Origin of the sequence: Nonomuraea sp. NPDC003804 (genome assembly GCF_040610675.1) — a bacterium.
In the GTDB taxonomy this organism is placed as follows: domain Bacteria; phylum Actinomycetota; class Actinomycetes; order Streptosporangiales; family Streptosporangiaceae; genus Nonomuraea.
Map to the genome: position 1 here is coordinate 1 of NZ_JBEXMT010000014.1, position 223,969 is coordinate 223,969.

Genomic DNA, 223,969 nt, shown 5'->3' on the forward strand with positions numbered 1-223,969 from the left:
GTTGGGCGAGCCGAGCAGCTGGAGCAGCGTGGCCTTCAGGTCGGCGGGCCGCGGCAGGTCGACGACCTAGCTCGTCGATGATGAACGAGCCCTGCAGCGGGTTCTCGTTCCTCGCCAGGCCCCATTCGCGGTTGATGATGAGCTGGATCGCCATCGCGCGCCGTACGGACTCGGCCGAGGGGGTGGTGACGGCCTCGTCGAAGGCGTTGGTGTGCAGGCTGTTGCAGTTGTCGTAGATCGCGATGAGGGCCTGCAGGGTGGTGCGGATGTCGTTGAAGTCCATCTCCTGGGCGTGCAGCGACCGGCCGGAGGTCTGGATGTGGTACTTCAGCTTCTGCGAGCGTTCGGCCGCGCCGTACCGCTCCCTCATCGCGACGGCCCAGATCCGGCGGGCGACCCGCCCGAGCACGGAGTACTCGGGGTCCATGCCGTTGGAGAAGAAGAACGACAGGTTGGGCGCGAAGTCGTCGATCCGCATGTCGCGCGCCAGGTAGGCCTCGACGTAGGTGAAGCCGTTGGCGAGGGTGAAGGCGAGCTGGCTGATGGGGTTCGCGCCCGCCTCGGCGATGTGGTAGCCGGAGATGGACACCGAGTAGAAGTTGCGCACCTGGTTGCGGATGAACCACTCCTGGATGTCGGCCATCATGCGCAGCGAGAACTCCGTGGAGAAGATGCAGGTGTTCTGCCCCTGGTCCTCCTTGAGGATGTCGGCCTGGACGGTGCCCCGTACGGTGGCGAGAGTCCTGGCGCGCAGCTCGGCCGCCTCCTGCGGGGACGGCGGGCGGCCCTGGGCGGACTCGAAGCGCTCGAGCGCCTGGTCGATCGCGGCGTTGAGGAAGAAGGCCAGGATCGTGGGGGCGGGGCCGTTGATGGTCATGGAGACGGAGGTGTTCGGCGCGGACAGGTCGAAGCCGTCGTAGAGCACCTTCATGTCGTCGAGCGTCGCGATCGATACCCCCGAGGTCCCGACTTTTCCGTAAATGTCGGGTCGAACGTCCGGGTCGTGGCCGTACAGGGTCACCGAGTCGAACGCGGTGGACAACCGGGTCGCCGGCTGGCCCTCCGACAGCAGCTTGAAGCGCCGGTTCGTCCTGAACGGGTCGCCCTCGCCGGCGAACATCCTGGTCGGGTCCTCGTCGTCCCGCTTGAAGGGGAACACGCCCGCGGTGAACGGGAAGCGGCCCGGCAGGTTCTCCGAGCGCAGGAAGCGCAGCAGCTCGCCGTGGTCCTCGAAGCGGGGCAGCGCGACGCGCGGGATCCTGTTGCCGGAGAGGGTCTCGCGCCACAGCGGGGTGTGGATCTCCCTGTCGCGGACCCGCACGACGAGCTCGTCGGCGGTGTACTGCTCCCGCAACGCGGGCCACTCCGCCAGCAGCGCCCTGCTCTCGTCGGACAGCTCCCGCTCGGCCTGGGCAGCCAGCTCGTCCAGACGCGCATCCGTCACGTTCCGCCCGTCGGCGGGGGCAGCCAGCTCGTCCAGGCGCGCATCCGTCACGCCTCGCCCGTCGGCGGGGGCGACCGCCTGCGCCCCGCCCGCCGAACCGGCGGGTTCGCCCAGGAGTGCCCGGACGGCCGCCAGCTGCTGCCGGCGCCGGGCCACCTCCACCTGGGCCGTCGTCTCGGCGTGGTAGCCGCGCACCGTCTCGGCGATCTCCGCGAGGTAGCGGACCCGTGCCGGCGGCACCACCGCCGCCGCCGTCCTGGAGGTGCGCCCCTCGACCCTGGGCAGCAGGCCGGCGCCGACCGGCATGCCCCGCTCCACGAGCTGGTCGCGCAGGTGGTGGTAGAGCGCCGTCACCCCCGCGTCGTTGTAGCGGGCGGCGATGGTGCCGAACACCGGCATCGCGTCGGGCGACACCCCGAACGCGGACCGGTTGCGCACCATCTGGCGGCGCACGTCGCGCAGCGCGTCCTCGGCCCCGCGCCGCTCGTACTTGTTGATCACGACGGCCTCGGCGAAGTCGAGCATGTCGATCTTCTCGAGCTGGGAGGCGGCGCCGAACTCCGGCGTCATCACGTAGATCGGCACGTCCACGTGCGGGACGATCCCCGCGTCGCCCTGCCCGATGCCGGGTGTCTCGATGACGACCAGGTCGTACCCGGCCGCGCGGCAGGCGGCGATCACGTCGTCGAGGCAGTCGGGCACCTCGCTCGCGCCTCGCGTGGCGAGGGAGCGGAAGTAGGTCTGCCCGCCGAGGCTGTTCATCCTGATGCGGTCGCCGAGCAGGGCGCCGCCGCCGCGCCGCCTGGTGGGGTCGATGGCGATGACCGCCATGCGCAGCTTGTCGTCGTTGTCGACGTGGAACCTGCGCAGCAGCTCGTCGGTCAGCGACGACTTGCCGGACCCGCCGGTGCCGGTGATGCCCAGGACGGGCGCCCGCCGGACGGTCGGTCCGGCGCCGTCACCCGGAACGTTCTCCACCCCCGCCACGGCATCATCGGTCACTCCGGTGGTGGCCTGGGCCGGGGTCGCGCCGCCCAGGGCGCGGATCCCCGCGAGCAGTTCCTCGGGCGCCCGCCCCGACTCGATCAGCGTGATCGCCCTGGCCAGCGCCGCCTGGTCGCCCGACGCGACGGCCTCCACGGACGGCGGGTCGCCGAGCTCGACGTCGCATTCCTCGATCAGCTTGTTGATCATTCCGGGGAGGCCGAGCCGCTGGCCGTCCTCGGGGGAGAAGATCCTCGCCACGCCCCTGGAGTGCAGCAGCTCGATCTCCTCGGGGACGATCACGCCGCCGCCCCCGCCGTACACCCTGATGTGGCCGGCGCCGCGCTCGCGCAGGAGCTCGACGAGGTAGGTGAAGAACTCGACGTGCCCGCCCTGGTAGGAGCTGATCGCGACGCCCTGGACGTCTTCCTGGATGGCGGCGGTGACGATCTCGTCGACGGATCTGTTGTGTCCGAGATGCACGACCTCCGCCCCTTGTGACTGCAGGATCCGCCGCATGATGTTGATCGCGGCATCGTGGCCGTCGAACAGCGCTGCCGCGGTCACGAAGCGGACGGGATGGGCCGGTACGTGCACGCCTGATCACTCCTTGGTGAGGGGCCTCCTCTCGAAGATACTAGGACGTCCTACTATTTCCCAGTGGCCGCCTCATACGGCCTGCGCCGCCTGGCGGTACCGCCCGGCGGGGTGAACGGGTGCGGAGCGACCGGCGCGGCCGGCGCGCGCTCGCCGGAACGCTCCAACGGCAGGTGAGCGCGTTCCGCCTGCGCGCGCGAGCGGGCCTCGTCCGCCGGGACGCGGGTGCGGGGGACGCCGGGCGGTGCGGGGGTCGTGGTGCGCGCCCGGGGCGGCAGGGCGGGGACGGGACCGCGGGGGGATGACGTGAGGCGGGCGGCGGTCACGTGCGGCGGTGGTGCGGGGGCGGTGCGGGCGGCGGTCACGTGCGGCGGTGGTGCGAGGGTGGGACGGGAGGCGGTGACATGTGGCGGTGGCGCGGGGGCGGGGCTGACCCATGGGACGAGTTCCCGGCGATGGCGCCCGGAGCCGCGGGAGCGTCCCGCCACCCGGAACGAGACGACCACGGTGGTGAGCACCATCGCGGCGAGTAAGGCCTGCGGCGTCCCCAGCACGTCGAACGGTGACTCCCGTGTCATCGCCGGCGGCACGTGCGCCTGGACGGAGAAGGGCTCGAGCGGCTGGTCGGAGGGGCGTACCTCGATCAGCGTCGGATGTTCCTTGACCAGGCGGGGCAGCCCGTACCCGACGACCTTGTCGGTGTCGCGGACCTTGCGCTTGAGCCAGACCTTGTCGACGTTCGCCTCGATCGTGTGGATCTTCGATCCGGCGACTTTCTCGACGATGCCGACGTGGTCGATGCCCTTGTAGCTCTTGCCGCCCTTCCAGTCGTAGAAGACCAGGGCGCCTGGCTCGGGTTTTAGCGACCAGGCGCCCTGTTGGATGAACCAGGCCGCGTGCGAGGGCGTCCAGGCGAACTGCCCGACGTACTCCTGCAGGCCCGCCTTGTGCGCGGCCCAGGTGATGAACATGTCGCACCACGGCGCGTTGCGATACTGGGGGTCCTGGACGAGGTCGGCGTACCACGTGCCGAACTTGGTGTACTGGCCGCCCTTCTCGCGGTAGCCGAGCTCGGGGCGAGCCGCCTTCAGCAGTCCTTCAGCGATCGGGTCCAGGACGACTCCTTCCCAGAAGACCGGCGACTAACGAGGGACTGTAGTAGTGCCGTCGTGGCCGCGGGCCGGACATCCGGAAAGTGTCTAGATATGAGGCGAAATATGCGCAGTGTTGCTGCTGGGACGTACTAGTCGAGATAGCTGTAGAGCTTCTTCCAGCTGCCGCCGTACAGGCAGGTGGCCGACGGCTTCGAGGCCTTGATCTCGCCGCAGACCTTCGTCTCGACCAGGACGACCCGCTTCTCGACGAAGGAGAAGGACTTCGGGGTGCCCTTGGTGCAGTCGAGGCTGTAGAGGTGCTTGGTCGGCACGCTTCCGTCCTTCTTGAGGAAGGAGACGCGGAAGGCCGCCCAGCCGCAGGCCGGCCCCTTGGTCAGGTCGGTGATCGCGCCGTTGATCTCCACCGTGGCGGTCGTCGGCGTGGTGGACGTGTCCCGGCTGAGCACGGTGAGCCTGCCCTGTGCGACGGCCTTCCTGCCGGAGGAGAACGTCGGGCCCCACGTCGTGCTGGGGCCGGCCCCGACGCCCGTGGCGGCGGACGCGGAGATGGGGGTGGAAGCAGGCGCGGAAGCAGCGGACGCGGACGCGACGGTGGCGGGTAAGGCCGCCAGCAGGCCGGCGGCGGCGATCAGGATGGTACGGCTGGTCCTCATTGGGAGTTCCCTTCTCGTTGTACCGAGAGTGTGGATTCCCGCGCTTTCAGATGGGTTGAGAACCGCCGTACCGATCAGGATCCGACGCCCACCCGGTACATCGACGTGCCGCCCTCGCCGGACGGTACGACGTCGGCCACGATGACGGTGACGTTGTCGGGCCCTCCGCCCTCGTTGGCCAGTTCGATGAGCCTGTGCACGGCGGCGTCGGGCTCGCCGTACGAGGTCAGGATCTCGTGGAGGGTCTCGGGGCCGAGCACGTCGGTCAGCCCGTCGGAGCACAACATGTAGCGGTCGCCGAGCTCCGCCTCGCGCAGCGACATGTCGGGCTCGGCCCTGCCCTCGCTGCCGAGCACGCGCAACACCATCGAGCGGCGCGGGTGGACCGCGGCCTGGTCCTCCGTGATGCGGCCTTCGTCCACCATCGACTGGACCAGCGTGTGGTCCTTGGTGATCTGGTAGAGCGCGCCGTCGCGCAGCAAGTACGCCCGCGAGTCGCCCAGGTGGGCCAGGGCGAACCTCGTGCCGTCCCACAACATGGCGGTCACCGTCGTGCCCATGCCCCTGCGAGCCGGGTCGATCTCGACCAGTTCGGCAAGCCTGCGCCCCGCCTCCAGCACGGCCGCCTCCAGGGCGGTTTCGAGATCGGCCCCCGCCTCTGGCAAGCTGACGTCGAGCTCGCGCAGCACCGCGATCGTGGCGGAGCTGGCAAGCTCGCCGGCCGCGTGGCCGCCCATCCCGTCCGCGATCGCCAGCATGCGGGCGCTCACGTAGCCCGAATCCTCGTTCTGCTCCCTTCGTCGGCCCACGTCCGACCCGGCGGCATAGCGGATGTTGTGCGTCATAGTAGTCAGTAAATCATTGGTTGAAACACTTCACAAGCAGATGCGCTGAAGAGTGTTGTGAACTAATGTGGCGTCCATGAGCCACGACCCGACCGTGAACGCCGGCGACATCGCTCGGCTCGCCGGTGTCGGGCGGGCCGCGGTGAGCAACTGGCGCCGCCGCCACGACGACTTCCCCAAACCCGTCGACGGAACCGCCGCGCAGCCGCTTTTCGCGCTGCGCGAGGTCGAGGCATGGCTGAGTCGCTATGGGAAGTCCTACCAGGTCTCGCTGGCGGATCGCGCGTGGCAACGCCTGAAAGCTTCCGGAGATCTTCAGCTTGGCGAGCTCGTGGCCGCCGCCGGAGGTTTTCTCGCCGATCCCGGGGCCGGGGGCGAGGGGCTCGACGAGGGACAGGTCGCGGTGCTGCGCGAGCTGGCCGCCGAGCAGGGCGCGCCGGCCGCCTACGAGTTCCTGTGCGCCCGCTACTTCGAGGCCCACTCCCGCAAGCTCTCCGTCACCCGTGAGGACCTCGCGGCCCTGATGATACGGCTGGCCGTCCCCGACGGCGGCATCGTCCTCGACCCGGCCTGCGGCGTCGGCACCCTCCTGCTGCCGCTGTCGCCCCGCGGCCGCGCCATGGGGGCGCCCGACGGCGTGAGAGTGCTCGGCCAGGAGCTGGAGGACACCTCGGCCCGCATCGCCGCCGCCCGGCTGGCGCTGCGCGGGGTCGAGGCCGAGATCGTCCACGGCGACTCGCTCAGGCGCGACGCCTTCCCCGGCCCCCGGGCCGACGCGGTGGTCTGCGACCCGCCGTTCAACGAGCGGTCGTGGGGCTACGACGAGCTCACCGGCGACCCGCGGTGGGAGCACGGCCTGCCGCCGCGCGGAGAGTCCGAGCTGGCGTGGGTGCAGCACTGCCTCACCCACGTCAGGCCGGGCGGCCTGGTGGCCATCCTCATGCCCGTCGCCGCGGCCGGCCGCAGGGCCGGCCGCCGCATCAGGGGCAACCTGCTGCGCGCCGGGGCCCTGCGCGCCGTGGTGGGGCTCTGGCCCGGCGGCCCCGACCTGTGGCTGCTGCGCAGGCCGCAGAGCGGGGAGCGCCCGCCGTCCGAGATCGTCATCATGGACGCCGAGGGCGACCTGAGCAGGGTCGAGCCCGGCCTGCGCGACGGAGCGCACCGGGTCCGCATCATCGACCTGCTCGACGACGAGGTGGACCTCAGCCCCTCCCGCCACGCCCCGCGCGGCGGAGCCGACCTGGGGCGCGCCTTCGCCGACGCCAGAGCCCGTTTCCTGGCCGCCTCCGTCGACGCGCCCGATCTGGTGGTGCTCGACGAGCCGCGCGACCGGCCGGTCACCACGATCGGCGAGCTGGTCAAGGCGGGCCTGGTCACGATCCTCCAGGCGCCGCCCAGGATGTCGGCCGACGGCGGCGACCTGCCGGTGCTGACGGCCGACGACGTGGAGCGCGGCACCACCACACCCTCCGGCGCCACCACGGCCGAGCCCGGCCTGGTCAGGATCCAGCCCGGCGACGTCGTGGCCACCTACGCCACCGCGAGGGTGGTCGGCCAGGACGGCGCCGTCCTCGGCCCGCAACTCACCCTCTACCGGGTCGACCAGCGCCGCGTGGACCCCCACTTCCTCGCCGGTTTCCTGCGCTCGGCCGGGGCCCGGGTGCCGGCCGGCTCCAGCAGGGTCGACGCGCGCCGTACCCGCCTGCCCAGGCTGTCGCTCAGCGAGCAGCGGGCCTACGGCGACGCCTTCCGCCGGCTGGCCGCCATGGAGGACGCCCTGCGGGAGGCGACCGAGCTCGGCGAGACCCTCATCAGGCTCGGCCACCAGGGTCTGGCCGACGGCCGCCTCCGACCTCCGGCCTGACCGGCGCGGCGCTCTCAGGCCGCGCACGTGTCGTGGGTGGCGTCGAACCCCTTCAGCGCCTCGGAGGCGCCCACCTGCATCGGCTTGAGGCCCTGCCAGTCGTCCCCGATCGTCAGCACCAGCCGCGGCGTGGCCGCCCCCGCCACCAGCCGCGGCGTGGCCGACAGCAGGTCGCGGGTGAGCGTGGGGACGCGCGCCTCCCCGTTGGGGGAGTAGGCGAGCTGGGTCTTCGGGTACGGCTTGCGCGAGGCGTCGCCGATCCTGGAGACGTGGTAGCCGCGCTGTTCGAGCCCCACCGCCACCTGGCCGGCCAGGCCCGGCCGGAAGGTGCCGTTGCGCACCTCCACCTGGATCCGCGACGGCGGCACCTTCTCCTGCCCGCCCCTGATCCCCGTCACCTCCAGGTCCTTGGCGACGATCTGGAACAGGGTCCTGGCCTGCGGCTGCACCCACTCCACCCGCCCGGGATGGGACACGGAGTAGTACCACGGCGTCGTGACGAACCGGATCTGGCCCGCCGTCATGCCCCGCGCGCTCTCGGCGAGGTCCTTCATGACGCCGGGCGTGAGCCCCGGGTCGGTGGTGACGGCCTTGGTGGCCGCGTCGAGGAAGCCGAAGAGCCTGGCCGGGTCGGTGAGCGTGCGACCGCTCATGACCTTCCTGAGCATGGCGGCGATGAACATCTGCTGCCGCTGGATGCGCCCGATGTCGGAGCCGTCGCCCATGCTGTAGCGGGCCCTGACGTAGCCGAGCGCCTGCTCGCCGTTGAGCGACTGCCGTCCCGCGTCGAGGTGGAGCAGCGCCTTGGTGTCGTCGACGCGCTCGGGCAGGCACACCTCGACCCCGCCGACCGCGTCGACCATGCTTTTGAACCCGGTGAAGTCGACTTTCACGAAGTGGTCGATGTGGATGCCGGTCAGCGACTCGATCGTCTTCCACGTGCAGCCGATGCCGCCCGAGTTGAACGACTCGTTGATCATGCCGAGATGGGCCGGCTGGCCCGGCAGCCTGCCCTTGGCGCGGCAGGAGGGAAGCTGGACCAGCGAGTCGCGGGGGAAGCTGATCACCATGGCCCCGTCGCGCCTGGACGACACGTGGGCCAGCATGATCGTGTCGGTGCGCTCGCCCTCGACGGCGCGGCCGTACCTGGCGTTCCTGCCGTCGCGCTGGTCGGAGCCGACGATCAGCACGTTGAGCGCGGTGGTGGCGGCCTTGGGCGGTCGCGTGGCGTCGAGGTCGCCGGTGACGTCGATGTGCTTCACGTTGCTGGTCAGCTTGACGTACGCGCCGACCGTCGCGCCGGCGACGGCGAGCACCACCACCGTCGTCGCCACCACGACCCGGCGAAGCCAGCGCCGCCGCCCGGCGGGCGGCTCGGCGGAGGGCGACGGCGGATGCGGGGCGGCCACGAGCCCGCTGCTCACATGTCACTCCAGGGGAGGGCCAGTCGAACCTCGCCGAGTGTACTGAGTCACACGGCGCCGGTACGGCGGAAGCCGCAGCAAGGGGAAGCAATAGGATCGAGCCCTTGGCTTTTGTCACCTTTTCGCCGGGAGGCGCTCATGTCCGATGTCACCTTCAAGGGCAACCCGATCACCGTCGGCGGCACCTTCCCTCAGCCTGGCGACGCGGCCCCCGCGTTCAGCCTCGTGGGCAAGGACCTGTCCGACGTGACGCTCGCCGACTTCGGCGGCAAGACCAAGGTGCTCAACATCTTCCCCAGCGTCGACACGGGAGTGTGCGCCGCGTCGGTCCGCCGCTTCAACCAGGTGGCGGCCGAGCACCCCGACGTGGCCGTGCTGTGCGTCTCGGCCGACCTGCCGTTCGCGCAGGGCCGCTTCTGCGGCGCCGAGGGCCTCGACAGCGTGGTGACGCTGTCGCTGATGCGGGGCAGGGAGTTCCTGGCCGACTACGGTGTGGCCCAGGAGTCCGGCCCGCTGGCCGGTCTGGCCGCCCGCGCCGTCGTGGTGCTCGACGGCGACAACAAGGTCGTCTACTCGGAGCTGGTCCCCGAGATCACCCAGGAGCCCGACTACGAGGGCGCGCTCAAGGCCCTGGCCTAGCCCGTTCGCGGCGGGCCCCCGCGGGGTCCGCCGCCAGGCCCGAAGGAGGAGTCCGTGGCCGTCGACGACACAGGACGCGAGGTGCGGGTGCCCGCGACGGTCGAACGCGTCGTCTCCCTCGTGCCCTCCCTCACCGAGTCCGTGGCGCCCACCGGCAAGCTGGTCGGCGCCACGGACTGGTGCACCCATCCGGCCGGCCTCGACGTGGTCAGGGTGCGCGGCACCAAGAACCCCGACCTCGACCGGATCATGGCGTTGGCGCCCGACGTGGTGCTGGCCAACGCCGAGGAGAACAGGGAACCCGACCTCGAGGCGCTCAGGCAGGCGGGCATCGCGGTATGGGTGACCAGGATCGAGACGGTCGAGGCCGCGTTCGTCTCCCTGGGCAGGATGTTCGAGCTGGCCTGCCGCACACCGGAGCCGGAGTGGCTGGAGCGGGCGCGCCGGGCGTGGGACCTGCCGGAGCCCGCGGTCAGGCGCACCGCGATCATCCCGATCTGGCGGCGGCCGTGGATGGTGGTCGGCCGCGACACCTTCACCGGCGACGTGCTGAGGCGGCTGGGCGTCGACAACCTCTACGCCGCCCATCCCGAGCGCTATCCCAGGATCCCTCTCGCGGAGCTCGTGGCGAAGGACCCGGACGTGGTGGTGCTGCCGGACGAGCCGTACGCCTTCTGCGCGGACGACGGGCCTGAGTGCTTCGCCGGCAGCGCGCTGGTCAGCGGACGGTTGCTGACCTGGTACGGACCCTCGATGGTGGAGGCTCCTGACGTCCTGCGGGCTAGTCTCGGCCTGTAGCGGGCAGGATGGGGTGATGCTGACCAGGCTCGTCCTCGTCGTGTCCCTGATCCCGTTCGGGCTGCTGCTCCTGCTGGCCAGGCAGCCGCTCAACCAGGTCGACCGGGCGGTGGCGCACGACCTGTACGCCGGGGCGCTCGCCGATCCGGCGTGGACGCGCCTCCTGCTGCTGTGGACCGACGCCCTGGGTCCGGCCACGTGGCGGATCGTGGTGATCGCGATCGCGGCCTGGCTGATCTGGAAGGGCAGGCTCGGGGCCGGCGCCTGGGCGCTCACGGTGATCGTGGCGGGCGGCCTGCTCGGCGAGGCGTTGAAGATCGTCATCGATCGGGCCAGGCCCGCCTTCCCCGACCCGGTCGCCACCGCCGTCGGCATGTCGTTCCCGTCGGGCCACGCGCTGACCGTCACGCTCGGCGCGGGGGTGATCGTGCTGCTGCTCTCCCCGAGGCTGCGCGGCAGGCCCGTGCTCCTGGTCCTGGCCTGGGGGATCGCCGCCTTCCTGGTGCTGTCGGTGTCCTACACGCGCGTCGCCCTCGGCGTGCACTGGGTCAGCGACGTGGTCGCGGGGATGCTGCTCGGCGTCGCGGTGCTCGCCGTGCTCACCACGACGATCCCGCCCGCGCTTCCCGCCGCGCTCACCCCAGGGACGCGTCGACGCTCTCCGGGGAGAGCACGTGCTCCGTCACCATCACCGCGGTCCCGATGACGCCCGCCCTGCCGCCCAGCCCGCTGGTGACGATCTCCAGGTTCCTCGTCGTGTACGGCAGGCTGTGCCGGTAGACGCTCTCCCTGATGCCGGTCAGGTAGTGCTCCCGCGTCTCGGCCATGTCGCCGGCCAGCACCAGCACGCCGGGGTTGAGCAGGCTCACCGCGGTGGCCAGCACCAGGCCGAGCGTGCGCCCCGCCTCCTGGGTACGGGCGATGGCCTGGGGATCGCCCGCCTGCACCAGGCGCACCACGTCGCGGCTGCTCTTCTGCCCGAGGTCCTTGGCCACGGCGTGGCCGCTGGCCAGCGAGGCGACGCACCCCTTCGAACCGCACGTGCAGACCCTGTCGTCGCTCTCGCGCAGCCGTACGTGGCCGATGTTGCCGGCGCCCTCCTCCACGCCCCGGTAGATGCGCCCGTCGAGCACGATGCCGGCGCCGATGCCGGTGGAGACCTTCACCAGCAGCAGCGACGGCGAGTGCCGGTAGGCGGCCCACCACTCGCCGAGCGCCATCGCCTTGGCGTCGTTCTCCACCAGGATCGGCACATCGAACCGGGCGCCGAAGGCCGCCTTGATCGGCAGGTCGTCCCACCCCGGCATCAGGAAGGACCTGAGCACCTTGCCCGAGGTGTGGTCGACCGAGCCGGGCAGGTCGAGGCCGACGCCGCAGACCTGCTCCCTGGTGCGGCCGGTGCGGTCGAGCAGGCGCTCGAAGGCCTGGAGCACCCAGGCCAGCACCTCCTCGGGGCCGCGGTCGATGCGCATGCTCTCCGACTCCTCGGCCTGCGGGCGGGCGGCGAGGTCGGTCAGCGCCACCCGCGCGTGGCCGGCGCCGAGGTCGGCGACGAGCACGACCCTGGCGGTGGAGTCGAGGGCGAGGACCGACGGAGGGCGCCCGCCGCCCGACGCCCCCTTGTCGGCCTCGCGGATGTAGCCGGCCTCGATCAGCCGGTCCACCCTGTCGGTGACGGTGGACCTGGACAGCCCGGTGTAGTCGATCAGCTCCTTGCGGGTACGGCACGTGCCCTGCCTGATCAACTGGAGGACGTGTCCCGCCGTCAGCATCACTAGCCCTTCTCCGCGCCTGCCGTCAGGCCCTCCGCCAGCAGCCGCTCGCCGGCGAAGAACACCACGACGATGGGTAGTGTCAGGATGACCGATCCTGCCATGAGAACGGTGGTCGGTATCTCGATACTGCCCGCCAGCTGCGACAGCCCGAGGGAGACCGTCCAGCTTTCCCTGCGTTCCACCAGGAAGAGCAGGGCGAAGAGGAACTCGTTCCACGCGATCATGAAGGCGTAGAGGCCGGTGGCCATGAGGGCGGGTTTCGACAGCGGCAGCACCACCCGCCAGATCGTCTCGATCCTGCCGCAGCCGTCCATCGCGGCCGCCTCCTCCACGCTGCGCGGCACGGTCTCGAAGTAGTTGCGCAGCATGTAGACGGTGACCGGCACGATCTGGGCGATGTAGACCAGGATCAGCCCCGGCAGCGACCCGCGCAGCCCGAGCATGGTGAACAGCACGAACAGCGGGATCGCCAGCACGATCGCGGGGAAGAGGTAGACCGCCAGGAACAGGAAGTGCACCTGACGGCGGCCGAAGAAGCGCAGCCGGGCCACCGCGTAGGCGCCGGGGATCGAGATGAGCAGCGTCACCGCCACCGAGGCGACCGCGACGATCGCGCTGTTGCGCATGAAGGTCAGGAAGCCCTGCCTGCCCAGCACGTCCTGGTAGGTCGCCAGGGTGAAGCGCTGCGGCCACAGCGATCCGGGGTCGAGGATCAGCTCCTGGATGTCGCGGACCGACAGCATCACCATGTAGAGGAACGGGAAGCCGGTGATCACGGCCAGGAACCCGATCACGAGCGGCCTGAGCACCCTGAACAGCGCGCGTTCGAAGCGGTCCCTACTCACGCTCGCCTCCGAAGGACCTCAGGTACACCACCAGGAAGACCACCAGCACCAGGGCCAGCACGATCGCCTGGGCCGCCGAGGCGCCGATGTCGTCGCGCGCGGTGAGGAAGGTGTAGACCCTGACGCTGACCACCTCGGTGCCCGCGCCGCCGCCGGTGAGCAGGTAGACGTCGTCGAACTTGGTGAAGGTGAACACGAACCGCAGCACCGCCAGCAGCGCCACCACCCGCCAGAGCTGCGGCATGATCACATGGCGGAAGCGCTGGGTCGGCGTCGCGCCGTCCACGACCGCCGCCTCGTCGAGCTCGCGGGGCAGCGCCTGGAGCCTGGCCAGGATGAACAGGAAGGCGAACGGGAAGTAGCGCCAGGCCTCGAAGGCGATGACGGTCAGCAGCGCGACCGGCACGGTGAGCCCGAGGACGCTGCCCCTGGCCTGGGTGAGGAAGGCGATCGGCTCGCTGAGCCAGGTGTTGACGATGCCGAACTGCGGGTTCAGCATCACCTCCCACAGGAAGGCGACGGCCACGACGGGGGCGACGTAGGGGATGAGGATGGCCGCCCTGACCAGGGTGCGCCCCTTGAACCTGCTCTTCAGCGCCAGCGCCGCCACCAGGCCGAGCGCGATCGACAGGGCGGTGCCCGCCACGGTGTAGACCAGCGTGTTGACCAGGGAGCTCCAGAAGCCCGGCGCGGAGATGACGTAGGAGAAGTTCTCCAGCGTGTAGTCGCCGAAGAGGCCCGTCCGCCTGATGGAGATGAGCCGGGCGTCCTGGAAGGCCAGCATGATCGCCCACAGCAGCGGGACGACCACGACGACCAGTGTGATGACCAGAGTGGGGGAGATGAGCAGCAGGCCGGCCCGCGCCTCCTGCTGCCGCAGCGTCCTGCTCGTGGTCCGGCCCGCCGCGCCGGGCCGGTTTCCCGCCGGCCTTTCCTCGGCGACGGGGCCGGGACCCGCACCGGTGCCGATGCCGGTGGTCATTGCCTGATCCCGCGCTTGATCGCTTCGACGTCCGACGCGGCCTGGGCGGCCGCGGCCTGCGGCGTGAGCGAGCCGTCCACGATCGCGCTGAGGGCCTTGGGCACGGGCAGCTCGCCCATGGTGGCCCCGACCAGCTTGCCCTGCCCCTGGGGGATGCCCCACCGGGCGAAGGCGTCGGGGCTGCGGCGCAGCGCCTCGAGCACCTCGGCGGGGTAGACCTCGGCCAGCGGCTTCTTGGTGTCGACGCCCGCGGGCAGCGCGGTCCACCGCGACTCGAAGCCCTTGCGGGTGGGGAACTTGCCCTCGGGGGCCATCCCGATCCAGCGCTCGTAGCCCTCGTTCATCATGAAGGCGACGAACCGCTGCGCGGCGGCGGCGTCGGCGTCCCTGGTGACCGCCCACGAGACGATCTCGCCGTACTGGGCGGGCGTGCCGCCGGCGGGGCCCTTCAGCGCGGTGACCACGCCGGTGTTGGCGGCCAGCCACTCCTTGTCCGCCTTGCACGCCGCGCAGGACGGCAGCGCGTCGTTCCGCAGCCCGGCCATCTCGTCGAGGATGAACGACGACCAGATCGTCATCGCCGCCTTGCCGGCGAAGTAGGTGGCCCTGGTGGAGTCGACGTCCTGCTTGCCCTTCACCGAGTACTGCCCGGCCAGACGCGAGTAGAAGTCGAAGGCCTGCACGCAGGCGGGGGATTCGAGGGCGACGGTGCCCGCGTCGTCGACCAGCCGGCAGCCGTTGGCCAGGGCCACGTGCTCGAAGCTCTGCGCGGTGAAGGAGTCCTTGGGCGCGATGGCGAGGGTGATGCCCGCGATGCCGCCGGTGTGGAGCTTCCTGGCCGCGGCTTCCAGCCGCTCGTAGGTGTCGGGCGGTTCGAGCCCGGCCTTCTCGAACAGGTCCTTGCGGTAGAGGATGAGCTGCGCCCACCCGTCACTGGGAACGGCCAGCAGCTTGCCCGAGGCGCTGTCCAGCTGGAGCGCCCTGGCCGAGAAGGTGTCGCGGCCGAGCTGGTCCACGATCCTGCCCGGTGTCTCGGTGTCGAGCAGGTCGTTGGCCTCCAGTTCGCGGACCGAGGCGAGCGGGAGCGCGCCGATGACGTCGGGCAGCCTGCCGGCCGCCGCCGCCGAGGTGATGATCTGGCTGAACTGGTCCTCCGCGACGCCGACCAGGTTGACCTTGATCCCGGTCCGCCGGGTGAAGTCGGCGACGATCTGCTGTTGCACCGCCATGCGGTCGGCGAGGTTCTCCTCGGTCCACACGGTGATCGTGTCGGCGGGCTGACCCTCCGCGCCGCCGCCGCACGCGGCCATGGTGACGGCCAGGATCGCGGCGGAGAGGACGGCGGTTACCTTGTACGGCATGGCTCGCTCCTCCTGAGGTGATGTGCCTGGAGTACCCCTGGAGCAGGGCGAGCAACGCCCTGTGCAATTTCCGGCATCCGTTGAGAAACTCGGCGGGCCGTCGTGGCTGGTCAGCGCCCGAGCGTTTGATCATGGGAAAGGTTGCTTTCCGGATACAGCTCCTCAAATTCGCGGCAATGCTCGGTTAAAGACGTAGACTTAAGTGTGAATTGAGCGCAGCTATGGTCTGCAATCATGCGCCAAATCAGCCACTTTTGTTTGATCAATAAGCGTAAGTGTGGGGAATGCACGTCATCACCATTCAAGAGCCGGGTCTGGTGCGCGTCACGCGGGAGGAGCCCGGCGAGCTGGCGCCCGGCACCGTGCGGGTCCGCACGCTGTACTCAGGCGTCTCGGCGGGCACCGAGCTGACCGCCTACCGAGGGACCAACCCCTACCTCAACCGCCGCTGGGACACCGAGCGCCGGCTGTTCGTCGAGGGCCAGAGCCACTCCTACCCCCTCGCGGGCTGGGGCTACCAGGAGGTCGGCGAGGTCGTCGAGGCCGCGCCCGACGTCGCCGACCCGCCCGTCGGGTCGCTGGTGTGGGGCATCTGGGGCCACCGCGACGAGGCGGTCGTGCCGGCCGAGAAGCTGGTCGGCCACCTGATCCCGCCCGGCGTCGATCCGCTGCTCGGCGTCTTCGCGAGGGTCGGGGCGATCGCGCTCAACGCCGTCCACGCCGCCGACATCCACCTCGGCGACCAGGTCACCGTGTTCGGGCAGGGCGTCATCGGGCTGCTGGCCACCCGCCTCGCCGTGCTCAACGGGGCCCGCGTGGTCGCCGCCGACGCCCTGCCCGGCCGCCTCGACCTGGCCGAGCGCTTCGGCGCTGCCGAGACCTTCGACGTGCGGTCCGGCTCGGTGGCCGAGTTCGTGCGCAAGCGCATCGAGGGCGCCGACACCGCCATCGAGCTGAGCGGCACCCACCAGGGCCTGCAGGAGGCCATCAGAACCGTCCGCAAGGGCGGCAGGGTCGTCGCGGCGGGCTTCTACCAGGGCGACGGGATCGGGCTGCGGCTCGGCGAGGAGTTCCACCACAACCAGGTGCAGCTGGTCTCCTCGCAGATCGGCGGCGTGGCCTCGTGGCTGTCGCACCGCTGGGACGTCGAGCGGCTGCAGCGCACCTTCATGGAGCTGACCTACCGCGGCGAGGTCGACGCGCGGGAGCTGGTCAGCCACGTCATGCCCGTCGAGTCCGCCGCCGAAGCCTTCGACCTGCTCGACCGGCATCCGGCCGACGTTCTGCAACTCGTCTTCGCCTTCGAAGGAAACACAGTATGAAGCTGGCCGTACAGGAGCAGCTGTTGCCGGGGCGCACGCTGCAGGAGAAGTTCGCGTTCGCGGTCGACGCCGGCTTCGACGCGATCGAGCTGCGCGGCAAGGGCGACTTCCAGTTCGCCACCAGGCTGACCGAGCTCAAACGCGCGCTGGCCGACGGGGTGGTCATGCCGACGGTCTGCGTCGACATGCCGCACTTCATCGGCGACTTCGACCCGGCCAAGCGCAAGGACGCCATCCAGCAGCTGCGCTCCCAGCTCACGGTGATCGCCGAGCTCGGCGGCATCGGTGTGATGACCCCCGCCTCCTGGGGGCAGTTCTCGCGGCGGCTGCCGCCCTTCGAGCCGCCGCGCGGGCCCGAGGAGGACCGCGAGGTGCTGGCCGAGGCGCTCGGCCTGCTGGGCGAGCACGCGCAGCGCAACGGCGTGAAGATCATGCTGGAGCCGCTCAACAGGTACGAGAACCACATGGTCAACACCCTGGCCGAGGCGGTGTCCTACTGCGCCATGGACTCCATCAGGATCGCCGGCGACACCTACCACATGAACATCGAGGAGGACGACCCCTGCCGCTCGCTGGTGGAGGCCGGGCCGTACCTCGCCCACATGCAGATCAGCGAGTCGAACAGGAACCAGCCGGGCACCGGGCACCTCGACTGGGGGGCGCAGCTGGCCACGCTCGACGCCATCGGCTACGACGGCTACCTCGCGCTGGAGTGCCGCCTGCGCGGCGAACCCGAGATCGTCCTTCCGCAGACGGCCGCCTTCATCAGGAAGTTCCTATGATCGCACGCGACGCCGTGCGTGTCCTGGTCGCCAACTGGGACGGCAGCTACACCGTCCCCTCGCGGCGGCTCTACCCCCACCAGTGGAGCTGGGACTCGGCCTTCATCGCCATCGGCAACGCGCGGTGGTCGCCGCGCCGGGCCCGTTCGGAGCTGCTGTCGCTGTTCGGGGCGCAGTGGCGCGACGGCAGGGTGCCGCACATCGTCTTCAACCCCGACGTGCCCGACGGCGCCTACTTCCCCGGACCGGAGTTCTGGGCGGTCCGCGCGCCGTCCGGCAGCGCCACCTCGGGCATCGTGCAGCCGCCCGTGCACGCCATCGCGGCCTGGCAGGTGCACCTCGCCGAGCCCGACACCACCTTCCTGCGCCGCCTCTACCCCCGCCTGGTCGCCCAGCAGCACTTCCTGCGGACGGCGCGCCGGTCGGCCGACGGGCTGCTGTCGATCGTCCACCCGTGGGAGTCGGGCATGGACAACAGCCCCGCGTGGGACATCCCGCTGGCCGCCGTCGCCACCGGGCCGGCGGGTGTGGCGCGCCGCGACCTCACCCACGTCAGCGCCGACGAGCGGCCCACCGACCGCGACTACGAGCATTACACCGCGCTCGCCCGCGCCTACCGCGACACCGGCTACCGCAGGGCGGGCGCCTTCGCCGTGGAGGACCCGCTGTTCAACGCCGCCTACGGCGCGTCCGAGTCCGCCCTCGCGAAGATCGCCGCCGTCTGCGGCCACGACCCCGCGCCGCATCACGCCGAGGCGGCCAGGATCACCGCCGCCATGGTCGCGCACCTCTACGACGACGGCCTGTTCCACAGCCGCGACACCGCCAGCGGCATCCTGCTGCGCTCCCACAGCGCGGCGGGTCTGGTGCCGCTGATCCTGCCCGACCTGCCGCGCGAGATCGTCAACGCGCTCATCGGCACCGCTCTCGACCGGTTCGAGATCAAGAGCGGGCTGCTGCCCAGCTTCGCGCCTGACACGCCGGAGTTCGACCCGGTCCGCTACTGGAGAGGGCCGAGCTGGATCAACCTGACCTGGCTGGTCTGGCAGGGCCTGCGCCACCGCAGGGCCGACCTGGCCGAGCTGCTGGCCGACGGGATGATCAGGGCGGTGACCACCTCCGGCTTCAGGGAGTACTTCCACCCGTTCACCGCGGAGGGACACGGCTGCCGCGACTTCAGCTGGTCGGCCGCGCTAGTCCTCGACGTCCTGGCTCAGTACGGCCTGGACGGCGTGCCGGCGTCCATGCGCCAGGTCGGTGAGGAGCTCGGGGGCCTGGCCGAATCCGACGACGTCGGTGACCAGGTGCTCGCGTAGCCCCCTGGCGTTCCTGAGCAGCTCGACCGTCTCGTAGGACAGGCGTTCCCTGTCCCAGGCGTGGGCGAGGCCGCGCGGCACCCTGCCGATCTGCGCGCACCTGATCGACAGCCCGTTGTGGTGGAACTCCTCGCCCAGGCGCACCTCGTCGGCGCCGTGCGGATAGAAGGCCAGGTCGATCACCGTGCCCTGCGGCCGCAGCAGCTTCAGCGCCAGCGCGAGGTAGCGGGCCTGCCCCCGGCACTGGAACACCACGTCGGCGCCCCGGTCGCCCGGAGTGTGCCGCCAGCGCTCCTTCAGCGTGACGGCGGGATCCTCCTCGACGGTCGTGGCGCCCAGCGCCTCGGCGACGCGCAGCCGCTCGGGCGTCTCGTCCACCACGACGACCTCGGCCGCGCCGTGCCGGATCGCGAAGGACGCGGTGAGCAGGCCGACCACGCCCGCGCCCGTGATCGCCACCCTGCGGCCCCTGACGCCGTCGCCCAGGCTGTGGAAGGCGGGGCCGTACAGGTCGGCGGCGGCGTGGAGCAGGCCGTTGGCGCAGATGGGGCCCATGTGGGCGACGTAGATGCCGAGCAGCGGATCGAGGTCGTCGGGCAGTTCGACGAAACGGTCCTTGAGCGGGTCGGCCACGTAGCCGGTGCGGTGCCCGTAGGCCATCGCCAGCAGGGCGCCCTCGTGCACGGCTCCGGTCCTGGTCTCGGTGACCATGCCGACCTGCATGTAGCCGATGCCGCGCACCGGATACCCGATCGACGGCACGCCCTCGGTGAACAGCCCCAGCACCGGATCCCAGGTGGCGTTCAGGTAGGGGTTGGTGCCCTTGACGTAGGTCAGCTCGGTGCCCGCGGACACGCCGCTGTAGACGGTCTCGACGCGGAAGCCGCCGTCCTCCAGCGGACCCGCCTTCTCCTCGACGAAGGTGATCTCGCCCGGCGCCTCGATGCTCAGCGTGCGGATCTCATCCATTCAGCATCACGGGAATCCCCTCGGTGGCCGACCGCGCCACCGCGTGCGCCAGCCGGTGCGTGCGCAGCGCCTCCTCGTACGGCACCCGCACGTCGTTCGCCCTGCCCTGGACCGCGTTCACGAACTCCCTGTCCACCCGCGTCTTGGCCTTGCCCGGATCCTCCATGATGCTCCGTCCGTCGGCCACGAGCCGGGTTTCGCTGAGATCCAGGGAGACCCCGTCCGCGCACACCTCGAGCCCGACCCGTCCCTTGGCGGGCAGCAGGCAGCTCACCGCGAGCAGCCCCGCCGCTCCCGAGTCGAACCGCAGCAGCGCCGCCGTCGCCCTGTCGACCTCCCCGTCCTCGGGGATCCCGCCGGGCACGGCGTGCACCATGGTGACCTCGCCGACCAGCACCCGGGCCAGGTCGAGCACGTGCACGGCCTGCTCCAGCACCTGGCCGCCCGACAGCTCGCGCCTGAGCCACCACGGCACCGGCGGCACCTTGTCCAGCCAGTGGCCGATGGCCAGCTGGATCGGACGGCCTTCCAGCAGGTCCCTGGCCCAGTCGACGAGGTCGAGGTAGCGCCAGTGGTGCCCGACGGCCGAGGGCAGGTTTTTGCGCGTGATCTCCGCGCCGATCTGCTCGGCGGTCTCGAGGTCGAGCGCGAGCGGTTTTTCAACAAATATCGGTAGATCGGACTCCACGCAGTCAAGCTCTGGCGTACCGTGCGCGAAAGGAGGTACACACACGTAAACCGCATCAAGTCTGCCGGCAGCCAGCAGGTCGGCGTGGTCGCCGTAGGCGAGGGAGCCATGCCGTGAGGCCAGAGCCTCGGCCTTGTGGGGATCGGTGTCGGCGATTCCGGCAATCGTCACGTCGGGGAACGTGGAGAGGACGTCAGCGTGGCGTGCGGCGACATTTCCCGCTCCGATGATGCCGATACGGGTGAGTGAGGTCACGGACTGGCATATGCCTCACCTGCGGTCGAGCAAACAATGATGTTCGAATCGCTATCGGTGGGGCAGTTCTGCCATCCATGACGTCATCAGATCGGGGCAGACTGCATGGAACCAGGTACCAGCACCGCCGCCGACTGGCCGCTTGACGCGTTGCTGCTGGCCAAGACCGGCACGACCGTCAGCGTGGTGCTTCCAGCGCGCGACGAGGAACGCACCGTCGGCGCGATCGTCTCGGCGATCCGCAGAGACCTGTCCGCACTGGTCGACGAGATCCTCGTCGTCGACTCCCGCTCCACCGACGCCACGGCCGCGCGCGCCACCAAGGCCGGGGCGAAGGTCGTCCGCCAGGACGACGTGCTGCCCGAACTGCCGCCGCTGTCGGGCAAGGGCGAGGCGTTGTGGAAGGGCCTGGCCGCCAGCCATGGCGATCTGGTGGTCTACATCGACGCCGACCTGCGCAACTTCCGCTCCCATTTCGTCACGGGGTTGCTCGGGCCGCTGCTGACCGAGCCGAAGGTCCAGTTCGTGAAGGGCGCCTACGAGCGGCCCCTGCGCGGACGGCCGGGCGAGGGCGGCAGGGTCACCGAGCTGGTCGCACGGCCACTGCTCAACCTGTTCTGGCCCGAGCTCGCCGGGTTCGCCCAGCCCTTGGGCGGCGAGTACGCCGCCAGGAGGTCGGTTCTCGAACGCGTGCCGTTCGTCACCGAGTACGGCGTCGAGTTCGGCCTGCTCGTCGATCTCCTGGAGTTGATCGGCCTGGACGCCATGGCCCAGGTGGACCTCGGCACCCGCGAGCACTCCCACCAGAGCACCGCGGCGCTCGGCCGGATGGCGGGCCAGATCATCCTCACCGCGTGGTCAAGGCTGGAGCGCCAGGGCCGGATCGTCGCCTCCGAGCCGCCGGCCACCCTGCTGCGCCAGTTCCACCCCGACACCGTCACCGACGTGTCGGTCGCCGAGCGGCCACCGCTCGCGTCCCTGATCGACGTCATGGAGGAGGACGTGGCATGAAGATCCTCGTGAACGCGGGGCCATGGCTCGCGGTCCCGCCCTCGGGCTACGGCGGCATCGAGAACGTCGTCGCCACGCTGGTGCCCGCTCTCCGCGCGCGCGGCGTGCACGTCGTGCTCGCCTCCGTCGCTTCCAGCACGATCGAGGCCGACGAGCTCGTCTGGACCTTCCCCGACGGGCGGTTCAGCGAGCTGCACAAGCCGTACAACCAGGTCATGGGCCTGGCCCACGCGCACCAGGCGCGCGTGCTCGAGGAACTGCGCAGCCGCGACGACATCGACCTGGTCCACGACCACCTGGAGGTGGTGGGCCCGGCGACGCTGTCGGCCTTCGGCGGCCCGCCCGTCCTCCACACCCTTCACTGGGACCTGCGCAAGCATCCGGCGTTCTACGGCGCCTTCCCGCCGGGCGTCGCGGTCAACGGCGTCTCCGAGTCGCAGCTGGCCCGCGCGCCCGCGGCCCTGCGTGCGGCCGCCCTCGGCGCGGTCCATCTGGCCACGCCGCTCACCGACGGGCACCCGGTCGGCGGCGCCGGCGAGCAGGTCGTCGTCATGGGCAGGGTCTGCGCGCTCAAGGGCCAGCACCTGGCGGCCCGGGTGTGCCAGAAGCTCGGCCTGCCGCTGGTCATGGCGGGCCCGGTGAGCGGCCTGAACACCCCGGCGGAGCTGGAGGCCGTCCTGCAGGATCCCGACCATCCGCTGCACGGCCACCCCGACGTCCGCTACCACCACGACCAGGTCGCCCCCTACCTGGACGGCGACCTGGTCCGCTGGATCGGCGGGGTGGGCGGGAGCGCGAGGGACGAGCTCTACGCCTCGGCCAAGGCGGCCCTGTTCCCCATCCAGTGGGACGAACCCGGCGGCACCGCCGTGGTCGAGGCGCTCGCCCTGGGCGTGCCGCCCGTCGGCCTGCGCCGCGGCTGCCTGCCCGAGCTGGTCGACCACGGCCGCACGGGATGGCTCGCCGACACCGAGGAGGAACTGGCCGAGCTGCTGCTGCGGGTGGACGAGATCGACCCCGAGGAGTGCCGCCGCGAGGCGCGCCGGCGCTTCTCGCCCGCGGTCATGGCCGACCGCTACCTGCGCCTGTACGGCGAGGCCTGCGCCGCACGCAGCACGCCCCGGCGCGCGGCCGGCTGACCGCGAACCGCGGAAAGGAACCCCAGGCTGCCCCGGAAAGGAACCCCAGGCTGCCTCGGAAAGGAACCCCAGGCTGCCTCGGAAAGGAACCCCAGGCTCAGGTGAAGCCCCTGGGCAGCACGGCCACCGGGCAGGTGGACGCCTTCAGCGCCTTCCTGGCCACCTCGCCGAGGAAGACCCGGTGCGGCTGGGCGTCCTCGCTGGCCGCGCACACCAGCAGGTCGCCCGCCGGCCACTCCACGCTGGCCAGCGCGCTCGCCACGTCGTGCCCCTCCGCGGTCTCGGCCTCCGCCTCGATCCCCGTGCTCTCCCAGGCCAGCCGTACGGCCAGCGCCAGGTCGTCGCGCAGCCGTCCCGGGTCGTCGACGCGCAGGTCGAAGGTGAGCAGCCGCATGGGCACGCCGAGCCGCAGCGCCGCCTGCGCCACCCGCTCGACCGCCTCGTCGGCCTGCGGCCGGTGCACGTAGGCGAGGGTCAGCCGGCTCGGCTCGGCCGGCGGCTCGTAGCCGGCCGGTGTGAGCAGCACCGCCTCCGGTGACATGTGCAGCAGGTGGTCGGCCGTGCTGCCGATGGTGATGCGGCCTCTCACCCCGCCCTGCGCCGATCCCACCACGATCAGGTCGGCCCTGATCCGGCCGGCCAGCACCGACAGGCCCCGGCCCGCGCCGCGGCTCTCGAAGGTGACGTACTCGGCCGGGACCTCGCCCAGCGCCTGCGCCGCGTGCGAAAGGTTCGCCTGGGCCTCGACGGCGAGCCCGGGGCTGCCGGGAGGGTGGATCGTGGCCACCGTCAGCTCGCCGCCGGTGAGCCGGGCGATGGCCGCCCCGAGCGCGAGGGCGTCACGCCCACCCGGGTCCTGCGTGTATCCGACGACGACGTGCTCTCCGATCACCATGCGCCCGTACCCCGCTTGACCTGGGAATATTCATGCCGTCACGAGGGTTGTCAGAGAGGGACGTCCGGGGGAAGGTGAGAACGACGAAGATCACTCTTGACACCTGTTTCAACGGTGCTCTCGGCCCGACCACCCTGCGTGACGCGGTGCGCAGGCTGAGAGCGAGAGAGCTGACCTGCACCGTCGAACCCGAGCTGGTCGAAGGCAAGGTCAACGTGTTCTGCGACTGCGTCGAGCACGGTTTCACGCCGCTCCGCAGCGAGATCATGGCCGCCTACTACGTCGCCGAACGTGACGCGGCGAACGAGGCCTACCGCCGCGGCCTGATCACCGAGGGCGAGCGGCGCCAGAAGTACCTCGACCTCGACCGTCAGGTCCTGACACGGTCCTGAGATCGGCCGAAAGGTCGAGGCGAACGGGCGCTCCGCCCTCTACGGTGGCTTGTTCATAGATCTTTCACCGATTGGACATGACGCCACCGTGTACGGGGACATCGTCGGCTTCGCCATGAGCACACCGGTCTGGGTGCACACCCTCGCCGAGATCGGGACGGACGCAGGGTTGCTGGTCTTCGCCGCGCTCTTCGCGCTGGCCGCCTGGCGGTCGCGGGCGGCACCCGACCGCGACCTGGCGCTCGCCGTCGCCGGCCCGATCGCCGTCATCGGCGCCTACGTCCTCAGCGAGGGCATCAAGCTGCTGATCAAGGAAGAACGGCCGTGCCGGGGCGGGATCGCCACCATCGCGGCGTGCCCGCCGGTCGGCGACTGGTCCTTCCCCAGCAACCACGCGGTGCTCGCCGCCGCCTCGGCAGGCGCACTGGTCCTGGTCTGGCGGCGGCTGGCGTGGCTGGTGCTACCGCTGGCCGCGGTGATGGCCTTCTCCCGCGTGTTCGTCGGGGTCCACTACCCCCACGACGTGGCCGTCGGCTTCCTGTTCGGCGTGCTCATGGCGCCCCTGCTGGCGTTGCTGGCCGTCGGCGCCCTCATCCCCGTCGTACGGCGGGTCCGCGAAAGGAGTCGGTGGCTTCGACCAGCCGAGCCGCGATCCCAGGCTCGGTGAACGCGTGGCCCGCGTCGTCGACGACGTGGAAGGCGGCCTCGGGCCACGCCTTGTGCAGGTCCCACGCGGTGGTCATCGGCGTGCAGGCGTCGTAGCGGCCCTGCACGATCACCGCGGGGATGTGCCTGACCTTGCCGACGTCGCGGATGAGCTGTCCCGGCTCGAAGAAGCCGCCGTGGACGAAGTAGTGGTTCTCGATCCTGGCGAAGCAGACGGCCCGGTGGGCCTCGCCGAACTCGGCGACGTGCTCAGGATCCGGCAGCAGCGTGATGGTGGCCGCCTCCCACTGCGACCAGGCGCGGGCGGCGGCCACCCGTACCTGCTCGTCGGCGCTGTCCAGGCGCCGCGCGAACGCGGCGATCAGGTCGCCGCGCTCCTCCTCCGGGATGGGTGCCAGGTAGGACTCCCACAGGTCGGGGAAGAGGAACGAGGCGCCCTCCTGGTAGAACCAGCGCAGCTCGTGCTCCCTGAGGGTGAAGATGCCGCGCAGGATCAGCTCGCTCACCCTGTCGGGATGCGTCTGCGCGTAGGCCAGCGCCAGCGCGCTGCCCCATGACCCGCCGAAAACCTGCCAGACGTCGATGCCGAGGTGCTCGCGCAGCCGTTCCATGTCGCGCACGAGATGCCAGGTGGTGTTCGCCGCGAGCGACACGCCGGGGTCGCCGGCGTTCGGCTTGCTACGGCCGCAGTTGCGCTGATCGAACAGCACGATCCGGTAGGCCTGCGGGTCCCACTGGCGGCGGTGCTTCGCCGAGCAGCCGCTGCCGGGACCGCCGTGCAGCATGACCGCCGGCTTGCCCTCCGGGTTGCCGCAGACCTCCCAGTAGATCTCGTTACCGTCGCCGACGTCGAGCAGGCCCGAGTCGTAGGGCTCAATGGGTGGATACAGGCTCATGGACTCCTGTCATACCGGAACCTGTCGGTGGCCGCGACCAGCCGGTCGGCGATGGCGGGCTCGCCGGCCGAGTGCCCCGCCCCCTCCACGATCTCGAAGGTGGCCTCGGGCCAGGCCCGGTGCAGGTCCCACGCGGTGGCGACGGGTGTGGCCATGTCGTAGCGGCCCTGGACGATGACGGCGGGCAGGTGCCGGATCGTGTGGACGTCGCGGATGAGCCGGCCCTCCTCCAGGAACCCCTTGTCGATCATGGCCGACGGGCGGGCTTCCCGCGGGCGGTCCGGCGCGGACAATGGGGCCATGGAGCTGGTCACGATCGACGACATCCGGGCCGCCGCCGGCCGCGTCGCCCCCCACGTGCTGCGCACCCCGCTGGTCCAGGCCGACGACCTCTGGGTCAAGCCGGAGAGCCTCCAGCGGGTGGGCTCCTTCAAGATCAGGGGAGCGGTCAACGCGCTCGCCGTCCTCGAACCCCCCGGTGTGGTCACCCACTCCTCGGGCAACCACGGGCAGGCACTCGCCTACGCCGCCCGGCTCAGGGGCATCGGCTGCGTCGTGGTCGTCCCCGAGGGCGCCCCGCGGGTCAAGACCGACGCGATCAGCGGGTGGGGCGCCGACCTGGTCGTCGTGCCGCCGGCCCAGCGGCTGGTCGCGGCCGAGCAACTGGCCGCCGAGCGCGGCCTGACGCTGGTCCCGCCGTACGACCACCCGGCGGTCATCGCGGGCCAGGGCACCATCGGGCTGGAGATCATGGCTGACCTGCCCGGCGTCGAGGTGGTGCTGGTCCCGGTGAGCGGGGGCGGCCTCATCTCGGGTATCGCGTCGGCGGTCAAGGCGCTCGACCCGTCCGTACGGGTGATCGGCGTCGAGCCCGAGCTGGCCGCCGACGCCGCGGAGAGCCTGGCCACGGGGCGCCGCGTCACGTGGGAGCCGGAGCGGACCTTCCGCACCATCGCCGACGGGCTGCGCGCCGACCTGTCCGAGCTGACCTTCGCCCACGTCCGGGCGCGAGTCGACGACATCGTGACCGTCACGGAGGACGAGATCCGCGACGCGATGCGCCACCTGTCCGCCCGGGCGCGGCTGGTCGCCGAACCCAGCGGGGCGGTCGCGACCGCCGCCTACCTGGCCGGCAGGACGCCGCCGGGCCGTACGGTGGCCGTCCTGTCGGGCGGCAACCTGGACCCCTCGCCCTAGCCGGCGACCCACGTGAAGCGGTCGAGGAAGCCGCGCTCGCCTCTGGCGTACTCGTCGAAGGCCCGCTGGACCTCCTCCAGACGGGTCACCAGCGTGGTGCGCAGCGTGCCCTCCTTGTACTCCAGCTCGTAGCCCGGCGACACCTGGATGAAGTGGCGGCCGAAGGTCACCAGCACGGCGAAGGGGTTCTGCGGGGAGAGCGTGGCGAGCACGTCACGCACCAGGCCCAGGTCGGGGTTGACGACCATCATGCCGTCACCGGTGTGGAGCTGGGTCTCGGGGTCGACGCCGAGCGGCCCGAGGTTGTGCACGAGGTCGCGCTGCGGGTCGTAGCAGACCAGGCCGTACTGGCGGGCCAGCGAGAAGGCCGCGTTGGAGACGTCGTCGACCTCCTCGGGCGCCATGGTGACCAGCGCGTGCCCGGCCAAGGCGGTGGCGTGGCCGGGCAGTTCCTTGGCGAACGCGGCGACCTCGGCTGATCCGGCGTGCCCGGCGGCGGCGACAAGTCCGGCGTCCCCGGTGCTCTCGGCAGGTCCGGCGCTCCCGGTGGACTCGGCGGTGGTCTGCGCCGTCGCGGGTGCGGCGCCGCGGGCCGCGCGGTAGAAGGCCGCGGCCCGCTCCCTGGTGACCGGACCGTCCGCGCGCCAGACCATCAACTCCATGCTCATGCCCCTATCTTGCAGGCCCGCCGGGTGCGGTCAGACCTGGGGCTTCTCGGATTCGGGCACGAGCTCGACCGTGCAGTGCGCGCACCGACCTGCCGCGACGGGGACCCTGAACTCGCTCCCGTTGACGGTGAAGGAGTACTGCGCGAAGTCGGGCTCCCGGCCCCCGGTGATCGCCCCGATCAGCGGTGTGATGAGATCGGCGACCAGCGCCTGCACGAGCCCGCTGAACGTCGCCCCGACGATGACGGCGACGGCGAGCTCGACGATGTTGCCCCTCAGTAAGAACTTCTTGAATCCACCCATGGCGGACGCATATTGCCGTGGGGGACCACACGAAACCTCGTCGCGGAAACTCTCCCACTCCTGGAGCGAGAAGCGGAGAACCGGCATATTCCTTTGGCGACCGCCAAGCGGGGCACATCTCCAGCGAGGAAAGAGGAGTGCCGATGCGCCTCAGCGATCTCAACGTCAGAGCGGCGCTGACCCTGCCGTTCAGGAACCTGCTCGAACTGCTCGACATCTGGACCTTCGCCCGATGGGACGGCAGGGCCGAGGCGCAGGGCTGGGCCGTGGTCAAGTCCCAGCCCCTCGTCCACGTCTACCGCCACGCCGCCTTCGGCTCGCTGGTCGCGTGCGGCGGCTGCGCGGGGGAAGGGGTCACCAGGAGGGGCGCCTGCCACACCTGCCTGGGATCCGGACGGCAGCGGCCCTGAAGGCGAACGATGACCGGGACGGGGTTACCAGTGGCTTCGCAGCGGGCATCTAGGCAGCCGCTGCCTCCTGGGCGAACATGGGGGCCAGAGCGTAAGGGGAGCCTCGATGATCGAGATCTGGCCGGGAGACCCGTATCCTCTCGGCGCCACCTACGACGGCGCGGGCACCAACTTCGCGCTGTTCAGCGAGGTGGCCGATCGCGTGGAGCTCTGCCTGTTCGACGACAACGACAAGGAGTCGCGGGTCTCCCTCACCGAGTGCGAGGGCTTCGTCTGGCACGGCTACCTGCCGGGCATCGGCCCCGGCCAGCGGTACGGCTACCGCGTCCACGGCCCCTACGACCCCGCGCGCGGCCTGCGCTGCAACCCCGCCAAGCTGCTGCTCGACCCGTACGCCAAGGCGATCGAGGGTGGCATCACCTGGGAGGCGGCGCTCTACGACGGCGACCGGCCCAACCCCGAGGACTCCGCGCCCTTCGTCCCGCGCTCGATCGTCATCAACCCCTTCTTCGGCTGGGGACACGACCGGCCGCCCGCCAAGCCGTACCACGACACGGTGATCTACGAGGCGCACGTGCGGGGGTTGACGATCGCCCACCCCAGGATCCCCGAGCGGATCCGCGGCACCTACGCCGCGCTCGGCCACCCCGAGGTCATCGACCATCTGACCAAGCTCGGCGTGACCGCCCTGGAGCTGATGCCGGTCCACCAGTTCGTCACCGACCAGTTCCTGGAGGAGAAGGGGCTGACGAACTACTGGGGCTACAACACCAGCGGGTACTTCGCCCCGCACAACCGCTACTCCAGCCAGGGGCAGCGCGGCGGGCAGGTGCTGGAGTTCAAGGCGATGGTCAGGAACCTGCACGAGGCGGGCATCGAGGTCATCCTGGACGTGGTCTACAACCACACCGCCGAGGGCAACCACCAGGGCCCGACGCTCGGCCTGAAGGGCATCGACAACCCCACCTACTACCGCCTGGTCGACGGCGATCCCCAGCACTACATGGACACCACCGGCACCGGCAACAGCCTGCTCATGCGCAGCCCCCAGGTGCTCCAGCTGATCATGGACTCGCTCCGCTACTGGGTCACCGAGATGCACGTCGACGGCTTCCGCTTCGACCTGGCCGCCACGCTGGCCCGCGAGCTGCACGAGGTCGACCGGCTGTCGGCCTTCTTCGACCTGGTGCAGCAGGACCCCGTGCTGTCGCAGGTCAAGCTGATCGCCGAGCCGTGGGACGTGGGGCCCGGCGGCTACCAGGTCGGCAACTTCCCGGCCAGGTGGACCGAGTGGAACGGCAAGTACCGCGACACGATCAGGGACCTGTGGCGGGGCGAGCCGGCCACGCTGCCCGAGTTCGGCTCGCGCTTCACCGGCTCCGGCGACCTCTACCAGAGCGACAGCCGCCGCCCGGTGGCCTCCATCAACTTCGTGACCTGCCACGACGGCTTCACCCTGCACGACCTGGTCTCCTACAACGAGAAGCACAACGAGGCCAACGGCGAGGACAACAGGGACGGCACAGACGACAACCGCTCGTGGGACGCCGGCACCGAGGCGTTGCGGGAACAGCAGAAGCGCAACTTCCTGACCACGCTCTTCCTGTCGCAGGGCGTGCCCATGCTCTCCCACGGCGACGAGATGGGCCGCACCCAGAAGGGCAACAACAACGGCTACTGCCAGGACAACGAGCTGACCTGGGTCGACTGGTCCGACGTGCGGCGCAACTGGCTGCTGCTGGAGTTCACCCAGCGCCTGGCCAAGCTGCGCCGCGAGCACCCCGTCTTCCGGCGCAGGCGCTTCAACTACGACATGGCCTGGCTGACCCCCTCCGGAGAGGAGATGACCGAGGCCGACTGGAACGTGGGCTACGCCAAGTCGCTGGCCGTCTACCTCAACGGCAAGGCGATCACGGAGCCGGACAGGAGGGGGAGACCCATCGTCGACGACTCGTTTCTCGTGCTGTTCAACGCCCACCACGACACCATCAGGTTCACGATCCCGAAGGACTACGGCGAGATGTGGCTGACCGAGATCGACACCGCGATGCCGATCATGCTGGACAACAGGGTCAGGCGGGCAGGGGAGCGGTTGCAGGTGCCGGGACGCTCGATGAGGGTGTTGCGCGGTGTCTAGGCCCGTCTCGACCTACCGCCTCCAGCTGACCCCCGACTTCGGCTTCGCCGAGGTCGCGGGCATCGCCCCCTACCTGCGCGACCTCGGCGTCAGCCACGTCTACCTCTCGCCCGTCCTGCAGGCGGTGCCCGAGTCGCTGCACGGCTACGACGTCATCGACCACTCGCGGATCAGGGAGGAGTTCGGCGGCGCCAAGGGGTTCCGCGAGATGGCCGACACGCTGGCCGCCCACGATCTGGGCATCGTGATCGACATCGTGCCCAACCACATGAACACCGCCAACGAGCAGTTCAGGAGCGTGCTCGTCGAGGGCGCGGCCTCGCCGTACGCGCACTGGTTCGACATCGAGTGGCGCGAGGGCAGGGTGGCCGTCCACTCCTTCGCCGAGGACCTGCCCGAGTCGGAGTACTACCACATCGTCGACTGGCGGGAGGGGCCGGGCTACCGGCGCTTCTTCGACGTCTCCTCGCTCATCGGGCTGCGCGTCGAGGACCCGTCCGTGCTGTCCGCGACGCACGAGGTGATCTTCTGGCTGCTCGACGAGGGGCTGGTCGAGGGGCTGCGGATCGACCACCCCGACGGCCTCGCCGACCCGCGCGACTACCTGGACAAGCTCCGGGCCAGGACCGGCGGCGTGTGGACGGTCGTGGAGAAGATCCTCATCGACCAGGAGCGGCTGCCCGACGACTGGGCGTGCGACGGCACCACCGGCTACGACGCGCTCAACCGCGTCAACGGCCTGTTCGTCGACCCGGAGGGCAGGGCGCCGCTGGTCGCCCTGTTCTCCCGCCTGACCGGCGAGGACCCCGACTACCCGCTCGTGCGGACGCGCGCCAAGCGCGAGGTCATCGAGCTGTTCTTCGGCGGCGAGCTCGACCGGCTGTCGCGCGTCACCGGCGCGCCGGCCGGCGACCTGGCCGACCTGCTGGTGGCCATGCCGGTCTACCGGGCCTACGTCACGCCGGGCCGGCCGGCCGGCCCGCAGGCCAGGCGGATCGTGGAGGAAGCCGCGCCCAACCAGGAGACCGCCCGCGCGGTCCTGGACGGCCCGCCCGAGGCGATCGTCCGCTTCCAGCAGACCTGCGGCCCCGTCATGGCCAAGGGGGTGGAGGACACCGCGCTCTACCGGTGGTTCCCGCTGGCCTGCCTGAACGAGGTGGGCGGCGAGCCCGACCACTTCGGGCTGCCGGTCGAGGACTTCCACGCCTACTGCGCCGGGATGCGCCCGTTCACGATGACCACGCTGTCCACCCACGACACCAAGCGCTCGGAGGACGTCCGCGCCCGCCTGCAGGTGCTGTCGGAACTGTCCGAGGAGTGGGCGGCGGCCGTGGAGGGCTGGGCGGGACAGCTCGCCTTCGACCCCAGCCTCGACTACCTGGCGTGGCAGACGCTGATGGCCGCCTGGCCGATCTCCGTCGACAGGTTCACCGACTACCTGCTCAAGGCCGCCCGCGAGGCCAAGACCGCCACCTCGTGGATCGCCCCCGACCCCGCCTACGAGGACGGGCTGCGCGCCTTCGCCCGCAAGGCGGTCGGGCTGCCGGTCGGCGACTTCACCGCCGAGGTGGACCGGTACGCCGTGGCCAACTCACTCGGCCAGAAACTGGTGCAGCTCATGATGCCGGGCGTGCCGGACGTCTACCAGGGCAACGAGCGCACCGACTTCTCCCTCGTCGACCCGGACAACCGGCGGCCCGTCACCTTCCCGTGCGCCGCCGAGTCGGCGTGGGACGCGGCCAAGCTGCTGGTCACCACCCAGGCGCTGCGGTTGCGGCGCAGGCTGGGGCCCGCCGCGCCGTACGAGCCGATGGCGGCCTCGGGGGAGGCCGCCGAGCACGCCGTCGTCTTCGGCAGGGGGCGCGCCGTGGCGGTCGCCACCCGCCTGCCGGTACGGCTGGCCAGGCGCGGCGGCTGGGGCGCGACCTCCGTCACGCTGCCCTCAGGACGCTGGCGCGACCTGCTGACCCGCGAGCTCCACACCGGCCGCGTCCCGGTCGGCCACCTGCTCAGCCGCTATCCCGTCGCACTCCTGGAGAGACATGATCTTTGAGGTGTGGGCGCCGCAGGCGACCTCCGTTGAGATCGAGACCATGGGCCGGCGGGAGCCGCTCCGGGCAGGCTCGGGCGGCTGGTGGTCGGCCGAGGTGGCGCGGGCGGGGCACGGCACCGACTACCGCTACCTGGTCGACGGCGAAGGGCCCTACCCCGACCCGCGCAGCCGCAGGCAGCCCGAGGGCATCTTCGGGCCCAGCCGCGTCTACGACCATGCCCGCTTCACCTGGAGCGACCACGACTGGAAGGGCCGCGACCTGCGCGGCTCGGTCATCTACGAGCTGCACGTCGGCACCTTCACCACCGAGGGCACCTTCACCGCGGCGCTCGAGCGCCTGGACCACCTCGTCGAGCTCGGCGTCGACTTCGTCGAGGTCATGCCGGTCGCCCCGGTGCCCGGCGGGCGCAACTGGGGGTACGACGGGGTCGACCTCTACGCGGTGAACGAGACCTACGGCGGGCCCGACGGCCTGAAGGAGTTCGTCGACGCCTGCCACCGGGCGGGCCTCGGCGTGCTGCTCGACGTCGTCTACAACCACCTCGGCCCGTCGGGCAACTTCCTGCACCCCTTCGGCCCCTACTTCGGCGGCTACCGCGGCAGCTTCTGGGGCGAGGCGGTCAACCTCGACGGCCCAGGATCCGACGAGGTCAGGCGGTACTTCATCGACAACGCGCTGCAGTGGCTGCGTGACTTCCACGTCGACGGGCTGCGCCTGGACGCGGTCCACGCCCTCCACGACCGGCGCGCCGTCCACCTGCTGGCCGAGCTCGCCCAGGAGGTGGACGCGCTGGCCTGCTCGGTGGGCCGGCCGCTGACCCTGATCGCCGAGTCCGACCTCAACGACCCGCGCATGATCACTCCGCTGGAGGCGGGCGGCCTCGGCATGAGCGCCCAGTGGAACGACGACGTCCACCACGCGCTGCACACCGCCGTGTCGGGGGAGCGGCACGGCTACTACGCGGACTTCGCCTCGATGGCGGCCCTGGCCAAGGCCCTGGCGTCGGGATTCGTCCACGACGGGGGCTACTCCGGCTTCCGTGGTCGCTCGCACGGCGCCCCGCTGACCGGCGTGCCCGGCTACCGGCTGGTGTGCTGCCTGCAGAACCATGACCAGATCGGCAACCGGCCGGGCGGCGACCGTCTGGGCGTGACCGCGCTGAAGCTGGGCGCGGGGCTGCTGCTGACCTCGCCCTTCACCCCCATGCTGTTCATGGGCGAGGAGTGGGGGGCCCGCACGCCGTTCCTGTTCTTCACCGACCACGTCGAGGCCGCCCTGCGCGAGGGCGAGGGCGAGCGCAGAGCTCAGGAGTTCGAGGGTTTCGGCTACGACTGGATCGCGCCCGACCCGTCGGCCGAGGACACCTTCCAGCGCAGCAAGCTCGACTGGAGCGAGCTGAAGGAGGAGGAGCACTGGTCGGTCCTGTGCTGGTACCGCGACCTGATCGCGCTGCGCAAGGCGCTGCCGGAGCTCACGGACCCGCGCCTGGACCGGACCCGGGTCGACTACGATGAGCAGGCGAAATGGCTCATTGTCACGAGATCGTCACTGAATGTCATGGTAAATTTCTGTACGGATCCTGTGACGTTGCCGGTGTCGGTGGGGTCGGTTCTCCTTTCCTCCGAGGAGGGGGTTTCCGCTGCTCCAGGCGGGCTCGCCGTACCGGGCCAGACGCTGGTGATCTTTCGGTCCGAGATGAATCCGTAATACGGACAGCCCGATAACCTGCGACGAGTCGTCACGTTCCCGTCAAGGAACGGTCACGGCTTTCTCGTCGTGGGGGCGTCGCTCGGCTGCATGCTGTAGGGCCCCCGTTCGTCCGAACGGAGGGCAATGGGCACGTACCTGCTGCGCAGGCTGCTGTCGAGCGTCATCCTGGTCGCCATCGCCGCGAGCCTGGCGTACCTGCTCGCCGCCGGCAGCCTCAACCCTCGCGCCAACTACGAGGGGCGCCAGCCGCCCATCCCCGCGGGGGTCGTGGACAGCACGCTGAGCGAGTACAACCTCAATGACAGGACGCCCCTGCTCGAGCGCTACGGAACCTGGGTGTCCGGCCTGGTCAGGGGCGACTTCGGCAAGACGTGGGACGGCGGGTCGGTCAACGACCAGATGGCCAGGCGGGTCGGCGTCAGCCTCCGCCTGCTGGTGATCGGCACCGTCCTCGGCTCCGTCCTCGGCGTGGCCGTCGGCGCGTTCGCCGCGGTCAAGCAGTACCGCCTCAGTGACAGGGCCATCGGCATGGCCTCGTTCGTCATCATGGCCGTGCCCGTCTTCGTCCTGGCCACCCTGCTGACGATGGGCGCGACCGGGATCAACAACGCGCTCGGGCACACGCTCATCGAGTACACCGGCGAGTACAACCCCGCGCTCACCGGCACCGACCAGCTGCTCAACCGGCTCAACCACCTGATCCTGCCGACGTTGTCGCTGTGCCTCGGCCAGATCGCCTTCTACAGCCGCATCCAGCGCAACATGATGCTCGACGTGCTCGGCCAGGACTTCGTCCGTACGGCCCAGGCCAAGGGGCTCTCCCGCAGAACCGCGCTCTACAAGCACGCCCTGCGCACCGCGCTCATCCCGGCCGCCACCTACTTCGCCTTCGCCTTCGGCACCATGCTCACCGGCGCCACCTTCACCGAGAAGATCTTCGGCTGGCACGGCATGGGCGCCTGGCTGGTCGAGTCGATCCAGCACAACGACGTCAACTCCGTGGCCGCCGTCGCCCTGTTCACCGCCGTCTGCGTCCTGGTCGCCGGACTGCTGTCCGACCTGCTCGTCGCGGCGCTCGACCCGAGAGTGCGGGTGAGCTAGAGATGCGTTCCAAGGTCGTCCTGCGCCGGGTTCTGGCCAAGCCACAGGTCATCATCGGTCTGGCCGGAATCCTCCTGCTGCTCGTCCTGGCCTACCTGGGCCCGGTGGTCTCGCCGTACGGCCTGGAGGACAAGGACTTCACCGCCTTCCGCTCCCCGCCCGGCGCCGACCACTGGTGGGGCACCACCCAGATCGGCCAGGACGTGTTCACGGTGACGTTGCACGCCATGCGCAAGTCGATCGTCATCGGCTTCCTCGTCGCCCTGTTCTCCACCGGCCTGGCCGCGGTGGTCGGCGCGTTCGCCGGCTACTTCGGCGGGTGGCTGGACAAGGCCCTGATGTGGGGCGCCGATCTGCTGCTGGTGCTGCCCAGTTTCCTGATCATCGCGGTCCTGTCGCCACGCCTGAAGGGCGCCACCTGGCTGTGGTTCGTGGTGCTGCTCGCCGCCTTCTCCTGGATGATCACCTCCAGGGTGGTCAGGAGCATGACGCTGTCCCTGCGCGAGCGGGAGTACGTGCTGGCCGCCCGCTACATGGGCATCAGCGACCGGCAGATCATCTTCCGGCACATCGTGCCGAACCTGTCGTCGCTGCTCATCATCGACGCCACCATGAACGTCAGCGCCGCCATCATCGGCGAGACCGCGCTGTCCTACTTCGGCTTCGGCGTGCAGCCGCCGGACGTCTCGCTCGGCACCCTCATCTCCGCCGCGGGCGGCAGCGAGGCGATCAGCTACCCGTGGCTGTTCCTCTTCCCCGCCGGACTGCTCGTCCTGCTGGTCCTGTGCATCAACCTCATCGGCGACGGCCTGCGCGACGCCCTCGACCCGGGAAGCAACTCATGACGATCCTCGAGGTGAGCGACCTCCACGTGACCTTCCGCGGCGGCGTCAAGGCCGTCAGGGGTGTCTCCTACCAGGTCGGCAGGGGTGAGATCCTGGGCATCGTCGGCGAGTCCGGCTCCGGCAAGTCCGTGACCTCACTCGCCGTCATGGGCCTGCTGCCCGCCGGCGCGCAGGTGAGCGGCTCGGTCAGGCTGCACGGCCACGAACTGCTCGGCATGCGGGAGCAGGAGATGCTCCAGCGGCGCGGCAAGTCCATCAGCATGATCTTCCAGGACCCGCTGTCGGCCTTCACCCCCGTCTACACCATCGGGGACCAGATCGCCGAGGCGGTCCGCGTCCACCAGAAGGTCACCAGGGAGCAGGCCGCCAAGCAGGCCGTCGAGCTGCTCGACCTGGTCGGCATCCCGCACCCCGACGTGCGCGCCAAGGCCTTCCCGCACGAGTTCTCCGGCGGCATGCGGCAGCGCGCGATGATCGCGATGGCCATCGCCAACGATCCCGACGTGCTGATCTGCGACGAGCCGACCACCGCGCTCGACGTCACCATCCAGGCGCAGGTGCTGGAAGTGCTGAAGACGGCGCAGCAGGAGACCGGCGCCGGTATCGTCATGATCACCCACGACCTGGGGGTGGTCGCGGGGCTCGCCGACCGGGTGCTGGTGATGTACGCCGGCAAGCCGGTCGAGCAGGGCACGGTCGAAGAGATCTACTACGAGCCTCGCATGCCGTACACGATGGGGTTGCTCGCCTCGATCCCGCGGCTGGACCAGGACAGCCGGCGCCTGGTGCCGATCGAGGGCGCCCCGCCCTCGCCCGCCGCGCTGCCGCCGGGCTGCCCCTTCGCGCCCCGCTGCCCGCTGAAGGTGTCCGCGTGCGACGACGCCGAGCCCGAGCTCGTCGAAGTCGGCGCGCGCCGGGTGGCCTGCATCCGCTCCCACGAGATCGAGCTGAAGAAGCTCAGGGGGGCCGACGTCTTCCCCGCGCCCGAGGGGTTCGGCCGGCCCGACGCCTCGGCGCCGCGCGCGGAGCGCGGCAAGGTGCTCGAGCTCGACGGTCTCGTCCGGCACTACCCGCTGACGAAGGGCGCCGTCTTCAAGCGGCGCGTCGGCACCGTGCACGCCGTCGACGGCATCAGCTTCGACATCGCCTCCGGCGAGACGCTGGCCCTCGTCGGCGAGTCGGGCTGCGGCAAGACCACCACCCTCCAGCAGATCATGCAGCTGGAGGCCGCCCAGGGTGGCAAGGTCGTGGTCTTCGGCAAGGACAGCGGCACGCTCACCGCCCGCGAGCGCAAGGAACTGCGCCGCGACCTGCAGATCGTCTTCCAGGACCCGATGGCCGCGCTCGACCCGCGCATGCCGGTCGGCGACATCCTGGCCGAGCCGCTGCGCGCCCACGGGCACAAGGACGTGGCCAAGCGTGTCGCCGAGCTGCTCGACCTCGTCGGCCTCGACGCCTCCTACGCCGAGCGCTACCCGCAGCACTTCTCCGGCGGGCAGCGCCAGCGCATCGGCATCGCCCGCGCGCTGGCCCTGGAGCCGAAACTGGTCGTCCTCGACGAGCCGGTCTCCGCGCTCGACGTGTCGATCCAGGCGGGCGTCATCAACCTGCTGGAGGACCTGAAGGCCCGGCTGGGCCTGTCCTACCTGTTCGTCGCCCACGACCTGTCCGTCGTCCGCCATCTGGCCGACCGCGTCGCGGTCATGTACCTCGGCAAGATCGTCGAGATCGGCGCCGTCACCGAGGTGTACGGCACGCCCGCCCACCCCTACACCAGGGCGCTCATGTCGGCCATCCCGCTGCCGGACCCCGCGCTGGAGCGATCGCGCAAGAGGATCATCCTCGACGGCGACCTGCCCAGCCCCGCGGCGCCCCCGACGGGCTGCCGCTTCCACACCCGCTGCCCCAAGCGCGCCCTGCTCCCCGAGCCGGAGCGCGCGCGGTGCGCGGCCGAAGAGCCCCCCGTTGCACGGCTCGCGCACGCCGACGATCACGGCGCCGCCTGCCACTACCCCGAAGTGAGGAACTCGTGAAGGTTGTCGCCTACAAGGCCGCCGCGGGCGCGGCCCTGCTGGCTCTCGCCCTCGCCGCCTGCGGTGGCGGTGCCGACAAGCCGCAGGCCGGTTCGGCGCAGGCCACCGCACAGGCGCAGGAGCAGGCCGCCGCGCTGCCCGGAAGCGCCGTCAACCCGGTCGCCTACGAGCAGGTCAAGGACGGCGGAACCGTCACCCTCGCGCTGACCCAGTGGCAGACGCAGTGGAACTACAACCAGGTGAACGGCACGCACGCGACCGTCTCCGACGTGTTCGACGCGGTCATGCCCAGCATGGGCAAGGCCGACGACAAGGCCGAGGTGACCAACAACCCCGATTACGTCACCGAGTGGAAGGCGGAGCTGGAGGGCGGCAAGCAGGTCGTCACCTACCGGCTCAACGACAAGGCGAAGTGGTCCGACGGCACGCCGATCACCTACAAGGACTTCGTCGCCCAGTGGAAGGCGCTCAACGGCACCGACAAGAAGTTCCAGGCGACCTCGACCGACGGCTACGACCGCGTCGCCTCGGTGGAGAAGGGCGCGACCGACCACGAGGTCGTCGTCACCTTCGCCAAGCAGTACCCCGACTGGAAGGGCATGTTCTCCCCGCTCCTTCCGGCCTCCGCCAACGCCGACGCCACCGCGTTCAACAAGAGCTGGATCAACAGGATCCCGGTGACCGCGGGGCCGTTCAAGGTCGACGCGCTCGACCAGACCGGCAAGACCGTCACCCTCGTCAGGGACGACGCCTGGTGGGGCAAGCGGGCCAAGCTCGACAAGGTCATCTTCCGCGCCCTCGACTCCGGCGCCACCGTGAACGCCTTCGCCAACGGCGAGCTCGACGCGATGGAGCTCAGCCCCATCGCCGCCGACCTCCAGCGCGCCAAGAACGTGCCGAACGCCGACATCCGCAAGGCCGCGGCGCCCAACTGGCGGCACATCACCGTCAACGGCTCCGCGCCCAACCTCACCGACAAGTCGGTCCGCCAGGCCGTCCAGCTCGGCATCAACCGCGAGGCCATCACCCAGTCCGACCTCAAGGACCTCGACTGGCCGGTGCAGGTGCTCAACAACCACCTGTACATGAACACCCACAAGGGTTACGTCGACAACTCCGGAGAGCTCGGGAAGTACAACCCCGAGAAGGCCAAGCAGCTGCTCGACGCGGCCGGCTGGAAGATGGAGGGCGACTACCGCAAGAAGGACGGCAAGGAGCTCGAGCTGCGCTTCGTCGTCCCGGCCGCCTACCCGCTGGCCAAGCAGGAAGGCGAGCTGACCCAGGCGATGCTGAAGGACGTCGGCGTCAAGGTCAAGGTGGAGCCGGTCCCCGACGACAAGTTCTTCGACGACTACATCATCCCCGGCAACTTCGACCTGGTGCCGTTCTCGTGGCTGGGCACGCCGTTCCCGAACGGGGCGCTGCCGCAGATCTACAAGCAGCCCACCGGCAAGGACAACTTCGGCAGCAACTTCCCGCGCATCGGGTCGGCGGAGCTGGACGCGCTGATCGAGCAGGCGGCGGGGGAGATGGACCCGGCGAAGTACATCGAGCTCGGCAACCAGGCCGACAAGCTGATCTGGGACGAGGTGCACACCATCCCGCTGTACCAGCGGCCCGCCATCTACGCCGCGAAGAAGACGCTGGCGAACTACGGGGCGTTCGGCTTCGCGACCAAGGACTGGTCCACGGTCGGCTTCACCCAGTGACGCCTGTCTGACGACGCCCGGCCGGGATCGCCGGGCGTCATCAGGTCATGGGCGGATTTGCGCTAGCGGCCCTGCAGGGACCTGACGTTGTCGCCGAACGTCCAGTTCTTCGACCCGTCCCAGTTGATGGACCAGGTCATCAACCCCTTGAGGGCGCCGCCGAAGGCGTTCCAGCTCTGGCTCACCAGCGACGGGCCCATGTGGCCGCCGCCCGCGCCTGGCTGGGCGGGCAGGCCGGGGACCTGCTTGTCGTACGGCACCCTGATCGTGACGCCCTGGATGACCAGGCCGTTGTTCAGGCACGTGGTCTGCGCGGTGAAGCCCTGCACCGTGCCCGCCGCGTAGGAGTCGCCGCTGCAGCCGTACATGCTGCCGTTGTAGTACTGCATGTTCAGCCACCAGAGGCGGCCGTTGTCGGCGTACTTCTTGATGATCGGCAGGTACGCGCCCCAGATCGAGCCGTAGACGACGCTGCCGCCGGTCACGTAGGCGGTCTCCGGCGCCATGGTCAGGCCGAAGTCGGCCGGCATCTGGGCGAGCACGCCGTCGATGATCCGGATGAGGTTGGCCTGCGACGGCGACAGCTGGGCGATGTTGCCGCTGCCGGTCAGCCCGGTCTCGATGTCGATGTCGATGCCGTCGAAGTTGTAGCGCTTGAGAATCGGCACGACGGTCGCCACGAAGCGGTCGGCGACGGCGCTGGAGCTGAGGTCGATGCCGGCGGCGGCGCCGCCGATGGACATCAGGATCGTCGCCCCCGCCGCCTTGGCCTGGCACATCTCGGCCGGGGTGGGCACCTTGACGGTGGCGTCCATGCCGTCCTCCCACAGGACGGTCCCGTCGGAGCGGATGACGGGGAAGGCGGCGTTGATGACGTTGTAGCCGTGCGCCTTGATGCGGGGGTCGGTGATCGGGGTCCAGCCGAACGGCGGGTGCACGCCGTTGGCCGCGCCGTCCCAGTTCTCCCAGTAGCCCTGCAGGACCTTGCCCGCGGGGCGTGACTTCACCGCGCACGTGGTGTCGGTCGGCGTCGGAGTGGGAGTCGGTGTGGGAGTCGGTGTGGGTGTCGGTGTCGGTGTGGGTGTCGGTGTGGGTGTCGGGGTCGGCGTGGGTGTGGGCGTCACCGTCGGGGTCGGAGTGGCCGTCGGGGTGGGGGTCGGGCCGCCGGGGCCGTCGAAGCTGATGTCGTCGGCGTAGTAGGTGCCCTGGCCGTACCAGCCGTGCAGGTAGACCTCGGCGCTCGTCTGGCCGGAGGCGGTGGTGAAGGAGACCGACAGCTGGGTGTAGGCCGCGGGGGAGGAGGTCCAGGTGGACCCGCCGCCGGTGACGCCGAGGTAGACGTAGCCGCCGCGGACCCAGGCGGTCAGCGTGTAGGCGGTGCTCGGCCGTACGGTCACCGTCTGGACGCACCTGGCGTTGTCGGCGCCGCTGGCCGCCCCGGCCAGCGCCTTCGACCCGGAGTGGACCGGAGTGGCGACCACCGACCCCAGCCCGCCGGCGCAGGACCAGGGGGACAGCGTTCCGGTCTCGAAGCCCGGGTTGACGAGGAGGTTGGCGGCTCGGGCGGACGTCTGCGCGCCGAACACGCCGGCGACGGCCAGGAGGAAGGCCACGGCGAGCAGGATGGGACGCGTTGTTCGCTTCACGGGGGCACCCTTCTGTCGGGGTGAAGCTCTGCGGGTGATTATCCGGACAAGAAAGTTTCCTTACAATAGGTATCAACAGGCCAGGTTGCCGGGACATGGAAAGGGCCCCGCCGCATCCCGCGACGGAGCCCCTGAACCACTCAGGACGTCAGACGACCTTGGAGTTCACCTCGGCGAAGTGGCACGCCACCGGGTGCCCGTTGCCCCGGTCCACCAGCGCCGGCTCCTCGGTCGCGCAGATCTCCTGCGCCTTCCAGCACCGCGTCCGGAACCGGCAGCCGCTCGGCGGGTCCATCGGCGACGGCACGTCACCCGTCAGGATGATCCGCTCGCGCTGGCGCTCCTCCTCCGGGTTCGCCGTCGGCGCCGCCGACAGCAGCGCCTGCGTGTACGGGTGGGCCGGCCGGTCGTACAGGTCGTCACGAGGACCGGTCTCCACGACCTTGCCCAGGTACATCACCGCCACGCGGTCGGAGATGTGCCGCACCACCGACAGGTCGTGCGCGATGAACATGTACGCCAGACCCAGCGAGTCCTGCAGGTCCTCCAGCAGGTTCACCACGCCCGCCTGGACCGACACGTCGAGAGCCGACACCGGCTCGTCCAGGATGAGCAGCTTCGGCTCCAGCGCCAGCGCCCGCGCGATGCCGACACGCTGCCGCTGGCCGCCGGAGAACTCGTGCGGGTAGCGGTTGCCGTGCTCAGGAGACAGGCCCACCAGCGACAGCAGCTCGGCGACCCGCTTCGGCCCGTTCTTGTCCCACCGGCCGTGCACCTTCAGCGGCTCGGCGACGATGTCGTTGACCGGCATCTTCGGGTTCAGCGACGCGTACGGGTCCTGGAAGACGATCTGCATGTCCTGCCGTACGGCCTGCATCTGCTTGTTCGACAGCGAGGTGAGCTCCTTGCCGCCGAACTTCACCGAACCCGAGGTCGGCTTGTGCAGCTGCAGGATGGCCCGGCCGGTGGTCGACTTGCCGCAGCCGGACTCGCCCACCACGCCGAGGGTCTCACCCTTGTCGACGTGCAGCGAGACTCCGCTGACCGCCTGCACGTGCGAGACGACGCGGCGCATGAGGCCGCTCCCCCTGACGGGGAAGTTCATGACGAGGTCGGTCACCTCGAGCAGTTTCTCGGTCATGAGGTGGTCTCGCTGTTCGTGCGGAAGATGGCGGTCGGATCCGCCTTCTCTGCCAGTTTGGGCCAGTGGTGGCACGCGGCGTAATGCGCGCCGCTGTCCGTCTCCTCGAGGACCGGCTCCGACGCCGTGCACTCGGCCGTCGCCATGGGGCAGCGCGGCGAGAACGGGCATCCGGACGGCAGGTTGATCAGTGAGGGCGGGGTGCCCTTGATCGGCCGCAGCCGGTCGCCCGAGGCCTCCAGCGAGGGGATGGAGCCCAGCAGGCCCGCCGTGTACGGCATGCGCGGCGTGTTGAAGACCGGGTCGACATCGCCGATCTCGACCGGCTTGCCCGCGTACATGACCAGCACCCGGTGCGCCATGCCCGCGATGACGCCCAGGTCGTGCGTGATGAGCACGACCGCGGCGTCGACGGCGTCCTTGACCTCGAGCAGCTTCTCCAGGATCTGCGCCTGCACGGTCACGTCGAGCGCCGTGGTCGGCTCGTCGGCGATGATCACGTCGGGGTTGTTGATGATCGCCATGGCGATCATCGCCCGCTGCCGCATGCCGCCGGAGAACTCGTGCGGGTAGGACTTCAGCCTGGCCGCCGCCTGCGGGATGCCGACCAGGTCGAGCATCTCCTTGGCCCGGGCCTGGGCCTGCTTGTACGGCACCAGCTCGTGCGCCAGCACCGCCTCGGCGAGCTGGTCGCCGATGGTGTGGACCGGGTTGAGCGCCGTCATCGGGTCCTGGAAGACCATCGCGATCTTCCTGCCGCGCAGGCTCCGCCGCTTGCGCTCCGGCATCTTGAGGATGTCGTCACCGCGGTAGGAGATGCTGCCGGTGATCCTGGCGCTCTTGGGCAGCAGGCCCATGACCGCCATCGAGGAGACCGACTTGCCCGAGCCCGACTCGCCGACGATGCCGAGCACCTCACGCTCGTGCACCGCGTAGGACACGCCGCGCACGGCCTTGACCAGGCCGTCGTCGGTGGGGAAGCTCACCTGGAGATTGTCGACCCTGAGCACCTCGGTCGTGCCGGGGCGCGTGGCCTCGGACAGGCGCTTGGCGATGTGTACGGAGCTCATCAGTCGCGCACCCTGTTCTGTCGGGGATCGAAGGCGTCACGCAGGCCGTCACCGATGAAGTTGACCGACAGCGCGATCGCGATGATGAACAGACCTGGCCACCAGAACAGCCACGGCCGGGTGAGCATCGCGCTCTTGTAGTCGCTGATCAGCAGGCCGAGCGAGGTGTCGGGGCTCTTGACGCCGAAGCCGAGGAAGGAGAGGGCGGTCTCCAGCAGGATGCCGGCGGAGATCGCGAGCGTGGCCGAGACGATGATCACGCCCAGCGTGTTCGGCAGGATGTGCCGGAAGATGATGCGGAAGGAGGAGGTGCCGATCGCCCTCGCCGCCTCCACGAACTCCTTCTCGCGCAGCGAGAGGAACTCGCCGCGCACCAGGCGCGTGACGCTGGTCCAGGTGGTCAGTCCGAGGAACAGGGCCATGAAGTAGGGGCCCATGTTGCCCGTCGCGCTGCCGACGACCGCGGCGATCACCAGCACCGGGATGGTGATCATGATGTCGGTGAAGCGCATGATGACCGACTCGACCTTGCCCCGGAAGAATCCGGCGGCGGCGCCCAGCACGGTGCCGACGACCGTGGAGACCAGGCCGATGGTCAGCGCGACGATGATGGAGATCTGCGCGCCGCGCATGGTCAGCGCGAAATAGTCCTTGCCGATGTTGTCCTGGCCGAAGGGGTGCTCGCCCAGGTGAATGCCCGCGCCGCCGAGGAACTCGGGGATGAGGCTGAGCGTCGGGCGGCCCCTGTCGACCACGGTGCCCGAACCCGTCCACGGCTTGTCCCACCAGCCGGGGATCGGGCCGAAGCCGATCGAGCTGAAGGCCAGCACGAACACGATGCCGAACAGGATCATGCCGACGAGGGCGCCACGGTGGCGGAAGAACCGCCGCCTGACGAGCTGGGCCTGCGTGCGGGCGACGATCGTCATGCCCTGCGCGGCGCTGGACGTGCTCTCGTCCCTGTTGAGGGTCATCTCGGTCTCGGTCTTCTCTGTCATGACAACCTGATCCGCGGGTCGAGGTAGGCATAGGCGATGTCGGCCAGCATGTTCCACACGACGATCGAGGTGCCGGTGATCAGGAAGAAGCCCATGACCGGCATGGGGTCGACCTCTCTCAGCGCTTGGCTGAACAGCGCCCCCATGCCCTTCCAGCCGAAGACGGCCTCGGTGATGACCGCGCCGCTGAAGACGCCCGCGAAGTCGAGGGCGAGGATCGTGGTGATCGGGATCATGCCGTTGCGGAAGGCGTGCTTGATGACGACCGTCCGCTCGGGCAGACCCTTGGCGCGTGCCGTACGGACGTAGTCCTGGTTCATCACCTCGAGCATGCTGGCCCGGCTGTAGCGGGAGTGGCCGGCCAGGCCGACGAGGATCAGCGCCAGCGTGGGCAGCAGCAGGTGCATGCCGGAGTCGAGGGTGGTCTGCCAGAAGTTGCCCATGAAGTTCGGGGTCTCCGAGCCGATGGTGGCCACCGGACGGCCCTTGAGCGCCCGCGCGTAGCCGTCCCACGCCTCCAGCAGCCGGTCCATGAACATCATGGCGGCGACGAACAGGCCGCTGAAGACCGCCAGCGGGATCGCCTGGCGGCGCAGCAGGCCGCCCAACTGCCAGCCGATCGCCGCGCTGACCAGGCCGGCGACCACGAACAGACCCAGCAGGGTCAGGAACGACGGAGAAACCAGCATCGGCTGCAGCGGGTAGTACAGCAGCGCGCCGACGCCCGCGGCGCCCAGCGCGGCGTACATCGGCTGCAGGTGCTCGACGCCCGCGATCAGCGCCGTCACGCCCGCGGCCGTGGCCAGGCCGACGACCAGGATGAACGGGAAGCCGAGACCGGGGTCGGCGAACCAGCGGGTCGCCGACAGCGTGAACAGGATGACGGCCGTCACGGCGAAGCCGATGCCGGCCGCGATCAGCTTGCCCTTGCGGTCGCCGTTGTAGATCGACGACCACACCAGGCCGGCGAACACCGCCACGGCCAGGATGACGGGAAGCGGAATGAACGGGTCACGCAGCCAGTCGTTGAACTCGATCGCGACGTACTGCTTCAGCAGCGTGGCGACCCAGAAAATCGGTAGCGAGAAGCAGACGAAAGCTGCGAAGGTGATCCCGTGGTCGAAGGTGCTGTACTGACGCAGCGCGGAGATGATGCCGATCGTGATACCGATCACCGCGCCGAGCACGGTGGCCACGACGACGAGCTTGAGCGTCGACTCCATGGCCGCGGAGAGCAGCGAGGAGACCGTGGTCCCCGCCTTGTTCACGCCGAGCTCGCCCTGGAAGATGCCCGCCAGCCAGGACAGGTAGCGGACAGGGATCGGCTCGTTCAGGTGCATGGCGGCGATGCGCGCCTCCATGAGCTTCGGAGCCTCGGGGGCCGAGCTCTCGCGTAGGTCGGCGAGAGGATCTCCCGACAGCGCCACCAGGAAGAACATGATGAATGTGGCGCCTAGCAACGTCAGGCTCGATATCGCGAGCCTACGTGCGATGAATACAAGCAATTCCCCGACCTCCTGCAGGTGACGGCTTCCGGTGCCACAGCGGGAGGTGGCCGGTCTCGGGCCGGAAACCGGGCCCGCCACGGTGCCTTGTGGGCGCGGCTTCGACGGGCTGACGATGTTGACGACGTGGGGTGGACACCCGTGACGCGGGGCCGGTCTGGGACCGGGCCCCGCGTCAGCCGGCGGTTAAGCCGAATCTACTGGGCAGCCCACTGCTGCATGTTCCAGGTGATGGAAGCCTGGCTCGGGTTGGGCTGGATGTTCTGGAGGTTAGAGCTCCAGGCCGACAGGGCCGGCTGCGAGTACAGCGGGATCGTCGCCAGGTCGTCCCAGAGGATCTTCTCGACCTGCTGGATCAGCGGCGCGACCTTGGCCGGGTCGGTCTCGGCCAGGATCTGCTCGGCGAGCTTGTCGTACTCCTTGTTGGAGTAGCAGCCCTTGTTGTTGCCCTTGGCCGACGGGGTGCACTTCTTGGGCGTCTGGTAGGTGGAGGTCCAGCCGCTGTTCAGCGACGAACCGGCCCAACCGAACAGGGCGATGTCGAAGTTGCCGTTGGCCAGGTCACCGGCGTCGTCGAAGAACTTCTCGCTACCGGTGTCGGTGATCTGGAAGCCGACCTGGTCGCAGGAGGCCTTGATCAGCTCGACGACCTGGGTACGGCGCGGGTTCGGCTGGTTGTAGCCGATGTTGACCTTGATCGGGGTCTTGACGCCCGAGTCGGCCACCAGCTTCTTGGCGCCCTCGAGGTCGACCTTGTCGTACTTGGTGCCGACCGCGGCGGTGACGGCCTCGGCGTAACCCGGCTGGAACGGCGCGATGTTGCGGACGTTCATCGGGGCGGCGTTCGGGTTCTGCGGCTTGATCAGGTTGTCGACGATCTGCTGACGCGGGGCGCAGAGCGCGATGGCCTGACGCAGCTTGGCGTCCTTGAACGGGCCCTTGTTGAAGTTGAAGTCCAGGTGGTCGTAGAGGAACTGCTCACCGGTCTTGACGGTGACGTTCTGCAGACCCTGCACCTGAGCCAGGACGTCCGGGTTCGACTGCGGCTCGATGATGTTCGTCTCACCGTTCTGCAGCGCCTGGACCTGCTGGTCCTGCGCGATGAAGCGGATGACGATCTTCTCGGTCTTGGCCTTCTCGCCCCAGAACTTCTCGTTGCGGGCGAGGGTGATGGACTGGCCGGGGGAGAACGAGTCGAGCACGTACTGGCCGGAGGACGGGATGAGCGCCTTGTCGGGCAGCTTGCCGTTGAAGATCCAGCCCTTGCTGAAGAACTCGGCGGCCTTCTTGAGCTTGCCGTGGTCCTCGGCCTTGATGGCGTCGAACAGCTCCTGCTCGCTGAGCCCACCCTGCTGGGCGACGATGTGCGCCGGCAGCTGGATGACGGGGGCCGCTGCCCAGTCACCGTACGACTTGGTGTAGTTCAGCGTCACCTCCTTGTCACCGATCTTGCAGTCCGGCATCTTGATCTTGTCCCACGTCGTCGTGCTGATGTAGCTGAACTCGGGGAACTTGCCGGAGGCCGCGGCGTAGGTGAGCATCACGTCGTCGCAGGCGATGGCGTTGCCGTCGGACCAGACCGCGTTCGGGTTGATGGTGTACTTCACCGTCAGCGGGTCGTCCGAGGTCTTCTCGTACGTGCCCATGTCCTTGTCCGGCGTGACGGACCCGTCGGCGCCGTAGTACCAGAAGTCCGCCAGGACCCGGTTCAGGACGATGTGGTTCTTGGAGGAGTACTCCTCAGCGGTCTGAGCGTTGTAGGAGCTGATCTCCTGCTCGAACGTGTGCGTGATCGTCGAGGCGTTCGCGGCGCCGCTGGCCGGAGCGGAGGCGCCGGCCGACGGGTCCGCGGCGGGCGCGTTGTCGGTAGCGCCGCAGGCCGTCAGCAGGATCGCTGCTCCCGTCGCCGCTGCCAGGAACCTTCCGGCCCTGCGTGCAGATGACACGGACTTACTCCTTGGGGGTTGAAACTTCGCAGCCAGTCTTGCGGAAAATGAAGCATTACTCCGTAGACGGAGGTAAGGGGTCACAGCAGAGTGTTGCAGACCTGATGCCGTCAAAGGCATGTTCCGTAACAAAGCTGGGGCGAATAGGTGCAAATCACCACATATTCGTTACCCACGGTGATCGGAGAGGGGGAGAGCGTTCTCTGGTCGTCCACAGCCCTCCTGACCGTCCACAGAATCCCGTTCGCCGCAGCTCGTCAAGCCGCAATTCTCCATCCTGAGATCCCCACCCCCCAACCCGGGAGGAACCTCGATGGAGCATTCCCCAGCAGTCACTGTGGTACACGAGCGTCACACGCCTCCGGCGCACGATTCCCGGGAGCGCCGCGCGCCGGCCCGTCCCGCGGCCGCCACGGTGGTCCCGACCGCGGTGGGCCGTTCCTGCCGCGCGGGTGCGTCTCCGCTGCGGGAGGGCCCGGAAGACCGCTCGCAGGAGGGGGCCGTCCGCCCGGCCGGAGTGACCGGCTCCCCCTGCCGGGCCCCGAGGCGGCCTGCCTCCTGGGAGTGCCGCCGAGCCGCCAGGGGGATGACCCGCCGGAGGACCCACCGGGTGCCCGAGTGGGGATCTCGTGGGGTAGCCAACTGGGCAACTGGTCGGTCAGCTCGGCGGGTGCCGGCGTGAGGATGCCAATCCGCGCGAGGTGCGGCGGTCGCCGCGTCCGGTCCGCCGACGGCCACGACCGTTGGCGCGGTCGTCATCCCTTTCCGAGTCCGGACCCGCCCGGTGAGCACACCGCGGGACCCGGACGGCCTTCCTCCCACGCCCGCCGGAGTCGCCCTGCCGATCCCGCAAGTCCTGCCGATCCCGCAAGTCTTGCCGGCCCGCCCGACGGCGCCCGAGGAGCGGGGAGGCGTGGCCGCATGGTCCCCGGAACGGGCGGAGCCCGAGCGTTCCAGCAGGTGGTGGGCTCGCCGGGCTCGGACAGTCTTCCTTCCGTCGTCACCGGAGTCGTGCTCCTGCCGTTCCCGCGAGCCGCGCCGGACGGTTGCGCCCCCGCCTGCGGGGACGCACAGTCGCATGATCCCCGAAAACATCCGGACCGGCTTCGCCAATGGGGACGCACAGCCGCATGATCGCCGAAAACGACCGGACTCGCTTCGCCAGCGGGGACGCGTGGTCGCATGATCCCCGGAAACGACCGGACACGCGGCGTTTCCGCAGGTCGTGGTCATCCACCCGGCCCGGACATCCGAGCTCGAAGGGCCGATGACCGGAAACCCCTGCCAAATCTGGAGTTATGTGGATGTTACGGGCTGGTACCCTGATCACGGACGTACATGATCCTTATCGCACGGGGTCCTCGCGAGGGAGGCACGCGATGCGGCGGCGCAGCGTTCACGGGCACGCGTGCCCGACGGCGCGATGTCCCAGTCCGGCGTCATCTCATCCGCCTTCTCGTCGATTCATCTCGGTAACCGCGAGAATCACCTCAGTAACCGAGAAGCGCCGACCGGCGAGCCAGGGGTGACTGAATGAGCGAGAACGCTCCCCTGGGTATTGATGTGAACACGCCCAATGTCGCGCGAATCTACGACTACATGCTCGGCGGCAAGGACAACTTCGCCGCCGACAGGGAAGCGGTCGAGCAGATAATCAAGGCGTTCCCCGAATCGAGGGAGGGCGTGAAGCTCAACCGCGAGTTCCTCGGCAACGCCGTTCGCTATCTCACGGCAGAGGTGGGGATCAGTCAGTTCATCGACATCGGCGCCGGGCTGCCCACCCAGAGCACCGTGCACCAGGTCGCCCACGGCGTGAACCCGGAGGCGCGGGCCGTCTACGTCGACAACGACCCGATCGTATGCGTGCACGGCCGTGCCCTGCTCGCCAACTCGCCCACGGTCGCCATGGTCGAGGGCGACCTGCGCAGGCCGGAGGAGATCTGGTCCCGAGCGCTGGAGACCGGGCTGATCGACGGCGGCCAACCCGTGGGAGTACTGCTCGTCGCCGTCCTCCACTTCCTGGAGGACCCGTACGAGGAGGTCGCCAAGCTCAGGGAGTTGATGGCGCCCGGCAGCCACTTGGTGATCACGCATCTGTCCATGCGGGACGAACGTAGTGACGACACCGAGACCGTACGGCAGGTCTACTCGAAGGCGAGCTCGGGCGTGGTGCCCCGAAGCCTCGACGACATCAGACGGTTCTTCGGCGACTTCGAGCTGCTCGACTCGGGGAAGTTCATCTCCGCCCATCTGCTGCGCCGGTTCTCCATCCTGGGCTGGGCCGGCATCGGCCGCAAACCCTGAACGGCCCACGCTCCTGAACGACCAGTGCTCGCCAGCGGCCGGAGCCCTGACCGGCTTCTGACTGCCTCTGACCGGCTTCTGGCTCTGACCGGCCGGAGCCCTGACGACCATGAGCTCCGAACCGCCGGAGCCTCTCATGGCCGCCAGCTCTGAACGGCCGGCAGCTCTGTACGGCCACTGTTCGGACATGTCCGTCCAGGTCTCCGGCTCCGGCCGGCCTCAGCCTGGTTCGCCATCGCCCCGGTCCGCGCGACCAGCTCGGTTTGTCTTCGCCCACTCTCGGTCGGTTCGTTTCGGTCCATCTCCGTGTGCTTTCGGTCGGTTCGTTTCGGTCCATCTCCGTGTGCTTTCGGTCGGTTCGTTTCGGTCCACCTGCGTGTGCTCTCGGCTGGTTCGTCGGGCTCGCCTTCGTGCGGTCGCGGCGTTCGTTCGGATCCCCTTCGCTGGTCTCGGCCGGTCCGCTCAGGCCGCCTCAGCGTTAGCCTGTGCGGCCTGGTGGTGCGGCTTCCACGCGAGGCTCGACGCGCACGACGTCGGGGAGGTGACCTGCCCGGCTGCGGCCGGTTCAGTGGGGTCCCGTTGCTTGGGTTGCGGGCGGTTTGTTCGGCTCGCGTGTGCCCTGTGCCGGCCGGTCCGATCAAGCCCTCTTCGCCGGGTCCCGGATGGTTCGTGTGGGTGGGAACGATCGTGGGCGGGCCTACGTCGTAGCCGATATGACGGATTTCGCGGGGATTGACGAGCAGCTCCTGGTGACCAAGGAACGGGTGCGGCGCTTCGACCACCTCACCCGGCAGCGAGGCGCGGTCACCGGCCAGCTGTCCCAGGTACGGCAGGCGGTCGCCGACCTCCACTCCCGCCTCGCCGAGGAAGAGAATGACGTGACCCGCCTGGAGAACGGTATCGCCGGGTTCCTCGCGAAGCTGGTCGGCTCGAAGGAGGAACGGCTCACCCAGGAGAGGGCGGAGGCGGAAGCCGTACGTCAGCGGCTGGACGGCCAGCGCGCCCGGGTGTCCTCGCTCGAGGCCGACCTCGCGGCCATCGACGGTGAGCTGGCCCGGCTCGGCACGGTCCGCGACGAGTACGCGAGGCTGCTCGCCGAGAAGGAACGGCTGCTGATCGACTCGGGCGACCCGCGCGGCCGGGAGCTGGCAGACCTGGCGGAACGGCTCGGCGACCGGGCCGCCGACCTGCGCGAGCACGACGAAGCGCACAAGGCGGGGGTCGTCGCGGGGCGGGAACTCGCCTACGTGCTCGACCGGCTCGGCAGCGCGCGTGGAGCGTCGCAGTGGGACATGCTCGGCGGCGGCTACATGGCGGACGCGGTCGAACGCAGGCGGCTGGAGGAGGCGGACCAGGCGGCGTGGCAGGCGCAGCGGGCACTGGACGTCTTCTCCAGGGAACTGGCCGACATCGGGGTGGCCGCCAGTCCTCGGTTGCCCGAGGTCGACACGCGGTGGTTCGTGGACACCTTCTTCGACAACATCATCACCGACGTACTGAAGCACCAGCGGATCAACGGCACGCGTGACGCGGTGGCGGAGGTGGCGCAATGGGCCGGGGCGACGGTGGAGGCCATCGCCCGCCGGAGCGCCGAGCTGGCCGCCGAACGTACCGCCCTCCTGGCCCGCCGCGACGAACTGCTCGCCCCCTGACGGAAGTACCACCGGCCTCAACAGGGTCGACAAACCCCCCACACCGACGCACACTCCCCGGTGCCGGGGTGCCGGGGTGCCGGGGTGCCGGGGTGCCGGGGTGCCGGGGTGCCGGGGTGCCGGGGTGCCGGGGTGCCGGGGTGCCGGAGGCCGGCGAGGCGCGCGCCCGACGGCACTCCCGGGGTGCCGGGAGGCGCCCGCACCTGGCGACACTCGACGGAGACCGGGCCCGGTTACTGGGGTGGGGCGAAGCCGCCCGGGGTGGGGCCGGGCGGGGTGGTCGTGTCCGGCGCGGGACCCGACGGCGGAGCGCCCGTGGGCCCGGACCGGCCGGGCGCGGGCTGCGCGGAGCCGGGGGCGGACCAGGGCTGCGAGGGGGGTGATGGTGCGGCCGTGGCATGCGGAGCAGCGTACGGCCCGCCGTACGGCATGGACGGCGGTCGCGGCGCAGCCTGTGGACGACCGGCGGCATGAGGAGCGCCCTGTGGATAACCCAGGCGCGCATGGTCCCGCCGACGGCGTTCGGCCAGCACCGCGCTCAGGTAGGCGTGCGGTGGCACCCCGGGCGGCGGCGGGGGCGTCACGTAGGCCGCGACCTGGGTGGCGATCCGCACCCCCATCTCGTGCTGGACGGCGGGCGACAGGTCATGCCATCGCGAGAGGTACTGCCGGGCCGCCCCCGCCACCTCGTCCGGCAGCTGGGACAGCTCCAGCGTCTGCGCCCATTCCCTCAGCTCGGGCGGCATGAGAACCGGCTGCGACGTCCCGCTCGGCCCGCGCTCGGAGATCACGATCGTGCCGGCGAACGCGTCGCCGAGCCGCTTGCCCCGCTGCGACACCAGGGAGGCGATGAGCGCGGGCGCGCCGAAGAACGTCCAGAACTCCAGCACCCCGGCCAGCCCCCTGAACAGCGCCTGCCGGAACCGCTCGGGCCCGCCGTCGTCGCTGACCACCCGCAGGCCGAGCGCGAGCTTGCCGAGGCTGCGCCCCCGCGTCGCCGTCTCGAAGACGACCGGGTAGCCGACCATCACCAGGACGCTGATCAGGATCGACACCGCGGCGGCGAGGGCGGGGTCGGACACGACGGAGGCGGAGAAGACCAGTGTCACGGCCCCGACCAGAAGCACGATCTGCACGATCATGTCGATCGCGAGCGCCACGGCCCTGATGGGCGGCTGCGCTACCCGCACCTCCACGACGACCGCGTCGCCGGTTACCACCTCGGACATAAGGGGAGCCTAGTGCCAGAATGTCCCGGTGGACATTGACGCCTTCGTCGCCGCGCACCGCCCGGCCTGGGATCGCCTGGAGCATCTGGTACGGCGACGCAGGTCGCTGACCGGCGCGGAAGTGGACGAACTGGTCGAGCTCTACCAGCGGGTGTCCACCCACCTGTCGATCGTGCGCTCGGACGCCCAGGACGCGATGCTCGTCGGACGGCTGTCGGCGCTCGTGGCCAGGGCCCGCTCGGCGGTGACGGGTGCGCACGTGCCCGTGTGGCGGGAGTTCGTACGGTTCTTCACCGTGTCGTTCCCCGTGGTGGCCTACCGCGCCAGATGGTGGTGGGCGATCACGGCGCTGGCCTTCCTGGCCCTCTCGTGGATCATGGGCGCGTGGGTGGCGGGCAACCCCGAGGTACAGGCCGCGATCGGCACGCCCGAGGAGATCAAGCAACTCGTCGAGCACGACTTCTCCGACTACTACTCGGAGAATCCCGCCGCGTCGTTCGCCAGCCGGGTGTGGATCAACAACGCGTGGGTGTCCATGCAGGTCATCGTGTACGCCATCTTCCTCGGCCTGCCCATCCCGTGGATCCTGTTCCAGAACGCGGCCAACGTGGCGATCTCCGGCGGGCTCATGGCCTCGCGGGGCAAGCTCGACGTCTTCTTCGGCCTCATCCTTCCTCACGGCCTGCTCGAGCTGACGGCGGTGTTCCTGGCCGCGGCCGTCGGCATGCGGCTCGGCTGGACGGTCGTCGCGCCGGGCTCGCGCCGCCGGATCGACGTGCTGGCCGAGCAGGGCAGGGCGGTGGTCAGCGTGGCGGTCGGGCTGGTGGTGGTGCTGTTCGTGTCGGGGCTGATCGAGGCGCTGGTCACTCCTTCGGGCCTGCCGACGTGGGCCCGGGTGGGCATCGGGGTGCTGGCGCTGGTGGCTTTCCTCGCCTACATCGGCTGGTTCGGGCGGAAGGCCGAGCGGGCCGGCGAGACGGGCGACCTGGAGCGGGCGCCGGACGTCGTCCCCACGGCCTGACACGCGAAAAGCCACCCCCGCCCAGCGGGCCGTCCGGCCCGGCCGGAGCCGTCCGGCCGCCCCCGCGGGTCATGCGGCGCCGCTAAGAGCAGTCCGGCGGCGCGGCTGAGAGCCGTCCGGCCGCCCCTGCGGGTCCGTAGCGCATAGTTGCCTTCGTGGCCGCTGACCGAGGGGTGCGCGGCCTTCCATGCCGTGAGGACCGGTTCGATCAACGCCCACTGAGCGTCGGTCAAGTCGCTCGGGTACGGCTTGCGCTCGGTCACCGCGCCATCCCAGCACAATGGGACCCGCAGACTGGCGGTAACACTACAAATTCAAACGATCACATAACGGCATCATGGATGGAGGCTCACGTAGGCACTCTCAGGGGCTCGAGGGCGGCTAGGACGAGGTCGAGGCCGAAAATGAACTCCTCCGCCGGGTCGTAGCCGGCAGCGGCGAGCGCCGCGGCGGACTCGTTGAGGTAGGGGAACTCGTCAGGAGGAAGTTGGGGCAGGAAGACGCCCTCGGTCATGTCCGCGAGCTCATCGGCGGTGTCGAACGGCAGGCTGGCTTCCTGCAGGGCGAAACCGTAGACGTAGCTGTCGAGCAACCAGTTGGCGTGTGTCGCCATCAAGACCGAGAAGCCGGCCCTCCGCAGGCAGGCGGTGACCGCTTCGCGGTGGCGGAGGTTCGCGGGCCCTGGCGATGTCCGCGACTCCATCAGGCCGATCGCCCACGGGTGGCATGCGAGAACCCGACGGGCGGATACCGCCCGCCGTCGCATCGCTGACTGCCAGTCGGTCTCTTCGGGCGGGAGCTCGATCTCCTCGAACACGATGTCGATCATGGCGTCCAGCAACTCCTCCTTGCTCGCCACGTAGTAGTAGAGCGACATCGCGCCCGCGCCGAGAGCGCCAGCCAGCCGGCGCATGCTCAGTCCGTCGACCCCCTCGCGGTCGGCGAGCCGGACCGCCTCGATCACCACCCGCTTCTTGCTCAGCCCCGCGTCTGACGCGACCTGGCGTCGTTCCCTTGCAGACAACGGGTCTCCTCGCTCCCTCGAACGGCTTGACAATCGTTCAGCGTACGGTCATGGTACAGCGTACTACTCGTAGTACAGCGTACGACGTACGATGTACGAACCGGCGAGAGTCGTAGCTCGGACGTGAGGAGGCTTCTGTGGGAATCGAACAGCGATCGAGTGCAGGAGCACGCCTGGTGCCGGGGGCGAGTCCGGCCGGGGCGACAACGATGCGGGCCGCCGACCAGCACCGCTACGGCCTGCCCTCAGCGCTCGAGTCGTCCGAGGTCCGGGCTACCGCTGCCCGGTCGAGGCGATGTGCTCGTCCAGGTGGGCGCGGCCTCGGTACATCCCTGCCGCCACTCCGGCGGAGGGACCGCTCCTCTCGAAAGAAGAACCGATGACCATCCGAACGAAAACCCCGAACCTGCTCGACAACCCGCCGGTCCCCGTGCAGGCCAAGCTCGCCGTCGCGTGGACCAGCTTCATGTTCCTCTACATCTACGTCGACTACTTCCACCTCCACAAGCCCGGCGTCATCGACAAACTCCGCGCCGGCGTCGTCTTTGAGTTCGACATCAGCCCGACGTTGTTGACCATGATGCTCGCGTCCGTGGCGATCCCGGCCCTGATGGTGATGCTCTCCATGACGCTGCCCGCCCGGGTGAACCGCGCCACGAACCTCGTTGTTGCCTTGCTCTACATCCCCTACTCGGCGGTAAACGCGGCAGGGGAGTCCTGGGACTGGGCCTTCTTCTACGGCCTCTCCATCGGAGTCGAGGTGCTGCTCCTGGCCTTCATCCTGCGCTCCGCCTGGACCTGGCCTCGAACCCCCGCCGTCCCAGCCGGTCCCGCGACGACCGACCTTCGACAGGACCTCCGACAGTAGGTATCCGAGTAAAGCCCTACGGCGTGAAGCCCGCCGCCGCGGACACCGGGCCGAACGTGACCAGCTCAGCCGCGGTATACGCAGAGAACCTGCTCACGAGCGGTCCGGTGTCCGCGCCAGCCGCGCCCGTAGGCCGAACGGCGGCTGACCGACCAGCAGACCTCAGCCAACCGTTAGAGGCGTCCGGCCGCCTTCAGCGCCAGGTAGGCGTCGGCGAGGGCGGGCGCGAAGTCCTCCGGCAGGGCGTCCACGACCTCCACGCCATGGCCCCTGAGCCGGGCCGTGATGCGCCTGCGCTCGGCGACGGCGCGGGAGGCCGCCGCCGCGTCGTAGACCAGCTCGGCCGTACCCCGGCCGGCGGCCATCTCGGCGACGCGCGGGTCGGAGACGGCCGCGACCAGCACCAGATGCCTGGCCGACAGCTGCGGCAGCACCGGCATCAGGCCCTCTTCCAGCGCGGCGGCGTTGAGGTCGGTGAGCACGACCACCAGGGCGCGCCGCCTGGCCCTGGCCAGGATCGCGGCGACCATCCCCGGCGCGTCGGACTCCACCAGCGAGGCCTCGATCGGCGCCATGACGTTCACCAGCGCCGACAGCAGCTCGGTGCGGGAGGCGCCGGCCACCCACGCGCGCACGGCCCTGTCGTAGGCGAGGAAGTCGACCTGGTCGCCCGCCTTGGCGGCCAGGGCGGACAGCAGCAGGGCCGCGTCCATCGACCAGTCGAGGCGGGGCCAACCGGCGTCGAGGCGGCCCGCGGAGGTGCGCCCGGTGTCGAGCACGATCAGCACGCGCCGGTCGCGCTCGGGCCGCCAGGTGCGCACCACCACGTCGTTGCGGCGGGCGGTGGCCCGCCAGTCGATGGAGCGCACGTCGTCGCCGACCACGTACTCCCGCAGCGAGTCGAACTCCGTGCCCTGCCCTCTGACCAGCGCGGGATGGCTGCCTTCGAGCTCTCTCAAGCGCGCCAGCCGTGAGGGCAGGTGCTTGCGTGACAGGAACGGCGGCAGCACCCTGAGGGTCCACGGCGCGCTGTGGTCGCCCTGACGGGCGGCCAGCCCGAGCGGGCCGAGCGCGCGCACGGTCACCGCGACGGACGAGCGGTCGCCACGGCGCGTGGGCGTCAGCGCCAGGTCGATCCGCCGCCTCTCGCCCGCGGGCACGTCGAGCGGCACCGATCGGGTCGCGAGCCCGGCCGAGGGCGGCCAGGCGTCGCGCAGGACGCCACGCACCCGGCGCGGCCCCGGGTTCTCCACGACGAGCGAGACGGTGGCCGTCTGGCCGAGCCGTACCGTCGTGTCGCCCGAGCGGGTGAACCTGAGCGCCCGCACCGATCCGGCGAACAGCAGGTCCACCACGACGGCCGCGGCCAGCAGCAGGCAGCAGGCGGCCACCGCGTAGCCGGGGCCGGGCGCGAGCAGGACCACCACGACGCAGAGCGCCGCGACGAGCCCCACACGTCCTGTCAGCGCCATCAGCGGGGAACCGGCACGGCGGCCAGGATGCCGTCGAGCAGGCCGTCGGGGGTCGCGCCCTCGAGCTCCGCCTCGGGCCGCAGCTGGATCCGGTGCCGTAGCGCGGGCCTGGCCAGCGCCTTCACGTCGTCAGGTGTCACATAGGTACGGCCGGACAGCCACGCCCACGCCCGCGAGGCCGCCAGCAGCGCGGTCGCGCCGCGCGGCGAGACGCCGAGCTGGAGCGACGGCGACTGCCTGGTGGCCCTGGCCAGGTCGACGATGTAGCCGAGCACCTCGGGCGCCACGTGCACGGCGGCGACCGCGTCGCGTCCGGCGGCCAGGTCGTCGGCGGAGGCGACCGGCTTGACCTGGGTCAGGTCGCGAGGGTCGAAGCCGCGCGCGTGCCGTTCGAGCACCGCGATCTCCTGATCGCGCGGCGGCAGCGGCACGGTCAGCTTCAGCAGGAACCTGTCGAGCTGCGCCTCGGGCAGCTGGTAGGTGCCCTCGTACTCCACGGGGTTCTGCGTCGCGCACACCACGAACGGGTCGGGCAGCGGCCGCGCGTCGCCCTCGACGCTGACCTGCCGCTCCTCCATCGCCTCCAGCAGCGAGGCCTGCGTCTTGGGCGGCGTGCGGTTGATCTCGTCGGCGAGCAGCAGGTTGGTGAAGACCGGGCCCTCGCGGAACTCGAACTCGGCGGTCTTCGCGTCGTAGATCAGCGAGCCGGTCACGTCGCCCGGCATCAGGTCGGGCGTGAACTGCACGCGCTTGAAGTCGAGCGACATGGCCGCCGCGAGCGTGCGCACCATCAGCGTCTTGGCGACGCCCGGCACGCCCTCCAGCAGCACGTGGCCCCTGCACAGCAGCGCGATGACCAGCCCCGTCACCACCGCGTCCTGGCCGACGACGGCCTTGGCCACCTCGGCGCGCAGCGCTCCGAGCGCCTCGCGCGCGACGTCGCCGCGCCCCGCCACGCGGGTGGTCTCCTCAGTGTTCACGTACCTGCCTCTCGATCTCGTCCAAGTATCCAGCCAGGGCCACGAGTTCGGCGTCGCCGGACGGCGGCGGGCCGTACAGAACCGCCGCGAGCCTGCCGGGGTCCTGCCCCGTCCGTACGGCGAGCGCCGCGACGACCTCGTTGGCGCCCGCGCCCGAGCCGAGCCCGAGCCGGGGGACGAGCCGGTCGAGGGCGCCGCCGCGCAGCGCCTCGGCGGCCTGGAGCCTGGCCCTGCGGGCGTTGTAGAGGCGTCCCCTGCCCTCCACGGTCTCGGCCGCCCTGACGACCACGGGCAGCCGCTCGGCCACCACCGGGCCCAGGCGCCGGGCCTGCCAGAACGCGGTCAGCAGGACCGCGACGGCCGCCATCAGCACCGCCCACGGGACGTTGTCGGGCAGCAGCTCCTCGATGGTCCTGCCGCCGGGTCCCGCCACCGGCTCGCCGCCCGGCGGAACCGGCGCGGGCACCAGCCACGTCACCGCCTTCCGCGCGCCCAGCAGGTGCAGCGCCAGCGCCGCGTTGCCGTCCTCGGCCAGGCGCTGGTTGGTCATGAACTCGCCGCTGCCGACCGCGGTGACCGTACCCGAGACCATGAGCGATCCGTCGTAGCAGGAGGTGCCGCCCGCCTCGAACGTCCGGCCGCCCAGGAAGGCGCTGCCCGCGACGCGGGCGGCGGGCAGGTCGCAGTCGGGCTCCCGCGAGCGCAGCCGCACCTTCTCCTCGGCCACGATGTCGGGCGCGAGCACGTCGAAGTACGGCTGCTCGCCCACCACCACCCGGTCGCCCGGGATCGCGGCCAGCCGCTCGGCCTCGTCGAAGCCGCCGCTCCACGGCGCCGCGACCAGCAGCACCCGCTCGCCCTCGCGGCCCAGCGACTCGGCGACCGCCACCGAGTCGACCCTGTCCACGCGCACGCCCTGCGCGGCGAGCAGCCGTGCCAGCGCCTTCGCGCCGCCCAGCGAGGTGTCGGCCGGGTCGAGGTAGTGCCCGGGTTTCTCGCCGCCGGCGATCAACGCGCCCACGACGGCCGTCACGACGACGAGCAGCCCGACGAGCACGGCCGCCCTGGAGCGCCGCCACAGCCCGGCGGCGGTGGGAGAGACAGGAACGCTCACGGTGCCACCGGCCTCGCCGCGCGCAGCCGTTCGTCCAGCTCGCGCAGCATCGCGTAGGCCTCAGGAGTGCCGGGCACGCCGCCGTAGGCGACGTCGTCGAAGGCGCGCGCGGCGGCGGCGAGCTCGCCGGCGAAGGCGGGCAGCGATCGGCCCGCCTCGGCGGCCAGCTCGTCGGCGGTGCGCCCAGGAAGGCTGTCGACCAGCGCGCGGTCCTGCAGGTCGCGGGCGATCGCCCGCAGGCGCTCCTGGACGGCCTCGGCCCAGCGGCCCTCCCCGGCCAGCCGTTCGGCGGCCAGCCGGTGCTCGGCGGCGGTCATCGCCCTGCCGCCGAACAGGTCGCCCGGCGCGGCGGTGCGGGTGCGCGCCGACCGGCGCGACAGCCACACCATGGCCGCGACGGCCACCACGACGACCAGGACGAGCAGCACCGCCGCGAGGACGGCCCCGACGGGGTTGTCGCCGGTCTTGAAGTCGGTCAGGTCGCCGAGGAACTGCTGGAGCATGCGCCAGAGCCGGTCGGGGAGCGGCTCGTCGGCGTACTCGGGCCTGGCCAGCTCCTCGGCGGCCCTGCGCTGGGCCTCCTCTCGTCCAGGAGGGGTCACGGCCTGCGCGCGTTCGACGGATGCCAGAGGTCGTCGGCCGAGGCGTGCACCCAACCCTGGCGCTGCTGCTCGAGCGCGGCGGTCTGCAGGACCAGGTCGAAGGCCTCGCTGCGCATCCGCCTGTCGGTGTAGAGCAGGCCGGCCACGCCCGCCTGCAGCGGGTAGGTGATCATCGCGCCGAGCGTGCTGCCGATGGCGAACACCGCGGCTACCAGGATGGTCGCGCCCGTGGAGCCGCCGCCCATCAGCGCGACGACGCCCGCGATCAGCCCGAACGGGAAGCTGATGACCATGCTGACCAGGTAGGCGAGGAGCATCGTGAGGAGGAGGATGCCCAGCACCCGCCAGAAGTCGCCGCTCACCAGCCGCCACGAGCGGCGCAACGCCTGCACGGGGCCGAGCCCTTCGAGCACGACGGCGGGCGCCGCGAAGGCGAAGCGCGCGTTGACGGCCAGCGCGTAGCAGATGTAGAAGAGCAGGGACAGCAGGGCGAGCCCGGCCGCCGCGCCCGGCGACCCAGCCGCCGCCAGCGCGACGACGATCAGGGCGATCGGGACGGCCGGCAGCAGCGCGATGCCCATGATCAGGAACGTCACCCCGAACAGCGCGGGCACCCGCGGCGCGACCAGCCGCCACGCCTCGCCGGCGGTGATCTTCCCGCCGAAGACGGCCCGGCCGAGGATCCTGATGAGCACGCCGGTCAGGATCGTGACCGCGACGAGGCTCACCACCGCGGAGATGATCGTGGGGAGCGTCTGCGACAGGAAGCCGCCGCCCTCCAGCGTGGCGGCGTCGGCGGCGGCCGGGTCGGTCAGCACGCTGCCCAGCGAGCGGAACGCCAGCGCCTGCCCGATCGAGACGGGGACGGAGGCCACCGCCGCCACGATCGCCGACAGGCCGAGCACCGCCTTCGGGTTCGACCTGATCAGCTTGATCGTGCCGTCGTAGATGTCGCCGAGGCGCAGCGGTCGCAGCGGGATGATCCCGGGACGGAGCGCGGGCGGCGGCGCGTAGCCGTACCCTGGGGGTGGGTAACCGTAGCCTGGGTTGGCGTGAGGCGGGGGCGGCGGCGGGGAAGCCGGCTGCTGCCAGGCGGACGGGGCCGGGCCGCTGTAGGGGGATCCGGGCGCCTGGTAGGGCGGGGGCTGCTCAGCCGACCAGCCGGGCGGCGTCTCGTGACCGTCTGACATACACCAATCCTGGCATGATGGGCGGCTCGTTGGTGTAGTCGGTCTTCGGGGATGGCCGAAACCCACCCTGGTCTTGCAGACTGAGATTACGGGGGTTACCAGGAAGTCTAAAATTCGGCTTTCAATGGTCTGATGGTTATGCCATGAGCCTGGCAAGGGTAACCTTCAGCAACCGTGCGGGTATGTCCCACAATGCGTAGAACGAATGAGGGGCCATGAAAGGTCGCGTGCTGGTTGTCGACGACGACGCCGCTCTCGCCGAGATGCTCGGCATCGTCCTGCGGGGCGAAGGCTTCGAACCGTCCTTCGTCTCCGACGGCGACAAGGCCCTCGACGCGTTCCGGGATACGCGCCCGGATCTGGTCCTGCTCGACCTGATGCTGCCGGGGGCGGACGGCATCGACGTGGCGCGCAGGATCAGGGCTGAGTCGGGGGTTCCGATCGTCATGCTCACCGCCAAGAGCGACACGATCGACGTCGTGCTCGGTCTGGAGTCCGGTGCCGACGACTACATCGTCAAGCCGTTCAAGCCCAAGGAGCTCGTGGCGAGGGTGCGCGCGCGCCTTCGCCGTACCGACGAGCCGACGCCCGAGATCCTGCAGATCGGCGACATCACCATCGACGTGGCGGGCCACTCCGTCAAGCGCGGCGAGGAGACCATCAACCTCACCCCGCTGGAGTTCGACCTGCTCGTCGCGCTGGCCCGCAAGCCGCGCCAGGTCTTCACCCGCGAGGTGCTGCTCGAGCAGGTGTGGGGCTACCGGCACGCCGCCGACACCCGCCTGGTCAACGTGCACGTCCAGCGCCTCCGCGCCAAGATCGAGAAGGACCCCGAGCACCCCGAGATCGTGGTGACGGTCCGCGGCGTGGGCTACAAAGCCGGTCCTGCCTGACCTCCCCTCCGCTCATGCCTCCGTCGAAGACCAGGATCCGTCGCAGGACGCTTCGCCAGATTCTGGGTGGCGTCCGGCGGCGGGCTCGGCGTGCGGCAAGCGCTGTCCGGCGCACCTGGCGGCGGTCGCTGCAGCTCCAGGTCATCACCAGCACGCTGGTGATCTCGGTGACCGTGGTGGCGGTGCTCGGCGTCTTCCTGGTCCAGGAGATCAACACCTCGGTGCTCAACGGCCGCAAGCTGTCGGCGGCCAACGAGGCCACCGCCGACCGGGTGGCCATCGCGGCGGCCCTCGACGCCGAGCCCATCGAACCGCCCAAACAGGGCGAGGGCGGCCCCGCGGTCGCCGAGGGCCCGCTCGACGCGGCCGTCAACAGCATCATCGGCACCGGCGAGAACGGCTGGCGCAAGCGCTACCAGCTGCTCGTGCTCAACCCGACCGAACCGGGGCAGTCGCGCGCCACCGGCAGCGTCCTGCCCACCGACGTCCCCGAGGACCTGCGCAACCGGCTCCTCCTCAAGCGCGACAAGGGCGTGCTCAACGACCCCCTGCAGGGCGTCTACCGGCTCAAGTTCGCCCCCAGCGCCGAACCTCAGCTCACCCTGGTCGTGGGCGCCTTCATCGACGACGGCTACGAGATCTACCACTTCTTCCCGCTCACCGACGAGGAGTCGCTGCTCTCCATCGTCAGACAGGTGGTCGTGGTCGTGGGCATCGGCCTGGTGCTGCTGCTCGGCGCCATCGCCTCCCTGGTCACCCGCCAGGTGGTGACCCCCGTACGGCTGGCCCGCCAGGCCGCCGAACGCCTCGCCTCCGGGCGCCTCGACGAGCGGCTCAAGGTACGCGGCGAGGACGACCTGGCCCGCCTGGCCACCTCCTTCAACGAGATGGCCGCCAACCTGGCGCTCAAGATCCATCAGCTGGAGGAGCTGTCGCAGGTGCAGCGGCAGTTCGTCTCCGACGTCTCGCACGAGCTGCGCACCCCGCTGACGACCGTGCGCATGGCCGCCGACCTGCTCTACGACGCCCGTGAGGACTTCGAGCCGATGGCCGCGCGCTCGGCCGAGCTCATGCAGGCGCAGCTCGAGCGGTTCGAGTCGATGCTGGCCGACCTGCTGGAGATCAGCCGCTACGACGCGGGAGCGGCCACGCTCGACCTCGACTCCACCGACGTGCGCGACGTGGTGCTGCGCGCCGTGGCCGACTCCGAGGCGCTGGCCGAACGGCACGGCACCCGCTTCGAGCTGCGGCTGCCCAGCGAGCCCTGCATGGTCGAGATCGACAGCCGCAGGGTCGAGCGGATCCTGCGCAACCTGCTGTTCAACGCGATCGAGCACGGCGAGGGGCGCGAGATCGTCGTCACGGTGGGCGCCGACCGCGACTCGGCGGCCGTGGCCGTACGGGATCACGGCGTGGGCCTCAAGCCGGGCGAGGAGCAGATGGTCTTCGACCGCTTCTGGCGGGCCGACCCGTCGCGGGCGCGCACCATCGGCGGCACCGGGCTCGGGCTGGCCATCTCGCGCGAGGACGCCATGCTGCACGGCGGCTGGCTGCAGGCGTGGGGCTCGCCCGGGGAGGGTTCGCAGTTCAGGCTCACCCTGCCGCGCACGGCGGGGGCCGAGCTGAAGGGCTCGCCGCTCTCGCTCGTGCCGCCGGAGGTGGAGATGCGGCGGACGTGGCGCGGGCACATCACGCCGGTCCTCTCACCGGTGGTGGGGGAGGGGGTCTTCCATGCGGAGTAGGAGGATCCTGGCCTCCGTGATGGCGGCGAGCGTGATGTGCGGCGGCTCCGCCTGCTCGGTGATCTCGGTGGGCGGCCCGCCCGAGCAGGTCACCCCCGCCGACGCGGCCGACTCGCTGAGCAAGCCGTTCCAGCGCATGGTCGCCACACCGCCCCAGAAGGAGTGGGACGCCGTCAGGACCGTCAAGGGGCTGCAGGCTTCCATGGCCAGCTTCGACGACGTCGAGCAGAAGATCCTGCGCGAGTACCTCACGCCCGAGGCCAAGCGCGCCTGGAAGCCGGACGGCTCGGTCCTCGTCGTCGAGGACAACCCCACCTACCAGCCGGTGGGCGACGACATCGTGCAGCTCGAGGCCACCCAGATCGCCGTCATCCACGACGACGGCTGGTACGAGCCCAAGCGGGAGAAGCTGACCCTGCAGTTCATGGTGGCCAAGACCCCGGACGGCTACCGGGTCGCCAGGCTGAGGAACGGGCTGATGCTGCTCACCGCCGCCGACGTGCGCAGGGCCTACGAGCCGGCCGACATCTACTTCCTCGGCGGGTCCGGCTCGCTGGACGACCCGGGCGCGCTGCCCGTCGTCGACCACGTCTGGCTGCCGATCAACCCCACCAGGTCGCTGGCGGAGACGATCGTCGACAGGCTGCTCGAAGGGCCGAGCGAGTCGCTCGAAGGCGCCGTGTCCACCGCGTTCGAGGGCATCAGCCTCGACCGGATCACGCCCGGCGAGGAGTCGGTCGTGGTCTACCTCGAAGGGCGGTTCAAGCAGGACCCGCCACCGGCCGAGGCGCTGATGAAGCAACTGCAGTGGAGCCTGCGCGAGGTGACCAAGGGCCGCAGCATCGAGGTGCGGCTCAACGGCGACACCTTCTACGACTCCACGCCGCTGGTCATTGGGCCCAAGGACAACGACGGCTGGCCGCGCCCGCCGGAGAGCAAGGTCTACTTCGTCCAGAACGGCCAGCTGATGTGGCTCGGCGCCAAGGGCGCGGGCCTGGCCGTCCCCGGACCCGTCGGCCAGCTCGGCGAGGAGTACAAGGAGCCCGCGATCGCGCCAGGCCCCCTCGCCAAGGGAGACCCGACCGAGTACGTGGCCGCGCTGAAGAGCGACGGGCGCAGCATCTGGACCAACCGGCTCTCGCCGGAGAGCCAGTGGCAGGAGGCGATCAAGGGCACCGACCTGACGCCGCCGAGCTGGAACTGGAACGGCACGCTGTGGACGGTCGACAGGATCGACGACCACACCTCCTACGTGCTGCGCCACGACAGCGCCAACCACGAGCAGCCGGTGACGCGCGTCGCCGCGCCCGAGCTCAACGGCAAGCGGGTCACCGCGTTCAAGGTGGCGCGGGACGGAACCCGCGTGGCGGCCGTCGTCTCCGACGGCGGCGCGCTGTCGGTCATGGTGGGCGTGATCGCGGGCGACCGGCTCGACCACTTCCAGACGTTGCTGACCACCGGGGAGACCGAGGAGATCAAGGACCTGGCGTGGAGTGACTCCGAGCACCTGATCGCGCTGGTGGGGAGCAGCTCGGGCAGCACGCCCACGGAGATCGACATCAGCAACGGGCAGCTGCGGCAGCTGGCGGCGGACAAGCGGATCACGTCCATCTCGGCCCTGAACGAGCGGCTGGTCGCCGGCACCGACGGCGAGGACGGCGGCAAGGTGCTGGAGCTGGTGCAGGACAAGTGGGTCGACACCAAGGTCCAGGCCGGCACCCAGTCACCGACCTTCCCCCTGGACTGACGCGCCCCTCCGGAGCCGCCGGCATCCGCCCTGACCGGCGGTTCTGCCGGTGCCGGCCTCGACCTTCCACCCCGGAGGCCAGGCCGCCCGCACCGGGATTCTGTCGGTGCCGGCCTCCATGCTGGTCCCCGTGCTGGACCTCCTCCTGCCCACCCGCTGCGTCGGCTGCGACAGGCGCGGCAGCCTGCTGTGCGACGCCTGCCTGGTCGTCGCCCCCGCCCTCCGCGCGCCCCGTCCCGCCCCCGCCGGCCTGCCCGCCTGCTGGTCGGCGACCCTCTACGAGGGCGCGGCCCGCCAGGCGATCCTCCATTACAAGGAGCGCGGCCGTACGGCGCTGGCCGTCCCGCTGGCCCACGCCCTCGCCTTCACCCTGGCCACGGCCGTCCCCGAGGGCGCCCTGGCCGTCGTGCCCGTGCCGAGCGCCGGGCGTGCCGTACGCGCCAGGGGGCACGACCCGGTCCGCCGTCTGGCCGCGCTCGCCGTACGGCAGCTGGGCGGGCTCGGCCGGGAGGTCACTCTCCGCACCGACCTCCGGCACGGCAGGAGGGTCGCCGATCAGGCGGGCCTGAGCGCCGCGCAGCGGGCCGCCAACCTCGCCTCCTCCCTGCGAGTCGACCCCGCGGGTAAAGGCCGCCTGAGCGGCCGCTCAGGCGCGTCCATGGTCATCGTGGACGACGTCGTCACCACCGGGGCGACGCTCGCGGAGGCGGCCAGAGCGGTACGTGAGACGGGAGCGGAGGTGGCCGCCGCGGTGACCGTCGCCGCGACACGCCGACGCGGTCCACCGGATTTCCTCACGGAGGGTAAAGAGAACGCCAAAGCCGTGGGCTCCCCGGTTCGCCACATGTCCCTTCCTTCTGCGCAGCTCATCCGTCTGGAGAGGCAGGTCGAAAGGTGTGTTCAACCGTCAAAGGGGGCATCATCTACCCCTTGAGGAGCCGAAGAAAATCACGGAAAGTGATCTTTTGGGCGATCCTCAGGCTGACATTCGGTCCTGATGCGGATAGCGTTCTGACATGGCACCCGTTCGGGTCCGTGGTTGCGCAGAGCCGGGGGTCCCGGCTCTGCTAGCCGATGCCAGCCGCAGGCGAAACGGTCCACGTAAAGCGACTTTTTGTCGACTGATCACGGTGCGGCTTAGAGGTAAGTCCTGCCTTCCCGAGGGTCCAGATGTCCCTCGCCAAGAAGAGAAGGGCAGTAGTGGCACGGAGCCGCGAACCCCTCAGCAGGCGGATGTGGGGTCGAAGACCAGGTCGGCCGAACGGGTGCCACTGGAGCCATTGGTGACGACGTGTCGAAAGAGGGTAACGGTGAAACTAGACCACGCCTGGCATGCACGTCGCCGGGCGCTCTGTCTCAGTCGTTAGACGAAGGGGGGCTGTTGCATGGACATCATCGTCAAGGGACGGCACACAGGAGTGAGTGACCGGTTCCGAGACCATGTGACGACCAAGCTGGCCAGGATCGAACGTCTGGACAACAAGCTCATCCGAGTGGATGTGGAGGTGTCGAAGGAGCGCAACCCCCGCCTCGCCGACCAGCGCGAGCGTGTCGAGCTGACCATTCACTCCCGAGGACCGGCGGTCCGCGCCGAGGCCTCGGCCGACGACCGATTCGCCGCCCTCGACCTCGCTCTCGACAAGCTGGAAGGTCGCCTGCGGCGCATCGCCGACCGGCGCAAGGTGCATCACGGCAACCACGCGACCCCTTCCGTGGCGGAGCTGACAGCCGCACTCGCCGATGTGTACGAAGCGACGCCGGAGGCCATACCCGCCCCCGCCCCGGCGGAGTCCGAAGAGGAGTTCCTGCCCGACGACAAGGCCTATGACGACATCGTCCCCATCGAGATGGACGGCGACGGGCCGTGTGTCGTCCGGGAGAAGTTCCACAAAGCCGAACCCATGACCATCGACCAGGCCCTCCTCGAGATGGAACTGGTCGGGCACGACTTCTATCTGTTCCGCGACAAGGAGAGCGGCCAGGCGAGCGTCGTCTACAGCCGGCGCGGCTACAACTACGGCGTGTTGCGGCTCGTCGAGCCCTGAACTACGCCAACGAAGATCCTCTCGACCACCCCAGGACCGCAAAAGCCTGGCATCATGGCGGTTCAACGGCTCTGGCCCCCCACGAGGAGGAGACGTGAGCGAGCGCAGCGAGCGAGCCGGGGCGGCGCGCCTCGGCCACGTGAGCGAGCGAGCCATCAGGCAGATGCGGTCCGCTGAGGAGGCCGCATGAGCGACCCGATCCGCGTGATGATCGTTGACGATCACGAGCTGATCAGGCGCAGCCTCGCGCTGGCTTTGGCCGCCGAGGACGACATCGAGGTGGTCGGCGAGGCCAGCGACGGTCAGGAGGCGGTCGAACTCGCCGATCGTCTTCTGCCCGACGTGGTCTTGATGGACGTCAGGATGCCCCGCCAAGGCGGCATCGAGGCGACCCGCGGCATCAAGGCGTCGGTGCCCAGCACGCGGATCATCATGCTGACGGTCAGCGACGAGGAGGAGGACCTCTTCGAGGCCATCAAGGCGGGGGCGACCGGCTACCTGCTCAAGGACGTCCAGATCGACGAGGTGCCCGACGCGGTGCGCGGGGTGTACGAGGGGCAGTCGCTCATCAACCCCGCCATGGCGGCCAAGCTCATCACCGAGTTCGCCAACATGAGCCGCAAGGAGGCCGAGCGGCCGCCGCAGCTGCCCGTACCCCGGTTGACCGACCGGGAGATGGAGGTGCTGCGGCTGGTGGCCAAGGGGATGAACAACCGCGAGATCGCCAAGCAGCTGTTCATCTCCGAGAACACGGTGAAGAACCACGTGCGCAACATCCTGGACAAGCTACAGCTGCACTCCCGGATGGAGGCGGTGGTCTACGCCGTCCGCGAACGCATGCTGGAGATCACCTGAGGCTCCGCCCTCACCCTGCGTGACCAAGCGGGGGCGCCCCTTTCCGGGGCGCCCCGCTTCGTCCGGGGCTGCCGTCAGCGGGCCGCCCGCTTCGTCCGGGGCTGCCGTCAGCGGGCCGCCCGCTTCGTCCGGGGCTGCCGTTGGCGGGCCGTCCGGCGAGTCAGCGGAGGTCGGGCAGGGCGAGAGGGAGTGCGTCGAGCAGCGGCTTGGCGTGCGCCTCGGAGGTGACCCGCTCCACCCGCACGTCGGTGCATCCCACCCAGCTCGCCGCCGACCAGAGCGCCTCCCGCACCCCCGCCAGGTCGGCCGGCCGCACCCTCGGCGACTCGAACGACACGTGCCTGGCCACGAACGTCTGCCCCTCCCGCGCCGGATCGACCCGCGCGATCAGCTTGCCGCCCGACAGCACCGGCATCGTGAAGTACCCGTGGACCCGCTTCGCCTTGGGGACGTAGAGCTCCAGGGTGTAGTCGAAGCCGAACACCCGCGACGTGCGGCCCCGGTGCCAGATCAGCGAGTCGAACGGCGAGACGAGCGTGGTGCGGTGCCGCCCGCGCGGCTCAGACGCGAGCACCTCGGGGCTCGCCCACGCGTCGGCGGCCTGCCCGTTCGGCGCCCAGCCGGCCACCTTGACCGGCACCAGCCCGGCCGCGCCGTCGGCCAGAGCCTGGTCGAGCAGCGCGGCGTAGGAGCCCCTCAACCTGAGGAAGTCGATCAGGTCGGCGCGCGTGGCCACGCCGAGGGAGGCGCCGGCGACGGCGGCCAGCCGTACGACGCACTCCTCGTCGGTGAGCTCCTGCCCGAGCAGGTCGGCGGGGACGGCACGCTCGGCCAGGTCGTAGACCCTGCGCCAGCCGACGCGCCTGGTGCAGACCAGCTCGCCGATGTCGAGCAGCCACTCGAGCGCGATCTTCGAGTCGGACCAGTCCCACCACTCGGCGCTCTTCTTGGCGCCGCCGATGTCGGAGGTGGTGACCGGGCCGCTGTCGCGCACCTGGTGAAGGACCTTCTCGTAGTCGGCGGGCACCTCGTGCCAGCGCTGCCGGCGCGCGCGGTAGGCGCGGCGGCGGAAGCCGTACAGCGGCCAGTGCTCGATCGGCAGGATGCAGGCGGCGTGGCACCAGTACTCGAAGCTGCGGGCGGGGTTGTGCCAGTAGGCGCGCTCGACGGTGGTCCTGCCGACGGCGCCCAGCCTGCCGTAGGCGACCAGTTCGTGGGAGCGGGCCAGGACGGAGACCGTGTCGAGCTGGACGGCGCCCAGCCTGCGCAGCATCCCCTGCACGCCGCCGCGCCTTCCCTCGGCGCCCAGGAAACCCTGGGCGCGCAGGATCAGGCGGCGCGCGTCGTCGGCGCTCAGCTCGGTCATGTCGTGGATCCGGGGGTACGGCACAGCATGCCGCGATCGTAACGGCGGGCACCGACAGAAAACCGCGCCCAGGGGACCGCGACGCCGTTCACCCGTCGCGCCACGGATCGCCACCACGACCGGCGCCTCGACATGGACCCCCGGGCCTCCACCGGCCAGGGGGCACGTCCACCGGTAAGGGGGCACGTCCACCGGTAAGGGGGCGCGTCTACTGGTCAGGGGGCGCGTCTGCCGGTAAGGGGGCACGTCTGCCGGTCAGGGAAACGCCGGTCGGGAGGTGTCCGCGCCGGGTGACCACCCGCCGCACAACGGTCGGCCGGCGTCGGCACCGGCGTCGGCACCGGCATCGGCATCGGCATCGGCATCGGCATCGGCACCGGCGTCGGGCGGACGCCGGGGGCGACGCCCGGTGCCGGTCCTGGAACGGCGACGGCGGGCGGCGGGGTCTGGATCCCCTGCCGCCCGCCGTCGGCGGAGTTCGTCAGCGATGGTCCTCGGCGCGCATGCCGACACGGGGCGCGTCGATGACGACGTCGGAGAAGATGTCGAAGACAAGGGCGAGGACCCCGCCGAGCACGAAGATCCCGACACCGACCCAGACGATCATCCAGTTGGCTATCGTCAGGCCGACACCGCCCACGGTGAACCCGGCCAGCATGATGCTGACCGCCAGCCACGAGGACGCCCGTCCGGCGTGGTTGCCAAGGTTGTGACCATCTGCCATGGCCTATCCCTCCTGAAGATGTTTCCCGCCGAGCCATGTCAATGGTGCGAGATCAAACCAGATCGGCATACGCTCTGCCGAAAGACCATTCTCCCAGACGGGTGTTGCGGCCTCCTAGTCGCGGTGGCTGTGTCTGGTGGCGGAACCGCCTACGATGGCCATGGGGAAGTTTGTCTCAGCCTCTCCTCCTGGCGGCCGCCGGGGTAGACCTGCGAGGAGCTTTACACAAAGTGCCAGCCATTCTCGACAAGATTCTGCGCGCCGGCGAGGGCAAGGTCCTGCGCAAGCTCAAGCGGATCGCCGACCAGGTCAACTCCATCGAGGACGACTTCAAGAGCCTGTCCGACGCGGAGTTGCGCGCGCTTACGGACGAGTTCAAGCAGCGACACGCCGATGGGGAGTCGCTCGACGATCTGTTGCCCGAGGCTTTCGCCGCGGTGCGGGAGGCGGCGCGGCGCGTGCTCGGCCAGCGCCCGTACGACGTCCAGATCATGGGCGGCGCCAACCTTCACCTGGGCAACATCTCCGAGATGAAGACCGGTGAGGGCAAGACCCTGACCTGCGTGCTGCCCAGCTACCTTAACGCGCTGACCGGCAAGGGCGTCCACGTCATCACGGTCAACGACTACCTGGCCCAGCGTGACGCGGAGAAGATGGGGCGGATCCACCGCTTCCTCGGCCTCGAGACCGGGGTGATCATCGCGGGGCAGAGCCCCGAGGAGCGGCGCAAGATGTACGCCGCCGACATCACCTACGGCACCAACAACGAGTTCGGCTTCGACTACCTGCGCGACAACATGGCCTGGTCGCTGGACGAGTGCGTCCAGCGCGGCCACAACTTCGCGATCGTCGACGAGGTCGACTCCATCCTCATCGACGAGGCCCGTACGCCGCTGATCATCTCGGGTCCCGGCGAGCAGTCGGGCAAGTGGTACACCGAGTTCGCCAAGATCGTGCCGCGCCTCCGCAGGGGCGTCGAGGCCAAGAACCCGGGCGAGCCCAGCACCGGCGACTACGTCGTCGACGAGAAGAAGCGCACGGTCGGCGTGCTCGAGTCCGGCGTGGAGAAGGTCGAGGACTGGCTCGGCATCGACAACCTCTACAAGCCCGAGCACACCCACCTGGTCGGCTTCCTCAACAACGCGTTGAAGGCCAAGGAGCTCTACAAGAAGGACAAGGACTACATCGTCGCCGACGGCGAGGTCCTGATCGTCGACGAGTTCACCGGCCGAGTCCTGCACGGGCGCCGCTACAACGAGGGCATGCACCAGGCCATCGAGGCCAAGGAGGGGGTGAAGATCAAGGACGAGAACCAGACGCTCGCCACGATCACCCTCCAGAACTACTTCCGTCTCTACAGCAAGCTCGCCGGCATGACCGGCACCGCGGCCACCGAGGCGAACGAGTTCCACCAGACCTACAAGCTCGGCGTGGTCCCGATCCCGACCAACCGGCCGATGATCCGCAAGGACCAGTCCGACCTCATCTACCGCACCGAGGACGCCAAGTTCACCGCGGTCGTCGAGGACATCAAGGAGCGCTACGCCGCCGGCCAGCCGGTCCTGGTCGGCACCACCTCGGTCGAGAAGTCCGAGCGGCTGTCGAAGATGCTGACCCGTCAGGGCGTCAAGCACGAGGTGCTCAACGCGAAGAACCACGCGCGTGAGGCGTCGATCGTCGCCGAGGCGGGCCGCAAGCACGCCGTGACCGTGGCCACCAACATGGCCGGTCGAGGCACCGACATCATGCTCGGTGGCAACCCCGAGTTCCGCGCCGACACCGAGCTGCGCCAGCGCGGCCTCGACCCCGTCGAGACGCCGGAGGAGTACGAGAAGTCCTACGCCGAGGCGCTGGAGAAGGCCAAGCAGGCGGTCAAGACCGAGCACGAGGAGGTCACCGAGCTCGGCGGCCTCTACGTCCTCGGCACCGAGCGTCACGAGTCGCGGCGCATCGACAACCAGCTGCGTGGCCGTTCCGGACGTCAGGGCGACCCCGGCGAGTCGCGCTTCTACCTCTCGCTCGGCGACGACCTCATGCGGCTGTTCAACTCGCCGCGCGTCGAGGCGATCATGGTCAGGATGAACATCCCCGACGACCAGCCGATCGAGTCGGGCATCGTCACCAAGGCCGTCGCCTCCGCCCAGCACCAGGTCGAGCAGCAGAACTTCGAGATCCGCAAGAACGTTCTGAAGTACGACGAGGTCATGAACCGGCAGCGCAAGGTGATCTACGCCGAGCGCCACCGGGTGCTGGAGGGCGCCGACCTGCACGAGCAGGTCCGCGGCTTCGTCACCGACGTGATCGACGAGTACGTCGGCGCCGCCACGGCCGAGGGCTTCTCCGAGGAGTGGGACCTCGACAAGCTGTGGAAGGCGTTCGGCGAGCTGTACCCGATCTCGATCAGCCTCGAGGACGTCGTCGAGGGGGCGGGCGGCCGCGAGGAGCTGTCGGCCGACGTGCTCCGCGACAAGATCAAGACCGACGCCCTCGCCGCCTACGACCGGCGCGAGGAGGAGCTCGGCTCCGAGGCCATGCGCGAGCTGGAGCGGCGCGTCATCCTGTCGGTCCTCGACCGCAAGTGGCGCGAGCACCTCTACGAGATGGACTACCTCCAGGAGGGCATCGGCCTGCGCGCCATGGCGCAGCGCGACCCCCTGATCGAGTACCAGCGCGAGGGCTTCGAGATGTTCTCCGCGATGCTCGACGGCATCAAGGAGGAGTCGGTCGGCTACCTGTTCAACCTCGAGGTCGAGGTGCAGGAGAACCCGATCGTCGAGGAGTCGGCGGAGATCGCCGAGACCCGGTCGATCATCGCGCGTGGCCTGCGCGGGCCGCAGCGGCCGACCGAGCTGGAGTACACCGCTCCCGGCGAGGCGGGCGAGGTCGAGCACACCAAGGTCCGCACGACGGCCGCCGAGCGTGCCGCCTACGGCAACGTGGAGCGCAACGCGCCGTGCCCGTGCGGGTCGGGCAAGAAGTACAAGCGCTGCCACGGCGACCCGAAGCACGTCGAGGCGTAGCGGCCGGCGTTTCGAGGCCCCGTCCCCATCTGGGGGCGGGGCCTTTCGCATGCGGCCCACCGGCCGCACATCGGGGGGTAGCGGAAGCGTGGGTCGGTTCCGGCGTGGCGTGATGCCGAGGGCACGGTACTGCCGGGGCGCCGGGGTCCTTGCCGGGCGGCGGGCTGCGGGGGCTGCAGGTTCCGGAGCGGCGGGCTGCGGGGGGCTGCAGGTTCCGGAGCGGCGGGCTGCGGGGGCGCCGGGTTCTGGGGGGTGGCTGAGGAAGCGGGGGCAGGTCGGGTGTGGAGGGTCGTCGGTGGGGTAGGGGCGCGGGGCGTCGGTAGAGGGCGGTACGGCGGGCGGGAGGCCCGCCGTACCGGCGTGTCCGGTGGTTTCGGACTACCGGGGTGTCAGGCGGTCTCGAAGTCGGTGCACAGCCACTGGACGCCGCGCCGTTCCAGCCGGAGCGCCAGTACGTGGCTGCGTTCGCCGCAGTGCACCAGCAGGCACATCTCCACCACCCCTTCCTTGGGCTGCGTCACGCGGGGAACGCCCGCGAACGGCCGGCCGCCGGTGGTGATCATCTTTCCGGCGCGGACGAGTTCGGCGTAGGCCCGTTCGGTGAGCCGGTCGCTGACCGTTTCGGGTGGCCGGCGGCCGGCCAGGATCTCGGCGAGCGCCTGGCCGAGGTGGCGCAGGTGGCGCTCGTCGGGGATGGAGCCGGGCGGCCCCCAGACCAACGGGAGCGGGTCGGGGGCGAGGGCGAGCGACCCCTGGGTGGTGGGCTCCGGACCGTGGTGCTCCCCGTCGTACGGCGGGTCGGGGACGGGGGTGAGGGTGACGCGGGGGAGCGGAGCGGGACGCAGCCGTGATGCCATGAAACCTCCAACCTCATGCGGGAGAACGTCGGTATAAGGAGTTTTCGGTCCCAAGCCCAGATACATCAGTCGCCAACTTTTCCGCTTCTCCCGATCTTTTTGCGGGGATCAACGAAGAAGATCACGACGAGTTGGATCGGTTGGTCACCAGCCTGTCGTGTATTTCGGCGGACGCGCATGGCGTGCCTGCCGTTCCGAATCCATTCCGGCCGGTATTTCGGGCCATTGCCGGCCTGTCGAATGTCAGCGAGCGGGCTGCTCGGTGTCCTCGTCGGGCTCCCGGCCCGGGGTGAGGATGTCGAACTTGCGTATCAGGAAGCTGAAGAGCGCGTAGTACAGGACGAAGTAGACCAGCCCGATCGCGATGATCAGGACCAGGTGGTGGGTGTTCGATTTGGTGGCGTTGAGCAGCATGTCGATGCCGCCCGCCGAGAAGCTGAACCCGAGGCGGGTGTCCAGCGTCGCGAGCAGGGCCATGGAGACCCCGGTGAGCAGCGCGTGCAGGACGAACAGCAGCGGCGCCACGAAGATGAACGCGAACTCCACCGGCTCGGTGATCCCCGTGACGAACGCGGTCAGCGCGGCGCCGACCATGATGGAGCCCACCGCCGCCCGCTTGTGCGAGGGCGCCGCCCGCCAGATCGCCAGCGCCGCCCCCGGGACGCCGAACATCAGCACCGGGAAGAAGCCGGTCATGAAGATCCCCGCGCCCTGCTGGCCGATGGCGTAGCACTTGAGGTCGCCCGCGGCGTGCACGCCGTTCACCGTGCACTCGGGGATGACCGTCCAGACGATCGAGTTGATGAAGTGGTGCAGGCCGAGCGGGATGAGCAGGCGGTTGGCCACGCCGTAGACGCCCGCGCCGACGGTGGAATGGGTGGCCAGCCAGTCGCCGAAGGCGGTCAGCGCGGTGCCGATGGGCGGCCAGATGATGCCGAACACGACGCCGAGCCCGAGAGCGGCGACGGCGGTGATGATGGGGACGAACCGTCTGCCGCCGAAGAAGGCCAGCCAGGTGGGCAGCTTGATCCGGTAGTAGCGCTGCCAGAGCACCGCGGCCACCAGGCCGATCACGATGCCGCCGAGGACGCCCGTCGGCTGGGCGGAGGCGGCCTGGTTGATCACCGTGCTGTGGTCCTGGAGGGTGAGGGTGACCTTGGCCCTGACCGCCTCACTGGTGGAGTAGAAGAACATGCGGCGGGTGACCTGGTCGAACACCAGGTAGCCGACCACGGCGGCCAGCGCGGTCGAGCCGTCGGCGCGCTTGGCGAACCCGATGGCGACGCCGACCGCGAACAGTAGCGGCAGGTTGTCGAAGAGCGCGCCGCCGGCGGCGGCGAAGATGACGGCCACCTTGTCGACGAAGGCGTTGTCGGTACGGCCGAGCAGGTCGTCCTGGCCGAAGCGGAGCAGCAGACCGGCGGCAGGCAGGACGGCGATGGGCAGCATGAGGGATCGGCCGATCCGCTGCAGCACGGCGAGGACGGCCGACCAGAAGGACGCGCGGCCGTCGGCGGTCGTTTCGCTCATCCCGACACCCCCGGCAGATCGTCACGGGGGATGCGGGGTATCTACCACGCCCCGTCCTGCGGAAACGCCTCCCGCACGGCGACGGGCGCGCAGCCGGCGCCCGGGCGGCATGGCCCGAGGACGGCGGGTCGCGAGGGGTGGGTCATGGCCTGTGGCGGGTCTCGGGCGGGGTGTCCCGAGGGCGACGGGTCATGAGGGCGACGCGTCATGAGGGGCGGGTCATAGGGGGTGGGTCATGAGGGGTGGGTCATGGCGTGTGGGGCTCGGACGGGGGCCCGGGGGTGGATGAGGAGGAGGAGACGGTGGCGGTCTCGCCGGAGTCGACGTCCACCTCCGGCTCCCGTCCCGGCGTCATGATGTCCAGCCGCCTGATCAGGAAGCTGAACACCACGTAGTAGACCGCCCCGTAGATCACCCCGATGACCAGGATCCCGACCACGTTGTTCGTGTTGGACTTGCCGGCGTTCAGCAGCATGTCGAGCAGCCCGGCCGAGAAGCCGAACCCGAGCTGCCCGCCGACCAGCGTCGTCACCGCCATCGCGATCCCGGTCAGCACCGCGTGGACGACGAGCAGCACCGGCGCGACGAAGATGAACGCGAACTCGATCGGCTCGGTGATGCCGGTGACGAACGAGGCGAGCGCCGCCGAGAGCATGATGCCGCCGACCGCCGTTCGCTTGCCCGGCAGCGCGGCGCGCCAGATGGCCAGGGCCGCGGCGGGCAGCGCGAACATCATGACAGGGAAGAACCCGGCCATGAACTCGCCCGCGCCGGGGTCGCCGCCGAAGTAGCAGTTCCAGTCGCCGGCGAAGGTGCGCCCGCCGACCTGGCACTCGGGGACGACGTACCAGACGATCGAGTTGACGAAGTGGTGCAGGCCGAGCGGTACCAGCAGCCGGTTGAAGAACCCGTACAGGCCGGTGCCGAGGGCTCCCGCGTCGGCCAGCGCCCGGCCCGCCTGGCCGATCCACTCGCCGAGCACCGGCCAGATCCAGCCGATGAGCACGCCGATCAGCAGCGCCGCGATCGAGGTGATGATCGGCACGAAGCGCCGTCCACCGAAGAAGGCCAGCCACGAGGGCAGCTTGATCCGGTAGAAGCGCTGCCAGAGCACCGCGGTGACCAGCCCGATCAGGATGCCGCCGAGCACCTTGGTCGGGTTCTGGATGCCGTAGTTGATGATCTCCTTGATCCCCTGGCTCTCCGCCTGGCGGATCATGACGGTGTCCCTGATGGCGGACTCGAAGAACATCACCTTGGTGACGCGGTCGAAGACCAGGTAGCCGACCACGGCGGCCAGGGCGGTGGAGCCGTCGGCCTTGCGGGCGAACCCGATGGCCACGCCGACCGCGAACAGCAGCGGCAGGTTCTCGAACAGGGCGGCTCCGGCGGCGTCGAGCACCTCGGCGACGTGGGTCATCCACGCGAAGGCCGCCACGTCGGCCAGTCCTCCGGGTTCGGCGCCGTTGGCGCCCAGCATGTCGGGCTGGCCGAAGCGCTGCAGGAGCGCGGCGGCGGGCAGGGCGGTGATGGGAAGCATGAGCGAACGGCCCATGCGCTGGAGCACGGCCATGAAGCGGGCGAACGGCGAAGGGATCGCGGCGGACTCGGTCACCGGGAGTTCCTCCGGAGTGTGGGGGGTAAGGACCAGGCCCGGCCGGGGGACCTGGCGGGGCGGGGTGACGAGCAGGACCCAAGCATGCCGTACCCCCTGCGAGCCGGTCAGCCGCGACGGGCGGGGATCTCCAGGACGGTGCGCAACTGGTACCGATCGGCCCGGTAGGTGGACACGCCCAGCTCGGCGCAGACCCCACCGGAGAAGGAGCGGCGTTGCAGCAGCAGTACCGCCCCGCCACGGGGCAGCTTCAGCAGGTCGGCGTCGCTGGGGTCGGCGATCCCTCCGTCGATGGTCAGCTCGCCGGCGTCCATCACGATGCCGTAGCGCGCCTCGAGCAGCTGGTAGAGCGACTTGCCCGTCAGATCGTGGTCGGCCAGGTCGGGCGCCAGCGAGACGGGGATGTGGGCGCGCTCGATCGACAGCGGCTCGCCGTCGGCGGTGCGCAGCCGTTCGATGAAGTGGACCTCCTCGCCCGGCTGGATGCCGAGTTCCTTCGCCAGGTGGGCGCTCGCGCGCACGATGCGCCGGTCGAGGTCGCGGGAGCCCGGTTCGAGGCCGCGGGCGCGCATGTCGTTGGTGAAGGAGGTGAGCTGGAGCGCCAGCTCGATCTTCGGCCTGGCGACGAAGGTGCCCTTCCCTGGCACCCTGTGCAGCCGGCCCTCCGAGACCAGGTGGTCGACGGCCTGGCGGACGGTCATCCGCGACAGGCCGAAACGCTGGCAGAGCTCGCGCTCGGACGGGATCGCCGCGCCGATGCTCAGCTCGTTGCTGTCGATGAGATCCAGCAGGATCTCGCGGAGCTGGAAGTACTTGGGCACCGGGCTGTCCGGATCGATGTGCGCCACGGATCCTCCCCTCGATCTGACCTGGGCGATGAGTTATGGTTCGTACTGGTCTAGTCCGGACTAGACCACATGCCGGAACAGCCAGTCAAGCGATGGGGACACGATGACCACGAAGATGCGCAGCGAGATCGCCGAGCAACCGGCCGCGTTGCGGGCCACCCTGGACTCATTGCTTCCCCGGGTCGACGAGGTGAAGGCGCTCGGCGAGCAGACCAGGCAGCTGCTGTTCATCGCGCGCGGCACCTCCGACAACGCCGCAGTCTACGGCCGTTATCTCATCGAGTCGCACGCCGGACGCCTGTCCGCCCTCGCCGCGCCGTCGATCGCCACCACCTACCGGCGCAAGCTCGACCTCGACGGCGTGCTGGCCGTCGCCATCTCCCAGTCCGGCAGGACGGAGGAGATCGTCGAGACGCTGGCCTGGGCCAAGGACTGCGGCGCCAAGACCGTCGGCATCACCAACGGCGGCGAGGACAGCCCGCTCGCCCAGGCGGCCGACGTCGCCCTGGTCACGCTGGCCGGCGAGGAGAAGGCGGTCCCCGCCACCAAGACCTACACCACGCAGCTCGCGGCGCTGGCCGTTCTCGCGCTGGGGCTCGGCGCGGATGTCGACGCCGCCGACCTGCAGCGGGTGCCGGAGGCGGTGGAGAAGCTGATCGCCGAGCCGGGAGACCTGGAGGCGGTCGTCGAGGGCCTGGCCGACAAGCCGGGCGTGGTCGTCTCGGGGCGCGGCATGGCCTTCTCGACCGCTCTGGAGACCGCGCTGAAGCTCAAGGAGGCCTGCTACCTGCACGCCATGGGCCTGTCCTACGCCGACCTGCTGCACGGCCCGATCGCGGTGGTGGACGAGGACACCCCCGCGCTGCTGGTCGCCGCGGAGAACAGCCCGACGCTGGCCGGTACGGTCGCCCTGGCCGAGCGCGTGGTCGGCGCGGGCGCGGCGGCCTACACCGTGGGCGGCGGCCAGGCGCTGGCCCAGGCGGGTACGGCCGCGCTGAACGGCCCCGACCTGCCCGAATGGGTGGCCCCGATGGGCCTGATCGTCCCCGGTCAGCTCCTCACCGAGGCGCTGGCCCGGCGCCTCGGGATCGACCCCGACGCCCCGCGCGGGCTCAACAAGGTCACCCAGACCGACTGATCACTCGCGGTCGTCCACTCATGAGAAACCTGGCCGCCGGACTGCCGGCACGGTGCTGAGCCGCGCAAAGAAACGGTCCGCGGGCTGATGGCCGCTTTCTCCTGAGTAGCCTGGTCAGACAGACGTATCGACGAGGGAGGACCACATGGCGGCGGACGCTAACGCGATCATCGCCGGGCTCGGTGGTGCGGCCAACATCATCGAGATCGAGCCGTGCATCACGCGGCTGCGCACCGAGGTGCACGACGCCTCCAAAGTCGATCAGGCGGCGCTGAAGGCAGCGGGGGCCCACGGAGTGATGGCCGCGGGAAACGTCGTCCAGGTCGTGGTCGGCCCCGAAGCCGACACGATCGCCAGCGACATCGAGGACATCATCGGCTAGGTCGCCGGCGGCGGGGTTCTCCCGCCGCCGGCGCTCTGGTTCAGGGGGGACCAATGACCAGCGTTCTCGCCCCGGTCGAGGGGGCCGCGGTCGGCCTGGGCGCCGTGCCCGATCCGGTGTTCTCGGCGGGCATGGTCGGGCCCGGCGCGGCGATCGACCCGGCGCGCGGGCCAGGGAAGGCCGTCGCCCCGATCGGTGGAAAGATCTTGAAGCTGCATCCGCACGCCTACGTCATCGTGGGCGACGACGGCAGGGGCGTGCTGGTGCACCTGGGCATCGACACCGTGCAGCTGAAGGGGGAGGGCTTCCGGCTGCTCGTGGCCGAGGGCGACCGGGTCGACGCGGGCCAGCCGGTCGTGGCGTGGGACCCGGCCGTCATCGAGGCGGGCGGGCGCTCCCCGGTCTGCCCGGTGGTCGCGCTGGACGCGCGGGCCGAGGCGGTGACCGTCGTCGCCCAGGGCCCCGTCCACGTCGGTGACGAGCTGTTCCAATGGGCGTAGGTACCGCGCCGCGCCGTCCGACGCACGACCTCCTCGGGGGCGCCGCGCCGTCCGCCCGACCCACCTCCCGGCGGTTCGCGGCGATTGCGTAGTCTTCGAGGACCCGGTGGCGGGGATAGCCGCGGCCAAGGCGGCGGGTATGAGAGGGATGGCGATGGCCACCCGCCCACGCCGGCGAGGACCTGGCCGGCGCCGATCCCGCGGTCGGCCGGCCGCTGTTTCGTGAGTCCAGCTGGTCTGGACCGGCACACCTAGGAGGAGCCCCGATGGCCGAGCGCAAGGTGACCGTCGAAGCGGAGGTAGGGCTGCACGCCCGTCCCGCGGCGACGTTCGTGACGGCGGCGGCGAAGGCCCCCATCGACGTCACCGTGGGCAGGCTGGGCGGCGAGCCCGTCAACGCCAAGAGCATCCTGATGGTGATGGGCCTCGACGTCCGTCAGGGCGAGATGATCGTGATCAAGGCCGATGGGGAAGGCGCGGAGGAGCTCGTGGAAGAGCTGGCCGCGATCGCATCGGCGCCATGACCATCTCGGGGGTGGGGGTCAGTCCCGGCATCGGGCAGGGCCCTGTCTACGTGCTGACCGTCTCGGTGCCCGAACCCCCCGAGGGCGCCACCTACGAGGGAGAGGCGGATCAGGAGAAGGCGCGGGCCCACGCCGCGCTGGAACAGGTCGCCGGCGAGCTGGAGGCGCGCGGCGTCAGGGCGGGCGGCGAGGCCAAGGACGTGCTCGCCGCCCAGGCGCTGATGGCCCGCGACCCCGGCCTGGCCATCGGCGTCGACGCGCTGATCGAGACCGGGACTGCCGCGCCCAGGGCCGTCTACGAGTCCTTCGGCAAGTACCGCGACCTGCTCGTCGCCGCGGGCGGCTACATGGGCCAGCGGGTGGTCGACGTCGAGGACGTCAGGGACCGGACGATCGCCGTGCTCACCGGGCATCCGGTGCCCGGCGTGCCGACGACGGCGGCCGAGCCGTACGTGCTGGTGGCGCGGGACCTGGCGCCCGCGGACACGGTGCTGCTGACCAGGGACGTGGTCGCCGCCTTCGTGACCGAGCAGGGCGGCCCCACCAGCCACACCGCGATCCTGGCGCGCGCGATGGGCCTGCCCGCGGTCGTGGCGGCGCGCGGCGCGACCGCGCTGCGCCCCGGCGTCCGCGTGCTCGTCGACGGCGGCCTCGGTACGGTCACCGTCGAGCCCAGCGAGCAGCAGGTGGCCGACGCCCGGCGCCTGTCGGCGGCCAGGGCGCGAGCGCTCGACGCGGCGACCGGCCCCGGCAGGACGGCCGACGGGCACCCGGTGCCGCTGCTGGCCAACATCGGCGGGCCCGCGGACGTGCAGGCGGCCGTGGACAGCGGCGCCGAGGGGGTCGGCCTGTACCGGACGGAGTTCCTGTTCCTCGACAGGGCCAGCCCGCCCACGCGCGAGCAGCAGCGCGACGCCTACCGGGCGGTGCTCGAGGCCTTCCCGCAGGGCAAGGTCGTGGTCCGCACGCTCGACGCCGGCGCCGACAAGCCGCTCGCCTTCCTGCCGGCCACCGGCCGCGAGCCCAACCCGGCGCTCGGGCTGCGCGGGCTGCGGATGTTCAGGGCCTTCCCCGAGGTGATGACGGACCAGCTCCAGGCGCTCGCCGACGCGGGCGCGGGGATGTCCGACCGGCTCCAGGTGATGGCACCCATGGTGTCCACCGTCGATGAGGCCACCTGGTTCGTCCACGAGTGCACGGTCAAGGGGCTCGGCTCGGTCGGGGTGATGATCGAGGTCCCGGCCGCCGCGCTGCGCTCGAAGGACCTGGCCGCCACGGTCGGCTTCCTGTCGATCGGCACCAACGACCTGGCCCAGTACGCCTTCGCCGCCGACCGGCAGGTCGGAGCGCTGAGCGCGCTGCAGGACCCGTGGCATCCGGCGCTCCTCGACCTGATCGCGGCGGCGGTCGGCGACCACGGCGTGCCGTGCGGGGTGTGCGGCGAGGCGGCGGCCGATCCGGCGCTGGCATGCGTGCTGGTGGGGCTGGGGGCGGCCACGCTGTCGATGAGCCCGGCGGCGCTGCCGGCCGTACGGGCGGGGCTGGCCGCGCACTCGCTGGCCCAGTGCCGCAGGGCGGCCGCGATGGCGCGGGGGCAGGTGACGGCCGCCGGCGCCAGGAACGCGGCCCGCGCGGCGCTGCCCGGCCTGGCCGACCTCGGCCTGTGATCCCGTCCCGCCGGTGAGTGACGGGCGGCCGTCGCGCCGGGACCGGAGCGGCCCGGCCGCCCGGCCGCGCGGCTGCCGCGTCGGCGGCCCTCGCGAGGGTGCGGGGCCGTTGCGTCGGCGGCCCTCGCGCGGGAGGTGTGGGGCCGTTGGGTCGGCGTGACACCGGCGGGCCGGATAGCTTGGGGGCATGGTGAGAGGCATCCGTACCGCAAGCGTCCTGGCGATAGCGACCTCCCTCGCGGCGTGCGCGAGCTCGGCGGGCGCCGCGGGCTCGGCGCCCCAGATGCCTCCACCAGCGGCGAAACCGTCCACGCAGGCCCCCGCCACGCCCCCGGCGGCCACAGAGGCCGGCACCGCGGCAGGCACCGAGACCGCCGGGGCGGGCGCCGTCCAGCGGGTGCTGGCCCGGATGAGCCTCGAGGAGAAGGTCGGCCAGCTGTTCATGCCGGTCCTCCACGGCACCACCGCCGACAGCGCCTCCGACGGCAACCAGAACGCCTTCGGCGCCGCCACCCCCGCCCGGGTGGTCGCCAAGTACCACCTGGGCGGCGTGATCCTCTTCCCGGAGAACATCAAGAGCGTCTCCCAGGTCGTCTCCCTGACCAACGGCCTGCAGAAGGCCTCGAAGGGTGTGCCGCTGCTCATCGGCACCGACCAGGAGAACGGCCTGGTGTCCAGGATGTCCGCGCTGGTCACCGACCTGCCGGGGGCGTCTGTCGTGGGCGCCACCCGTAACACCGGCCTGGCCCGCAAGGCCGCGGCGGCGACCGGCGCCGAACTGAAGGCGCTCGGCGTGAACCTCGACTTCGCGCCCGTGGCCGACGTCAACCTCGACCCCAGGAACCCGGTCATCGGCAAGCGGGCCTTCGGCGACGACCCGGCCCGCGTCGCGCGGATGGTCGCCGCGTCGGTGAAGGGCTTCCACGACGCGGGCGTCGCCGCGACGGCCAAGCACTTCCCCGGCCACGGCGACACGCGCATCGACAGCCACACCGGCCTGCCGCTGATCAAGCACACCAAGGCGCAGTGGGCGACGATGGACGCCCCGCCGTTCAAGGCGGCGATCGGCGCGGACGTCGACGCGATCATGAGCGCCCACATCGTCATGCCCGCACTCGACCCCTCGGGCGACCCCGCCACCCTGTCCAAGCCGATCCTGACCGGGCTGCTGCGCGACAGGCTGGGCTTCGACGGCGTCGTCTCCACCGACGCGCTCAACATGGCGGGCGTCAGGAAGAAGTACGACGACGGCGAGGTCGCCGTGCGGGCCGTCCTGGCCGGGGCGGACCTGCTGCTCATGCCGCCCGACTTCGCCAAGGCCCACGGCGCGGTCATGGCGGCGGTGAAGTCGGGCCGCATCTCGCGGCAGCGTCTCGACCAGTCGGTGACCAGGCTGCTGGAGCTGCGCCGGAAGCGCGGCTTCCTGGAGCAGGCGCCGGTCGCCTCGGTCGCGGCGGCCGCCGACGTGCTGCGCTCGGCCGAGCACCGCAGGCTGGCCGCCACGATCGTCCGCGCGAGCCGTTAGTCGCGTTCGTGGAGTCCGGCGAACCGGTCAGCGTGGTTCACCGGACTCCTCTGGTGGCTCAGTGGTTGCCCTCGATCGCGTCCCCGATGAACATCGCCGCCAGCAGGGTGATGAGCAGGAGTGCGGTCAGGATGGGCTTGGTCAGCCATGCCGGTCCGTCGGGGAACAGGGGCGGGAGCTTGAACAGTTCGGGGCCTGGTGGTACGAACCGATCTGACACTCGGGTCCCTTCGTCGCCTTGGACGGAAGGTCACGGTATCGAGGGAAATGACCGGCTCCATTCAGGGGATATAGGCTGCTCCTCATGGTCAAGGGAGTCCTGATCGACTGGGGTGGCGTGCTCACCACGAGCATGTCCGAGGCGGTCGCCGGCTGGATCGCGGCCGACCGCCTCGACGGCGACCATTACCGGGCGGTCATGCGGGAGCTGCTGCTGCAGGAGAGCGTCGTCCACGCCCTCGAGCGCGGCGAGATCAGCGCCGCCGACTTCGAGCGCGACCTCGCGGCCAGGCTCCGCACCATCGACGGCACCTCGCCCGTGGCCGAAGGGCTCCTCTCCCGGATGTTCCTCGGCTTCCAGCGGGTCGACGCGATGTACGACATGCTGCTGCGGGTGCGCGGAGCGGGGATCAAAACCTGCCTGCTGTCCAACTCGTGGGCCAACGAGTACCCGCGCGACGGCTGGGACGAGGTCTTCGACGCGGTCGTCATCTCCGGCGAGATCGGCATGCGCAAGCCCGAGCCGCGCATCTTCGAGCACGCCCTCGACCTCATCGGGCTGCGCGGCCCCGAATGCGTCTTCATCGACGACTTCGAGATCAACATCGTCGCCGCCCGGGAGCTCGGCATCGGCGTCATCCACCACACCACCCCCGACACGACGATCGCCGAGCTGGAGACGCTGCTGCGGCTGCCCCTGCGATGATGGTCCCCCTAACGTCGTGAAAGGTTCCCGATGCGCGTATACCTGCCGAGCACCCTTCCCGCGCTTGCCAGGGCGGCGGCCGAAGGGCAGCTCGGCCCCGCCCCGCTGACCGGCTACGCGGTCACTCCCGCGCTGACCGAGTGGTACGCCTCAGGGGACACCGAGGAGCTGGAGTACGTGGCGCTGACCGACGCCGCCCGCGCCTCGCTGCGCATGCTCGCCGCCGACCGCGCCGACGGCGTGGCCGCCGCCCCACGCCGGGTCGTCGTGGCGGCCGAGGTCCCCGACGCGACCCTGTCCATGGGCGCCGACCTGGAAGAGCGGGCCAGGGTACGGCTGGCCGAGGCGGTGCCGATGGCCAAGGTGGCCGCCGTGCACGTCGACGACGTCTCCGCCGCCGCCGACATCGAGGCCGCCATCGCCGCCCTGCCCGCCGCCGACGGCGGGGACGACGACGCCTTGTTCGTCGTCGACGGCGCGGAGGCGCACGAGCTCATGTGGTACGCCACCCAGGAAATCCCCGACCTGCTGGCCTGATGCCCGACAATAGGGGCATGACGCAGCACATCGTCTGGGACTGGAACGGCACCCTCTTCCACGACATCGATGCCGTCGTCGGCGCGACGAACGAGCTCTTCAAGCCTTACGGCCTGCCGATGATGACCGCCGACGGATTCCGTTCCGTCTACACGCGACCCATCTGGCTGGCCTACGAGCGGTTGCTGGGCCGCCCGTTGCGCGAGGGCGAGTGGGACGTGCTCGACAAGGGCTTCCACGACAACTACTTCCGGCTCATGACCGCCTGCGGTCTGGCCGCCGACGCCGAGGCGTCGCTGCGGAACTGGACCGGCACCCAGTCGCTGTGCTCGATGGCGCCGCACGACCACCTGGTGCCGACCGTCACCTCGTTCGGCATCGACATGCACTTCGCCAGGGTCGACGGGCTCACCGGCACCACGGGCGGGGAGAAGGCCGAGCACATGGCCGGCCACATCGCCGCCATCCAGGTCGACCCCGCCGAGGTGCTCGTCATCGGCGACAGCGTCGACGACGGCATGGCGGCCACCCACGTGGGCGCCAGGGCGGTGCTCTACACCGGCGGCATGACGCCCCGCAAGGAGCTGGAGGCGACCGGCTGGCCCGTGGTCGACACCCTGACCGAAGCGCTCAAGCACGCCTGAAACCGGGCCGCTGAGCCGTACCCTGGGCATGGACTTCAGGGAGGCCGCCATCAACCGCCTTGTGCTGTGGAACGTCGATCTCACGCTGGTCGACGTCGCGATCGTCACCAGGGATGCGTACGCCGAGGCGTTCCGCCAGGTCACCGGGCGCCCGCTGGTCAAGCTCGCCCCCGCCATGGGCAGGCCCGACTCCGAGATCGTCTTCGAGACACTCGCCGTCAACGGCATCGTCGCCGAGGACGACCACCTGCCCAGGTTCCTGGCCGCGCTCGCCGTCGCGTTCGCCGACCGGCGCAAGCGGCTGGCCAAGGAGGGCCGGACGATGCCCGGCGCCAAGGACGCCCTGAAGGCGGTCTCCCGGCTCGACGGGGTCGTCCAGTCGGTGCTGACGGGCACCATCAGGGGCAACGCCGTGCACAAGCTCAAGGCGTTCGGGCTCGACAAGTACGTCGACTTCGACCTCGGCGGCTACGGCGAGGAGGTCTACCCCAAGGCGACGCTGCTCCAGGTCGCCCAGGGCAGGGCGAAGCAGCGCCACGGCACGCCGTTCACCGCGGCGAACACCGTGCTGATCGGCGACTCCACCCGCGACGTGCAGGCGGCGCGGATCGGCGGCGCGGCGATGGTGGCGATCGCGTCGGGACGGTCGACGGCGGCCGAGCTCAGGGAGGCGGGCGCCGACATCGTGCTGCCCGACCTGTCGAACGCGTCGGAGGTCGTGGCCGCGGTGGCGAGCCTGACCTCGCCGGTCGACCGCAAGGCAGGCTGACCCGGGCACCGCGCGGGCCGGCCCGGGGACGGCAAGGCGGGCTCATCCGGCGGTCGCGGGGGACACCCTTGACGCCGTTTTTCACCGCAGCGGCGATTCGGGCGAATCGATCACGCGGTAGAACCACCGAGGCGGCTCCGTGGCCGCCGTCTCCCCTCGACCCACCACATGCCATCGAGGAGGAGATCTGTCATGCGTTCCACCCGCGCCGTCCTGCGCACCATCGTCACCATGGCGGCCGTCGGACTGCTGGGCCTGGCCGTCGCGCCCGCCGCCCACGCCGCCCCCAAGGACCCCGAGCACTGCACCCTGGTGAGCTGCCACGACCTGGCGGAGGCGATCGACAACGAGATCCGCGCGTGGCTCCGTCCGTACCTGCCCCTGCTCCCGCCGGACAAGCCGGGCAGGACGAGCGTGCAGGCCTCGTGGTCGTGGTCCGACGCCCGCGCGGACGCCACGCCGTAGCCGATTCCATGGCATCGGCCGGGCACCGCGGGTACGCACCCCGCAGCGGTGCCCGGCCGATCGTCCTAGCGTACGAATCTCACGTCCGGGTGGTCGGGCGACTCGCCGCGCAGCAGCGGGCGCGTCCGGTGCTTGAGCGACTGGTCGAAGAAGGCGCCCAGGTAGGCGCGCTGGGCGGCGACGCTGCGCGCGGGGTCGACCGTCCCGATGCGCTTCGCGCGGACCTCCGGCTCGACGTCCAGCCGCTCGTCGAGCTGCGGCAGGAACGACTGCAGGTCGGTGAAGCTGTAGTGCATGGCCTCCGGCATCGACAGGTCGCGCTTCCAGCCGGAGGACCGCTCCCAGAACGACTTCCACGACGGCGAGGTCAGGTGGCTCCTGCCCTGGCCGTCGCGGGTGCTGCCGGGCGAGCCCATCAGCAGGAACGGGCGGGCGGTGCCCTCGACGGCGGCGCGCGTGGGGGCACGGCCGTCGACGTCGTAGGCGAGCCAGCCGTCCAGGTCGGCGCCGGCGTCGACGCGCCCGTCGGCGACCATCACCTCCGCCGCGGTGTCCCCGCCGAAGGAGTGGCCGAACATGCCCACCCTCGACAGGTCCATCGCCCGCGCGAGGCCGTCCAGGGTAGGCAGCCGGTCCAGGACGAACCGGATGTCGCGCAGCCTGGTCTCCATCCTCGCGCGCAGGCCCTGCGACGGCTTGGCGACCTCCAGCCGGCCGCCGGGGAACTCGACGACGGGCGCCTCGTGGGTGTGGTCCACGGTCACCACGACGTACCCCCTGCTGGCCAGGTCCTCGACGGTGGCGGTTCCGAGCACGCGCAGCGAGCCCGCGCCGGGGGAGTAGAGCACCACCGGCCACCGGCCCTTCGGCCGCGCGTCCTGGCGGGCGTGGGTGCGGACCGCGGCCCAGTCCACCTGCCCCGGCCGCAGGCCCATGGCCGGGGCGCCCTGGTCGAAGTATCCGGCCGCGGCGGCCCGCAGGTACGGCGCCCGCGGCTCCGCCCCGGGCCCGGCCGGGTACCACACGCTCACCATGAGCTCCCGGTCACGCTCCGCGTCCACCAGGTGGACCTCGCGCACGCCGATCTCGTGCGCTCCCGTGGGGGCGGGAAGCTCGAAGGTCACCTTGGCGGGGGAGGCGGTGTCGGCCCGCGCCGCACCGGCGGGAACGGTCAGCAGGGCGGTGGTGGCGAGCAGGGCGGTCATCGTGTTTCGCATGGCCCCAATCTGGCCGCCGGACCCACGCCGGCACCTCTGCCGTCCGTATCGTCCCGACCCTGACTTTCGTCAGGTCGACCGGGTGCACCTATCCCCACCCCTGCCGGGGGCCTGAGCCCATTCTCGCGCCACGGCCCCGCCTCTACCGTCGAGGAACAGCACGTCACACGCACACCAGGGGGTTGTCGACCATGGGTGAGGTCACCCGCAGGGGATTCATCGGCACCACCGCGGCGGTCGGCGGCGGGGCGGTCACGGCGGCCCTCGGGTCCGTCGCGTCCGCCGCGGCGCTCGATCCCGTCGCGTCCGCCACGTCCGCCGCGGCCACGGGCGGGCCGCCGTTAGGACCCGTCGTCGTACGGCCCGGCGACCCGCGCTACGAGGACCTGGCGGTCCGCCGGACGAACCAGCGCTTCACGCCCAGACCCGAACACTTCCACGTCGTGGGCTCGACCGAGCAGATCGTCAAGGCGGTCGGCGACGCGGTCCGCGCGGGCCGCCGCGTCACCGTCCGCAGCGGCGGGCACTGCTACGAGAACTTCGTCGGCGAGGGCGCGCAGGTCGTGATCGACCTGTGCGAGATGTCCGGCGTCTCCTTCGACGAGCGGCGCGGCGCGTTCGCCATCGAGGCGGGCGCCACGCTGATGCGGACCTACCGCACGCTCTACCTCGGCTGGGGCGTCACCATCCCCGGCGGCCAGTGCGGGGGCGTGGCCGCGGGCGGCCACATCGCGGGCGGCGGCTACGGCCCGCTGTCCAGGCGCGACGGCCTGACCGTCGACTACCTGCACGCCGTGGAGGTCGTGGTGGTCGACCGCGGCGGCAGGGCGCGCGCGGTGGTGGCGACCAGCGACCCCGCCGACCCCAACCACGACCTGTGGTGGGCGCACACCGGTGGCGGCGGAGGCAACTTCGGCGTCGTGACCCGCTACTGGATGCGCGACCCGGGGGCCAGGGGGAACGACCCGAGGCGGCTGCTGCCGCGCCCGCCAGCCGAGGTGCTGTCCGGCGTGGCCATCTGGTCGTGGGACGGCATGACCAAGGAGTCGTTCCGCAGGCTGCTGCGCAACCACGGCGAGTGGCACGAGCGCAACAGCGCGCCCGGCACCCCCGCCGCCTCCCTGTGGGGCTCGCTGCTCATCCCCGGCCGCAAGGCGGGCGCCGACCCCGGCGGGATCATCCTGCCCACGCAGGTCGACGCCGCCGTGCCGGGCGCCGAGAAGCTGCTGCGCGACTACTTCGCGGCCGTCGCCGACGGCGTCACCCCCGGGGTGATCGTCCCGCCGTTCCAGCGGATGCCGTGGTTCCAGGCGGTCCGCACCCTGTCGCTCGGCGAGGCCACCGAGTCGGGCCGGTACAAGGGCAAGTCGGCCTACCTGCGCAGGCGCTTCACCGACGAGCAGGCCGACGTCGCCTACGACCACCTCGGCACCGCGGGCGAGGCATCCTCGAACGGCGTGCTGTGGCTCCTGTCGTACGGCGGGCGGGTCAACACGGTGGACCCGGCGGCGACCGCCACGGCGGAGCGCTCGTCGATCCTCAAGGTGATCCACCTGGTGGCATGGGACGAGACCCGGGACGGCGCGGACCACCTGGCGTGGGTGCGTCGGCTCCACCGCGAGACGTTCGAGGCCACGGGAGGCGTGCCGGTGCCCGGAGGCAACTGCGGCGGCGCCTACATCAACTACCCGGACATCGACCATGCCGACCCGACGTGGAACACCTCGGGCGTGCCCTGGTCGACGCTCTACTACGGGGACAACTACGCCAGGTTGCAGCGGGTGAAGGCACGCTGGGACCCGCGCGACGTCTTCCACCACGCGCTGTCGGTCCGCCCTCCCGGCGGCTCCTGACCGGTCACGCGGGCCGTCCCGCGAGTGCGGGGGCGGCCCGGCTGGTCACGCGCCCCGGCCGTCCCGCGAGCGGGCGCCGGGGCGGGGTCCGGTGGCTCGTCAGCCGCTCCTGTCCAGGTTCTGCAGGAAGCGGGCGGCCACGGGCGCCGCCACGGCCGCTCCTGCCCCCGCACCCTCGACGATCACCGCGAACGCCAGGTCGCCGTGATACCCCACGAACCACGAGTGCGCGGGCGGCTCCTTGCCCGAGCCGTACTCCGCCGTCCCGGTCTTCCCCGCCGACCCGGCGGGGAACCGTACGGCGTGGGCGGTCCCCTCGGAGACCACCGCCGGCATCAGGTCGCGCAGCGCCCGCACCACCTCGGGCTCCAGCTTGCGCGGCCCGGAGCCGCCGGGAGGCACCAGGTCGGCCGGGACGAGCCGCGGGGGCCGCCAGGTGCCGTTCGCGATGGCGGCGGCGACGGCGGCCATGTTGAGCGGGCTGGCCAGGACCCGGCCCTGGCCGATGGCTGCGGAGGCCAGGTCGGTGTCGTCCTTGGGCTCGGGGTACTCCGCCCGTACGGCCGGCACGCCCGGCATGATCGGCGCGCCGAAGCCGAAGCCGGCCGCCACCTCGCCCAGCCGTCCGCCCTTCAGCGACGAGACCGCCATGGCGCCGAAGGTGGTGTTGCACGAGTGGGCGAAGGCGTTCCTGAACGACAGCGTCCCGTAGTCGTGGAATCCGGCGTTGTGGAAGGGGAAGCCGCCGATGTTCTGCTCGGGCGGGCACTTCACGGTCTTGTCGGGCGCGACGCCGTCGGCGACGAGGGCGGAGGCGGTGACGACCTTGAAGGTGGATCCCGGCGGGTACTTGCCGAGCAGCGCCCGGTTGAAGCCGCCCGGCTTGTTGACCGCGGCGAGGATCTCGCCGGTCGAGGGGCGCAGCGCCACCAGCGAGGCGGGCTTGGTGACGCCGTCGAGCGCTTCGGCGCCGGCCCGGTGGACGCGCAGGTCGATGGTGGTCTTCAGCGGCGTGCCCTCGGTGGCGCCCTTCTCGGCCACCGTCTCGACCCGCCTGCCGTCGCGGTAGAGGTCGAGCCTGGTGGAGGAGCTGCCGGTCAGCCGGTCCTTGTAGGTCTGCTTGAGCCCGTCGACGAGCTGCTGGACCGAGCCGGGCGCGTCCGTGCCGTCGATGCGCCTGCCGTCGGCGGCGCTGATGGCGGCGGTCTCCGGGTCGGAGACCTCCAGCTTGAAGACGGCCCCGCGGCCGAGCTCCGGGTGGACGGACGTGGACGACCAGTCGACCTGCCACGTGCCGTCCCATTCGCCGACGTGCAGCCGGCCCTGGTAGGTCCAGTCGACGGCGCCCTTCAGCCGGGCGGTGAAGGGGACGACACGGCCTTCCTCCAGCTCCTTCACGTCCTCGCCCACCTCGAAGGCGGCGGAGGTGATCCGGAGCTCCTTGAAGAAGCTCTGGTAGGTCTTGGCGAAGTCGGGCGGGGGCGCGTGGACGAGGGCCTGCATGGCCGGGTAGTCCCGCCTGGACCAGGCGGCGAGGAACGACTCCGCGGTCTCCTCGGGGGAGCCCGCGGTGCGCGTCACCCAGATCACCCCGCCCCCGACCAGGAGCGGCACCAGGAGCCCCGCGGTGACCAGCGGCCACCGTCTCCTGCGCCTCCGCTCCGATCTGAGGTTGCTGAGTTCGTGCATGCGGGCGAGCAGACCAGACGCCCGACCGTCCTGTCCAATAGGGATATCAGGCCTATATTCATTCGATTTGCGATATGGTCGCAGGTCGTGGACCTTGTGCGGCACCTCTACTACTTCACGGTCGTCGCCGAAGAACGTCACTTCGGCAACGCCGCGATCCGCCTCGGCATGGCCCAGCCACCGCTCAGCCAGCGCATCAAGCGGCTGGAGGAGGAGCTGGGCGTGCGGTTGTTCGACCGCTCGTCCCGTCATGTCCGGCTCACCGAGGCGGGGCGGCTGCTGCTGCCCGAGGCACGCGAGGTGATCGCCCGCGTCGAGCGCCTGCGCGAGCTCGTCCGGCACGGCGAGGCCCGCACGCTCAAGGTGGCCCTTCCTCCCGACCTGGGAGCGACGGCCATCGCCGCCCTCGTGGCCCGCTTCCGCGAGGAGAACCCGGAGCTGCGGCTGGCCCCCGCCGAGATGTGGACGGCCGACCAGGTGGCCGCGCTGGCCGAGGGCACGATCGACGTCGGCGTGGTGCGCCATCCCGTCACCGCGCCGGGCCTGCGCTTCGGCGAGGTGCTCGTGCAGGCTGCCGGCGTGCTGCTGGCCGAGGCCGACCCGCTGGCCGTCGCCTCCAGCGTGCACCTGCAGGACCTGGCCGACCGGGAGCTGCTGCTGTTCCCGCAGGAAGGCGAGCCCGGCGCCCACGCCGAGACGCTCGCCGACTGCCGCAGGCACGGCTTCGTCCCCGCGGAGGTGCATCATGGGATCGGGCTGGGGCTGGTGCTCGCGGGCTCGGCGGTGGCGTTCGGCCCGCGTGAGGCCGAACGGCTGGCGCCGGAGGGAGTGATCTGGCGGCCGCTGCTGGGCTCGCCGCTGATCTGGCGGGTCTCGACGGCGTGGCGGGCGGGGACGCCCGAGGTGGCGGCTTTCGCGACGGTGGCCGTACAAGCGCTGAAGGAGAGTGGCGGGATGGCCGAGGAGGGCGTCGCGCCCGCGCGGCAGGTCAGGAGGCGTCCGGCGATGGGTTTCCTGGCATGAACATGGAGGAGGTCTTCCGCCGCGCGGGCGTGGCCGGCTGGCTGCACGCGACCGACATCGACGGCGACGCCGAGGTGTCCTACCGCGCCGACGAGCTGGTGCCGATGGCGTCGGTGTTCAAGCTGCCTGTGCTGGTGGAACTGGCCAGGCAGGCCGACACCGGCGTGCTCGACCCGCGCCGGCACGTGACCGTCACCACGCGTACGGCCGGCGACACGGGCGTGGGCGCGATGCTCGACGACGTCACGATGTCGCTGCGCGACCTGGCCTACCTGATGATCGCGGTGAGCGACAACACCTCGGCCGACGCGGTCGTGGCCGGCATCGGGCTGGAGAGTGTCAACGCCATGCTCGACGCGTTCGGGCTCCGGCGGACGCGGGTGATCGACGACTGCGCCGCGCTGCTGGCCAAGCTGAAGGAGGACGCCGGCTCCGAGGTGCCGATCGCCGACCCCGAGACGCTCGCCCGGCTGCGGGTGCTCGACCCCGCCGCCACGAACCGGACCACGCCTGAGGAGATCACCAGGCTGCTCGCCATGATCTGGCGCGACGAGGCCGCCTCGCCCGCGCAGTGCGCGTGGATGCGGCGGCTGCTCGGGCTGCAGGTGTGGCCGCACCGGCTGTCGTCGGGCTTCCCGTACGACGACGTGGCGGTCAGCGGCAAGACGGGCACGCTGCCGACGATGCGCGCCGAGGTGGGCGTGGTGGAGTATCCCGACGGCGGCCGTTACGCGGTGGCCGTCTTCACCCGCTCCTTCAGCCCCGCGCTCAACCAGCCGCGCGCCGACGCGGTCATCGGCACGGCCGCGCGTATGGCGGTGGACCACCTACGCGCGTAGGGGGATGTGTGGGCGGCGATGATGACTTTCCACTCTCGCGACGACAGGATGGGACACATGGTTGCTGAAGGTGCACTGCTGTGGGAGCCGACGCCGTCCGTGGTGGCGAACGCGAGGATCACCCGTTATCTGTCCGGCGTCGGGCGCGCGGACTACGACGACGCATGGCAGTGGTCCGTCGAGAACCCCGAGGAGTTCTGGACGTCGATCTGGGACTACTTCGGCGTGATCGGTGAGCGTGGTGACGGGCCCGTCATGACTGGGACGATGCCCGGCGTCGAATGGTTCACCGGCAGCTCGCTCAATTACGCGGAGAACGCCCTCAGCCGCGAGGACGGCACCGCCGTGATCTTCCACGCGGAGGACGGCACGCGCCGTGTCATCACCATGGCCGAGCTGCGCGAGGAGGTGGCACGGGTCAGGCGGGGCCTGGCCAGGCTGGGTGTCGGCAAGGGCGACAGGGTCGCCGGCTACCTGCCGAACATCCCCGAGGCGCTCGTCGCCTTCCTCGCCACCGCCTCGCTGGGCGCGATCTGGTCGGCCGGATCTCCCGACTTCGGGGTGCCCAGCATCGTGGACCGTTTCACCCAGATCGAGCCCAAGGTGCTGATCGCCGTCGACGGCTACCGGTACGGCGGCAAGTCCTTCGACCGGTCGGCCGCCGTCGGCGAGATCGTGGCCGCGCTGCCGTCCCTGCGCGCGACCGTCTGGATCCCCTACCTCGCCGCGGCACCGGGCGGCCGCCCCCCGCGGCCGGCCGAGCCGGCCGCGCCCGGCGCCGAGCACCCGGCGCCCGCCGCCGCGCTGCCGCAGGGCGAGGTGCTCGGCTGGGAGGGGCTGCGCGCGGAGGAGGGGCCGCTGGAGTTCGAGCGCGTGCCGTTCGACCACCCGCTGTGGATCCTGTACTCCAGCGGCACGACCGGGCTGCCCAAGCCGATCGTGCACGGGCACGGCGGCGTCGTGCTCGAACACCTCAAGTCGCTCTCCTTCCACCAGGACCTGGGGAAGGGCGATGTGTTCTTCTGGTACACCACCACGGGCTGGATGATGTGGAACTACCTCATCGGCGGCCTCCTGGTCGGATCCACCGTGGTGCTGTACGACGGGGCGCCCACCGACCTGTGGGCGATCGCGGCGGCCGAGAACGTCACGTACTTCGGCACCGGCGCGCCGTACATCGTCTCGTGCATGAAGGCCGACAAGCGGCCCGCGGGCCTGACGGCGCTGAAGGGCATCGGGTCCACCGGCTCGCCGCTGCCGCCCGAGGGGTTCGCCTGGCTCACCGAGGTGCTGCCCGGCGTGCCGGTGGGCTCGTTCTCCGGCGGCACCGACGTGTGCACCGGCTTCGTGGGCGCCACGCCGCTGCACCCGATCCGCGCGGGTGTCATCCCCTGCCGGTCGCTGGGCGCGCGGGTGGAGTCGTTCGACCCCGCCGGCGAGCCGGTCATCGGTGAGGTGGGCGAGCTGGTGCTGACCCGGCCCATGCCGTCCATGCCGGTGATGTTCTGGAACGACCCGTCGGGCGAGCGGTACCGCGACAGCTACTTCGACGTCTACCCGGGCGTGTGGCGGCACGGCGACTGGATCAAGATCGACCAGGACGGCAGCTGCGTGATCTACGGGCGGTCCGACTCCACCCTGAACAGGGGCGGCGTGCGGATGGGCACCAGCGAGTTCTACCGGGTGGTCGAACGCTTCCCGGAGATCGCCGACAGCCTGGTCATCGACACGGGACAGCTCGGGCAGGAAGGGCGGCTGCTGCTGTACGTGACGCTGGCCGAGGGCGAGGTGACACCCGAGCTGGAGGCGCGGCTGAAGGCGGCGCTGCGCGAGGAGCTGTCACCCCGGCACGTCCCCAACGAGATCATCGCGGTGCCCGGCATCCCGCGCACGCTGTCAGGCAAGAAGCTGGAGGTGCCGGTACGGAAGATCCTCCTCGGGACACCCGTCGAGCAGGCCGCCAACCGCGACGCGATGGCCAACCCTGAGGTGCTGCAGCACTTCAAGCCCTGACCGGGCGGGCCGTGGCGCGGTGCCGTTCCCTGAGGCCCGCGGTCAGGCCGGGACGGCACCGGTCGCGCGGTCAGGCCGGGACGGCACCGGTCCTGCGGTCAGGCCGGGACGGCACCGGTCCTGCGGTCAGGCAGGGGCGGCGCCGGTCCTGCGGTCAGGCAGGGGCGGCGCCGAAGAAGGGCAGGCACGGCTCGAGGCCGTGGATCGAGACGTCCCCGGCAGGGGTCCAGTCGGCGCGGGACAGGCGGAACCGGCGCTGCGTGGCCGCCGTCCCCTGCCGGTTGAGGATCGCGATGCCGTCCTCCCGGTAGCCGAGCTTGCGCGTCACCCCCAGCGACGCCGCGTTGTCCTCGTACGCCCCGGTCGTGGCGTACCGCGCGCCCAGCCCCTCGAACGCGAAGTGCAGCGCCGCGCGCCGCATCTCGGTGCCGATGCCCTGCCCCTGGAAGCGCCGCCCGAGCCACGACCCGGTCCCCACCTCGCCGGTGATCGCGAAGTCCGTGGCCGTCACGCCCTGCACGCCGATCACCTCGCCGTCGAGGAAGACGCCGAACTCGCACGCCCACGACTCCGGGGTCCACGCGCCCCACACGCGGAACTGGTACTGGACGGCGGCGCGGGCGCGCTCGGCGGGCGGCGCGTCCGTCCACGGGACGAAGAACGGCATGAACCCCGTCTCGTGGACGCCCTCGGCCGCCCGGTCACCCAGCGCGTCGAGCTCCGCGATGCTCGGCAGGCGCAGCTCCAGCCTGGGTGTGCGGACGGCCAGGTCGAAGATCGGCAGGTGGCGCATGCCGGTCATTATCGCGCCCGGGCCCGATGAAGATCATCCCATTTTCGAAGATCGCCGGTCACACCCCTTGGGGCAGGGCGAACAGCCGGCCGGGGTCGTAGGCCGCCTTCACCGCCGCCAGCCTGGCCGCGTTCGCCCCGTAGTAGGCCTGCCGCCACTGCGTGATGTCGGGGTCGATGTAGTTCACGTACGCGTGGTCGCCGAGGTAAGGCCCCATCGCCTCGCGGGTGCCGCGCAGCCATGCCCGGTCCGAGCCCTCGGCGTAGTACTGCACGCTGAACAGCGCCTGCCGGTGGGGGAAGGCGGTCGCGTCGGACCGCACCCTGCCGATCGCCCCGCCCATGGCGTCCAGCAGCACCGAGTGGCCGCCGGGGCGCGCGACGCGTGCCGCCAGCTCCTTGGCCCCCTCGGTGGACAGCTTCGCGTAGCCGAGATGGGAGGTGGCCACGAACGCCTCACGGGGCATCCGGCGGCACTGCGCGACCGTCTTGCCGGCGCAACCTGCCATGATCATGTTGGCCTGCATGGTGGTGCGTTCCACCACGTACCGGGACGACGGCGTTCCCGCCGCCCTGACCAGGCCGTCGAGCAGCTTCGCGCAGGCCGTCCTGCCGCCCACGTACAGCCCGGCGACCTGCACGTCGAGGTCGCCGCCCGCGCGGGTGAGGTGGAGGGTCGACCACATGGCGTCGGGGGCCGCCGGCGCCCACGACTGCCACGCCTTCACCACCGACACCGCCTTCGACCAGGGCCAGTGCAGGAAGAACACGGTGACGTCACCGACCGGGTGGGTGCGGAAGGTGAAGGAGACCGCCACGCCGAAGTTGCCGCCCCCGCCGCCCCTGCACGCCCAGAACAGGTCGCTGTGGTTGTTCTCGTCGCAGGTCAGCACCCGCCCGTCCGCCGTCACGATGCGCACCGACTCCAGCGCGTCACAGGTCAGGCCGTACTTCCTGGACACGACGCCGATGCCGCCGCCGAGTGTGAGCCCGGCGATGCCGACCGTCGGGCAGCTGCCGGCGGGGATGCCGACGCCCCTGGCGTTCAGCCCGTCGTAGACGTCGATCAGCTTGGCGCCCGCGCCGACGGTCGCCAGGCCCGAGCGGTAGCTGACGGTGTTCATCCGCGACACGTCGACGACCAGGCCAGGGCCCGTGGACCAGCCCGCGTAGGAGTGGCCGCCGGAGCGGGAGGTGAGCGGGACGCGCTCCCTGCGCGCGAAGGCCAGGCACGCGGCGACGTCGGCCGGCGTGGCGCAGTAGGCGACGCCGCGCGGCCTGACCGTGTCGAAGGTGGGGTTGTAGAGGCGGCGGGCGGCGTCGTAACCGGCGTCGCCCGGCCGTACCAGCCGACCGTCGAGGTTCCTGCCCAGCGCCGTCCAGTCGGGCGCGCTCGCGGCCGGAGCGGCCACGGCGGAGGACGTGCCCAGCGCGCCGAAGGCGGCGGTGCGGAGGAAGCTGCGGCGGTCCATGTGATCTCCCTGTAGTCCTGCTGAACCGAAGGGTGAGACGCACGAAAGGAGCGGCCGGTTGGTCACGTTCCTATCACTGGCCCGGCACCAGCCGGAGGGCGAGAGCAGGACACATCTCCACGGCCCTCCGTGCCTCCCTGCCCATCCACCCTGGCACCTGCCGGAAGGACGGATAGCCGTGGCCGTCCAGCTCCACGAACTCCGGCAGCAGGTGCGCGCACAGGCCGTGGCCCTGGCAGCGGGTCCAGTCGACGTCGAGCCGGTAGCGCGGCTCCTGCCCGGCCTCCTTCAGCGGCAGCGCGCCCCGGACGGGCCGCCCGCACGAGCCGCGCTCCTCGTGCCGCTCGACGTCGGCGGCGAAGGCCTCCAGCGCCGACAGCACGAACCTCGCGGTCCCGTCGGGGTGGAAGCAGGCGCCCCTGCGCTCCACCGTGCGGACGGCGCGCCGCACCTCGTCGGCCGAACCGGCGCCCTCGGCGAGCGCGCACAGCGCCCTGGCCACCTCGGGCAGCCCGAGGCGGCACGGGCCGCACTGCCCCGACGACTGCGCGGACAGGTAGGCGGCGACCCTGGCCACCTCGCCGAGCGGGCAGGTCGTCGCGGGCAGCGGCACCACGATGCCGGCCCCCAGCACGCCGCCCGCCAGCCGCATCCCCTCGCGGGAGACCACGGCCGCCTGCGCGGCCCGCGTGCTCAGCCACGCCCCGTGGTAGCCGCCGACCAGCACCCCCTCACCCGGGTCGAGCCCGCACTCCTCCAGCACGGTGGCCAGGGGGACGCCGGTCATCACCTCGACGACCGCCTCGCCGCCCACGGTGAGCAGGACGGTGCCCGGCTCGCGCGGCGTGCCCACCTCGGCGTACCCGATCGGGCCCAGCTCGGACAGGACGGCGAGCTGGGCGAAGGTCTCCGCGTTCGACAGCAGCGTGGGCAGGCCGCCGACGCCCTCCTCCGTCGCCCTGCGCCGCCGCCCGGCGGGGACGGCGTCGAGCCCGTTCACGCCGCGGACGAGCGCGCCGCCCTCCCCGCTGATGAACCGTTCGGGCAGGCCGGCCACACGCATCCGCCCGCCGTACCGCTCGGCCGCTCCCGACACGGTCGCCGCGCGCCGTTCCTCCATGGCCGCGATCATGGACGCGTGCGCGACGTCCCCCTCGACGGCGGCGACGACCACCTCGCGCGCCCCCAGCGCCTCGGCCGCCAGGAGCGCGCCGTCCAGCACCAGATGCGGGGCGCGGACCAGCAGCATCGCGTCCTTGGCGCTGGCGGGCTCGCCCTCCACGGCGTTGACCAGCACCACCCGCTCGCCGGGAGCCACCGCGCGGAGCTTGCGCGCGAAAGGGAAGGCGGCCCCGCCGCGACCGCGCAGGTCCACCCCCTCGGCCATGGCGATGAGCGCGTCGAGGTCGCGCCGCGCCGGCTCGCCGTGCAGCGCCCGGTGCGCGGGCAGGTCGAGCCGCCTGCAGTGGTCGAGGCCCGCGGTGAGCCTGGCGGGCGCCAGCCGCAGCACGCGCGGCACCCGGTGCGGGATCATCCCGCCCTCCTTCGGCGCAGGTCGTCGAGGCTGACCAGCTCGCCCACGACCAGCTCGCCCGCGACCCGCTCGCCCACCCTGGGCTCGGCCACGGCCTCCGGAACGGCAGGCGGCCGGCGCAGCGTCGCCACCGCCCTGACCAGCAGCGCGGACACGACCGCCGCCAGACAGCCGACGTAGGACCACGCCACCCACCCGGCAGGCGTACGGCCCGCGGTCAGCCCGTGCAGGACGGCGACCGGCCAGGCCAGGTATGCGGCGCCGTGCAGCACCCGCCACAGCCACGGTCGCGGCGTGCGGGCGAACCAGCCGCGCGCCATCCCCGTCGTCGCGGCCAGCGCGAACAGGGCCAGCGCCGCCAGCCCGGTCAGCGAGGACGACTTCAGCGCGGCGTGCGCGAGCAGGAAGCCCATCCCCGCCGCCGCCGCGACCCGGTGGACGAGCTGGGCGCGGACCCGGTTGGGCGGGGTGAGGAAGACGCGCTCGGTGGCGACCAGCCCGAGCGCGACGGTGGCGGTCAGCGTGACGAGGGCGAACACGCCCACGTAGAACTCCAGGAAACCCAGGCCGCCGGCGAGCAGCTGGATCCCGCGCTCGGTGCGGGCCAGCGCGACGGCCGACAGGATCAGCGCCGTCAGCGACGCGGTGGCGCCCAGGCGCAGCCGCCTGGCGTCCAGCCCCGCGTGGCGCGGCTGCTTGCGGTGGAGCATCGATTCCCTCCCAGGAGATGGGTGAGGTGTGCCGCCCGGGAAGTCGTCGACGGACGAGCTAGCAGCGCCTGCCGCGGTTGATGCAGTTCACGACGAAGGCCATCAGCCGGTCCGGCATGACGTTGGCGAAGTCGGCATGGTCGGTGACCGGGTTGTGCAGCTGCTCGGGGAAGGCGTCGAGGGCGTAGGACGGGCCCTGCGGGACGCTGTAGGCGAGGATCATCCGCAGCTGCGGGATCGCCCTGGCGCCCTGCGGGCAGGCACCGCCCTGACCGGGGAAGACCACGTGGGTCCGGTGGTTTGCGCTGTCGGTGTTCTGCCCGTCCCAGCAGCTCGGGAAGTCCAGCACGCGCAGCACCAGGCTCCCGCGTGGGCACAGCGGGTACCTGGTGGTGACGCGGTCGGTGAAGCCGGCGCACGTCCACGCGGCGCGCGCGTCGGCGCCGCCGTTCGTGGCCGCCTTCGCGTCACCGGTGATCATCCGGAGGAACAGGGGCATGGCGCTGACCCGGCTCGCCGCGTTGCCGCAGAACTGCATGATCACCTGGCGGGGGCGCAGCACCTGGCCCACGTTGCCGTCCGGGTCGCCGACGTTGTCGTCGATCTTCCTGTTCCTGAGGACGGGCCAGAAGTAGGTGGACCTGTCGCCGAAGCGGCACGTGGTGCCCGCCGCGGCCAGCGACTGGTCGGTGGAGAAGGCGTCGGTGGACAGGTTGCCCACGTAGTCGTGCAGGTGGTGGGCGCCGTTGGAGACGCCGGGGGCGACGATGAAGTTGTCGGGGTTGTTGTGGCGGTTGCCGTTCGTGCCGCACTGGGAGACGAACGTGCCGCGCGAACCGGACCTGGGGCCCGCCAGGATGTCGCCGCCCGGCGGCACGGCGCGGATGTCGACGAAGTCGGTCACGAACGGGCCGAGGTCGGCGCAGTCGCCGCCGCCCTGCGACGCGGTGGGGGAGGGGGCGGGGCGGGAACGCCCCTGGTTCTGGCCCTGCCCCTGGTCGTCCTGGCCGCGGCGCCGGTTCTGGCCCTGCCGGTTCTGTTCGGGGTGTCCGGCGGGGTCGCAGTGGTCGGCGAAGGCGGGAAGGGCGGGGATGACGGCCGCGGACACCATGCCGCCGGCCACCAGGGCCAGCGACGACATGGCCGCGGCCAGCCGTCTGGATGCGATCACTGGTTCTCTCTCCTTGAATCGGCCGCCGCCATGGCGACGGGAGCGGGCGAAGGCGTCGGAGGTTCGGGCAGCGCCTCGTAGTCGACGAGCCCCGTGCTCTCCAGCAACGTCATGTGCTTGAGCACGAACGCGTTGGCCGTCGTGGCGAACTTCCTGATCTCGTCGTTCCTGGTGCCGGCCCGGACCAGGGCGATCACGCTGAAGACCTTGCCGTGGGCGGCCCGCAGCAGGTTCGCGAAGTCCTTGTCGTAGGCGGTGCCGCTCTTGGCGGACAGCTGGGCCATCCAGCGCTGCTGGTCGGGTGTGGGCTGGCTGGGCAGCACCACGCCGAGGCGGGAGGCCACCGCGATGACCTCCTTGTCGAGCTTCAGATGGTCCTCGACGAGGTGCTTGCCGACGTCCTTCACCCGCCGGCTGAGCGCCCGTTGCTGGGCCTGCTGCCCCGTGGGGATCTCCCACAGGCCCGCCTGCCGTACCTTGATCAGCAGATCCTGGTCGGAGGTGGTCGGCGCCACCGGCGAGGTGAGAGCGGCGGGCCCCGGCATGACCAGCAGCACCGTGACCGCGGCCGCCACGGCGAAGCCGCCCAGCAGGAGCAGCTCGCCGGCGGCGGGCATGCGGCGTAGAAGCCTGTGCATGGTCGGAGGTACGCGCTTCCGACCGCCGGAGTTCACGGCAAGTGACGAGATAGTCAGAAATGACTGGAGTTATCGGAGTGGCTACCGAGGCGATAACGAAGGTGTAAAGATGTGCCCCGTGCTAGGTCACCTCGACGACATGGAGCACCGAATACAGGCGCTCTATGAGCAGTTCGGCGGGCCTTTGCTCCGCCACGTGCGCAAGACCACAGGAAACGACCTGCAGTGGGCCGAGGACGTCGTGCAGGAGACGATGGTCAGGGCCTGGCGTCATTCCGACCGGCTGCAGTGGGAGCCCGGTCTTGTCTGGGCGTGGCTGCTCACCGTGGCCCGCCGCATCGTGATCGACGGAAGGCGCCGGAGAAGCGCCCGGCCGCCCGAGGTCGAACCGCCCGAGGCGGACACCGTCGCCGTCTCCGACGGCTGCGATCGGGCGCTGTCGGCGATCGTGGTCGCCGACGCGCTGCGCGGCCTGTCGCGAGAACACCGTGAGGTCATCGAGCAGACTTATCTCAGGGATCGTACGATTAGTGAGGCGGCGGAGATTCTGGGGATCCCGCCGGGCACGGTCAAGTCCAGGCTCTATTACGGGATCAGGGCTCTGCGGGGGCTGCTGCGGGACAAGGGGGTTGCCGGCTGATGCATCCAGAGGTGGCGGCCTACGTGCTCGGAGTCCTTGACGAGGCGGACCTTCCGTCGTTCGAGCGCCACCTCGACTCGTGCGCGCGTTGTCAGGCCGAGCTGCGGGAGCTGCAGGAGGTTCCCGATCTGCTCGACAGTCTCAAGCTCCAGGCCACGGCGTCAGAGGACGACGACCCCCCGATACCGATGTCACGTTGACGTCTGTGGGCTTTTCGGGTGATATCGGGTACGTCCGGTCAACGAGGACCGGGCTTGTGGGGGAGGTGCCCGGTGGTGGGGACAGGAGCGATGCCTCCTGACCGGAGTTTCGGCGAGGAGGGCGCACGCCTGTCCTACGGCGGCTACCTCCGGCTCCCCAGCCTGCTCGAGCAGCAGCAACCCCAGTCGTCCGTGCCCGACGAGCTGCTGTTCATCACCGTCCACCAGGTCTACGAGCTGTGGTTCAAGCTGCTGCTCCACGAGCTGGAGGGCGCCAGGACGGCGATGACGGCGGGTGAGCTCTGGCATGCCAGACACCTGTTCAAACGGGTTCACGCCGTCGAGCGTGTCCTCGTCGAGCAGGTGGAGGTCCTGGAGACGATGACCCCTCAGGACTTCCTCGAGTTCCGCTCGAAGCTGGCACCGGCCAGCGGCTTCCAGTCGGTCCAGTTCCGCGAGCTGGAGTTCCTGTCGGGAGCCAAGGATCCCCGGTTCCTCGAGCGGGTACGCGCCGGCGACGGCGAACTCGCCAGGCTGCGCAGGCGGCTGGAGGAACCCACCCTGTGGGATGCTTACCTCACCGCCCTCTCCCAGCGCGGCCTCCCGGTCTCCGACGAGGAGGTCATGGCCTCGTTGCTGGTCGTGGCGAGGGACCGCCGGTCGTACGACGACCTGTGGCAACTGGCCGAGGATCTGCTCACCCATGACGAGACGTGCGCGCTGTGGCGCATGCGTCACGTCCAGATGGTCGAACGGCAGATCGGCACCAAGTCGGGCACTGGCGGCTCGACAGGCGCGCCGTACCTGCGGGAACGTACGCGCTTGCACTATTTTCCCCTGCTTTGGGAACTAAGAGGCTGGTTGTGACCAGCATCCGATATGGCGAACCCTCACAAAGGAGTGAGAGCGAAATGCCGCTCGACGAGGCCAAGGACGAGCTGCTCCAGAACGCCGCGCAGATCTGCGCGGCGGGCAGCGGAGACCACGGGAGCCCCGAGGAGGCTCTGGCCTACCTGCGCGTGTACTACCGGCACGTGGCGGCCGAGGACCTTCTCGACCGTGATCCTGTCGACATCTACGGCCCGGCGATGTCGCACCGGCAGCTTGCCGAGGTGCGACCGCAGGGCAGGGCGCTGGTGAGGGCCTACACGCCCTCCGTGGAGGAGAACGGGTGGGACCCCGGCCACTCCGTCGTCGAGGTGGTCACCGACGACATGCCGTTCCTCGTCGACTCGGTCACCATGGAGCTCGACCGGCACGACATCGGCGTCCACCTGGTGGTCCACCCGCAGCTGCGGGTCCGCCGCGACATGACCGGCCGCATCCTCACCCAGGAGCAGGAAGCCGTCACCGGCATGATGCTGGTCGAGTCGTGGATGCACATCGAGATCGACCGGCAGGCCGACCCCGCGGTGCTCAAGTCGCTCGAGACCGAGCTCCAGCGCGTGCTGTCCGACGTACGGCACGCCGTCGAGGACTTCCGCAAGATGCGGTCGGTCGCCGTGCAGACGGCCGAGGACCTGTCGATGAACCCGCCGCCGCTGGAGCCCGCGGAGGTCGAGGACAGCATCGACCTGCTGCGCTGGCTCGCCGACGGGCACTTCACCTTCCTGGGCTACCGCGAGTACCGGCTGGAGGCGTCCGAGCAGGGCGACGCGCTGCGCGCGGTGCCCGGCGCCGCCCTCGGTATCCTGCGCGACGACAAGCCCGGCTCCCAGAGCTTCTCCGCCCTGCCGCCCGAGGTGCGCGCCAAGGCCCGCGAGAAGCAGCTGATGATCATCACGAAGGCCAACTCCCGTGCCACCGTGCACCGGCCCGCCTACCTCGACTACGTCGGGGTCAAGGTCTTCTCGCCCGAGGGCGAGGTGATCGGCGAGCGGCGCTTCCTCGGCCTGTTCACCCACGTGGCCTACAACGAGTCGATCTCCAGGATCCCCGTCCTGCGGCGCAAGCTCGCCGAGGTGCTCGACAAGGCGGGGCTGACCCCCGAGAGCCACGACGGCAAGGACCTCATCGAGATCCTCGAGACCTACCCGCGCGACGAGCTGTTCCAGACGCCGGTGGACGAGCTGCTGCCGATCGCGCTCGGCGTGCTACGCCTGCGCGAGCGCAAGCAGGTCAAGCTGTTCATGCGGCGCGACGACTACGGCCGCTACATCTCGTGCATGGTCTTCCTGCCGCGTGACCGCTACACCACCAAGGTCAGGCTGCGGATGCAGGACGTCCTGCTCAAGGCGCTGGGCGGTTCGTCCCTCGACTACAGCGCCATGATCGGCGAGTCCGCGCTGGCCCGGCTGCACGTCGTCGTCCGCGGCGAGCGCGGCACGCCGCTGCCGCACTCCGGCGTGGACCTGGAGGAGCTGGAGTCCAGGCTCGCCGCGATCACCAGGTCCTGGGAGGACGACCTCGCCGCGGCCATCGGCGAGATGACCTCGGAGGAGGAGGCGCCGCGGCTCGTCAGGCGCTACCACGCCGCCTTCCCCGAGGGCTACAAGGCCGACTTCCCGCCGAAGATGGCCGTGGCCGACCTGCGCCGCCTGGAGGAACTGGCCGGCAAGCCCGACGACGAGATCGGCCTCAACCTGTACGAGCCCTTCGACGCGGGCGAGGGCGAGCGGCGGCTGAAGATCTACAAGCTCGGCGCGCCGATCTCCCTGTCCCACATGCTGCCGTTCATCCAGCGGCTCGGCGTCGAGGTGGTCGACGAACGGCCGTACGAGATCGACCGCGACACCGACCCCGCCACCAAGAACGCCTGGATCTACGACTTCGGGCTGCGCTACACGCCGTCCCCGGACGTCGACCGCAACGACTTCAAGCGGCTGTTCCAGGACGCCCTGCGCGCGCTGTGGACCGGCGCCGTGCAGGCCGACAACTTCAACGCCCTCGTCCTGGCCGGCGGCCTGACCTGGGAGCAGGTGGAGATCCTGCGGGTCTACGCCAAGTACCTGCGCCAGGCCGGCAGCACCTTCAGCCAGCGCTACATGGAGCGCGTGCTGGTCAACAACGTACGGCTGGCGCGGCTGCTGGTGCGGCTGTTCGAGGCCAGGCTCGACCCCAAGCGCTCCGACGACGTGCGGGCCGACCTCAGCGCGGCGCTGGACGAGGAGATCCTGGGCGCGCTCGACGAGGTCGCCTCGCTCGACGAGGACCGGATCCTGCGGGCCTACCTGGAGATGATCCAGGCGACGCTGCGGACCAACTACTACCAGCGCACGCCCGACGGGCAGCGCAAGCCGTACATCTCGCTGAAGGTCGACCCGCAGGCGATCAGCGTGCTGCCGTTGCCGCGCCCGCGCTACGAGATCTTCGTCTACTCGCCGCGCGTCGAGGGCGTCCACCTGCGCTTCGGCAAGGTCGCCCGCGGCGGCCTGCGCTGGTCCGACCGCATGGAGGACTTCCGCACCGAGATCCTCGGCCTGGTCAAGGCGCAGATGGTCAAGAACACCGTCATCGTGCCCACGGGCTCGAAGGGCGGCTTCGTCGTCAAGCGCCCGCCGGCCTCCGGCAAGCGCGAAGAGGTCATGGCCGAGGGCATCGCCTGCTACCGGATGTTCATCTCCGGCCTGCTCGACCTCACCGACAACCTGGTCGACGGCAAGGTCGTGCCGCCCGCCGACGTCGTACGGCACGACGGCGACGACCCCTACCTGGTCGTCGCGGCGGACAAGGGCACGGCGACGTTCTCCGACATCGCCAACAGCGTCTCGGCCGAGTACGGGTTCTGGCTGGGCGACGCCTTCGCCTCCGGCGGCTCCATCGGCTACGACCACAAGGCCATGGGCATCACCGCGCGTGGCGCGTGGGAGTCGGTGAAGTACCACTTCAGCACCACCGGCGTCGACATCCAGAGCACCGACTTCACCGTGGCCGGCATCGGCGACATGTCGGGCGACGTGTTCGGCAACGGCATGCTGCTCTCGCAGCACATCCGCCTCGTGGCCGCCTTCGACCACCGCCACATCTTCGTCGACCCCGACCCGGACGCCGCCCGTTCCTTCGCCGAGCGGCAGCGCCTGTTCGAGCTGCCGCGCAGCTCGTGGGCCGACTACGACCCCGAGCTGATCGCGGCCGGCGGCGGCGTCTTCCCGCGTACCGCCAAGTCGATCCAGATCACCCCGCAGATGCGGGACGCGCTGGACATCCCGTCCGACGCGATCTCCATGACGCCGAACGACCTCATCAGCGCGATCCTGCGGGCGCCCGTCGACCTGCTGTGGAACGGCGGGATCGGCACCTACGTCAAGGCGTCGTCCGAGTCGAACGCCGACGTCGGCGACAAGGCCAACGACTCGCTGCGCGTCAACGCGAACGACCTGCGCTGCAAGGTGATCGGCGAGGGCGGCAACCTGGGCTTCACCCAGCTCGGCCGCATCGAGTTCGCCCTGAACGGCGGGCTGGTCAACACCGACTTCATCGACAACTCGGCAGGCGTCGACACCTCCGACCACGAGGTCAACATCAAGATCCTGCTCGACCAGGTGGTGCGCGACGGCGAGCTCACCGACAAGCAGCGCAACCAGGTCTTCACCTCGATGACCGAGGAGGTCGCGGGCCTCGTCCTGCGCGACAACTACGCGCAGAACGTCGTCCTCGCCGCCGCCCGCGCCCAGGCGCCGGAGATGCTCCACATCCACGCCCGCTACCTGCGCCGCCTGGAGCGCGACGGGCTGGTCAACAGGGAGCTGGAGTTCCTGCCGTCGGACAAGACGCTCGCCGAGCGCCGCCAGCAGGGCATCGGGCTCACCGCGCCCGAGTTCTCCGTCCTGCTCGCCTACACCAAGCTGGTCGCCGACGCCGAGCTGCTCGGCACCGACCTGCCCGACGACCCGTACCTGGCCTCGTGGCTGGTGTCGTACTTCCCGTCCGCCCTGCGCGAGCGCTTCCGCAGCTACATGGACGCCCACCCGCTGCGCCGCGAGATCATCACCACCTGCGTGGTGAACGAGCTCGTCAACTCGGCCGGCACCACGTTCATGTTCCGCTTCGGTGAGGAGACCGGCGCCTCCACCCAGGACATCGTCCGCGCCTACCTGGTGACCAGGGAGGTCTTCGACCTGGCCAGCTTCCAGCGCGGCGTCGAGGCGCTGGACAACAGGGTCGACACCCGTACCCAGCTGGCCATGCTCCTGGAGGCGCGCAAGCTCGCCGAGCGCGGCACCCGCTGGCTGCTCAGCAACCGGCGTCCGCCGCTCGACCTGGCGGCCTCGGTGAACTTCTTCGTCAAGGGCGTCGACGGCCTGCTCACCCACCTGCCGAAGCTCCTGACCGGGCCCGACCTGCTGGCCTACGAGGAGCGCCGCGACAGCTTCGTGGCCCGCGGCGTCCCGCTGGAGCTGGCCGAGAGGGTGGCGGCCATGGTGCCGGCCTACTCCACCTTCGACCTGGTCGAGATCTCCTCGCTGACGGGACGCCCCGTCAACGAGGTCGCCGAGGTCTACTTCGACCTGGCCGACCGGCTCCAGCTGGCCCGGCTGCGCGAGCGCGTCATCGCGCTGCCCCGGGACAACCGGTGGAACTCGATGGCCCGCTCGGCGCTGCGCGACGACCTGTACGCCGCGCACGCCTCCCTCACCCACGACGTCCTGGCGCACAGCACGCCGGGATCGTCGCCCGAGGAGCGGCTGGCCGCCTGGACCGAGGTGAACTCGGCGGCGGTCTCCCGGGCCAAGCAGACGCTGTCGGAGATCTGGGAGAGCGACAACTTCGACCTGGCGACGCTGTCGGTGGCGCTGCGGGCGGTCCGCACGCTGGTGGCCACGAGCAGCCTGCCGCCGCACGCCGAGCCGGAGTCCTGACGGTCTGCGGTCATGTGCCCGGGGCGCGTACCCGCGTCCCGGGCTGCTGCCGGCCGGGCCGTACGGGGTCGGGGACGCGTCCGGTCGGCGCTGTGGTCAGGGGTGCGCCGGGGGCCGACGTTCGGCCCTCAGCTCGGCCAGCACGCGGGCCAGCTCGTCGCGCTCCCGCGTGACCTCGATGAGCCGGAGCTGCAGGTCGAGGATGAGGCGTATGGCCGGCAGCGTCATCCCCTGGTCCATCATCACCACGACCTGCTGGATGCGGCCGATCTCATGGCGGCTGTAGCGGCGTTGCCCGCCGGCCGAGCGCTGGGGCGAGACCACCTGGTGGTCGTCGATGCGGCGCAGGAACGCCTGCTGCACCTGGAGCATCGAGGCGACCTGACCCACCGTGAACAGCGCCGCGTGCTCGTCGTCGAAGGGCAGGTTCATGGTCGTTCCTCCTGGTGCCGACTGGCCGCGGGCAAAGACCGGCGGCCCCGCCGCGGTGCCGTTCACCGCGACGGGGCCGCGCCCGCTCCGTCCCGTGTGTCAGCTCTTGATCGCTTTGTAGGTGTCGCCGGTCTGCTGGACGGCCACCTTGCGCGGCTTGGCGCGCTCGAGCACCGGGATCCGGACGGCCAGCACGCCGTTGTTGTAGGCGGCTTCGACGGTCTCGGCGTCGAGGTGCTCCGACAGGTAGACGCGCCGGGTGAAGGTGCCCATCACCCGCTCGCGGACGAAGACGCGCTCGTCCTCACCGAACTCCTCCTCGCGTCGCGCGGTCACCGTCAGGACGCCGCGGTCGACGGTGACCTCGATGGAGTCGGGATCGATGCCGGGCAGGTCGAACCGCAGCACCACATCGTCGGCGCGGCGGATCCCGTCCATCGGCATGATCGCACCGCTGCCCTGGGCGGTCTGGCGGGTCAGGCGGTCGAACTGGCGCTCGAACTCCTGCACGAACGGGTCGATCGACGTGAGCAGCATCGTGTCCACCTCCGAAGATCCCCGGGGCCTCCTGGTCACCCGGGATGCCTGTCCTCCAAGAGGAAACCTACAACTCCGATTGTAGCGTTTCTCCATGTGCCGTTGTCAATAACGAGGCGTTCGGCCGCCGTCGAAAAGGACATGAGCGCGACCGGGCGCCCCGATAGCCTGGCGGGCGTGGACCACACTCTCGTGACCGATCGCCTCACCCTGACCCCGGTGCGCCCCCAGGAGCACGCGGAGCTGCTCGTCCACTGGACCGACCCGGACGTGCGGCGGTTCCTGTTCGACGGGGCCGTCCTGTCCCCGGCCGAGGTCACCGAGGTCATCGAGGAGAGCGTCCGCGGCTTCGCCACCGACGGGTACGGCCTGTGGCTGGTGCGGGAGAAGGGCAGGACCGATCTGGTGGGTACGGCAGGGCTCCGGCCGCTGGAGGACCTCGGCCCCGAGATCGTCTACAGCCTGGCGCCCGGCGCCTGGGGCAAGGGTTACGCCACCGAGGCGGCCCGCGCCGTCGTCGAGCACGCGCTCGGCGACCTCGGCCTTCCCGAGGTGCTGGCGGAGATCGACGAGGGCAACGCCGCCTCCGTCGCGGTCGTCGAACGGCTCGGCATGACCGCCTTCGAGTCGGTGCCCGGCCTGCTCGGCCCGATGACGCGCTACCGCAGGACCCCCTGACCCGCGCCCATCCCCGGAGTGGGATAAGGGTTTGCCGGTGTCCGGCTCACCGTGCTGTCATGACACGCTGTGACAGCGCTTCGCGCCCTCGTGCGCCCCGACGACTACCCGCTCTCTTCCCGCTACGACCCCGCATGGCTGGTCGGCCTGGACATGGGCCCCAACCCGTTGTGGCTGCTCGAGGACCTGTCCCGCGATCTCGACCTCAAGCCCGGCATGCGGGTCCTGGACCTCGGGTCGGGGATGGGGGCGACCTCGGTGTTCCTCGCCCGCGAGTTCGGCGTGGACGTCGTGGCCGCCGACCTGTGGATCGCCCCGGAGAAGGCCGAGGCCGTCTTCGCCGAGGCGGGCGTGGCCGGCCAGGTGAAGGCGGTCGGGGCGGAGGCGCACGCGCTGCCGTTCGAGAAGGAGTCCTTCGACGCGGTCGTGAGCATCGACGCCTACGAGTACTTCGGCACCGCCGACAGCTACCTGGCCTACATCACCCGCTTCCTCAAACCCGGCGGCCGGCTGGGGATCGCCACCCCCGGCATGACCCGCGAGGTCCGCGACATGGGCGCCATCCCGCCGCACATCAAGGAGTTGGTCGGGTGGGAGGCCATCGCCTGGCACACCGCCGAGTGGTGGCGCTTCCAGTGGGAGATCACCGAGCTGGTCACCGTGACCTCGGCGCGCCTGCAGCCCGGCGGCTGGCACGACTGGCTGCTGTGGACACGTGCCTGCCTGGAGCACGGCGCCACCGACAGGGACGCCGCGGAGCGGACCATCGCGATGCTGGAGGCCGACCAGGGCAGGTATCTGTCCTTCGCCCTGGTGACGGCGGTCGTCACCCGTTGACCGTGGCGACGGCGCGGACGAGCTCAGCTGCCGGTGGCCCGCGTGATCGCGCCGTCGTAGCCCACCACCGTGGCCGCGGCGGAGCGCGGCACCACGGCGACGTACTGCTGCGTCTCGTAGATCTTCAGGGTCTGCCGGTAGGAGCCGGTCAGCGCCCACCGTCCCGAAGGCGGGACGGGCAGGTACGGGCTGACGAACAGCATGTTGTTCATCGACGTCGTGCGCAGCAGGGAGTACTGGACCAGCGCGCCGCCGTCGGCGGTCCGCAGCGCGTAGACGGGGTACTCGGCCGCGCTGAAGATCGAGTCGTAGCGGAACCCGTCGGTCTTGGCGGTCCTCCGGTTGTCGGCGATCGCCGTCGCGGTCTCGGTCGTGTAGGGGCCGGGCGCGACGAGGTTGGCCGCGATGCCCGCCGGGCCGCGTTCGGCGATGGTGGCGTGGAGCGGGGCGACGTATCGCGGGCTGATCTGGACGCTCTGGTCGTCGAGACCGACGACCTCGGCGTAGCCGGCCGCGTCGCGTTTGACCTCGGGCAGCTTCTGCCCGGGGAACAGCAGCGACAGCGAGCTCAGCCGCCAGTCGGTGCCCTTGGCGAAGGTGAGCACGGCGGTCTGGTCACCGCGCGGGACGACGGCGGTGAACCACAACGGCTCGTCGGGACGCAGCCGGGGCACGAGGAAGGACGGCGTGCCCCAGGTGTAGCGGACCGGACTGTCGCGGGTGGAGGCGTACTCGGCGTTGACCAGATCGGTGCGGCCGTCGCGGGTGATCTCCCTGGCCAGACGCCTGTCGCCGGCGGCGCGCAGCAGGCTGTCGGTGAGGACGTACTCGTTGAAGGCGTTGGCCGCCTCGCTCAGCGACACGCCGGGAGCGGTGGTGGGAACGGCGCTGACGGACGAGGTGGCCGCCACCGGCGAGGGCTCGGGAGCGGCAGAGCCGGAACAGCCCGTCACCGCGGCCAGCAGGCCGACGGCGAGAGCCGGCCATCCCCGCCACCCGTATGCACGCACCTGGCCATGTTATGGGGTGCGCACAGGTCGCGTACCCTTGGTAGACGTGGCAGACATCGATCCGGCAGAAGAGATCAACGCGCTCGCGGGCACGCTGCGGAGCATTCAGGACGTTCTCGACCTCGACTCCATGCGCAAGCAGATCGAGGAGCTGGAGCAGCAGGTCGCCGCGCCCGATCTGTGGGACGACCCTGAGCAGGCGCAGAAGGTCACCAGCAAGCTGTCCCACCTGCAGGGCGAGCTCAACCGCGTCGAGGCGCTCGGCCGCAGGATCGACGACCTGAGCGTCCTGTTCGAGCTGGCCGCCGAGGAGGACGACGCCGACACCAGGGCCGAGGCCGACAAGGAGCTGGCCGCGCTGCGCTCCGACATCGGCGCGATGGAGGTCCGCACGCTGCTGTCGGGCGAGTACGACGCGCGTGAGGCGCTCGTGACCATCAACTCGCAGGCGGGCGGCGTCGACGCGGCCGACTGGGCGGAGATGCTGCTGCGCATGTACCTCCGCTGGGCCGAGCGCAAGGGCTACGCCACGGAGGTCTACGACACCTCCTACGCCGAGGAGGCGGGCATCAAGTCGGCGACGTTCACCGTCAAGTCGCCCTACGCCTACGGCACGCTGCGCGGCGAGCACGGCACCCACCGCCTGGTCCGCATCAGCCCCTTCGACAACCAGGGCCGCCGCCAGACCTCGTTCGCCGGCGTCGACATCGTGCCCGTCGTCGAGCAGACCGACCACATCGAGATCAACGAGGACGACCTGCGCGTCGACGTCTACCGCTCCAGCGGTCCCGGCGGCCAGGGCGTCAACACCACCGACTCCGCGGTGCGCATCACCCACATCCCGACGGGGATCGTGGTCTCCTGCCAGAACGAGCGCTCCCAGCTGCAGAACCGCGCTTCGGCGATGAACGTGCTGCAGGCCAAGCTGCTCGAGCGCAAGCGGCAGGAGGAGGCGGAGAAGATGTCGGAGCTGCGCGGCGCCTCGACGACGTCGTGGGGCACCCAGATCCGCAACTACGTGCTGCACCCGTACCAGATCGTGAAGGACCTGCGCACGGGTCACGAGGCGGGCAACCCGTCGGCGGTGCTCGACGGCGACCTCGACGACTTCATCGAGAGCGAGATCCGCTGGATGCGCCGCCAGGAGACCGCGGAAGCCTAGCCGCCCGCGTTCCCGTGGCTGCGTCTTCACGGCACGCACGGGAGGGCGCCCCCGTGGTCACCGGCGGGCGCCCGTCCAAGGGACGCTCCTCGAGCGGCGCCCCATCCCGCCGTCACGGCGCCCCTCAACAGGCGTCGATCCTCACGGGCATCACTTCATGTGCGTCGATCCTCACGTGCGTCGATCCTCACGTGCGTCACTTCACGCGCGTCACTTCACGCGCGTCGATACGGGTGTCTGCTCACGCGCGTCGGTCCTCACGCGCGTCGGTCCTCACGCGTGTCGCCTCACATTCGTCGCCACGTGGGCCGAACTCAGGGCGCGTGACTCGCTCGGACGAGGACGCGTGGGCGAGGGATGCGGCGCCTGCCTTCGTCCCGCCCAGCCGCCTCGGAGCCGTGCGGGCGCGGGTGCATGGGTGGCGGGTGCGTGGCGGTGGCATACGGGCGCGGCGGCTCGCGGGCAGGCGCGATGCCGGCACGGTCGCGGTGAGGCCCGGTAGAGCCGTCTCAGGCGTGCCGAAGGGGTCGTGCGCAGCGTGGCGAGGAAGGCGTGCGGAAGCATGGCGAAGGTGCCGTGCAGAAGCGTGGCGCGTCCGCGCATGCGTCGGGCGGTGCCGCGTGCCGGGGCGGCCTGCCGTACCGGAGGGTCAGCCGACCACGTGCTGGAGCGCGAGCGCGAGGAACAGCAGGGTCAGCAGGGCGATGAGGATCAGCATCGGGGAGATCCCGTGCTGGTGCATGCGCTCACGATTGGCGCGGCACAGCGCGCAGCGTCCCTCGATGACGGGGTGCGCGCACTGGGCGCAGACGAGGTGTTCGCAACTCATGTCACCATCCACTGTAGACGGTTCTCAGGCAACGAAATCGTTTTGTTTCCGTTATGGACGTTCCATGCCAGTCTTCCCCCTAGACTGTCCTGCAGCCAAGCGGAACGTCGATCATCAGTAAAGACGGGCGTCCCCGCTGGCGGGCGGCAGGAAGTGGGTATGTGCCACCCTCGCTTCCGTCCCGACCCCTAGACTGGCACGTCGTGATGCGCTCGTGATCCATTTCGAAAATGTGACCAAGGTCTACGCGAACCAGAACAGGCCCGCTCTCGACCACGTGTCTGTAGACGTGGACAAGGGCGAGTTCGTGTTCCTCGTCGGTCCCTCGGGATCCGGGAAGTCCACCTTCCTGCGGCTGATCCTCAAGGAGGAGAAGCCCAACTCCGGCGCCATCCATGTCGCCGGGAAGGATCTCGCGAGGCTGTCCAACTTCAAGGTGCCGCACCTGCGCCGCCGTATCGGCTGCGTCTTTCAGGACTTCCGGCTGCTCCCGAACAAGAACGTCTACGAGAATGTGGCGTTCGCGCTCGAGGTCATCGGCAAGCCGCGGCGGTTCATCCGCAAGGTGGTGCCCGAGGTGATCGAGCTGGTCGGTCTGGAGGGCAAGGCACACCGCATGCCCGACGAGCTGTCCGGTGGCGAGCAGCAGCGGGTCGCGATGGCTCGCGCGTTCGTCAACCGGCCCATGATCCTGCTCGCCGACGAGCCGACGGGCAACATCGACCCCGCCACGAGCATCGGCATCATGAAGGTGCTCGACCGGATCAACAGGACCGGCACTACTGTCGTCATGGCGACGCACGACGCCGCCATTGTCGACTCCATGCGGAAGCGGGTCGTGGAGCTGGAGGACGGCAAGATCGTCCGCGACCAGTCGCGTGGCGTCTACGGCCAGGCGTACTGACAGGAGTTATAGGCAGAACATGCGGGCGAACTTCATCCTCTCCGAGGTCTGGATCGGCCTCCGTCGCAACCTGACCATGACAATCGCGGTGATCGTCACCGTGGCTGTCGCCATGGCGCTGCTAGGCGTCGGGTTGATGATCAGCGCGCAGGTCTCCCTGATGAAGGACTACTGGTTCGACAAGGTCGAGATCTCGGTCTACCTGTGCAAGAAGGACTCTCCCTTCCCCAACTGCAAGGCGTCGCCGAAGGGTGTCAGCGCGGCCGAGCGTGAGCAGTTGCAGCAGCAACTGAAGGCGCTGCCCGACGTGCAGGAGGTCACCTACGAGACCCAGAAGATGGCCTTCGACAACTTCAAGCGGACCCAGTCGGCCTCGTCGATCCTGGCGCAGGTCGTCGACGTCAACGACATGCCCGAGTCGCTGCGGGTCAAGTTGAAGGATCCCGAGAAGTACCAGCCGGTGATCGCCGCCGCGCAGGGGATGAAGGGCATCTCGACGGTCGTCGACCAGCGGGCCCAGCTCGAGAGCTTCTTCGGGATGCTCGAGAAGCTCCGCTACGCCGCGCTGGCGGTGGCGCTGATCCTGGTGCTCGCGGCGATCCTGCTGATCGGCAACACGGTGCGGCTGTCGGCGTTCAACCGGCGCAGGGAGACGGGCATCATGCGGCTGGTCGGCGCCTCCAACATCTACATCCAGCTGCCGTTCGTGATGGAAGGCATGATCGCGGGCCTGGTCGGCGGCGTGGTGGCGGCCGTCATGCTGATCGTGGCGAAGGTCTTCCTGTTCGAGGGGACGACCTCGGCGTTCGCCGCCAACAGCCAGCTCGGCTGGAACGACGTGGCGTGGGTCATCACGCTCACGATGATCATCGGCGTGGTGATCTGTGTGCTCGCGTCCTTCGTAACGCTTCGCCGTTACCTGAGGGTCTGACGAACCCGGGTAAGGTCGAAGCATGCCACGTGAGACCGGGCGCAAGCTCATCGCCCAGAACAAGCGTGCCCGCCACGACTACCACGTCGAGGACACCTTCGAGGCGGGTCTGGTGCTGCAGGGCACCGAGGTCAAGTCGCTGCGCGCGGGCAAGGCGTCGCTCATCGACGGCTACGCCTCCATCGACGACGGCGAGGCGTGGCTGCTCAACGTCCACATCCCCGAGTACTCCCAGGGGACGTGGACCAACCACGCGGCCCGCCGTAAGCGCAAGCTGCTGCTCAACCGCAAGGAGATCGACAAGCTCGCCGCCAAGGTCAAGGAGGGCGGGCTGACGATCGTGCCGCTGTCGCTGTACTTCAAGGACGGCAGAGCCAAGATCGAGATCGGGCTCGCGCGCGGCAAGAAGGACTGGGACAAGCGCCAGACCTTGAAGGAACAGCAGGACAAGCGGGAGATGGCCCGGGCGATCCGCCAGCGCAACCGATGAGACCTCAGGTTCGCAGAGTCCTGGCCGCGGCTGTCACGATGGCGGTCGCGAGCACGACGCTGACCGGGTGCTTCGAGGAGCCCTCGGCGCACGAGGCCGTGCGTGACTTCCTCGTCGGCTGGCAGTCGGGCGACTACGCGCTGGCGGCCGGCCGTACCGACGGTGACCCCAAGGTGGTCGCCAAGGCGCTGGAGGACACCCGCGTCCACCTCGACGCGGCCTCCTTCCGGTTCAAGATCAAGAACTTGACCCAGAACGGCGAGGAGTCCACGGCCGACTTCACCGCCGAGGTCGACCTGGGCGAGAACAACTCGCTGTGGGAGTACACCAGCCGGCTGCCGCTGCACCTGGTCGACGGTGTGTGGAAGGTGCGCTGGTCGCCCAGTGTCATCCATCCGCAGCTGCACGAGGGGCAGCGGTTCGCGGTCAAGCCGGAGCCGGAGTCGCGCCGTTCGGTGCTCGACCGCACCGGCGATCCGCTGCAGAAGAACGCGACGCTGTACGTCGCGGGGGTGACGCCCGCCACGCTGGGTGACAACGCGGAGAAGGTCGGCGAGCAGCTCGCCAAGCTCACCGGGTTCGCCCAGGACCGGCTGCTGAGCCGGATCAGGTCGGCGCCGCCGAGCGACTTCGTGCCGCTGGTCCACTTCGGCCGGGTGAAGTACCTCCAGCTCCAGTCGAAGCTGGAGGCCATCCCCGGCGTGACCATCGACGAGCAGGAGATGCCGGTCGCGCCGGCGCCGCCCGAGCAGGTCGTCGGCATCGTGAGCGCGCTGACCGCCGAGACCGAGCAGAAGCTGGGCGGCCCCCAGCGGGCGGGTGACTCGGTCGGCCTGACCGGGCTGCAGAAGGCCTACCAGGACCACCTGACCGGCTCCACGCAGACGTCGGTGATCACGCTCGATCTCAAGACGGGCGAGCAGGTCGCCGAGCTGAAGAAGTGGCCGGGCCGGCCGAACGCCCCGGTCGAGACCACGATCGACAGCTCGGTCCAGGGGGCGGCCGAGACGGCGCTGGCCGGCACCAGGTCGGCGGCCCTGGTCGCGGTCAAGGCCTCCACCGGCGAGGTGCTGGCGGTGAGCGCCTCCTCCAACCTCAACGAGGAGAAGGACGCGCTGGCCGGCAAGTACCCGGCGGGCACGGCCTTCTCGATCATCGCGGCGCAGGCGCTGCTGAAGAAGGGCGTCAAGCCGAGCCAGCGGCTCGCCTGTCCCGCCGAGCGCACGGTCGGCGGGGCCAGGTTCGAGCAGGCGGGGCTGGCGGCCGCCACCACGCAGAACTTCCAGTCGAGCTTCGCCAGGAGCTGCGTCACCGCGCTCGCCTCGCTCGCGCGCCGGGTCACCGACGCCGACCTGGCCAAGGCCGCGTCCGACTTCGGCATCGGCAAGCCGTGGAAGCTGCCGCTGAAGTCGTTCAGCGGCAAGATGGCCAAGCTCGACTCCGACGCCGACAAGGCGAAAGCCATCGCGGGGCAGAACGTCGAGGTGAGCCCGCTGGCGATGGCGCTGGTCGCGGGGGCCGTCGCGAAGGGCACCTGGCATCCGCCGCTGCTGGTGGTCAAGCCGGCCACGCCCGACCCGGCCGCCGAGGTGCTGCCCGCCACGCCGCCGCCCAGCGTGGCGATCGACCCGAAGACGCTGCCGGCACTGCAGGCGATGATGCGGGCCGGGGTCACCTCGGGTACGGCGACCGCCGCGGCCACCGGCGGCGAGCCGGTCGCGGGCATCACCGCCCCCGTCACCGGCAAGGACGAGAAGCAGGCGTGGTTCGTGGGATGGCAGGGCGATGTCGCCGTGGCCGTCCTGGCCGAGAACGCCGACCCGGCCGCCTATGCGGGCCGCTTCTTCTCGGCGATGCGCGACCCTACGTAAAGACTTCGTCACGCAGAGCAACCATCGACGGGTCCGGCTGCGTCTTCCTGAGTGACCAGGCCTGATCGGGGGGTTGCGGACCTGGTCGTCGCGATGAGAAGGACTTCATCTCGGGGGAAGTCCTGCCGTCCGGACCGGCGCTACCCTGCCGGTCACCCCCGGGGGTGTCTCGCCTTGTGCGCGCCTCCGGGGGTTCGCCCGGGAATTGGGTTGGCGTTCGCCGTGTTGTCACATGTATCTTCATGTTGCACGGCCGTTCGCGGCCGTGTTGACAACTGAACAGGGGGGTGATCGGTTTCGACTTTGACCTTGCAAGTCAGGAGAAGCGGGCCGAGGACTGCGGACATAACCTCGTTAATCCTGTGACCGCAACCAACAAGTGCCAACTCTAAGCGCACTGAGGTCAGCCAGGGTTCCCTGGCTCTCGCTGCCTAAGTAGCGAAACCTCTGTCAGCCCGGGCATGCCTTCGGCTCGGGATCTGGCATCGTGAGAAGGCTCAACCGCTCGACCCGGCCACGGGGGAGAGCGGGAAACCAAACAGTGGCTGAGCCTGTCGGCGACGCGCCTGCGTGAGCGCCGGGGCTGAGAAAACGTTAAGCAGGCTGCGCCCGGAGAAGCCCTGCCTTGGGGTTGAAGGACGCGGGTTCGATTCCCGCCACCTCCACCGATCTGGCGTCACGCGGCCACGGCTCTCGGAGAGTCGTGGCGAGTGACGCGCTGCTGAGCGACGGCGGTGTCCATGTGGACACCGCCGTTTCGCGTTTCCGCCCCCTGGGTCGCGCGTGAGGGCAGAGCCCCGCCGGCCGAACTGCTCGCTTGCCGGCCCGGTTCCCGATGAGGGGGCCGGGCCGTTTCCGTTCCCGGCACCAGGTGTGTTGCCCCGTCGGCCCTCATTGGATAGCATGACTATCCAATGAGAGAGGAGCTCATCGTGATCGTCCTGATCGTTCTCGCCGCGAGCACGCTTGTCTTCCGCCTGCTGGGCGCCCTCGGCGTCAGCCGCTTCCACACCTGGGCCGCGTCCGCCGCGCACGGCATGGCCGTGATGCTGGTGGTGGCCGCCAGCGCGCACTTCGTCCCCGCGGGCGTCACCGTCATGCCCAACCACGCGGACATGGTGGGGATCGTGCCGCCGTTCGTGCCTTTCCCCAGCCTGATGGTCTACGTGACCGGCGTGCTGGAACTGCTCGGCGCGCTCGGGCTGGTGATCCCCTCGACCCGGTGGGCCGCGGGGATCGCGCTGGCGCTGCTGTTCGTGCTGCTGCTGCCGGCCAACATCTACGCCGCCGTCGCCGGCATCCCCTTCGGCGGCAAGGCCGCCACGCCGCTGTGGCAGCGGATTCCCGAGCAGGTCCTCTACATCGCGATCGTGCTGCGGGCCGCGGCCACGGCACCGCGCCCGCAGTGGGCGCAGCGGCCCCTCCTGCGCAGGCCGTAGGCGAGGGCGGCGGCGGCGAGGGCCGCTCCCCAGACCGGCCAGAAGCACTCCGGCAGCCACGCGCCCCACATGTCCATGGCGAAGGCGCCCGCGAGCGCGCGCCTGATGTAGGTCAGCCCCGCCATGATCACGATGGCCGCGACGAGGGTGGCGGGGACGATGGCCAGAAGCGGCGGCACCCGCCTGCCCCGCAGACCGATCATCCAGCGCGGGAAGACCTCACCCCAGCGCTGCACCAGGCCCAGCGTGAGCACCGCGCCGAGAGCGCCGAAGGTCGCCAGGTAGGCACCGGCCAGCCAGATGCCGGGCGCGTCCTTCTCGCCCTCCACCAGGAAGCTCTCGCTGACGCCCACCGGGATGCCCAGCGCCCACGCCCACCGGGTGGCGCTGTAGATCAGCGGGACGGCCACGGCGACGGCGACGGCCGTCCGCCCCCATCGGGCGGCCGCGGCGGGACCGGTCCAGCCGCCGGCCTGATCGGTGCGGCCGCAGGCCACGCACGCGTCGCGGCGGCGGCGCTGAGCCGCCACGGCCGCCGCGGCGAGCAGGGCCCCGCCGAGGGCGCACAGCAGCTGGTTGAGCACCGGCCACGGCCAGGCGTCGGCGAGGCCGACCTGGCCCCACGGGCCGTCGAGGAAGACGGCCACGCTCAGCAGCGGCGTGTAGGCGACGCCCATCATGAGCCGGGAGTCCGGGACCACCAGGACGAGGAAGGCCGCCAGCGGCCACGCCACCACCAGCGGGATCCCGCCGCGCCCCCGGACGAGCGCCACCGACGTGGCCGCGCACAGCAGCGCGAAGGCGGCGATCCACCAGCCGCCCGGGTCGGGGGTCAGCCCGGCCAGGAGGGAGAGCGCACCATCGGGATCGGGGTCGCTCGCGCCCCAGGGAAAGCCGGGCGCGCCGAGCGCCCAGGCCACCCCGAGCACCGCGTAACCGGCGGACCAGACGGCCGCCGCGTGGCCCGCCTTGGAGATGATCCTTGTCATGCCTCCACCCTCGGGCCGCCGCCCGGTGCGGGACCATGTGCCGTTCGGCAGGTCGTGCGGTCCGCGAGGGCGTGCGGGGTGCCGAACGGCACATCCTCCGTATGGTGGCTGCCGTGGAATTCTGGGTGGTGCCGCTGATCGCGGCGGTGGCGGCGCTGGTGTGGACGGTCCCCGGCGGCAGGCGTGCGCACCTGCCGGTGGCGGCCTGCGTCGCCGCGGGGCTCTCCCTGGCGGTCACCTGCTGGTACGCGATCACCGGCCCGCGCCGCGGCGAGGACCTGATGGGGCTGGTCGAGAGCCTCGTGCTGACCGCGCTGGTCGGCCTGATCGCCCGGTGGTCCCCCGTACGGCGGGCCGTGCCGGCCGGCGTGGCGGCGGGTCTGGCGGCCGCCACGTGGCTGCTGCGCTACCTGGTGCCCGTCTCCCCGTTGGAGGGCCTGGGCATGTGCGCGTTCTGGGGGATCGGCGTGTGCGGTGCCGCAGGCGTGGGGATCTACCTGCGCTCGCTCGACACCCGGCGGGTGCGGGCCGTCGAGGAGGAGCGGGCCGGGCAGCGGCTGCGCCTGGCCAGGGACCTGCACGACTTCGTCGCCCACGACGTCAGCGAGATGGTGGCGCAGGCACAGGCGGGGCAGGTGGTCGGGGCCGTCGAGCCCGCCCAGGCGCTGGCGGCGCTCCAGCGGGTGGAACGGGCGGGGCTGCGGGCGATGGCGACGCTGGACCGCACGGTGCTGGAACTGCACGACAGTCCGGGCCTGGCCGGGCTCGCCGACCTGGCGGGCAGGTTCACCGCGGCCGGGCCCGCCCGCGTCGAGCTGGCCGTCCCGGACGTCGAGGTGCCGGAGGAGGTGGCAGGGCTGGCCTACCGGATCGTCGTCGAGGCCCTGACCAACGTCCGGCGGCACGCCCTCGAGGCCACCAGGGTGGACGTCGCCGTCCGGGTGGAAGGCGGGACGCTCGTGGTGATCGTGGCCGACGACGGAGCCGCGGACCGGCCTGCGCCTCCGGACGCGGGACGCGGCGGTGACCGCGACGCGGCTCGGGACGCGGCGGGACGCGGCGGGGAGCCGGACGCGGGTCCGGGCAGGACGGCCGGCGGCGGGCAGGAGCGGGCCGAGGGTGGCGGGTTCGGGCTGCCGTCGCTGTCCGAGCGGGTCGAGGCGATGGGCGGGACGCTGCGGGCCGCCGCCGTACCCGGAGGGTGGTCGCTGGTGGCGCGCCTGCCTCTGGCACGATGAACGGCGTGCCCACCCGGATCCTCATTGCCGACGACCAGGAAGGCATCAGGAGCGCGTTCCGGCTCGTCCTCGACGCGCAGCCCGACATGACCGTGGTGGCCGAGGCGGCCGACGGCGTCACGGCCGTCGAGACCGCGCTCGCGATCCGCCCCGACGTGGTGCTCGCCGACATCAGGATGCCCCGCGCCGACGGCATCGAGGTCACGCGGGCGCTGGCGGAGACCGACATCCACGTGGTGGTCGTGACGACGTTCGGGCAGGAGGAGTACGCGCGGGCGGCGCTGCGCCACGGCGCCGCGGGGTTCGTGCTCAAACGCTCGGGGCCCACGCTGCTCGTCGAGGCGGTGCGGGCCGCGATGAGCGGCGACGTGCTGATCAGCCCGCAGCTCACGGTGGGCCTGCTGCGCGGGGCCGAGCGGCCGGGCGCGGTCCTGGACGACGCCGGGCTCACCGACAGGGAGATCGAGGTCGCCCGTCTCGTCGCGCAGGCCAGGACGAACGCCGAGATCGCCGAGGAGCTCTTCCTGTCGCCCGGTACGGTCAAGAACCACATCGCGAGCATCCAGCGCAAGCTCGACGTGAAGAACAGGGTCGGCATCGCGGCATGGGCCTGGCGCACGGGCCGGGCGCGCACACCGTGATTCGATAGCATCGTCGGGCTATGGCCGCGTTCATGACCGATGGGGCGGGACACCCCCCTTGCCGTGCCCGCTCGTTCGCCCCTGACCTGCCGTACGAGGCCGAGTGACCAGGTTCGGGATCCTCGGGCCCGTCGAGGCGCGGCGAGCCGACGGCGAGGCGATCACCGTCGCCGGCGCCCGCCTGCGCGCCCTGCTGGCGCTGCTGATCCTCGACGCGGGCAGGATCGTGCCCACCGAGCGGCTCATCGAGGGCCTGTACGGCGAGCAGGCCGTGACCGGCGAGACCAACGCGCTGCAGTCGCAGATCTCCCGGCTGCGCAGGACCCTGGACACCCCGATCGAGTTCCACCCGGCCGGTTACCTGCTGGCCGTGGACCGCGAGCAGGTCGACGCCCACCGCTTCGCACGCCTGGTCCGCGAGGCGCGCGCCACGGTCTCGGCCGCCGAGCGGTCCGAGCTGCTCGGCCAGGCGCTGCGGCTGTGGCGCGGGCCCGCGCTGGCCGACGTGCGCGCGGCGCCGTTCGCGCCCGCCCAGGTGGCGCGGCTCGAGGAGGCGCGGCTCGGCGCCACGGAGGACCGCGTGGATGCCGATCTCGAGCTCGGGCGGCACCGGGGGCCGGTGGCCGAACTGCAGGAGCTGGTGGCCGCCCACCCGGTCAGGGAGCGGCTGCGCGGCCAGCTCATCAGGGCCCTGTACGCCGCGGGACGGCAGGCCGAGGCGCTGGCCGTCTTCGAGGACGCGCGCCGGACCCTGGCCGACGAGCTGGGCGTCGACCCCTCGCCGGAATTGCGGGAGATCCACCTGGCGGCGCTGCGCGGCGAGCTCCACACGCCGGGCGGCGCGCCGCCGCCGCGCCCGGCCACCGCGCCGCCGCCCCCCGAGCGGGACCCGGGCGCCGCGCCTCCCCTCGCCCGGGATTCCGGTGCCGCGGCGCCTTCCACGTGGGGCCCGCGTGCCGCGCCGCCCTCCGAGCGCGGGGCGCGCGCCGCGCTGCCCGCGCAGCTGACCAGCTTCGTCGGCAGGGAGGACGACCTGACCGCGGTCCGCGGCCTGCTGGAGCGGTCCCGGCTGGTCACACTGACCGGTCCGGGCGGCGCGGGCAAGACCAGGCTCGCCGTCGAGGCCGCGGCCACGGTGCCCGGCGAGGTGGGCTTCGTCGAGTTCGGCGCGCTGCCCGAGGGCGGCGACGTGGCGCAGGCCGTGCTCACCAGGCTGGGGCTGCGCGTCGGCCAGGACGTCCCGGATCCCGCCGACCGCCTGGTCGGCGCGCTGGCGGGGCGGGCGATGCTGCTCGTCCTCGACAACTGCGAGCACGTCGTCGAGGCGGCGGCCGGGCTCGCGTACCGCCTGCTCACCGCCTGCCCCGACCTGCGGGTTCTGGCCACCAGCAGGGAGGCGCTCGGCATCACGGGCGAGCGGGTCTGGCCGGTCCCCCCGCTCGCCGGCTCGCCCGCCGTCCACCTGTTCGAGGACAGGGCGGCCGCGGTGCGCCCCGGGTTCGCAGTGGGGGAGGGCAACCGCGCCGACGTGCGGCGGATCTGCGCGGCGCTCGATGGCCTGCCGCTGGCGATCGAGCTGGCCGCCGCCCGCCTGCGCTCGCTGTCGGTGGCCGAGGTCGCGGCCAGGCTGGAGGGCGGGCTGGGGCTGCTGTCGCGCGGCAGCCGTACGGCCGAGCCACGCCACCGCACGCTGCGCGCGGTGGTCGAGTGGAGCTGGGGCCTGCTGGACGAGAGGGAGCGGGAGGTGGCCCGGCGGCTGACGGTGTTCGCGGACGGCGCCCGGCTGGAGGCGGCCGAGCGGGTCTGCGGCTCGGCGGACACCGTCGAACTCCTCACCGGGCTGGCCGACAAGTCGCTGGTCGAGCTGGTCGGCGACCGCTATCGGATGCTGCAGACGATCCGCGCGTTCTGCGCCGAGCGGCTGGACGAGGCAGGCGAGGAGGCCCGCTGCCGCAGGGCGCACGCCGCGTACTTCCTCGGCCTGCTGCGTGAGGCGGCCCCTCACCTGCTGCGGGCCGAGCAGCTGGAGTGGGCGGCCCGGCTCGACCCCGAGCACGACAACCTGCTGGCGGCGCTGGGCTGGGCCACCGAGCACGACCCGGCCATGGCGTTGCGGATCTTCGCGGACCTGTCGACGTACTGGTGGCTGCGCGGACGCCGGGGCGTCGGTGTGCGGCCCGCCCGCGCCCTGCTGGCCGCCGTCGGCACCCGGCCGCCCGACGGGCTCGAGGCCGAGTACGTCATCTGCGTGACCAGCGCGGCCGCGGCCGGCGAGCACCTGGAGGCGGCCAGGCGGCTGATGCGGGAGACGGACCTGATCGCCGGGCGTCCCCAGCTGTCGTTCTTCTGGGGCAGCTTCGTCGGCCCCTCCGTCGAGGACGGCTTCCTCGGCGTGATGATGGAGCGCGTGCAGGCCAGCGCCGACCCCTGGGTGAACGGCCTCAAGCACGTCGGGCGGGGGTTCCTCTGCCATCTGATGGAGAGCGACGTGGAGGGGACCGAGCGGGAGTTCGGGCGCGCGCTCGACTACTTCCGCTCGCTCGGCGAACGGCTCGGCATGGCGATGGCCCTGTCGGAGCTGGTCAGGGTGGCCGCGTGGCGCGGGCAGCGGGAGCGGTTCACCGAGCTGATCGAGGAGGCGCTGCGCCTGGTCGGTGAGCTCGGCGCGCAGGAGGACATCGCCGACCTGCTGAGCCAGCGCGGCGAGGGATGGCTGCTCCTCGGCGACCTCGACAGGGCCGAGGCCGACTTCCGGCAGGCGGCCGAGCTGGCCCGCGGGGTGGGCGCGCTCGAGGGCACCACGAGGGCCGCCTGCGGCCTGGCCGACGTGTCGAGGCTGCGCGGCGACCTCGATGACGCGCGCCGCCGCTACGAGGAGGTGCTGAGGGACGGGCAGGCGAGCGGGTCCTTCGGCGAGTCGCTGACGGCCGTGCACGTCGGTGTCGCGCTCGGCCGGATCGCGGCGGACTCCGGCGCCGTCGAGCTCGCCGCGTCCAGGCACGAGGAGGCCTTCGCCGCGGCGTTGCGCGTCCAGAGCCTGCCCGCGCTGGCGATCGCGGTGGAAGGGCTCGCGGGTCTGTCCGGCCTGCGCGGCGACCACGAGCGGGCGGCGCTGCTGCTGGGCGTGGGCGAGGGGCTGCGCGGCGTGGCGCTGCCCGGCGACAGCGACGTCGCGCGGGTGCGGGACCGGGCGCGCGCGGTGCTGGGCGAGCAGGACTTCGCCCGCGCGTACGCCAGGGGCGTGGCGCTGCCGCGTGAGGACGTGGCGGGGCTGCTCTGGCGGCTCGGCTGATCGGCGTCTCGCCGGTCAGGCGGTGAGCTCGGTCAGGCGGTGAGCTCGGTCAGCGTCACGTTCACTGTGACGGTGGAGCCGTCCTGCTTGAGCACCTCGACCTTGGTCCGATCTCCCGGCTTCAGCGTCGCCAGCACCTCCGAGAGGGCGGCCATCGACGGGGTGTCGGTCCCGTTGATCGAGAGGATCACGTCGCCCTCCTCGATCCCGGCGTTGGCCGCGCTCTTGCCCCTGGTGACGCGGACCACGCCGACGCCCGCTTCGTCGCCGCCGCGGCCGATCACCGTCCGGCCGAGGATGCCCAGCGCGGCCTTGCGCGAGTTGCTGACCTTGCCGTCCTTCACGATCTGCGCCGCGATGTCGGTGGCGGTGTTGCTGGGGATGGCGAACCCGATGCCCGGCGCGGTGCCGCTGCCCAGCTCGGGGTCGGTCGCGGTCAGCGTCGGGATGCCGATCACCCGCCCGGACATGTCGACCAGCGCGCCCCCGCTGTTGCCGGGGTTGATCGCGGCCGAAGTCTGGATGGCGTTGGCGATCGTCGCGACCGTGCCGCCGGAGTCGCTCTGCGGCTCGCTGATCGTCCGGCCGACCGCCGAGACGATGCCGTTGGTGACGCTGCCGGAGAAGCCCAGCGGATTGCCCATGGCCAGCACGATCTGGCCGACGCGCGCCTTGGCGGAGTCGCCGAACGTGGCGGGGGTCAGCCCCCGGGGATTGGCCACTTTGATCACCGCCAGGTCGCCCGCCTGGAAGGAGGAGACCAGTCTGGCCTTGCGCGCGGCCCCGCCGGTCGCCGGGGTGACCTCCATCTGGGTCGCCTCGCCCACGACGTGGGCGTTGGTCACGATGTGCCCCGCGGTGTCGTAGACGATGCCCGAGCCGAGGCCGGCGCGCGTGTTGATCTGCACGATGGACGGCAGCACGTCCTGGATGACCTTCTCGTAGGCATGCTCCAGCTCCAGGGCGGACGCCGTCGTGGGGGCGGCGCTGGGCCGCGGCGACGTCGGTTGCGCAGGCGTCGAGCGCGAGATGGAGCCCGTGCAGCCGGAGATGAGCACAGCTGTCGCTGCGGTGCCCACGACGATCATCCTCATGCGCGGTTACCTTCCCCGAATCACCGGGAAAGATACGTCTCCCTGACGCCGCGCCTGCTCAGCTTGCCTGTGGGAGTGCGCGGCAGGCTTGCGCGATACTCGATCACGCGGGGGTGCTTGAGCCGCGCCAGGCGCGGCTCGCAGTGGCGCAGCAGCCGCGCGGTGAGCTCGTCGCCCGGCCGCGCGCCGGCGGCGGGCTGCACCAGCGCCACGATCCGCTGACCCCACTCCTCGTCGGGCACGCCGATCACGGCCACGTCGGCGACCGCCGGATGTTCGAGCAGGACGGCGGGGCGGTCGGGCTCGGCGGCGGCGATCTCGTAGAAGCCCCTCATGCGGGCGACCATACAGAATGACATTCTGTCCAAGGAAGAGTGTCGATCACGTAGCCTCGGAACATGGCTCACAATCCGGGACAGGAGCCGTATCAGCCCTCCTATGACGCCCCCACCACTCCTTTCCAGCGAGTGGAGCTTCCGCCGGCCGACCAGACCGTCAGCGTGCCCATGCCGCCGACGGCCGGACCGTTCAGGCCGCCGCCTGCACCGCCGCGCAGGGGGTTCGTCGGACGGCTCATGACCAGCGTCGGCGACATCCCGATCAAGGTGGTCTACCTGCTGGCCGCGGTGGTCGCCACCGTGCTCGCGGTGGTCGCGATCTTCGCGCTGTTCTCCGGCGACGAGCCGAACGGCGCCGAACAGCAGCGGGCGCAGGACGCCGGGCCCGCCGCGGCGCCGGGGGTGCAGGACGCGGTCACGGCGCCGGCGCCGGACAGCCTCGCCTTCCCCGCGCTGCCGGGCAAGGCGAGCAAGGTGATCGGCACGGTCGTCGACGAGCGGACCGGTATCAGCTACCCCAAGCTCGGCAAGCCGTGGGCGGCCAGGTCGTTCGCGCCCTTCGTGATCGCCCAGCGGGTGGGTGAGGCGGAGGTCCCGCACACCATGGTGGCTTCGGCGCCGCTGCCCGTGACCGCCGACAAGCCGAGGACCAGCGCCGACTACCGGGATCTCGCGGTCAGGGCGGCCCGCTGGTCGCTGCGCACCCAGCATCCCGAGGGCGGCACGGTCACCTGGACGGGCTCGCAGAAGCTGGCCAAGGGCAAGGGCTGGATCGTCGGGTTCAGGGTCGACTACACCCTCGACGGCGAGCGGCGGTCGTCGCAGGCGCTGGCCGCGGTGGTCGAGGCGGGCAAGAAGAAGCCCGCGATGCTGCTGGCGACGATTCCGGAGAGCGGCAAGAGCCACTGGCGCGATCTCAACACTCTGGTGAAGGGCCTACGTTCGGCATAGAAGCATCCTCTAGAATATGGTTCTGGGAACCATAGGAGGCTGACATGGCGATCGGGTTGAGCGAGGAGCACGAGGCGCTCCGCGAGTCGGTGGCAGGCTGGGCGGAGCGCAACGTGGCCGCCGAGGTCGTGCGGTCCCACGAAGACGGGCGTCCGCCGTTCTGGGCGGGCCTGGCCGAGCAGGGGCTGCTCGGCCTGCACCTGCCCGAGGAGTTCGGGGGCTCCGGCTACGGCCTGCTGGAGACGGCCGTCGCCGTCGAGGCGCTGGCCGAGCGGATGGCGCCGGGCCCGTTCGTGCCGACCGTGCTGGCCAGTGCCGCCATCGCCGCCTCCACGTCCGAGAAGGCGCGCGCCGAACTGCTGCCGGGGCTCGCCGACGGCTCGCTGACCGGCGCCGTGGCCCTGTCGGCCGCTCTCGCCGGCGACGGCCTGCTGTCGGCCACTCCCACGGAGGGCGGCGACTCCGTGGTCGTCTCGGGTACGGCGACGCACGTGCTCGGCGGCGCGATGGCCGACGTGCTCGTGCTCCCCGTCGGCGACGTGTGGATCGCCGTGGACGCCGCGCAGGCCGAGGTCGAGCGGGTCAGGTCGCTCGACATCACCAGGGCCGTGGCCACCGTGACGCTGGACGGGGTGACCGTACCGGCCCACAGGGTGCTGGGCCGGGTCGGCGTGCCGAACCTGGCGGCGATCATCCTGGGCGCCGAGGCGACCGGGCTGGCGGCCTGGTGCGTGCGCGCGGCGGCCGACTACGCCAAGGTGCGCGTGCAGTTCGGCCGGCCGATCGGGCAGTTCCAGGGCATCAAGCACAAGCTGTCGCGCATGCTCGTGGCGCTGGAGCAGGCGCGCGCCACGGTGTGGGACGCGACGAGGGCCGGCGGCGAGGAGCTCGACTACGCGGCGGCCATCGCGGGCGTCATGGCGCCCGACGCGGCCGTCCAGTGCGCCAAGGACGCGATCCAGACCTTCGGCGGCATCGGCTACACCTTCGAGCACGACGCCCACCTCTACTACCGGCGCGCGCTCACCCTCAGGGCGCTGCTCGGCTCCTCGTCGTCGTGGGCGGCCACCGTCGCCTCGCTGGCCCTGTCCGGCGTGCGGCGGCCCATGGAGGTCGCGCTGCCGGACTCGGCGGCGGCCCTGCGTTCCTCGATCGCCGCGGAGATCGCCGAGATCGCCGCCCTCGACGGCGTCGAACAGCGGCGGGCGCTGGCCGCGGCCGGCTTCGTGATGCCGCACCTGCCCAGGCCGTGGGGCCGTGACGCGGCCCCGCTGGAGCAGATCCTCGTCCAGCAGGAGCTCAAGGCGGCCAAGGTCAGGACACCCAACATGATCATCGGCGCGTGGGTGGTGCCCTCCGTCGTCGCGTACGGCACGCGCGAGCAGCAGGAGCGCTTCCTGCCCGCGACGCTCAGCGGCGAGATGATCTGGTGCCAGCTCTTCTCCGAGCCCGGCGCGGGCTCGGACCTCGCCTCCCTGCAGATGAAGGCCACGCGGGTGGAGGGCGGCTGGGCCCTGTCCGGGCAGAAGATCTGGACCTCCGTCGCCCACGTCGCCGAATGGGGCATCTGCATCGCCCGCACCTCCTCGGCCGGGTCCAAGCACGAGGGCATCACCTACTTCCTGGTCGACATGAAGTCGCCGGGGGTCACGGTCAGGCCGCTGACCGAGATGACCGGCGAGAACCTGTTCAACGAGGTGTTCCTCGACGACGTCTTCGTGCCGGACGAGCTGGTGGTCGGGCAGGTCGGCGAGGGCTGGAAGGTCGCCAGGAACACGCTGTCCAACGAGCGGGTGTCGCTGTCGTCGGGCTCCGGCGGGACCGGCGCCTCGGTGCCCGACCTGCTGGGGCTGGTCTCCAGGCTGGGCAGGCCGCTGACGGCGGTCGAGGAGCAGGCCGTGGCCGCCGTCGTGTGCGAGGGGCACTCGATCGACGCCCTGTCGCTCAGGGTGACGCTCAAGCAGCTGGCGGGCGCCGAGCCCGGCGCCGACGCCTCGGTGCGGAAGCTGCTGTCGACCTCGCACGCGCAGCACGTGTCGGAGACGGCGGTGGACCTGCTGGGCGAGGCGGCCACCGTGGCGGCGGACATGAAGCTGGGCGACGCCGGCTACTGGAACAGGGCGGTGCTGGCGACCAGGGCGATGACCATCTACGGCGGCACCACGGAGGTGCAGCTCAACATCATCGGCGAGCGCATGCTCGGCCTGCCCCGCGACCCGGAGCCCGGCAAGTAGACGGTTCGCGCGACCGGCTCCCGCCAGCGGGCGGGAGCCGGTCCGTCGCGTGCCGGAGACCACTCGGTGCGGGGGACCGACCGAAGGTTCTAGAGTAGAACGCGTTGCAGTTTTCCTGGCCCCGATCGTATGGTCAGGCCATGCGGACACGAGTCACCGACCTGTTCGGGATCGAGTTACCGATTTTCGCCTTCAGCCACTGCCGGGACGTCGTCGCCGCGGTCAGCCGCGCGGGCGGGATGGGCGTCCTGGGCGCCCTCTACTTCACCCCGGAAGAGCTCGAGATGGAGCTCAAGTGGATCGACGACCACGTGGACGGCAAGCCGTACGGCGTCGACGTGGTCATGCCGGCCTCCTACGAGGGCGCCGACTTCCCGGCCGAGGAGCTGGTCTCCCGCCTGCAGGGCATGATCCCCGAGGGCCACCGGCGGTTCGTCGAGAACCTGCTCGCCGAGCACGGCGTACCCCCGCTGTCGGACGACGCCGACCCCGGCAAGGTGCTGCTCGGCTGGACGGACGCCACCGCCAGGCCCCAGGTCGAGGTGGCCTTGCGGCACCCGATCGCGCTGCTGGCCAACGCGCTCGGCCCGCCCCCCGCCGACGTCGTCGAGCTGGCCCACGCGCACGGGGTGAAGGTGGCCGCGCTCGCCTCCACCCCCCGCCACGCCGTCAAGCAGGCCGAGGTCGGCGTGGACGTGGTCGTCGCGCAGGGCACGGAGGCCGGCGGGCACACCGGCGAGATCTCCACGATGGTACTGATCCCCCAGGCCGTGGACGCGCTGCGGGGCGCCGGGCCGGACGGCTCCGACGTGCCGGTCCTGGCGGCGGGCGGCATCGGCGGCGGCAGGCAGATGGCGGCCGGCATGGCCCTCGGCGCGGAAGGCGTGTGGACGGGGTCGATCTGGCTGACCGTCGAGGAGGCGGACACGCCCGAGCTGGCCAGGCGGCGCATCCTGTCGGCCACCTCCAGGGACACCGTTCGCTCGCGCAGCTGGACCGGCAAGCCCGCCAGGCTGCTCAGGAACGAGTGGACCGACGCCTGGGAGGCGGCGGACTCGCCCGGCACGCTGCCGATGCCGCTGCAGTTCATGCTGGTGTCGGACGCCCTGCGACGCATCGGCAGGTCCGACGCGGCCGAGCTGGCGACCTTCCCCGCCGGGCAGATCATCGGGGCGATGAACCAGGTCAAGAGCGCGCGCGACGTGGTGTTCGAGATGGTCGAGGAGTACATCGAGGCCATGGAGCGCCTCGGCCGCATCACCGAGTCCTGACCGGCGGCCCCCCTGCCCCCGGCCCCCGGTCCCCGTTCCCCAGCCCCGGCCCCCGCTCTCCGCCCCCCGGGCCCCGGTCCTCCGCCGACGTTCCGCGGCGGAGGGCGGGCGAGCCCGGGACGGCAGCGCTCAGCGCCCGGGGCGGCGGCGCTCAGCGCGCGGGACGGCGTGGCTCAGTGCCCGGGGCCGGCGCTCGACGGTGGCGCAGCGGCTCGCGAAGGTGGCTCAGCGGCCCTCGAAGGCGGCGGGGCGCTTCTCCTTGAAGGCACGCGCGCCCTCCTTCGCGTCCGCCGAGCCGATCACCGGCCAGCCGTACTCGTCGGAGACCTTGAGCGCCTCCGGCTCCGGCAGCCCGAGGGTGTCCCGGTAGGTGCGCAGGATCGCCTGGACGGCCAGCGGCCCGGACGCCGCGATGTCGTCGGCGATCTCACGCGCCACCGCCAGCGCCCGGCCGTCCGGGACGACCCTGTTGACCAGCCCCATGGACAGGGCCTCGGCGGCGGTGACGGAGCGCCCGGTGAGCAGCAGGTCCATCGCGTGGCAGTAGGGGATCTGGCGGGGCAGCCTGATCGCGCTGCCGCCCATGGGGAACAACGCCCGCTTGGCCTCGAACAGCCCGAGCGTCGCCGACTCGGCGACCACCCGCAGGTCCGTGCCGACGAGCAGTTCGGTGCCTCCCGCGACCGCGTAGCCCTCCACCGCGCACACGATCGGCTTGGTCGGCAGGTCCTCGCGCAGCAGCCCCTTCCAGTGGAAGTTCGGGATGGCCGCGGCCCTGGCCTGGACCTCGGGGTCGGCGGACGGCCGGCCCATGGCCTTGAGGTCGGCGCCGGCGCAGAAGGTGCCGTCCGCCCCGGTCAGGACGGCCACGCGGACCCCTGGCTCGGCCGAGACGTAGGCCCAGGCGGAGGCCAGGCCGATGAGCATGTCGGAGGACAGGGCGTTCTTGGCCTCGGGGCGGTTCATGGTGACGATCACCACGTGGCCGTCGCGTTCGACGCGGCAGTGGGGGGTGCTGATCGGCAGGACGTCCATGGCTGACCTCCACGTCATAAACCAAGCGCTTGGTAGAGCTGATCCTCTCAGGGATGCCGGTCCGGCGGAAGGGTGGGTCTTGCGTCGCGCCGGGAGGTTGCCGATCGTGGGGGCGTGGCGTCCTCGCCGGTGCTCGGCGGTAATCAAGCGCTTGCTAGGCTGCCGGGCCCGCGTTAGTCTGCCGTCACAAACGAGAACAGGTTCTCGTTTGCCGTGTTGAGGGAGATCCCTATGGGCACGCTCGGTTTCTGGAGGCTGGCACAGGCTGATCCCGAGTGGATCGCCGCGGTCGATCCCGACGGCACCGAACACCGCGCCGGAGATCTGCTCGCCCGGGCCAACCAGCTCGTCCACGGCCTGCGCGAGCTCGGCCTCCAGCCAGGTGACGGCATCTGCGGTCTGGTCCCGAACGGTGTCGACGGCCTCGTCCTCTACCTGGCGGCGCTGCAGGCGGGCTGGTACTACACGCCGATCAACTGGCACCTGGCCGCCCCCGAGATCGCCTACATCGTGGCCGACAGCGAGGCCAGGGCCTACTTCGTGCACCCCCGCTTCCACCAGGCCGAACCCCTCGTCGAGGGCGCCTCGTTCGCCTTCGGCGACATCCCCGGCTTCCGGCGGGTCGAGGAGCTGACGGAGGGCCGTCCCACCACGGCGCCCCCCGACCGTACGGCCGGCGCCACCATGCACTACACCTCGGGCACCACCGGCCAGCCCAAAGGCGTCAGGCGCAAGCTGTCGGGCCTCGACCCCGACGACGGCGCCGAGCTGATGACGTTCCTGCTCACGCTGTTCGGCATCACGCCCGGCAGGCCCAACGCCCACCTGGTCACCTCGCCCAACTACCACACCGCCGTCACCCAGTTCGGCGGGACGGCCCTGCACATGGGCCACACGCTCGTCTACATGGACAAGTGGGAGGCCGAGGAGACGCTCCGCCTGTGCGAGCGCTACCGGGTCACCAACTCCCACCTGGTGCCGACGCACTTCAAGCGCCTGCTGTCACTGCCGGAGGAGACCCGCGCGAAGTACGACCTGTCGTCGCTCCGGTGGATGATCCACGCCGCCGCCCCCTGCCCCGTCCCGGTCAAGTGGGCGATGCTCGAGTGGTGGGGCGACTGCATCTACGAGTACTACGCCGCCACCGAGGGCGGCGGCACGATCGCCACGCCCGACGGCTGGAAGAAGCACCCGGGCACCGTGGGCACCGCGTGGCCGATCAGCGAGCTGCTCATCGTGGACGACGCGGGGGAACCCGTCCCGACCGGAACGCCCGGCACGATCTACATGAAGATGATGGGCGTCGCCTTCGAGTACAAGGGCGACCCGGCCAAGACCGCCGCCGGCAGGCTCCAGGACCACTTCACCGTCGGCGACATCGGCTACCTCGACGAGGACGGGTTCCTCTACCTGTGCGACCGCAAGGCCGATCTGATCATCTCGGGCGGGGCGAACATCTACCCCGCCGAGATCGAGAACGAGATCATGATCCATCCCTCGGTCGCCGACGTGGCCGTGTTCGGGATCCCGGACGAGGAGTGGGGCGAGCAGATCAAGGCCGTCGTCGAGCCCGCCCCCGGAGTCGCCCCCGGCCCCGAACTGGCCGCCGACATCCTCAGGTCGCTGGAGGGCCGCCTGGCCAGGATGAAGTGGCCCAAGTCGATCGACTTCATCGAGGAGATGCCGCGCGAGCCGAACGGCAAGCTGCACAAACGCAAGCTCCGCGCGCCGTACTGGGAGGGCCGTGACCGTGCCATCTGAGCCGGACGCCGGCGTGCCGACGACCGGCGCGCCGACCGCAGACGGGCTGACCGCAGACGGGCCGACCGGCGCGCTGACCGCCGAAGGAGAGGCGGTCGGCGCGCTGACCGCCGACCATGTGCTGGAGTTTCCCGGCGGCTACACCAGGACGACGGGACCGGTCATCGGCCGCTTCCTCACCGAGCTGAGGGACGGCAGGCTCGTGGGGGTGCGCACCGGCGAGGGCAGGACGCTGGTGCCGCCGCTGGAGTACGACCCCGCCACCGGCGATCCCGTCACCGGCGAGTGGGTCGAGGTCGGGCCCGCCGGTACGGTCACCGCCTCGGCATGGGTACGGCGGCCGCTGGACGGGCACCCGCTCGACCGCCCCTTCGCCTGGGCCCTGATCAGGCTCGACGGCGCCGACACCGCACTGGTCCACGCCGTCGACGCGGGCAACCCCAAGGCGCTGCCGCCCGGCACCAGGGTCCGCCCGGTCTGGCGCGCCACCCGCACCGGCCACATCACCGACATCTCCCACTTCGCCCCCGAAGTCACGAAGATCGTCTCGCCGATCAGGGCGGCCTACAAGCTGACCGCGAGCCCGGCCCTCACCAGGTTCCTCCACGGCGTCAGGGACGGGATCTTCATCGGCGGCAGGTGCGCCGTCTGCGACAAGGTCTACGTGCCGTACCGCCTGACGTGCCCCGGGTGCGGCAACCCGATCAGCGAGGAGGTGACGCTGCCCGACACCGGCACCATCACCACCTTCGCGATCAACAACCTGCCCGACCCACGCGCCCCCGAGGTCCCGTTCGTCTCGGCCTACATCCTGCTCGACGGCGCCGACATCCCGATGATCGCCCTGGTCGGCGGGATCCCCGCGCACGAGGTACGGCAGGGCATGCGGGTGCGGGCCGTCTGGGTGCCCGAGGACGAGCGCACGCTCTCGATGTCGAACATCAAGTGGTTCGCCCCCACCGGCGAGCCGGACGTGGAGTTGTGATGCGTGACGTGGCCGTCGTGGCCTTCGCCCAGACCAGGCACACCGCCCACGACACGGGACTGTCCGAGCCCGAGCTGATCCTGCCCGTCATCAGGGCGGTGCGGGAGCAGTCGGGCCTGTCGACGTTCGGGTTCACCTGCTCGGGCTCGTGCGACTACCTCGCCGGCGCGCCGTTCTCGTTCGTGTCCGCGCTCGACGCGCTCGGCGCGTGGCCGCCGATCTCCGAGTCGCACGTCGAGATGGACGGGGCGTGGGCGCTCTACGAGGCGTGGGTACGGCTCCAGCACGGCGACGTCGACAGCGCGCTCGTCTACGGCTTCGGCAAGTCGTCGCTCGGCGACCTGCGCACCATCATGACGCTCCAGCTCGACCCCTACTACCTGGAGCCACTCGGGCTCGACCAGCTGTCCTTCGCCGCGTTGCAGGCCGGCGCGCTCGGCGCCGACCGAGCCGAGCTCGACGCGATCGCCAGGCGCAGCCGTACGGACGGCCTGAACAACCCGAACGCCCTCCACCTGCCGCTGGAGGAGGGCGAGTTCGTGGTGGAGCCACTGAAGGAGTGGGACATCGCGCCGATCACCGACGGCGCGGCCGCGGTGGTGCTGGCGGCCGGCGACCTGGCCGGGCGCATCCGCTCCCGCCCCGCCTACATCAGGGGCATCGCGCACCGCATCGAACCCCACTACCTGGGCGTGCGCGACCTGGCCAGGTCCGCCTCCGCCGCCGACGCCGCCCGCGCGGCGGGGGTCGGCAAGGGACCCGTCGACGTGGCCGAACTGCACGCCTCCTTCAGCCATGAGGAGATCATCCTGCGGCAGGCGCTGGAGCTGCCGTCCTCGACGGTGATCAACCCGTCGGGCGGGGCGCTGTCGGCAAACCCCGTCATGGCGACCGGGCTCATCAGGATCGGCGAGGCGGCCCAGCGGATCATGGACGGCGCCGCGGGCCGTGCCGTCGGGCACGCCGCCGGCGGCCCCTGCCTGCAGCACAACCTCGTGACCGTGATGGAGGCGGGATGACCAGTCGGACGAGGAGCGGTGAGCGGCATGGGTAACCGTTGTGCGGTGATCGGCGTCGGGCAGACGCACTACACCACCAAGCGCAGGGACGTCTCCATCGCCGGCCTGGTCCGCGAGGCCGCGCTCCGCGCGCTGGAGGACGCGGGCCTGACGTTCAAGGACATCGACGCGGTCGTCATCGGCAAGGCGCCGGACCTGTTCGAGGGCGTCATGATGCCCGAGTCCTACCTCGCCGACGCCCTCGGCGCGGCGGGCAAGCCGATGATGCGCGTCCACACCGCCGGCAGCGTCGGCGGCTCGACCGCGCTGGTCGGGGCGAGCCTCATCCAGGGCGGGGTGCACGAGCGCGTGCTCGTCGTGGCCTTCGAGAAGCAGTCGGAGTCGAACGCCACCTGGGCGCTGTCGACCCACCTGCCGTTCAACTCCTCCCTGGTCGTCGGGGCGGGCGGGTACTTCGCCCCGCACATCCGCGAGTACATCCGCAGGACCGGTGCGCCCGGCCACGTCGGCACGCTCGTCGCCGTCAAGGACCGCCAGAACGCGCTCAAGAACCCCTATGCCCACCTGAAGATCCCCGGCATCAGCCGCGAGATGGTCGAGTCCACGCCCATGCTGTGGGAGCCCATCCGCTACCTGGAGACCTGCCCCTCCTCCGACGGCGCGTGCGCCGTCGTCCTGGCGTCGGAGTCCGCGGTCACCGGCCGCCCCGCCTGGGTCCACGGTACGGCGATGCGGTCCGAGCCGATCTTCCGCGCCGGCCGCGACACCGTGAACCCGCAGGGCGGCAAGGACTGCGCGGCCGACGTCTACCGCCAGGCCGGCATCGCCGACCCGCGACGCGACATCGACGTCGCCGAGGTGTACGTGCCGTTCTCCTGGTACGAGCCGATGTGGCTGGAGAACCTCGGATTCGCGGCCGAGGGCGAGGGCTGGAAGCTCACCGAGTCGGGCGCCACCGCCCTGGACGGCGACATCCCGTGGAACGCCTCCGGCGGCGTGCTGTCCTCCAACCCGATCGGCGCCTCGGGGCTGATCCGCTTCGCCGAGGCGGCGCTGCAGGTGCGAGGGACGGCCGGCGAACACCAGGTCGACGGGGCCCGCCGGGCCCTCGGGCACGCCTACGGCGGCGGCGCCCAGTTCTTCGCCATGTGGATCGTCGGCTCCGACAAACCCTGACACCCGTTCGCTGAGAGGCATGCCAGGAGGCCCGATGGAGTTCAACCACGCCGACCTGTTCGAAGGTCTCGCCGACGCCATCGGGGACCGCGTCGCCGTGGTCTGCGGCGAGCGCAGGCTCACCTACGCCGAGCTCGACGCGCACGCCAACCGCCTCGCCCACCACCTGCGCGAGCAGGGGATCGGCCAGGGCGACCACGTGGGCATGCAGCTCTACAACGGCATCGAGCACATCGCCACGCTCCTGGCCGCCCTCAAGCTGCGGGCCGTGCCCGTGAACGTGAACTACCGCTACGTCGAGGCCGAACTTCTCTACCTCTACACCGACTCCCGCATCGCCGCCCTCGTCTACGACGTGGAGTTCGACGCGCGCGTCGCCGCCGTCGCGCCCCAGGCGCCGGAGCTGCGCCACCTCATCGCCGTGGGCGGCCGGCCGGCCGTCGCGACGGCCGTGCCGTACGAGGAGGCGCTGGAGAACCAGCCGGACACCCGCGGGTTCGAGCCCCGGTCCGGCCAGGATCTCTACATCATCTACACCGGCGGCACCACCGGCATGCCGAAGGGTGTGATGTGGCACGTCGAGGACCTGTTCATGGGCTTCGGCGGCGGCAACCCGTACGGCGAGCCGCGCGAGACCCCCGAGCAGGTCATCGAGGAGGCGGTCAAGGCCGACCCGATCGTCATGATGGCCGTGGCGCCGCTGATGCACGGAGCCACGCAGATGGCCACGTTCATCGCCTGGTGGATGGGCGCGACCATGGTGTACGTCCGCAGGTTCGACCCCGCCGACGTGCTGCGCGCGGTCGAGCGGGAGAAGGTGCTGTCGATGAACATCACCGGCGACGCCATGGCCCGCCCGCTGGCCGACGAGATCGCGGCGGGCGACCACGACCTCTCGTCGCTGTTCGTCATCAGCTCGACCAGTGCCATCCTCAGCGGCGCGGTGCGCGACCGGCTCCAGGAGCTGCTGCCGAACACCATGATCCTGGACAACTTCGGCTCCACCGAGTCGGGGTTCACCGCCTCCGGCGTGGCGGGCTCCACCCCGGAGAAGGGGCTGCGCTACCAGCCGAACACGGCCGGCGCGACCCGGCTGGCGGTGCTCGACGAGCGCTTACGGCCGGTCGAGCCCGGCGCGCTCGGCACGCTGGCCAAGGCGGGCCGGATCGCGTTCGGGTACTACAACGATCCGGACAAGACGGCGCGGACGTTCGTGACCGACGCGGACGGGACCCGCTGGCTGCTCACGGGCGACCTGGCGACGGTCGAGCCCGACGGCACGATCAGCGTGTTCGGGCGCGGGTCGCAGTGCATCAACACCGGCGGCGAGAAGGTCTTCCCCGAAGAGGTCGAAGCGGTGCTCAAGGGGCATCCGGCGGTGTTCGACGCGGTGGTGACGGGGGTGCCCGACCAGCGGTGGGGCAACCGGGTCGCGGCGGTCGTCGAGGCGCGCAAGGGGATGCGGGTCACCGAGGAGGAGCTGGACGCGCACTGCAGGAGCAGCCTGTCGGGGTACAAGGTGCCGCGCACGTACGCGTTCGTGGACGAGATGATGCGCTCGCCGGCGGGCAAGGCGGACTACCGCTGGGCCAGGGAGCAGGTCCTCGGCCGTCGATGACGCGGGCCTCCGGGAACGGTGACCCGCGTCGCGCGCCGGGTCAGGCCCTGGCGGGCTCTCCCGTGAACGCGGCCGCCGCGCCGAGGCCCAGGTAGACGACACCGCTGCTCACGTCGAGGCGGCGCCGGGCGCGGGCCGAGTGGCGCAGGCGTCCCGACAGGGCCGAGGCGAGCAGGGCGTAGGCGCCGTCGCTGAGCATGCCGAGCGCCATCCACACCACGCCGAGCAGCACGATCTGCGTCGCCACGGGGCCCGCCTCCGGCTTCACGAACTGCGGCAGGAACGCCAGGAAGAAGATCGCGGTCTTCGGGTTGAGGACGTTCACCACGAACCCCTCCCAGAACACCCTCGACCTCGAGTGGCTGCTCAACGTCGCCGTCTCGCCGTTGTCGGACCTGGTCATGAGCTTGCGCACGCCCAGCCACACCAGGTAGGCGACACCCAGCCACTTGACCGCGGTGAACGCCGTCGCGCTGGCCGCCAGCACCGCGCTGATGCCGAACGCGGCGGCCGCCACGTGCACGATCGAGCCGGTGTGGATGCCGAGCACCGAGATCAGCCCCGTCACCCGCCCTTGCGCGACGCTCCTGGTCACGATGAAGACCACGGCGGGTCCCGGCACGAGCAGGAGGGCCATCGTGGCCAGGCAGAAGAGGGCGAGTGTCGCGAAATCCGGCATGCCGCCATGGTAAGAACCGCCGTTCCCCGAGGACAACGGCATTTCGCCAGGCGAGACCCGGCTCGACGGGCGGGGTCCGCCCGGGGCCCGGCCGAGGGGCGCCGTGACGGCGGGACGGTGATCGGGGTCAGCAGGCGGCGCGGAGGGCGTGGAGGAGGGCGGCGGTGGCGGGCGGCAGGGGAAGGGCGCCGTAGGTGGCCGCGTACACGTGCCGCGTCGACCCGGGGATCTCCTGCGCCGACACCGCCGGGTGGCGGTGGGCGCGCAGGGCGAGCCCCGGCAGCACGGTCACGCCCATCCCCGCCGCCACCAGCGCCTGCACCGCCACGATGTCGTCGCTCGTGAACGAGATCGTCGGCTCGAACCCGGCCTGCGCGCACAGCTCCAGCAGGTGGCTCCGGCACCGGTCGCAGCCGCCGATCCACCGCGACGTGGCGTGCGAGGCGAGCGTGCCGTGGCCGTCGTGCGTCACGAGGAAGCTGGGGTCGTCCAGCAGGTGCGTCATGCCGATCCCGCTGTCCTCCGGTGCCGTGTCGTCGTACCGGAAGATCACCGCGACGTCCACGCGTCCGGCGCGCAGCAGCCGCAGCGCCTCGGGTGGTTCGGTCTCGGTGAGCGTGAGCTGGAGCCCGGGATGGGCGGCGGCCAGTTGCGCGGCCGCGGTGGGCACGAACGTGCCGAGCGCCGAGGGGAAGGCGGCCAGCCGGACGCGGCCCGAGCGCAGGCCGACATGGGCGGCCAGTTCCTCGGCCGTGGCGTCGAGGCGGCCGATGATCTCCGTGGCGCGGTCGGCCAGCAGCTTGCCCGCCTCGGTGAGGCGGATGCCGCGGCCGACCCGTTCGACGAGCTTGGCCCCCGTCTCGGCTTCCAGCCTGGACAGGTGGTGGCTGACGGAGGGTTGCGAGTAGTGCAGCGCCTTCGCCGCGGCGGTGAGCGAGCCGGTACGCGAAACAGCCACCAGCACGCGAAGCCGTACAACATCAAGCATGTCTATGAATATGCCAAAAAACTTCTGTTGGACCTATCGGTCTAGAGAGAGGAGCGTGGAAGGCATGGACAAGCTGCTGCGCTCCATCAGGGACATCACCGGCCAACGGCTCGACCCGCGCCACACCGCGTTCGCCGTCGCCGACTTCCTGCGGGCGAACCTGCCCGACCCCGCCGACCTGCTCACGCCCGAGGAACGGCGCGGCGATCCCGGCGGCTACGTCTCCACCGTCCGCCACGCCGAGAAGGACTTCTCGATCGTGACCGTGGTCTGGCGGCCCGGCCAGGAGACGGTGATCCACGACCACGTGGCGTGGTGCGCGTTCGGCGTGCTCAGCGGGAACGAGCACGAGACCCTCTACCGCGACATGGGCGACCACCTGGTCGAGATCGGCCGTACGGACAACCCGCCGGGAGACGTCTCGGGGTTCGCGCCGCCGGGGGACATCCACAAGGTGGTCAACACCAGCGCCGAGATCGGCGTCTCGCTGCACGTCTACGGCGCCGATCTGAGCCTGTCGGGCACGAGCGTCCGCCGCGTCTACGACCTGCCGGTCCGGTCACTGGCCGCCTCGGGCCCCGCCTGATCCACTAGCCGCCGACCGGGTCAGAAGTTGCTGGTCACCGCGGTGAAGATCTGGTCGATGCTGCCCGGTTCGCGGGAGTCGTAGGCGGCCGCGCTGGTCGTCTCCGAGATCTCGCGGAGCACGTCGAGGTCGGCGTCCTCGCCGTACGCGATGGTGAACACCCTGATCGACCGCTCCCGCAGCTCCCGCAGCAGGTCCTCCAGCGCGATGCTGTGGGCGTCCTCGTTCTTGCCGTCGGTCAGGAACACCACCGCGTCGATCGCCTCGCCCTCCCGCACGGCGGACACGTGCCGGTAGGCGGCCAGCGTCGTGTCGTAGAGCGCGGTGCCGCCCCTCGGAGACAGGCTCCGGATGGCGCGGGCGAGTTCGGCCCGGTGGGCGCCGGTCATGGCCGTCATCGGCGACAGCTCGGCGTGCGTGCTGGAGAACCGCCACAGGCCGACCCGATCCTGGCCGCCGAACTGGGGGAGCGCGTTGACGGCGGCCCGCCTGGCCAGATCCAGCTTGGTCCTGCCGGTGCCGGGCACGTCGGCGCCCATGGAGCCCGAGGTGTCGAGCACCATCAGCACGTTCGCGGGCTTGCGCAGCTCGCCCCAGCTGCGTAGCAGCGTGTCCAGCACCTTGGGCGCCGGAGGCCGCAGCACGGCGGCGGGCTGGTGCGGCAGCAGGCCGTTGTCCTCGGTGATGAGCTCGCCCGCCGTGCCATCGTGGCCGCGGAAGGCGTACGCGGCGAACCGCGCCTGCTGCTCGGGCGCGCGCACGTAGTCGAGGAAGCCGCGGGCGGTCGCCCGCTTGGCCTTGCCGGCCCAGCTCAGCACCGCGAACAAGTTCCGCGATCAGGTCCCGCTTCAGCCGGCGGCCGGTCTCCGCCGAGCGGTTCTCGTGCCGGTGATCGGCAGGCGGCGCGGGTCTCCGCGCGGCTGCGGGAAGGGCCGGCAGGCCTACCTGACGCGTCCGTGGAGGAGCTCGACCAGGGTCCGGTGGGTCTCGTCGAGCGGGCGGTCGGGGTGCAGCGCCCGCCGTTCGATCGTGACGGTCAGCACCATGCCGAAGATGGCGGTGGCGGCCGTGTCGACGTCGAGGTCCTTGCGGACCGCGCCCTCGTCGACGGCCCTGCGCAGCACGTCCGCGTAGACGCCGAGCACCTCGGAGCGGAACGTGACGATCGCCTGCTGCCAGGCGGTGCGCCACATCTCGGCCAGCAGCACCCTGGCGAAGGCGCCGTACTGCTCGAAGAACTCCAGCTGGCCGCGCACCGCCGCGTCGAGCGCGGCCAGCGCGGTGTCGCCCACCGCCGCCTCGCCCAGCGCGGCGGCCAGGCGCTCGATGCTGTGCTCGAGCAGGGCGGCGAACAGCGCCTCCTTGGTGCCGAAGTTGTAGAAGACGGTGCCCTTGGCCACCCCCGCGCGCTCGGCGATCGCGTCGACGGTGGTGGCCGAGTAGCCCTGCTCGGCGATCAGCTCGATCGCCGCGGCGAACACCTTGAGGCGGGTCTCCGGCCTGGTCACAGCGACAGCTCCGGGTGCAGGCGCTGGACCGACCAGGTGCGGCCCCTGTTCACGGCGAGGACCGTGAGCGCGAGCCCGAGGAGGAGGAACACGGTGAGCACGCCGCCAGCCTGCCACACGACGGTGAGATCGCCGCCACTGATCAGCCGGCGCAGGGCCGAGACCAGCCAGCTCATCGGCAGCCAGGGCGAGATCGTCTGGAAGAAGCCGGGCGAGGTCTCGATCGGGTAGGTGCCCGCCGCCGAGGTGAGCTGCAGCATCAGCAGCGCCAGCGCGACGACCCTGCCGGGCGCGCCGAGCAGCGCGTTGACCGCCTGGACGAGCGCCATGAACGCGCCCGTGGCCAGCAGCAGCAGGCCCGCCACGCCCGCCCAGTGCGCCGCCTCCAGACCCAGCGCGAACCTCAGCACGGCCAGCAGCACGCCGACCTGCGCGGCGCCGAGCGCGAAGGCCGGAACCCAGCCGGACAGCGCCACCCGCAGCGCGCCCGCCGAACCGGCCAGCAGGCGGGGGTTGAGCGGGCGCAGCACCATGTAGGCGATCATCGCACCCACCCAGAGCGCCAGCGGCACGAAGAACGGCGCGAACCCGGTGCCGTAGTTGGGCACCTCGTTCTCGACGGACTTCGCCAGCCGTACGGGGTCGCTCATCATGTCGGTGCGCCCGTCACGCTCGGACCGGCTGTAGTCGGGGATCTGCTCGACGCCGTCGGACAGCCCGTCGGCCAGCTCCTTCGAGCCGTCGCTGAGCTTGCCGGAACCGTCGTGCAGCTTGCCGACGCCGGTGTGGAGCTGGTCGGCGCCGTCGTTCAGCCGGCCGACGCCGGTCCGAAGCCGGGTGGCGCCGTCGGTGAGCTTCACCAGCCCGCCACCGAGCTTGCCGAGGCCGTCGGTGACCTGCTGGGATCCGTCGGCCAGCTTGCCGACGCCGGTCGTCAGCTTGCCGACGGCCGTGCCCGACTTGGCGATGCCCGCGTTGACCTGCGCCGCGCCGTCGGCCAGCTTGGCCAGACCGGCGTCCAGCTGGTTGTACTGCTCGCGCAGCGCCGCCACCTGCGGGCCCACCTTGGGCGCCGCCTCGGCCACCTTGCGCGCGCCGGCGGCCAGCTCCCTGGCCTCCCGCTGCAACTGCGCGACACGGTCCCGCGAGACGGAACCCGTGTCCTGCCCGCCCATCGCGGCGGCCCTGTCGACGACCGACTGCGCCGAGGAGACCGCCGCGCCGGCCAGGCGCCGCAGCTCGGGGTCGGCGTCCGGGTGTGACTCCAGATAGTCCTGGACGGCCTGCGCCCGCCCGGCCGCCGTCTGGGCCGCCCCGCTCACCCGGTCGGCGCCCTGCGGCGAGGACGTGCCCAGCCCGTCGGCTATCGCGTCGAGCCCGTCGGCGATGCGGTCGGCGGCCTCGCCCACGCGCGGCCCCCACTCCTCCAGGACCGGGATGTAGGTGTCGGCGGCGCCGTTGACCTTGTCCGCGTTGGCGTGCACCTGGTCGTAGACCTGCTTGTTGCCGGCGGCGACCTTCGCGGCGCCGTCACCCAGCTTGGTCAGCCCGGTGCCGAGCTTGGCCAGGCCGTCCTGGGCGGTGACCAGGCCCTTGGTGACCTTGGCGGAGCCGGTGGCGAGCTTGCCGGTGGCGGTGTTCGCGCTGCCGAGGCCGACGGTGAGCTGCTGGGCGCCGTCCCTGGTCTTGCCGAGGCCTTCCGACAGCTGCTGGGTGGCGTTCTCGGTCCTGCCCAGGCCCTTGTCGATCTTGTTGGCGCCCTGGTGCAGCTCGTCGGCGCCGTCGGCCGCCTCAGCGGTCTTGTCGTGCATGTCGCCGATCGAGACGAAGACCTGGTCGAGGTAGTCGCGGACGGCGGTCTGCGCGGCCGCCGCCCTGACCTCGTTGAAGACGGCGTCGGAGATCGAGCCCATGATGTAGGAGCGCCCGGTGTCCACCTCGACGCCGAGCTGGGCGGGGGAGGGCGTGCCGTCCTGCGCGGGCGAGGCCAGGCGCGCGCTGAAGTCGGCGGGGACGGTCAGCGACAGGTAGTAGCTGCCGTCGCGCACGCCGTCGGAGGCCTGGGCGGCGGTGGTGGCGTGCCAGTCGAAGACCTTGCGCTCGGCGAGCTCGTCGGCGAGGTCCCGGCCCGCGTGCAGCGTCTTGCCGTCGGCGTCGGCGGGCCGGTCCTCCATCACCAGGGCGACCGGCACCCGGTCGAGGTGGCCCTGCGGGTCCCAGAACGACCACAGGTACAGGCCCGCGTACAGCAGGGGGAGCATCACCACGCCGGCGATGGCCGCCCTGGTCAGCCGGGACCGGGAGAACCGGCGCAACTCCTTCATCTCACAGCTCCACGAGGTGGTCGTGACGGGCGGGCGGGGTCACGCACGAGGCGACCACGGTCGCGCGCAGGTCCCTGAGCAGGTTCCAGAGCGCGAGCTGGCGCTGGGGCGGCAGGCCCGCGTCGATGTTGTCGGCGACGATCACAGCGGGCGAGTCGAGCAGCGCGAGCGCGACGCCGAGCCGTACCCGCTGCTCCCTGTCGAGCTCCCGCACGAGCGTCCGCGGATCCACCTCGAGGCCCGCCCCCTCGAGGGCCTCGGCGTGGTGCTTGCGCCCCCTGCGGCGCTCGTGCAGGTGCTCGTGGACGGTCAGCGCCTTGTCGAAGTCGGTCACCCCGTCGACCAGCGCCAGGGCCGCGACCCTGCGGATCGCGCGCGGCCTGGTGTGCCCTGCCACCTGCAGGGTGCCCCCCGTCGGCCGCATCCGGCCCGCGAGCGTCAGCAGCAGGCTCGTCCGGCCGCTGCCCGTCGGGCCCGCGACCACGGTGAGGGAGTTCGCGCCCGCCTCGAGCGAGACGTCGGCGAACACCCCCTGCACCGACAGACCCTTCGCGACGATCACCACGACTCCCTTTTAGAACTGACCAGTCAGTACAAAAGGTAACGCATGGGACGGCCGCGGCAGCGCCGCGGCCGGTGTGATGATGCCCACGCCGACGGGCCGGCCGCCTAGGGCAGGGGGATCAGGTAGGCGATGAAACCGCGGTTCTCGGCGACCTTGTCGTACAGGCGCCGCGCCGTGCTGTTCGACTCCTGGGTGTGCCAGTAGACGCGCCCGCAGCCGCGCTCCCTGGCCTCCTCGGTCACCGCCGCGATCAGCGCCCGCGCCACCCCCTTGCCGCGCGCCTCCGGCGCGGTGAACAGGTCCTGCAGATAGCAGGCGTCCGCGTCCGGTTTCGAGGTGCTGGGGTGGTAGAGGTAGTGGGTGATCCCGACAAGCTCGCCGTCCAGCCTGGCGCCGAGCGCGTGCACCCTGGTGTCCTTCTCGAACTCCTCCCAGGCCCGCCGGTACATCTCGTCGGGCTCGGTCCGCTGGTAGAAGTCGATGTAGGCGCGGAACAGCGCCTCCCAGGCGGGCCGGTCGGACGGCTGGAGCCTGCCAATGCTGATCATGTGCACTTCCCGGTGGATGCGGTCACGGGCGGTCCAATCTAGGGACCGGCGGGCCGGCGCGACACGCCCACTTCGCCGCGAAAGCCCGCGACCACTGCGCGGCGCGGCCCCGGCCGGGCCGCGCCGTCGCGTCCGTCAGGCGCCGGCGGCGGACTGCGCGCCGTACTGCGCCAGGAAGAGGGCCTCGGTGGTGACCACGCGGCGCAGCTCCTCCAGGTTCAGCCGCTCGTTGGGGGCGTGGATCGCCGCGTCCTCGTCCTCGGCGCCGAACAGCAGGATCTCCGCCAGGGGGAACTGCTTGAGCAGCGTGTTGACCAGCGGGATCGAGCCGCCCGCGCCCACGTCGCGCGGCGCGCGGCCGAAGGCGCGCTCCATGGCGCCGTTGAGGGCCGCGCGGGCGCGCCCGCCCGAGTCGGCCTGGTACCCGGAGCCGACCGTGAAGTCGCTGAAGCTCACCTTCACGCCCCACGGCGCGACCTGCTGCAGGAACTCGGTCACGGCGTCGAGCGTCGTCTTGGGGTCGCCCGCCGGCGGGATGCGGACCGTCACCCTGGCCCTGGCCGCCGGCTGCACGGCGTTGATGGCGCCGGAGACCGTGGGGACGTCCAGGCCGGTCACGGTGATCGCGTAGGAGGACCACAGGCGGTCGGCGAGGGAGCCGGAGCCGACGAGGGAGACGCCGTCGACGACGCCCGCCGTGTTCCTGAACTCATCCTCGGACGGCCCGGCGCCGAGGAAGGTGCCACGCGGCAGGCCGGGGACGCGGATGTCGCCGTTGTCGTCGTGCAGGGAGGTGAGCATGCGCATGAGGGCGGCCAGCGCGTCGGGGGCGGCGCCGCCGAAGGAACCGCTGTGGACGGCCTCGCGCAGCGTCCGCGTCTCGACGGTGAAGGCGGCCATGCCGCGCAGCGACGTCGTGACGGCGGGGTCGCCGACGCGGGGGTTGCCGGTGTCGGCGACGATGATCGCGTCGGCGCGGAGCAGGTCGGGGTTGCGCTCGACGAAGGCCTCCAGGCGCTCGCCCGCGTACTCCTCCTGACCCTCGATGATCACCTTGACGCCGACGGGGAAGCGGCCGTGGAAGGCGCGCAGCGCGGCGACGTGCGAGATGATGCCCGACTTGTCGTCGGCGGTGCCCCTGCCGTACAGGCAGCCGTCGATCAGGGTGGGCTCGAAGGGCGGGGTGCGCCAGGCCGCGGGGTCGCCGGCGGGCTGGACGTCGTAGTGCGCGTACAGCAGGACCGTGGGAGCGCCGGGAGGGGCGGGGGCCTCGCCGTAGACGGCGGGGAAGCTGCCCTCCACGGGGATCTGCTGGACGTGCGGCAGACCCGCGCTGCGCAGCAGCTCCTCGGTCACGGCGGCGGCGGCGAGGACGGGCTCCTCGGGGTGGCCGGGGAAGGCCACGGAGGGGATGGAGGCCAGACGCCTCAGGTCCTCGACGGCCTGGGGCATTCCCGCCGCGACGGCGCTCTCTAGCTGGTCAGGAGTCACGGGTTGTCCCCCGGTGTCGTTCTGGACAGTACGCCTCATTGCATCACAGAAGGTTCCACATGCTGGAAATGGGTCTTGCGCGCCATGCGGATTTCGTTGATATTACAGAGGCGTTCTGCGGATCCCGGTTTTCTTGCAGAGTGTTGCCACGCTTTCGCTTGGCAACACCCCGTGTGAGCATGCACACTGTGGGGAGTTCAGACACGAGGGAAGATAGCGATGACGCAGCCCGAAAACGACGTGCTCAAGGCCGCTCAGGACAACCTGTGGTTGCATTTCACCCGCCACAGCTCCTACAAGGAGCACGAGATCCCCACGATCGTCAGGGGTGAAGGCGCCTACATCTACGACATCCACGGCAAGCGTTACCTCGACGGACTCGCCGGACTCTTCGTGGTCCAGGTCGGCCACGGCCGCAGCGAGCTGGCCGAGGCGGCCGCCAAGCAGGCGCAGGAGCTGGCCTTCTTCCCGCTGTGGTCCTACGCCCACCCCAAGGCGGCCGAGCTCGCGCACCGGCTGGCCAAGGAGGCGCCCGGCGACCTCAACCGCGTGTTCTTCACCACCGGTGGCGGCGAGGCGGTCGAGACCGCGTGGAAGCTGGCCAAGCAGTACTACAAGGTCACCGGCAAGCCGCTCAAGCACAAGGTGATCAGCCGCCAGATCGCCTACCACGGCACCCCGCAGGGCGCCCTGTCGATCACCGGCATCCCGGCCTTCAAGCAGATGTTCGAGCCGCTCGTGCCCGGCTCCATCCGCGTGCCGAACACCAACCACTACCGCGCCGACGAGATCTCCGGCATCAAGGGCATGACGCCCGAGCAGTACGGCCTGTGGGCCGCCGACCGCGTCGCCCAGGCCATCGAGATGGAGGGCCCCGACACCGTCGCCGCCGTCTTCGTCGAGCCGGTGCAGAACGCCGGCGGCTGCTTCCCGCCGCCGCCCGGATACTTCCAGCGGCTGCGCGCGATCTGCGACGAGTACGACGTGCTGCTGGTCTCCGACGAGGTCATCTGCGCGTACGGCAGGCTCGGCACGATGTTCGGCGGCCAGAAGTTCGACTACACGCCCGACATCATCACCTCGGCCAAGGGCCTGACCTCCGGCTACTCGCCGCTCGGCGCCATGATCGCGCACGACCGGCTGTTCGAGCCGTTCAAGGACGGCGCCGAGATGTTCGCCCACGGCTACACCTTCGGCGGGCACCCCGTCTCCGCCGCCGTCGCGCTGGCCAACCTCGACATCTTCGAGCGCGAGGACCTGCTCGGCCACGTCACCCGCAACGAGGGCGCCTTCAAGAGCACGCTGGAGAAGCTGAAGGACCTGCCCATCGTCGGAGACGTCCGCGGCTCCGGCTACTTCTGGGGCATCGAGCTGGTCAAGGACAAGACGACCAAGGAGACCTTCAGCGCCGAGGAGTCCGAGCGGCTCATCCGCGGCTACCTGTCCAACGCCCTGTACTCCCACGGCCTCTACTGCAGGGCCGATGACCGCGGCGACCCGGTCATCCAGCTCGCCCCGCCGCTCATCGCCGGGCAGAAGGAGTTCGACGAGATCGAGTCGATCATCCGGACCGTCCTGGTCGAAGGCCTGAACCTCCTCTAAGCACCCCCCTCTCAGGAAAGGAACCACCATGAAGATCGGCGTTCCCGCCGAGGTGAAGAACCACGAGTACCGCGTCGCCGCCACCCCCGCCGGTGTGCACGAGCTGGTACGAGGCGGCCACGACGTTCACGTCCAGCGGGGCGCCGGTCTCGGTTCGCACATCACCGACGAGGAGTACCTCGCCGCCGGTGCCAAGATCCTCGACTCCGCCGACGCCGTGTGGGGCGAGTCGGAGATGGTGCTCAAGGTCAAGGAGCCCATCGCCGAGGAGTACCACCGCATGCGCGACGACCTGGTGCTCTTCACCTACCTGCACCTGGCCGCCGGCAAGGAGTGCGCCGACGCGCTGCTCAAGGCGGGCACCACCGGCATCGCCTACGAGACCGTCCAGGTCGGCAACGCCCTCCCGCTGCTCGCCCCGATGTCGGAGGTCGCGGGCCGCCTGGCTCCCCAGGTCGGCGCCTACAACCTCATGCGCTTCAACGGCGGGCGCGGCGTGCTGCCCGGCGGCGTCCCCGGTGTCGCCCCCGCCAAGGTCGTCGTCATCGGCGGCGGCGTCTCCGGCCTCAACGCGGCCCAGATCGCGGTCGGCATGGGCGCGGACGTGACCGTCCTCGACACCAACATCGACCGCCTGCGCTTCATCGACGCCGTCTACCAGGGCAGGCTGAAGACGCTGGTGTCGAACTCGTACGCGATCGAGCAGGAGGTCCTCAAGGCCGACCTGGTCATCGGCGCGGTCCTCATCCCCGGCGCCAAGGCCCCGACGCTGGTCTCCAACGAGCTGGTCTCCCGCATGAAGCCCGGCTCCGTGCTCGTCGACATCGCGATCGACCAGGGCGGCTGCTTCGAGGACTCCCGCCCCACCACGCACGCCGAGCCCACCTACCAGGTGCACAACTCGATCTTCTACTGCGTGGCGAACATGCCCGGCTCGGTGGCGAACACCTCGACGTACGCGCTCACCAACGCGACGCTGCCCTACGCGGTCAAGCTGGCGAACCTGGGCTGGAAGGAGGCGCTGAAGGCGGACGCCTCGCTCGCCCCCGGCCTCAACACCCACGCCGGCCAGGTCACCAACGAGCCGGTCGCGCAGGCGCTCGGCCTGCCGTACGTGCCGGTGGCCGACGTGCTGGCCGCCTGACGGACGAACCTCTCACGACGACGCCCGCCGGTTCGCCCCCCGGCGGGCGTCGTCATGTCTCAGCGGGCGCACAGCCGGCCGCGGAGCTCGCGCGCCGTGGCCAGGACGTGCTCGATCTCCGACGGCGTGGGCCACGGCGCCGTCCCCGGCCGCACGATCGTCGCCCGCACCGACGCCAGGTGCTCCACCGCCGACGGCCGCATCCCGCTCCGCTCCACCAGCCACACCACCACGTCGGTGTGGTCACGCGGCGGCCTGGTGAGCAGGTCCCACGTGCCGAGGATCTCCGTCAGGTCCCGCACCCGCAGCCTCGCCCCGCCCCTGCGTCCCGTCGCGGCGGCCGCCAGCTCGGCCCTGGCCGCCAGCTCGGGTTCGGCGAGCCGGTCCCAGGTGGGCGGCGGCGGGTCGGCCAGCCACTTCTCCGCCTCCTGCGTGTTGCCGGTGGCCGACAGCAGCCCCCCGAGCTCCACCGCCGCCCGGTGGTGCCCGGCCGTCGCCGCCTGCCGGAACCAGTGCTGGCCGCCCTCCAGGTCGCCGAGCTCGGCGATGAGCAGCAGCCCGAAGTTGAAGGCCGACTCCGCGTCGCCGCTCGCGGCCGCCCTGCCGAACCAGTGGCTGGCCCCCTGCGAGTCGGACAGCTCCACGCAGACGAACCCCGCCATCCGCTGGTCCTCGACCCGCCCGGCCTGCGCGGCCCGCTCGAACCAGGCGCGTGCCGTACGGAGGTCGCGGTGCGACAGCGCGATGCCGCCGAGCTGGGAGGCGGCGCCCGGGTGCTCGCTCTTGGCGGCCAGCCGGAAGCAGGACTCGGCGCCCTCGGGGTCGCGGGTGGCCTGCAGGTAGAGCCCCAGGTGGTAGGCGGCGTCGGCGTGCCCGCCGCGAGAGGCGTACTCCCAGCAGCGGACCGTCTCCTCCTCCTCGCCCGCCTGGTAGGACAGGAAACCCAGGTCGTGGGCGGAGGCGACGTCGCCGTCGGCGGCGGCCCTGCGGTGCCACTCGCGGGCGACCGGCAGCTCGCCCGCGTCCTCGCAGATCAGCGCCAGCCGCCTGGCCGCCTGCCGGGATCCGGCCCGCGCGGCGCTCTCGAACCACCCGCGGGCCGCGTCGACGTCGCCGCGCGACTCCAGCAGCAGGGTCGCCAGGTTGACCGCGGCCTCGGCGTCACCCGTGCCCGCCGCCAGCTCGTACCACCGGACGGCCTCCTCGAGCGTGCCGTGCTTCTCGTGCCAGACACCCAGGTTGTAGGCGCTGTCGACGTTGCCGGCCGCCGCGGCCCGCTCCCACCAGTGCCTGGCGGCCGTGCGGTCACCGCGCTGGGCGAAGAGCTTGCCCAGCCGGTGGGCGGCCTGGGCGTCGCCGTCCTGGGCGGCGACGATGAGATCGGGCTCGCCCCCGGAGCGGGGCGCGGGAACCGGCGCGGTCGTCTCGAGGACGTGCCCGGCCGGCGCCGCCACCCCCTGCTCGTTCTGCCACCACGTCATGGCGCCAGGGTGACATGTGATGACGTGGTGGCGGAGTGTAATCGACGAGAACGTTCACCGTGACGTGCCGGCGACGAACCTGACGAACCCCGGGTACATGCCCATCGCGCACGAGTAGCGCAGCGTCCCCGGCTCCTGCGGCGGCAGCCGTACGGTCGCCGGTAGCGTGACGTCCCTCCCGGCGATCGACACCGTCCCCGCGCATCCCGGCGCGCTCGTCCTGAAGACCAGCGTGACCGGCGTGCGGGCGGGCATGGTGACGATGCCCGGCCGGTAGCCGTCACTCGTGGCCCAGATCGTGGCCGTGCTCGCCACGCTCGCGGTGCCACCCGCGCCCGCCGTGCCACCCGTGCCCGCCTTGCCACCCGTGGCCGCCGCCGCGGGCGAGCTCGGCAGCCAGCCGCCGAGGCTCAGCCCCGAGCCGATCGTCCACACCCCGACGGCCACCGCGGTGCCGGCCGCCACCACGGCGAGCCTGGTACGCGACAGCCGGCGGACGACGAACCCCAGCAGCGCGAGGGCGGGCGAGGTGCCGATCACGAAGCCCGCCATCACCGCCGCCCCGGCGATCGCCGAGCCGCTGGAGACGGCCACCATCTCCATGCTCAACGTCACCCCGCAGGGCAGCAGTAGCGTCGCCGCGCCGAGCAGCGGCGCCTTGAGCGGCCGTCCAGGCGGCGGGGGAGCGCAGCGCCGCCGGCGGAACGTCCTGGCGGCGAACAGCAGCACCGTGACGCCCGCCGCGATCAGCAGCACCGCGCGGACCGGCGTGGGCAGCCTGATCACCGCGCCCAGGGCGCCGAGCAGGCCGCCCGCCACGGCGTACGCGGCCAGGCGGCCTGCCAGGAACTGGCCCACGGCCCACGGGGAGGCCCCCGTCAGGCCGAAGAGCAGACCGCCCTGCATCGCCGTACAGGAGGCGGCGCCCGCCACCAGACCGGCGGCGAGCCCGCTGACGAACAGGGTGACCGGCTCCACACCCTCATCCCCGCCTCGGAGTTGTCTTCGCCTGCACGCTAACCTCACGCTCCGCAGTCGGCCAGTAACAGTTGTTTCACCGGTGGGAGCGTTTACGACCTCAGCACGGACGAGCGCTGGAGGTACTCCTCGTCGTCCAGCTCGCCGCGGGCGTAGCGCTCGGCGAGGATCTGCTCGGCCGAGGCCGTACGGCTCGGCGGCGGCCCGCCCCGGACGCCGGCCCGCCTGCCCTTGACGAAGAGCGTCGCGGCGCCGGCCAGGACCAGTGCCCAGAAGATCGGGAAGACGGGCCAGAAGAAGCTGTGCATCGCTGGTGTCCTTTCTCGACGATGCCTCCAGCCTCCCGCGAGAGGCCGCGCGCCGAATCGGACGGCGGTCGCGTCCCGGCATACGACGCCCGGCGTAGCCGCCGGCGCCTCGGGAACCACCGGAGCCGCTGGAGCGCCGAGCTGCTGGAGCGCCGAGCCGCCGGAGCGCCGAGCCGTCAGAGCCAGCCCGGCCGCACCAGGCCCGACTCGTAGGCGATGACCACGAGCTGCGCGCGGTCGCGGGCGTGGAGCTTCATCATCGCCCTGCTCACGTGGGTCTTCGCCGTCGCAGGGGACATGAACAGCCTGGCGGCGATCTCGTCGTTGGTCATCCCCGTGCCGACCAGCGCCAGCACCTCCCGCTCGCGCTCGGTCAGCAGGTCGAGCCCGTCGGCGGCGACCGGCTCCTTGGCCCGCGTCGCGTACTCCGCGATCAGCCTCCTGGTGACGCTCGGCGACAGCAGCGCCTCGCCCGCCGCCACCACCCGCACCGCCTGGATCAGCTCGGCCGGCTCGGTGTCCTTGACCAGGAAGCCGCTGGCCCCGCCGCGCAGCGCCTCGAAGACGTACTCGTCGAGCTCGAAGGTGGTCAGGATGATGACGCGCGGGCCAGGCGGCATCTGCCTGGTCGCGGTCAGCCCGTCGGTGCCCGGCATGCGGATGTCCATGAGCACGACGTCGGGCGCGTGCTCGCGCGACAGCCGTACCGCCTCGGCCCCGTCGGCGGCCTCGGCGACGACGCTCATGTCGGGCTGCGCGTCGAGCAGCGCCCGGAACCCGGCCCGCACCAGCGCCTGGTCGTCGGCCAGCAGCACCCTGATCATTCTGTTTCCTCCGGTAGTGGCAGCCTCGCCTCGACCTGGAACCCGCCGCCCGCCGGCCCCGCGACCAGCGTGCCACCGAGCGCGGCGGCCCGCTCCCGCATGCCGGGGATGCCGTTGCCGCTGCCCGCCTCGGCCAGGACGGCAGGCATCGCCGGGCCGCTGTCGGCGATCGCGATGACCAGCTCGGCGGGCCGGTAGTCCAGCCGCACCAGGACCCGGGAGCCTGGCGCGTGCCGGGCGGCGTTGGTGAGCGACTCCTGCACGATGCGGTAGGCCGCGCGCTCGACCTGCGCGGGCAGCGGGCGCGCGCCGCCCAGTTCGAGCGACACGTCGAGTCCCGACCGTTCCACCAGGTCGCCCAGCCGGTCGAGCCCCGCCGTCGGCGAGCGGGGCGCGCCCTCACGCAGCACGTTCAGCACCGAGCGGAGCTCGCCGAGCACCTCCTTGGAGGCGCTCTTGATCGTGGTGAGCGCGGCGCGGGCCTGCGACGGGTCGTCGTCCATCAGGTGCAGCGCGGTGGAGGCCTGCACGTGGATGAGCGAGATGTTGTGCGCCAGCACGTCGTGCAGCTCCTGCGCCATCGTCAGACGCTCCTCGCTGGCCTGGCGCCTGGACTCCTCCTCCGCCACCCGCGCCCGCTCGGCGCGGCTCTCGCGCCGGTACCTGGCCAGCTCCCCGGCGGCCAGGATCAGCGCCATGACCGCGACGATCGCCAGCACGTGCCACAGGCCGGGCGAGGGCGGGTAGACCAGCCAGGTCGAGTAGATCAGGAAGAAGACGGTCGTGAGCCCGGAGGAGATCAGCGCGAGCTTCCTGCGACCCTCGGCGACGGTCTGGAAGAGCATGATGATCGGGCTGGCGAACACGGGCCCGTACGGGTAGCCGCCCCACAGGTACAGGCAGGTCGCCGTGAGCGTGAGCGCCAGCGACGTCGCGGGGAAGCGGTTCCTGGCCAGCATCATCGCGGGCCCGACCAGCAGCAGGAGGACGGCCGTCGCGTCGACGGGCACGCGGTCGTGCTGCCCCAGGCTCGCCCCCTGGGAGGCGATCACCTGGAACGCCGCGACCACCAGAGCGAGATAGGGGGTCTTGCGCACCCACCCACGCTAGACGAGGACACCGGCCAGGACATCCGCCCGATGTGGCAGGGGGCCCTACCACCGGCGGCGTACCTGGTCCATTGTGGGGATCATGCGCCGACACATCCTCGCTCTCGTCGCCGTCACGCCGTTCCTCGTCGCCGCACCGGCCGTCGCCGGGCCGGCCGTGGATCACAAGCCGCCGCCCGCCGTGAAGCAGCCCGTCGCCGAGGGGTACGGCGGCGCCGTGGCGACCGTCGACCTCGACGCCAGCAAGGCCGCGCTCGCCGTGCTCAAGAAGGGCGGCAACGCGATGGACGCCGCGGTGGCGGCGGGCGGGTGCTCGGCGTCACCGAGCCCTACTCGGCCGCGGTGGCGGCGGGCGGGTGCTCGGCGTCACCGAGCCCTACTCGGCCGGGTTGGCCGGCGGCGGGTTCATGGTCTACTACGACGCCAGGCGGGGCAGGGTCTACTCGATCGACGGGCGGGAGACGGCGCCCGCCGCGATGACGTCGACCTCTCTGGAGGGGATCCCGTTCGAGGAGGCCGTCACCAGCGGCCTGTCGGCGGGCGTGCCCGGCGCGGTCGCGCAGTGGGACCTGGCGCTGCGCAGGTTCGGCACGGTCAGCCTGCGCGACGCGCTCAAGCCCGCCGTCGAGGTGGCGTCCAAGGGTTTCGTCGTCGACCAGACCTTCCACGACCAGACCGCCGCGAACGCCGCCCGGTTCAAGGACATCGCCTCCACCGCCAAGCTCTACCTGCCGAACGGCGCGCCGCCACCGGTCGGCTCGGTGTTCAGAAACCCCGAGCTCGCCGACACCTATCGCGAGCTGGGCAGGCGCGGCCCCGAGTGGCTGTACGGCGGGCGGCTCGGCCAGGAGATCGTCGCCACCGTCAAGAACCCGCCGATCACCCCCGGCGCGACCCGCAACGTGCGTCCCGGCCTGATGGAGGTCTCCGACCTCACCGCCTACCGGGCGCTGACGCGCGAGCCGACGCGGGTCGACTACAACGGCATGCAGGTCTACGGCATGTCGATCCCGTCCTCGGGCGGCTCCACGGTCGGCGAGGCGCTCAACATCCTGGAGGCGCTGCCCACCGTGGGCCTCCACGAGTTCCTGGAGGCTTCGCGGCTGTCGTTCGCCGACCGCGGCAAGTACGTCGGCGACATCCCGAACGTCCCGCTGGCCGAGCTGCTCAGCGACGGCTTCTCCAAGGAACGCGCCTGCCTGGTGGGCGAGCGGGCGATGGCGCACCCGGCCGCCCCCGGCCAGCCGGACGGCACCTACGCCGACTGCGAGCGCCCGCTGGACGAGGCGTCGGCACCGCCCGCTGAGGAAGGCCCGGAGACCACCCACCTGGTCGTCGCCGACCGCTGGGGCAACGTGGTCGCCTACAACCTCACGATCGAGTCCACCGGCGGCAACGGCATCGTGGTGCCGGGACGCGGCGTGATGCTCAACAACGAGCTGACCGACTTCACCTTCGGCCCGGCGCCCGGCGACCCGAACCTGCCCGCCCCCGGCAAGCGCCCCCGCTCGTCGATGGCCCCGACCATCGTGCTCGACGAGGGCAAGCCGGTGCTGGCCGTCGGCTCGCCCGGCGGCTCGACGATCATCACGACCGTGCTGCAGATCCTGGTCAACCGCTACGAGTTCGGCATGAAACTGCCGGACGCGCTCGCCGCGCCCAGGGCCACCCAGCGCAACACCGCCCAGACCCAGGCCGAGCAGGCCTTCCTCGACCGTTACCGGGCCGAGCTCGAGGCCAAGGGGCACACCTTCGCGCTGAACCCGGAGATCGGCGCGGCGACCGCCCTGGAGTTCGTCGGCCGGGGCAGGATCCAGGCCGTCGCCGAGCCCGTACGGCGGGGCGGCGGCAGCGCGCTGGCCGTTCGCAGCGCGCCGTAGTCGTCCGATCACGTATCGTGCGGTGGGTCCCTGTCCCCTGTCGAGAGGATCCCCCGCACGATGCCTCCGCACCTGATGCTCGCCGCCGCTTTGGCCGCCACCGTCCCGGTCCTGCCCGCGGTCGTCCCGGCCCGCCCCGCCGTGCCGGTGCCGCAGGCCGTCCCGGCGGTGCCGGCGCCGGCCTGCCGGGCGGACGTGTGCCTGTGGACCGGCGCCCGGTACACCGGTGCCCTCCACACGTGGCGGGAGGCCGACGGCAACGTCCACATCGGCCCCGAGCACGCCGACAGGGTGGGCTCGTTCGTGGCCAACGCCGAGGTCTGCTTCGTCGACACGGCCGACTCCGAGTGGAGCTGGAACGAGCGGCGCCGGGCGGGCGCCGGCGACTACAGCCCCAACTACCTGCGCCGCTTCGGCCAGCGGATGGACCGCATCGCACCGGCCCGCTACTGCTAGCGCGCGCGCCGGCCCGGGCGGTGTGCCGGTCGGGTCTTCGGGGTGGCGGCGCGGCGGCGCCGGCCGGCTAGTAGATCAGCTCGAAGGCGTCGGGATTCATCCGCCTGGTGCGTGCCCAGTACTCGAAGGTGAAGCCCGGCCAGACCGTCCGGTTGACCCCGTGCTCGTCCAGGTACCACGAGTCGCACCCGCCCTCGCTCCACACCAGCCGGCCGAGGCGTTCCTGCAGGCGCCGGTTGAAGGCCCGCTGCCGCTCCGGCTTGACGTCGATCGCCCTGGCCTGGGTCCTGGACAGCAGTCGCAGGCAGTCCATGACGTAGCGGACCTGCGACTCGATCATGAAGACCACGGAGTTGTGGCCCAGCCCGGTGTTGGGGCCGAGCAGGAAGAACAGGTTCGGGAAGCCCGTGGTGGTGATGCCGTAGTAGGCCTCGATGCCCTCCTGCCACGCGTCCTGGATCTTCACGCCGTCCCTGCCGACGATCCGCTGCTCCTGCAGGGCGTCGGTCACCTTGAAGCCGGTGCCGTACACGACGACGTCGGCCGCGTGCTCCTTCCCCGTGACGTCGACGACCGCGTGGCCGCGCAGCTCGGCGATGCCGTCGGTGACCAGCGAGACGTCGGGCCTGCCGAGCGCGGGATAGTAGTCGCTGGAGATCAGGACGCGCTTGCAGCCGATCGTGTAGCCGGGCGTGAGCTTGCGGCGCAGCTCGGGATCGGGCACCTGGCGTTCGAGGTGCCGCAGGGCCGTCCGCTCGTGGAAGGCCATCAGCCTGGGGTCGACGGCGAAGCCGAGCGCCCTGGTCTCCAGCGTCCAGTAGATGCCGTTGCGCAGGGCGCGGGCGGCGCCGGGCAGGGTGAGCAGGCGCTTCATCCGGTCGGGGACGGCGAAGTCGGGCTTGGGGTGGATCCAGGGGGGCGTGCGCTGGAAGACGGTCAGGTGGGCGGCCTCTTCGGCGATCCGCGGGACGAACTGGACGGCTGAGGCGCCGGTGCCGACGACCGCCACCCGCTTGCCCCGGAGGTCGACGCTGTGGTCCCACTCGGCCGAGTGGAACGCGGGCCCGGCGAACTCACCCGCTATTTCCGGAAATTTCGGGACGTGGAGGGCGCCGATGGCGGAGATCACCGCGTTGGCGCGGAGCGTCAGGCCGTCCGAGGTGGCGACCTCCCATTCCCTGCCGGTGTATTCGAGGCTCACGACGTGCTTGCCGTACCGGATGTGGGGGTCGATGCCGTACTTCCACGCGCAGGCGCGCATGTACTCCCAGATCTCCTCCTGCGGGGAGAACATCCGTGACCAGCCCGGATTGAGCTCGAAGGAGTAGGAGTACATGTGCGAGGGGATGTCGCACGCGCACCCGGGATAGGTGTTGTCGCGCCAGGTCCCGCCCAGCTCGCCGGCCTTCTCCAGGATGACGAAGTCGTGGAACCCGGCCTCCTTCAACTTGATCGCCATCCCGATCCCGGCGAAACCCGAACCGATGATGACGATTCCCGGCTTGTCACTGGTTGCCACGGGACCTCCTGTACGACGCGAACTCGGCATGCGCGGGGGAGATGGCGATGTAGTCGAGAGCGGCCTTCAGGTCGCCCTCCTGGCTGGGATGGAAACCGGGCCGCAGATACCTCGGCGCGGCCAGGACCAGGCTGCGTAACGTCGGCACCCTGCCCTGGCGGGCGCGGCGGAGGAAATGCGTCCACCTGGCCTGGACGCGACCGGCCACGACCGGGTCGCGGGCCAGCAGGAACGCCGTGCCCCGCCTGACCAGGGTCACCAGGATGGGCCCGGTCATGAGCATGGTGCGCGCCCTGCGCGTGTAGGCGCCGTCGAGGTGCATGAACAGGTCGTAGGCCACGCTGCGGTGCTCGACCTCCTCGGCGCCGTGCCAGCGCAGCAGATCCAGCATCACGGGGTCGGCGCCGGCCGCGTCCAGCGGCCGGGCCCGCAGGATCCAGTCGCCGAGCACCGCCGTGTAGTGCTCGATCGCCGCGATGACGGCCAGCCGCTCCTTCAGCCAGTAACCCCTGGCGAAGGGCGGCATCGTGTGGTCGCCGAGCAGGCGCTCGAAGAACCACTCGACGTTCTCGACGAAGGGGGCCGTGTCCAGGCCCTGCTCCTTCATGTGCTCGAGCACCCGCTGGTGGGCGACCGCGTGCGTGCCCTCCTGGCCCATGAAGCCCTTGACCTCGGCCTTCAGCCTCTCGTCCGTGACGTACGGCAGGGCCTGCTTGAAGACGTGCACGAACCATCGCTCACCCGCCGGCAGCAGCAGGTGCAGCACGTTGATCAGGTGTGTGGAGAAGGGGTCGCCCGGCACCCAGTGCAGCGGCGTGTCCTCCCACGAGAAGCGCACCCTGCGCGGCTGGATCATGCCGCCCTCCACAGGTGGACGTCCGACTTTATTGGACACAGAGTCCAATGTAGACAGACATGCGTGCCCTGGTCCAGAGGTGGTGACCGTACGGAAGGATCACAGGACCGGGCGTCACGGTGTCCTGGAACGACAAGAACCCGCCGCGACCTCGTCGAGCGGCGGGTGGGACGGCCTCCGGGCGGTTAGACCAGGAGCAGGTACGCGATCACGCCGACGATGGCGACGGCGAGGACCACGGCGATGATCGGCAGGACGGAGGAGCGCTTGGGCTCGGCCGCCGCCTCGTTCTCGGCCCGCTGGGCGAACGCGCGGAACTGCTGGGTGTTGCCCGCGGGATCGATGTGCTGGTCAGACATGCGTTGCACTCTAGCGGGATCAGCTGGTGCATTTGCACCTTTTAGCGTGACCCGGTAAGGGCACTCGATTATCGGACCGCAGGTATCGCCGGATAGCGTGGACGCATGCTCAGAACCCTGCTCGCACCCCGCATGCTCGGGTTGCACCTGCTCGCGATCGGGGTTCTCGTCTCTTTCATCCTGCTCGGCCGCTGGCAGCTCGGCGTGTTCGAGGACTCGGGCAAGCCCACGGCGACCACCGACCCCGGTCCCGTCGCCGTCGAGACGCTCAGCAAGGTGGGCGCCCAGATCGACGGCACCTCGGTGGGGCGGCGCGTCACCGTCTCCGGCTCCTACGACGCGGCCAGGCAACTGCTCGTCGCCGACCGCAAACCCGACGTGTCGGCGCCCGGCGGCAACGTCGCCAGGGGCCAGGGCTACTGGGTGCTCACCCCGATCAGGCTGACCGACGGCACCCTGATGCCGACCGTGCGCGGATGGGTGGCCGAGGCCGGCGATCCGGGCGTGACCGTGCCGCCCGGCCAGGTGACGGTGAGCGGTCGCCTGCGGGCGCCCCAGAACACCGACAGCGTCCAGCGGCGGGCCGAGGGCGTGCCCGCCGGCCAGGTGCAGACGGTCTCCACGGCCGAGCTGATCAACCTGTGGCGGGGGGAGAAGGTGCGCAACGGGTTCGTGGTCGCCCAGACCCCCGGGCTCACCCCCGTCAAGGTGCCGCCACCGGTCACCGGCGGCACGCTGACCTGGCGCAACCTCGCCTACGCGGCCAACTGGTGGATCTTCGCGGGGTTCGCCGTGTTCATGTGGTTCCACTTCGTCCGCGACGCCGTACGTTCCAGCAAGTCCCCTGAACCCGAAGCCGTTCTAGAAGGTTGATGCTCGTGGAGTCCGCACTCAAGCCCTTCCGGGTCCTCGCGTACATCGTCGGCACCATGCTGCTCGTGCTCTGCACGGCCATCGTGCTGCGGTACGGCTTCGACGTCCCCCAACCCTCCAAGATCGTCTCGCCGATCCACGGGTTCCTCTACATGCTCTACCTGATCGCGGTCATGAACCTCGGCATGAAGGCGCGCTGGACCTGGGGGTACATGCTCGGCGTCATGCTGGCGGGCACCGTGCCGCTGCTGTCGTTCTACATCGAGCGCAGGGTGACCGCCAAGGTGCACGAGGCCATCGCCGCCTGACGGGCGGCTCCGACGCGGCCGTCGACAGACGGGAAGGAGGCCGTCACCCGGGGTGACGGCCTCCTTCCGTGTCCGCTGGTCCGGCGTGCTGGACCGCTGGTCCGGCGTGCTGGATCGCGACCCGGCCGCGACCCGGCCACGGCCGGCCATGGCGTGGTCCGTTGCGACCGGCGCGGGTCGCTGCGGTCAGTGGCCGATGCCGCGCCTGCGGGCCCTCTTGAGCCGCTCACGCTGCGACGGGTCGAGCATCATGTAGCCGACCACGGGCGCGGCGACGACGCCGAGCAGCACGAGCAGGGTGAGCCAGCCGGGCAGGAAGATCCACGACAGCAGGACGGCGATACCGGCGCCGATGGCGTACTTCTGGACGGGCGACATCCTCAACATCCCTCCGAACGCGGAGCCCGCGCCCCGCCTCTCCACATTCTGCGTCGCCGATATAACGAGTGGGAGCCTCCGCCGGGTTCCATCCGCGATATATCTCATTTCTGCGGACCTCCCGAGCCTCCGCCACCCACCCCGCCCGACGCCGCCGGCGTCACCTCGGGTAGCGCGCCTCAGCGGTCCCCACCGCCCACCCGATGCCCGCGCCGGCGTCACCCTTCGGGTACGGCTTCGCACGGGAAGGCGCCTCCGTGGTCCCCGCCACCCGTCCGTCCAAGGGACGCTCCTCGAGCGCGCCCCGTCCCGCCGTCACGGCGCGCCCTCCGCCGACCCCTTCGGGCAACGCCTGTCACAGTCAGCCCTGACCGCGACCGAACGCCCGTCCGCCGTCACCCCGCCGGCAGGTCCGGGGAACGGGTGCGCAGCCGGCACGCCCGACCCGTCATGTCAGGAGCACCGGCAAGCGGTCAGCTGTACGCGCGGATCGTCGTGCGGATCCAGTCCGCGTAGGCGGGCACGTTCGTGTAGAGGCCGGGACCTTCCGCGCAGGAAGGGCTCTTGGCGCCGGGTCCCGAGGTGACGCCGATGAGCTCCCACCGGCCGCCCCTGCCGCGCTGGACCTGCGGAGAGCCGGAGTCGCCGTTGCACGCCATGGCCTTGGGCACCCGGCTGATCGTGCACAGCCGGGTACTGCCCGCGAAGCCGGGGCCGCACTCGGAGACCGCGCCTCTGCGGGTGTCGAGTTCCTGGAGCTTGTCGGACATCTTCCAGCCGGCCGGGTCGCGGTTGAACTCGGTGATGCCGAAGCCGATGATCCGGGTCGGGGTGCCGGGCCGTCCTGGCCGTTCGGCGATCGGGATGGGCTGGTAGGAGACGGGACGGTCCAGGCGGACCAGCGCGATGTCGTTCTTGCTGGGCGAGTCCTGGGCGTAGCGGGGGTGGGTCACCGCCTGCGCGATCTTACGGACCGTTCCGCCGGTCTTTCGCTGATCGCTGCCGATGCGGATCGTTCCGGCGGGAATCGACCCGACCTCCATGTCGACGCAGTGAGCGGCGGTCGCCACCCACTGCCGGTCGATCAGCACCGCCCCGCACACGCCGTCCTCGAGACCCTGGCCCGGCGCCGAGATCGGGATCGACGCCATGAACGAGTAGGGCTGCGTGGCGTCCTTGCCGTTGATGATCGCGCCGGCGCTCCCGGCCGTCGCCGCGAGACAGGCTGCGCCTGCCACGGCAACGATGGTGGACCGTGACAGACCGCGACGGAACGATTCCATGCCAAACAACGGGATTGACCCCTTCAATGGAGGATGAAGACAAGATCACGCTATCCATCGAAGAACGGCCGGGTCATCACGCCAGCACGTCAACTCAGGGTAGGGATAACCCCCTCCCCGGCCCGTCGCTCGGGTCGGTGCGACAGGGTCCGAAGCGGCGCATCGCCGTAGGACGCGCACAGAGATGCGGATCATGCTCGGCCCGCCCCCCGAAGCCCTCGCGCGCTGCCGGCAGGAGGGGGATTTCGCCGCCCAGCGCCGATGATCGCCCTGGACGGAGCGCGGTTCCCACCAGGGCCGGCGGAAGCAGGATCCGATCAGGTCACGGGCATCGGTCCAGCTGGCGGGATCGCCGGCGAACCTCGGCGAGAAGACCGGGAACCGCTCTGGAACGATGGTCCGGTCGAACCCGGGCGCGTCTCCTCGGCGGGGTGCTGCCAGGCATGGACAGAATGATGCCGCCCGCTGAAACCGCGTCGAGCTCGCGGATGCCCGTCACAGGAACCAGGCGAACCACCAGGCGAGGAATCCGGCGCCGATGACGGCCGCGGCGATGTGCGGCCACCGGCGGTCGCGGAGGAGCGCCGCGGCGGTCAGCGCGGCCGAGGCGGCGGCGATCCAGGTGTAGAGGACCACCGTGCCGGGCACGCCGACGGCGAGAGCGGTCTCGTTCGTGCTGATCAGGGCGTAGACGGACTGGCCGACCAGCCCGGCGAACGCCAAACCGGACAGCCCGCCGAAGGCCGCCAGCGCCCGGCCTCTCAGCGTGCCGGCGATCAGCTGGATCAGGCAGGCGAGGGCGAACAGCGCGAAGGGCGCGGCCAGCCACGGGGACTTCGAGATCTGGTACGGGGCGCCGGTCACGTGCAGGTCGCCCGGCGTCTGGTCCGTGTCGTCGAGGCAGGGGGTGGCCGTGCGCTGGGCCGGGTCGTCGAGAAACTCCACGATCTTGCGGCGGGCGCAGGCGCTGGACAGGAAGACCGCGTGGGAGGCGCGGGCGAACTCCTCGAAGCGGGCGTTGGGGAGCGCTTCGGCCGCCGGCTTGCTGGTCCTGGTGGGCGTGGTCGGGTCGTACTGGCCGCCCAGGACATAGACGGGGGCCTTGGTGGTGGCGTTCACGGGCTCGGCCTTGGGGAGCTGCCAAGCCTCGCACACCGCCTTATCTCCATTTACCGTGAAAAGTCGGGATCTTGGGGTGAAGGTGTTGAACGGGATCTCGTCCTGGCACTGCACCGCGTGATACAGCCCGAACTCGTGCGACACCAACCCCTTGCCCACCGCGTCGGCCAGCGGTTGCAGCAACTCGTCGTGGCCCGTGGCGAGCGCGCCGATCATCGCGGGCGCGACCGCCGCGACGTCCGCCTCGTGCAGCGCCTCGGCCATGATCGTGGCCACGTCGTCGCCGCTGACCCGGGCCGTGAACGTCCTGCCGAGCAGCGGATCGGTCGTGGTCACCTCGGCGGGCCTCGCGTTGAGCCTGGCGGTCATGGCGTTGAAGGCGTCTTGAACGCCGAGCCGCGCCGTCGTGTCGGCCAGATTCCGCTCGGCGTCGTCGTACCACGCGACGCTCTCCGGCAAGTACGAGTCCAGCACCACCGACCGCACCCCCTGAGGGTCGGCCGCCGCCACATCCATCATGACCCTGGTGGAGTAGCTGACGCCGAACAGGTTCCAGGACGCGTAGCCCAACTCCTTGCGTAGCGCGACGACGTCGGCCGCGATCTCCTTCGTGTTGTATCCCCGCAGGTCGACGCCCTGCTTCTGGAGCCTCTCCCGGCACCGGCGGGCCGCCGCCGCGAGGTCGGCGGGCGGCCGTCTGAGCTGTCCGAGCAGCGCCTCGGCCGTCTCGGGGCAGCCGAGGGTCGGCTCGGAGTACTTGTTGCCGCGCTGCTCGACCGCCACCACGTCACGATCGGGGAACATCTGGCTCAGGAACCCGGTGAGCTGGAGGGAGGCCGACGCCGGACCGCCGCTCATGTAGACGACGGGATCCGCTTTCCGGTCCTTGGCGGTGGAGACGTGGACCGCGTACCCCACCTTGATCTTCCTGTCCGGGGCGTCCCTGCGCTCAGGAACTTCGAGGAAGCCGCAGGTCGTACGGGGCGGCATGGCGACCGGGCAGGGGCGAGGGCCGGCCTCTCGCGAGATGGTGACGGGCGGAACGGTCAGGGCTAAGGCGAGCACGACCCGAAAGATCACGTGATGAGACTACCGACGAGACCCCGCGAGCGCGCGGCATCAGGGGCGCGGCCGTCGGACTCCCACCGCGCTCGGCGCACCCGGCAGAGCGCGCCGAGCCGGCCGGGAGGAGCGGCGGACCCGTCGGGATCGCTTCCGAGCCGGGTCCGGAGAGCGCTCGTCGGGATCGCTTCCGGGCCGGGTCCGGAGAGCGCTCGTCGGGATCGCTTCCGGGCCGGGTCCGGAGAGCGCTCGTCGGGATCGCTTCCGGGCCGGGTCCGGAGAGCACGCGTCAGGGGCGCTTCCGAGCCTGGTCCGGAAAGCACGCGTCAGGGGCGCGCCGAGGTGGCTGCGGCGGCGATCGTCTTCAGGTCGAGCCGTAGCTCGTCGGCCGTGAGCCGCTGGCCGGGCGAACCCGACAGCAGACGGAACAGCACAGGAGCCAGCGCCCCCGCCCTCGTCAGCGGCGCCCCCGGTGCGGGCGCGCGTCCCTCGACGGCGGTGAACAGCGTCGCGCCCAGCGCCCACAGATCGGCGGCGGGGCTCACGTTCCCCTCCGGAGCGGAGTACGGGGACATGGCAGGCGCGGGCGCGGGATCGGCCAGCGTCACCGCCCCCGAGCCGTTCACCAGGACGGTCTCGGGCCGCACGTCCCCATGGAAACGACCAGCCCCGTGGAGCGGTGCCAGCAGGTCGAGCACGCCCAGGCCGACCGCGGCCGCCTCCTCGGGGGCCAGCGGTCCGGCCGCGTGCAGGATGTGCTCGAGGGGACGCGGCGGCTGGTCCGGGGCGGACTCGTTCCGGCCGGCCTTGTTCGGCGGCTGCTCCGGGGACGCGGTCAACACCAGTGGACCCGTGAACGTCGGCCGCCGGAACGGCGCGGTCGTCTCGACGATCGGCACCGGATCGGGCTCGCCGGGCGTCGACGCCAGCACGGGCGGCGCGGCGTCCGCGGCAGTTCCCCAACTCGCCGGGGGCCGGCCCGCGGGCGGACTCCCCTCCGCCGGCCCCCACGGTCCAGGCCCGTTCCCCTCGGACGGTGCCCATGGCGCGGGGCCGTTTCCTTCGGAGGGTCCCCATGGCGCGGGGCCGTTCTCTCCGGACGGTGCCCACGGCGCGGGGCCGTTCCCTTCGGGTGGTGCCCACGGCGCGGGGCCGTTGCCCTCGGGTCCCGGTGGTGCGGGGGCGTTCTCTCCGGGCGGTCCCCAGGCTGCGGGGCCGTGGCCGCCAGGTGGTCCCCACGGGGTGGGATTGTGGTCGCCTGGCGGTCCCCACGCTCCGGGGGGCGCCGGAGGCTGCGGACCCCACGCGCCGGGGCCCTGCGGCTGCCCCCACGGCCCTCCCGGGGCGCCGGGAGGCACTGGCCCGCCGGGCAGGGGAGAAGCATTGGGAGGCATCAGGCCGCCGGGCATGGGAGAAGCGTCGGGAGGCATCGGTCCGCCCGGCAGGGGAGAAGCGTCAGGAGGCACCGGCCCGCCCAGCGTGGGCGGAGTGGCGGGAGGGGCGCCCCATCCGGCGGGCGGCGCGGCGGGCTGTGGGGGAGCGCTCTTGCTGGTGTCCTTGGAGCCCCGCCGCAGCACCCGGCGCAGCAACGAGGGCTTGCCGGACGGCGCGGGGCCACTTCCGGTGGGGGCGGGGCCGTTCCCCGCCGGAGAGTACGGCTGGCCGACCCCGGGCATGCCCCCCGGACCCTGGGGCATCCCTCCCGGGTGGGGCGGCATCCCCGCATGGGGCGGCATCCCTGCATGAGGTGGCCCCGCATGAGGTGGCATGCTGCCCGGGTCCTGCGGTTGGGATCCCGGTCCCTGTGACAGGCCAGCGGGGCCGGGCGGCATGGCGTCAGGGCCGAGCGGCGTCCCTGCGGGGCCGGGCAGCCCGGCCTCGGGCGTGGCTCCCGCAGCGGGCGGCATGGCTTCGGGGCCGGGCGGTGAACCCGCCAGGCCGGGGTTCATGGCCTCGGGAGCAGGCGGGGTGTCTCCGGTCGCGCCCAGCACACCGTCAGGCCCGATGGCGTCGAGACCGGAGTCCTGCTCGTGCTCCGTCGGCTCGGCAGAGGCGATGTGGAGCGGCGCCGCATGAGGGCCGAAGCTCTCGAACGCGGGCTGCGGGCCGGCGGGGGCTTCCGCAGGCACAGCGTCCGGTCCTGGAGCAGCGCCTGGGGGCACAACCTGCGGGCCTGAGGAAACACCCGGCTGAAGCACGTGCGGGCCCGAGGGAACACCCGGCTGAAGCACATGCGGGCCCGAGGGAACACCCGGCTGAAGCACATGCGGGTCGGAGGGGCTTCCCTGGTACGGCGTGTGCGGGTCGGAGGGAGTGTCCGGGTACGACGCATGCGGTCCGGAGGGAGTGCCCATGAGAGGCGGGCCGGAGAGGTCAGCCGGGGGTGTGGGGTGCCGGCCCGAGGGAGCGACCGGAGACGCCATGGCCGGCTCTGAGGGAGCGGCCTCCGGGGGGACGGGTGTGGCCGCCTCTGGGGGGAGGACCGTGGGGACCTGCGGAGCGTCCTCTAGGGTGACGGGTCCGGGGACCTGCGAGGCGTCCTCCGCGGGGCGGGCGGGCCGGGTGGGCTCGAGGCCGTCGAAGGGTTGCGAGTCCGGGCGCGACGCCGGGCGGGTGACGTCCAGGGACTCGTGCGCGGGAGGCGCGGGATGGCCACGATGGACGGTGACGACCTGCGTCTTGTCGGGGTCCTCGGCGGATGCGGTCGATGACCAAGGGCCGGACGCGGGGGTCGCCACCGGATGCGCGGGACTGAACGGGGACGGCGCGGCGGGGTCGGGCTCCCAGGGTGAGGGTGTCCATCCGGTAGGCGTTGTCTGCGCCGGGGCGGAGTGCGTCGAGCCGTCAGAGGCCGACGGAGTGGACGGCCCCGATCCGTCCAAGGCGGAGGGACCTGAAGGCGCCAAGCCGCTGGAGGGGGAAGGACCTGAAGGCGCCGAGCCGCTGGAGGAGGAGGAAGCGGATGGTGCCGAGCCGTCGGAGGCTGTCGGGGTCGAGGGGGCCGAGCCGTCGGGAGGCGGTGGGGGGAACTGCAGCGGCTCGCCGGTGGGCGGCGGCGTGGGGAGTGCCTGCTCGCTGGAGGTCAGCGCGGGGGAGGGCGGTGCTCCCGCAGGGGTGGTGGACGGCGGCAACCCGGCCTCTGAGCCCGGCCAGGAGTCCGAAGACCAGGCGGGTGCGGAGTCCGGAGGGGAGGAGTCCGGACGCGAGGCGGGTGCGGAGTCCGAAGGCGAGGTGGGGGAGAAGTCCGCGGGCGAGGTGGGGGAGGAGTCCAAAGGCCAGTCAGGCGAGGAGTCCGAAGGCGAGGCAGGCGGGGAGTCTGGAGGCGAGGCGAATGCGGAGGGAGAGGAGGCGGGAGGCGCGGCGTCCGAGGAGGAGGTGGGGGAGGAGAGCGCGGGAGACGCGGCGGCCGAGGGGGGCAGGCTCGCCGTTCCGGCCAGTTCGGCGAAGGCGGCGGCCACCGTTTCGGCGGACGGCCGGGCGGCCGGGTCGGGGTGCAGCATGTCGGTCAGGACCGGCCCGAGCGGCCCGCCGATCGGGTGTCCTGGCTGCGGGGGCCGTCCCTCCAGGCCGAAGTGGAGCGTCGCCGCCAGCGACCACAGGTCGGCGGCCGGCCCCACCCCCGGGGGCCGGAAGGGGGTGGCCACGCCGAAGCCGGTCAGCACCGCGCGTCCGGTCGGCGTGAGGATGACCGTGGCCGGCTGGATGTCGCCGTGGACCACTCCGACGCCGTGGACGGCCCGCAGCGCCGCCACCAGGTGCACGCCGATCCTGGCCACCTGGACGGCCGGCAGCGGGTGCCGTTCGAGGACGGTCTGTTCGAGGGTGCGTCCCTGGGGGAGGTCGACCACCAGCCACGGCGTGCCGTCCTCGACGATCACCTCGTGGACGGGCTCGATGGAGGCGTGGCCGAGCCCGGTGACCAGTCCGACCTCGCGCCCCACCGCGCCGCACAGTTCCCTGTGGGCCGCGGGGTCGGGCGGGAGCCGGACCTCTCTGATGCCGACGTCGCGGCGCATCAGGTCGTCGGCGGCGAGCCAGAGAGATCCGGCGCCCAGCGGGTGCAGCAGCCGATAGCGTCCGGCCAGCCGGCGTGGGCCGTTCATGGGTCATCTCCATCCACACGCGTGCAGCGACACAGCACCATAGCGGTTTGTCGAGAAATGCGACCATTACCGCTGGCGGGTGATGGCGGCTCGGCATGCGGTCGGCGTGCCGCCCGCCCTAGCCGTCAGGTGCGTGCGGAGGGAGTCGGCACTACCCGGTGCGGCCCGCCCTGGCTGTCAGGGGCGTGTGGAGGGAGGGCGCTGCCCAGTGCGGCCCGTCCTGGCTGTCAGGTGTGTGCGGAGGAAGTCGGCGCTGCCCAGGCCGTTGCGGGCGGCGACCCGGTCCATCGCGAGCCAGCCGCTCGGCCGGCCGCCCGGTCGGCCGAGGTGGCGGGCGTGCCCGGGCCGAGGCTCGACCGGATGACCGGCAGGGACGTCGCGCCGCTCTCGCTGACCGGCCTGTTCTGGGGCGCGCCGCTCTCGCTGACCGGCCCGTTCTGGGACACGTTGCTCTCGCTGAGCGGGCCGTTCTGGGGCGCGCCGTACGAGGTCCTGGAGAAGCCGGGACGCCATACGTCGTCGGCTGCTCCGCGACCGAGCAGGTGCTGGACGTCAGGCCGTCGCCGTCGACGACGTGCTCGCCGAGGCCGTCCAGGCCTCGTGCGCCCTGACCAGCCTGCCCCACAGCAGCGACCGGTCGGCGGCCGGCAGGCTGATGCCGAAGACGCCCTCCAGGGCGGCGAAGTAGGCCGCCTCGGTGTCCAGCGTGGTCGAGGTGGTGTCGTCGCCGATCCTGGTCAGCACGAGCCCGCGCAGGACGTCGACGCCTGAGGCGTCCCTGCGGTTGAGCGTCGCCACCCGGACGAAGCCGGACTCCGGAGAGCTGGACAGGTGCTCGTGCATCGCCGCGAACTCCGGCATCTCCGCCGGTGTCATGCCGAAGTCCATGCCGATGAAGGAGCCGCGCGGGTCGTGGTCGAAGCGCCACCCGCCGGGGGCGACCGTGGAGGGCCGCAGGCCGTACTCGAAGGGGCCCTGCCGGTAGCGGCCCTCGGCCAGCGGCAGGGGTTCGTGCAGCGCGTCGCCCAGCCCTGCGTCGACCAGCCACGCGTCCAGGCCCTCGGCGGAGGGCAGCCGCACGGTCAGCACCAGGTGGTTGCCGGTGACGCCGGGCGCGTCGCCGCGGTTCTGGACGCCGCCGACGTGCCGCGTCACCTCGTAGCCGAGCGCCTTGAGCAGCGTGTACAGCGCGCCGTTGAGGTGGTAGCAGTAGCCGCCGCGCCCGCGCAGGATCCGCGCCGCCGACTCCTCCGGGTCGAGCGAGGTCGGCCGGTCGAGCCAGATCTCCAGCGCCTCGTACGGCACGCGCTCGACATGGGCGGCGTGCAGCGCCCGCAGGTTGTCGAGCGAGGGCGGCGCGCTTGTCAGGCCGAGCCTGCGCAGATAGGCGGTGATGTCCACGACCGACAAGTCTGCACGGGATGTGCACATCTTGGGGAGTGTCGTCTGCACACGTCCCTTCTACGCTGCTGTCCGTGGCAGACCAGCGACGCATCCTCGTGGTCGAGGATGACGAGACGATCGCGCTCGCCGTACGCAACCGGCTGGCCGCCGAAGGCTTCGACGTGCGCGTCGCGGGCGACGGCGAGGCGGCGCTCCTCGCGTACGGCAGGGCGGAACCCGACCTGGTGATCCTGGACCGGCTGCTGCCGGGACTGGACGGCCTGGAGGTGTGCCGCAGGATGCAGGCGGCCAGGCCGGTGCCCGTGCTCATGCTGACCGCGCTCGGCGAGGAGACCGACGTGCTCGTCGGACTCGGCGTGGGCGCCGACGACTACCTCGCCAAGCCGTTCAGCATGCGCGAGCTGGTGGCCAGGATCCACGCGCTGCTGCGCAGGGTCGAGCGGGCCGCCCAGTTGGCGGTCGAGGACACCGTGATCAGGGTGGGCGAGGTCGAGATCGACACCGCGGCCCGCAGGGTGTTCGTGCGCGGGACAGAGGCGCAGCTCACCCGGACCGAGTTCGACCTGCTGCGCCGCCTGGCCGAGCGTCCCGGCCAGGTCTTCGAGCGCGAACGGCTGCTCTCGGACGTCTGGGGCTTCTCCGAGGCGGCCGCCACCAGGACCGTCGACAGCCACGTGCGGGCGCTGCGCCGCAAGCTCGGCTCCGACGTCGTGCGCACCGTGCACGGCGTCGGCTACGCCCTGGTCCGCCGATGAGACCTCTCGACTTCCTCGGCCGCATCAAGGTGAAGCTGGGGATCGTCATCGTCCTGGCGGTGGGCACGGCGTTCGTCGTCAACGAGGTCGGCCTCAACGCGGGCGCCTCCCGCGAGGTCAGGATCGCCGTCGCGAGCGTCCTCGCGCTGATCATGGTGCAGGTGATGGCGCACGGCATGACCAAGCCGCTGCGCCAGCTCGCCTCGGCGGCCCAGACCATCGCGAAGGGCCGCTACACGCTGCGTGTCAGGACCACCTCGCGCGACGAGGTGGGCGAGCTGGCGCGGGCGTTCAACGCGATGGCGGCCGACCTCGGCGAGGTGGACCGGCAGCGCCGCGAGCTGGTCGCCAACGTCTCGCACGAGCTGCGCACGCCCATCACGGCGTTGCGCGCGGTGCTGGAGAACGTCGTCGACGGCGTCTCGGCCGCCGACCCCGTCACCATGGGCACCGCCCTCGCCCAGACCGAACGCCTGGGCCGCCTGGTCGCCCAGCTGCTCGACCTGTCGCGGCTCGACTCGGGCGTGCGGCACCTGGAGGCCGAGCCGGTCGCCCTGGAGGCGCTGCTCGACCAGGCGGCGCGCGAAGCCGCCATCGCGAGGGACGACGTCACGATCAGGCCCGTCTGCGCGCCCGGCCTGGTGGTACGCGCCGACCCTGACCTGCTCGCGCAGGTCCTGGCCAACCTCCTCGACAACGCGGTACGGCACAGCCCTCCCGCCGGCCTGGTGACGCTGTCGGCGGCCGGCCACGGCAGGGGGGTGCGGCTGATGGTGGCCGACGGCGGGCCCGGGATCCCCGAGACGGCGAGGACGAGGGTGTTCGAGCGCTTCTCCAGACTGGACGCGGCGCGGGCGGCCGACGCCGGGGGATCGGGACTCGGCCTGGCGATCGTCAAGGAGATCGTCGAACTGCACGGAGGAGCCATTCGCATCGACGGCGGCGCGGGGTGCCGCATGGTCGTCGACCTTCCAGAGAGGATCACGATGGAACCCGACATGGCGCGACTGGGGATCGCCCCTGAAGGGGCGAAGCCGAGCCCGCGGGATCGCGAGGCGCCATCGGCGGAGGAACGGCCCGCCGAGCCCTTGGCGGACGCCCCCGCCCCGGACCTGGGACCGGTCCCGGTCCCGGCCTCCGCTCCGGACACGGTCGCCGCTCCTCCGGGGCTCGCGGCTCCCGGCCCTGGCGCGTCCGCCGACTCTGGCTCGTCCGCCGACCCGGTCGCCGCCGATCTGGCCGCTCTCCCGGTCGCTGTCCCGGTCGCTGTCTCTGCCGTGGACCCGGCTGTGGACCCCGCCGCGGGCCCGCTTCATGACGCTGTCCCGGCTGTCGGGGCTGTCCCGGCCGCTGCGTCGGTCGCTGTGGCGGCCTCTGTGCCGAGTGCTGTGTCCACCGTGGCCGATGGCCCGGCTCCTGGTGTGGCTCCTGGTGTGGCTTCCGGTCCGGCGGCGCGACCCGGCGTGGCGTGGCCGGGAGAGGCGCCGCCGCCCAGGCCTGTCGGCGGGGTGGGAAGCACTGTCCTGTGGACCGTGGTCGGCCTGACGACCGGCTTCCTCATCGGCCTGTTCCTGGCCTTCTTCATCGGGATCTTCTTCGGCAGCGCCGCGGGCATCCTGGTCATGCTGGTGGTCAGCGCTGCGGGAGCGGCCGTCGGCTCGGCCATCGGATCGGTCAGGGCCCAGTCGGCCCCCCACACCGCTCCAGTCACCGCCGTCGCGCCTGGACGTCCGGGGGCTCCCGGCGTTCCCGGCGCTCCCGGCGTTTCCGAGGGTCCCGGGCACGGAGGTCCTGGCGGTCACGGGGGTCCTGCGCCCTGGGGTCCTGGCGGTCACGCCAATCTCGGCGGTCCCGCGGGTCACGGCAATCTCGGCAGTCCCGTGGGCCCCGGTTCCGAGGGGCTCGGCGGTCCCCCTAATCTCGGCGGTCCCGCCGGTCCCGGTTCCGTGGGCCCAGGCGGTCCCTCGTTCCCGCAGGGCCCGCGGCCGCCCGCCCCGCCGTACGTGCCGCCGCCGCTCTTCCCCAGGCCCGAGCTCCCCGACACGCCGCGCTGGCTGCTGCCCGCCGCCTTCGGGGTGGGCGTGTTCGCCGCCGTCGCGCTGCCCGACGCCCAGGCCGGGCTCGGCATCGCGCTGGTCGCGCTGGTGCTGGGCGCCGCCGCGATGCCCGCCGTCCTGCGCAGGGCCACCCCGTGGACCGTCGCCTACGGCCTGCTCTCCTTCGCGCTCGTCGCCATGGTCACGGTCCGGGACGCCGACTGGCTGCTGCCGCTGCTGCTGGCGACCGCCGGGGGGCTCGGCGCGATCGCCGTCTCCGGCGCGGGCCGCGGCTGGCTGGCGCTGATCAGGGGCGGCATCTCGGTGGCGCTGGCCGTCTTCCCCGTCCCCTGGTTCCTGGCCGGCCCGCTGAAGACGCTGACCGTACGGCGGCGCGTCATGCCGCAGGTGGCGGCGCTCGCCATCACCGCCGTGCTGCTGGCCGTCTTCGGCCTGCTGTTCGCCTCCGCCGACAAGGTTTTCGCCTCCTTCCTCGACCGCCTTTTCACCGCGCCGGACTGGGTCGGCACGCTTCCGCTTCGCGTGTTCGTCTTCGCGGTCTTCGCCGTGCTGATGTCCGCCACCGTGCTGGTGGCCATGCGCCCGGTCGCCGACCCCGTCAGCCCGTCCTTCAAGACCCGGCTGAACCGCAGCCTGTGGGTGGTGCCGCTGACCGGGCTCAACCTGCTGTTCGCCGCGTTCGTCGCGGTCCAGGTCACCGCGCTGTTCGGCAGCAACGCCTGGCTGCTGCGCACCACCGGCCTGACCTACGCCGACTACGCGCGGCAGGGCTTCTTCCAGCTCATGATCGTCAGCGTCTTCGTGCTCGCGATCGTCGCGGTGGCCAGCAGCGTGGTGCGGGCCGAGCGCGGCGACCGCTGGGCGCTGGGCATCCTGCTCGGCGTGCTGTGCGCCTTCACGCTGGTCATCCTGGTGTCGGCGATGCACCGTCTCGACCTCTACACCGACGCCTACGGCCTGTCGCGCCTGCGCGCCTCCGTCGCCGCGACCATCTGGTGGCTGGGCACGGTGTTCGCGGTCGTGCTGGTGGCCGGCGGCGTACGGCTGGCGGGCGGACGCTCGGCGTGGCTGCCCAGGACCATCGTCATGATCACCGGGATCGGGGTGCTGGCCTTCGCGGTGTGGAACCCCGACCTGCGGGTGGCCGAGACCCAGGTCGAGATCAGAGGGGTCGAGCGCATCGACCAGGACTACGTCGGCGATCTCGGCGCCGAGGCGGTCCCTGCGCTGGACAGGCTTCCCGAGCCGTTGCGCAGCTGCGTCCTCGCCGACGTGGTCCGCGTCAACGGCCTGGCCGAGCCCGACCCGTGGAACGGCTGGAACCTCGCCAGAGCCGAGGCGCGCGACCTGCTCGCCCGGCACCCGGTCCTGCCGGCCACGGCGTGCGCGTCCCGCTCGGGCAGGTACTGACCGTTCGCGCGCGTATTCGCAAAGAGATCGCGGTCCCGCAGCCCGCGTTTCCACTGCGAAATGCGCCGCGCGAAATGCAGCAATTCAGAGTAATGATTGAATCTGCCTGTGACTTTCGACGTGGTCATCAGTGGCGGGCGGGTGCTCGACGGCACCGGGGCTCCGGCGTTCAGGGCGGACATCGGGATCACCGGCGAGCGGATCACGGCGGTGGGCCGGCTCGCCGGCGCTCCGGCGGGGCAGGTGATCGACGCCACGGGGCGCCTGGTGATGCCGGGGTTCGTCGACTGCCACGCCCACGGCGACGCGCTGGTGTTCGACGCCGAGGTGCAGCTCGCGGCGCTCCGACAGGGGGTGACGACGTTCGTCCTGGGCCAGGACGGCCTGTCCTACGCGCCGGGCTCGGCGGCGACGGTCGGCTACGCCACCCGCTACTTCGCCGCCGTCAACGGGGTGCACCCCTTTCTCGACGCCGCGGCGAGCGTCGCCGAACTGCTGGCCGGGTACGACAGGGCGACCGCGCTCAACACCGCCTACCTGCTGCCGCACGGCACCATCCGCTACGACGTCATGGGCGCCTCTCCCGCCGAGGCGTCGCCCGAGCAGCTCGCCCAGATGCTCGACCGGGTGGAGCGGGGGCTGGCCGAAGGCGCGGTCGGCCTGTCGAGCGGCCTGGAGTACCTGCCGGGGCGCAACGCCTCCGCCGCCGAGCTGGCCGCGCTCTGCCGGCCGCTGGGCGCGCTGCCGTACGTCACCCACATGCGCGCCTACGGCACGGGCGCCGGGGTCGGGATGGCCGAGGTGGTCGAGATCGCCAAGGCCTCGGGCGCCCCGGTGCACGTCTCCCACCTGCACGGCCCCGCCGACGTGCTGCTGCCGCTGGTGGAGGACGCGCTCGCCCGCGAGGTGGACCTCACCTTCGACACCTATCCCTACCTGCGCGGCAGCACCATCCTCGCGATGATCGTGCTGCCGCCCCAGGTGCCCGCGGCGGAGGTGGACCGGGCGCTCGACATGCTCGAGTCGCCGTCCTCCCTCGCCGACTGGTGGCCGACCCTCGACGACCTGTGGCCGCGGCTGACCGTGTCGCACGCGCCCGGCCAGGAGTGGACCGAGGGGCTCACCATCGTGGAGGCGGCGGGCCGCAAGGGGGTCACACCCGCGGAGTTCTGCCGCCGACTGCTGGTCGACACCCGCCTGGAGGCGGGATGCGTGGTGGCCAGGCCAGACGAGGGGCCCGCAGGCGAGGAGTCGGTGCGGCGGATCCTCCGCCACCCCGCGCACACCGGCGGCTCCGACGGGATCTACGTCGGCGGGCACCCGCACCCGCGCGGCTGGGGCGCCTTCGCCCGCTTCCTCGGCGTCCACGTGAGGGAACTGGGCGACTGGACGTGGGAGCAGGCCGCAGTGCACCTCGCGGCGCACCCCGCCCGCCGCTTCGGGCTGCTCGACCGGGGGCTGCTGCGGCCGGGGCTGGTGGCGGACGTGGTGGTGGTCGACCCGGCGACGGTGGCCGACCTCGCGACGTACGCGGCGCCGCGGACCCCCGCGACGGGGATCTCGGAAGTGCTGGTCTCGGGCGTGCCGGTGCTGTCGCGCGGCGCGCTGACCGGCCACACGCCGGGGCGGGCGCTGCGCCCCACAGGGTGACGGCACGCCGTCGCGGCGCCCGGCCACGCGCGCACGAGGAGCGTCCCTCCGGCGGGCGCGCGCCGGTGACCACGGAGGCGCGTGGGACGGCTTGCCGTACAGGGGAGGGCTGGAGATCAGCAGCCGCGGCGGAAAGGTAGGGTCTGTGCGATGAAGGGGTTTCGGTCGGGGGCGGACGTCCTGGGACAGCCCGTGTTCGGCGGGGCGTTCACGTTCCCGCTGATGGTGGTCAAGCGCACCGCGCTCGAGCACGACATCGCCACCATGGCGGCCTTCACCCGCGACCACGGCATGCTGTTGGCGCCCCACGCGAAGACCCACATGTCACCCGAGATCGCCCGCATGCAGCTCGACGCGGGCGCCTGGGGCCTGACGGTCGCGACCCCGAGCCAGGCGATGGCCGTGCGCGGGTTCGGCGCCTCCCGGATCATGGTCGCCAACCAGGTCGTGGACCCGGCCGGGCTGGCCTGGGCCGCCGCCGAGCTGGACCGCGACCCCGGCTTCGAGTTCGTGAGCTTCGTCGACTCGCGGGCCGGGGTGGACATCCTGGCCCGGCACGCGGGCCGCCGGCCGTTCGCGGTGCTGGTCGAGATGGGGCACCACGGCGGGCGCGCCGGCTGCAGGAAGTTCGACGACCTGCTGGACCTGGCGGCCTACGTGCGGGCGAGCGACGGCGTGGAGCTCGCGGGCGTGGCCGGCTACGAGGGGGCGTTGAAGACCGCCGAGGACGTCCGGAAGTACCTGGCGATCCTGCAGAACGCCGTCGAACATCTCCGCGCGCCCGTGCTCAGCGTCGGCGGCAGCCAGTGGTTCGACGTGATCGGCCGCGAGCTCGTCACCACCCAGGCGAAGATCATCCTGCGCAGCGGCGCCTACGTCACCCACGACGACGGCTACTACCGCGAGCGCACGCCCTTCAACCGGATCGAGGGCTCCCTGCGGCCCGCCTTCGAGATCTGGGCGCACGTGCTGTCCACCCCCGAACCGGACCTGGCGATCATCGGCATGGGCAAGCGCGACGCGCCCTACGACGAGGGCCTGCCGATCGCGCGCAGGCCCGGCCTGACCGTGGTGAAGATGCAGGACCAGCACACCGTCGTCCACGGGGCGCTCGAGGTGGGCGAGCTGGTCGCCTTCGGCGTCTCCCATCCCTGCACCGCCTTCGACAAGTGGCGCGTGCTCCCGCTCGTCGACGACGACTACACCGTCGTCGGCACGATCACCACCCACTTCTAAGGAGATCCGGTGAAGAAGGAACTGAGGACCGTCGAGGGCGCGGCCCCCGTCGGCGCCTACTCGCAGGGCCTCGTGGTCGGCGACTTCGTCTACACCTCCGGCGCGGGCCCCCTCGACCCGCAGACCGGCGAGATCGTCGGCGACGACATCGAGACCCAGACCCACCAGGTCATGAAGAACCTCGGCGCCATCCTCGCCGCCCACGGGCTCGGCTTCGACGACGTGGTGAAGTCGACCGTCCACCTGCAGCACCTCAAGCGCGACTTCGCCGCCTACAACGAGGTCTACAAGTCCTACTTCACCCAGCCGTACCCGGTCAGGACCACGGTCGGCTCGGACCTGATGGACATCCTCGTGGAGATCGACTTCGTCGCGCACAAGAGCGCGTAGGGTTCGCCTGTGGACAGTTCCGTGTACGTCTTCGCCGAGGATCTGCGCAGCGAGGGCATGGAGAAGGTGCTCGACAGGATCCGCGGCTACGGCGTCGGCGGCGTGACCGTCGGCGTCGTGCACCACGGCACCCGCGACGTCACTCCGCACGGGCTGTCCAGGCTCACCCTCCGCCACGACGGAGCGCACTTCTCGCTGCCCGACGACCTGTTCGGGCAGCTGCGCCTGCTTCCCGCGCCCGGCCACCTCGACGTCCTCGACGGGCTGCGCGCGGCCTGCACGGCGCGCGGCCTGAAGTTCCACGGCTGGACGGTGTTCCTGCGCAACGAGACGATCGGCGCCCAGCACCCCGACGTGACCGTGCGCAACTGCTTCGGCGACCGCGGCTACCCCACCGACCTGTGCCCGGCCCACCCCGACGTCAGGCTCTACGCCGTCGCGCTGGCCAGAGCCGTGGCCCGGCTCGGCGTCGACAGCGTGGTGGCCGAGTCGCTGCACTACCGCCCGCTCAAGGCCGAGCGCTCGTTCGTCCCGCTCGGGCCGATGGACGCCTACCTCATGGCGCTGTGCTTCTGCGACTTCTGCATGCGCAGGGCAGGCGACCTGGGCGTCAACGCCGAGGTGGCCCGCGACGAGTGCTCACGCATCGTCGGCGCGGTCCTGGACGGCGAGCCGCCCGCGCAGGGCGAGGTCACCAGGGCGGCGCTGACCGCCTACGCCGGGCCCGACGTCGTCAACTACGCCCGCGCCCGCTCCGAGACCGTCACCTCGCTGGTGTCCGAGGTCTCCGCCGCGGTCGCCGCCGAGGGGTCGCAGCTGACGTTCATCGACGCCACGGGCGCCGTCAAGGGCTACAAGCACGGCCTGCCCTCGCCCGGCCTGGCCGCCCACGACGCGTGGCAGCTCGGCGTCGATCTGGTCGCGCTGGGCGACCTGGTGCCGTCCTTCGGCGTGCTCGGCTACGCCCGCGACGCCGCCCGGGTGGCCGACGACGTGGCCGCCTACCTGCGCTCGGTCGGCAAGGACCGCGAGGTGCGCGCCGTCCTGCGGCCCGGACACCCCGACAGCGACACCGCCGACCGGCTCGTGGCCAAGGTCCGCGCCGCCAAGGCCGCGGGCGCCGCCGCCGTCGACTTCTACGCCTACGGGCTGGTGCCGTACCCGACGCTCGACCGCATCCCGGCCGCGCTCGGCTGACGCTCACGCGCGGCATCGGCCGCGCGTCTGTCGACGGACGCTCGCGAGCAGCGTGGGCCGCGCGTCGGTCAACGCTCGTGACCGGTACGGTCCCGCGTCACCTGACACTCGCCAGCAGCATCGGCAGCGCCCGCTCCAGCTCTCTCGTCCAGTACGGCCAGCGGTGCGTGCCAGGGCCGTAGAGGTTCACGGTGACCTTGACGCCCGCCCTCCTCGCCGCGGCGACGAAGGCGCGGTTCTCCCTCTCGACGAACTCCTCGCCGGCGTCCTTCGGCGTGTTCCGCCCGTCGAGCGGACCCGGCTCGCCGTTCCCGCAGGAGACATGGACGGGGATGCCCTTCAGCCTGCCCGCGAGCGCGGTCGGGTTGTGCGCGGCGAGGTCGGTACCCCACAGCTTGCCGGGGTCGTCGCCGGACAGGGAGGTGAGGTGGTCGACGTCCTGCCGGCTGACGTCGAGCAGGCCGGAGAAGGAGGCCGCCGCCCTGAACATGCCGGGATGCCGCGCCGCGTAGGACAGCGCGCCGAACCCGCCCATCGACAGGCCCGCGACGGCCCGCCTGCCGGTGCCGCCATAGCGCCGCTCCACCAGCTCGCGGACCTCGGTGAGGTGGAAGGTCTCCCACTGGGGGCCGTCCAGCCAGTCGCTGTAGAAGCCGGCGAAGCCCGCCTCCGGCATGACCACGATCACGCCGGCGTCCTCGGTCACCTGGTCGGCCCTGCCGCTGGTCACCCACGCGCTGCCCGCTTCCCTGCAGCAGCCGTCGAGCAGGTAGAGGACGGGCCAGCGGGTGCCCGGACGCCAGGCGGAGGGGAGCAGGATCTGGACCTCCGCCTCCCGCCCGACGGCGGGGGAGTCGACGACCAGGGTGACCAGGCGGCCGTCCCGCCGCTCCGACACGATGACGGGCACGGTCGGCCTCCCGGGACCTGCGCCGCTCGACGGCGTCGCCGCAGTGACGCCGGTCGGCGGCATCGCCGGAGTCGAGCCACTCGGTGCCGCCGGGGTCGCGGCGCTCGGGGGTGCCGCCGGGCCCGCGCCGCTCGGAGGTTTCGCCGGGCCCGTGGCGCAGCCGACGGCGGTCAGCGCCGTGACGAGACAGGCGGCGAGCAGGCGTCGGATCACTGCGGCTCCCTTGTGGGCGGCTACTGCCGTGGTGTCACCCCGTCGAGCACCGCCGACACGGCCCGCCGCGCGAACCCGGCCTCCAGCGGCAACCCCCTGAACACCGCCCGCACCCACACCGCGCCCGCCAGCAGGTCGACGAGCAGCATCGGATCGGTGTCGTCCTTGAGCTCACCCCGCGCCATGGCCCGTTCGAAGACCTCCCGCTCGCGGGCGAACCGGTCGGCGAAGAACCCCCGCGCGTTCAGCTCCGGATGATGTACGGCGGCGCCGAGCGCGGCCACCGCGATGTCGCTCGACGGCGGGCGCGTGATCAACGCGATCATGCCGTCGACCAGGGCTTCGAGATCGCCGCGCAGCGTGCCGGTGTCGGGCTGGTCGAGGGCGAGCGTGTCGGCCTCGACCAGGGCGGCGGCCAGCAGGGCGGGCTTGGACGGCCACCAGCGATAGATGGTCGTCTTGTTGACGCCCGACCGCTCGGCGACGCCTTCGATGGTCAGGTCCTCGTAGCCGCGCTCGGCCAGCAGGGTGAGGGTGGCCTCGAAGATCTCCTGCTGCTTGCGCGGTGCCATACGGGCGATCGTAGCAACGCACCGTTGCGTTGTGCGGGTGAAAGCCGGGTTCAGGCGGTGCGGCGGCGCTTCAGGCGTTGCGACCGCGGTTCATGCGGTGCGGCGGCGGTTCAGGCGTTGCGGTCGCGCTTCAGGCGGCGCGGCTGCGGTTCATGCGGTGCGGCGGCCCGTGAACGCGGTCGCGATGCCCAGGCCGATGTAGACCAGCCCGCTGACGTACCGCAGTGCCGTGGCCCGCTTGGCCAGCCGATCGCTCAACGCCCCCGCCATGAACGCGTACACGATGTCCGACAGCAGCCCCAGCAGCAGCAACGTCCCGCCGTACAGCACGATCTGCATCGCAGGGGACCCGGCCGCAGGGTCGACGAACTGCGGCAGCAGCGCCAGGAAGAACAGGATGACCTTGGGGTTCAGCACGTTCACCAGCACGCCCTCAAGGAACACCGCCCGCAACGGCTGCGGCTCCGCCGTACGGGTGGTCAGCTCCTCCTTGCCGGTCAGCGTCCGCACCCCCAGATACACCAGGTACGCCACACCCGCCCACTTCACCACCGCGAACCACGTCGCCGACTGCGCGATCAGGTAGGACAGGCCGGCGGCCGCGGCCGCGATGTGCACGAGCGTGCCGGTCTCCACCCCGAACGCGCTGGCCAGCGCCGCCGACCTGCCCTGAGACAGCCCCCTGGCGGCGATGTAGAGGTGGTTCGGCCCGGGGATGAGGACCAGGGTGAGCGAGGCGGCGAGAAAGAGAAGCATGCGCTGACGCTACGCCGGACGTGGTCCATGGATGTGGTCCAATGACCGGTGTTTCCATGGGTCCAATGGGAATGTCCGCCGGTCATGGCATAGTGGCCGGATGAACGGGCTGATGGTCGGGCGCTCCGCCGAGCTGGGCGGGCTCGTTCGCGTGCTCGACAACGCCGTGACGGGCCGGGCGGGCGTGGCCCTGGTCGGCGGCGACGCGGGCATCGGCAAGAGCCGCCTGGCCACCGAGCTGGTCGGCGAGGCGCGCCGTCGGGGCGTCCAGGTCATGGTCGGCCAGTGCGCCGAGCTCGGCGACGCCCTGCCGTACCTGCCGCTGGCCGACGCGCTGCGCGAGCCCGCGCTCGCCGCCGCCGTCGCCGCCCGGCCCATCCTCGGCCAACTGCTCGACGACCGCGGCGCCGCCGCGTCCTCCTCGGGGCTGACCCAGCAGCGGCTGTTCGGCTCGCTGCTCGGCACGCTGTCCGACATCCAGCCCGTCCTCTTCGTGATCGAGGACCTTCACTGGGCCGACCGCTCCACCCGCGACCTGCTGGTCTTCCTCAGCCGCATGCTGCAGTCGGAGCGCGTCTGCGTCGTCGGCACCTACCGCACCGACGACCTGCACCGCCGCCACCCGCTGCGCCCCGTGCTCGCCGAGCTCAAGCGCCTGCCCTCGGTGACCGCCATCGAGCTGGGTCCGCTCGGCGCCGGCGAGATGTCCGACTACGTGACCACCCTGGGCGAGGTGGGCGCCCGCGGCCTCGGCGAGATCGTCGCCCGCGCCGACGGCAACCCCTTCTACGCCGAGGAGCTGTTCGCCGCCATGGCCGAGGGCGAGGCGCTGCCCGACAGCCTCGCCAGCCTCCTGCTGACCCGCGTCGAGGTGCTGTCCGAGCCCGGCCAGCGGGTCCTGCGCGCCGCCGCCGTCGCCGGCCGCCGCGTCGAGGACACGCTGCTGCGCGAGATCTCCGGCCTGCCGGTCGGCGAGTTCGAGGAGGCCGTGCGCGAGATCGTCTCCCGTGGTCTGCTCCGCGTCGACGGCTACGGCTACGCCTTCCGCCACGCGCTCCTGCAGGAGGCCGTCTACACCGACCTGCTGCCGGGCGAGCGCACCCGCCTCCACACCGCCTTCGCCGCGCGGCTCACCTCGCCCGCCGAACTCGCCCACCACCACCTCGCCGGCCACGACCTGGTCGGCGCCCTGACCGCCTCCGCCGAGGCAGGCCGCATCGCCGAGCGCCTCGGCGCCCCCGCCGAGGCCCACCGCCACTACGACCAGGTCCTCGAACTGTGGGACCGCGTCCCCGACGCCGAACGGCGCGCGGGCGAGCCCCGGCGTGCCCTGGCCATGCGCAGCGCCATCACCGCCGCCGACAGCGGCGACAACCACGGCGCCATCGCCCGCCTGCGCGCCGTCCCGACCGGCCCCGACGTCCAGGAACGCCTGGCCACCTACCTGTGGGAGATGGACCAGAGCGAGGAGGCCGTCGCCGTCGCCGAGTCCGCCGTCGCCACCGCCACCGAGCCCGCAGTCCTGGCCCGTGCCCTGGCCACCCTCGCCCGCTGCCTGTCCTGGACCGACCGACACGGCGAGGTCGAGGAGCTGGCCGAGCGTGCCCTGGCCACCGCCCGCTCGGCCGGCGCCACCGACGCGGAGGCCAGCGCCCTGGTCACCCTCGCCGCTGCCGCCGCGCTGCGCGGCGACTGGGCCCACGCCGAGCGCCTCTTCGGTACGGCTGCCGCCCGCACCTCCGGCAACCTCGCCATCGACCTGCGCGCCCTGTTCAACCTCGCACGCCTCCACTACGACCTCGGGCGTCTCGACGAGGCCGCCGAAGTCGCCGAGCGCGGCATCGCCGTGGCCAGCGAGACCGGGCTGTCCTGGAGCACCTACGGCACCGACCTGCGCTTCCTCCGCTTCCTCATCCACTACGTCGCGGGCGAATGGGACGCCGCCGAGGCCGTCGCCGCCCGCTTCCCCACCCGGGCCGGCACCGTCCCCGAGTCCACCCTGTCGTCGTTCGCGCTGTTCATCGAGGTCGCCCGCGGGCTGCCGAACGTCGCCGAGCGCCTCACCTGGCTGCAGCCGTTCTGGAGCGACGACCTCGTCGCCTACATGTCCCGCGGCCTGGCCGCCGAGCACGCCCTGTGGAACGGCGACCCGGCCGCCGCCCTCGACCACGTCGAGGCGGTCCTCGACATCCTCAGCCCGAGCGACCCCGGCACCCTCCGCATCGTGAGCACCGGCCTGGCGGCGCTGAGCGAGCTCGGCCGTACCGACGGCGCGGACGAGCTGATCGCCCGCGCCCGCCACGCCGCCTCCAACGGGCCCGACGGCGAGCGCGGCGAGATGGGCCTCGAAGGCCGAGCCTGGCGGCTGCGCGCCGAGGCCGAATGGGCGCGCGTCCACGGCCGCTCCGACCCCGGCCAGTGGCGCGAAGTCGTCGAGGCGTTCTCCTACGGCTTCGCCTACGAGGTGGCCCGCTCCCGCCGGAGGCTCGCCGAGGCGCTCCTGGCCACCGGCGACCGTACCGCCGCGCAGGAAGAGTGGACCCTCGCCCGGGAGACGGCCGCGAAGCTCGGGGCGGCGCCGCTCGCCGCCGCGCTCGACGAGTTCGGCCGCCGGGCCAGGTTCACCGGCTCCGGGCCCTCAGGAACGCTCACAGCGCGCGAGGCGGAGGTGCTGTCGCTGGTCGCCGAAGGGCTGGGCAACAGGGAGATCGGCGAGCGGCTGTTCATCGCGCAGAAGACGGTGAGCGTCCACGTCTCCAACATCCTGGGCAAACTCGACGCCTCCACCCGCACCGAGGCGGCGGCCATCGCCCGCAAACACGGCCTGCTGTCGTAGGCGGCGCGCCTTCACGTGGCGCGTGTTCCAGGCCCGCTGCCAGCGCGCTTTCGCCTGGCGTATGTTCCAGGCCTGCAGCCGCAGGCGCCGACCAATCCGGGCACCGAAGCGCCCGTAGGAGAGCCGACCGCATCAGGCGGCCCGGCAGGCCTCCACCGGGCCCCCATCCAGGCCCCATGGCGACTGAAGCGGGCCCGCCATGGCCCACCCAGCCCGGATCCGCCGCCGTAGGCCGCTCCACGAGCCCCTGAACGGCCGCAGACCGGCCTGCCGGTGCAGGGGAGAGCCCGCCCTGGCGGTCCGGCGGTGGCCGCCATCGCTCGCAGGCGTTATCGCCTACCGCGGGAGGGTTCTGCCGCGGGAGGGGTCGTCGCCTCCCGAGGATGGCTCTACCGCAGGAGGGCTGTCGCCTGCCGAGGAAGGTCGGAGAGCCTCCGCTCGGCACCGGAGCGCCTCCGGCCGAGTCTGCCGGTGCACCTCCACCCGACACCTGGACGGCCACCGCCCACGGCGAGATCCGCCCTAAGCCTTGGCCCTGTCCGCCAGCTCCCTGACCACCTGGATCAGCTCGGCCGGATCGAACGGCTTGGTGAGGTAGGCGTCGACCCCGATCCCCAGCCCGCGCCGCCGGTCCGACTCCTGGGCTCTTGCGGTGATGAGCACCACCTTGATGTGGGCGGTGCCCTCGTCGGTGCGCAACCGCGACGCCGTCTCCCAGCCGTCCAGCCGGGGCATCATCACGTCGAGCGTGATGACATCGGGCATCACGTCCAAGACTTGATCGAGGCAGTCCTGGCCGTCCGTCGCGGTCACCACCTCGAAACCCTCCAAGGTGAGATTGACCGCGATGAGCTGCCTGATGACCTCGTCATCATCAACTACAAGCACCCTGCCCAGATCATCGCCCACGGCCGCCAAGGTAACCCGTCGCGAGGCCCGCCCGTGCGGTTTTCGTTGGATGTGTGCTCGGAGCTTCATCGTGGTGCAGAGTGGTGGGTGAATGCTGGTAACGTTGTCAGTCGTCGAGCCCCCTTAGCTCAGGGGATAGAGCACCGGCCTCCGGAGCCGGGTGCGCAGGTTCGAATCCTGCAGGGGGCACACTCGATCTAGCTAGTGATACATGCACTGACCTGCAGAGATGCAGGTCTTTTGCGTTTCTGGGGTGTGCCATCGGATGCGGCCGACGGCAAGCGAATGCCCATGATCACGTACCAGCCACGTACCGATCTTGGTCGCGATCTGATGGCCGTGGAGCAGCACGCCACCTCAGCGCGCCGTACCGACGCAACTCACACACCAACGTCTCCACCTCCGCGCTCATCTGCGACGGGGACGACAAAGGGCGCCGCGAGCGATCCATCAACCCGGCCAGCCCGGCGACCCGATAACGAGACAATGTCTGTCGGGCCCCCGACATCGCCGGCGACCTGAGTCACCGACCCACCGGCCAGCACGGCCAGAACCGCCCGATACCGCTGCTCGACACCGGACATATCCATCAGGGCCAATCCCGGCCTCCTGACGCGCGACGCCCGCAAACGACGCATGAAAGATCGGCCGACAACGGCACCCGTCAAACATGTCCTGGGACTGATGTGTCAAGCATGTCCCGGGGACAGGACAGGCAGGACACCCACCATGGATGAGAACTTTCTCCACGGCTTCAAGGCCGCCCGCCTGCGGCGGTCGGAGCGCGTCGGTCGGTAGCTGGCCGCGCTGCGGCTCTTCGGCCGGTCGCGGCCAGCACCGCCCACGCGCTGAAGCGTTCCGACGCAACCTAGGCGTTAGGCCAGATCGGCTTCACGCGACGCTTGCTTAGAAACGCCTAGCTCGCAGGCTATTGATGCTAACTACGTTCGTGACGCGTCGGCTCGGCAGCTCAGAGCCTGTTGCGTGTCTACTGAGGACGTCTTCAGCAAATGCTGGAGTCCAGTTAGTCATGGCTGCCAAACCTGAGGAGGGGTTAGGGCCAAAAAGTGTCTCTGCCATCGAACGAAATCCCCGAGGTTTTGTGGGCTTGATCGAGATGCGTTCTCGTAGCCGCTCCCCACGTGCGCTCATCTGGCGGAACAAGCTCGTGTAGCGATCTTCGTCTATACGCTCCATGCGCTTGGCAGCTCGGATTAGCGCTGCAATTGAGACACCCCATCGGCGTTTCAGCATTGCAAAGTGTTGCATTGTTGGGTAAGTAGGCATTTCCCTATTCAGTGCCGCTTCGGGTATAAGGAAATGCCTAGCAAACGCATCTGCCTCGGACTCCAACTCCCGACTTGCCCCTACTCCTCGGTGAAGCAAGAGATGTCCAAGTTCGTGAGCAGTGGACCAAAGTTGACGATCACCCGCATCGGTTTCGAGCAGAGCCAAGACTGGGCGATGAGTCTCTTCGAGCCATACAGAGAAGGCGTCGCGACGTATGTTTGGTAGTGGCAGAGCCACTACCAATAGGCCAGCATGTTCCAATAGTACCGGTAGGCCGGTTGCCGGCTCATGCGGGGACAGTCCCAATTCATGCCGAGCGTATTCCGCAGCCTCGGCCGGTGATGTGCCTAGTGGAAGAGGGTGGAAAGTCAGCTCTGGGCCTTCCAGCTTATCTAGCATTATGAGGGCAGCCTCTACGACGATCTCGCCGGCGCGCTGAGCTTGATTGGACTCCTTGGCGCTCATCCCTGCTCGGGCCCGGAAGTGCGTGGGCGTAGTGCCGAAAATGACCCTGGGGGGTTGAGTGAAGAACTCGACCGGGAAACCGGTTTCGTTGGCGAACTCGGCCAAGGCGTCGGTCGGGAGCTCAACTTGATCGTTCTGCGCCTTCGACAAGGCGCTTTGGCTGACCCCGATGTGGTCAGCCAGCGCCCTCTGGGTGAGTGCGGAGAACTCGCGCGCCTGAGCTAGCCGAGTTCCATAGATCACTGGACTTCTTCCTCCCCCGTACCTTCCTCGCCGTCGCGGCGACGATAGCGAACGTCCTGCACAGGCGCATAGTGATCAAGGAGAGGGAGGCGCCAGTCGATGACAACACACCCTCCCTGGACGTCGACGGGACGCACCAGATCGAACCGGGTGATCGTCAGCCCGTCCGCCGTCCACTGGATGATCATGTTGTTGCGATGGGGGCGGGGCGACGTCTCGAACAGCCCGAGAGCCTCATCGTCGAAAAGGGACACCTTCATGACCGATTCCTGCTGGATGAAGCGCCGCTTCTTCTCTGTGCGGGGCGCGGGGATCTTGGCATCGATGGTGTGCCACACCCGTACGGTGTCCACGGGGAGGTTGAAGAGGAGACCGCTCATGGGGAGGCCGAGGTCGTCGTCATCCTCCAACTCGGGGTTGAGCTGCTTGAGGTCCTCCATCGCCTCGCGACGCGTGAGATGACGGTGGAGGTGAGTGTCGGCGGCCGGGTTCCATCCAGCCACGGAGTGAATGTAGTCCGCGACCTGCAGGCCCCTGCTGAGCGCGTGAAACACTTCGCCGCAGAGCGTGTCCATGCGCTCGAAGACGGGTTCCGGATCATTGTCCAGGGTCATGGAATGAATCATATTCCATAGAAGTTCACACCTGCGCCTGGTAGACGAGAAAAGTCGAAAACCTGTTCCCTGTCGTGCTGGGCGCCAGCCCGGAGGGCCACTACGTCGACGCCCGCGCAGTTGCCGTCGTCCATGCCTATCGCGCCAGGTTGGACGCGTGTCTCTGGTATCGACTGCAGAGTCAGTGATGACACTGCGTAGATCGGCGCTGCACATGCGTGTCCATGGATGTGCTGCCGCACCGCTTCCGGTGCTCGGGCCTGGCGGTCCTGCGCTCCGGGTCGGCTTGCCACCGAGCATGAAGGCTGAGGTTTGGCTCTTGCTAACGGAAGCGCTAACAAGAGACCTGCATGATCTTGGACACTGCTTCGACCCTGAAGTGGCCTTGAGCAGGCATCGCCGCCTCGCTTGGACGGGCCTGGACGATCGTGTTCTCACTCGCAATGAAGGGGTCTGGGATTCGATTCCCCAAGGCAGTTCCAGATCAGAGGATCTCCCGGTCAGTCCGGGAGGGTCACTGTGTATCCGTACTGATCAAGAGATGTGGGCTTGTCCTGAGGGCAGGTACCTGATAGTGACCGTTTGTCCAGGTGACAGCTTCGAAGGGTGAGGTACCCCGCTTCTATCGGGGTACCTCACCCCTGTCGCCAGGGTGAACAGTGCCAGGAAAGGCATCGCGTTACGCCACGCCTGCATTTCTTGATCAGTACGTGCGCTGCGGACGGGACGTGCCCCTGTCCGAGAACAGCCCAGCAGTACGTGGACATCCAAGTGGACATCCTCGCCGAATCGCCAGCCCCGGAGGTCACTTCCGAGATTCTTACCCCTCGTGTCCCTACTTCACCGCATACTTCTCTTGGGTATGACCGCACACGGACAGTGACGGCTGGGCAGGAAACTCACAGGACACGCATGCGACTCAACTTTGCGGAAGTCACGAACTTCCGTGCGCTCCAAAGCGTGAAGGTGCATATCGACGACCAGACCACGCTGATCGTCGGAAGGAACAACAGTGGAAAGACCTCGTTCGTCGACCTCTTCGCGAGGTTCTTCGGTAATGACCGTCCGCGCTTCACGCTGGACGATCTGCCAGCCTCCTGCGTCAGGAAAATCGACCAGGCGGTGCGTAACTACCGTCAAGCCGAGCGTCTAAGGGAATCCAACCCCGAGCAGGCCTTCACACTGACCGACCGGGCGATTGAGCTGCTTCCAGAGATTCGGCTCCGGCTCACCATCGCCTACCAGGAGGACGAGGATCTCTCTGCGATCAGTGCGATCATCATCGATCTTTCCGAGGACTGCCACGAGGCCGTGATCGAGGCACGATTCGAGGTGCGGAGCGCTCTGGATTTTCTCAGAAGCGCTACCAAGGAAAGGGCCACCGACAAGCAGATCGCGAAGCTCTTCCAACGGCATTTCCACGCGACGTTCCATGCGATCGGCACCAGCGCGGCATCAGAGGTGAGCGTCGGCATTGAACGCTCGGTGGCGAGGCAGATCGTCTCGACCATGTTCGTCTTCGCCCAGGCGAAGTTTGACGATGTCTCTGCCGACCGGACCAGGAACCTGTCACAGACTTTCGAGAAGTTCATCAAGACCTATCACGAGGACGAGCACACGAACGTCGCCAAGTTCGAAGGCCTTCTCGTAGGGATGGCACGAAGACTCGATAGCAGCTACGACGATATCTTCGCCCCAGTCCTCACCTGGATGAACGCCTTCGGCAACGAAGTCTTCGGCCCAGGCCAGAAGCCTCGCATCGTCTCAGAACTCGACCCGGTGTCCATCGTCAAGAACACCACGCGCATCACCTATGCCAGCGGCGACGGCGGTCGGCAACTGCCCGAGGGACACAACGGTCTCGGGTACAGCAAGCTGGCCTTCACTGTCCTACAGGTCATCAGTTTTCTGGAGGCTCACAGGCGTGCGTCACCCAAACCGGCCGTGAGCCTCTTGTTCATCGAGGAACCGGAAGCCCATCTCCATCCCCAGATGCAGGAGGCTTTCGTTAGAGGGATCCGGGATCTGCTGGAAGGCCAGGATGCGGAGGGCGTCCAGGTCATCATGACCACACACTCATCGCACATCGTTGCCAGCGGCCACTTCGAGGCGGTCCGCTACTTCGACTGCACTGGCCAACAGCTCAAAGTGAAAGATCTGGCGGAGTTCCGCCATAAGACGGAACCGGTACCGGCTGAGGAGACGCTCCGCTTTCTCGCCAAGTACATGGTGCTGCACCGGTGCGACATGTTCTTTGCCGACAGCGTCATCCTCATCGAAGGCACTACGGAGCGCCTGCTGATGCCAGCCATGATCCGGAACTGTGCCCCGCAACTCCGACGCGAGTACGTCTCCGTAGTCGAGGTCGGTGACGCCTACGCCCATCGTTTCCGCGAGCTTCTCATCTTCCTCGGTGTGCGCACACTGGTCATCACGGATGTTGACTCCGTCGCACTGGTCGTCAAGGAAGACACGAACGGGAAGCCACGCAATACCTATCCCGCCTGCCCGACGGAAACCAAGGGCGCCAAGACGTCGAACGCCACCCTCAAGCTGTGGCTGCCCGGACTGGAGCAGGTAGACGCGCTGCTCGCCGCTACTGACGAGCAGCGGACCTTCGATCGTGTGCGGTTGGCTCACCAGGTAGCCGAGGCACCTGGAAGGCGCTGCGGGAGGAGCTTCGAAGAAGCCTTCATCCTCGCCAACGCCGACATCCTCGCCAAGGAGCTCGACCATCTGACGGTCAAACACTCCTTCATACAGCACCTGCAGGTCCCGATCACTCCCGAGGAGATCACCAAGAACGCCTACGCGATCGCTGGTTCCCTCGACGGGAAGAAGACCGACTTCGCGTTCGACATCCTCATGCTCGACGGTTGGTCCACTCCCCGATACATCGCTGAAGGGCTGCAGTGGCTGATCACGTCACCGAACGAGTGATCCTCGCGCTGGACGAGCGGCGCAGCTTCCTGGTCGATGCGGGCGCGGGCGCGGGAAAGACATACACGCTTGTCCAGGCGCTGCGTCATCTACTCACCGCCCGCCGCACGGACCTGGAACGGACCGGCGGCAAGATCGCGTGCATCACCTACACGAACGTGGCGAAGGATGAGATTCGCGAGCGTGTGGGCGCCGACCCGCTCGTCATCGTCGCAACGATCCACGAGTTTCTCTGGGCCGAGATCGAACGATTCCAAAGTCAGTTGCGTACCACCATCATCACGAGGAACGACGAGTCCACCGACCCCCATGACCTGGAGACGCTCACATCCGATGTTGCGATCAGCTATGTCCAACTTGGACGCAACCTCGCGAAGGGCCGCATCTCGCATGACGACGTTCTGGCCCTATCTCACCGGCTCGTGTCCGGCTCGCCGAAACTGGCACGGATCATCGCAGACCGATTTCCCTACATCCTCGTGGACGAGTACCAAGACACCTCGCCCCTGACCGTAGAAGTCCTGCTCGACCACCTAGCGGGTGCTGGCCGCCGCAGATGCGCCGTCGGCCTGTTCGGCGACTCGATGCAGCAGATCTACCGCACAGGTGCCGGCGAGGTCACGGGATATCCGGACGTCGAACGGATCACCAAGGACGAGAACCGTCGGTCTGCCCAGGCGATTATCGACGTCCTCAACGCGATGCGTCCCGAACTCGTGCAGAAACCGGTCGGCCTACCTGTCCCCGGGGAGGTCCACCTGTTCCTGCAGCAGGCCGTCCCGAAAGACGAGCGCCTGAGCTCGGCGCTTGGCCAACTCGACCGGCTGGGCTGGTCACGCGAGACCGCCAAGCGGCTTTTCCTTACCCACCGGGCGATCGCTCGCGACATGGACTACGCCGATCTTCACGAGGCCTACCGAAAGGCCAAGCGGGTGGAGAGCCTGCATGATGGCACCGATCCCTTCGCAAGCCACATTCTCGACATTGAGGCTCTTTGTGAAGCCTTCGAGTCCGAGGATCACGCGCTGCTGGTCGGGCTACTCGCCGCCAAGAAGATGAAGATCACCAAACATGAGGACAAGGGCAGGATCTCGCAGGCGCTGCGGAGCATGGTGGCCTCACGCGCGACCATGGCAATCGGCGCGGTCTTCGACCGTGCTCAGGAGTCAGGTTTGCTGATCAAGTCCGTGGAGATCAACGCACGGGAGCGCAGCACGACAGAGAAGGACCTCGACGATCGCGCTCAGCGCAAGGCGGAGCACGTCCGCGCTGTGCTCGCTCTCCCCTACTCCCAGGCCATCGCCTACGGCCTCTACATGAACGGGCAGACGCCGCTCGCCACGCAGCATGGAGTTAAGGGCGCGGAGTTCGGCGACGTTGTGGTCGTGATCGACGACAAGGCTTGGACGATGTACAGCATGGATGAGATGCTGGCCGACCCCTCAGGAACGAAGGACAGGATTACCCGTACGAAGAACCTCTTCTATGTCTCCTGCTCCCGTGCTAAGAACCGGCTCGCTGTCGTCTTCCTGAATAACCTGTCCCCAGCAGCGGAGCACACGGCCCGTACTTGGTTCGTTGGAGGGACCGTCCATCCATGACAATCAGGCCGGACATGGTGGGTTGCGTCCACTGAGGTGGTGTACGGCAGCCGCGTACAGACACCGCCATCCGTGATCAAACTCCATCGGCCGGCATCTACCGCCAGAGCAGGAGAGAACATCGTCGACGAGGGCCTGCCCTTGTCTACGGATAAGAAGGTGCAGGTGACGCTCATCTCGAAGCCGGACGCAGGTTCGAACCCTGTACGGGGCACCATCGTCATGCATGCGGCCCCATGATCGCATTCGTAATCATGGGGCCGCCCTCTGTGATCAATTTCGCCAATACGGTCCTGATCGGAGGGGAACGACTGGTCGATCGTTCGTCGTACTTCTCGGCGCGGCTACGGCGAAGCGTTGTCCTCAAGTGCGGCGTCGAGCATCGTGTGCCAGACCTGGTCCTGTCCGTCGATGCACTTGGCGTAGATCTTCAGCAGGACTTCGACACTGTGGCCTGCCCACTGGGCAACCTGGCTCGCGGGGACTCCGGCGTTGAGGCGTAGGGAGACGCCTGCGTGGCGGAGGTCGTAGGGGCGCTTGGCGAGCTGGGTAGCGGACTGTGCGGGTGTGAGCGCCAAGGCGCGAGCGGTCTTCCAGGTGCGGATGTAGCCGGACTTGTGGAGCACGCCGCCGCGCTCCGTACGGAAAAGCCGACCGTCAGGGGCTACGCCGTACCGCTGGATATGGTTGCGCAGAATGGCCACGAGCTGCGGCGGGATGGGGACTGAGCGCTTGGCCTTGCGGGGCCGGCCTTTGAGCCCTCGGTGTTCGTGGACCTGGCCGCTATCCGTCCACTGAGTGCCGACCGCTGGTGCGGAGCCGCTGAGCATGAGCCGTCCCCAACCCTTCTCGGGCAGCGTGCAGTCGTGCTGACGCAAGGCTGCGACCTCGCTGGGGCGCATCATGGCGTAGTACATGCAGGCGAAGAACGCCACGAGCCGGTCTCCTCGCCGCCATCCGGCATAGCTGACAGCGGTGAGTAGCTCGCGCACCTGTTCTGGTGATGCCACCGCGGCAGGGTCGATCTCTTCGCAGACCTCGGCCTCGGGCGCCTTCCAGTCGAGGTCCTCGCTGAGTGGGTTCTTGGCGAGACGCTTTTTGGAGACGGCGTAGCGAAGCACGTTGAACAGCACGCGTCGACGGCGGCTGTAGTACCCAGGTGCCGCGGCGGTGCCGTCGCGCTTGCTTGCACATGCTTCGAGGGCGGCGGTGATTCGGTCGTACTCCGCGAGGTCGCTGACAGGGATCGATGCCTTGGAGATCCAGTCGAGGGCCTGGGCGATCTCGTCGGACTTGTCGGCGGCGCGCTGCTGCTTGTTGAACGCCCACTTGTACAAGGCGGCCCGCAACACGTCGGCGTCTGGCGCGCCCCGCTGATCGCGTACCAAGACAGGGGTGACGGCCACCAGGGTTTCAGCGATGGAGATGCGCTGTCTCCCCGAGACCTTGGCCCAGCGAGCGTCGACATAGTCGACGGCATGGGCGTACCAGCTAGTCGTGTTCTGAGCGCGGAGCATGGAGTCAGGGAGGCCGGTCTCAGTGTCGAAGGCCTCGCCGTTCTGGGCCGCCTTCTTCACCTTCGCGCGGAAGCTGTCGGCGAGTTCCCACGTGGCGAAGTGTTCAGTGAACACCTTCTCTTCCACGACCCATCGGGCCATGTGGGGGCGGTTGCCAGCCTTCTTGGTGGAGACCTTCCAAATGCGGATGCGGTAGCTCTTCATGGTTCAGCTCGCCCTTCTCTCGGCCAGGGAGTCGATCCACATCTCGAAGTCGCGGCGCTTGATGCGGAGCTCGCCGTTGGGCAGGCGGTGGCACTGAGGGGCCCTGCCGAGTGCTCGCCAGCGCTGCCAGGTGCGCCGTTTAATGTCCAGCTCTTCGAGGAGTTCGGGGACGCTCATCCAGGTGCCGGTGCGGCTGCTGGCGTGGCGGATGTTGATGGCGGTTGGCTTCACTTCGTCGTCCCTTCGAAGGCGTGACCGGACAGGCAGGGGTGGACGGCGTAGGCGGGGGAGGGGCGGCGGCCTGGTCCGCTGCGGGGCGGTTCGGGCTCGCGTCTGATCCACCCGAGTTGTTCGAGCAGGTCCAGTGGTGCCTCCAGCTCGGCCACCTTGCGGAAGCGGCTGCGGGAGAGCGCTGTAAAGGCTTCGCGGACGGTGAAGCGGGCCGTGCGAGTGCGCTCAAGCCAGGCGTGAACGTTGCGGGCACCCTCCACGTCGGAGTCGGCGCCCATGGCGTCGAAGGTGGCCAGCGCGTGAGCGGTGAAGTACTCGCCTAGGACGATGGCGGCGTTGACGGTGTCGGCGCTGATCGGGCGTCGCCACCCGTCGTCGACGTGTTCGGCCAGATGGATCAGGCCGGCCAGACGCATCACCGCGCCGTCGAACTTGCCTGCCCAGTCGGTGATGTGTCCGAGGTCACCCGAGTCGGGGCGTAGGCGGGTTTCGGTCGTGCGGCGGTGCTCGGTGAAGGTCTCGCTGGCCTCGGCGGACAAGACCAGGCGGGCGGGATCGTCCCAGTCGTGCATGCCGATGGTGAGCTGCTGAAGGTTGGCGTCGTAGCGGGCGGCGACGGGTTCGGGCACGGGCGGCGGGTCGATTCGCCGATATCCGACGTTGCTCTTGGGCAGGCTGTAGAGGATGCGTCCGAGCAGGCCTTTGCCGCGGAATCCCGGCATGCCGGCGATGTCGGCGATGATCTCCGGTTGTACGGCCAAGCCCATGGTCAAGGCGGCGCTGTCCACCCGTTCCGTGCGGCCTCGCCGATCAACGATCAGGGCGTCTCCGGCGTGGCCCTTGAGGAACAGGTCCAGGTTCGGTGTGCCCGAGTAGCGTCCGGCGAGCGTGGCGAAGATGCCGCCCTCCGCGCTGAGCACGGCCAGCCGTCCGCCCTGCTCGGTGAGCAGGCTTGCGGCCGTCTCCGGGGTGATGTCGTCGGCGACGAGCCGGGGCAGGACAGGGACCTTGATGCCCTCCACAGACAAGGCGGCGCTCTGCGCTTCGGCGATGGCTTCGGGTGCGGCTTCGCCTCGCGCGCTGCTTGCCGTACGGGCGGCCTTCTCGGCCACGTCGACGGCCAGGCGGCGCGCAACTTCGGCCTCGGTGATCTGCGGGCCGATACGGTCCAGCAACGCCTTCTCCGCGCTGTGCAGCGGCGCGGTCATGGCGCGAAAGACGGCGGACTTGCGCGAGCCTGGCGGCATCGCGACCAACACGAAGAGGTTGACCGGTTCCGTCCACGAGCCTCGGACGTTGACCACCGCTCGGCCCCCGGCGGCGGTGGACAGGGCGGCCAGGCCGACACAGCCCGCCAGGTCGAGCGGCGTCTGTGTCTCCTCCGCCACCGCGGACATGTGATCGGCCACCCATGCAGGAAGCGCATGCACGGGGAACGGCGGCAGCTCGCGGCGCTGGCCGAAGGGCGCGGGCTTGTCCCAGGGTTGCGCGGCCTGGTGCAGCTCTGCGAGCTGCTCGGCCGCGCCGAGGTTGTTCAGCAGGGCGTCGGCGGCGGCGCGCGGGTCGGTGATGGTGGTCAAGCCACCCTCCGCGGCTGGCGGTACCCGGAGTCGAGGCCCGAACGGATCGTGGAGAAGGATTCCCGGGCGGGGAGCCCGATGGCCTCGGCGGCGCTTTGAAGACAGGCTTCAGCCAGGTGGCGCGGCAGCAGGTCTGCGGCGGCGAGCTGGCCGAGGGCGAAGGCGGCGGCGTTGAGCGTGTTGTTGCGTGTGCCAGGAGCGGCGGCCAGGACGCGTTCCACCTCGGCACGTATCGCGGTCAGCGCGTAGCCGAGAGCGTGACCCACCACAGGCCGCAGTGCGGGCTGCACGGGGTCGGCGGCGAGGCGTTCGGCCAGCCACGACGGGAGCGGCGCGGGGGCAGCCGTGTGGATGGCCTCATACCTTCCAGGGGCCACGCGGCTTCCAGGGCCGACGATGTAGCCGCCGCGCGCCCGGGTGTCGATCTTCCAGCCGAGCTTGCCGGCAGAGTTGCCAAGCTCCACGTCGGGCGGCGTGGAGAAGTAGAGATGCGTGCCGCCGCGCCCCGTGCGGACCGTGAAGGTCTCCAGAGGCAGAGGCTCTGCTGCCTTCTCGCAGAGCACGGCGAGAACGTCAGAGCCGTCATGAACGCCGGGCAGCGCCCATTCGGGCGGCGGCGGATCATCCCCGTCCTGGGGGACGTCCAGGTCGATCACTAGGAGGCGGGACGGGCCGCAAGCGATGCCGATGTTGTAGGGCGCGCGTGCCCACATCTGGCGGATGCGTGCGGCGCTGGTGGTGGCCTGCCCTTCCCAGTCGGTGAAGCCCCGCAAGGGGCGCTTCTGGCCGGGCGTGAGCGGGAAGACGTGCCATCCGCGAGCGGCGGCGGCCAGGGCGTACCGGGTGAGGTCGTGCATGTGGATCTCCAAGTTCAGTGGTTGCCGTCGCGGTGCAGGCGGCGGAAGTAGACGTAGAGCTGCCAGCCGAGGCGCGGCCGCATCCCGGTGCCATGGCAGGCACGGCAGGTGCGGTTCTTGCCGCCAGGAGCGCAGCGGCAGACGCCCCACGGGGACGCCAGACAGAAACCGAGATAACCGAGAGTGACGAGCGGCAAGCACAGCACTAGCAGGACGATGGCGGACGCCATGAGGGCCTCCAAGGCCGATTCCAGGGTTTGCGCAGGTCAGGGTCTAGACGCTAGATCGCTGATGGAGAGGCGTTTTCGGCTCTAGGGGAGCCTCTAGACCTAGAGGGGCCGGCCTCTAGGTCTAGAGGCAATCCCGGGCTCTACGAAGCCGCTCCACGGTCACGTTGCGTGATGGCGTTGGCGATGTCGTCGCGGGCGATGCCGATGCGGTTCGCGCCCTTGCCGCCGCCCTCTGGCGTGCCCCACACCTGCATGGTCTTGATGCCGTACGGCTTGAGCGCCGTCGTGAGCTGAGCCGTCCTCGCGCCGCCCTCCAGCGCCGCCCACGGCCCGTAGACGTCGCTGCGGAGATCGGCCAGCCGGTCCACGACGATCTCGTTCCAGACCTTGGCCTCGGAGGGTGGGACCACGGCGAGGATGTCGGCCAGCAGGTCATAGGACGGGGTGAGCTGCTCGGGCCGCTCCCCCAGGCCGTGCCCGGACAGCGTCCCGAGGTTGACGCGCAGGGCGTGAGCCCGATCGGCGATGCGCTGAGTGGCCGGGGTGTCGAGGTAGGCCGACCGGACCACCTTCGGCATCGGAGTCGCGCCCACGAGATACCCGATACCGGCGTCGGTCTCGGGGACGAACACCGTGGCGCGGACGCCGTTCTTGTAGGCCGACGTCCCGAGGATCATGTCGTTCTCGATCTGTCCGGCCACCCGCAGACAGAACCGGATCGACACGTTCGCCGAGATGCCGGTGGGCAAGCTGTCCTTGTCCGGGCGCTGGGTGGCCAGGATCAGCACCACGCCGAGAGCGCGTCCGAGCTTGATGATGAACTCGGCGTCGTCGCCGGCCTTGCCGCCGTACTCAGGGTGCGCGAACAAGTTCTGGCACTCGTCGATGACGCAGACCAGCGGGTGAAGCCCAAGAGACCGTTTGTCGGCGATCTGGCGGGTGACGCGCTTGTCCGGGCACAGATCGGGCGGCAGCGCCTTGAGGGCGCCCGAGCGGCGCATGACTTCCTTGCGCAGCAGGGTCAGGGAGTCGGCGGCGTAGGCGATGGCCTCATCCTCGATCCCCGAGACGTAGCGGTGGCAGTTCTGCTCGTGAGGGTCCAGGTCGCCGGTGCCCTTGAGTTCGTGTATCCAGCCCTCCACGGTCGGGTCGAGCAACGCCCCCGAGGCCAGCACACGCACCGCGGCGGTCTTGCCCTGGCCGGGCAGCGACCCGATCAGGATGTTGTGCTGGATGACCGGCACAACGATGGGACGTCCACGCGGGTCACTGCCGAAGGGGACGCCCCTGAACACATCGTGGCTGCTCGCCTTGGTCAGCGGGGAGCGCACGGAGGTCTTGGACAGGTCCTTGTCCCCCACCCACAGGATCAGCCGTCCCTCGTGGATGGAGCTGTCGCCTTCGGGCCAGATGCACCCGAGCGGGCGACGCAGCGCCGAGGCCAGGCGGTCGCGCTTGTCCATCACATCGGCCACGGTCACGCCGTAGGGCAGATCGATGTCCGCACGCCACCCTGGGCCGTCGCGGGTGATCGGGGCGACGAACCGGATGGCGTCCTTCGGGTTCTTGGCGATGGCTTGGTTGATGCCGGCGATGCTGAGAGCGGTCAGCGCACGGACGACGATGTCACTGGTCAGCCGCTCCACGTTGGCAGGCACCACGGCGCGGTTGATGAGCGGGCGATCAGCGGGCTTGCCGATGACCCCGAGAGCGGCCAGGGCCACGGCCAGAGCCGTCCACTGAACGTGGGTCGGCTGGTCGGCCATGACGATCGCCGCGATCAGCAGGGTCACGAGGGCGGCGCCAGCGATCCAGACACGCAGGCGGACGCGAGAGTCACGCTGCCTGCTCAGCTTGAGGTAGTTCTCCGGGTCCGTCTTCTGCACGGCGGCCAGCCGTACCGGCTCGCCCTCCAGGTCGAACGTCCACCGGACCATGCCGCCCACCAGGCGGGCGAGGCCTCGGGGACAGCGGACGGCCAGCCGTCCGCCGTACAGCGGCGCGCGGGCAAGCTGGTAGCCGCCGACGTGCAGGTAGTGGAGTCCCACCCACTTCAGCGTCTCGATCGCTTCGTCCGCCGACCGCAGCCACAGCGGGACGATCGGCTGTCGGGCGCGAGCCTTGGCTTCCAGGTCCGTCCGCCAGTCGGTCCGGTCCGGTCCGGGCTGGTCCACGCGGACGATCTCTCCTTCAAGAACCGGTCCGTCCGCAGGAGTGGCGGCGGTCCGGTCCGCCTCTTCGGGACGGTCGGCGGTCGGTTCGTACGGGTGGCGTCCGGCACGGGCGGCGTCGAGGTGGACGATGTCCGCGTCTTTGCCGTCCGAGCTGTCGTTGGGGTCGGAAGGGCTGTGCGTCATGATGAGGTCACCTCGTGGTCTTCGCGGTTGCGGGGGTGGCGGGGCGCGGTCTGGTCTTGGCGGATGAGTCCGCGCCCCTGCTTGTGATCACGGTCTGTCGGTGCGCCGTCCGGCGGACGGTCGGCAGCTGTCAGGCGGCCTGCCGTTGCTTCGGTACGGCTTCCGCGGGGCTGGGATTGGCCTCGCTCTTGAGACGGGCCAGCAACGCCGAGGCGCGGTCCGAGGACATCGACCGGCCGGTGTCGCGAACGGCCTTCAGCAGCCGGTCACGGGTCAGCGAGAGACCTCGGTCTTCCAGGTCGGCGGCGATGCTGCGACCAATCGGCATGAGGTCATCGATACCGGCGACGGTCCGCTTGACCGCCGTCCGTTTGGGGGGCCTTGCCGCACGTGCCGGCGGCTTGCGGCGTGGGTTGGTTGTGGCCACGGCGTGCAGGTCGCTGGCCCGCTCGGCGGGCAGTTCGGGGGCTTTAGCCGCATCACAGGTCAGCAGGTGACCGAGGGCGGCGCCCATGCCCAAGACCAGCACTGGTAGGACGGAAACCGCCGCTGTGATCCAGTCCGGCGCCTTGGCCCGAGCGGAGATCTCCAGTAGGTGAAAGGCGATCTGGCCGAGCATCCCCAGCGCCAGCGACCCTACGGCCGACCATTTGGCGAACGTGCGCGTGATCTCGCTCACCCGGCTGCCGGTCTTCAGCCACGCGCCCAAGGCGTACGCGGCATAGGTCTCCACGCCGATCGGCAGCGTGATGGCCGTGTTGATCTGGAAGCCGTCCGCGATGCCGGGCAGTGGGGTGACCATGCCGAAGCCGGTCTTCTCCCCCAGTCCGACCCACCCAGACCATGTGGCCACACCGGCGGGCAGTGCGAGCAGCACCAGCATCGTGTTTCTCTTCATCACGCCGCCTCCGCCTGATACTCGGCGAGTTCGGCGGCGGTACGGCCAGCCCAGATGCCAGAGGTCGGGCGGACCCGGAGCGCGTAAAGCTCACAGAGCCGCCGCGCGGGGCAGGTGGCGCAGACGTCGCGGGCAACGTCCTCGCGGGCGGCGCGCTGATCGGCGCTCTCGATCGTGTCAATCGGCCCGGTGTGCAGCTCGGGGTCATAGACGCACTCAGGGAGCAGGGTCTCCCCTCGCGTCCGCCACGGCGTTCCGATCGCCGTGCGCGACGGATGGAGGGAGCGATTTACGCGGGTGGACTTGCGGGTCATGATGGTCTTGCTCCTTTTACCGGGAGTGAGGGGCGGCCTGCGTCTTGGCGGATGGGGCCGCCCCTCTTGCGTGCGGGTATCAGCCGAGGTGAGAGGCGAAGGTCGCAACGGCCTCGGCGATCTTCATCAGGGCGTCCAGCGCGCTCGTGGCGAACTGGGCTGCCTTGGCGGGCTCGCGGACGATGAAGAACAGAGCGCCGATAGCGAGCAAGGTCGGCAGGATGCGGCGGGACTGCTGCGTCGGGATCATCATCGTTTCCTCCAGGTCGACCGCCCGTGTAGGGGGCGCTACACGAACGACCGTATAGGCCCCCCTGCACGATCGTCAAGGGGGTACTACACGCGTGTTGTCTAGGCCCCCCTTGACGGAGCGTCTACGCTGGTTGGCATGACAGAAGAAGGCGTGAGCGAGGCGGTCAAAACCGCGCTTGCTGACCTCGGGCGCGCTTTCGAAGCGGCAGTGGTTGCGATCGATGCAGAGCCCGATCCCAACCGTGCGTACGGCGGAGCTACCGAACTCGTGGAGACGCTCAGACGGCTCATCGAAGCCTCTGGAGATCACCGCGCGCTCACCGCCGCCCGCATCTTCGAGCAGGAGCGGATGTCGCTGGCCGATCTGGCCGGCCACATCGGAGTGTCGAAGGCACGAGCAGCCCAGTTGATCAAGACGGCCAAGGGCGTCACTGATCAACGTGGAACCGCATCGAAGGAGACTCAGTGAGCGAGCGCACCGAAGTTCGGGTAGAGGTCTGGCCGGTCTCGGCGGACCCCACCGGAATTTGGCTGATCAGCGGGAGCGACGCATGGCGCTCATCGGCCATCCTTCAGGAGAGCGACCCGCACACGGCCGTCACTGACCTCTTGGAGGCGAACAAGGCCGCTTCGGGCGTGAAGCTTCTGCACTCGACGTCATGGCGCGCTGACGGCCAGGCCGTCGTCCTGACCTACGTCGCGGTCATCGACTGCTTGGAGTACGTCCGCGACCAGTGGCCCGACGCGAAGCCGATCAGCCCTGCCCTGACCGACGTCGTCGGAAAACCCATCGAGGTCGAAGCGACCGAGGCACCCATTCCGCGGTACATAGACGTTCTGCTGCATGGAATGCGCCACCTGCAATTCCTGCTTCAGACCGACTCCTCGGCTCGCGACGCGCTCTGCGACACGTGGCGGCGGCATCTCGCAGCCTTCCGCCCCGCCCTGGCCGGCATGTACGACCACAAGCACGGCGAGGAGCCCATCACCATCGCCGATGGGCAGATCGCTTAAGGGGGCACGCATGGTTGAACAGTCCGAGTATCAGCGTCGGGCGTACGAGGTATTGGGCGTGCTCCTGGAGCGAGCCGCTCGCGAGGATTTGCCGGTCATCGCCTGGACCGTGGCGAGCGCCCAGTCCGAACCGATCCTCGCCGGGCACTGCGATGCGGTCGATCCGATCCAACGACAGGACGATTTCGAGGCATGGCGGTCAGCCCTTGGGGCTCGGGCATGGCCCAACGGCATCAAGCAGGACTACGGCGTTCGCCTCCATGCCTCTGCAGCAGATCAGGAGGCGGGTGTGACTATCACGCTGGCCGCAGAGATCCGTAACGACGAGATGTGACACGAAAACGTCGTCGCACAATCCGCACTAAGCCCTCAGAAGAGCGATCTTCTGAGGGCTTAGTGCATTCGATCAGAAGTCGCTCACACTCAGCGGAATCACGCAGAACTCCGCAGAATCAGAGCGCGTCCGCCTCGCCGTCACTCGCAGGACGAGGCGTTGCCACGAAGGTTCCCTTGGCCGGCAGGGTCACGACCAGGCCACGTTGACGCAGCTCCTCGATCGCACGGCGCGCAGTACCCAGCGCCACCCCGTACTCCTCGGCCAAGGCGCGCTCTCCGGCGAGCCGGGCATTCGCGCGTAGCTCGCCCGTCTCGATGCGAGCGGCGATGTGATCAGCCATCGCCGCGTAGACGTAGACCGCGCCCTCAGGGTCGAACGGCGGGATGCCCTGCGCTTCTGCCATAACAGCAACCTAGAACGGCCCTGAGCTGCACAAACACTTAGGTAGCGGCATGCCGCTGCATACCGCTCTATACCGCGTTATCCTGTGGTCATGAGAGTGCCAGGTTTCTCGCGCATCACTCTCGACCTGAATCAGGGGCAGGCCGAGGAATTCGCTCAGTCGATCCAGAAGGCGTATCCAGACTGGCTCATCGAACGATCCGGGGGCATCTGGTGTGCTACCGGGGCATGTTGGGAGCCCGGCTGCTCCTGCACGCGGACGATTCACCACCACAGCCCTCTCGGGCTGGTCGTCCTCCTCGCCAGCGCGAACGGCGAAGTGACCTGATGTGGACCACACCTGACGCCTTCATGGAGCGCTTCGCACTGGTCATCAGCGGGCTCGGACCGTGGTGCCTCGTCGAGCGCCAGGCCGACACCGCCGTCTCGCAGACCGTGACCGCCGTGTGCGGACGCACAGCCAGGGTGGGCAATCGCTTCGGCCAACTGTTCACCTGGCGCATAGGCGATTCCGTCTGCAAAGAGTGCGCCCGCCTCATCGCTCGCGAGAGACGCCCCTGAGCGGCGCGGCGGCGAGCGCCCCGTCCTGCCCCACCCATCCCAAAGGACGGCCCGTGTCGCGACTCGCCGCCGCGCCCACCACCGCAGTTGTCCAGCCGTAATCGATCAGGGAGCAACTCGTGATGGAACCTTCCGACGTCGCCGGCCTGGACGCTGCTCTGTTCGCCCTCAGACGCGCCTACCAGGACGCGGTACGGCAGATGCGGGCCGAACCCGACCTGCACGCGGCCTTCCTCATCGCCACTCGCCTCGCCGAGCAGGTACGCGAGATGGCCGATGACGCAGCCCTGGTGAGAGCCGAGGCAGCGTTGCGCATCCAGACGTCAGAGGCGCTCTCGGTGTCGGAACTCGCCGCCCAGATCGGGTTGTCCAAGGCCCGAGCTGGGCAGCTCGTCCGTGCGGCCCGTCGCGGGCAGCAGCCCCCCGAATCTGCGTAGTTCCGCTGAATTCTGCGGACAGCATCTGGGCGTAGAAGCGCACCGCCGTTGGCCTGCCCCAACGGCCCTCAATGGACATTCTGCGGATTCAGCGACGGTTACGTGCGGCAGATTTGGATTCTGAGCCAGCAGGGGAGAGGCCAAGTACACCGGAAAGGGGGCCTGTCGTAGGTCGGAGGCCCTACCGTCACGTGAGGTGTGACGATCCGTTTCCGCGCGAGCGCCAGGTGCTTCCAGGTGGTTTCCGGCGTGTGGCTCATAGGGCAGCGGCGGCAGGCGGGGAGTCGGCAAGCTATGGACTGGTAGAGCGGCGCTCTCGCCCATGCGTGAGCCGTGCTGCAGGCGACATGGCCTGCAGCATGCACCAGCGCACGTCATGCCGCCTCGTCGCACCGCTCGGCGGGCAGCTGCTCGCGCGGCACCTTGGGCACCGCCTGCAACTCGGGACGCCGGTCTGGGCGGGAGGCGTCGCGTAGGGCGGACAGGTAGCGCGTCACTGCCCGGCCACACACCAAAGCGAGCAGGCACAACAACCGCTCGAACATCGCGTCGTCTTTCCGCGCAAGCGCCATAGCCACGATGGCCATGCTCGAGAGCAGGAGCGCGCCCGCGATTCCCAGCGCCCACGGCAGTGAACCGCTGAAAACCAACGCGGCGACCAGCCCACCGGTACCGAGCTTCGCCGCGAGCGCCTTCCCTGGCACTACCCGTGGCGCGGGCGGCTCGCCCCCGGCGGGTGAGCCTTCCTGTGCGGCTGCCATGTCGACCCCCCTAGCGGCCGCGGGCCCGAACAGCGGCCCCGCCAGCGAGGGGGCCCGACCCGGCGAAAGGGTCGAGTACACCTGGTGGGTGTACTCGTGACCGCTCCGGGTCTTCTACTCTGCTCATGGACCTGACCTCCAGTTGGGGCGGTTCTGCTGTTGCCAGGCTCCCTGGGGGGCGATCCCAGGGAGCCCGCCACCGATCGAAGGGATTTTCGATCGGGTCGTGCAGAGGCAGAGCGTACCCAGCGTCGCCGAAAGTTCTGGGCGGCCTTTCTCGGCCCTCCTGGCTGCTGAGAACACCGCTTGATTGGTGCTCGACTGCAGGTGGTGACGTGAGATGCTGTCTCTTCTTGCCGGTCGGGACATAGACGGGATCAGCCTGACCTAGAGCCGTCCGTAGTGTCTCGGCCTGGAGATCCATGACAGGGAGAACCTGCGGTCGGGAAGGCCGTTCGCCTTAAGGAAGAAACCATCCCGCGTGCGCCTGGTTCGGGGGCGATGGCGAGCAACCGAAGGTGGCGACCTGACGGGCCGGCCCAAGGCAGATCTCGGCTACGCCTTCAGCTGGGCTGCGACAGCGTCAGGAAGAGGATCGGCCTGCTGCGCGAGGCTGGACTCGTGGACGCGGGACGTTCGTCAAGCGCGACGAAGAGGATCACGAGGGGCCGACCAGGCATAGCCGTCCGCCCTGCTTAGCCATTGATCGGCATCGACCACAGGTGCGGAAATCAGGCGTGCGCGTTTTGCTCGCTCGGGCTTGCATACCGCGGTGTCTTGCTTAGAGGGACGATCGCGGCATAGGAGTCCTTCACGACCTGGAAGAGCCGTTCCATAAGGTCTCTCAGGTTGTCGTAGCGATGTTCGGGCCCGGCGGGGAAGTCTTGATGGCCGGTGATGACCAGTATCTGGCCGCTGGTGTGTGCGGCGGCGTGCCAGGCGTCGTACATCTGACCACCGATGGCTCGGTAGCCCGCGACGAAGTCGAGACCTTCGTCAAGGTGCGGCTGAAACAGGTCGACATCGGTGCGGGTGACGTCAGCCGCCAGGCCAATGGCGATCGGGACGTCGGCGATGTGATCTGGAGCCGGCACGAAGCCGAACGCCTCGGGTCCACCTAGGCGAGTGAAGTTGAACTGCGGTACGTAGGCCAGAGGCAACGGCTGACCGAAGATCCCCGCAGGCAGCAAGGCCCAGTCCATGGTCTCTGCGGGTGAGGCGGGGTGCCATCTGACGTTGGCCGCGGCGCACAGGCCTAGACTCCGGCCTTCCCGAAACTCGGAAATTCGATCCGACACGGAATAGCTGGATGCACTCCTGCCTGGGGGAACCCTGACCCCGAGGCGGGGGCCAAAGAAGACGGTGACCCAGCCCTGGCTAGTTGCCTCTGAGAGCCAGGCGGGCTCCAACTCGACTTCTCCCCTGGCCCACACACCTCCCAAAGGGTCGCGCAACATTAGTCCTGTGGCGGTCCGATAGAGGCCCCAACCTTCGACGGGCATATTGGCCAGGATGCCGCGGGGGATGCGATGAAAGCCGTTGCTGATGATTCCCTCGGTTCGGGCCTCATGGATGGTCCCGGTTCGCCTGTCTTGGATCATCATCGTCAGGGTGGGCTCGAAGAGCACCACGGGAGGAGGGTTGATGATCTTGCCGTCGGTACTCACACTCCCGTCCGGCTGGATGCTGGTGACGGTGGCTTTGGGGCCCCCGAACATAGGGTCGTCGAAGAACGTGACCCGACACGGCATCTGAACGTCGTCCAGAACGTCGGCAGCCATGGCCCTTGCGGCTGGAGTGCCGCCACGCACAGCGCCCAGCGGAATGTCCGTCCATGCTTGAGAGCGGACACCTTGCTGCTGGCGTCGTCTGCGATTGCGTTCGGCCTTGCCCATGAGGGGATCCTTTACGTGGTCAGTGTGGGGTAGGTGCGAGAGATGCAGCGTCGTTTGCGTCGTTGAACAGCTGCATGACCTTGTCACGGAGGGTGTCTATTTGCTGGTGGAGATCGGTGTTGATCTCTCTGAGCTCGCCGATGCGATCGCGCAGAGCCTGTTCCAAGGACAGACCACCCTGTCGATGTATCCCGCGGTCAGCCTCTCGGAGGGCGTGCGTGACTAGCTCGAGCAGGCCGAAAGCCTCCGACCTGGTGAGCTGGCGCCGGCTCAGGCCGATGCGTAACTGCATGAGATATTGACGCACCGACAGCACATGGCTGCCGTAGAGCACGGGGCCATCGCCCCTCTTACCTACCGTCGCGAGCAGGACATCCAGCATCTCGATGTGGGAGCAAACATCCGCCACCGCGTCGGATTCTGCGTCATGGTGTTGTTCAGGCTCGGCCAGGTATGACGGGCTCGATGAGACACTGGTAGTGGGCTCGGTTCGCGCAGCGCGGGCGTAGACATCGGCTAGTCCTGCATCGAAATCCCACTCAGCGTCCAGCTTGGCGACCTGTGCCTCACTTGCCCGGCACAGCAGCGCTTCGAACTCGTCATCAGCAAAGCTTGAGTAGGCGTCTTGGTTTGTCACCCTGCCTCCCTTCGCTGGTTGGAGTGGTAGTCTTGGAGGGTTTGCTTGGCGCGGCTGAAGTTCTTTCGGACTGCGGTCACAGGAATGCAGAGGTGCTTAGCAATTTCGGCATGTGAGTAACCGTCGATGTGCCAGGCCATTACTTGGCGCTGCTTCAGGGGTAATATCGTCAGCGCTGAAATAACCCATTGCACGCCTTCAGCCGCCTCCACGATGTCGAGCGGCGGCGATCCTCCAGTCAACGCTGTGGCTACGTCTTCCTCTGTGAGCTCGACGGTCGTAACGGCTCGGGGAGCCGACCTGTAGTACTCGCGTAGCGCAGCCTTTCGCAGGTAGGCGCGAGGTTCACGGATCGTCTCCCAGCGGGGTGGGAGCACCGCCGCAAAGGCCGTTTGGACCGCGTCGCTCGCTTCCTGATGGTCTGCGCCATGATTCACAACGAAAGCTACGAGCCCTGATCGCTCTTTCCGATAGAAGTCCGCGAAATCCACACCCTCCACTATCAGATATGTTTCGTCATCGGAAAAGCCGAACGGGGGAGTTGCAGGTTGCGCGATAGCTGCTGAATGGCTGTCGGTCAACACCCGCCTCCGTGATTTTCGTGTGTAGGGGCTCTCAATCGCTGGATCACTAGGTTTCCTTCCTCTCGGCCGGGCCTGAGTGTCACCAGGTAGAGGCGGGATGCCCTCAAAACGTGACTTTTGCCAGCTCAGGAAGCTTGATCGCTGAGCACCGCGCCCCCGCGATCAGGCCGTGATCGCCATCTTGCTCCGGCAGGACGGGCCCGCGATCATGATCAGCGGAACTTCGATCTGGCGGTGTTTGCTCGACGACTCGCCGCCCCGAGCCGGACGAGGATGGTGCCCTGGTGAACCAGGCAGAAGAACCGTGGATGCCCGGTCCCGAAGATATGCCGTGGACCGTTAATTTGATCAACCCGCACGGCGAGCGACACTTGGGGTTCAACGACCGGGAGGGCCGCTTCTACAGGCTGTGGCAGCACCGGGCTCCTGAGCCGCTGCACGCGGCCGACGCGATCCTGCTGCGCCCCAGCGACATCGACCAGATCATCAAGTTCGCCGTGGTCTGGATGAAGATGAATCCCGACGTCCCACGCAGTTCCGAGCTCAGCGACGAAATCGCCGCGGGGGCCAAAGCTGCCGTTCTCCACTTCGCGAAGCTCGCCCAAGACGGTGGGTCGGGTAGGCCCCGGCAGACGCCTCCGGCAACGCCAGCGTCGCCCTACGGCTCCGGCCTCCGTCCGGCGCATTGGGATTGACCTCCGGCTTTGGGGCGATGCGGGGGACGCCCCCGCATCAAGGCGGCGCCGGAGCCGGTGTGTCCGTGGCTGATTTGCGCAGTATTCACATGACTACAGTCAGCGCGACACAAAGGGTTACCTAATGAAGGCATTTCGACCATTTGGGCAGCTTCCGCCTTATGGGTTGCTGGCGATGTCTCAATGATCCGCACATGGCGATGCATTGTCACGGGCGGCAGTGTCCATATTTCTTGGACGCGCACCCATGGCGTTCACCTGCGGAAACGTTGTTTCAGGCGAACACTTTTGGACATACGCTTCGTCGCCGACTGGCCACATTGCCCTGTGCGGTTACTCTCGGGTAGTACTGCCGAAGCGGCGCTCAGCCCTCGCTGTCGTCGTCGTCCGAGGTGCCGACGCGTCCAGGGTGGGGGTGGGGATCGAGCGGCCGCATCATCCAGAGCATCAGAGCGAGCGCGGCGGGCCGCGCGAGAAGCTCGGCCCACGAACCGCCCGCATCCCAATGCACGACGGCGGCGAGAGCGATCAGCGTCCAGGTGGCGGCGAGCAGTCGACGAGCCCGATAGCCGCGCCGCCAGGACTGTGCTGCAGACAGCGCCAATGCGACGGGAGACGCGGCCAGCCAGAGCGCCACCACCCACGCCCAGAACGCCCCCTGTCCAAGTCCTTGCGGGGAGCTCGCCAGCGCCACGAGGTCTTCGAACGGGAGCGCTATCACTATTACCGCGCCCAGGATCGCAGCGACCACCTGGGCGACGAGAAGGAGTCGCCTACTCCAGCTCGACTCGATCGCTGTCGTCTCGATCATCGAGGGGGCTCCTTTATCGGCGAGACCTGGTCACGACGGTACGCCGCTGCGAACTCGCGGCTTAGCGAGAACGTGGTTACGTACAGCCTGCGTACAGACAACGGCTCGTACAGAGCGTTTCGCCTGGTGAGCGCCGTGATTTGGGCCGGTCTCCGGAGCCGGGTGCGCAGGTTCGAATCCTGCAGGGGGCACACTCGATCAGCCAGGCCAGACATCGTCTGACCTGGCTTTTTATATATCTGTTCGAATTTCTGGGCCTGCCGGCGGTGCCCGAGTTACGGGCAACCTTGGCTGCGCACATGCTTACTCCATGGGCGATCGACACCCAAGCCCGTGCCTTAGCCGGTGGCCGCGGTTCGATCGTGCCGCAGGCACCTACCCCAGAGGCAGCCTCACGCCAGTTGTGCGAAGAAGAACACGAGCGGCTCAAGAGTGCCGAGTTGTTTTTCGTCACCACGGAGCTGAGCAGACTGGCGGTGGTGGCCGGCGAGTCGCTGCCCGAGTTTCACCTCGAACCCGCCGACGTCCCAAGCCCGACTGGATTCATGGTGTTTGGCGAGCCCATCGGCTCTTACATCAACCGCGACCTGGTGGTGGAGCGCTACCCCATCGTCGCGGTCAGCTGGGGCCAATGCCCACCCAACCCTGCCCGCCGCCATGGCGGATTGTGGATGACCTTCTACACCCCTACCGACATCAACGGCATGGTTGAGTTCTCCCGGAGACTGGCCGGTCGCCCGCTGCGGACCCAAGAACTTGCCCATCTGCGCAAGCAGCAGGCCCCGCTCACCTGGGATAACGAGGCTGTCATGTGGTACGGCAGCGAGCGCGTACCCATGTCGTTTCAACCGGGTGCGAGTTTCGACGCTGACCTCGGCTCCACCGCCCCATGGGTGCAGTCGGTGCGGGCAACATGGCTGCTCATGGGCCAGCCCGCCGTCGCCGAGCCTGAGGATCTGCACCGCTCCCGAGCCTCCCAGCGCCGAGACCAGCGCGACGGCTACAGCAGCGGCCCTGTCCAGCTCCTACGCCTGCGTCGCGCCTCACGGGAGCACGGCGCACTCGCCGACGACGCTGGTGAGAGCCGTGACTATGCCTGTCGGTGGATGGTCCGTGGTCACTGGCGTCAGCAGTGGTAACCCTCTCGTGGCGTGCACCGACCCATCTGGATCAACCCGCACATAAAAGGCCCCGACGACACACCCCTCAAGACTGGAGAGCGCGTCTACATTGTCGACGAGTGAATCTCTCAAGCTGACAGCGCCGATCCAGCTATATGCAGAAGGAAACGCGACGCGGCCTAGCTCATCTCGCGAATAGACTCACCGCAGACCGCGATGTACATGGAACCGTCCTCGTGGCGCCGCATCGACTACCAGGTCCGCGCGTCCAACTCAGACGAGCGGCGCCACGGCGTCGAGTCGGTGTGGATCAATCGGCAGGGCGGATTACTCTTCCTGAAGCATCCATGGGTGGGCCAGCGGAGAAGGGGCCGGGCAATATTGCAGAGGACATATCGACGTCGATTCCGGTAGTGATGAGGTTACTGGTTAGAACAGCGCTTATGCCTTCATCATCTCCGGCCTTGGCGCTTTCTGCCTTCTCAAGCGCCTCCTTGAGCGAGGGATTCATTGGTGAACCTGGCCGATACGTCGGATAAGGCCCTGGCTGACCTGCCAGTACAGCAGCACCCAGGACAGCACACGGTAGCCCCGGGCTGCTCCTGCTCGCAGGGCGAACAGGATCAGCGCGCGGGCGTCGGCGAAACGGGTGCGGTCGTCGCCGAGTTCGGCAAGTACGCGGGCGCCGGTGAGGTCGGTCAGGCCGGGGAAGCTGGTGATGATGGCGGCGTCGGGGGCTCGCCATACGTGCCTTGGGTGATCGGCTGCCGCGGCCCTCCTTCGTCGGACCTTGCCGTTGGATCACCCGGTTGATGCATCAGATAGCAGCGCCACTCGAGTGGTCTTCCTTGGGTAGGCGCCTTCAAGCCGAAAAGGATCTTTACACAAGATCGCAACACATGTGATGATCACTCCGTTTTGCCACATGCGTTCGAAAGGCTCGAGTGAACCCATCACGAACAGCGTCCGGCTTATCCAGCCGGACGCGCCGCCGCGCTGCCCTGATCGCAGCCCTGACCATGCCGCTCTCGCTGATGAGCGCGCCCGCGATCGCCCAGGGCCCCACGCCACCCCCCACCACCGCTCCCACCCCCACGACGCCGCCGAGCGCCCCCGCCACGCCCACCGGCAAAGCGCTGGCGCAGGCCAAGAAGGACAACCGGCGCATCGAGATCGAGTCACTGCGCTCGGAAAGCGCCACCTACTACGCCAACCCCGACGGCAAGACCTTGCGGATGGAGCTGTACCTGGAGCCCGTCCGGGTCAAGAACGCCAACGGCGACGGCTTCACCCCGATCGACACCACCCTCGTCGAGGCAGATGGAGTCATCAGGCCCAAGGCGGCCAAAGGCAGCCTGCTGCTGTCCGCCGGCGGCAACACCGAAGCGATCAAGAGCAAGAGCGGCGACATCGCCGCCCGGATCGACGCTCCACGCACGTTGCCCAAGCCCACGCTCAACGGCAGCACCGCCACCTACGCGTCCGTTTACGGCAAGGGCATCGATCTGGTCGTCACCGCCACCGCGACCGGGTTCCGCCAGCAGATCGTCATCCGGGAACGCCCCGCCGGACCGGTGACCTTCCACGTCCCCGTGGATCTGCCCAAGGGCATCTCCTTCGGCAAGAACGCCAAGGGGCAACCGGCGCTGAAGAGCGACAACGGCAAGCACAGCCTCGACATCCGGCCCGCGGCGCTGCTGGATGCGGCCGCGGCCGACGCGAACGCCGATCTCGGCGCCATCAGGATCGGCAGGGCACAGGTGAGCCTGGACGGCTCGGCGCTGGTGTACAGCCCCGACGCTGCCTTCCTCGCCGACCCGGCAACGACGTACCCGGTGACGATGGCCGCGGTCGACGACGACTGGTACGAGTGCACCCTCGGGGGCGACCCCTGCCCCGCGGGCGACCCGATGGACACGTACATCAATGACGTGGACCTCACCGACAGCTGGGACATGCACTACCGCGATCAGATGTGGGTCGGCAAGTCCTACGCCAGCAGCATCGCCAAGCGCTGGCGCGCCTACATCCAGTTCCCGCTTCCCGGGTCAAGCGACCCGTTCTGGGGTTCCAGGATTCAGAACGCCGACCTGGAGCTGTGGAACTACCTGTCCAACGACTGCGGCTTGTTCGTCGGGTCCGGGATCACCGCCCGGCGGGTGACGTCCGACTGGGACCACTTGACCCTGCAGTGGGGCGGCCAGCCGTCGGTCACCAGCGCGGGCGCGGACACCGAGTACGGGGCCTACAGCCCCGACTGCTCCGGTTCGATGAACTACGAGCACGACCTCATCCACTACGTCAACCCGATCGTGCAAGCGTGGGCTGACGGAGAGCCCAACTATGGCTTCCAGCTCACCGCCGGCGACGAATCCGAGCTGCGGAACTGGCGCCGCTACCGCAGCCGGGAGCAGACCAGCGGCTATCCCGCCCACGGTCCCAGGCTCAAGGTCGATTTCGAGCCGCCCCCCGTGCGGTATGTGGTGATGCAGGATCCGCGAGAGCCGCGCGTCCGGACCCAAGCAGCACTCGATGCCTACATCGCGAAGGGACGCATTGCGAACTCGGAGCCACAGCCTGCAGCCGTCACCTACGCCGAATTGCAGGAAGCTCGCGAGAACGCTGTCAACGACAGCGCCATCCCTGAAGAAGATCTACAGTCGCCTATGAAGCCTCCGGCGGAGAACGCAACGGCTCGGTGGTCATTCACCGAAGGCAGCGGATCCACAGCGGCAGACACCAGCGGCCAACACAACGCAACGGTGCAACCTGGCGTCGAATGGGTACCGGGGGTCAGCAACTCTGCGCTGTCCAACGTCTCCGGCGGTACCGCGCCACCTTCTGGCGCAACGCAGCAGGATGTGCGAGGCCGGTTGGAGGCATCCAAGCAAGCCGCTGCTGAAGGCACAAAAGTAGAGGTCCCCGCTGAGACCACAGAAGACCGCATTACTTACGCTCAACCTGAGGGATCCTTTGTCACCGAGGTCACAGCAGGCCCCGTACGCACCAAACAGGGTGACAACTGGGTACCAATCGATACCGACCTGACCAGTCGCGGCGGTGTGCTACAGCCGAAGGCAATAGCAGAGGGCGCCACCGTAGAGATCTCGACCGGAGGGACAGGAGCGTTCGCGAAGCTGGTCAACCGCCACGGGCAATCGTATGCGTTGCAGTGGCCGACAGCTTTGCCAAGTCCGACGGTGAAAGCGAACAAGGCTACCTTCGCCGATGCAGCGGGCAAGGGCTCCGATCTAGTCGTAACCGTGCTGCCGACCGGGTTCCTGCACGAGGTGCACCTGCGAGAACGGCCGAGCAAACCGCTCGAGATCCGCATCGGTGTAGAGACATCAGGCCTCATCCTGTCGGAGAACAAGGACAGTCGGCTGCTCCTCAAGAACCCAGCCAAGGAGATCATCGCCACAGGCGCGCGTCCAATGATGTGGGACGGCAGCGGCAAGGGCCTCACCCACGGTGTCAAGCGCGCAAAGATCGACGCCGAAGTGGTCACGAAGAAGGGGTACGCCGAGGTCAGCCTCAAGCCCGATCACGGCTTCCTGACCAGCCCGTCCACCGTGTATCCGGTTTCACTGACCCCCGCCACTGTCATGCCGCTTCAGCATGACGTCGAAGTTGATCTGGCCTCCACCGCCGACGCGCCGGCTTATCCGAGCGGTATGTTCGTGACGGCCGGTACCCGGACCGCCAGTGAGAAGTCTCGGGTACATCTGCTCTTCGACACCCTCGGCCTGCCCGGTTCGACGGTGACCGACGCCAAGCTGTCGCTGCTGAACGTGGACGCGCCCAGCTGCGGCCCGGCCGTGGGCGCCGGTATCCAGGCCCGCCGTCTCACCGCCGCGTGGGATCCGAACAACCTGTACTGGGCCAACATGCCGGCCTCCACGACCGAGGACGCCCAGACCAACACCGCCGCCATCAACCAGTCCTGCCCAACGTGGCCAGGCGCGATGGAGTGGAACGTCACCGGCATGGCCCAGGACTGGGCCGCAGGCGCCGCCAACCACGGCATCGTCCTGCAATCGCCCAACGAGAGCGTCAACGGCAACTACCGCATCTTCCCCGCCTCGGAGGAGACGCTCGACTTCAACAACCCGCCCAAGTTGACCATCACCACCAGCGGCGCCTCCTCGGCGCCCACGGTGAGTGGCCTGGCCATCACCCCGGCCCAGAGCGCGGGCGGTACCACGGTAACCACCTCGCTCACTCCGCAACTGGCCGCCACCGTCGCCGACACCATCGGTGGCAACCTGACCGGCGAGTTCGAGATCGAGCACGACCCGGCCGCCGCCGGCCAGGGCACCGGCCAGATCTGGGCCGGCGCCTCGAACGCAGTCGTCTCCGCCAGCCAAGCCGCCGTCAGCGTTCCGGCCGGGAAACTCACCGACGGCTGGAAGATCCGCTGGCGTGCCCGCGCCGTCAACACCGCAGCCTCCACGGCCTCGGCCTGGTCGGATTGGCAGAACGTCACCGTCGACCTCCCCGATCCGCAGCCCAACCCTACTGTGGGCGCGCTCCAGATCGCCCCTTCTCGTCAGGTCGACGGCAAAACCGTCACGACCAGTCTGATCCCCAGTCTGCTGGCTCAGGTGACAGACCCAACGGGAGGGGCGTTGCGGGCCGAGTTCGAGCTGGACCACGACCCTGCCGCCACCGGTCAGGGCACCGGCCAGATCTGGGCCGGCGCGGTGGACAACATCGCCTCCGGTAGCCAGGCCACTGTGGCTGTGCCGGACGGGAAACTGACCGACGGCTGGAAGATCCGCTGGCGTGCCCGCGCCGTCTCGAGCACTCTCGCGTCGGCATGGTCGGAGTGGCAGTATGCCGCCATCCGCCTTCCACAGCCCGTCACCGGCCCGCTAGCGAAGACAGCGGGCCCGGTGATCCGCACCGATCAGAGCTTCACGGTTGCCGCATGGGTAAAATGGGAGGACAAGGACGGCGAATACACGATTATCGAGCAGTCCGGCACCAACTCCTCAGCGTTCCGTCTAGGCAACGACCCAGACAAGGGGCTGATTTTCACCTTTACCAGTGCCGACTCCGCTACGGCATCCATTGAAGGCGTGCTATCCAGTGAAGAGACGCCGGTCAATCAATGGTTCCACGTCGCCGCGACCTACGACAGCAGCACTCGAATCGCCATTCTCTATCTCAATGGGAATGTGATTGGAATGCCAGAGCTGGACGAGTCGGCCGAGGTGGACGACCGAACCATCGGCACTCCGATCAGCTTCGCCTCCTGGAACGCTGCCGGTCCGATGACGCTGGGCACCAGTATGGACGGCGCCATAGACGAGATATGGGCGTATACCCGGGCTCTCCTGCCGGAAGAAGTCTGGGCGCTATATGATGGCAGCCGAGCCGAGCAGCAGACGTCATCGGCCTCAGCTCGATCCGGATCGATGCAGACAATGGCCGATCCTATGAAATATGATCGTGTAACTCCCCAGCAGTGCTGGGACTACTATAACGACCGGGGCTGGCTGGATTCAGTCACTCATGAGCGCGAATACTACATCAAGAGCCATTTTAGCGGCTGCATGATCCATAAGTTCTATATCGCGCAGCCTGAATTCGATCACGACCTCTTCGATGGTTACCTGATCGCCGTCGCCAATACGACCAACGGTATGGACGGTCGGAACGCGGCCGCCGGAGAAACGAGCAGAGACGTCTATTTCGACATCTATACTCGTGACGTCGATTCCCAGGACGACGACTATCTCGACGCCGACTTCACGCTCAGCATGAATCCGGCCTGGGGGCAAAACTCGTGCAAACACATGACGACATGGAACGGCAGTCAGCAACGCAACTACGTGGTCAAGAAGGGCCGCGAACTAGTTGACGGATCGGACACGAGCGGCCCCTGGAACAAGTGGGCCACGTTCCGATTCCGTGCGGCGCAAGGTGACGCTCCGGCAACACGCACGAACCAGAACGGTCAAGTCGTATCCAATGTTGAGGACGCGATCTCCAGCTGTAATTTCCACCCGTGGATCAAGATCGACGAACCTCTGCACCCGCTCAACTGGCGATATGGAAATCCCGAATACAGTTTCAACGCGCGCTGCGACTCCGCGCCCTACATCTCGAGCCAGTTCAAGGGTGGATGCACCCTTGACGCCGTGGGCTCGATGGTGATGACGCTCGACAACAACTACGACGTCGCCTTCCTTCATCTCTGGAAGGCGTGCTATCAGAAAGCGGACACCTATCCAAACAAGGCGTCGAAAACTATCCGAGGCTGCCCCGGCGCCAACGGTTTGAGGCCGCCACCCGGTATGCAGCTCCATCGAATCGGAGAGCCGTTTATCACCCGAAGCCGCAACCGCGCAACCACCCGATGCAGGAGTCTGTGGCCGGGGTACGGCACCGCCACGCCGAAACCGCAGGACTGCGACGAGTTCCCCTTCGCCAGCTCCGCCGAGCGTACCGCTGCCTCGGACAAGAGCAGAGATCTTTCCGTATGCGCAATGGACGGTGGGGCCGAGGGCGACAACCAGCAAGCTGGGGGCGAGCTACTAAGGTTCTATGACCGAGATAGAATTCTTCGCGAAGATCCCTACTTCGTCAGGTTCAAGACAACGCCGGAGAATGTACCGACGATGGATAACCTGTGCTGGAAGCCAGCCGTAGGACCATACACCAACCCGTAGTCTATGTTCCGCAATCGTAAGGAATGTGCCCGCCTTGGCGATCTACACCTCGCTCAGGGCGGGCACGTTCCCGACTCAACAGAGAAGAGTTAATCGTTAAATGAATTCCGACAGCCTAAGATACTTCGTTTCCCACTATCGACGCGTATTGCGGGCTGCCCCCAATCTTTTGGAGAGGTTCGCGCTGACAATAGTCAGCCCCCGCCAAGGCGGCCTTACGATGGAAACAGCCGCTACGAAAATCACCGGAAACGCTGCGCCATCGATCGAGGTGTCAGAACCCGATTTTCCCGATCTCGTCTATCTGTCCCAATCTGAGAGGGCACTCATATTTTTTGAACCCACCGGTTTTAGTCGCGTGGCTCGACACGCTGTCCTCGCAAGTCTGAGTGAGAATGCCGACGTGTGGCATGTCGCCTGGAATGTCACCGGCATGAGAATGCTTACACATGCGCGTGATGGTCAGGTCCGGGGAGAGATGCCAGAGTTTGATCCAGACTGCGTACGCGGCACGGACCCACACCTGCTCGCGACAGAAGTTGAAGCATTCAGAGCAATAAGGGGTCGTAGCGCTCCACCTGCGCGGTCCAAGGCGACGGCCCTGGCTCTTGTCACTAATAGGACTGGCATTTGCCTTGACGCACAGTGGTTCGAGGAGCCACGCAGCGCCATTTCCGTGTGACGGGGCAGCCCAATGCCGTTAAGACAGCGATCTTGCTGTTCGGCTTCCTCTGGTGATCGTGTCGGGGATTGCGGGCAGTGCGGGACGATTGACGGATCTGATCGCGGTCGGCGCGTTGACGTCGTTGATCCCCCGCCGGGTCCTGGACGCGGCCATCGCCGCGTATGGATGTCGAGAGCGGCGTGTGTGCGTAAGCTCCCCGCTCATGTGGTCGTCTACCTGCTGATCGCACTGTGCCTGTACCTCGACGACGACAGTCGAAGATAGGACGCGCCGCGCCCTGCGGCACCCGGCCGTATCACGCCAGCCTGCCAGATTCACCGCCGTCGCGCGGGCCGCCGGCGTGAGCACCGATTTCCTCTACCGCCACACGGAACTTCGCGCCCAGATCGAACGACAGCGGGCCAGGTATCGCAGCTCACCAGGCAATGTGACGCCTGACGACGTACTCAACACTTCGTCCTCGTCTGCCATGCGGGTTCTCGCGCGCAAGCTCGAAGAGGAACGGCGCGTTCGACGGAACGAGGTAGCGGAGTTGCGCAGGGCCTTGGAAGTGGCTCCAGGCGAAAACCTCGAGCTGCGCCGATCAGCGCGGCGGCACGGCGGTGCCGGGTCGCGCGGACTCTCGCTCGGTGCTGATCAGCCGTCGGCGGACGTTCTTGAGTCGGCGGTCGCCGTAGGATCCGCTGGGCATCGACCACATTCGCCCGACCTGCGAGGATAACGATCCGATGAAGGTCGGCGGTGTTCGTGGCTTGTGCTCGGCGGCGGTTAGCCGGTTGTCGCCGTGGTTCGGCACAATTGCTGACGTGCGAGTCGGATTGCTGGGACCGTTCGAGGTCCGTAACCACGATGAGGCCGTGGTGGAGGTTCCTGGGGTTCGGCTGCGCGCATTGCTGGCCGCCCTTGCCCTCGAACCTGGCCGGGTCGTCACGCGGGCGAGGCTGGTGGACTGGATCTGGGGGGAGCAGCCGCCCGCGGACGAGGTGAACGCCTTGCAGGCGTTGGTGTCCCGGCTGCGCAGGGTGTTGCCGGACGGCGTGATCGAGGCCGATTCCGGCGGGTACCGGCTGGCCGTGGCGCCTGACGCCGTGGACGTGTACCGGTTCGAGCGCCTGGTCGGTCAGGCTCGTGCCGCCGAGCCCGCGGCGCGGGCGGATCTGCTGCGCTCGGCCCTGGCGTTGTGGCGCAGTACGGCCATGGCGGACATCGCGCTGCAGGGCAGCGACGCGTTCGACGCCGCGGTCGCGCGGCTGGACGAACTCCACGTCGCCGCGCTCGGGGATCGGGTGGATGCCGACATTCGCCTCGGCCATGGCTCGGAGCTGGTCTCGGAGCTGACCGAGCTGGTCGCCACGTACCCGCTGCGGGAGGGGTTCGTGGCAGCCTTGATGCGAGCGCTCGCCGAGGCGGGGCGTGGGAACGAGGCGCTGACCGTGTACCAGCGGACGCGCGAGCGGCTCGCTGAGGAGTTGGGTGCCGACCCGTCTGCCGAGCTCTCCGCGCTGCACACCGCGTTGCTCCGCGGCGAGCTGGGCGGGCGGGCGGAGAACCGCAGGACGAACCTGCGTGCCGAGCTGACGAGTTTCGTCGGCAAGGACGACGACATCTCCGCGGTCGCCGGTCTGGCCATCAAACACCGGCTGGTCACCTTGACGGGGGCGGGTGGCTCGGGCAAGACAAGGCTGGCCACGGAGACCGCGCGGACGATGCTCGCCGAACTGCCGGATGGGGCGTGGCTGGTCGAACTGGCCTCGGTGCGGGCAGGCGGTGAGCTGGCGCAGGCCACCCTGACCGCGATCGGCCTGCGTGAGCAGCCGTTGCTCGGTGACGGGCGGGGTGGGGAGCCGATGGATCGGCTCATCGCCGCGGTCAGGGAGCGCGCGATCCTGCTGATCCTGGACAACTGCGAGCACGTGATCGAGGCGGCCGCGGCCTTCGCGGATCGGCTCCTGGGGGAGTGCCGGAGGCTGCGGATCCTGGCCACGAGCAGGGAACCGCTCGGCATCACCGGGGAGGTGCTGTGGCAGGTCGAGCCGCTCGCGCTGCCCGCGAAGGGGGCGGACCTCTCCGACGTCGGTTCCTCGCCCGCGGTGCGGCTGCTGCGGGACCGCGCGGGTCTGGTGCGCCAGGACATCGGTTCCGACGCGCACACCTTGTCGACCATGGCGCGGATCTGCCGGGCGCTGGACGGGATGCCGCTGGCGATCGAACTGGCCGCGGCACGGCTGCGCACCATGTCCATCGATCAGCTGGCAGGCGGGCTCGATGACCGTTTCCGGCTGTTGACCGGCGGCAGCCGTACGGCGCTGCCCCGGCACAAGACGCTGCGCGCGGTCGTGGACTACAGCTGGGATCTGCTGACCGAGACCGAACGCGGCGTGCTGCGGCGGCTCTCGGTGTTCTCCGGCGGGGCGAGCCTGGAAGCGGCCGAACGGGTGTGCGGGGACGAGGCGTTCGCCGGGGAGCAGGTGTTCGACGTGCTGGCCGCGTTGATCGAGAAGTCCCTGGTGCTCGCCGACGGCGAGGGCACGCCGCGCTACCGGATGCTCAACACCATCAGGGAGTACGCGGCGCACCGGCTCGCCGAAGCCGGCGAGACCGAGCCTGCGCGGCAGGCGCACCTCGCCTACGTCACCGAGCTGGCCGAGGCGGCCGAGCCGCACCTGCGTCAGGCCGAGCAGCTGGAGTGGCTGTCCACGCTCAAGGCCGAGCACGACAACATCAATGCGGCCCTGCGCGGGGCGATCGCCGAAGGATGGGCCCAGGAGGCGATGCGGCTGGTCGCGGCCGTGGGCTGGTACTGGTTCCTCAGCGGCCACAGGGCCGAGGGCACCGAGTTGAGCATCGCGGCGGCCTCGCTGCACGGCGAGGTGTCCGATGAGGTGCGGGCGATGGCGTACGGCATCGTGGCGGTGTTCGTGTCCTCCGGGCCGGGTGGTGATCAGTATCAGGCGCGGGAGTGGATCCACGGGGCGCACCGGCTCACCCAGCGCGGGGAGTATCGCCACCCGCTGCTCGGGTTCGTCGCGCCGCTGGAGCGGCTGCTGGAGGAGCCGACGGAGGTCCTGTCCGCGTTCGAGCCGCTCATCGCCGGAGACGATCCATGGGCGCGCGCGCAGGCCAGGCTCAGTCGTGCCAGATTCCGGCTCACGCTCGGCCGCGACGAGACCGACGTGGACGTCGACCTCGAAATCGGTCTTGCCGAGTTCCGCACGCTGGGCGACCGGTGGGGGATCTCGTTGGCGCTGAGCTTCCTGGCCGATCGGCTCGCCACGCGCGGCGAGTTCGCACGGGCCTGTGAGTACTACGACGAGGCGGTCACGGCGCTCGCCGAGTTGGGTGCGAGCGAGGACGTGGTCGGCATGCGGGCGCGGCAGGCTCAGCTGTACTGGCTGCTCGGCGATGAACGTTCCAGCACGTCGGCCATGGCCGAAGCGGAGCGGTGCGCGGACGGGATCGCCTGGTCGGGCACGCTCGCCGGGCTGGCGCTTTCGAAGGCGCAGCTGGCGCGCTGGCGCGGCGAGCCGGACCAGGCACGCGAGCACCTGGCCACGGTGCGGGCGGTGCTGGGCGACGCGGAGACAGGCGACTCCGTCCTCGCCCATGCCATGGACCTGTACGGCTACCTCACCGAGGATCTCGAGCAGGCCCGCGCGCATCGGACCGAGGCGTTGCGCGCGGCCATGGGGACGACGTACCCGCCGACGATCGCCGAGGTGTTGATCGGGATCGCGGATCTCGCCATGCGTCAGGGGCAGGACGAGCAGGCCGTGCGACTGCTCGCGGCGAGCGACGGGGTGCGCGGTACGCCGGATCGTTCGCTGCCGGACGTTGCCAGGATCGTCGCGGACACGCGCAAGCGCCTCGGTGAAACCGTGTTCGCCGAGGCGACCCGTGACGGCGCGCGGTGGGATTGGCGTGAGCTGGCCGAGATCACGCTCGCTCCGTGAACGACGCAGGCGCGAGCCGGCCGAGATCACGCTGCCGTGACCCCCACTCGCCGGAAGAGCCGCGGGTTCGTGGTACTCATGCCACGTCCCAGGTGACAGGCAGGCTCTTGACCCCGTAGACGTCCGCGGTCTCCGGGCGCAGGGCGACCTCGTCGGCCGGTACGGCCAGGCGCAGCGTGGGGAAGCGGTTGACCAGCGCGGGGAAGGCGACCCGCATCTCGACGCGGGCCAGCTGCTGGCCCAGGCACTGGTGGATGCCGTGGCCGAAGGCCAGGTGCCCGCCGTCCTGCCGGCGCAGGTCGAGCACGTGGGGGTCGGAGAAGCGCTCGGGATCGCGGTTGGCGGTGTTGTACGACAGGATGACCATCGAGCCGGCCTTGATGGTCTGCCCGCCCAGCTCGAAGTCCTCCAGCGCGACCCTCATGAGCCCCTTGACGACGGTCAGATACCGCAGCAGCTCCTCCACGGCCTGATCGATCAGTGCGGGATCGTCGCGCAGCGCGGCCAGCTGCTCCGGGTTGCGCAGCAGCGCGAAGGTGCCCAGCGCCAGCATGTTCGCGGTGGTGTCGAACCCGGCCGACAGCAGGATCAGGGCCATGCCCTGCAGCTCCTCGTCGGTCAGATCGCTGTCGGTGAGGTCGCTGAGCACGTCGTCGGTGGGGTTGGCCCGCTTGGCCGCCACCAGCTGCGCGAGGTATTGCTGGGTCGCGGTGTAAGCCGCGATCAGCTCCTCGTCGCCGGCTTCCCCGCCGAGGAACTTGTCGATGTTCTCCTGGAAGGAGGCCCGGTCCTCGTACGGCACGCCCAGCAGCTCACAGATGATGACGGAGGGGATGGGCTTGGCGAAGGCGGTCACCAGGTCCGCCGTCGGCCCGGCCTTCTCCATCGCGTCCAGGTGCTCGGCGGTGACCTGCTCGATCCGCTCGGT

The 223,969-nt window shown here is 70.3% G+C and carries 191 protein-coding genes, 1 tRNA gene, 1 other RNA gene and 2 pseudogenes; 95 read left to right on the plus strand and 100 right to left on the minus strand.

The window, feature by feature from the left end:
* From ABZX22_RS20070 to ABZX22_RS20085, 4 genes are all read right to left on the minus strand, one after another.
* Positions 1 to 3,025, minus strand: a 3,025-nt coding sequence (locus ABZX22_RS20070; RefSeq protein WP_354911022.1) for a methylmalonyl-CoA mutase family protein, incomplete at its 3' end; no start/stop codon positions are given.
* A 53-nt stretch (positions 3,026 to 3,078) separates the two neighbouring features.
* Positions 3,079 to 4,140 carry a CHAP domain-containing protein gene (locus ABZX22_RS20075; protein WP_354911466.1) on the minus strand — a complete coding sequence of 354 codons (1,062 nt, stop codon included), beginning with the start codon at positions 4,138 to 4,140 and terminating at the stop codon, positions 3,079 to 3,081.
* 128 nt (positions 4,141 to 4,268) lie between these two features.
* Positions 4,269 to 4,793, minus strand: coding sequence for a hypothetical protein (locus tag ABZX22_RS20080; RefSeq protein ID WP_354911024.1), 525 nt, complete (start codon positions 4,791 to 4,793; stop codon positions 4,269 to 4,271).
* A 74-nt stretch (positions 4,794 to 4,867) separates the two neighbouring features.
* Positions 4,868 to 5,638 carry a protein phosphatase 2C domain-containing protein gene (locus ABZX22_RS20085; RefSeq protein WP_354911027.1) on the minus strand — a complete coding sequence of 257 codons (771 nt, stop codon included), beginning with the start codon at positions 5,636 to 5,638 and terminating at the stop codon, positions 4,868 to 4,870.
* 76 nt (positions 5,639 to 5,714) lie between these two features.
* Between ABZX22_RS20085 and ABZX22_RS20090 the strand changes: the two genes are divergently transcribed.
* Positions 5,715 to 7,502, plus strand: coding sequence for an N-6 DNA methylase (locus ABZX22_RS20090; protein ID WP_354911030.1), 1,788 nt, complete (start codon positions 5,715 to 5,717; stop codon positions 7,500 to 7,502).
* Positions 7,503 to 7,516: 14 nt separating this feature from the next.
* Here ABZX22_RS20090 and ABZX22_RS20095 read toward each other — a convergent pair whose 3' ends face one another.
* On the minus strand, positions 7,517 to 8,926 hold the full coding sequence (locus ABZX22_RS20095) for an LCP family protein (protein WP_354911032.1): 1,410 nt from the start codon (positions 8,924 to 8,926) through the stop codon (positions 7,517 to 7,519).
* Between the two features lie 138 nt (positions 8,927 to 9,064).
* On the opposite strand from ABZX22_RS20095, the gene tpx reads away from it, so the two are divergent.
* From tpx to ABZX22_RS20110, 3 genes are read left to right on the plus strand one after another with little or no spacing between them, the layout of a single operon-like run.
* Entirely contained in the window at positions 9,065 to 9,565 is a 501-nt protein-coding gene (gene tpx, locus ABZX22_RS20100; protein WP_354911035.1) for a thiol peroxidase, read from the plus strand.
* Between the two features lie 54 nt (positions 9,566 to 9,619).
* Positions 9,620 to 10,363, plus strand: coding sequence for a helical backbone metal receptor (locus ABZX22_RS20105; protein WP_354911037.1), 744 nt, complete (start codon positions 9,620 to 9,622; stop codon positions 10,361 to 10,363).
* Between the two features lie 16 nt (positions 10,364 to 10,379).
* The gene (locus ABZX22_RS20110; RefSeq protein ID WP_354911040.1) at positions 10,380 to 11,069 is read left to right on the plus strand and encodes a phosphatase PAP2 family protein; all 690 of its coding nucleotides are present in this window, start codon (positions 10,380 to 10,382) and stop codon (positions 11,067 to 11,069) included.
* Here the strand turns inward: ABZX22_RS20110 and ABZX22_RS20115 are convergent.
* From ABZX22_RS20115 to ABZX22_RS20130, 4 genes are read right to left on the minus strand one after another with little or no spacing between them, the layout of a single operon-like run.
* A complete protein-coding gene (locus ABZX22_RS20115; RefSeq protein ID WP_354911042.1) occupies positions 10,999 to 12,135 on the minus strand; it encodes an ROK family transcriptional regulator in 1,137 nt (378 codons plus the stop codon). The genes ABZX22_RS20110 and ABZX22_RS20115 overlap by 71 nt on opposite strands.
* Positions 12,136 to 12,137: 2 nt before the next feature.
* Positions 12,138 to 12,983 (minus strand): carbohydrate ABC transporter permease, encoded by an 846-nt coding sequence (locus ABZX22_RS20120; protein ID WP_354911045.1) that lies wholly within the window; start codon positions 12,981 to 12,983, stop codon positions 12,138 to 12,140.
* On the minus strand, positions 12,976 to 13,965 hold the full coding sequence (locus ABZX22_RS20125; protein WP_354911047.1) for a sugar ABC transporter permease: 990 nt from the start codon (positions 13,963 to 13,965) through the stop codon (positions 12,976 to 12,978). The genes ABZX22_RS20120 and ABZX22_RS20125 overlap by 8 nt, the downstream gene beginning before the upstream one ends.
* Positions 13,962 to 15,326 (minus strand): extracellular solute-binding protein, encoded by a 1,365-nt coding sequence (locus ABZX22_RS20130; RefSeq protein WP_354911050.1) that lies wholly within the window; start codon positions 15,324 to 15,326, stop codon positions 13,962 to 13,964. The genes ABZX22_RS20125 and ABZX22_RS20130 overlap by 4 nt, the downstream gene beginning before the upstream one ends.
* 284 nt (positions 15,327 to 15,610) lie before the next feature.
* Here ABZX22_RS20130 and ABZX22_RS20135 point away from each other — a divergent pair, with 284 nt between their 5' ends.
* Positions 15,611 to 16,648 (plus strand): zinc-binding dehydrogenase, encoded by a 1,038-nt coding sequence (locus ABZX22_RS20135; RefSeq protein WP_354911053.1) that lies wholly within the window; start codon positions 15,611 to 15,613, stop codon positions 16,646 to 16,648.
* Positions 16,645 to 17,430 carry a sugar phosphate isomerase/epimerase family protein gene (locus ABZX22_RS20140; RefSeq protein ID WP_354911056.1) on the plus strand — a complete coding sequence of 262 codons (786 nt, stop codon included), beginning with the start codon at positions 16,645 to 16,647 and terminating at the stop codon, positions 17,428 to 17,430. Before ABZX22_RS20135 ends, ABZX22_RS20140 begins: the two co-directional genes overlap by 4 nt.
* A gap of 1,193 nt (positions 17,431 to 18,623) precedes the next feature.
* Here the strand turns inward: ABZX22_RS20140 and ABZX22_RS20145 are convergent.
* Positions 18,624 to 19,715 (minus strand): zinc-binding dehydrogenase, encoded by a 1,092-nt coding sequence (locus tag ABZX22_RS20145; protein ID WP_354911058.1) that lies wholly within the window; start codon positions 19,713 to 19,715, stop codon positions 18,624 to 18,626.
* The gene (locus ABZX22_RS20150; protein ID WP_354911060.1) at positions 19,708 to 20,658 is read right to left on the minus strand and encodes a Gfo/Idh/MocA family oxidoreductase; all 951 of its coding nucleotides are present in this window, start codon (positions 20,656 to 20,658) and stop codon (positions 19,708 to 19,710) included. The genes ABZX22_RS20145 and ABZX22_RS20150 overlap by 8 nt, the downstream gene beginning before the upstream one ends.
* Before the next feature lie 105 nt (positions 20,659 to 20,763).
* Here ABZX22_RS20150 and ABZX22_RS20155 point away from each other — a divergent pair, with 105 nt between their 5' ends.
* On the plus strand, positions 20,764 to 21,669 hold the full coding sequence (locus ABZX22_RS20155) for a glucosyl-3-phosphoglycerate synthase (RefSeq protein ID WP_354911062.1): 906 nt from the start codon (positions 20,764 to 20,766) through the stop codon (positions 21,667 to 21,669).
* Positions 21,666 to 22,808 carry a glycosyltransferase gene (locus ABZX22_RS20160; protein WP_354911065.1) on the plus strand — a complete coding sequence of 381 codons (1,143 nt, stop codon included), beginning with the start codon at positions 21,666 to 21,668 and terminating at the stop codon, positions 22,806 to 22,808. The genes ABZX22_RS20155 and ABZX22_RS20160 overlap by 4 nt, the downstream gene beginning before the upstream one ends.
* 97 nt (positions 22,809 to 22,905) lie before the next feature.
* Here the strand turns inward: ABZX22_RS20160 and ABZX22_RS20165 are convergent, their stop codons facing one another.
* Positions 22,906 to 23,703, minus strand: coding sequence for a universal stress protein (locus ABZX22_RS20165; RefSeq protein ID WP_354911068.1), 798 nt, complete (start codon positions 23,701 to 23,703; stop codon positions 22,906 to 22,908).
* 74 nt (positions 23,704 to 23,777) lie between these two features.
* Here ABZX22_RS20165 and ABZX22_RS20170 point away from each other — a divergent pair, with 74 nt between their 5' ends.
* Together ABZX22_RS20170 and ABZX22_RS20175 are read left to right on the plus strand one after the other, a co-directional pair.
* Positions 23,778 to 24,095, plus strand: a complete 318-nt coding sequence (locus ABZX22_RS20170; protein WP_354911071.1) for a hypothetical protein — start codon at positions 23,778 to 23,780, stop codon at positions 24,093 to 24,095.
* An 88-nt stretch (positions 24,096 to 24,183) separates the two neighbouring features.
* A complete protein-coding gene (locus ABZX22_RS20175) occupies positions 24,184 to 24,762 on the plus strand; it encodes a phosphatase PAP2 family protein (protein ID WP_354911075.1) in 579 nt (192 codons plus the stop codon).
* Here ABZX22_RS20175 and pip read toward each other — a convergent pair.
* Complete coding sequence (gene pip / locus ABZX22_RS20180; RefSeq protein ID WP_354911078.1) at positions 24,686 to 25,657, minus strand: prolyl aminopeptidase; 972 nt, start codon at positions 25,655 to 25,657, stop codon at positions 24,686 to 24,688. The two genes, ABZX22_RS20175 and pip, sit on opposite strands and share 77 nt — an antisense overlap.
* Entirely contained in the window at positions 25,654 to 25,959 is a 306-nt protein-coding gene (locus ABZX22_RS20185; RefSeq protein WP_354911080.1) for an alpha/beta hydrolase, read from the minus strand. Before ABZX22_RS20185 ends, pip begins: the two co-directional genes overlap by 4 nt.
* Between ABZX22_RS20185 and ABZX22_RS20190 the strand changes: the two genes are divergently transcribed.
* Positions 25,958 to 26,854 (plus strand): threonine/serine dehydratase, encoded by an 897-nt coding sequence (locus tag ABZX22_RS20190; RefSeq protein ID WP_354911082.1) that lies wholly within the window; start codon positions 25,958 to 25,960, stop codon positions 26,852 to 26,854. The genes ABZX22_RS20185 and ABZX22_RS20190 overlap by 2 nt on opposite strands.
* Here ABZX22_RS20190 and ABZX22_RS20195 read toward each other — a convergent pair.
* Together ABZX22_RS20195 and ABZX22_RS20200 are read right to left on the minus strand one after the other, a co-directional pair.
* On the minus strand, positions 26,851 to 27,522 hold the full coding sequence (locus ABZX22_RS20195) for a hypothetical protein (protein ID WP_354911084.1): 672 nt from the start codon (positions 27,520 to 27,522) through the stop codon (positions 26,851 to 26,853). The two genes, ABZX22_RS20190 and ABZX22_RS20195, sit on opposite strands and share 4 nt — an antisense overlap.
* 30 nt (positions 27,523 to 27,552) lie before the next feature.
* Positions 27,553 to 27,825 carry an MscL family protein gene (locus tag ABZX22_RS20200; protein ID WP_354911086.1) on the minus strand — a complete coding sequence of 91 codons (273 nt, stop codon included), beginning with the start codon at positions 27,823 to 27,825 and terminating at the stop codon, positions 27,553 to 27,555.
* A 143-nt stretch (positions 27,826 to 27,968) separates the two neighbouring features.
* Between ABZX22_RS20200 and ABZX22_RS20205 the strand changes: the two genes are divergently transcribed.
* The 8 genes from ABZX22_RS20205 to ABZX22_RS20240 all read left to right on the plus strand — a co-directional run bounded on the left by ABZX22_RS20205 (position 27,969) and on the right by ABZX22_RS20240 (position 39,824).
* On the plus strand, positions 27,969 to 28,235 hold the full coding sequence (locus tag ABZX22_RS20205) for a hypothetical protein (protein ID WP_354911088.1): 267 nt from the start codon (positions 27,969 to 27,971) through the stop codon (positions 28,233 to 28,235).
* A 106-nt stretch (positions 28,236 to 28,341) separates the two neighbouring features.
* Positions 28,342 to 30,372: a glycogen debranching protein GlgX gene (gene glgX, locus ABZX22_RS20210; protein WP_354911090.1), complete on the plus strand. Its 2,031-nt coding sequence runs from the start codon at positions 28,342 to 28,344 to the stop codon at positions 30,370 to 30,372.
* On the plus strand, positions 30,365 to 32,425 hold the full coding sequence (treY, locus tag ABZX22_RS20215; RefSeq protein WP_354911093.1) for a malto-oligosyltrehalose synthase: 2,061 nt from the start codon (positions 30,365 to 30,367) through the stop codon (positions 32,423 to 32,425). The genes glgX and treY overlap by 8 nt, the downstream gene beginning before the upstream one ends.
* Positions 32,415 to 34,133, plus strand: a complete 1,719-nt coding sequence (gene treZ, locus ABZX22_RS20220) for a malto-oligosyltrehalose trehalohydrolase (RefSeq protein WP_354911095.1) — start codon at positions 32,415 to 32,417, stop codon at positions 34,131 to 34,133. The genes treY and treZ overlap by 11 nt, the downstream gene beginning before the upstream one ends.
* Before the next feature lie 126 nt (positions 34,134 to 34,259).
* Complete coding sequence (locus ABZX22_RS20225) at positions 34,260 to 35,237, plus strand: ABC transporter permease (RefSeq protein ID WP_354911097.1); 978 nt, start codon at positions 34,260 to 34,262, stop codon at positions 35,235 to 35,237.
* Between the two features lie 2 nt (positions 35,238 to 35,239).
* Positions 35,240 to 36,082 carry an ABC transporter permease gene (locus ABZX22_RS20230; RefSeq protein WP_354911100.1) on the plus strand — a complete coding sequence of 281 codons (843 nt, stop codon included), beginning with the start codon at positions 35,240 to 35,242 and terminating at the stop codon, positions 36,080 to 36,082.
* Positions 36,079 to 38,115 carry an ABC transporter ATP-binding protein gene (locus ABZX22_RS20235; protein ID WP_354911103.1) on the plus strand — a complete coding sequence of 679 codons (2,037 nt, stop codon included), beginning with the start codon at positions 36,079 to 36,081 and terminating at the stop codon, positions 38,113 to 38,115. The genes ABZX22_RS20230 and ABZX22_RS20235 overlap by 4 nt, the downstream gene beginning before the upstream one ends.
* Positions 38,112 to 39,824 (plus strand): ABC transporter family substrate-binding protein, encoded by a 1,713-nt coding sequence (locus ABZX22_RS20240; RefSeq protein WP_354911106.1) that lies wholly within the window; start codon positions 38,112 to 38,114, stop codon positions 39,822 to 39,824. Before ABZX22_RS20235 ends, ABZX22_RS20240 begins: the two co-directional genes overlap by 4 nt.
* A 62-nt stretch (positions 39,825 to 39,886) precedes the next feature.
* Here ABZX22_RS20240 and ABZX22_RS20245 read toward each other — a convergent pair whose 3' ends face one another.
* The 6 genes from ABZX22_RS20245 to ABZX22_RS20270 form a co-directional block, all read right to left on the minus strand.
* Complete coding sequence (locus tag ABZX22_RS20245) at positions 39,887 to 41,470, minus strand: glycosyl hydrolase family 18 protein (protein ID WP_354911107.1); 1,584 nt, start codon at positions 41,468 to 41,470, stop codon at positions 39,887 to 39,889.
* Positions 41,471 to 41,618: 148 nt separating this feature from the next.
* A complete protein-coding gene (locus ABZX22_RS20250) occupies positions 41,619 to 42,611 on the minus strand; it encodes a dipeptide ABC transporter ATP-binding protein (RefSeq protein ID WP_354911109.1) in 993 nt (330 codons plus the stop codon).
* A complete protein-coding gene (locus ABZX22_RS20255; RefSeq protein WP_354911111.1) occupies positions 42,608 to 43,681 on the minus strand; it encodes an ABC transporter ATP-binding protein in 1,074 nt (357 codons plus the stop codon). Before ABZX22_RS20255 ends, ABZX22_RS20250 begins: the two co-directional genes overlap by 4 nt.
* A complete protein-coding gene (locus ABZX22_RS20260) occupies positions 43,681 to 44,679 on the minus strand; it encodes an ABC transporter permease (RefSeq protein WP_354911113.1) in 999 nt (332 codons plus the stop codon). Before ABZX22_RS20260 ends, ABZX22_RS20255 begins: the two co-directional genes overlap by 1 nt.
* Positions 44,676 to 46,118, minus strand: coding sequence for an ABC transporter permease (locus tag ABZX22_RS20265; RefSeq protein WP_354911116.1), 1,443 nt, complete (start codon positions 46,116 to 46,118; stop codon positions 44,676 to 44,678). Before ABZX22_RS20265 ends, ABZX22_RS20260 begins: the two co-directional genes overlap by 4 nt.
* Positions 46,119 to 46,381: 263 nt before the next feature.
* Entirely contained in the window at positions 46,382 to 48,130 is a 1,749-nt protein-coding gene (locus ABZX22_RS20270; protein WP_354911118.1) for an ABC transporter family substrate-binding protein, read from the minus strand.
* Between the two features lie 1,533 nt (positions 48,131 to 49,663).
* Here ABZX22_RS20270 and ABZX22_RS20275 point away from each other — a divergent pair.
* Positions 49,664 to 50,434, plus strand: coding sequence for an SAM-dependent methyltransferase (locus ABZX22_RS20275; RefSeq protein WP_354911121.1), 771 nt, complete (start codon positions 49,664 to 49,666; stop codon positions 50,432 to 50,434).
* A gap of 713 nt (positions 50,435 to 51,147) precedes the next feature.
* Positions 51,148 to 52,086, plus strand: a complete 939-nt coding sequence (locus ABZX22_RS20280) for a hypothetical protein (protein ID WP_354911123.1) — start codon at positions 51,148 to 51,150, stop codon at positions 52,084 to 52,086.
* Positions 52,087 to 52,319: 233 nt separating this feature from the next.
* Here ABZX22_RS20280 and ABZX22_RS20285 read toward each other — a convergent pair whose 3' ends face one another.
* Entirely contained in the window at positions 52,320 to 53,315 is a 996-nt protein-coding gene (locus ABZX22_RS20285; RefSeq protein ID WP_354911126.1) for an RDD family protein, read from the minus strand.
* Positions 53,316 to 53,343: 28 nt separating this feature from the next.
* On the opposite strand from ABZX22_RS20285, the gene ABZX22_RS20290 reads away from it, so the two are divergent.
* Positions 53,344 to 54,336 (plus strand): stage II sporulation protein M, encoded by a 993-nt coding sequence (locus ABZX22_RS20290; protein ID WP_354911129.1) that lies wholly within the window; start codon positions 53,344 to 53,346, stop codon positions 54,334 to 54,336.
* A 349-nt stretch (positions 54,337 to 54,685) separates the two neighbouring features.
* Here the strand turns inward: ABZX22_RS20290 and ABZX22_RS20295 are convergent, their stop codons facing one another.
* Complete coding sequence (locus ABZX22_RS20295; RefSeq protein ID WP_354911132.1) at positions 54,686 to 55,300, minus strand: TetR/AcrR family transcriptional regulator C-terminal domain-containing protein; 615 nt, start codon at positions 55,298 to 55,300, stop codon at positions 54,686 to 54,688.
* Positions 55,301 to 55,739: 439 nt separating this feature from the next.
* Between ABZX22_RS20295 and ABZX22_RS20300 the strand changes: the two genes are divergently transcribed.
* Positions 55,740 to 56,228, plus strand: coding sequence for a DUF6326 family protein (locus tag ABZX22_RS20300; protein WP_354911135.1), 489 nt, complete (start codon positions 55,740 to 55,742; stop codon positions 56,226 to 56,228).
* A gap of 173 nt (positions 56,229 to 56,401) precedes the next feature.
* Here the strand turns inward: ABZX22_RS20300 and ABZX22_RS20305 are convergent, their stop codons facing one another.
* Genes ABZX22_RS20305 through ABZX22_RS20325 form a run of 5 tightly spaced genes read right to left on the minus strand, consistent with a single transcriptional unit; the run spans position 56,402 to position 61,586 of the window.
* Positions 56,402 to 57,700 (minus strand): DUF58 domain-containing protein, encoded by a 1,299-nt coding sequence (locus ABZX22_RS20305; RefSeq protein ID WP_354911137.1) that lies wholly within the window; start codon positions 57,698 to 57,700, stop codon positions 56,402 to 56,404.
* Positions 57,700 to 58,680, minus strand: a complete 981-nt coding sequence (locus tag ABZX22_RS20310) for a MoxR family ATPase (RefSeq protein ID WP_354911139.1) — start codon at positions 58,678 to 58,680, stop codon at positions 57,700 to 57,702. Before ABZX22_RS20310 ends, ABZX22_RS20305 begins: the two co-directional genes overlap by 1 nt.
* Entirely contained in the window at positions 58,670 to 59,794 is a 1,125-nt protein-coding gene (locus tag ABZX22_RS20315; RefSeq protein ID WP_354911141.1) for a DUF4350 domain-containing protein, read from the minus strand. Before ABZX22_RS20315 ends, ABZX22_RS20310 begins: the two co-directional genes overlap by 11 nt.
* The gene (locus tag ABZX22_RS20320) at positions 59,791 to 60,396 is read right to left on the minus strand and encodes a DUF4129 domain-containing protein (RefSeq protein ID WP_354911143.1); all 606 of its coding nucleotides are present in this window, start codon (positions 60,394 to 60,396) and stop codon (positions 59,791 to 59,793) included. The genes ABZX22_RS20315 and ABZX22_RS20320 overlap by 4 nt, the downstream gene beginning before the upstream one ends.
* Complete coding sequence (locus ABZX22_RS20325; protein ID WP_354911146.1) at positions 60,393 to 61,586, minus strand: glycerophosphoryl diester phosphodiesterase membrane domain-containing protein; 1,194 nt, start codon at positions 61,584 to 61,586, stop codon at positions 60,393 to 60,395. Before ABZX22_RS20325 ends, ABZX22_RS20320 begins: the two co-directional genes overlap by 4 nt.
* A gap of 215 nt (positions 61,587 to 61,801) precedes the next feature.
* Between ABZX22_RS20325 and mtrA the strand changes: the two genes are divergently transcribed.
* From mtrA to ABZX22_RS20355, 6 genes are all read left to right on the plus strand, one after another.
* The gene (gene mtrA / locus ABZX22_RS20330) at positions 61,802 to 62,479 is read left to right on the plus strand and encodes an MtrAB system response regulator MtrA (protein WP_043620615.1); all 678 of its coding nucleotides are present in this window, start codon (positions 61,802 to 61,804) and stop codon (positions 62,477 to 62,479) included.
* A 14-nt stretch (positions 62,480 to 62,493) separates the two neighbouring features.
* Entirely contained in the window at positions 62,494 to 64,221 is a 1,728-nt protein-coding gene (gene mtrB, locus ABZX22_RS20335) for an MtrAB system histidine kinase MtrB (protein WP_354911149.1), read from the plus strand.
* Entirely contained in the window at positions 64,211 to 65,968 is a 1,758-nt protein-coding gene (locus ABZX22_RS20340) for an LpqB family beta-propeller domain-containing protein (RefSeq protein ID WP_354911153.1), read from the plus strand. The genes mtrB and ABZX22_RS20340 overlap by 11 nt, the downstream gene beginning before the upstream one ends.
* 130 nt (positions 65,969 to 66,098) lie before the next feature.
* Positions 66,099 to 66,902: a phosphoribosyltransferase family protein gene (locus ABZX22_RS20345; RefSeq protein ID WP_354911155.1), complete on the plus strand. Its 804-nt coding sequence runs from the start codon at positions 66,099 to 66,101 to the stop codon at positions 66,900 to 66,902.
* Between the two features lie 451 nt (positions 66,903 to 67,353).
* On the plus strand, positions 67,354 to 68,013 hold the full coding sequence (gene raiA, locus ABZX22_RS20350) for a ribosome-associated translation inhibitor RaiA (RefSeq protein WP_354911157.1): 660 nt from the start codon (positions 67,354 to 67,356) through the stop codon (positions 68,011 to 68,013).
* A gap of 186 nt (positions 68,014 to 68,199) precedes the next feature.
* Positions 68,200 to 68,868: a response regulator transcription factor gene (locus tag ABZX22_RS20355; RefSeq protein ID WP_354911159.1), complete on the plus strand. Its 669-nt coding sequence runs from the start codon at positions 68,200 to 68,202 to the stop codon at positions 68,866 to 68,868.
* Between the two features lie 160 nt (positions 68,869 to 69,028).
* On the opposite strand, the gene ABZX22_RS20360 is transcribed toward ABZX22_RS20355, so the two are convergent.
* Together ABZX22_RS20360 and ABZX22_RS20365 are read right to left on the minus strand one after the other, a co-directional pair.
* Positions 69,029 to 70,234: a crosslink repair DNA glycosylase YcaQ family protein gene (locus ABZX22_RS20360; protein ID WP_354911162.1), complete on the minus strand. Its 1,206-nt coding sequence runs from the start codon at positions 70,232 to 70,234 to the stop codon at positions 69,029 to 69,031.
* 481 nt (positions 70,235 to 70,715) lie between these two features.
* Positions 70,716 to 70,958, minus strand: coding sequence for an HGxxPAAW family protein (locus ABZX22_RS20365; protein ID WP_354911165.1), 243 nt, complete (start codon positions 70,956 to 70,958; stop codon positions 70,716 to 70,718).
* A 230-nt stretch (positions 70,959 to 71,188) separates the two neighbouring features.
* Between ABZX22_RS20365 and secA the strand changes: the two genes are divergently transcribed.
* On the plus strand, positions 71,189 to 73,978 hold the full coding sequence (gene secA / locus ABZX22_RS20370; RefSeq protein ID WP_354911168.1) for a preprotein translocase subunit SecA: 2,790 nt from the start codon (positions 71,189 to 71,191) through the stop codon (positions 73,976 to 73,978).
* Between the two features lie 389 nt (positions 73,979 to 74,367).
* On the opposite strand, the gene ABZX22_RS20375 is transcribed toward secA, so the two are convergent.
* The 4 genes from ABZX22_RS20375 to ABZX22_RS20390 form a co-directional block, all read right to left on the minus strand.
* Positions 74,368 to 74,835 (minus strand): Rv3235 family protein, encoded by a 468-nt coding sequence (locus tag ABZX22_RS20375; RefSeq protein WP_354911170.1) that lies wholly within the window; start codon positions 74,833 to 74,835, stop codon positions 74,368 to 74,370.
* 243 nt (positions 74,836 to 75,078) lie between these two features.
* On the minus strand, positions 75,079 to 76,365 hold the full coding sequence (locus ABZX22_RS20380; protein ID WP_354911173.1) for a PTS transporter subunit EIIC: 1,287 nt from the start codon (positions 76,363 to 76,365) through the stop codon (positions 75,079 to 75,081).
* 247 nt (positions 76,366 to 76,612) lie between these two features.
* A complete protein-coding gene (locus tag ABZX22_RS20385) occupies positions 76,613 to 77,980 on the minus strand; it encodes a PTS transporter subunit EIIC (RefSeq protein WP_354911175.1) in 1,368 nt (455 codons plus the stop codon).
* Between the two features lie 107 nt (positions 77,981 to 78,087).
* Positions 78,088 to 78,828, minus strand: a complete 741-nt coding sequence (locus ABZX22_RS20390) for a GntR family transcriptional regulator (protein ID WP_354911176.1) — start codon at positions 78,826 to 78,828, stop codon at positions 78,088 to 78,090.
* Positions 78,829 to 78,931: 103 nt separating this feature from the next.
* Here ABZX22_RS20390 and ABZX22_RS20395 point away from each other — a divergent pair, with 103 nt between their 5' ends.
* From ABZX22_RS20395 to ABZX22_RS20420, 6 genes are all read left to right on the plus strand, one after another.
* Entirely contained in the window at positions 78,932 to 79,966 is a 1,035-nt protein-coding gene (locus tag ABZX22_RS20395; RefSeq protein ID WP_354911179.1) for an SIS domain-containing protein, read from the plus strand.
* 145 nt (positions 79,967 to 80,111) lie between these two features.
* On the plus strand, positions 80,112 to 80,348 hold the full coding sequence (locus tag ABZX22_RS20400; protein ID WP_192779931.1) for a PTS glucose/sucrose transporter subunit IIB: 237 nt from the start codon (positions 80,112 to 80,114) through the stop codon (positions 80,346 to 80,348).
* Positions 80,349 to 80,401: 53 nt separating this feature from the next.
* Positions 80,402 to 80,848 carry a PTS glucose transporter subunit IIA gene (locus ABZX22_RS20405; RefSeq protein ID WP_354911182.1) on the plus strand — a complete coding sequence of 149 codons (447 nt, stop codon included), beginning with the start codon at positions 80,402 to 80,404 and terminating at the stop codon, positions 80,846 to 80,848.
* 266 nt (positions 80,849 to 81,114) lie between these two features.
* Entirely contained in the window at positions 81,115 to 81,372 is a 258-nt protein-coding gene (locus tag ABZX22_RS20410) for an HPr family phosphocarrier protein (protein ID WP_354911185.1), read from the plus strand.
* Positions 81,369 to 83,039: a phosphoenolpyruvate--protein phosphotransferase gene (gene ptsP / locus ABZX22_RS20415; protein WP_354911187.1), complete on the plus strand. Its 1,671-nt coding sequence runs from the start codon at positions 81,369 to 81,371 to the stop codon at positions 83,037 to 83,039. The genes ABZX22_RS20410 and ptsP overlap by 4 nt, the downstream gene beginning before the upstream one ends.
* Positions 83,040 to 83,226: 187 nt before the next feature.
* Positions 83,227 to 84,564: a glycoside hydrolase family 3 protein gene (locus ABZX22_RS20420; RefSeq protein WP_354911189.1), complete on the plus strand. Its 1,338-nt coding sequence runs from the start codon at positions 83,227 to 83,229 to the stop codon at positions 84,562 to 84,564.
* A 58-nt stretch (positions 84,565 to 84,622) separates the two neighbouring features.
* Here the strand turns inward: ABZX22_RS20420 and ABZX22_RS20425 are convergent, their stop codons facing one another.
* Complete coding sequence (locus tag ABZX22_RS20425) at positions 84,623 to 84,784, minus strand: hypothetical protein (protein ID WP_354911192.1); 162 nt, start codon at positions 84,782 to 84,784, stop codon at positions 84,623 to 84,625.
* An 84-nt stretch (positions 84,785 to 84,868) separates the two neighbouring features.
* Between ABZX22_RS20425 and ABZX22_RS20430 the strand changes: the two genes are divergently transcribed.
* The 5 genes from ABZX22_RS20430 (at position 84,869) to ABZX22_RS20450 (ending at position 87,904) form a co-directional block, all read left to right on the plus strand.
* On the plus strand, positions 84,869 to 85,489 hold the full coding sequence (locus ABZX22_RS20430) for an HAD family phosphatase (RefSeq protein WP_354911194.1): 621 nt from the start codon (positions 84,869 to 84,871) through the stop codon (positions 85,487 to 85,489).
* A 30-nt stretch (positions 85,490 to 85,519) separates the two neighbouring features.
* Entirely contained in the window at positions 85,520 to 86,026 is a 507-nt protein-coding gene (locus ABZX22_RS20435) for a hypothetical protein (protein WP_354911196.1), read from the plus strand.
* 17 nt (positions 86,027 to 86,043) lie between these two features.
* Complete coding sequence (locus tag ABZX22_RS20440; RefSeq protein ID WP_354911199.1) at positions 86,044 to 86,670, plus strand: HAD hydrolase-like protein; 627 nt, start codon at positions 86,044 to 86,046, stop codon at positions 86,668 to 86,670.
* A gap of 28 nt (positions 86,671 to 86,698) precedes the next feature.
* Complete coding sequence (locus ABZX22_RS20445) at positions 86,699 to 87,439, plus strand: haloacid dehalogenase-like hydrolase (RefSeq protein WP_354911200.1); 741 nt, start codon at positions 86,699 to 86,701, stop codon at positions 87,437 to 87,439.
* 192 nt (positions 87,440 to 87,631) lie between these two features.
* Positions 87,632 to 87,904, plus strand: coding sequence for a hypothetical protein (locus ABZX22_RS20450; protein WP_354911203.1), 273 nt, complete (start codon positions 87,632 to 87,634; stop codon positions 87,902 to 87,904).
* A 65-nt stretch (positions 87,905 to 87,969) separates the two neighbouring features.
* On the opposite strand, the gene ABZX22_RS20455 is transcribed toward ABZX22_RS20450, so the two are convergent.
* Entirely contained in the window at positions 87,970 to 89,121 is a 1,152-nt protein-coding gene (locus ABZX22_RS20455) for a lipase (RefSeq protein ID WP_354911205.1), read from the minus strand.
* 191 nt (positions 89,122 to 89,312) lie between these two features.
* On the opposite strand from ABZX22_RS20455, the gene ABZX22_RS20460 reads away from it, so the two are divergent.
* Positions 89,313 to 90,974: a BBE domain-containing protein gene (locus ABZX22_RS20460; protein WP_354911207.1), complete on the plus strand. Its 1,662-nt coding sequence runs from the start codon at positions 89,313 to 89,315 to the stop codon at positions 90,972 to 90,974.
* A gap of 99 nt (positions 90,975 to 91,073) precedes the next feature.
* Here the strand turns inward: ABZX22_RS20460 and ABZX22_RS20465 are convergent, their stop codons facing one another.
* Positions 91,074 to 92,663, minus strand: coding sequence for a penicillin-binding transpeptidase domain-containing protein (locus ABZX22_RS20465; protein ID WP_354911209.1), 1,590 nt, complete (start codon positions 92,661 to 92,663; stop codon positions 91,074 to 91,076).
* 87 nt (positions 92,664 to 92,750) lie between these two features.
* Between ABZX22_RS20465 and ABZX22_RS20470 the strand changes: the two genes are divergently transcribed.
* The 3 genes from ABZX22_RS20470 to ABZX22_RS20480 are packed head-to-tail and all read left to right on the plus strand — an operon-like array spanning position 92,751 to position 96,538.
* Complete coding sequence (locus ABZX22_RS20470; protein WP_354911211.1) at positions 92,751 to 93,686, plus strand: LysR family transcriptional regulator; 936 nt, start codon at positions 92,751 to 92,753, stop codon at positions 93,684 to 93,686.
* A complete protein-coding gene (locus ABZX22_RS20475; protein WP_354911213.1) occupies positions 93,683 to 94,525 on the plus strand; it encodes a serine hydrolase in 843 nt (280 codons plus the stop codon). Before ABZX22_RS20470 ends, ABZX22_RS20475 begins: the two co-directional genes overlap by 4 nt.
* A 57-nt stretch (positions 94,526 to 94,582) precedes the next feature.
* Entirely contained in the window at positions 94,583 to 96,538 is a 1,956-nt protein-coding gene (locus ABZX22_RS20480; RefSeq protein ID WP_354911216.1) for an acetoacetate--CoA ligase, read from the plus strand.
* A gap of 154 nt (positions 96,539 to 96,692) precedes the next feature.
* On the opposite strand, the gene ABZX22_RS20485 is transcribed toward ABZX22_RS20480, so the two are convergent.
* From ABZX22_RS20485 to ABZX22_RS20510, 6 genes are all read right to left on the minus strand, one after another.
* Positions 96,693 to 97,331 (minus strand): GNAT family protein, encoded by a 639-nt coding sequence (locus ABZX22_RS20485; RefSeq protein ID WP_354911218.1) that lies wholly within the window; start codon positions 97,329 to 97,331, stop codon positions 96,693 to 96,695.
* Positions 97,332 to 97,389: 58 nt separating this feature from the next.
* A complete protein-coding gene (locus ABZX22_RS20490) occupies positions 97,390 to 98,802 on the minus strand; it encodes an FAD-binding protein (RefSeq protein WP_354911219.1) in 1,413 nt (470 codons plus the stop codon).
* Between the two features lie 73 nt (positions 98,803 to 98,875).
* Entirely contained in the window at positions 98,876 to 100,336 is a 1,461-nt protein-coding gene (locus ABZX22_RS20495; protein ID WP_354911222.1) for an NADH-ubiquinone oxidoreductase-F iron-sulfur binding region domain-containing protein, read from the minus strand.
* Complete coding sequence (locus ABZX22_RS20500) at positions 100,333 to 101,046, minus strand: hypothetical protein (protein WP_354911224.1); 714 nt, start codon at positions 101,044 to 101,046, stop codon at positions 100,333 to 100,335. Before ABZX22_RS20500 ends, ABZX22_RS20495 begins: the two co-directional genes overlap by 4 nt.
* Before the next feature lie 58 nt (positions 101,047 to 101,104).
* On the minus strand, positions 101,105 to 102,217 hold the full coding sequence (locus ABZX22_RS20505; protein WP_354911227.1) for a DUF1996 domain-containing protein: 1,113 nt from the start codon (positions 102,215 to 102,217) through the stop codon (positions 101,105 to 101,107).
* A complete protein-coding gene (locus tag ABZX22_RS20510) occupies positions 102,214 to 102,855 on the minus strand; it encodes a DUF4142 domain-containing protein (RefSeq protein WP_354911229.1) in 642 nt (213 codons plus the stop codon). Before ABZX22_RS20510 ends, ABZX22_RS20505 begins: the two co-directional genes overlap by 4 nt.
* 109 nt (positions 102,856 to 102,964) lie before the next feature.
* Between ABZX22_RS20510 and ABZX22_RS20515 the strand changes: the two genes are divergently transcribed.
* The 4 genes from ABZX22_RS20515 (at position 102,965) to ABZX22_RS20530 (ending at position 109,493) form a co-directional block, all read left to right on the plus strand.
* Positions 102,965 to 103,495 carry a sigma-70 family RNA polymerase sigma factor gene (locus ABZX22_RS20515; protein ID WP_354911232.1) on the plus strand — a complete coding sequence of 177 codons (531 nt, stop codon included), beginning with the start codon at positions 102,965 to 102,967 and terminating at the stop codon, positions 103,493 to 103,495.
* Positions 103,495 to 103,695: a zf-HC2 domain-containing protein gene (locus tag ABZX22_RS20520; RefSeq protein ID WP_354911235.1), complete on the plus strand. Its 201-nt coding sequence runs from the start codon at positions 103,495 to 103,497 to the stop codon at positions 103,693 to 103,695. Before ABZX22_RS20515 ends, ABZX22_RS20520 begins: the two co-directional genes overlap by 1 nt.
* Positions 103,696 to 103,785: 90 nt before the next feature.
* Positions 103,786 to 104,562, plus strand: coding sequence for a tryptophan 2,3-dioxygenase family protein (locus ABZX22_RS20525; RefSeq protein WP_354911237.1), 777 nt, complete (start codon positions 103,786 to 103,788; stop codon positions 104,560 to 104,562).
* A 44-nt stretch (positions 104,563 to 104,606) separates the two neighbouring features.
* Positions 104,607 to 109,493 carry an NAD-glutamate dehydrogenase gene (locus tag ABZX22_RS20530; protein WP_354911239.1) on the plus strand — a complete coding sequence of 1,629 codons (4,887 nt, stop codon included), beginning with the start codon at positions 104,607 to 104,609 and terminating at the stop codon, positions 109,491 to 109,493.
* A 96-nt stretch (positions 109,494 to 109,589) separates the two neighbouring features.
* Here the strand turns inward: ABZX22_RS20530 and ABZX22_RS20535 are convergent, their stop codons facing one another.
* Together ABZX22_RS20535 and ABZX22_RS20540 are read right to left on the minus strand one after the other, a co-directional pair.
* The gene (locus ABZX22_RS20535) at positions 109,590 to 109,925 is read right to left on the minus strand and encodes a MerR family transcriptional regulator (protein WP_354911241.1); all 336 of its coding nucleotides are present in this window, start codon (positions 109,923 to 109,925) and stop codon (positions 109,590 to 109,592) included.
* Positions 109,926 to 110,024: 99 nt separating this feature from the next.
* On the minus strand, positions 110,025 to 110,462 hold the full coding sequence (locus ABZX22_RS20540; protein WP_354911244.1) for an Hsp20/alpha crystallin family protein: 438 nt from the start codon (positions 110,460 to 110,462) through the stop codon (positions 110,025 to 110,027).
* 177 nt (positions 110,463 to 110,639) lie between these two features.
* On the opposite strand from ABZX22_RS20540, the gene ABZX22_RS20545 reads away from it, so the two are divergent.
* Positions 110,640 to 111,140, plus strand: a complete 501-nt coding sequence (locus ABZX22_RS20545; protein WP_354911246.1) for a GNAT family N-acetyltransferase — start codon at positions 110,640 to 110,642, stop codon at positions 111,138 to 111,140.
* A 69-nt stretch (positions 111,141 to 111,209) separates the two neighbouring features.
* The gene (locus ABZX22_RS20550) at positions 111,210 to 111,977 is read left to right on the plus strand and encodes a methyltransferase domain-containing protein (RefSeq protein WP_354911249.1); all 768 of its coding nucleotides are present in this window, start codon (positions 111,210 to 111,212) and stop codon (positions 111,975 to 111,977) included.
* 23 nt (positions 111,978 to 112,000) lie between these two features.
* Here ABZX22_RS20550 and ABZX22_RS20555 read toward each other — a convergent pair whose 3' ends face one another.
* Positions 112,001 to 112,987, minus strand: a complete 987-nt coding sequence (locus tag ABZX22_RS20555; RefSeq protein WP_354911251.1) for a hypothetical protein — start codon at positions 112,985 to 112,987, stop codon at positions 112,001 to 112,003.
* 46 nt (positions 112,988 to 113,033) lie between these two features.
* Between ABZX22_RS20555 and prfB the strand changes: the two genes are divergently transcribed.
* On the plus strand, positions 113,034 to 114,149 hold the full coding sequence (prfB, locus tag ABZX22_RS20560) for a peptide chain release factor 2 (protein ID WP_354911253.1): 1,116 nt from the start codon (positions 113,034 to 113,036) through the stop codon (positions 114,147 to 114,149).
* 649 nt (positions 114,150 to 114,798) lie between these two features.
* On the opposite strand, the gene ABZX22_RS20565 is transcribed toward prfB, so the two are convergent.
* Positions 114,799 to 114,978 (minus strand): hypothetical protein, encoded by a 180-nt coding sequence (locus ABZX22_RS20565; protein ID WP_354911255.1) that lies wholly within the window; start codon positions 114,976 to 114,978, stop codon positions 114,799 to 114,801.
* Between the two features lie 214 nt (positions 114,979 to 115,192).
* Here ABZX22_RS20565 and ftsE point away from each other — a divergent pair, with 214 nt between their 5' ends.
* The 5 genes from ftsE to ssrA all read left to right on the plus strand — a co-directional run bounded on the left by ftsE (position 115,193) and on the right by ssrA (position 119,842).
* Positions 115,193 to 115,882, plus strand: coding sequence for a cell division ATP-binding protein FtsE (gene ftsE / locus ABZX22_RS20570; protein WP_354911258.1), 690 nt, complete (start codon positions 115,193 to 115,195; stop codon positions 115,880 to 115,882).
* A gap of 19 nt (positions 115,883 to 115,901) precedes the next feature.
* Positions 115,902 to 116,813 (plus strand): permease-like cell division protein FtsX, encoded by a 912-nt coding sequence (gene ftsX, locus ABZX22_RS20575; RefSeq protein WP_354911261.1) that lies wholly within the window; start codon positions 115,902 to 115,904, stop codon positions 116,811 to 116,813.
* Between the two features lie 22 nt (positions 116,814 to 116,835).
* Complete coding sequence (gene smpB / locus ABZX22_RS20580) at positions 116,836 to 117,303, plus strand: SsrA-binding protein SmpB (RefSeq protein ID WP_354911263.1); 468 nt, start codon at positions 116,836 to 116,838, stop codon at positions 117,301 to 117,303.
* Positions 117,304 to 117,341: 38 nt separating this feature from the next.
* On the plus strand, positions 117,342 to 119,174 hold the full coding sequence (locus ABZX22_RS20585) for a penicillin-binding transpeptidase domain-containing protein (RefSeq protein ID WP_354911266.1): 1,833 nt from the start codon (positions 117,342 to 117,344) through the stop codon (positions 119,172 to 119,174).
* 283 nt (positions 119,175 to 119,457) lie between these two features.
* Positions 119,458 to 119,842: a transfer-messenger RNA gene (gene ssrA / locus ABZX22_RS20590) on the plus strand.
* Positions 119,843 to 120,453: 611 nt separating this feature from the next.
* Here ssrA and ABZX22_RS20595 read toward each other — a convergent pair.
* On the minus strand, positions 120,454 to 120,516 hold the full coding sequence (locus ABZX22_RS20595) for a hypothetical protein (protein ID WP_354911469.1): 63 nt from the start codon (positions 120,514 to 120,516) through the stop codon (positions 120,454 to 120,456).
* 15 nt (positions 120,517 to 120,531) lie between these two features.
* Entirely contained in the window at positions 120,532 to 121,602 is a 1,071-nt protein-coding gene (locus ABZX22_RS20600) for a hypothetical protein (RefSeq protein ID WP_354911269.1), read from the minus strand.
* A 113-nt stretch (positions 121,603 to 121,715) separates the two neighbouring features.
* On the opposite strand from ABZX22_RS20600, the gene ABZX22_RS20605 reads away from it, so the two are divergent.
* The 3 genes from ABZX22_RS20605 to ABZX22_RS20615 all read left to right on the plus strand — a co-directional run bounded on the left by ABZX22_RS20605 (position 121,716) and on the right by ABZX22_RS20615 (position 126,773).
* Positions 121,716 to 122,840, plus strand: a complete 1,125-nt coding sequence (locus tag ABZX22_RS20605) for an ATP-binding protein (protein ID WP_354911272.1) — start codon at positions 121,716 to 121,718, stop codon at positions 122,838 to 122,840.
* The gene (locus ABZX22_RS20610; protein WP_354911275.1) at positions 122,837 to 123,481 is read left to right on the plus strand and encodes a response regulator transcription factor; all 645 of its coding nucleotides are present in this window, start codon (positions 122,837 to 122,839) and stop codon (positions 123,479 to 123,481) included. The genes ABZX22_RS20605 and ABZX22_RS20610 overlap by 4 nt, the downstream gene beginning before the upstream one ends.
* A gap of 103 nt (positions 123,482 to 123,584) precedes the next feature.
* A complete protein-coding gene (locus ABZX22_RS20615) occupies positions 123,585 to 126,773 on the plus strand; it encodes a BTAD domain-containing putative transcriptional regulator (RefSeq protein WP_354911277.1) in 3,189 nt (1,062 codons plus the stop codon).
* A gap of 32 nt (positions 126,774 to 126,805) precedes the next feature.
* Here the strand turns inward: ABZX22_RS20615 and ABZX22_RS20620 are convergent, their stop codons facing one another.
* Positions 126,806 to 127,867 (minus strand): trypsin-like peptidase domain-containing protein, encoded by a 1,062-nt coding sequence (locus tag ABZX22_RS20620; RefSeq protein ID WP_354911279.1) that lies wholly within the window; start codon positions 127,865 to 127,867, stop codon positions 126,806 to 126,808.
* 20 nt (positions 127,868 to 127,887) lie between these two features.
* A complete protein-coding gene (locus ABZX22_RS20625; protein WP_354911282.1) occupies positions 127,888 to 128,202 on the minus strand; it encodes a hypothetical protein in 315 nt (104 codons plus the stop codon).
* Positions 128,203 to 128,265: 63 nt separating this feature from the next.
* Between ABZX22_RS20625 and ABZX22_RS20630 the strand changes: the two genes are divergently transcribed.
* The 3 genes from ABZX22_RS20630 to ABZX22_RS20640 all read left to right on the plus strand — a co-directional run bounded on the left by ABZX22_RS20630 (position 128,266) and on the right by ABZX22_RS20640 (position 132,661).
* Positions 128,266 to 129,156, plus strand: a complete 891-nt coding sequence (locus tag ABZX22_RS20630) for a hypothetical protein (RefSeq protein ID WP_354911284.1) — start codon at positions 128,266 to 128,268, stop codon at positions 129,154 to 129,156.
* A 44-nt stretch (positions 129,157 to 129,200) separates the two neighbouring features.
* Entirely contained in the window at positions 129,201 to 131,390 is a 2,190-nt protein-coding gene (locus ABZX22_RS20635) for an acyl-CoA dehydrogenase (protein WP_354911287.1), read from the plus strand.
* A 140-nt stretch (positions 131,391 to 131,530) separates the two neighbouring features.
* Positions 131,531 to 132,661, plus strand: a complete 1,131-nt coding sequence (locus ABZX22_RS20640) for a nitronate monooxygenase family protein (protein WP_354911289.1) — start codon at positions 131,531 to 131,533, stop codon at positions 132,659 to 132,661.
* Positions 132,662 to 132,886: 225 nt separating this feature from the next.
* Here the strand turns inward: ABZX22_RS20640 and ABZX22_RS20645 are convergent, their stop codons facing one another.
* On the minus strand, positions 132,887 to 133,696 hold the full coding sequence (locus ABZX22_RS20645) for a crotonase/enoyl-CoA hydratase family protein (protein ID WP_354911292.1): 810 nt from the start codon (positions 133,694 to 133,696) through the stop codon (positions 132,887 to 132,889).
* A gap of 231 nt (positions 133,697 to 133,927) precedes the next feature.
* On the opposite strand from ABZX22_RS20645, the gene ABZX22_RS20650 reads away from it, so the two are divergent.
* The 5 genes from ABZX22_RS20650 to ABZX22_RS20670 all read left to right on the plus strand — a co-directional run bounded on the left by ABZX22_RS20650 (position 133,928) and on the right by ABZX22_RS20670 (position 140,255).
* Complete coding sequence (locus ABZX22_RS20650) at positions 133,928 to 135,457, plus strand: acyl-CoA synthetase (protein ID WP_354911293.1); 1,530 nt, start codon at positions 133,928 to 133,930, stop codon at positions 135,455 to 135,457.
* A 103-nt stretch (positions 135,458 to 135,560) separates the two neighbouring features.
* The gene (locus ABZX22_RS20655; RefSeq protein ID WP_354911470.1) at positions 135,561 to 136,442 is read left to right on the plus strand and encodes an OB-fold domain-containing protein; all 882 of its coding nucleotides are present in this window, start codon (positions 135,561 to 135,563) and stop codon (positions 136,440 to 136,442) included.
* Positions 136,442 to 137,461: a lipid-transfer protein gene (locus tag ABZX22_RS20660; protein WP_354911296.1), complete on the plus strand. Its 1,020-nt coding sequence runs from the start codon at positions 136,442 to 136,444 to the stop codon at positions 137,459 to 137,461. Before ABZX22_RS20655 ends, ABZX22_RS20660 begins: the two co-directional genes overlap by 1 nt.
* Positions 137,462 to 137,488: 27 nt before the next feature.
* Complete coding sequence (locus ABZX22_RS20665) at positions 137,489 to 138,637, plus strand: thiolase domain-containing protein (RefSeq protein ID WP_354911298.1); 1,149 nt, start codon at positions 137,489 to 137,491, stop codon at positions 138,635 to 138,637.
* Positions 138,638 to 138,671: 34 nt separating this feature from the next.
* On the plus strand, positions 138,672 to 140,255 hold the full coding sequence (locus tag ABZX22_RS20670; protein ID WP_354911299.1) for an acyl-CoA synthetase: 1,584 nt from the start codon (positions 138,672 to 138,674) through the stop codon (positions 140,253 to 140,255).
* Between the two features lie 40 nt (positions 140,256 to 140,295).
* Here ABZX22_RS20670 and ABZX22_RS20675 read toward each other — a convergent pair whose 3' ends face one another.
* Positions 140,296 to 140,934, minus strand: coding sequence for a LysE family translocator (locus ABZX22_RS20675; RefSeq protein ID WP_354911302.1), 639 nt, complete (start codon positions 140,932 to 140,934; stop codon positions 140,296 to 140,298).
* A 127-nt stretch (positions 140,935 to 141,061) separates the two neighbouring features.
* Entirely contained in the window at positions 141,062 to 141,922 is an 861-nt protein-coding gene (locus tag ABZX22_RS20680) for a LysR family transcriptional regulator (protein ID WP_354911304.1), read from the minus strand.
* A gap of 64 nt (positions 141,923 to 141,986) precedes the next feature.
* On the opposite strand from ABZX22_RS20680, the gene ABZX22_RS20685 reads away from it, so the two are divergent.
* Complete coding sequence (locus ABZX22_RS20685) at positions 141,987 to 142,508, plus strand: cysteine dioxygenase family protein (RefSeq protein WP_354911307.1); 522 nt, start codon at positions 141,987 to 141,989, stop codon at positions 142,506 to 142,508.
* A gap of 20 nt (positions 142,509 to 142,528) precedes the next feature.
* Here ABZX22_RS20685 and ABZX22_RS20690 read toward each other — a convergent pair whose 3' ends face one another.
* The 6 genes from ABZX22_RS20690 to ABZX22_RS20715 all read right to left on the minus strand — a co-directional run bounded on the left by ABZX22_RS20690 (position 142,529) and on the right by ABZX22_RS20715 (position 148,944).
* Positions 142,529 to 143,326, minus strand: coding sequence for a VWA domain-containing protein (locus ABZX22_RS20690; protein ID WP_354911310.1), 798 nt, complete (start codon positions 143,324 to 143,326; stop codon positions 142,529 to 142,531).
* Positions 143,327 to 143,449: 123 nt separating this feature from the next.
* Positions 143,450 to 144,016 carry a TetR/AcrR family transcriptional regulator gene (locus tag ABZX22_RS20695; protein ID WP_354911313.1) on the minus strand — a complete coding sequence of 189 codons (567 nt, stop codon included), beginning with the start codon at positions 144,014 to 144,016 and terminating at the stop codon, positions 143,450 to 143,452.
* On the minus strand, positions 144,013 to 146,340 hold the full coding sequence (locus ABZX22_RS20700) for a YhgE/Pip domain-containing protein (protein ID WP_354911316.1): 2,328 nt from the start codon (positions 146,338 to 146,340) through the stop codon (positions 144,013 to 144,015). The genes ABZX22_RS20695 and ABZX22_RS20700 overlap by 4 nt, the downstream gene beginning before the upstream one ends.
* Before the next feature lies 1 nt (position 146,341).
* On the minus strand, positions 146,342 to 146,902 hold the full coding sequence (locus ABZX22_RS20705) for an ATP-binding cassette domain-containing protein (protein WP_354911317.1): 561 nt from the start codon (positions 146,900 to 146,902) through the stop codon (positions 146,342 to 146,344).
* A gap of 107 nt (positions 146,903 to 147,009) precedes the next feature.
* Positions 147,010 to 147,453, minus strand: coding sequence for a GNAT family N-acetyltransferase (locus ABZX22_RS20710; RefSeq protein WP_354911320.1), 444 nt, complete (start codon positions 147,451 to 147,453; stop codon positions 147,010 to 147,012).
* Between the two features lie 135 nt (positions 147,454 to 147,588).
* Positions 147,589 to 148,944 carry a dipeptidase gene (locus ABZX22_RS20715; protein ID WP_354911322.1) on the minus strand — a complete coding sequence of 452 codons (1,356 nt, stop codon included), beginning with the start codon at positions 148,942 to 148,944 and terminating at the stop codon, positions 147,589 to 147,591.
* Between the two features lie 219 nt (positions 148,945 to 149,163).
* On the opposite strand from ABZX22_RS20715, the gene ABZX22_RS20720 reads away from it, so the two are divergent.
* Positions 149,164 to 150,546, plus strand: a complete 1,383-nt coding sequence (locus ABZX22_RS20720; RefSeq protein WP_354911324.1) for an aspartate aminotransferase family protein — start codon at positions 149,164 to 149,166, stop codon at positions 150,544 to 150,546.
* Positions 150,547 to 150,574: 28 nt separating this feature from the next.
* A complete protein-coding gene (gene ald / locus ABZX22_RS20725; RefSeq protein ID WP_354911327.1) occupies positions 150,575 to 151,690 on the plus strand; it encodes an alanine dehydrogenase in 1,116 nt (371 codons plus the stop codon).
* Between the two features lie 59 nt (positions 151,691 to 151,749).
* Here the strand turns inward: ald and ABZX22_RS20730 are convergent, their stop codons facing one another.
* The 5 genes from ABZX22_RS20730 to ABZX22_RS20750 form a co-directional block, all read right to left on the minus strand.
* Complete coding sequence (locus ABZX22_RS20730) at positions 151,750 to 153,171, minus strand: tetratricopeptide repeat protein (RefSeq protein WP_354911329.1); 1,422 nt, start codon at positions 153,169 to 153,171, stop codon at positions 151,750 to 151,752.
* Positions 153,172 to 153,225: 54 nt separating this feature from the next.
* The gene (locus tag ABZX22_RS20735; protein WP_354911332.1) at positions 153,226 to 154,149 is read right to left on the minus strand and encodes a sulfite exporter TauE/SafE family protein; all 924 of its coding nucleotides are present in this window, start codon (positions 154,147 to 154,149) and stop codon (positions 153,226 to 153,228) included.
* 92 nt (positions 154,150 to 154,241) lie between these two features.
* A complete protein-coding gene (locus ABZX22_RS20740) occupies positions 154,242 to 154,457 on the minus strand; it encodes an SHOCT domain-containing protein (protein WP_354911334.1) in 216 nt (71 codons plus the stop codon).
* Between the two features lie 176 nt (positions 154,458 to 154,633).
* The gene (locus tag ABZX22_RS20745; protein WP_354911337.1) at positions 154,634 to 155,281 is read right to left on the minus strand and encodes a response regulator transcription factor; all 648 of its coding nucleotides are present in this window, start codon (positions 155,279 to 155,281) and stop codon (positions 154,634 to 154,636) included.
* The gene (locus ABZX22_RS20750; protein ID WP_354911338.1) at positions 155,278 to 156,378 is read right to left on the minus strand and encodes a histidine kinase; all 1,101 of its coding nucleotides are present in this window, start codon (positions 156,376 to 156,378) and stop codon (positions 155,278 to 155,280) included. Before ABZX22_RS20750 ends, ABZX22_RS20745 begins: the two co-directional genes overlap by 4 nt.
* Positions 156,379 to 156,746: 368 nt before the next feature.
* On the opposite strand from ABZX22_RS20750, the gene ABZX22_RS20755 reads away from it, so the two are divergent.
* A complete protein-coding gene (locus ABZX22_RS20755; RefSeq protein WP_354911341.1) occupies positions 156,747 to 158,270 on the plus strand; it encodes a gamma-glutamyltransferase family protein in 1,524 nt (507 codons plus the stop codon).
* A 60-nt stretch (positions 158,271 to 158,330) separates the two neighbouring features.
* The gene (locus ABZX22_RS20760) at positions 158,331 to 158,726 is read left to right on the plus strand and encodes a hypothetical protein (protein WP_354911343.1); all 396 of its coding nucleotides are present in this window, start codon (positions 158,331 to 158,333) and stop codon (positions 158,724 to 158,726) included.
* 67 nt (positions 158,727 to 158,793) lie between these two features.
* Here the strand turns inward: ABZX22_RS20760 and ABZX22_RS20765 are convergent, their stop codons facing one another.
* From ABZX22_RS20765 to ABZX22_RS20775, 3 genes are all read right to left on the minus strand, one after another.
* A complete protein-coding gene (locus tag ABZX22_RS20765; protein ID WP_354911345.1) occupies positions 158,794 to 160,275 on the minus strand; it encodes an NAD(P)/FAD-dependent oxidoreductase in 1,482 nt (493 codons plus the stop codon).
* The gene (locus ABZX22_RS20770) at positions 160,232 to 161,140 is read right to left on the minus strand and encodes a metal-dependent hydrolase (RefSeq protein WP_354911348.1); all 909 of its coding nucleotides are present in this window, start codon (positions 161,138 to 161,140) and stop codon (positions 160,232 to 160,234) included. The genes ABZX22_RS20765 and ABZX22_RS20770 overlap by 44 nt, the downstream gene beginning before the upstream one ends.
* 146 nt (positions 161,141 to 161,286) lie before the next feature.
* Positions 161,287 to 161,460 (minus strand): hypothetical protein, encoded by a 174-nt coding sequence (locus tag ABZX22_RS20775; protein WP_354911351.1) that lies wholly within the window; start codon positions 161,458 to 161,460, stop codon positions 161,287 to 161,289.
* Positions 161,461 to 161,565: 105 nt separating this feature from the next.
* On the opposite strand from ABZX22_RS20775, the gene ABZX22_RS20780 reads away from it, so the two are divergent.
* Entirely contained in the window at positions 161,566 to 162,333 is a 768-nt protein-coding gene (locus ABZX22_RS20780; protein ID WP_354911353.1) for an SURF1 family protein, read from the plus strand.
* Positions 162,334 to 162,338: 5 nt separating this feature from the next.
* A complete protein-coding gene (locus ABZX22_RS20785; protein ID WP_354911355.1) occupies positions 162,339 to 162,641 on the plus strand; it encodes a DUF3817 domain-containing protein in 303 nt (100 codons plus the stop codon).
* 186 nt (positions 162,642 to 162,827) lie between these two features.
* Here the strand turns inward: ABZX22_RS20785 and ABZX22_RS20790 are convergent, their stop codons facing one another.
* The 6 genes and pseudogenes from ABZX22_RS20790 to ABZX22_RS20815 form a co-directional block, all read right to left on the minus strand.
* The gene (locus ABZX22_RS20790) at positions 162,828 to 163,019 is read right to left on the minus strand and encodes a hypothetical protein (RefSeq protein ID WP_354911357.1); all 192 of its coding nucleotides are present in this window, start codon (positions 163,017 to 163,019) and stop codon (positions 162,828 to 162,830) included.
* A 473-nt stretch (positions 163,020 to 163,492) separates the two neighbouring features.
* A complete protein-coding gene (locus ABZX22_RS20795; protein WP_354911359.1) occupies positions 163,493 to 164,257 on the minus strand; it encodes a serine protease in 765 nt (254 codons plus the stop codon).
* 540 nt (positions 164,258 to 164,797) lie between these two features.
* On the minus strand, positions 164,798 to 166,501 hold the full coding sequence (locus ABZX22_RS20800; RefSeq protein ID WP_354911362.1) for an alpha/beta hydrolase: 1,704 nt from the start codon (positions 166,499 to 166,501) through the stop codon (positions 164,798 to 164,800).
* Positions 166,502 to 166,809: 308 nt separating this feature from the next.
* Positions 166,810 to 167,415, minus strand: coding sequence for a hypothetical protein (locus ABZX22_RS20805; protein WP_354911480.1), 606 nt, complete (start codon positions 167,413 to 167,415; stop codon positions 166,810 to 166,812).
* Between the two features lie 2,754 nt (positions 167,416 to 170,169).
* A pseudogene (locus ABZX22_RS20810) lies at positions 170,170 to 170,586 on the minus strand (serine/threonine protein kinase); the annotation flags it as partial.
* Positions 170,587 to 171,138: 552 nt separating this feature from the next.
* Positions 171,139 to 171,987 (minus strand): arylamine N-acetyltransferase, encoded by an 849-nt coding sequence (locus ABZX22_RS20815; RefSeq protein WP_354911363.1) that lies wholly within the window; start codon positions 171,985 to 171,987, stop codon positions 171,139 to 171,141.
* Between the two features lie 65 nt (positions 171,988 to 172,052).
* On the opposite strand from ABZX22_RS20815, the gene ABZX22_RS20820 reads away from it, so the two are divergent.
* The 6 genes from ABZX22_RS20820 to ABZX22_RS20845 all read left to right on the plus strand — a co-directional run bounded on the left by ABZX22_RS20820 (position 172,053) and on the right by ABZX22_RS20845 (position 180,685).
* Complete coding sequence (locus ABZX22_RS20820; protein WP_354911473.1) at positions 172,053 to 172,745, plus strand: response regulator transcription factor; 693 nt, start codon at positions 172,053 to 172,055, stop codon at positions 172,743 to 172,745.
* The gene (locus ABZX22_RS20825) at positions 172,742 to 176,212 is read left to right on the plus strand and encodes a DUF4153 domain-containing protein (protein WP_354911365.1); all 3,471 of its coding nucleotides are present in this window, start codon (positions 172,742 to 172,744) and stop codon (positions 176,210 to 176,212) included. The genes ABZX22_RS20820 and ABZX22_RS20825 overlap by 4 nt, the downstream gene beginning before the upstream one ends.
* Before the next feature lie 108 nt (positions 176,213 to 176,320).
* Positions 176,321 to 177,862 (plus strand): amidohydrolase family protein, encoded by a 1,542-nt coding sequence (locus ABZX22_RS20830; protein WP_354911368.1) that lies wholly within the window; start codon positions 176,321 to 176,323, stop codon positions 177,860 to 177,862.
* 150 nt (positions 177,863 to 178,012) lie between these two features.
* Positions 178,013 to 179,098 (plus strand): alanine racemase, encoded by a 1,086-nt coding sequence (locus ABZX22_RS20835; protein WP_354911370.1) that lies wholly within the window; start codon positions 178,013 to 178,015, stop codon positions 179,096 to 179,098.
* Positions 179,099 to 179,107: 9 nt separating this feature from the next.
* Positions 179,108 to 179,488 carry a Rid family detoxifying hydrolase gene (locus tag ABZX22_RS20840; protein ID WP_354911373.1) on the plus strand — a complete coding sequence of 127 codons (381 nt, stop codon included), beginning with the start codon at positions 179,108 to 179,110 and terminating at the stop codon, positions 179,486 to 179,488.
* 9 nt (positions 179,489 to 179,497) lie between these two features.
* The gene (locus ABZX22_RS20845) at positions 179,498 to 180,685 is read left to right on the plus strand and encodes a hypothetical protein (protein ID WP_354911376.1); all 1,188 of its coding nucleotides are present in this window, start codon (positions 179,498 to 179,500) and stop codon (positions 180,683 to 180,685) included.
* 97 nt (positions 180,686 to 180,782) lie between these two features.
* Here ABZX22_RS20845 and ABZX22_RS20850 read toward each other — a convergent pair whose 3' ends face one another.
* From ABZX22_RS20850 to ABZX22_RS20860, 3 genes are all read right to left on the minus strand, one after another.
* Positions 180,783 to 181,595 carry an alpha/beta hydrolase family protein gene (locus ABZX22_RS20850; RefSeq protein WP_354911378.1) on the minus strand — a complete coding sequence of 271 codons (813 nt, stop codon included), beginning with the start codon at positions 181,593 to 181,595 and terminating at the stop codon, positions 180,783 to 180,785.
* Positions 181,596 to 181,828: 233 nt separating this feature from the next.
* The gene (locus ABZX22_RS20855; protein WP_354911381.1) at positions 181,829 to 182,380 is read right to left on the minus strand and encodes a TetR/AcrR family transcriptional regulator; all 552 of its coding nucleotides are present in this window, start codon (positions 182,378 to 182,380) and stop codon (positions 181,829 to 181,831) included.
* A gap of 150 nt (positions 182,381 to 182,530) precedes the next feature.
* Positions 182,531 to 183,136, minus strand: a complete 606-nt coding sequence (locus ABZX22_RS20860; RefSeq protein ID WP_354911384.1) for a LysE family translocator — start codon at positions 183,134 to 183,136, stop codon at positions 182,531 to 182,533.
* A 100-nt stretch (positions 183,137 to 183,236) separates the two neighbouring features.
* On the opposite strand from ABZX22_RS20860, the gene ABZX22_RS20865 reads away from it, so the two are divergent.
* Entirely contained in the window at positions 183,237 to 185,972 is a 2,736-nt protein-coding gene (locus ABZX22_RS20865) for an AAA family ATPase (protein WP_354911386.1), read from the plus strand.
* 522 nt (positions 185,973 to 186,494) lie between these two features.
* Here the strand turns inward: ABZX22_RS20865 and ABZX22_RS20870 are convergent.
* Positions 186,495 to 186,860 (minus strand): response regulator, encoded by a 366-nt coding sequence (locus ABZX22_RS20870; protein ID WP_354911476.1) that lies wholly within the window; start codon positions 186,858 to 186,860, stop codon positions 186,495 to 186,497.
* A 138-nt stretch (positions 186,861 to 186,998) separates the two neighbouring features.
* Here ABZX22_RS20870 and ABZX22_RS20875 point away from each other — a divergent pair.
* Positions 186,999 to 187,070 (plus strand) — tRNA-Arg (locus tag ABZX22_RS20875).
* Positions 187,071 to 187,176: 106 nt separating this feature from the next.
* On the opposite strand, the gene ABZX22_RS20880 is transcribed toward ABZX22_RS20875, so the two are convergent.
* The 3 genes from ABZX22_RS20880 to ABZX22_RS20890 form a co-directional block, all read right to left on the minus strand.
* Complete coding sequence (locus tag ABZX22_RS20880) at positions 187,177 to 187,389, minus strand: leucine zipper domain-containing protein (protein WP_354911388.1); 213 nt, start codon at positions 187,387 to 187,389, stop codon at positions 187,177 to 187,179.
* A gap of 398 nt (positions 187,390 to 187,787) precedes the next feature.
* Positions 187,788 to 188,636, minus strand: a complete 849-nt coding sequence (locus ABZX22_RS20885; protein ID WP_354911479.1) for an ImmA/IrrE family metallo-endopeptidase — start codon at positions 188,634 to 188,636, stop codon at positions 187,788 to 187,790.
* Positions 188,637 to 188,875: 239 nt separating this feature from the next.
* Complete coding sequence (locus ABZX22_RS20890; protein ID WP_354911391.1) at positions 188,876 to 189,493, minus strand: hypothetical protein; 618 nt, start codon at positions 189,491 to 189,493, stop codon at positions 188,876 to 188,878.
* Between the two features lie 912 nt (positions 189,494 to 190,405).
* On the opposite strand from ABZX22_RS20890, the gene ABZX22_RS20895 reads away from it, so the two are divergent.
* Together ABZX22_RS20895 and ABZX22_RS20900 are read left to right on the plus strand one after the other, a co-directional pair.
* Positions 190,406 to 192,433 carry an AAA family ATPase gene (locus tag ABZX22_RS20895; protein ID WP_354911393.1) on the plus strand — a complete coding sequence of 676 codons (2,028 nt, stop codon included), beginning with the start codon at positions 190,406 to 190,408 and terminating at the stop codon, positions 192,431 to 192,433.
* Positions 192,406 to 194,034: a UvrD-helicase domain-containing protein gene (locus ABZX22_RS20900; RefSeq protein ID WP_354911396.1), complete on the plus strand. Its 1,629-nt coding sequence runs from the start codon at positions 192,406 to 192,408 to the stop codon at positions 194,032 to 194,034. Before ABZX22_RS20895 ends, ABZX22_RS20900 begins: the two co-directional genes overlap by 28 nt.
* Positions 194,035 to 194,378: 344 nt before the next feature.
* On the opposite strand, the gene ABZX22_RS20905 is transcribed toward ABZX22_RS20900, so the two are convergent.
* From ABZX22_RS20905 to ABZX22_RS20945, 9 genes are all read right to left on the minus strand, one after another.
* Entirely contained in the window at positions 194,379 to 195,755 is a 1,377-nt protein-coding gene (locus ABZX22_RS20905) for a site-specific integrase (protein WP_354911399.1), read from the minus strand.
* A gap of 3 nt (positions 195,756 to 195,758) precedes the next feature.
* Positions 195,759 to 195,986: a helix-turn-helix domain-containing protein gene (locus tag ABZX22_RS20910; protein WP_354911402.1), complete on the minus strand. Its 228-nt coding sequence runs from the start codon at positions 195,984 to 195,986 to the stop codon at positions 195,759 to 195,761.
* A complete protein-coding gene (locus ABZX22_RS20915; protein ID WP_354911404.1) occupies positions 195,983 to 197,566 on the minus strand; it encodes a YfjI family protein in 1,584 nt (527 codons plus the stop codon). The genes ABZX22_RS20910 and ABZX22_RS20915 overlap by 4 nt, the downstream gene beginning before the upstream one ends.
* Positions 197,563 to 198,423 carry a bifunctional DNA primase/polymerase gene (locus ABZX22_RS20920; protein ID WP_354911407.1) on the minus strand — a complete coding sequence of 287 codons (861 nt, stop codon included), beginning with the start codon at positions 198,421 to 198,423 and terminating at the stop codon, positions 197,563 to 197,565. Before ABZX22_RS20920 ends, ABZX22_RS20915 begins: the two co-directional genes overlap by 4 nt.
* A 14-nt stretch (positions 198,424 to 198,437) precedes the next feature.
* Positions 198,438 to 198,653, minus strand: coding sequence for a hypothetical protein (locus ABZX22_RS20925; protein WP_354911409.1), 216 nt, complete (start codon positions 198,651 to 198,653; stop codon positions 198,438 to 198,440).
* A 140-nt stretch (positions 198,654 to 198,793) separates the two neighbouring features.
* Positions 198,794 to 201,010: a cell division protein FtsK gene (locus ABZX22_RS20930; protein ID WP_354911412.1), complete on the minus strand. Its 2,217-nt coding sequence runs from the start codon at positions 201,008 to 201,010 to the stop codon at positions 198,794 to 198,796.
* 130 nt (positions 201,011 to 201,140) lie between these two features.
* Complete coding sequence (locus ABZX22_RS20935; RefSeq protein ID WP_354911413.1) at positions 201,141 to 201,908, minus strand: hypothetical protein; 768 nt, start codon at positions 201,906 to 201,908, stop codon at positions 201,141 to 201,143.
* Complete coding sequence (locus ABZX22_RS20940; RefSeq protein ID WP_354911416.1) at positions 201,908 to 202,222, minus strand: WhiB family transcriptional regulator; 315 nt, start codon at positions 202,220 to 202,222, stop codon at positions 201,908 to 201,910. The genes ABZX22_RS20935 and ABZX22_RS20940 overlap by 1 nt, the downstream gene beginning before the upstream one ends.
* Before the next feature lie 79 nt (positions 202,223 to 202,301).
* On the minus strand, positions 202,302 to 202,475 hold the full coding sequence (locus ABZX22_RS20945; RefSeq protein ID WP_354911419.1) for a hypothetical protein: 174 nt from the start codon (positions 202,473 to 202,475) through the stop codon (positions 202,302 to 202,304).
* 135 nt (positions 202,476 to 202,610) lie between these two features.
* Here ABZX22_RS20945 and ABZX22_RS20950 point away from each other — a divergent pair, with 135 nt between their 5' ends.
* From ABZX22_RS20950 to ABZX22_RS20960, 3 genes are read left to right on the plus strand one after another with little or no spacing between them, the layout of a single operon-like run.
* On the plus strand, positions 202,611 to 202,943 hold the full coding sequence (locus ABZX22_RS20950; RefSeq protein WP_354911421.1) for a hypothetical protein: 333 nt from the start codon (positions 202,611 to 202,613) through the stop codon (positions 202,941 to 202,943).
* Positions 202,940 to 203,488, plus strand: coding sequence for a hypothetical protein (locus ABZX22_RS20955; RefSeq protein ID WP_354911423.1), 549 nt, complete (start codon positions 202,940 to 202,942; stop codon positions 203,486 to 203,488). Before ABZX22_RS20950 ends, ABZX22_RS20955 begins: the two co-directional genes overlap by 4 nt.
* A gap of 10 nt (positions 203,489 to 203,498) precedes the next feature.
* Positions 203,499 to 203,822: a hypothetical protein gene (locus tag ABZX22_RS20960; RefSeq protein ID WP_354911426.1), complete on the plus strand. Its 324-nt coding sequence runs from the start codon at positions 203,499 to 203,501 to the stop codon at positions 203,820 to 203,822.
* Between the two features lie 118 nt (positions 203,823 to 203,940).
* Here the strand turns inward: ABZX22_RS20960 and ABZX22_RS20965 are convergent, their stop codons facing one another.
* Complete coding sequence (locus ABZX22_RS20965) at positions 203,941 to 204,228, minus strand: winged helix-turn-helix domain-containing protein (RefSeq protein ID WP_354911429.1); 288 nt, start codon at positions 204,226 to 204,228, stop codon at positions 203,941 to 203,943.
* A 90-nt stretch (positions 204,229 to 204,318) separates the two neighbouring features.
* Between ABZX22_RS20965 and ABZX22_RS20970 the strand changes: the two genes are divergently transcribed.
* The 3 genes from ABZX22_RS20970 to ABZX22_RS20980 all read left to right on the plus strand — a co-directional run bounded on the left by ABZX22_RS20970 (position 204,319) and on the right by ABZX22_RS20980 (position 205,225).
* Positions 204,319 to 204,555: a hypothetical protein gene (locus ABZX22_RS20970; RefSeq protein ID WP_354911432.1), complete on the plus strand. Its 237-nt coding sequence runs from the start codon at positions 204,319 to 204,321 to the stop codon at positions 204,553 to 204,555.
* Positions 204,555 to 204,788, plus strand: a complete 234-nt coding sequence (locus ABZX22_RS20975) for a hypothetical protein (protein WP_354911434.1) — start codon at positions 204,555 to 204,557, stop codon at positions 204,786 to 204,788. Before ABZX22_RS20970 ends, ABZX22_RS20975 begins: the two co-directional genes overlap by 1 nt.
* Before the next feature lie 119 nt (positions 204,789 to 204,907).
* On the plus strand, positions 204,908 to 205,225 hold the full coding sequence (locus tag ABZX22_RS20980; protein WP_354911437.1) for a hypothetical protein: 318 nt from the start codon (positions 204,908 to 204,910) through the stop codon (positions 205,223 to 205,225).
* Between the two features lie 374 nt (positions 205,226 to 205,599).
* Here ABZX22_RS20980 and ABZX22_RS20985 read toward each other — a convergent pair whose 3' ends face one another.
* The 4 genes from ABZX22_RS20985 to ABZX22_RS21000 all read right to left on the minus strand — a co-directional run bounded on the left by ABZX22_RS20985 (position 205,600) and on the right by ABZX22_RS21000 (position 209,099).
* Positions 205,600 to 205,986 carry a hypothetical protein gene (locus ABZX22_RS20985; RefSeq protein ID WP_354911439.1) on the minus strand — a complete coding sequence of 129 codons (387 nt, stop codon included), beginning with the start codon at positions 205,984 to 205,986 and terminating at the stop codon, positions 205,600 to 205,602.
* Between the two features lie 731 nt (positions 205,987 to 206,717).
* Positions 206,718 to 207,881 carry a hypothetical protein gene (locus ABZX22_RS20990; protein ID WP_354911441.1) on the minus strand — a complete coding sequence of 388 codons (1,164 nt, stop codon included), beginning with the start codon at positions 207,879 to 207,881 and terminating at the stop codon, positions 206,718 to 206,720.
* 19 nt (positions 207,882 to 207,900) lie between these two features.
* Positions 207,901 to 208,518: a hypothetical protein gene (locus ABZX22_RS20995; protein ID WP_354911443.1), complete on the minus strand. Its 618-nt coding sequence runs from the start codon at positions 208,516 to 208,518 to the stop codon at positions 207,901 to 207,903.
* On the minus strand, positions 208,515 to 209,099 hold the full coding sequence (locus ABZX22_RS21000) for a sigma-70 family RNA polymerase sigma factor (RefSeq protein WP_354911446.1): 585 nt from the start codon (positions 209,097 to 209,099) through the stop codon (positions 208,515 to 208,517). The genes ABZX22_RS20995 and ABZX22_RS21000 overlap by 4 nt, the downstream gene beginning before the upstream one ends.
* Before the next feature lie 287 nt (positions 209,100 to 209,386).
* Between ABZX22_RS21000 and ABZX22_RS21005 the strand changes: the two genes are divergently transcribed.
* On the plus strand, positions 209,387 to 209,797 hold the full coding sequence (locus ABZX22_RS21005) for a hypothetical protein (RefSeq protein WP_354911449.1): 411 nt from the start codon (positions 209,387 to 209,389) through the stop codon (positions 209,795 to 209,797).
* 364 nt (positions 209,798 to 210,161) lie between these two features.
* On the opposite strand, the gene ABZX22_RS21010 is transcribed toward ABZX22_RS21005, so the two are convergent.
* On the minus strand, positions 210,162 to 210,608 hold the full coding sequence (locus ABZX22_RS21010; RefSeq protein ID WP_354911450.1) for a hypothetical protein: 447 nt from the start codon (positions 210,606 to 210,608) through the stop codon (positions 210,162 to 210,164).
* A 140-nt stretch (positions 210,609 to 210,748) separates the two neighbouring features.
* Here ABZX22_RS21010 and ABZX22_RS21015 point away from each other — a divergent pair, with 140 nt between their 5' ends.
* Complete coding sequence (locus ABZX22_RS21015; RefSeq protein WP_354911453.1) at positions 210,749 to 211,747, plus strand: hypothetical protein; 999 nt, start codon at positions 210,749 to 210,751, stop codon at positions 211,745 to 211,747.
* Positions 211,748 to 212,039: 292 nt separating this feature from the next.
* Here ABZX22_RS21015 and ABZX22_RS21020 read toward each other — a convergent pair whose 3' ends face one another.
* Together ABZX22_RS21020 and ABZX22_RS21025 are read right to left on the minus strand one after the other, a co-directional pair.
* Entirely contained in the window at positions 212,040 to 212,240 is a 201-nt protein-coding gene (locus ABZX22_RS21020; RefSeq protein ID WP_354911456.1) for a hypothetical protein, read from the minus strand.
* 101 nt (positions 212,241 to 212,341) lie between these two features.
* A pseudogene (locus tag ABZX22_RS21025) lies at positions 212,342 to 212,461 on the minus strand (transposase); the annotation flags it as partial.
* Positions 212,462 to 212,748: 287 nt separating this feature from the next.
* Here ABZX22_RS21025 and ABZX22_RS21030 point away from each other — a divergent pair.
* Entirely contained in the window at positions 212,749 to 218,406 is a 5,658-nt protein-coding gene (locus ABZX22_RS21030; protein WP_354911458.1) for a DNRLRE domain-containing protein, read from the plus strand.
* 1,491 nt (positions 218,407 to 219,897) lie between these two features.
* Positions 219,898 to 223,041 (plus strand): BTAD domain-containing putative transcriptional regulator, encoded by a 3,144-nt coding sequence (locus ABZX22_RS21035; protein WP_354911461.1) that lies wholly within the window; start codon positions 219,898 to 219,900, stop codon positions 223,039 to 223,041.
* 76 nt (positions 223,042 to 223,117) lie between these two features.
* Here ABZX22_RS21035 and ABZX22_RS21040 read toward each other — a convergent pair.
* A partial coding sequence (locus ABZX22_RS21040; RefSeq protein ID WP_354911463.1) for a cytochrome P450 occupies positions 223,118 to 223,969 on the minus strand: 852 nt, incomplete at its 5' end.

Coding starts and splice junctions, on each gene's coding strand:
- ABZX22_RS20265 (WP_354911116.1), bottom strand. CDS start 46,118: ATGTTCTTCCTGGTGGCGCTGTCGGGAGATCCTCTCGCCGACCTACGC.
- ABZX22_RS21030 (WP_354911458.1), top strand. CDS start 212,749: ATGCCGCTCTCGCTGATGAGCGCGCCCGCGATCGCCCAGGGCCCCACG.
- ABZX22_RS20140 (WP_354911056.1), top strand. CDS start 16,645: ATGAAGCTGGCCGTACAGGAGCAGCTGTTGCCGGGGCGCACGCTGCAG.
- ABZX22_RS20165 (WP_354911068.1), bottom strand. CDS start 23,703: ATGGTGATCGGAGAGCACGTCGTCGTCGGATACACGCAGGACCCGGGT.
- ABZX22_RS20300 (WP_354911135.1), top strand. CDS start 55,740: ATGACCATCCGAACGAAAACCCCGAACCTGCTCGACAACCCGCCGGTC.
- ABZX22_RS20625 (WP_354911282.1), bottom strand. CDS start 128,202: ATGAGGGGCTTCTACGAGATCGCCGCCGCCGAGCCCGACCGCCCCGCC.
- ABZX22_RS20375 (WP_354911170.1), bottom strand. CDS start 74,835: ATGGCATCACGGCTGCGTCCCGCTCCGCTCCCCCGCGTCACCCTCACC.
- ABZX22_RS20110 (WP_354911040.1), top strand. CDS start 10,380: ATGCTGACCAGGCTCGTCCTCGTCGTGTCCCTGATCCCGTTCGGGCTG.
- ABZX22_RS20700 (WP_354911316.1), bottom strand. CDS start 146,340: ATGAAGGAGTTGCGCCGGTTCTCCCGGTCCCGGCTGACCAGGGCGGCC.
- tpx (WP_354911035.1), top strand. CDS start 9,065: ATGTCCGATGTCACCTTCAAGGGCAACCCGATCACCGTCGGCGGCACC.
- mtrB (WP_354911149.1), top strand. CDS start 62,494: ATGCCTCCGTCGAAGACCAGGATCCGTCGCAGGACGCTTCGCCAGATT.
- ABZX22_RS20835 (WP_354911370.1), top strand. CDS start 178,013: ATGAAGGGGTTTCGGTCGGGGGCGGACGTCCTGGGACAGCCCGTGTTC.
- ABZX22_RS20765 (WP_354911345.1), bottom strand. CDS start 160,275: ATGCCGAGTTCGCGTCGTACAGGAGGTCCCGTGGCAACCAGTGACAAG.
- ABZX22_RS20365 (WP_354911165.1), bottom strand. CDS start 70,958: ATGGCAGATGGTCACAACCTTGGCAACCACGCCGGACGGGCGTCCTCG.
- ABZX22_RS20380 (WP_354911173.1), bottom strand. CDS start 76,365: ATGAGCGAAACGACCGCCGACGGCCGCGCGTCCTTCTGGTCGGCCGTC.
- ABZX22_RS20960 (WP_354911426.1), top strand. CDS start 203,499: ATGGTTGAACAGTCCGAGTATCAGCGTCGGGCGTACGAGGTATTGGGC.
- ABZX22_RS20710 (WP_354911320.1), bottom strand. CDS start 147,453: ATGATCAGCATTGGCAGGCTCCAGCCGTCCGACCGGCCCGCCTGGGAG.
- ptsP (WP_354911187.1), top strand. CDS start 81,369: ATGACCATCTCGGGGGTGGGGGTCAGTCCCGGCATCGGGCAGGGCCCT.
- mtrA (WP_043620615.1), top strand. CDS start 61,802: ATGAAAGGTCGCGTGCTGGTTGTCGACGACGACGCCGCTCTCGCCGAG.
- ABZX22_RS20405 (WP_354911182.1), top strand. CDS start 80,402: ATGACCAGCGTTCTCGCCCCGGTCGAGGGGGCCGCGGTCGGCCTGGGC.
- treZ (WP_354911095.1), top strand. CDS start 32,415: ATGATCTTTGAGGTGTGGGCGCCGCAGGCGACCTCCGTTGAGATCGAG.
- ABZX22_RS20660 (WP_354911296.1), top strand. CDS start 136,442: ATGCGTGACGTGGCCGTCGTGGCCTTCGCCCAGACCAGGCACACCGCC.
- ABZX22_RS20675 (WP_354911302.1), bottom strand. CDS start 140,934: ATGCCGGATTTCGCGACACTCGCCCTCTTCTGCCTGGCCACGATGGCC.
- ABZX22_RS20640 (WP_354911289.1), top strand. CDS start 131,531: ATGCGGACACGAGTCACCGACCTGTTCGGGATCGAGTTACCGATTTTC.
- ABZX22_RS20860 (WP_354911384.1), bottom strand. CDS start 183,136: ATGCTTCTCTTTCTCGCCGCCTCGCTCACCCTGGTCCTCATCCCCGGG.
- ftsX (WP_354911261.1), top strand. CDS start 115,902: ATGCGGGCGAACTTCATCCTCTCCGAGGTCTGGATCGGCCTCCGTCGC.
- ABZX22_RS20360 (WP_354911162.1), bottom strand. CDS start 70,234: ATGACCGAGCTGAGCGCCGACGACGCGCGCCGCCTGATCCTGCGCGCC.
- ABZX22_RS21010 (WP_354911450.1), bottom strand. CDS start 210,608: ATGATCGAGACGACAGCGATCGAGTCGAGCTGGAGTAGGCGACTCCTT.
- glgX (WP_354911090.1), top strand. CDS start 28,342: ATGATCGAGATCTGGCCGGGAGACCCGTATCCTCTCGGCGCCACCTAC.
- ABZX22_RS20085 (WP_354911027.1), bottom strand. CDS start 5,638: ATGACGCACAACATCCGCTATGCCGCCGGGTCGGACGTGGGCCGACGA.
- ABZX22_RS20455 (WP_354911205.1), bottom strand. CDS start 89,121: ATGCGAAACACGATGACCGCCCTGCTCGCCACCACCGCCCTGCTGACC.
- ABZX22_RS20130 (WP_354911050.1), bottom strand. CDS start 15,326: ATGCCGTACAAGGTAACCGCCGTCCTCTCCGCCGCGATCCTGGCCGTC.
- ABZX22_RS20420 (WP_354911189.1), top strand. CDS start 83,227: ATGGTGAGAGGCATCCGTACCGCAAGCGTCCTGGCGATAGCGACCTCC.
- ABZX22_RS20880 (WP_354911388.1), bottom strand. CDS start 187,389: ATGTCGGGGGCCCGACAGACATTGTCTCGTTATCGGGTCGCCGGGCTG.
- ABZX22_RS20925 (WP_354911409.1), bottom strand. CDS start 198,653: ATGGCGTCCGCCATCGTCCTGCTAGTGCTGTGCTTGCCGCTCGTCACT.
- ABZX22_RS20275 (WP_354911121.1), top strand. CDS start 49,664: ATGAGCGAGAACGCTCCCCTGGGTATTGATGTGAACACGCCCAATGTC.
- ABZX22_RS20775 (WP_354911351.1), bottom strand. CDS start 161,460: ATGTCTGACCAGCACATCGATCCCGCGGGCAACACCCAGCAGTTCCGC.
- ABZX22_RS20205 (WP_354911088.1), top strand. CDS start 27,969: ATGCGCCTCAGCGATCTCAACGTCAGAGCGGCGCTGACCCTGCCGTTC.
- ABZX22_RS20930 (WP_354911412.1), bottom strand. CDS start 201,010: ATGACGCACAGCCCTTCCGACCCCAACGACAGCTCGGACGGCAAAGAC.
- ABZX22_RS20895 (WP_354911393.1), top strand. CDS start 190,406: ATGCGACTCAACTTTGCGGAAGTCACGAACTTCCGTGCGCTCCAAAGC.
- ABZX22_RS20885 (WP_354911479.1), bottom strand. CDS start 188,636: ATGAGCGCCAAGGAGTCCAATCAAGCTCAGCGCGCCGGCGAGATCGTC.
- ABZX22_RS20340 (WP_354911153.1), top strand. CDS start 64,211: ATGCGGAGTAGGAGGATCCTGGCCTCCGTGATGGCGGCGAGCGTGATG.
- ABZX22_RS20185 (WP_354911080.1), bottom strand. CDS start 25,959: ATGGCCCCATTGTCCGCGCCGGACCGCCCGCGGGAAGCCCGCCCGTCG.
- ABZX22_RS20630 (WP_354911284.1), top strand. CDS start 128,266: ATGGCTCACAATCCGGGACAGGAGCCGTATCAGCCCTCCTATGACGCC.
- ald (WP_354911327.1), top strand. CDS start 150,575: ATGAAGATCGGCGTTCCCGCCGAGGTGAAGAACCACGAGTACCGCGTC.
- ABZX22_RS20230 (WP_354911100.1), top strand. CDS start 35,240: ATGCGTTCCAAGGTCGTCCTGCGCCGGGTTCTGGCCAAGCCACAGGTC.
- ABZX22_RS20440 (WP_354911199.1), top strand. CDS start 86,044: ATGACGCAGCACATCGTCTGGGACTGGAACGGCACCCTCTTCCACGAC.
- ABZX22_RS20395 (WP_354911179.1), top strand. CDS start 78,932: ATGACCACGAAGATGCGCAGCGAGATCGCCGAGCAACCGGCCGCGTTG.
- ABZX22_RS20225 (WP_354911097.1), top strand. CDS start 34,260: ATGGGCACGTACCTGCTGCGCAGGCTGCTGTCGAGCGTCATCCTGGTC.
- ABZX22_RS20490 (WP_354911219.1), bottom strand. CDS start 98,802: ATGGACCGCCGCAGCTTCCTCCGCACCGCCGCCTTCGGCGCGCTGGGC.
- ABZX22_RS20945 (WP_354911419.1), bottom strand. CDS start 202,475: ATGATGATCCCGACGCAGCAGTCCCGCCGCATCCTGCCGACCTTGCTC.
- ABZX22_RS20620 (WP_354911279.1), bottom strand. CDS start 127,867: ATGAGGATGATCGTCGTGGGCACCGCAGCGACAGCTGTGCTCATCTCC.
- ABZX22_RS20665 (WP_354911298.1), top strand. CDS start 137,489: ATGGGTAACCGTTGTGCGGTGATCGGCGTCGGGCAGACGCACTACACC.
- ABZX22_RS20740 (WP_354911334.1), bottom strand. CDS start 154,457: ATGCACAGCTTCTTCTGGCCCGTCTTCCCGATCTTCTGGGCACTGGTC.
- ABZX22_RS20520 (WP_354911235.1), top strand. CDS start 103,495: ATGCATCCAGAGGTGGCGGCCTACGTGCTCGGAGTCCTTGACGAGGCG.
- ABZX22_RS20480 (WP_354911216.1), top strand. CDS start 94,583: ATGGTTGCTGAAGGTGCACTGCTGTGGGAGCCGACGCCGTCCGTGGTG.
- ABZX22_RS20195 (WP_354911084.1), bottom strand. CDS start 27,522: ATGAGCATGGAGTTGATGGTCTGGCGCGCGGACGGTCCGGTCACCAGG.
- ABZX22_RS20600 (WP_354911269.1), bottom strand. CDS start 121,602: ATGACAAGGATCATCTCCAAGGCGGGCCACGCGGCGGCCGTCTGGTCC.
- ABZX22_RS20685 (WP_354911307.1), top strand. CDS start 141,987: ATGGACAAGCTGCTGCGCTCCATCAGGGACATCACCGGCCAACGGCTC.
- ABZX22_RS20145 (WP_354911058.1), bottom strand. CDS start 19,715: ATGGATGAGATCCGCACGCTGAGCATCGAGGCGCCGGGCGAGATCACC.
- ABZX22_RS20305 (WP_354911137.1), bottom strand. CDS start 57,700: ATGGCGCTGACAGGACGTGTGGGGCTCGTCGCGGCGCTCTGCGTCGTG.
- ABZX22_RS20400 (WP_192779931.1), top strand. CDS start 80,112: ATGGCGGCGGACGCTAACGCGATCATCGCCGGGCTCGGTGGTGCGGCC.
- ABZX22_RS20115 (WP_354911042.1), bottom strand. CDS start 12,135: ATGCTGACGGCGGGACACGTCCTCCAGTTGATCAGGCAGGGCACGTGC.
- ABZX22_RS20645 (WP_354911292.1), bottom strand. CDS start 133,696: ATGGACGTCCTGCCGATCAGCACCCCCCACTGCCGCGTCGAACGCGAC.
- ABZX22_RS20435 (WP_354911196.1), top strand. CDS start 85,520: ATGCGCGTATACCTGCCGAGCACCCTTCCCGCGCTTGCCAGGGCGGCG.
- ABZX22_RS20525 (WP_354911237.1), top strand. CDS start 103,786: ATGCCTCCTGACCGGAGTTTCGGCGAGGAGGGCGCACGCCTGTCCTAC.
- ABZX22_RS20485 (WP_354911218.1), bottom strand. CDS start 97,331: ATGCGCCACCTGCCGATCTTCGACCTGGCCGTCCGCACACCCAGGCTG.
- ABZX22_RS20515 (WP_354911232.1), top strand. CDS start 102,965: ATGTGCCCCGTGCTAGGTCACCTCGACGACATGGAGCACCGAATACAG.
- ABZX22_RS20160 (WP_354911065.1), top strand. CDS start 21,666: ATGAAGATCCTCGTGAACGCGGGGCCATGGCTCGCGGTCCCGCCCTCG.
- ABZX22_RS20080 (WP_354911024.1), bottom strand. CDS start 4,793: ATGAGGACCAGCCGTACCATCCTGATCGCCGCCGCCGGCCTGCTGGCG.
- ABZX22_RS20260 (WP_354911113.1), bottom strand. CDS start 44,679: ATGACAGAGAAGACCGAGACCGAGATGACCCTCAACAGGGACGAGAGC.
- ABZX22_RS20125 (WP_354911047.1), bottom strand. CDS start 13,965: ATGACCACCGGCATCGGCACCGGTGCGGGTCCCGGCCCCGTCGCCGAG.
- ABZX22_RS20720 (WP_354911324.1), top strand. CDS start 149,164: ATGACGCAGCCCGAAAACGACGTGCTCAAGGCCGCTCAGGACAACCTG.
- ABZX22_RS20325 (WP_354911146.1), bottom strand. CDS start 61,586: ATGTCAGACGGTCACGAGACGCCGCCCGGCTGGTCGGCTGAGCAGCCC.
- ABZX22_RS20460 (WP_354911207.1), top strand. CDS start 89,313: ATGGGTGAGGTCACCCGCAGGGGATTCATCGGCACCACCGCGGCGGTC.
- ABZX22_RS20975 (WP_354911434.1), top strand. CDS start 204,555: ATGTGGACCACACCTGACGCCTTCATGGAGCGCTTCGCACTGGTCATC.
- ABZX22_RS20090 (WP_354911030.1), top strand. CDS start 5,715: ATGAGCCACGACCCGACCGTGAACGCCGGCGACATCGCTCGGCTCGCC.
- ABZX22_RS20475 (WP_354911213.1), top strand. CDS start 93,683: ATGAACATGGAGGAGGTCTTCCGCCGCGCGGGCGTGGCCGGCTGGCTG.
- ABZX22_RS21020 (WP_354911456.1), bottom strand. CDS start 212,240: ATGAATCCCTCGCTCAAGGAGGCGCTTGAGAAGGCAGAAAGCGCCAAG.
- ABZX22_RS20905 (WP_354911399.1), bottom strand. CDS start 195,755: ATGAAGAGCTACCGCATCCGCATTTGGAAGGTCTCCACCAAGAAGGCT.
- ABZX22_RS20355 (WP_354911159.1), top strand. CDS start 68,200: ATGAGCGACCCGATCCGCGTGATGATCGTTGACGATCACGAGCTGATC.
- ABZX22_RS20730 (WP_354911329.1), bottom strand. CDS start 153,171: ATGACGTGGTGGCAGAACGAGCAGGGGGTGGCGGCGCCGGCCGGGCAC.
- ABZX22_RS20935 (WP_354911413.1), bottom strand. CDS start 201,908: ATGAAGAGAAACACGATGCTGGTGCTGCTCGCACTGCCCGCCGGTGTG.
- ABZX22_RS20500 (WP_354911224.1), bottom strand. CDS start 101,046: ATGCTCCACCGCAAGCAGCCGCGCCACGCGGGGCTGGACGCCAGGCGG.
- ABZX22_RS20790 (WP_354911357.1), bottom strand. CDS start 163,019: ATGTCGCCCGTCCAGAAGTACGCCATCGGCGCCGGTATCGCCGTCCTG.
- ABZX22_RS20780 (WP_354911353.1), top strand. CDS start 161,566: ATGCTCAGAACCCTGCTCGCACCCCGCATGCTCGGGTTGCACCTGCTC.
- ABZX22_RS20510 (WP_354911229.1), bottom strand. CDS start 102,855: ATGCACAGGCTTCTACGCCGCATGCCCGCCGCCGGCGAGCTGCTCCTG.
- pip (WP_354911078.1), bottom strand. CDS start 25,657: ATGAGCCTGTATCCACCCATTGAGCCCTACGACTCGGGCCTGCTCGAC.
- ABZX22_RS20445 (WP_354911200.1), top strand. CDS start 86,699: ATGGACTTCAGGGAGGCCGCCATCAACCGCCTTGTGCTGTGGAACGTC.
- ABZX22_RS20990 (WP_354911441.1), bottom strand. CDS start 207,881: ATGGGCAAGGCCGAACGCAATCGCAGACGACGCCAGCAGCAAGGTGTC.
- ABZX22_RS20190 (WP_354911082.1), top strand. CDS start 25,958: ATGGAGCTGGTCACGATCGACGACATCCGGGCCGCCGCCGGCCGCGTC.
- ABZX22_RS20585 (WP_354911266.1), top strand. CDS start 117,342: ATGGCGGTCGCGAGCACGACGCTGACCGGGTGCTTCGAGGAGCCCTCG.
- ABZX22_RS20650 (WP_354911293.1), top strand. CDS start 133,928: ATGGGCACGCTCGGTTTCTGGAGGCTGGCACAGGCTGATCCCGAGTGG.
- ABZX22_RS20200 (WP_354911086.1), bottom strand. CDS start 27,825: ATGGGTGGATTCAAGAAGTTCTTACTGAGGGGCAACATCGTCGAGCTC.
- ABZX22_RS20610 (WP_354911275.1), top strand. CDS start 122,837: ATGAACGGCGTGCCCACCCGGATCCTCATTGCCGACGACCAGGAAGGC.
- ABZX22_RS20680 (WP_354911304.1), bottom strand. CDS start 141,922: ATGCTTGATGTTGTACGGCTTCGCGTGCTGGTGGCTGTTTCGCGTACC.
- ABZX22_RS20985 (WP_354911439.1), bottom strand. CDS start 205,986: ATGGCAGCCGCACAGGAAGGCTCACCCGCCGGGGGCGAGCCGCCCGCG.
- ABZX22_RS20155 (WP_354911062.1), top strand. CDS start 20,764: ATGGAACCAGGTACCAGCACCGCCGCCGACTGGCCGCTTGACGCGTTG.
- ABZX22_RS20540 (WP_354911244.1), bottom strand. CDS start 110,462: ATGCTGCTCACGTCGATCGACCCGTTCGTGCAGGAGTTCGAGCGCCAG.
- ABZX22_RS20235 (WP_354911103.1), top strand. CDS start 36,079: ATGACGATCCTCGAGGTGAGCGACCTCCACGTGACCTTCCGCGGCGGC.
- ABZX22_RS20450 (WP_354911203.1), top strand. CDS start 87,632: ATGCGTTCCACCCGCGCCGTCCTGCGCACCATCGTCACCATGGCGGCC.
- ABZX22_RS20135 (WP_354911053.1), top strand. CDS start 15,611: ATGCACGTCATCACCATTCAAGAGCCGGGTCTGGTGCGCGTCACGCGG.
- ABZX22_RS20410 (WP_354911185.1), top strand. CDS start 81,115: ATGGCCGAGCGCAAGGTGACCGTCGAAGCGGAGGTAGGGCTGCACGCC.
- ABZX22_RS20760 (WP_354911343.1), top strand. CDS start 158,331: ATGCCTCCGCACCTGATGCTCGCCGCCGCTTTGGCCGCCACCGTCCCG.
- ABZX22_RS20530 (WP_354911239.1), top strand. CDS start 104,607: ATGCCGCTCGACGAGGCCAAGGACGAGCTGCTCCAGAACGCCGCGCAG.
- ABZX22_RS20565 (WP_354911255.1), bottom strand. CDS start 114,978: ATGAGTTGCGAACACCTCGTCTGCGCCCAGTGCGCGCACCCCGTCATC.
- ABZX22_RS20250 (WP_354911109.1), bottom strand. CDS start 42,611: ATGACCGAGAAACTGCTCGAGGTGACCGACCTCGTCATGAACTTCCCC.
- ABZX22_RS20465 (WP_354911209.1), bottom strand. CDS start 92,663: ATGCACGAACTCAGCAACCTCAGATCGGAGCGGAGGCGCAGGAGACGG.
- ABZX22_RS20855 (WP_354911381.1), bottom strand. CDS start 182,380: ATGGCACCGCGCAAGCAGCAGGAGATCTTCGAGGCCACCCTCACCCTG.
- ABZX22_RS20865 (WP_354911386.1), top strand. CDS start 183,237: ATGAACGGGCTGATGGTCGGGCGCTCCGCCGAGCTGGGCGGGCTCGTT.
- ABZX22_RS20430 (WP_354911194.1), top strand. CDS start 84,869: ATGGTCAAGGGAGTCCTGATCGACTGGGGTGGCGTGCTCACCACGAGC.
- ABZX22_RS20890 (WP_354911391.1), bottom strand. CDS start 189,493: ATGACCCTGGACAATGATCCGGAACCCGTCTTCGAGCGCATGGACACG.
- ABZX22_RS20920 (WP_354911407.1), bottom strand. CDS start 198,423: ATGCACGACCTCACCCGGTACGCCCTGGCCGCCGCCGCTCGCGGATGG.
- ABZX22_RS20635 (WP_354911287.1), top strand. CDS start 129,201: ATGGCGATCGGGTTGAGCGAGGAGCACGAGGCGCTCCGCGAGTCGGTG.
- ABZX22_RS20495 (WP_354911222.1), bottom strand. CDS start 100,336: ATGATCCCGCACCGGGTGCCGCGCGTGCTGCGGCTGGCGCCCGCCAGG.
- ABZX22_RS20970 (WP_354911432.1), top strand. CDS start 204,319: ATGAGAGTGCCAGGTTTCTCGCGCATCACTCTCGACCTGAATCAGGGG.
- ABZX22_RS20825 (WP_354911365.1), top strand. CDS start 172,742: ATGAGACCTCTCGACTTCCTCGGCCGCATCAAGGTGAAGCTGGGGATC.
- smpB (WP_354911263.1), top strand. CDS start 116,836: ATGCCACGTGAGACCGGGCGCAAGCTCATCGCCCAGAACAAGCGTGCC.
- ABZX22_RS20965 (WP_354911429.1), bottom strand. CDS start 204,228: ATGGCAGAAGCGCAGGGCATCCCGCCGTTCGACCCTGAGGGCGCGGTC.
- ABZX22_RS20950 (WP_354911421.1), top strand. CDS start 202,611: ATGACAGAAGAAGGCGTGAGCGAGGCGGTCAAAACCGCGCTTGCTGAC.
- ABZX22_RS20745 (WP_354911337.1), bottom strand. CDS start 155,281: ATGATCAGGGTGCTGCTGGCCGACGACCAGGCGCTGGTGCGGGCCGGG.
- ABZX22_RS20535 (WP_354911241.1), bottom strand. CDS start 109,925: ATGAACCTGCCCTTCGACGACGAGCACGCGGCGCTGTTCACGGTGGGT.
- raiA (WP_354911157.1), top strand. CDS start 67,354: ATGGACATCATCGTCAAGGGACGGCACACAGGAGTGAGTGACCGGTTC.
- ABZX22_RS20285 (WP_354911126.1), bottom strand. CDS start 53,315: ATGTCCGAGGTGGTAACCGGCGACGCGGTCGTCGTGGAGGTGCGGGTA.
- ABZX22_RS20255 (WP_354911111.1), bottom strand. CDS start 43,681: ATGAGCTCCGTACACATCGCCAAGCGCCTGTCCGAGGCCACGCGCCCC.
- ABZX22_RS20280 (WP_354911123.1), top strand. CDS start 51,148: ATGACGGATTTCGCGGGGATTGACGAGCAGCTCCTGGTGACCAAGGAA.
- ABZX22_RS20940 (WP_354911416.1), bottom strand. CDS start 202,222: ATGACCCGCAAGTCCACCCGCGTAAATCGCTCCCTCCATCCGTCGCGC.
- ABZX22_RS20670 (WP_354911299.1), top strand. CDS start 138,672: ATGGAGTTCAACCACGCCGACCTGTTCGAAGGTCTCGCCGACGCCATC.